The 230,686-nt window shown below is 41.6% G+C and carries 188 protein-coding genes, 1 tRNA gene, 2 pseudogenes and 1 riboswitch (2 of these 192 cut by a window edge); of the genes and pseudogenes, 77 read left to right on the forward strand and 114 right to left on the reverse strand.

All coding sequences use genetic code 11. The annotated features are described in order from the left end of the window. The 3 genes from R8P61_11165 to R8P61_11175 all read right to left on the reverse strand — a co-directional run. Positions 1-688: the 5' portion of a sialate O-acetylesterase gene (locus R8P61_11165; GenBank protein ID MDW3647617.1), read on the reverse strand. 2,612 nt of this gene lie to the left of the window's left edge; only the first 688 of its 3,300 coding nucleotides appear in the window; it begins with the start codon at positions 686-688; its stop codon lies beyond the left edge, outside the window. Positions 689-795: 107 nt separating this feature from the next. Continuing rightward, positions 796-1,080: a hypothetical protein gene (locus tag R8P61_11170; protein MDW3647618.1), complete on the reverse strand. Its 285-nt coding sequence runs from the start codon at positions 1,078-1,080 to the stop codon at positions 796-798. 92 nt (positions 1,081-1,172) lie between these two features. Then, positions 1,173-2,744, reverse strand: coding sequence for a hypothetical protein (locus tag R8P61_11175; protein MDW3647619.1), 1,572 nt, complete (start codon positions 2,742-2,744; stop codon positions 1,173-1,175). A gap of 225 nt (positions 2,745-2,969) precedes the next feature. Between R8P61_11175 and R8P61_11180 the strand changes: the two genes are divergently transcribed. Further along, entirely contained in the window at positions 2,970-3,932 is a 963-nt protein-coding gene (locus tag R8P61_11180; GenBank protein ID MDW3647620.1) for a sugar phosphate isomerase/epimerase family protein, read from the forward strand. Between the two features lie 295 nt (positions 3,933-4,227). Here the strand turns inward: R8P61_11180 and R8P61_11185 are convergent, their stop codons facing one another. The 10 genes from R8P61_11185 to R8P61_11230 all read right to left on the reverse strand — a co-directional run bounded on the left by R8P61_11185 (position 4,228) and on the right by R8P61_11230 (position 13,704). Next, positions 4,228-4,935, reverse strand: coding sequence for a LytTR family DNA-binding domain-containing protein (locus R8P61_11185; protein ID MDW3647621.1), 708 nt, complete (start codon positions 4,933-4,935; stop codon positions 4,228-4,230). Further along, positions 4,932-6,047 (reverse strand): histidine kinase, encoded by a 1,116-nt coding sequence (locus tag R8P61_11190; GenBank protein MDW3647622.1) that lies wholly within the window; start codon positions 6,045-6,047, stop codon positions 4,932-4,934. The genes R8P61_11185 and R8P61_11190 overlap by 4 nt, the downstream gene beginning before the upstream one ends. A 3-nt stretch (positions 6,048-6,050) precedes the next feature. After that, positions 6,051-6,749, reverse strand: a complete 699-nt coding sequence (locus tag R8P61_11195) for a DUF2807 domain-containing protein (protein ID MDW3647623.1) — start codon at positions 6,747-6,749, stop codon at positions 6,051-6,053. Then, positions 6,746-7,504 carry a hypothetical protein gene (locus R8P61_11200; protein ID MDW3647624.1) on the reverse strand — a complete coding sequence of 253 codons (759 nt, stop codon included), beginning with the start codon at positions 7,502-7,504 and terminating at the stop codon, positions 6,746-6,748. Before R8P61_11200 ends, R8P61_11195 begins: the two co-directional genes overlap by 4 nt. Beyond that, positions 7,501-8,340 carry an ABC transporter ATP-binding protein gene (locus tag R8P61_11205; protein ID MDW3647625.1) on the reverse strand — a complete coding sequence of 280 codons (840 nt, stop codon included), beginning with the start codon at positions 8,338-8,340 and terminating at the stop codon, positions 7,501-7,503. The genes R8P61_11200 and R8P61_11205 overlap by 4 nt, the downstream gene beginning before the upstream one ends. Positions 8,341-8,506: 166 nt before the next feature. Then, complete coding sequence (locus tag R8P61_11210; GenBank protein MDW3647626.1) at positions 8,507-9,682, reverse strand: serine hydrolase domain-containing protein; 1,176 nt, start codon at positions 9,680-9,682, stop codon at positions 8,507-8,509. Positions 9,683-9,788: 106 nt separating this feature from the next. Further along, positions 9,789-10,547 (reverse strand): AraC family transcriptional regulator, encoded by a 759-nt coding sequence (locus R8P61_11215; protein ID MDW3647627.1) that lies wholly within the window; start codon positions 10,545-10,547, stop codon positions 9,789-9,791. Positions 10,548-11,088: 541 nt separating this feature from the next. Beyond that, the gene (locus R8P61_11220) at positions 11,089-12,147 is read right to left on the reverse strand and encodes a hypothetical protein (protein MDW3647628.1); all 1,059 of its coding nucleotides are present in this window, start codon (positions 12,145-12,147) and stop codon (positions 11,089-11,091) included. A 609-nt stretch (positions 12,148-12,756) separates the two neighbouring features. Further along, on the reverse strand, positions 12,757-13,215 hold the full coding sequence (locus R8P61_11225; protein ID MDW3647629.1) for a hypothetical protein: 459 nt from the start codon (positions 13,213-13,215) through the stop codon (positions 12,757-12,759). Between the two features lie 93 nt (positions 13,216-13,308). After that, positions 13,309-13,704: a hypothetical protein gene (locus tag R8P61_11230; protein ID MDW3647630.1), complete on the reverse strand. Its 396-nt coding sequence runs from the start codon at positions 13,702-13,704 to the stop codon at positions 13,309-13,311. A gap of 349 nt (positions 13,705-14,053) precedes the next feature. Here R8P61_11230 and R8P61_11235 point away from each other — a divergent pair, with 349 nt between their 5' ends. Further along, positions 14,054-15,064 (forward strand): hypothetical protein, encoded by a 1,011-nt coding sequence (locus R8P61_11235; GenBank protein MDW3647631.1) that lies wholly within the window; start codon positions 14,054-14,056, stop codon positions 15,062-15,064. Between the two features lie 67 nt (positions 15,065-15,131). Here the strand turns inward: R8P61_11235 and R8P61_11240 are convergent, their stop codons facing one another. From R8P61_11240 to R8P61_11285, 10 genes are all read right to left on the reverse strand, one after another. Continuing rightward, positions 15,132-16,991: a hypothetical protein gene (locus tag R8P61_11240; protein ID MDW3647632.1), complete on the reverse strand. Its 1,860-nt coding sequence runs from the start codon at positions 16,989-16,991 to the stop codon at positions 15,132-15,134. Between the two features lie 162 nt (positions 16,992-17,153). Beyond that, the gene (locus R8P61_11245) at positions 17,154-17,873 is read right to left on the reverse strand and encodes an AraC family transcriptional regulator (GenBank protein MDW3647633.1); all 720 of its coding nucleotides are present in this window, start codon (positions 17,871-17,873) and stop codon (positions 17,154-17,156) included. Positions 17,874-17,990: 117 nt separating this feature from the next. Next, positions 17,991-18,347 carry a hypothetical protein gene (locus R8P61_11250; protein ID MDW3647634.1) on the reverse strand — a complete coding sequence of 119 codons (357 nt, stop codon included), beginning with the start codon at positions 18,345-18,347 and terminating at the stop codon, positions 17,991-17,993. A gap of 211 nt (positions 18,348-18,558) precedes the next feature. Continuing rightward, positions 18,559-19,785, reverse strand: coding sequence for a glycosyl hydrolase family 18 protein (locus tag R8P61_11255; GenBank protein MDW3647635.1), 1,227 nt, complete (start codon positions 19,783-19,785; stop codon positions 18,559-18,561). 22 nt (positions 19,786-19,807) lie between these two features. Beyond that, on the reverse strand, positions 19,808-21,220 hold the full coding sequence (locus R8P61_11260) for an amidohydrolase family protein (protein ID MDW3647636.1): 1,413 nt from the start codon (positions 21,218-21,220) through the stop codon (positions 19,808-19,810). A gap of 46 nt (positions 21,221-21,266) precedes the next feature. Beyond that, a complete protein-coding gene (locus R8P61_11265) occupies positions 21,267-21,779 on the reverse strand; it encodes a hypothetical protein (GenBank protein ID MDW3647637.1) in 513 nt (170 codons plus the stop codon). 96 nt (positions 21,780-21,875) lie between these two features. Beyond that, positions 21,876-24,035: a prolyl oligopeptidase family serine peptidase gene (locus tag R8P61_11270; protein MDW3647638.1), complete on the reverse strand. Its 2,160-nt coding sequence runs from the start codon at positions 24,033-24,035 to the stop codon at positions 21,876-21,878. A gap of 114 nt (positions 24,036-24,149) precedes the next feature. Further along, positions 24,150-26,147 carry a serine hydrolase gene (locus R8P61_11275; GenBank protein MDW3647639.1) on the reverse strand — a complete coding sequence of 666 codons (1,998 nt, stop codon included), beginning with the start codon at positions 26,145-26,147 and terminating at the stop codon, positions 24,150-24,152. A 26-nt stretch (positions 26,148-26,173) separates the two neighbouring features. Then, positions 26,174-27,055, reverse strand: a complete 882-nt coding sequence (locus R8P61_11280; protein ID MDW3647640.1) for a hypothetical protein — start codon at positions 27,053-27,055, stop codon at positions 26,174-26,176. Positions 27,056-27,121: 66 nt separating this feature from the next. Continuing rightward, positions 27,122-28,351: a serine hydrolase gene (locus R8P61_11285; GenBank protein MDW3647641.1), complete on the reverse strand. Its 1,230-nt coding sequence runs from the start codon at positions 28,349-28,351 to the stop codon at positions 27,122-27,124. A gap of 569 nt (positions 28,352-28,920) precedes the next feature. Between R8P61_11285 and R8P61_11290 the strand changes: the two genes are divergently transcribed. Further along, a complete protein-coding gene (locus tag R8P61_11290) occupies positions 28,921-29,595 on the forward strand; it encodes a histidine kinase (protein MDW3647642.1) in 675 nt (224 codons plus the stop codon). Next, a complete protein-coding gene (locus tag R8P61_11295) occupies positions 29,588-30,292 on the forward strand; it encodes a LytTR family DNA-binding domain-containing protein (protein ID MDW3647643.1) in 705 nt (234 codons plus the stop codon). The genes R8P61_11290 and R8P61_11295 overlap by 8 nt, the downstream gene beginning before the upstream one ends. A 243-nt stretch (positions 30,293-30,535) precedes the next feature. Here R8P61_11295 and R8P61_11300 read toward each other — a convergent pair whose 3' ends face one another. From R8P61_11300 to R8P61_11310, 3 genes are all read right to left on the reverse strand, one after another. After that, positions 30,536-32,629 carry an alpha/beta hydrolase domain-containing protein gene (locus R8P61_11300; protein ID MDW3647644.1) on the reverse strand — a complete coding sequence of 698 codons (2,094 nt, stop codon included), beginning with the start codon at positions 32,627-32,629 and terminating at the stop codon, positions 30,536-30,538. Between the two features lie 93 nt (positions 32,630-32,722). Next, positions 32,723-33,223 carry a hypothetical protein gene (locus R8P61_11305; GenBank protein MDW3647645.1) on the reverse strand — a complete coding sequence of 167 codons (501 nt, stop codon included), beginning with the start codon at positions 33,221-33,223 and terminating at the stop codon, positions 32,723-32,725. Positions 33,224-33,287: 64 nt separating this feature from the next. Then, on the reverse strand, positions 33,288-33,713 hold the full coding sequence (locus R8P61_11310; protein ID MDW3647646.1) for a helix-turn-helix domain-containing protein: 426 nt from the start codon (positions 33,711-33,713) through the stop codon (positions 33,288-33,290). A 107-nt stretch (positions 33,714-33,820) separates the two neighbouring features. On the opposite strand from R8P61_11310, the gene R8P61_11315 reads away from it, so the two are divergent. After that, positions 33,821-34,186, forward strand: a complete 366-nt coding sequence (locus R8P61_11315; protein ID MDW3647647.1) for a DoxX family protein — start codon at positions 33,821-33,823, stop codon at positions 34,184-34,186. A 1-nt stretch (position 34,187) separates the two neighbouring features. Further along, positions 34,188-34,820, forward strand: coding sequence for an NAD(P)-binding oxidoreductase (locus R8P61_11320; protein MDW3647648.1), 633 nt, complete (start codon positions 34,188-34,190; stop codon positions 34,818-34,820). Between the two features lie 122 nt (positions 34,821-34,942). Here R8P61_11320 and R8P61_11325 read toward each other — a convergent pair whose 3' ends face one another. The 7 genes from R8P61_11325 to ychF form a co-directional block, all read right to left on the reverse strand. After that, on the reverse strand, positions 34,943-35,386 hold the full coding sequence (locus tag R8P61_11325) for an SMI1/KNR4 family protein (GenBank protein MDW3647649.1): 444 nt from the start codon (positions 35,384-35,386) through the stop codon (positions 34,943-34,945). Between the two features lie 105 nt (positions 35,387-35,491). Continuing rightward, on the reverse strand, positions 35,492-36,292 hold the full coding sequence (locus R8P61_11330) for a hypothetical protein (protein ID MDW3647650.1): 801 nt from the start codon (positions 36,290-36,292) through the stop codon (positions 35,492-35,494). 168 nt (positions 36,293-36,460) lie between these two features. Continuing rightward, positions 36,461-37,579, reverse strand: coding sequence for a site-specific integrase (locus R8P61_11335; GenBank protein MDW3647651.1), 1,119 nt, complete (start codon positions 37,577-37,579; stop codon positions 36,461-36,463). A gap of 98 nt (positions 37,580-37,677) precedes the next feature. Continuing rightward, positions 37,678-38,685, reverse strand: coding sequence for a YihY/virulence factor BrkB family protein (locus tag R8P61_11340; GenBank protein MDW3647652.1), 1,008 nt, complete (start codon positions 38,683-38,685; stop codon positions 37,678-37,680). A gap of 8 nt (positions 38,686-38,693) precedes the next feature. Further along, positions 38,694-39,104, reverse strand: coding sequence for a thioesterase family protein (locus tag R8P61_11345; GenBank protein ID MDW3647653.1), 411 nt, complete (start codon positions 39,102-39,104; stop codon positions 38,694-38,696). Next, the gene (locus R8P61_11350; GenBank protein MDW3647654.1) at positions 39,104-39,424 is read right to left on the reverse strand and encodes a rhodanese-like domain-containing protein; all 321 of its coding nucleotides are present in this window, start codon (positions 39,422-39,424) and stop codon (positions 39,104-39,106) included. The genes R8P61_11345 and R8P61_11350 overlap by 1 nt, the downstream gene beginning before the upstream one ends. A 14-nt stretch (positions 39,425-39,438) precedes the next feature. Beyond that, a complete protein-coding gene (gene ychF / locus R8P61_11355; GenBank protein MDW3647655.1) occupies positions 39,439-40,536 on the reverse strand; it encodes a redox-regulated ATPase YchF in 1,098 nt (365 codons plus the stop codon). A gap of 288 nt (positions 40,537-40,824) precedes the next feature. Between ychF and R8P61_11360 the strand changes: the two genes are divergently transcribed. The 9 genes from R8P61_11360 (at position 40,825) to R8P61_11400 (ending at position 55,170) form a co-directional block, all read left to right on the forward strand. Further along, positions 40,825-42,591: a M48 family metalloprotease gene (locus tag R8P61_11360; GenBank protein MDW3647656.1), complete on the forward strand. Its 1,767-nt coding sequence runs from the start codon at positions 40,825-40,827 to the stop codon at positions 42,589-42,591. Between the two features lie 160 nt (positions 42,592-42,751). Next, the gene (locus tag R8P61_11365) at positions 42,752-43,345 is read left to right on the forward strand and encodes a TetR/AcrR family transcriptional regulator (GenBank protein MDW3647657.1); all 594 of its coding nucleotides are present in this window, start codon (positions 42,752-42,754) and stop codon (positions 43,343-43,345) included. 268 nt (positions 43,346-43,613) lie between these two features. Continuing rightward, positions 43,614-44,273 (forward strand): TetR/AcrR family transcriptional regulator, encoded by a 660-nt coding sequence (locus R8P61_11370; GenBank protein MDW3647658.1) that lies wholly within the window; start codon positions 43,614-43,616, stop codon positions 44,271-44,273. A gap of 27 nt (positions 44,274-44,300) precedes the next feature. Continuing rightward, a complete protein-coding gene (locus tag R8P61_11375; GenBank protein ID MDW3647659.1) occupies positions 44,301-45,728 on the forward strand; it encodes a TolC family protein in 1,428 nt (475 codons plus the stop codon). A gap of 27 nt (positions 45,729-45,755) precedes the next feature. Continuing rightward, on the forward strand, positions 45,756-46,928 hold the full coding sequence (locus R8P61_11380) for an efflux RND transporter periplasmic adaptor subunit (GenBank protein MDW3647660.1): 1,173 nt from the start codon (positions 45,756-45,758) through the stop codon (positions 46,926-46,928). A gap of 13 nt (positions 46,929-46,941) precedes the next feature. Beyond that, on the forward strand, positions 46,942-50,454 hold the full coding sequence (locus R8P61_11385; GenBank protein MDW3647661.1) for an efflux RND transporter permease subunit: 3,513 nt from the start codon (positions 46,942-46,944) through the stop codon (positions 50,452-50,454). 175 nt (positions 50,455-50,629) lie between these two features. Then, positions 50,630-51,169, forward strand: a complete 540-nt coding sequence (locus tag R8P61_11390) for a hypothetical protein (GenBank protein MDW3647662.1) — start codon at positions 50,630-50,632, stop codon at positions 51,167-51,169. Between the two features lie 62 nt (positions 51,170-51,231). Beyond that, on the forward strand, positions 51,232-51,969 hold the full coding sequence (locus R8P61_11395; protein ID MDW3647663.1) for an outer membrane lipoprotein-sorting protein: 738 nt from the start codon (positions 51,232-51,234) through the stop codon (positions 51,967-51,969). 93 nt (positions 51,970-52,062) lie between these two features. Further along, a complete protein-coding gene (locus tag R8P61_11400) occupies positions 52,063-55,170 on the forward strand; it encodes a glycosyl hydrolase (GenBank protein ID MDW3647664.1) in 3,108 nt (1,035 codons plus the stop codon). Between the two features lie 201 nt (positions 55,171-55,371). On the opposite strand, the gene R8P61_11405 is transcribed toward R8P61_11400, so the two are convergent. Further along, a complete protein-coding gene (locus R8P61_11405; GenBank protein MDW3647665.1) occupies positions 55,372-56,121 on the reverse strand; it encodes an NRDE family protein in 750 nt (249 codons plus the stop codon). A gap of 581 nt (positions 56,122-56,702) precedes the next feature. Next, positions 56,703-59,153, reverse strand: coding sequence for a penicillin-binding protein 1C (gene pbpC / locus R8P61_11410; protein ID MDW3647666.1), 2,451 nt, complete (start codon positions 59,151-59,153; stop codon positions 56,703-56,705). Positions 59,154-59,314: 161 nt separating this feature from the next. On the opposite strand from pbpC, the gene R8P61_11415 reads away from it, so the two are divergent. Further along, a complete protein-coding gene (locus tag R8P61_11415) occupies positions 59,315-59,506 on the forward strand; it encodes a hypothetical protein (protein ID MDW3647667.1) in 192 nt (63 codons plus the stop codon). 130 nt (positions 59,507-59,636) lie between these two features. After that, positions 59,637-60,092 (forward strand): hypothetical protein, encoded by a 456-nt coding sequence (locus tag R8P61_11420; protein MDW3647668.1) that lies wholly within the window; start codon positions 59,637-59,639, stop codon positions 60,090-60,092. Between the two features lie 7 nt (positions 60,093-60,099). Here the strand turns inward: R8P61_11420 and R8P61_11425 are convergent, their stop codons facing one another. Together R8P61_11425 and R8P61_11430 are read right to left on the reverse strand one after the other, a co-directional pair. Beyond that, complete coding sequence (locus R8P61_11425) at positions 60,100-61,500, reverse strand: sugar transferase (GenBank protein ID MDW3647669.1); 1,401 nt, start codon at positions 61,498-61,500, stop codon at positions 60,100-60,102. A 149-nt stretch (positions 61,501-61,649) separates the two neighbouring features. Next, complete coding sequence (locus R8P61_11430) at positions 61,650-62,318, reverse strand: hypothetical protein (protein ID MDW3647670.1); 669 nt, start codon at positions 62,316-62,318, stop codon at positions 61,650-61,652. 168 nt (positions 62,319-62,486) lie between these two features. Between R8P61_11430 and tilS the strand changes: the two genes are divergently transcribed. After that, positions 62,487-63,848 carry a tRNA lysidine(34) synthetase TilS gene (gene tilS, locus R8P61_11435; protein MDW3647671.1) on the forward strand — a complete coding sequence of 454 codons (1,362 nt, stop codon included), beginning with the start codon at positions 62,487-62,489 and terminating at the stop codon, positions 63,846-63,848. Between the two features lie 11 nt (positions 63,849-63,859). Continuing rightward, positions 63,860-64,981, forward strand: a complete 1,122-nt coding sequence (locus R8P61_11440) for a hypothetical protein (protein MDW3647672.1) — start codon at positions 63,860-63,862, stop codon at positions 64,979-64,981. Here R8P61_11440 and leuB read toward each other — a convergent pair. The 11 genes from leuB to R8P61_11495 form a co-directional block, all read right to left on the reverse strand. Further along, complete coding sequence (gene leuB / locus R8P61_11445) at positions 64,978-66,057, reverse strand: 3-isopropylmalate dehydrogenase (protein ID MDW3647673.1); 1,080 nt, start codon at positions 66,055-66,057, stop codon at positions 64,978-64,980. The two genes, R8P61_11440 and leuB, sit on opposite strands and share 4 nt — an antisense overlap. Before the next feature lie 19 nt (positions 66,058-66,076). After that, complete coding sequence (gene leuD / locus R8P61_11450; protein ID MDW3647674.1) at positions 66,077-66,673, reverse strand: 3-isopropylmalate dehydratase small subunit; 597 nt, start codon at positions 66,671-66,673, stop codon at positions 66,077-66,079. A 7-nt stretch (positions 66,674-66,680) separates the two neighbouring features. After that, complete coding sequence (leuC, locus tag R8P61_11455; GenBank protein MDW3647675.1) at positions 66,681-68,087, reverse strand: 3-isopropylmalate dehydratase large subunit; 1,407 nt, start codon at positions 68,085-68,087, stop codon at positions 66,681-66,683. A 38-nt stretch (positions 68,088-68,125) separates the two neighbouring features. Beyond that, the gene (locus R8P61_11460; protein ID MDW3647676.1) at positions 68,126-69,616 is read right to left on the reverse strand and encodes a 2-isopropylmalate synthase; all 1,491 of its coding nucleotides are present in this window, start codon (positions 69,614-69,616) and stop codon (positions 68,126-68,128) included. Between the two features lie 274 nt (positions 69,617-69,890). Then, positions 69,891-70,310 carry a hypothetical protein gene (locus R8P61_11465; protein MDW3647677.1) on the reverse strand — a complete coding sequence of 140 codons (420 nt, stop codon included), beginning with the start codon at positions 70,308-70,310 and terminating at the stop codon, positions 69,891-69,893. 79 nt (positions 70,311-70,389) lie between these two features. Beyond that, positions 70,390-72,717 (reverse strand): T9SS type A sorting domain-containing protein, encoded by a 2,328-nt coding sequence (locus R8P61_11470; protein MDW3647678.1) that lies wholly within the window; start codon positions 72,715-72,717, stop codon positions 70,390-70,392. A 336-nt stretch (positions 72,718-73,053) separates the two neighbouring features. Next, entirely contained in the window at positions 73,054-75,843 is a 2,790-nt protein-coding gene (locus tag R8P61_11475; protein MDW3647679.1) for a T9SS type A sorting domain-containing protein, read from the reverse strand. 871 nt (positions 75,844-76,714) lie between these two features. Continuing rightward, the gene (locus R8P61_11480; GenBank protein MDW3647680.1) at positions 76,715-78,319 is read right to left on the reverse strand and encodes a family 10 glycosylhydrolase; all 1,605 of its coding nucleotides are present in this window, start codon (positions 78,317-78,319) and stop codon (positions 76,715-76,717) included. Positions 78,320-78,363: 44 nt separating this feature from the next. Then, the gene (gene murQ, locus R8P61_11485; GenBank protein MDW3647681.1) at positions 78,364-79,173 is read right to left on the reverse strand and encodes an N-acetylmuramic acid 6-phosphate etherase; all 810 of its coding nucleotides are present in this window, start codon (positions 79,171-79,173) and stop codon (positions 78,364-78,366) included. 13 nt (positions 79,174-79,186) lie between these two features. Next, on the reverse strand, positions 79,187-81,103 hold the full coding sequence (nagB, locus tag R8P61_11490) for a glucosamine-6-phosphate deaminase (protein MDW3647682.1): 1,917 nt from the start codon (positions 81,101-81,103) through the stop codon (positions 79,187-79,189). A 24-nt stretch (positions 81,104-81,127) separates the two neighbouring features. Continuing rightward, complete coding sequence (locus R8P61_11495) at positions 81,128-81,925, reverse strand: DeoR/GlpR family DNA-binding transcription regulator (protein MDW3647683.1); 798 nt, start codon at positions 81,923-81,925, stop codon at positions 81,128-81,130. A 145-nt stretch (positions 81,926-82,070) separates the two neighbouring features. Here R8P61_11495 and R8P61_11500 point away from each other — a divergent pair, with 145 nt between their 5' ends. The 7 genes from R8P61_11500 (at position 82,071) to R8P61_11530 (ending at position 88,958) form a co-directional block, all read left to right on the forward strand. Continuing rightward, positions 82,071-83,939 (forward strand): serine hydrolase, encoded by a 1,869-nt coding sequence (locus tag R8P61_11500; GenBank protein ID MDW3647684.1) that lies wholly within the window; start codon positions 82,071-82,073, stop codon positions 83,937-83,939. A gap of 119 nt (positions 83,940-84,058) precedes the next feature. Then, complete coding sequence (locus R8P61_11505; protein MDW3647685.1) at positions 84,059-85,534, forward strand: oligosaccharide flippase family protein; 1,476 nt, start codon at positions 84,059-84,061, stop codon at positions 85,532-85,534. A gap of 151 nt (positions 85,535-85,685) precedes the next feature. After that, positions 85,686-86,336: a carotenoid biosynthesis protein gene (locus R8P61_11510; GenBank protein MDW3647686.1), complete on the forward strand. Its 651-nt coding sequence runs from the start codon at positions 85,686-85,688 to the stop codon at positions 86,334-86,336. Between the two features lie 54 nt (positions 86,337-86,390). Beyond that, positions 86,391-87,005 (forward strand): porin family protein, encoded by a 615-nt coding sequence (locus R8P61_11515; protein ID MDW3647687.1) that lies wholly within the window; start codon positions 86,391-86,393, stop codon positions 87,003-87,005. 71 nt (positions 87,006-87,076) lie between these two features. After that, positions 87,077-87,568: an asparaginase domain-containing protein gene (locus tag R8P61_11520; protein MDW3647688.1), complete on the forward strand. Its 492-nt coding sequence runs from the start codon at positions 87,077-87,079 to the stop codon at positions 87,566-87,568. Between the two features lie 198 nt (positions 87,569-87,766). Then, positions 87,767-88,336 (forward strand): hypothetical protein, encoded by a 570-nt coding sequence (locus tag R8P61_11525; protein ID MDW3647689.1) that lies wholly within the window; start codon positions 87,767-87,769, stop codon positions 88,334-88,336. Further along, positions 88,293-88,958, forward strand: coding sequence for a hypothetical protein (locus R8P61_11530; GenBank protein MDW3647690.1), 666 nt, complete (start codon positions 88,293-88,295; stop codon positions 88,956-88,958). The genes R8P61_11525 and R8P61_11530 overlap by 44 nt, the downstream gene beginning before the upstream one ends. 94 nt (positions 88,959-89,052) lie before the next feature. Here R8P61_11530 and R8P61_11535 read toward each other — a convergent pair whose 3' ends face one another. The 5 genes from R8P61_11535 to R8P61_11555 all read right to left on the reverse strand — a co-directional run bounded on the left by R8P61_11535 (position 89,053) and on the right by R8P61_11555 (position 92,356). Next, positions 89,053-89,754, reverse strand: a complete 702-nt coding sequence (locus R8P61_11535) for a 2-C-methyl-D-erythritol 4-phosphate cytidylyltransferase (GenBank protein ID MDW3647691.1) — start codon at positions 89,752-89,754, stop codon at positions 89,053-89,055. A 6-nt stretch (positions 89,755-89,760) separates the two neighbouring features. After that, positions 89,761-90,807, reverse strand: a complete 1,047-nt coding sequence (gene queA / locus R8P61_11540; protein MDW3647692.1) for a tRNA preQ1(34) S-adenosylmethionine ribosyltransferase-isomerase QueA — start codon at positions 90,805-90,807, stop codon at positions 89,761-89,763. A gap of 105 nt (positions 90,808-90,912) precedes the next feature. Then, positions 90,913-91,404: a DUF4112 domain-containing protein gene (locus R8P61_11545; GenBank protein MDW3647693.1), complete on the reverse strand. Its 492-nt coding sequence runs from the start codon at positions 91,402-91,404 to the stop codon at positions 90,913-90,915. A gap of 15 nt (positions 91,405-91,419) precedes the next feature. After that, positions 91,420-91,902, reverse strand: coding sequence for a DinB family protein (locus R8P61_11550; protein ID MDW3647694.1), 483 nt, complete (start codon positions 91,900-91,902; stop codon positions 91,420-91,422). A 16-nt stretch (positions 91,903-91,918) separates the two neighbouring features. Beyond that, the gene (locus R8P61_11555; GenBank protein MDW3647695.1) at positions 91,919-92,356 is read right to left on the reverse strand and encodes a thioesterase family protein; all 438 of its coding nucleotides are present in this window, start codon (positions 92,354-92,356) and stop codon (positions 91,919-91,921) included. Positions 92,357-92,459: 103 nt separating this feature from the next. Here R8P61_11555 and R8P61_11560 point away from each other — a divergent pair, with 103 nt between their 5' ends. Beyond that, positions 92,460-93,506 carry a serine hydrolase domain-containing protein gene (locus R8P61_11560; protein ID MDW3647696.1) on the forward strand — a complete coding sequence of 349 codons (1,047 nt, stop codon included), beginning with the start codon at positions 92,460-92,462 and terminating at the stop codon, positions 93,504-93,506. Here R8P61_11560 and R8P61_11565 read toward each other — a convergent pair. Beyond that, positions 93,496-93,942: a GNAT family N-acetyltransferase gene (locus R8P61_11565; GenBank protein MDW3647697.1), complete on the reverse strand. Its 447-nt coding sequence runs from the start codon at positions 93,940-93,942 to the stop codon at positions 93,496-93,498. The genes R8P61_11560 and R8P61_11565 overlap by 11 nt on opposite strands. A 90-nt stretch (positions 93,943-94,032) precedes the next feature. Between R8P61_11565 and R8P61_11570 the strand changes: the two genes are divergently transcribed. Continuing rightward, positions 94,033-95,886 carry a YgiQ family radical SAM protein gene (locus tag R8P61_11570; protein MDW3647698.1) on the forward strand — a complete coding sequence of 618 codons (1,854 nt, stop codon included), beginning with the start codon at positions 94,033-94,035 and terminating at the stop codon, positions 95,884-95,886. Here R8P61_11570 and R8P61_11575 read toward each other — a convergent pair. The 4 genes and pseudogenes from R8P61_11575 to ggt form a co-directional block, all read right to left on the reverse strand. Next, positions 95,883-97,457: a D-aminoacylase gene (locus tag R8P61_11575; GenBank protein ID MDW3647699.1), complete on the reverse strand. Its 1,575-nt coding sequence runs from the start codon at positions 97,455-97,457 to the stop codon at positions 95,883-95,885. The two genes, R8P61_11570 and R8P61_11575, sit on opposite strands and share 4 nt — an antisense overlap. Before the next feature lie 4 nt (positions 97,458-97,461). After that, positions 97,462-98,400: a serine hydrolase gene (locus R8P61_11580; protein MDW3647700.1), complete on the reverse strand. Its 939-nt coding sequence runs from the start codon at positions 98,398-98,400 to the stop codon at positions 97,462-97,464. Between the two features lie 69 nt (positions 98,401-98,469). Next, positions 98,470-99,243: pseudogene (locus tag R8P61_11585) on the reverse strand (DUF1080 domain-containing protein). A gap of 27 nt (positions 99,244-99,270) precedes the next feature. Next, a complete protein-coding gene (ggt, locus tag R8P61_11590; GenBank protein MDW3647701.1) occupies positions 99,271-100,956 on the reverse strand; it encodes a gamma-glutamyltransferase in 1,686 nt (561 codons plus the stop codon). A gap of 184 nt (positions 100,957-101,140) precedes the next feature. On the opposite strand from ggt, the gene R8P61_11595 reads away from it, so the two are divergent. The 4 genes from R8P61_11595 to R8P61_11610 are packed head-to-tail and all read left to right on the forward strand — an operon-like array spanning position 101,141 to position 105,504. Then, positions 101,141-101,623, forward strand: coding sequence for an FKBP-type peptidyl-prolyl cis-trans isomerase (locus tag R8P61_11595; protein MDW3647702.1), 483 nt, complete (start codon positions 101,141-101,143; stop codon positions 101,621-101,623). Beyond that, positions 101,624-102,130 (forward strand): FKBP-type peptidyl-prolyl cis-trans isomerase, encoded by a 507-nt coding sequence (locus tag R8P61_11600; protein MDW3647703.1) that lies wholly within the window; start codon positions 101,624-101,626, stop codon positions 102,128-102,130. Positions 102,131-102,135: 5 nt separating this feature from the next. Then, complete coding sequence (locus R8P61_11605) at positions 102,136-103,173, forward strand: hypothetical protein (protein MDW3647704.1); 1,038 nt, start codon at positions 102,136-102,138, stop codon at positions 103,171-103,173. 39 nt (positions 103,174-103,212) lie between these two features. After that, positions 103,213-105,504 (forward strand): MMPL family transporter, encoded by a 2,292-nt coding sequence (locus tag R8P61_11610; protein ID MDW3647705.1) that lies wholly within the window; start codon positions 103,213-103,215, stop codon positions 105,502-105,504. 207 nt (positions 105,505-105,711) lie between these two features. Here R8P61_11610 and R8P61_11615 read toward each other — a convergent pair whose 3' ends face one another. The 4 genes from R8P61_11615 to R8P61_11630 form a co-directional block, all read right to left on the reverse strand. Further along, positions 105,712-108,114, reverse strand: coding sequence for a TonB-dependent receptor (locus tag R8P61_11615; protein ID MDW3647706.1), 2,403 nt, complete (start codon positions 108,112-108,114; stop codon positions 105,712-105,714). A 62-nt stretch (positions 108,115-108,176) separates the two neighbouring features. Continuing rightward, positions 108,177-108,275, reverse strand: a riboswitch (TPP riboswitch). A 23-nt stretch (positions 108,276-108,298) separates the two neighbouring features. Beyond that, on the reverse strand, positions 108,299-108,820 hold the full coding sequence (locus R8P61_11620) for an ATP-binding protein (GenBank protein MDW3647707.1): 522 nt from the start codon (positions 108,818-108,820) through the stop codon (positions 108,299-108,301). Beyond that, on the reverse strand, positions 108,817-109,455 hold the full coding sequence (pnuC, locus tag R8P61_11625) for a nicotinamide riboside transporter PnuC (GenBank protein MDW3647708.1): 639 nt from the start codon (positions 109,453-109,455) through the stop codon (positions 108,817-108,819). The genes R8P61_11620 and pnuC overlap by 4 nt, the downstream gene beginning before the upstream one ends. After that, positions 109,448-109,825, reverse strand: a complete 378-nt coding sequence (locus R8P61_11630) for a DUF423 domain-containing protein (GenBank protein MDW3647709.1) — start codon at positions 109,823-109,825, stop codon at positions 109,448-109,450. Before R8P61_11630 ends, pnuC begins: the two co-directional genes overlap by 8 nt. Positions 109,826-109,961: 136 nt before the next feature. Between R8P61_11630 and R8P61_11635 the strand changes: the two genes are divergently transcribed. From R8P61_11635 to R8P61_11655, 5 genes are all read left to right on the forward strand, one after another. Next, positions 109,962-110,543, forward strand: coding sequence for a rhomboid family intramembrane serine protease (locus R8P61_11635; protein ID MDW3647710.1), 582 nt, complete (start codon positions 109,962-109,964; stop codon positions 110,541-110,543). Positions 110,544-110,632: 89 nt separating this feature from the next. Further along, positions 110,633-111,763 carry a tRNA guanosine(34) transglycosylase Tgt gene (tgt, locus tag R8P61_11640; GenBank protein ID MDW3647711.1) on the forward strand — a complete coding sequence of 377 codons (1,131 nt, stop codon included), beginning with the start codon at positions 110,633-110,635 and terminating at the stop codon, positions 111,761-111,763. A 6-nt stretch (positions 111,764-111,769) separates the two neighbouring features. Next, positions 111,770-112,324, forward strand: a complete 555-nt coding sequence (locus R8P61_11645) for a thioredoxin family protein (GenBank protein MDW3647712.1) — start codon at positions 111,770-111,772, stop codon at positions 112,322-112,324. 18 nt (positions 112,325-112,342) lie between these two features. Then, a complete protein-coding gene (locus R8P61_11650) occupies positions 112,343-112,951 on the forward strand; it encodes a hypothetical protein (protein MDW3647713.1) in 609 nt (202 codons plus the stop codon). 21 nt (positions 112,952-112,972) lie between these two features. Beyond that, entirely contained in the window at positions 112,973-113,614 is a 642-nt protein-coding gene (locus R8P61_11655; protein ID MDW3647714.1) for a hypothetical protein, read from the forward strand. Between the two features lie 3 nt (positions 113,615-113,617). On the opposite strand, the gene R8P61_11660 is transcribed toward R8P61_11655, so the two are convergent. The 6 genes from R8P61_11660 to sdaAA all read right to left on the reverse strand — a co-directional run bounded on the left by R8P61_11660 (position 113,618) and on the right by sdaAA (position 122,880). Beyond that, entirely contained in the window at positions 113,618-114,745 is a 1,128-nt protein-coding gene (locus tag R8P61_11660) for an MBL fold metallo-hydrolase (GenBank protein ID MDW3647715.1), read from the reverse strand. A 71-nt stretch (positions 114,746-114,816) separates the two neighbouring features. Continuing rightward, entirely contained in the window at positions 114,817-117,234 is a 2,418-nt protein-coding gene (locus R8P61_11665) for a thiamine pyrophosphate-dependent enzyme (protein MDW3647716.1), read from the reverse strand. A gap of 286 nt (positions 117,235-117,520) precedes the next feature. Continuing rightward, positions 117,521-119,443, reverse strand: a complete 1,923-nt coding sequence (locus R8P61_11670) for a glycosyltransferase family 39 protein (GenBank protein MDW3647717.1) — start codon at positions 119,441-119,443, stop codon at positions 117,521-117,523. A gap of 8 nt (positions 119,444-119,451) precedes the next feature. After that, positions 119,452-120,981, reverse strand: a complete 1,530-nt coding sequence (locus tag R8P61_11675; GenBank protein ID MDW3647718.1) for a choice-of-anchor Q domain-containing protein — start codon at positions 120,979-120,981, stop codon at positions 119,452-119,454. 52 nt (positions 120,982-121,033) lie between these two features. Beyond that, positions 121,034-121,861, reverse strand: coding sequence for a hypothetical protein (locus tag R8P61_11680; GenBank protein MDW3647719.1), 828 nt, complete (start codon positions 121,859-121,861; stop codon positions 121,034-121,036). Positions 121,862-121,974: 113 nt separating this feature from the next. Further along, positions 121,975-122,880 carry an L-serine ammonia-lyase, iron-sulfur-dependent, subunit alpha gene (gene sdaAA, locus R8P61_11685; protein ID MDW3647720.1) on the reverse strand — a complete coding sequence of 302 codons (906 nt, stop codon included), beginning with the start codon at positions 122,878-122,880 and terminating at the stop codon, positions 121,975-121,977. A gap of 152 nt (positions 122,881-123,032) precedes the next feature. Here sdaAA and R8P61_11690 point away from each other — a divergent pair, with 152 nt between their 5' ends. The 4 genes from R8P61_11690 to R8P61_11705 all read left to right on the forward strand — a co-directional run bounded on the left by R8P61_11690 (position 123,033) and on the right by R8P61_11705 (position 130,245). Then, positions 123,033-124,730 carry an amidohydrolase gene (locus tag R8P61_11690; GenBank protein ID MDW3647721.1) on the forward strand — a complete coding sequence of 566 codons (1,698 nt, stop codon included), beginning with the start codon at positions 123,033-123,035 and terminating at the stop codon, positions 124,728-124,730. Positions 124,731-124,803: 73 nt separating this feature from the next. Continuing rightward, positions 124,804-125,505 carry a hypothetical protein gene (locus R8P61_11695; GenBank protein MDW3647722.1) on the forward strand — a complete coding sequence of 234 codons (702 nt, stop codon included), beginning with the start codon at positions 124,804-124,806 and terminating at the stop codon, positions 125,503-125,505. Positions 125,506-125,871: 366 nt separating this feature from the next. Further along, positions 125,872-127,605 (forward strand): M43 family zinc metalloprotease, encoded by a 1,734-nt coding sequence (locus tag R8P61_11700; GenBank protein MDW3647723.1) that lies wholly within the window; start codon positions 125,872-125,874, stop codon positions 127,603-127,605. Between the two features lie 66 nt (positions 127,606-127,671). Then, the gene (locus R8P61_11705; protein MDW3647724.1) at positions 127,672-130,245 is read left to right on the forward strand and encodes a T9SS type A sorting domain-containing protein; all 2,574 of its coding nucleotides are present in this window, start codon (positions 127,672-127,674) and stop codon (positions 130,243-130,245) included. A 1-nt stretch (position 130,246) separates the two neighbouring features. On the opposite strand, the gene R8P61_11710 is transcribed toward R8P61_11705, so the two are convergent. From R8P61_11710 to R8P61_11730, 5 genes are all read right to left on the reverse strand, one after another. Then, positions 130,247-131,017, reverse strand: coding sequence for a DUF3667 domain-containing protein (locus R8P61_11710; GenBank protein MDW3647725.1), 771 nt, complete (start codon positions 131,015-131,017; stop codon positions 130,247-130,249). Positions 131,018-131,053: 36 nt separating this feature from the next. After that, complete coding sequence (locus R8P61_11715; GenBank protein MDW3647726.1) at positions 131,054-132,265, reverse strand: alpha/beta fold hydrolase; 1,212 nt, start codon at positions 132,263-132,265, stop codon at positions 131,054-131,056. Between the two features lie 85 nt (positions 132,266-132,350). Continuing rightward, positions 132,351-133,397 (reverse strand): alpha/beta hydrolase, encoded by a 1,047-nt coding sequence (locus R8P61_11720; protein ID MDW3647727.1) that lies wholly within the window; start codon positions 133,395-133,397, stop codon positions 132,351-132,353. Positions 133,398-133,409: 12 nt separating this feature from the next. After that, positions 133,410-133,982, reverse strand: coding sequence for a hypothetical protein (locus R8P61_11725; protein ID MDW3647728.1), 573 nt, complete (start codon positions 133,980-133,982; stop codon positions 133,410-133,412). A 175-nt stretch (positions 133,983-134,157) separates the two neighbouring features. Further along, a complete protein-coding gene (locus tag R8P61_11730; GenBank protein ID MDW3647729.1) occupies positions 134,158-134,580 on the reverse strand; it encodes a hypothetical protein in 423 nt (140 codons plus the stop codon). 197 nt (positions 134,581-134,777) lie between these two features. Between R8P61_11730 and queG the strand changes: the two genes are divergently transcribed. Continuing rightward, complete coding sequence (queG, locus tag R8P61_11735; GenBank protein MDW3647730.1) at positions 134,778-135,713, forward strand: tRNA epoxyqueuosine(34) reductase QueG; 936 nt, start codon at positions 134,778-134,780, stop codon at positions 135,711-135,713. On the opposite strand, the gene R8P61_11740 is transcribed toward queG, so the two are convergent. Next, positions 135,710-137,944 (reverse strand): HDIG domain-containing protein, encoded by a 2,235-nt coding sequence (locus R8P61_11740; protein ID MDW3647731.1) that lies wholly within the window; start codon positions 137,942-137,944, stop codon positions 135,710-135,712. The two genes, queG and R8P61_11740, sit on opposite strands and share 4 nt — an antisense overlap. A gap of 84 nt (positions 137,945-138,028) precedes the next feature. Here R8P61_11740 and R8P61_11745 point away from each other — a divergent pair, with 84 nt between their 5' ends. Further along, entirely contained in the window at positions 138,029-139,234 is a 1,206-nt protein-coding gene (locus R8P61_11745) for an acyl-CoA dehydrogenase family protein (protein ID MDW3647732.1), read from the forward strand. Positions 139,235-139,307: 73 nt separating this feature from the next. On the opposite strand, the pseudogene R8P61_11750 reads toward R8P61_11745, so the two are convergent. From R8P61_11750 to R8P61_11770, 5 genes and pseudogenes are all read right to left on the reverse strand, one after another. After that, positions 139,308-139,538, reverse strand: a pseudogene (locus tag R8P61_11750) (tail fiber protein). Positions 139,539-140,161: 623 nt separating this feature from the next. Beyond that, entirely contained in the window at positions 140,162-140,638 is a 477-nt protein-coding gene (locus tag R8P61_11755) for a T9SS type A sorting domain-containing protein (protein ID MDW3647733.1), read from the reverse strand. A gap of 144 nt (positions 140,639-140,782) precedes the next feature. After that, a complete protein-coding gene (locus tag R8P61_11760; protein ID MDW3647734.1) occupies positions 140,783-141,976 on the reverse strand; it encodes an acyl-CoA dehydrogenase family protein in 1,194 nt (397 codons plus the stop codon). A gap of 163 nt (positions 141,977-142,139) precedes the next feature. Then, positions 142,140-143,939, reverse strand: coding sequence for an ABC transporter transmembrane domain-containing protein (locus tag R8P61_11765; protein ID MDW3647735.1), 1,800 nt, complete (start codon positions 143,937-143,939; stop codon positions 142,140-142,142). A gap of 72 nt (positions 143,940-144,011) precedes the next feature. Then, complete coding sequence (locus R8P61_11770; GenBank protein MDW3647736.1) at positions 144,012-145,841, reverse strand: carboxyl transferase domain-containing protein; 1,830 nt, start codon at positions 145,839-145,841, stop codon at positions 144,012-144,014. 95 nt (positions 145,842-145,936) lie between these two features. Here R8P61_11770 and R8P61_11775 point away from each other — a divergent pair, with 95 nt between their 5' ends. Continuing rightward, positions 145,937-147,460, forward strand: a complete 1,524-nt coding sequence (locus R8P61_11775) for a sulfatase (GenBank protein ID MDW3647737.1) — start codon at positions 145,937-145,939, stop codon at positions 147,458-147,460. 58 nt (positions 147,461-147,518) lie between these two features. Here R8P61_11775 and R8P61_11780 read toward each other — a convergent pair whose 3' ends face one another. Both R8P61_11780 and R8P61_11785 read right to left on the reverse strand, forming a co-directional pair. Continuing rightward, positions 147,519-148,961, reverse strand: a complete 1,443-nt coding sequence (locus R8P61_11780; GenBank protein MDW3647738.1) for a DUF1501 domain-containing protein — start codon at positions 148,959-148,961, stop codon at positions 147,519-147,521. Positions 148,962-149,048: 87 nt separating this feature from the next. Beyond that, entirely contained in the window at positions 149,049-152,312 is a 3,264-nt protein-coding gene (locus tag R8P61_11785) for a DUF1553 domain-containing protein (GenBank protein MDW3647739.1), read from the reverse strand. Positions 152,313-152,475: 163 nt separating this feature from the next. On the opposite strand from R8P61_11785, the gene R8P61_11790 reads away from it, so the two are divergent. The 5 genes from R8P61_11790 (at position 152,476) to R8P61_11810 (ending at position 159,387) form a co-directional block, all read left to right on the forward strand. Beyond that, positions 152,476-152,928, forward strand: a complete 453-nt coding sequence (locus R8P61_11790) for a hypothetical protein (GenBank protein MDW3647740.1) — start codon at positions 152,476-152,478, stop codon at positions 152,926-152,928. 159 nt (positions 152,929-153,087) lie between these two features. Next, the gene (locus R8P61_11795; GenBank protein MDW3647741.1) at positions 153,088-153,591 is read left to right on the forward strand and encodes a MarR family transcriptional regulator; all 504 of its coding nucleotides are present in this window, start codon (positions 153,088-153,090) and stop codon (positions 153,589-153,591) included. Between the two features lie 24 nt (positions 153,592-153,615). Next, the gene (locus tag R8P61_11800; protein ID MDW3647742.1) at positions 153,616-154,728 is read left to right on the forward strand and encodes an efflux RND transporter periplasmic adaptor subunit; all 1,113 of its coding nucleotides are present in this window, start codon (positions 153,616-153,618) and stop codon (positions 154,726-154,728) included. Between the two features lie 36 nt (positions 154,729-154,764). Continuing rightward, positions 154,765-158,064, forward strand: a complete 3,300-nt coding sequence (locus tag R8P61_11805) for an efflux RND transporter permease subunit (protein ID MDW3647743.1) — start codon at positions 154,765-154,767, stop codon at positions 158,062-158,064. Positions 158,065-158,076: 12 nt separating this feature from the next. Then, positions 158,077-159,387, forward strand: a complete 1,311-nt coding sequence (locus R8P61_11810) for a TolC family protein (GenBank protein ID MDW3647744.1) — start codon at positions 158,077-158,079, stop codon at positions 159,385-159,387. A 45-nt stretch (positions 159,388-159,432) separates the two neighbouring features. Here R8P61_11810 and R8P61_11815 read toward each other — a convergent pair whose 3' ends face one another. Beyond that, entirely contained in the window at positions 159,433-160,296 is an 864-nt protein-coding gene (locus tag R8P61_11815; protein MDW3647745.1) for a sulfite exporter TauE/SafE family protein, read from the reverse strand. A gap of 83 nt (positions 160,297-160,379) precedes the next feature. Between R8P61_11815 and R8P61_11820 the strand changes: the two genes are divergently transcribed. The 9 genes from R8P61_11820 to R8P61_11860 all read left to right on the forward strand — a co-directional run bounded on the left by R8P61_11820 (position 160,380) and on the right by R8P61_11860 (position 167,787). After that, positions 160,380-161,402 (forward strand): zinc-binding alcohol dehydrogenase family protein, encoded by a 1,023-nt coding sequence (locus R8P61_11820; protein ID MDW3647746.1) that lies wholly within the window; start codon positions 160,380-160,382, stop codon positions 161,400-161,402. Between the two features lie 116 nt (positions 161,403-161,518). Further along, positions 161,519-162,136 carry a YeeE/YedE thiosulfate transporter family protein gene (locus tag R8P61_11825; GenBank protein ID MDW3647747.1) on the forward strand — a complete coding sequence of 206 codons (618 nt, stop codon included), beginning with the start codon at positions 161,519-161,521 and terminating at the stop codon, positions 162,134-162,136. 18 nt (positions 162,137-162,154) lie between these two features. After that, positions 162,155-162,568 (forward strand): YeeE/YedE thiosulfate transporter family protein, encoded by a 414-nt coding sequence (locus R8P61_11830; protein ID MDW3647748.1) that lies wholly within the window; start codon positions 162,155-162,157, stop codon positions 162,566-162,568. A 2-nt stretch (positions 162,569-162,570) separates the two neighbouring features. After that, positions 162,571-162,822 (forward strand): peptide methionine sulfoxide reductase, encoded by a 252-nt coding sequence (locus R8P61_11835; protein MDW3647749.1) that lies wholly within the window; start codon positions 162,571-162,573, stop codon positions 162,820-162,822. A gap of 82 nt (positions 162,823-162,904) precedes the next feature. Beyond that, complete coding sequence (locus R8P61_11840) at positions 162,905-163,675, forward strand: aldolase/citrate lyase family protein (protein MDW3647750.1); 771 nt, start codon at positions 162,905-162,907, stop codon at positions 163,673-163,675. Between the two features lie 21 nt (positions 163,676-163,696). Further along, a complete protein-coding gene (locus tag R8P61_11845; GenBank protein ID MDW3647751.1) occupies positions 163,697-165,154 on the forward strand; it encodes an NAD(P)/FAD-dependent oxidoreductase in 1,458 nt (485 codons plus the stop codon). Further along, positions 165,133-166,221 carry a CaiB/BaiF CoA-transferase family protein gene (locus R8P61_11850; GenBank protein MDW3647752.1) on the forward strand — a complete coding sequence of 363 codons (1,089 nt, stop codon included), beginning with the start codon at positions 165,133-165,135 and terminating at the stop codon, positions 166,219-166,221. Before R8P61_11845 ends, R8P61_11850 begins: the two co-directional genes overlap by 22 nt. Positions 166,222-166,382: 161 nt before the next feature. Continuing rightward, positions 166,383-166,661: a YiaA/YiaB family inner membrane protein gene (locus tag R8P61_11855; GenBank protein MDW3647753.1), complete on the forward strand. Its 279-nt coding sequence runs from the start codon at positions 166,383-166,385 to the stop codon at positions 166,659-166,661. Between the two features lie 124 nt (positions 166,662-166,785). Then, complete coding sequence (locus R8P61_11860) at positions 166,786-167,787, forward strand: TRAP transporter substrate-binding protein (GenBank protein ID MDW3647754.1); 1,002 nt, start codon at positions 166,786-166,788, stop codon at positions 167,785-167,787. Between the two features lie 75 nt (positions 167,788-167,862). Here the strand turns inward: R8P61_11860 and R8P61_11865 are convergent, their stop codons facing one another. The 5 genes from R8P61_11865 to R8P61_11885 form a co-directional block, all read right to left on the reverse strand. Further along, positions 167,863-169,974: a CHAT domain-containing protein gene (locus tag R8P61_11865; protein ID MDW3647755.1), complete on the reverse strand. Its 2,112-nt coding sequence runs from the start codon at positions 169,972-169,974 to the stop codon at positions 167,863-167,865. Positions 169,975-170,437: 463 nt separating this feature from the next. Then, entirely contained in the window at positions 170,438-175,255 is a 4,818-nt protein-coding gene (locus R8P61_11870) for a CHAT domain-containing protein (protein ID MDW3647756.1), read from the reverse strand. A gap of 119 nt (positions 175,256-175,374) precedes the next feature. Beyond that, positions 175,375-175,448 (reverse strand) — tRNA-Ile (locus R8P61_11875). A 492-nt stretch (positions 175,449-175,940) separates the two neighbouring features. Beyond that, positions 175,941-176,321 (reverse strand): LysM peptidoglycan-binding domain-containing protein, encoded by a 381-nt coding sequence (locus R8P61_11880; GenBank protein MDW3647757.1) that lies wholly within the window; start codon positions 176,319-176,321, stop codon positions 175,941-175,943. 124 nt (positions 176,322-176,445) lie between these two features. Beyond that, positions 176,446-177,678, reverse strand: coding sequence for a peptidoglycan DD-metalloendopeptidase family protein (locus tag R8P61_11885; protein MDW3647758.1), 1,233 nt, complete (start codon positions 177,676-177,678; stop codon positions 176,446-176,448). Between the two features lie 162 nt (positions 177,679-177,840). Between R8P61_11885 and R8P61_11890 the strand changes: the two genes are divergently transcribed. Beyond that, positions 177,841-178,854, forward strand: a complete 1,014-nt coding sequence (locus R8P61_11890; GenBank protein ID MDW3647759.1) for a rhodanese-related sulfurtransferase — start codon at positions 177,841-177,843, stop codon at positions 178,852-178,854. 1 nt (position 178,855) lies between these two features. Here R8P61_11890 and R8P61_11895 read toward each other — a convergent pair whose 3' ends face one another. Further along, a complete protein-coding gene (locus R8P61_11895) occupies positions 178,856-181,411 on the reverse strand; it encodes a C25 family cysteine peptidase (protein ID MDW3647760.1) in 2,556 nt (851 codons plus the stop codon). A gap of 234 nt (positions 181,412-181,645) precedes the next feature. Between R8P61_11895 and R8P61_11900 the strand changes: the two genes are divergently transcribed. The 5 genes from R8P61_11900 (at position 181,646) to R8P61_11920 (ending at position 186,123) form a co-directional block, all read left to right on the forward strand. Beyond that, entirely contained in the window at positions 181,646-182,869 is a 1,224-nt protein-coding gene (locus R8P61_11900; protein ID MDW3647761.1) for a hypothetical protein, read from the forward strand. A gap of 90 nt (positions 182,870-182,959) precedes the next feature. Then, positions 182,960-183,403 (forward strand): DUF3276 family protein, encoded by a 444-nt coding sequence (locus tag R8P61_11905; GenBank protein ID MDW3647762.1) that lies wholly within the window; start codon positions 182,960-182,962, stop codon positions 183,401-183,403. A 138-nt stretch (positions 183,404-183,541) separates the two neighbouring features. After that, on the forward strand, positions 183,542-184,498 hold the full coding sequence (locus tag R8P61_11910; GenBank protein MDW3647763.1) for a T9SS type A sorting domain-containing protein: 957 nt from the start codon (positions 183,542-183,544) through the stop codon (positions 184,496-184,498). Positions 184,499-184,559: 61 nt separating this feature from the next. Then, positions 184,560-185,252 (forward strand): HAD family hydrolase, encoded by a 693-nt coding sequence (locus R8P61_11915; protein ID MDW3647764.1) that lies wholly within the window; start codon positions 184,560-184,562, stop codon positions 185,250-185,252. A gap of 55 nt (positions 185,253-185,307) precedes the next feature. Continuing rightward, positions 185,308-186,123, forward strand: a complete 816-nt coding sequence (locus R8P61_11920; protein ID MDW3647765.1) for a DNA/RNA non-specific endonuclease — start codon at positions 185,308-185,310, stop codon at positions 186,121-186,123. A 182-nt stretch (positions 186,124-186,305) separates the two neighbouring features. On the opposite strand, the gene R8P61_11925 is transcribed toward R8P61_11920, so the two are convergent. The 4 genes from R8P61_11925 to azu form a co-directional block, all read right to left on the reverse strand. After that, positions 186,306-187,895 carry an amidase gene (locus tag R8P61_11925; protein MDW3647766.1) on the reverse strand — a complete coding sequence of 530 codons (1,590 nt, stop codon included), beginning with the start codon at positions 187,893-187,895 and terminating at the stop codon, positions 186,306-186,308. A gap of 18 nt (positions 187,896-187,913) precedes the next feature. Next, the gene (locus tag R8P61_11930; GenBank protein MDW3647767.1) at positions 187,914-188,918 is read right to left on the reverse strand and encodes an NAD(P)-dependent alcohol dehydrogenase; all 1,005 of its coding nucleotides are present in this window, start codon (positions 188,916-188,918) and stop codon (positions 187,914-187,916) included. Between the two features lie 80 nt (positions 188,919-188,998). Beyond that, positions 188,999-189,907 carry a cation diffusion facilitator family transporter gene (locus R8P61_11935; protein ID MDW3647768.1) on the reverse strand — a complete coding sequence of 303 codons (909 nt, stop codon included), beginning with the start codon at positions 189,905-189,907 and terminating at the stop codon, positions 188,999-189,001. A 98-nt stretch (positions 189,908-190,005) separates the two neighbouring features. Then, positions 190,006-190,539, reverse strand: coding sequence for an azurin (gene azu, locus R8P61_11940; protein ID MDW3647769.1), 534 nt, complete (start codon positions 190,537-190,539; stop codon positions 190,006-190,008). A gap of 198 nt (positions 190,540-190,737) precedes the next feature. Between azu and R8P61_11945 the strand changes: the two genes are divergently transcribed. Next, positions 190,738-191,919 carry a CaiB/BaiF CoA-transferase family protein gene (locus R8P61_11945; GenBank protein MDW3647770.1) on the forward strand — a complete coding sequence of 394 codons (1,182 nt, stop codon included), beginning with the start codon at positions 190,738-190,740 and terminating at the stop codon, positions 191,917-191,919. Here R8P61_11945 and R8P61_11950 read toward each other — a convergent pair. Continuing rightward, the gene (locus R8P61_11950) at positions 191,908-192,264 is read right to left on the reverse strand and encodes a hypothetical protein (protein MDW3647771.1); all 357 of its coding nucleotides are present in this window, start codon (positions 192,262-192,264) and stop codon (positions 191,908-191,910) included. The genes R8P61_11945 and R8P61_11950 overlap by 12 nt on opposite strands. 828 nt (positions 192,265-193,092) lie before the next feature. On the opposite strand from R8P61_11950, the gene rbsK reads away from it, so the two are divergent. Continuing rightward, positions 193,093-194,013 (forward strand): ribokinase, encoded by a 921-nt coding sequence (gene rbsK / locus R8P61_11955; protein ID MDW3647772.1) that lies wholly within the window; start codon positions 193,093-193,095, stop codon positions 194,011-194,013. Here the strand turns inward: rbsK and R8P61_11960 are convergent. Genes R8P61_11960 through R8P61_11975 form a run of 4 tightly spaced genes read right to left on the reverse strand, consistent with a single transcriptional unit; the run spans position 194,006 to position 197,420 of the window. Beyond that, positions 194,006-195,145 carry an amidohydrolase family protein gene (locus R8P61_11960; protein MDW3647773.1) on the reverse strand — a complete coding sequence of 380 codons (1,140 nt, stop codon included), beginning with the start codon at positions 195,143-195,145 and terminating at the stop codon, positions 194,006-194,008. The two genes, rbsK and R8P61_11960, sit on opposite strands and share 8 nt — an antisense overlap. A gap of 15 nt (positions 195,146-195,160) precedes the next feature. Then, positions 195,161-195,874 carry a hypothetical protein gene (locus R8P61_11965; GenBank protein ID MDW3647774.1) on the reverse strand — a complete coding sequence of 238 codons (714 nt, stop codon included), beginning with the start codon at positions 195,872-195,874 and terminating at the stop codon, positions 195,161-195,163. Beyond that, positions 195,871-196,572, reverse strand: a complete 702-nt coding sequence (locus R8P61_11970) for a hypothetical protein (GenBank protein ID MDW3647775.1) — start codon at positions 196,570-196,572, stop codon at positions 195,871-195,873. Before R8P61_11970 ends, R8P61_11965 begins: the two co-directional genes overlap by 4 nt. Next, on the reverse strand, positions 196,569-197,420 hold the full coding sequence (locus R8P61_11975; protein MDW3647776.1) for an ABC transporter ATP-binding protein: 852 nt from the start codon (positions 197,418-197,420) through the stop codon (positions 196,569-196,571). The genes R8P61_11970 and R8P61_11975 overlap by 4 nt, the downstream gene beginning before the upstream one ends. A 112-nt stretch (positions 197,421-197,532) precedes the next feature. Between R8P61_11975 and R8P61_11980 the strand changes: the two genes are divergently transcribed. Beyond that, positions 197,533-200,001 (forward strand): PEP/pyruvate-binding domain-containing protein, encoded by a 2,469-nt coding sequence (locus R8P61_11980; GenBank protein MDW3647777.1) that lies wholly within the window; start codon positions 197,533-197,535, stop codon positions 199,999-200,001. Between the two features lie 35 nt (positions 200,002-200,036). Continuing rightward, complete coding sequence (locus R8P61_11985) at positions 200,037-201,260, forward strand: zinc-dependent metalloprotease (GenBank protein MDW3647778.1); 1,224 nt, start codon at positions 200,037-200,039, stop codon at positions 201,258-201,260. A gap of 1 nt (position 201,261) precedes the next feature. Here the strand turns inward: R8P61_11985 and R8P61_11990 are convergent, their stop codons facing one another. The 3 genes from R8P61_11990 to R8P61_12000 all read right to left on the reverse strand — a co-directional run bounded on the left by R8P61_11990 (position 201,262) and on the right by R8P61_12000 (position 204,604). Beyond that, positions 201,262-201,579 carry a hypothetical protein gene (locus R8P61_11990; GenBank protein MDW3647779.1) on the reverse strand — a complete coding sequence of 106 codons (318 nt, stop codon included), beginning with the start codon at positions 201,577-201,579 and terminating at the stop codon, positions 201,262-201,264. Positions 201,580-201,643: 64 nt separating this feature from the next. Continuing rightward, complete coding sequence (locus R8P61_11995) at positions 201,644-202,375, reverse strand: YiiX/YebB-like N1pC/P60 family cysteine hydrolase (protein ID MDW3647780.1); 732 nt, start codon at positions 202,373-202,375, stop codon at positions 201,644-201,646. A 201-nt stretch (positions 202,376-202,576) separates the two neighbouring features. Continuing rightward, positions 202,577-204,604 (reverse strand): S9 family peptidase, encoded by a 2,028-nt coding sequence (locus R8P61_12000; GenBank protein MDW3647781.1) that lies wholly within the window; start codon positions 204,602-204,604, stop codon positions 202,577-202,579. A 148-nt stretch (positions 204,605-204,752) separates the two neighbouring features. Between R8P61_12000 and R8P61_12005 the strand changes: the two genes are divergently transcribed. The 5 genes from R8P61_12005 (at position 204,753) to R8P61_12025 (ending at position 209,659) form a co-directional block, all read left to right on the forward strand. Continuing rightward, complete coding sequence (locus R8P61_12005) at positions 204,753-206,210, forward strand: hypothetical protein (protein ID MDW3647782.1); 1,458 nt, start codon at positions 204,753-204,755, stop codon at positions 206,208-206,210. 158 nt (positions 206,211-206,368) lie between these two features. Next, on the forward strand, positions 206,369-207,382 hold the full coding sequence (locus R8P61_12010; protein MDW3647783.1) for a histidine kinase: 1,014 nt from the start codon (positions 206,369-206,371) through the stop codon (positions 207,380-207,382). After that, positions 207,379-208,449 carry a histidine kinase gene (locus tag R8P61_12015; GenBank protein ID MDW3647784.1) on the forward strand — a complete coding sequence of 357 codons (1,071 nt, stop codon included), beginning with the start codon at positions 207,379-207,381 and terminating at the stop codon, positions 208,447-208,449. Before R8P61_12010 ends, R8P61_12015 begins: the two co-directional genes overlap by 4 nt. After that, on the forward strand, positions 208,446-209,204 hold the full coding sequence (locus tag R8P61_12020) for a LytTR family DNA-binding domain-containing protein (GenBank protein ID MDW3647785.1): 759 nt from the start codon (positions 208,446-208,448) through the stop codon (positions 209,202-209,204). The genes R8P61_12015 and R8P61_12020 overlap by 4 nt, the downstream gene beginning before the upstream one ends. A gap of 260 nt (positions 209,205-209,464) precedes the next feature. After that, positions 209,465-209,659 carry a cold shock domain-containing protein gene (locus R8P61_12025; protein ID MDW3647786.1) on the forward strand — a complete coding sequence of 65 codons (195 nt, stop codon included), beginning with the start codon at positions 209,465-209,467 and terminating at the stop codon, positions 209,657-209,659. Between the two features lie 57 nt (positions 209,660-209,716). Here the strand turns inward: R8P61_12025 and R8P61_12030 are convergent, their stop codons facing one another. Together R8P61_12030 and R8P61_12035 are read right to left on the reverse strand one after the other, a co-directional pair. After that, positions 209,717-209,914: a hypothetical protein gene (locus R8P61_12030; protein ID MDW3647787.1), complete on the reverse strand. Its 198-nt coding sequence runs from the start codon at positions 209,912-209,914 to the stop codon at positions 209,717-209,719. A gap of 66 nt (positions 209,915-209,980) precedes the next feature. Beyond that, entirely contained in the window at positions 209,981-210,391 is a 411-nt protein-coding gene (locus R8P61_12035; protein ID MDW3647788.1) for a hypothetical protein, read from the reverse strand. A gap of 339 nt (positions 210,392-210,730) precedes the next feature. Here R8P61_12035 and R8P61_12040 point away from each other — a divergent pair, with 339 nt between their 5' ends. Next, positions 210,731-211,546 carry a hypothetical protein gene (locus R8P61_12040; GenBank protein MDW3647789.1) on the forward strand — a complete coding sequence of 272 codons (816 nt, stop codon included), beginning with the start codon at positions 210,731-210,733 and terminating at the stop codon, positions 211,544-211,546. 152 nt (positions 211,547-211,698) lie between these two features. Here the strand turns inward: R8P61_12040 and R8P61_12045 are convergent, their stop codons facing one another. Together R8P61_12045 and R8P61_12050 are read right to left on the reverse strand one after the other, a co-directional pair. Continuing rightward, positions 211,699-212,136, reverse strand: a complete 438-nt coding sequence (locus R8P61_12045) for a cupin domain-containing protein (GenBank protein MDW3647790.1) — start codon at positions 212,134-212,136, stop codon at positions 211,699-211,701. Positions 212,137-212,144: 8 nt separating this feature from the next. Further along, positions 212,145-213,218: a CNNM domain-containing protein gene (locus R8P61_12050; GenBank protein ID MDW3647791.1), complete on the reverse strand. Its 1,074-nt coding sequence runs from the start codon at positions 213,216-213,218 to the stop codon at positions 212,145-212,147. 180 nt (positions 213,219-213,398) lie between these two features. Between R8P61_12050 and R8P61_12055 the strand changes: the two genes are divergently transcribed. Together R8P61_12055 and R8P61_12060 are read left to right on the forward strand one after the other, a co-directional pair. Beyond that, positions 213,399-215,810, forward strand: a complete 2,412-nt coding sequence (locus tag R8P61_12055; protein MDW3647792.1) for a TonB-dependent receptor — start codon at positions 213,399-213,401, stop codon at positions 215,808-215,810. A 14-nt stretch (positions 215,811-215,824) separates the two neighbouring features. Next, on the forward strand, positions 215,825-216,880 hold the full coding sequence (locus R8P61_12060; GenBank protein ID MDW3647793.1) for a DUF4249 family protein: 1,056 nt from the start codon (positions 215,825-215,827) through the stop codon (positions 216,878-216,880). 141 nt (positions 216,881-217,021) lie between these two features. Here the strand turns inward: R8P61_12060 and R8P61_12065 are convergent, their stop codons facing one another. The 10 genes from R8P61_12065 to R8P61_12110 form a co-directional block, all read right to left on the reverse strand. After that, positions 217,022-218,530, reverse strand: a complete 1,509-nt coding sequence (locus R8P61_12065) for a hypothetical protein (GenBank protein MDW3647794.1) — start codon at positions 218,528-218,530, stop codon at positions 217,022-217,024. Positions 218,531-218,612: 82 nt separating this feature from the next. Beyond that, on the reverse strand, positions 218,613-220,259 hold the full coding sequence (locus tag R8P61_12070) for a sulfatase (protein ID MDW3647795.1): 1,647 nt from the start codon (positions 220,257-220,259) through the stop codon (positions 218,613-218,615). Between the two features lie 52 nt (positions 220,260-220,311). Then, entirely contained in the window at positions 220,312-221,421 is a 1,110-nt protein-coding gene (locus tag R8P61_12075) for a T9SS type A sorting domain-containing protein (GenBank protein ID MDW3647796.1), read from the reverse strand. 64 nt (positions 221,422-221,485) lie between these two features. Further along, entirely contained in the window at positions 221,486-222,106 is a 621-nt protein-coding gene (locus tag R8P61_12080) for a hypothetical protein (protein ID MDW3647797.1), read from the reverse strand. A 5-nt stretch (positions 222,107-222,111) separates the two neighbouring features. After that, a complete protein-coding gene (locus R8P61_12085) occupies positions 222,112-222,624 on the reverse strand; it encodes a sigma-70 family RNA polymerase sigma factor (protein ID MDW3647798.1) in 513 nt (170 codons plus the stop codon). A 70-nt stretch (positions 222,625-222,694) separates the two neighbouring features. Then, positions 222,695-224,404, reverse strand: coding sequence for a M28 family peptidase (locus tag R8P61_12090; GenBank protein ID MDW3647799.1), 1,710 nt, complete (start codon positions 224,402-224,404; stop codon positions 222,695-222,697). A gap of 69 nt (positions 224,405-224,473) precedes the next feature. Beyond that, a complete protein-coding gene (locus tag R8P61_12095) occupies positions 224,474-225,640 on the reverse strand; it encodes a hypothetical protein (protein ID MDW3647800.1) in 1,167 nt (388 codons plus the stop codon). Beyond that, positions 225,624-226,724, reverse strand: a complete 1,101-nt coding sequence (locus R8P61_12100; GenBank protein ID MDW3647801.1) for an ATP-grasp domain-containing protein — start codon at positions 226,722-226,724, stop codon at positions 225,624-225,626. The genes R8P61_12095 and R8P61_12100 overlap by 17 nt, the downstream gene beginning before the upstream one ends. Positions 226,725-226,759: 35 nt before the next feature. Further along, on the reverse strand, positions 226,760-228,547 hold the full coding sequence (locus tag R8P61_12105) for a glycoside hydrolase family 15 protein (GenBank protein MDW3647802.1): 1,788 nt from the start codon (positions 228,545-228,547) through the stop codon (positions 226,760-226,762). Positions 228,548-228,618: 71 nt separating this feature from the next. Next, positions 228,619-229,776 carry a 1-deoxy-D-xylulose-5-phosphate reductoisomerase gene (locus tag R8P61_12110; protein MDW3647803.1) on the reverse strand — a complete coding sequence of 386 codons (1,158 nt, stop codon included), beginning with the start codon at positions 229,774-229,776 and terminating at the stop codon, positions 228,619-228,621. A 172-nt stretch (positions 229,777-229,948) separates the two neighbouring features. Here R8P61_12110 and R8P61_12115 point away from each other — a divergent pair, with 172 nt between their 5' ends. Next, positions 229,949-230,686 carry the start of a c-type cytochrome gene (locus tag R8P61_12115; GenBank protein ID MDW3647804.1) on the forward strand. It continues 2,322 nt past the right edge of the window, so 738 of the gene's 3,060 nt are visible here — the first part of the coding sequence; it begins with the start codon at positions 229,949-229,951; the stop codon falls past the right edge of the window.

A 230,686-nucleotide genomic window follows, 5' to 3' on the forward strand; every position in this document is an offset into this window, starting at 1 on the left:
GTTCTGTCCAAAAAGTGGGCAGAAAAAAGGTTGCAGGTCCTTTGAAGTTGGTTGTATTTAAAAATAAGGTCCAACATTGATTTCCTGTCTCTACATTCACACCACTAGTCTGTTGCATGGGTTCGGTCAAGGGCAAAGGTAAGTAGCCATAGCCCAACATTTCTCCATTTAAGCTTTGAGCCATGTTTAATCCATCTGGTGCCCACAATAATCTATTGGACAATTGTGCAACCCCGTATTTTCCTCCTGGAGTACTCCAATCTCTTTGTCCATTGCCCAGCATATTACTACGGCCGGCACCCGGTCCGTTTGCCCAGGCATAAAAATTATAAGAAACGCCTCCCATGATAAACTTAGGGATTTTAGTGCCGAATCGGGTATCATGCCACCATCCAAGGCCGCCTTCTATGGTCGTATAAAACTGTGAGGGCTCGCTACCTGTTCTTTGGGTCGAAAGCCAACTCCCTGCCAGGCCCATTTGGAACCTGGGAGCCCCGGGATATTGTTTAAATATTGGCCATGCGGCACTATATAGAGTATATCCAGATCCGTAATTCTGGTCGCTTACGTCTTCCTTTGTGATCCAGGTAAAACCTGACCTGCTTGCATCCTGTACCTGGGCAACAAGATGGTTGGATAAGGATAGAAAAATAATAAATGAGAGGCTTGTAGTTAGTAAATATTTCATGTTCTCAGTTAAGAAATTTAAGCTTTCAGGAATAAATCCCTCAGCTTAGACATTGCATTATGCTTGAGCTCCGAGTTGTTTACAATTCGTAGCCTACTTCTATAAGGTTATAAGGGAGTGTAAATGCGGATGTAGTGTAGATAGATTCTTAAAAGATTCCTGAATGTATCGCAGGAATTGTCGGGTAAACTCAATTTTTTTATTGGAAATTGCAAGCGTTTTTCTAAAGCAAGACCTACATTTTGATAATTTTCCTGCTCGGTATGGCTGACTTCATCTGCATCGCCATACTTAAAGGCTTCAAAACCCAGGGACTTAAATCCAACTGTTGCTACAAATGCATTGACATTGAAATAATCTCCTTGTTTATCTGTCTGAATGTAGGCTTTCATCAAATATGTGCTGCGCAACAGCTATGCCTATTTCCAGGCTTAGCAGAGAATTTGATATCATCCCATTTCGGTCCCTAGGTTTAGAAGCTGATTTACTCTTTCAGGAATTCTTTTACCTCAGCATCAGCTTGAGCATAAATAGATGTGAGTTCCGCTTGAATATGGGCAACTTCCTTTATTTGATCAAGTGCTTTGAGTGCTGTGAGTTTACCTTTGAGAGATTTAGCTCTTTTTGGCATGCGGGCCAAAGCTTTATCAAATTGCTGAATGGCTTCTTCGTAGCGAGCATTAGCTAATAACCACTCCCCATATTGTTCGAAAGAAGGTTTGGTAATTCTAGGAGGTCCTGTCGGAAAATCGGTAAGATCTTCTAATTCAGTGGCTTCTTTCATTTTAGCTTCGAAGGATTTCTCGTCTCCTTCCAGGAGAGCTTTCATTCCCTCCATTTGAATTTTGGTAACCTGAGCAATTTTTACAGAATTCTCTGTAGGTGCATATCTGCTATTACCTGCTGCACACATGGCATCACCAGAAGTATTCATATTGAGTGAAGCCACATAGGTTTCTTTGGAGAGCCATTCAATCTCATCATTGATGGTGCTGATCTCTTTATTCTGAAAAGCGACTTGAGCCCGGAGAAAGCTGCGGACAGATTTTGGCAGGATGCCGATGTCCTCGACATTAACATCCAGGTCAAGCTGAGTTTTCTCATTTACTTCTCCACTCTCCACCAATTGCCTACTTTCCATACCCAGTAAATATCCTCTCGCTCCTTTTGTAGGGTCTTTGGGGACATAGTTCAGCATATCGTTCAGGATGTTTTCAGCCATATCATACTTACCCTGCTGTAAAAGTCCATAATGCAACCAGGCCAAAGAGTGATAACCTCTGGCACCATCTGACAATTCCTTTTTGATCATTCGCTTCACACTGGCATCATAGGATCTTTGGTTAGAACTCACTACGGCATCCCATTCTCCCAGCGCCAGGTAGATATGCGAGGGCATATGCAAGGCATGTGCTGCATCAGGAGCTACTTGAGCATAAGCATCGGCAGCATCTCGTGCATCTTTGGCAGAGACTGGGCCATCCAGGGCATGTATCTTATAGTGCAAGGCACCGGGATGAAGCGGATTTACTTTGATGATTTCATCAGCAACGGATGCTGCTAACCTTAGGTCATAGCTACCGTCTCCATATTCTTCCGTTGCCCAAACGAGAGATAAAGCATAAAAAGCCGCTATTTCTTGATTTTTAGGATATTTCTCATGCAGCGTGCCTAAATGATCTTTTATCCTGTTGTTCCTTTCTTCAAACTCCCCTTCCCCATACATGATTTCGACCACTTCCCACATTTCCTTTTCCAATTCGGACTCGATGGAGGCTAAACGCTCTTTTTTGCTACTTCCCAAATGAGCTACAATTGCTTTTCCATTATCTGTGTTCTGTAATTTCCACAAGGCCTTGTAATGACACATGGCCTCTCCCCAATGCGTTAATATTTCCGTGCTATCCAAAGCCGTAGCTTCCTCAAAGGCTGTCAAAGCGTCCTCATATTCAAAGCTGTGCAAAAGCAACAAGCCCTCATCAAATTTCTCCTGAACGCCAGGCTTAAGGGTGAAACTGTGTCCTAATTTTCCCAGAACGACATCTGAAGATTCCATAGAATCTTTTGATCCTTTCTGAGGGGAACAACTCATGAAAATAAGAGCTGATATGAGGGATAGACAAGCTGTTGACTTCATCGATTTTGTATTAGTGAAGTTTCAGATAGAGGTACTTTTTCAATATAGATAAAATTATGCTGGGCATTGATTTCTGAGCAGTTTTCAGCAAATATATCAAAAGGAGTTAATTGCTATATTTAATAAAACCTAGATCCTTGCAATATGAAAGACCGTCGAAAATTTCTCCAAAACGCCTCAGCCTTAGGCATGGCAAGTTTGCTTTCTTCCTGTACATCTTCTGAAACTAAAGAAGAATCAAAAGTCGAAAAACCAGCTAACATTCGAAGGAACCCCATTGGTGTTTCCACCTATTCTTTCTGGCAGTTCAACGGCCCTAAAGAAGATTCTCCGATTGAAATGTGCATCGATAAGGCAGCAGCGATGGGCTTTGATGGAATCGAACTCCTCTTGGTGCAAATGACATCAGAAGAAAATAGCTATTTACAAAAGCTGAAGAAACAGGCTTTCCATGCGGGATTGGATCTTATGGGTTTCAGTACTCACCAGGGATATGTGTATCCTGAAAAGGAAAAGCGGGACGAAAATATTGCAAAAACAATCAGGCAGATAGAATTGGCCTACGCCCTGGGTATACCCACTATGCGCCTGAATACTGGTCGCTGGGGAACCTCCAGGAATTTCGACGATCTCATGGCCCATAAAGGTATAGAACCGACCCTGGAAGGCTATACAGATGAAGATGGTTTCAAATGGGTGATTGATTCCATTGAAGCTTGCATTCCAACTGCAGAAAAGTGTGGAGTGGTCCTGGGCCTGGAAAATCATTGGGGGCTGGGTCGAACTGCTGAAGGCGTAAAACGGATTGTGGATGCGATTGATAGTCCCTGGTTACAAATGACCATGGATACAGGCAACTTCCTGGAGAATCGCGAGGAACAGCTCAAACTAATGGCTCCCCAGACCTTTCTCATTCAAGCCAAAACCTATTATGGCGGAGGTAAATGGTACTCCCTGGACATAGATTATCCTGCCATTGGTCAGATGATGCGTGATGTGGGCTACAAAGGATGGATTTCCCTTGAGTTTGAAGGCAAGGAATCACCGGATACAGCTATACCCAAAAGTCTGGGAGTATTGAGAGATGCCTTCTATTATGAGGTCTAGCTTCTATGAAGATTTTCGATATAGGCGATTTGCCTCAAACTCAGCAAAAGGTTTCCCTGAAAACTTCCTTTCTACTCCACTAGCTTTATGAATTTATCCTTTGTTAGCGGACTTATTCAAATAATGCTTGGGAAAGTTTGTAAAAATAGTCCTAAATATTTCTGAATGACCAAAGGGGCAAAAGGGAGAGCTCGCAAGCTCCTAGCAGGAACATGATTTTACCGATCCTTATGCTAATTCCTTTGAGCCAATTCGAGCTACTATTTTATTACAGCTGGGAGCCTTTCCCCTTTTATCAGATCTGAAGCTTTTGAAGGAGTTCTTCTTTGTAGGTATTGCCAATGGGTAGCTCTGTTCCATCTTTCAGTTGGATTTGGTTTCCTGAAATGGAGGATATTTTATGGTGAGACAGGATATAGGAGCGATGTATTCGGCTAAATTCCTGATCGGGCAATTCTCTTAACAATAATTTCAGATGCTTACTAGCCAGGACTTTTGCATCTTCCAATACAATCAAGCTGTATTCTTGCTCTGCCTTCACGTAAATAATGTCCTCAAAGTTGATCTTTATGAGTTTGCCCGCATGTTTTACAAATATAAAAGGAGGTGAAGGAATATCGGATTTCTTCTCATTGTTTAAGACTTCCAGCATCAAGTTTGCCTTTTCAATGCTTTGAAAAAAACGATTGAAAGCAATGGGTTTTAATAAATAGTCAACAACATTAAGCTCATAGCCTTTTAAGGCATATTCACTATATGCAGTAGTGAATATGACTAAGGGAGGATTTTTTAAAGATTGCAGAAATTCAACTCCTGAGATTTCTGGCATTTCAATGTCAAGGAAAATAACATCAATGTCTTCCTTTAAAAGCACCTCATAAGCTTCCTCTGCATTCATGCATGCGTGTTTTACATGCCAGTTGGGCACTTTATCCAGATGCGAAATCAGAATTTCTCTCGCGATGGGCTCATCGTCTACGAGTAAGCAGCTTACGGTTTTCATAACAACTTAATTGTTAGTTCTGCATGGAACACAGAGTCGTTTTTTGAGGTTTCCAGGGAGTATTTACCCGGATAATATATGTCCAGTCGCTTTTTTAGGTTTGTTAATCCAAAGCCCCCCCTTTCCTTAAGGCTTCTATCAGCATGGTAATTGTTTTGAATGGAAAAACTTAGCCGCTGATCCTGCTCGTGCATGCGTATAACAATCTTGGAGCCGGTTTTGTCAGTTGAGTATTTGAAGGCGTTTTCCAACAGGGGAATAAATAAAAGAGGAGGAATCTCGTAGGTTCCATCTTGCACTTCATATACAAAGGAAACCTCAACATGGTTCATTCTTATTTTTTCAAGTTCAAGGTAGTTATTGATTAATTCAATTTCTTCCTGTAAAGCAATGGTCGTACGATCTACATTTTGCAAGGAATACCTCATAAAATCTGAAAGCCGTGTTACAATTTCCGCGGACTGATCGTTCCGCTTCTTAATGATGGCTCCATATAAATTGTTCAAGGTATTAAACAGGAAATGTGGATTTACTTGGGCTTTGAGGAAGTTTAACTCCAGCTGAACTTTATCCTTCGAAAACTGAAGATTTTGTGCATAAGCTCTGTAGTAACCCAAACTGTTTTTTATAGCAAAGGGAAGAAGAACGCCCGAAAACAGGTTGAGAAATAGTCCAATTTGAGAGCCTTTGAAAAGGATATTATCGATCAAGCCTTTTTGGATTACAGAAAGGTAATCGGGATTGATTTGTTCCGCCTGGGCTACACATTCATCGCAATACTCGAATACCACTTTTTCTCCTATGGCTTCGAATAGAACATAGATGAGGATGAGTAGGGAAAGGTAGATAAAAAACCTAAACCAGTTTTTATCCTTTAAAAGTTGCGGAATCAAGCGATACATCAAGGGATAATAAAACAAGGCAATGCCCAGGGTATATCGCAAAGGAGAAAGAAAACTCAGGGCTGTATCTCTGTAGGGATCAAAAGATGACTTAATGAGGTAAAATGAACTTCCAAATACCACTAACCAAAAGAGGAGATGCGATACGATTCGACCTGATTTGGAGGAATTCCTTTTCTCGAAAATATGTTCCAGGGATAGAGTTTTCACATTCTAATTACTTGCAGGCTTATTCAAAAATGCACTAAAAACATGATTAGATAGTACTATGGCGATACTATCCCCCAAGTCTTGTTGTATATGATGCAAATTAACATTCTTCAAGAAAGCGACGGAGGTATTTGCCATGTTAAGCTGCAAGGAATCAATACTATTTTGATGGAAGAATTCCAGATGTCCTTGCTGAGATATACCCACTTCCATGCGATTAAAGTGGCAATCCTTTATTTCGGCAAGCGCATTCCCTTCTATACTTAACTTCATTTCTTCCGACTTGAAATCTGATATTTTACAATGAATATCTGTCGCTATGATTTCCGGCAACCTACTTTTTTGAATAATAATAGCAGCTGGAGAAGTCGAATTCATGCTTTGTTGTTTAGAGATCCTGGCTCCCGTAAACTCTATAAACAAAGTGTCTGCATGTATGCGATACGTTAGATGTTCAGTCCGAGAACGTAAGAGCTTGAGCTCATTTTCATCTGCTTGCCTCACTTCAATCGGATAGCCGTTACTGCCTGTTAATTTCAATACGGTATAGGGCTCAGTGTCCTGGGAAATATAGTTCTTGAAGGGATCTGATAAATCGATCTTTTTGTATTCCTGGACCAAATTGAAATTGGTAAAAAACATCATTAAAAAAATGAGTAATCCGAGTGTTGCCAGGAATTCATTGCTTTTCTTCATTTTCATACTTCCTTTTCTTTAAGTTTCAACCATACTGCAATCCAAAGCGAAAAAGGCAAAATAAGTCGCACAAATAAGGAGGATAGTAAATCGACTGGGCCCAACATGGCTACTTTGATATTTTCCCCTTGATGTGAGAACAAAAAGCTATCGAACAATATGCTGGACAGAACAGGAACTTCAGGGATTAAGATGTCCAATAGTGTGTTATTCAAAAAATTGAGGCAGGCATAAAGAATGACGCACAGCAGGATTGTTTTTATCAGGCTGTATGCATTGAAGATGACTCCACCTAAGAGAATAAGCCCATTGAATATTAAGTATTGGAAGAAGACATGATAGAAATTATTTCTTGTTATATCCAGCATTGCAGGACTAGCATTTTCTACTATCACATACAGGTAAATGAGGTCTGCCAGGTAAAAGATCAAGAGGTAGACAAGTATAAAAAACGGAACCGAAAGTAAAACGCTGAGAAATACTTTTTCAACATCTTTAGCAGGCATGCTTAGAAACCAAATAGCACTTTGCTTGCTCGACAATTCTCTAAACATGGTACTGCTAAAAACTCCTCCTGAAACAAATAACCCAATAATGAAAACCCCATTTTGTACGGCTCCGGAAAAGCTGTCTTGCCATTGGTGAATGACTAAAAACATAAAAATGAGTAAGGCAAATAGGACGAAAGCGCCTATGCCATAGATTCTTTTATGTTCTATGAATTGTCGTTGGATAAGTATAGAAATGCTTGTAATACTCATACTTGGCAGCTTAATTCTGTAAGATGTAATTGCTTAGCTAGAACAGCATTGAATAATAGCTCAATATCCACATAGCCTGCTTCTTCACTTTTATTTTCTGAAATGGAAGCATAGCCATTGCTTACCTTCTCTTCATATATCGCGTCTGAGTTCTGGAGTGGAACAGGCGACAGATCGAATTGCCATTTTCGGGCGATATCAAGCTTATTCTCATTAAATAAAATCTTCCCATTATCCATGATTAAAATGGTATCGATGAGCTCATCTAAATCACGAACCTGATGAGAGGTAATGATGACAATTCGATCTTCTCGGAAAGCTTCTTTTATCATGTTCCTAAAAATGATTTTAGACGGAATATCCAGGCCATTGGTAGGTTCATCCATAATTAGTACATGGGTGTTTGTTGAAAGGGCGAAGCCAATCATCACCTTCTTTTTTTGCCCCAGGGAAAGCTGACTGGTCTTCTTTGACAAAGGTATACCGAAAGTATCGAGGTATCCGGTAAATTGATCTGTGTTGAAATGTGGATAGAATTTCGGATAAACTTTTAACAGATGGTGAATGGAAACATTGGGGAGGTAGTACTCTTCGGGAACAAAAAACAAGTCTTTTAAAAAGGCAACTTCTCGATTCCCAGGGATAAATCCGTTGACCCTGCAAAAGCCTTCGCTTGGAAAAAGCATCCCTGTCATGTTCTTAATAAGGGTTGATTTTCCCGCACCATTCTTCCCCAATAAACCGTAGATCTTTCCGGCTGAGAATTCGATAGAAATTTCTTCTAAAATGGGTTCTTTTTTAGCGTATTGATATCCCAATCGGTCTACTTGTATCATTATGATTCCGAATTGATTTAATTCTGATTTAGCCAAAGTAAGTCAAGACAGGCTAATCAAAAATTAAAATCAAGCAATAGCGAATATTTCATAATGAAGGGCTACTTTTTGCCAATAAAAAATTTGGATAGAGAGGATAAACAAGCACTTATTGGTCCTTTTATGCTCAATCCTGAAGTTCATTATAGATTTTATAGGTTAAGTCATGGAGTTTTTGATTGATCCTTACGGAAGATTGATTGGTGAAAATTGAAATCCCTATTTTCTTTTCTGGAAAAATTGCGAGTACGCTCTTTGCTCTGGAAATCCCACCATCGTGCCTAAAATGCAAATCATGATTCTGATTACTAATTATCCACCAATAATATCCGATCCAGTAATCGGTATCAATTTCGAATATCTTTTTATGAGACTCCCTGACAATCTCGCTGTTTTTGAGCTGGTAGCTAATATATTTCAACATATCTGCAGTTGTAGATTTTAATGCGCCTTCTGCCCCCCATAGGGTCTTAGCCAGATTAGATTCAGGCATGGGCTTATTCAGTAAGTAGCCATTTGCGAGTCTATGTTGTTTGTCTTTCGGTAAATGAAAATGGGTATCCTGCATCTTTGCCTTTGAAATGATTTCATCCATGATTAAGTCTTGAAAAGGCTTTTCATATACCCGCTCCAAAATGTATCCCATCAAATTTGTCCCTGAGTTTGAGTAAGTAAATGTTTGCCCCGGCTTTTCAGTGATTGTTACTTTTGATAATTGATCAAGGAATTTAGCCTTCGTTTGTTTGTCTTCAAGCGTGATATATGCTTCATTAAATTCAAGTTCATTCAGCGCTGTACGATTTTCATCCATGCCCCAAATTTCACTAGCGATTCCACTGGTGTGGGTTAATAGATGTTTTATTTTTATGGGCTTTCCCTCAAACGCTAAATTCGGATAGGGTCCAGCTAGATATTTTCGTATATCATCTTCCAGGCTCAGTTTCCCTTCCAAAACAGCTTTTGCAGCCAGGCTTCCTGTAAATGTTTTGCTTATCGAAGCGATCTCATAAATAGTATTATGCGAGGGGATATCTCCTATTCCTTTGGTTAATTCACCATAATTAAAATTGAAAGATACCTTATCCAGGTAAAGTCCAATGGACAAAGCATGTATTAATGAATCTTCTAAAACTTCTTTAGCATGTTTGTCTATGATTTGCTTTATCTCCTTGCCAATAGCATCACTATAAATTTCGACTGATTTCTTACCCTTAGTTGCTACTTTATTTTCTTGCCTGTTTTGAGACCTGCAACTTGAATAGATAAAAAATAGAAGGATGGGTACTAAAAGTATATTTTTCATATTGTTATGTTTTTAAATTCGATAGCAAATGAAAATAAATAGGCATTAAAAAAGGTTCGACTATCTAAAGTCGAACCCTTTTTATGTCAAAAAATAACTCGTTCAGCTAGTCAGCTTTCTTTTTGTATTCTGAAGGGGTCATGCCTGTTTTCTTTTTAAAAGCCGTATAGAAAGAAGATTTAGAATTGAAGCCTACATCATACATAATTTGTTGAACCGTTAATTTTTCTTCTGTTGAATTGAGTAGCATGTTCTCTGCCTTATTTATTCGGTATTGATTCACAAAATCAAAAAAATGCTGTTTCAGCTTAAGGTTAATGAGTATTGAGAGTTCACGACTTGGCATGTCTAATTCTTTAGCGAGTTTGTGTAGAGTTAAAGAAGCATCCAGATAAGGTTCTTCTTCTTCCATATATGCCAACAATTTTTCAATCTCTTCTCCAGCAGGTTTCTCTGGCTGTTTTTGATTGCCAGTATCCTTGAGAATATTCTTTGTTAGTAAGTAAGTTGAATTAATATTTCGGAATAGATGTGGATAATACATGCTCTTTAAAACTATCCAGCTTAAAAAGCCAACTAAAAGCAGGCTAAGAAGCAATCTTGAATAATTTAAAATTTCAACATCCGTACCGAATAGTTTATAAATCTGTTTGAAAAATGAAAAACAGAAGATTATACAGAGCAGGATAAATAATTGATAAAGCCATTTATAGTTAAAAGTAGATTGGTTTGAATGGTTTTCTAACAATAATTGTTTGTATTTCCTCAATTCTAAAAACACCAGTACCAGATAGAAAAGAGAGATACACAGACCGTAAACTATAGATAACTTGCCTTCCAGGCTATTATTCAGATTTTCGAACAAGAAGTTTCTCGTACTTGCATTTGCAAAATAAAATCTCGGGGAAAAGATGATTATCTGAATTACAAATGGAAGTATATGTAATAGATGTTTCGGCTTTAATTTGAAATCTGAATATATAGAAGATACCACATACAAGAATAATAAGGGGCTTGTGAAAAAAGCGATGTGGTCTCGAAGTGTTTCTAACAGGGGGGGTAAGCTAATAAAGCTGGAATAAAAGAAAACACTGATGTGAATGGCAAAAATCAAAAAATAAGCCCCCAAATAAGTGTTCGCTTTTTTATTGGAAGTTTTGACCGTGAAAAGGAATAATGCCAACAGAAGGGAAAAGAATAGGATAAATATGCTTGTTACAGCTAATATTGAGAAATCCATCGGAAGTTAACTTAACAAATATAGATTCATAGAATTTAGCTGAGGTCGGTACGACTATAAGAAGGAGGTTTATGCATGTTCGTGCCTATTAGACTTTATACGGCTTACTGAGCTTGCCTGGCGAATATAATGCTAAAGAAATTCGGAATTACAGATTTGTATCTATTTACCTGTTTTCATTTATGCCAATCTCAGGCTGGTTAAACACTGGATATTTTTTAACAACCTCTATGGCATCATCAAAAGAACGCCATCCTTTTTCGCCCCCTTCATAAAAATAATTCCAGAACAAATACTGGACGTGCATTTCATCTCTTGCATAGAGAAAAATGTCTTCCATAGTTAAATATCCCTCTTCATGAAGAGGTAATTTTTCTGAATATCGAATATCATTTTTATGGTGGTGATATGAGTCATCCTGGGCCGAACAGAATAAGCTGATTTCGTCTTTATAATCTCCATAGATTTTATAGGTGTATCGGAGCCATTTTCTATAAGGCAGGACATCTGGTCCACCCATGATTATATTTTCTCTATGTGATATAGAATCAGCAATCTCCCGGATTAGTGTATTGGTCCCTCCTATTCCATTCTGATACCAAAAGATATTACTTCCGGAGAAAGAGGTGCTAAACTCAGTTAAGATTGTGCTAAGCGCATCGCGATATTTTGTTGGAGTGTAGTTATAGCTTATCAAAACATCTTCTGGCATCCCCAGAGATGTCTCTTGCAGTGCTATCCCTTCAAAATTTGGGTGAGCATTAAATCGCTCTGAAATTGCATTGCCAAGTGCGATGAATCGCTTTAGATACTCAGTATCCCAACGGATGGGGATAAAGCCTCCCCCCTCCTCTTTCCATTCAAGTTCTTTGAGGTAATGGGGCATAGCACCTTTAATCCAAAAAGCCCTATCACAAAGAAATACGATAAGCTGTTTATTGTGCCTGGAACAGTAGGCTAAATCCTTTTCAATAAAGGAAAAATCGTAAGCATCTTTTTCAGGTTCCAGTGTTCGCCAGAAGTACCGTTTGTTTATTCCTTTTAAGCCACTCTCATCCAAATGCTTTATTTCTGAAAGTTCAAAAAATGGACTTACCGCTACATAATGACCGGGATTAAACTTATGCTCAGTTATAGCGGCCTCTTCCTTATCCTGGCAAGAGGAGCAAAAGACTCCTACTAACATGAGTGCTAAAAATCTTAATGTTTGATTGCGTATGCTCATAAAGTAGAGGTTTCCTATTTAGCGGTCTATTGTTATTCTATTGGGTGTAGCCATACAAAGAATGGGGGGAATATTGATCCGGATTGCTTAGTTGGCGGAAGGCTGTTTTAGCTACGGTTAGGCCTTCTAGCTCTTGTTAGTTTTCAGATGGCATATATCGCACCATTGTTCTATATCCATAGATACGAGCAGGTACCTGGATTTTGTTTTTCTGAGGATCGATCCTAAAACTCCTGAAGATCTTCCTCTTTTTACAATCAAGGTCCATGATTCTTTGATCAGATTTTAATAGCAAAAGGCCCTTCCGATTTTCTTTCCAATTTCCTAGATCATCTAAATGCAGACCGCAACAACAATCGCTACTATGTTGAAATTCATAGGTCATATTTGAATAGATTGTGATTTTAGCACTTTCATAGCCTCCCCCTCCTACTCCATGATAGATATACAATATTTCGGGCTGCTGAGGAATTGGATTTATTGTAAATACCGAAAGAAATAAACCGATGGATATGACCCAATGCATATTACGTACTTAGTGGTTAACTATCCGACAAGGATAAAGCATTAGCGAGTCAGTGAGGATAGTTTGTGTTATTTCCTTTTTGCTTATCCAAGCTTCACTTTTGCAATAAATTCAGTAATTATTGTCTTTAGCTTATTACGTAATTCTTCAGATAATCCTTCAGTAATTTTTATAAAATTTTCCAAATCCTTCTGATATTTCACATTCCCAAATGTATAAACAAGGGTTTCCTTTATAAATTCATCATCATTTACAAAATCCTTGAGAATTGACTCAAGAATCAGACGTTTTGGACCCATCTTTCTTGAGGCTAAGTATTTTCGATACAATTCCCACAAGTTGTTTTTTTCATTATACTCAAGTTGAGTATATAGTTGTTTGCAAACTTTTAATGGTTCTGTTTTATGATCAAGTTCGAATAGTTGAATGCATAATTCCAGCTTTTCCTCATTGCTTATCTCATTATCAGAAAGAATAAATTTTGCAATATCCTCGTATCCTGCGTCATCGATTTTTTGTATATAATAATCTTCAATTCTCATTCTTCTTTACTGCTTTATTATTTTCCTTTTTTCGCGTTATTTTTTGAACCAGCTGCTCGGGAGCTGCATGGATAGACAGAGACTTCCAGTCTCCTACTTGAAAGTTTGGGTCTTGGTGAGCTCGCCTGCATCATTATAGACCTTCCAATTACCTTTCTTCTTGCCGTGTTCGAAACGACCTTCGTCCCAGAGTTGCCCATTTGCATGGTATCGCTTCCATTCACCATGCTTCTGCCCTTCATCGTCGAAGCCGCCCGTTCCCCGCAATTCGCCGGTCTTGAAGAACCATTTCCACTCCCCAACGATCTTTCCATCCTTGAAGCTACCGGAGGATTGCATCTGGCCATTGTTGAGAAAGTACTTCCACTTTCCTGATTTCTTGCCGTTGTCAAACTCACCTTCGCAAGAGACAAGGCCATTCTTGAAGAACAGCTTAAAAGGTCCATTTTTAGGATTACCGTTTTCATCGATTCCTGGGATGTCTTTCATAGGGATTCTTATTTATTGTAAACAAGGATTAGTATATAAAGCACAGCATGCCGAAGGCTGATATGATTTTATATACAAAGTTATGCTTTCATTCATTTTTTCAATATCCTCCGTATTAGCTCCTAACTCTCCAGCAATAAAAATAATTAATTCTTTCCCCCCTTATACTTCTCAGCTGTTTTATTCAACGAAATGATCAATATATAAGCATGATAAAGCAGATTATCAAGACAAAAATAGTCCCTGCTGCTCCCCTCAGGTATTAAAGGATTTCAGGTTTATGATTTCAACCTATGATGACATTCTTTACCCCCATTCGATATTAGGGTATACGTTAAAATCATAAGCAATGAAAATCATCCATTTTATCCTCCTCAGCCTTCTCATTCCCGTGATCTCATGTGGACAATCTCAAGAAACGGATTCTCCTTCAAAAATGCGAAGTAAAACATTGGTTATGACTCCCATGACAAATCCTCAAAGCGGAGAATTGATGGGACATATACCTTTGCCTAAAGAATGGAAAATAGCGGGGAATTCGATAGTTGGGCCAAATGGCATAAAAACGACTGATTTCCCATACAAACATTACGCTTTTCAGCAAAGAAGGGCCATTTCTCTTGAAGAAGTTGTGCGACAAGATCTGGCTCCAGGGATAAAGCAAGCCGGGGGAAAAATCCTGGGAACCTTTGTCATTCCTGAAATTGAAAACTATGATCGTGCTTATACCGACTTATTATGGAAATTTGGTACACCCCAGAATGAATTTCATGCTTTAGGGGTAGATTGTGTAACACCTGATGGGAACAGATCTCTCCTGGTTTTACGCCAGACCATAAGTAGAAGTCAATTTGGCAACTTTTGGGGATATTATATTAATGCCATAGATGCTCAGACATCTGTTTACGAGGAGGCAAAAAATGATTTCATCTTTGCTATCTGCCATGTTCATCCTAATATGGACCAAATTCAGCGCTATAATCAAAATGAAATTGCGAAGAGTAACGCAAGTTGGGCAGCTCACAGGTCCAGAATGGCTGCTAATCAAGCTGCTTTTAATGCGAGAAATCAAGCCTGGATGGAAAGTTCGAATGCTATAAGTGATATGAGTATGCAAGGATGGAGATCAAGAAATGCAATGAATGATAGAGGCCATGCTGCCACTATAAATGGGATTCTGGAAGAAGAAACAATAACAGACTCCTACACTGGGCAAAGCATGCAAGTTGAAGCGGGTTCAAAACGCTACTTTACCAATGGAAATAATGAATACATCCGCAGCGATGATTATTTCTACGACCCCAATGCGGACAATCAGGTCAATCATTACGAATGGAAGGAGTGGAAAGAGAATTATTAGCGTTCTTCGGAAGCGATGCTTTATAGCAAAAATGAGATCAGGAAAAATGTTTTCCCGGATCTCATTTTTATTTATTTAAAGGGTCTGCCTGCCTAAAACATTCTTTTATTTGATCATTTCTTAAGAGATAAATCTGGGCAAAGGCGGACTTATCATCAGAATATCCTTCAATCTGTTCTTTATTCTCTTCAATCCATTCAACTGCCACGTCCATCACTCTTTTATTTGCTTTGATATGTCCGCTAGTACCCGTAGTGCTAGTTAGCATTCCCGGTAATTCTAATCTAGGTTCGGGGGCAAAGATAATTTGTGAAAGTTTGCCTCGAAATTCTCGTATTTCACTGCTCCAATCTTCAAACTCTTCGGGCATATATTTTTGGTCAATGCTATGCCTGCCTTCATGTGCAAGCATAGAAGCTTCCGTTCTATATTGTTTATACTTCGACAAGAATGCCAATTTTAAGTCTTTTCCTCTTAATCCATTTGAGGCAAGTTCCTTATATAAATCATTAATGGCATCGAGCCTTAATTTTGCGGCTAAACCTTTTGCTATTTCTGCCTGATTTTCCGTCGATTTACTCAGGAATTCATTGATAATTTTCTCTGTCTTGGCGCGTTCAAGAGAATCAGTAGCCATTTTCCAGGCATTGATAGGCCCACTCAGATATACCTCCCTGACCCGTATTATTTCATTATCCGTAGCCCATCCGCCTATGGCCTTATATTCCCAAAACCAACTGGAAAACCCATTTGAAGCCATCATATCAATTTGCGTGTAGGTAAACTCGGGTTTGTACCCATATTGCTCCACTTTTGCCTTTTCCTGATTTACGATGTGTCCAAGCGCTAACACAAAGCCGCTATAATTTCCCGTTCCGCCGGCAAACCCTCTTGCACCGAAATGCTCCTCCATTTCCTTTAAAAATTCATCATCACTGTACGCACGCTCTGCGGTAAATGAAAGCTTGTTCCAGAGTTCTTTTCTTTTCTTGCTTAACCAGGCTATATAGCTTCTTTCATTTTCCTGTTCAATGGCAATTAAACGATAGTACTCATTGGTCTCTTTTTTAATTTCACCCAGAAATTCTGCATAGGTAATGGCATCTTTTGTTTGGGTCGTGTAGGCATTTTCATTCTTATATTTTGCGACAAATGCCGGTATGAATTCGTAAAAGCGCGAAGAGGAAAGCGCATCAATTAAGACTTCCTGATTTGAAACAGATAGATCATTTCCCTTCCAGTTTTTACACACTTGGTCCAGCTTTTCAGCCGAAAGACGTAAATAAGGATTGACTTGCTGAATGTTCTGAATTTGAAAGTAAGACTGCCAGGCCTGGATTACCTTATCACCCTCATTATTTAATAAGGCTAAAGCCAGTAAGAGTTTAGATGGTTCAGGCAAACCTGCATCCGTTTCTAAAACCTGAGAAAGGAGTTTAGTAGTTTTCTGTACTAAGTCTCTGTCAATCCCCTCCCCCATTTTTAGCCGGTCAACAGAAGAAGCGAACACCGCATGTGCATATTTAGTATTAGCCTTATTTACTTCATTTTCTGATTGGGCAAATTCTCTCGCTTTTATTGCTGCATGTAGGGCTTCCTGCGCATGTTGAGATTCCCTTTCAATTCTGCTGATGAGCATCCATGTTTCGTATTTTTCATAGCCCACAGAATCAGCTTTCAGCAATCTTTCTTTTGCCAAATCATAATCCTGGTAATATTTCCAGTCCTGATGGGCAAGCTTTCTTAAGGCTTTACACTTTTGTTCAGGCTGAATCGAATCAATCGTCAGGATAGATGTTAATATCGTATGGGACTCTTTTAGCTTGAAATGGTCATAGGCTACGTTAGAAGATTCTATGGTATTCCCTTGCCCCTGAGCGAGCGTAGAGGTTAGCCATAAAATCATCCCAAAAATCAATCTACTCATCTTGGTTTTTTTAAGATTTGAACATAAATGGATAAATAGTAGTCCAAACTAAAACCGCTTGCTAAGCTAAAATTGTATCAGCCTAACTATTTTAAGAGCATCCTGAATTGATGGGGACTGATCTTATGATAAGCTTTGAATGTTTTTATAAAATGGGATTCGTCAAAAAAAGCCAGAGTTTAAGGCGATTTGGGCAATGGAGTTCCTTTCAGTAAATAGTTTTTTTGTCGCACCTTTAATTTTTTGATCCATTTGGTATTGCCCTATGGTAAGGCCAAAATGCTCCTTGAATACTCGGGACATATAGTTGGGATGGACACAGACTCGTTCAGACAAGCTTGTTAAAGAATGGTGTTGCTCAATTTCATTGTCCAAAATCCGAACTAATTTCCCCAACCAGGGCATTCTTAAAGGGCTAGCTAACTTCTCTTTAGAGCTTATCAATTGCAGCAGAAGCTCTTCGAAAAATTCCATTTCCCTGTGTTGGAGAAAGTCTATCAGTAGATGTAAAATGAAGGGGAAATTTTGAATCTCCTTAAGCTGGTGCTTTATCTTTTTTTCGTTTACCCCATGCTTTTCAAACCATGCTGGACTAAACTCGATATTAAAACATTTGGTCTGGTCAGCGATGAACTGATTTTTATGTTTGTAGTGTGCCGGCCTATACAAAATCTTGCAGGGGGAAATGATTCTTTGCGAGTCTGAGGTTACTTCAGAATAGAGGCCGCTGAGTAGAATGCTTAAATAGGAATTGCTATGGGCGTGAAATTTGGATTCGGATCTTTCATGTAGGGTACTCTTAACTGAAATCAAATCCGTTTTGTAGGATTTGATCGTTTGTCCTAAGTATTGCCCTTCATATAGTAAGAGATATTTGTCCATTCCGATATGTACTGCCTGCTATTTTCTTGATTTAAATTAGCAGTAGAGGAAATATAAAATTCTATTTATAAGTAGTGGAGTTCAAGCAAATATGCATAGCCCTTGCCAGGCTAGGTTTTATTCGCTTAACTTTTCATAATCTACTCTGGCTTTTGCTATTCCCTGTGGATTTGGATCCAGGTATAGTTCATAGGTCTTCAAAAGCTTTACTTTTTTTAATTCACCTTTTAGGATCGGTATTTCCTGGATAATCTTTCCACCCTCCTGGACCCTAATTGAAAACTGTCGGCTGCCGATATTTTCAACTATAGCAAAACAATCTTCTCCAAAATATGGATTAAGGGTTGCGTCCTGCCCAATCCCCTTTCCCGTCATGATCATACTCTGGGAAGGTTCGATTAAGAATTCTGTTTGAGCCTTTGCTTCAAGATATGTCAGGAAAATTAAAGGAAGTATTAATAGTAAAATTCTCATTGCATTGATATTTGTAGCTAAGCGTTTTGCTAAACGATATGTAAAAGCAAGCTATGTCTGTGACGGCTGCTTTTTCTTATGTATATACGAACTCGGGCTTTGAAAAAGATTCATTTCCGAAACTTTCGCATTACATAGGCTTTGCATCTTCAGATTCTAATTCTATCAAGGGTAAAATAACTGCTAAGCTCCAACTAAATGTGTAGGAAGCTCAATTGCTGGAACCCCTGAATGGGCTTGTTGAATTCTCATCCCTTGAATCATAAATAGCATCCAGTAGACCATGCTTGAAACTATCCCCATTCAGTTTCCAGAACATGATTCCTCTCAATTTATTTGTAAGGGCGTATTCCGTCTTTAAAGCAACTGATTTTCGGTCATCAAATGTTATGAACAGCCTGCTGCTAGGATTGAAAAGATAGGGCGCCTGGGAGGTGGAGTCCCAATGATAATCATAGTCGCTGTTGTTTAACATACGATTAGAAATCTGTTGATAGTCGAAATATGATTTGAATTTCGCCTTTCTCCCAAGTCCCTGATTAATTGTATCAAGGGTTTCATACATTTCCCCATAAAAAGCAGCACCTAATACCAGTTTCTGCCGAGGAATTCCCAAGCTATCAAGCCTTTGAATGGCCAAGTCAGCGCTTTCCATTTGAGCGGGTGATGAATATAAAGCCGTGTGATGTCCTGTCCGATCAGGCTCATTTCCGGGTAAAGTATAGCTCATCAGATTGACGTAATCCACATACTGCATAACACTTTCCCATTCCACGGATTCTTCTACATATCTTTTGAAAGTGTTCGCATCAAAACTTAGTTCCATTTCCGATGGAATCGCATGTCTTAATTTCTTGAGGAGATCGGTGAAATTAGCCTTGTCATCTATAGAGGCCGAGTGATTGGGTGGACCTCCAATTACTGGGCTTTCCCAATCCAGGTCAAATCCATCTGCACCGTATTCGATTAGCAGATCTTTGACCGATTCGGCAAAGCGTTCTCGATAAACTTCCCGAGCGAAAACATTGGAACAACTATAACAACCACCCCATCCTCCAAAAGAAACCAGCACTTTGAGATGGGGATACTCCTGCTTTAATGCAATTAGTTTCTCTAGTTTTGTCTTATCCTGCTCTGTTTTGAAGCCTATTTTATGGCCTTTTAAGGTGGTAAAGCAAAATACGATATGGCTTAGCTTCCCAATTTCATACTTTCCCATATCTGCTCCATCCCCATGATAAAAGCCGATAATTCGGAGAGGGCTAAGTTCTTTATCGGCCTGAAGAGAATCCTTCGTGATCGTCTGAAAATCATCGGCAGAATTTTCTGATTGGGGATCAGAGGTACAACTCGCTAAAAGGAATAGTGCAAAAAGAAGATTTACTGAAAGTAAGAGCTTCCGCATTTTCCCTTCAATCAACTGAGATCGCATATTCATGTTAGGGCTTGTTGTGCTAAGTTTACCTTATTCCTACTAATCCCTCGGCAGCTTTAAAAAGCTTTTCTGAGTTATAGCCTATACCATTTTTGAATACGATTTTCTCGGACCGTATTGCGCTGACATTTTGGGTAATGTCTTCACTCATAATTATCAAGTCCGCAATTTTCCCTGCCTCTAGGGTTCCTATTGCCTCTTCCAGCTCAAGGTATGTTGCTCCATTAAGCGTACATATCTTAACTGCTTCTGCGGTAGTAAAGCCCATTTCAACCAAAATTTCCAGCAAGCGCATGTTTGCATAGCCTGGTACAATTCGTCCATCATAGGTAGGATCGGTTCCAGCTACCAATAGTCCCCCGGCATCGTGAAATTTTTTATCCAATATTTTGAGTTTGTTAAAAACCAAATAATCGAGTGAGTCATTTCCTTGTTTACTGATCCATCTCTGATAGACGTTTTCTTTTGCCAGGGGAGCCAGTGCTTTAAGCCCTCCCCCAGGCACAACTTCTCTACCTGTGTAAGGGTCCCAGACATTGATGGTTGTAGTTAGCGCTACCTTTTTCTTGACCAGGTGATTTATGAGGTCTTGCACTTGCTCAGATTCGGGATCCGTCGCCAGCAATGCGCTTGTCATAAAGGGATTGCATTGATCAGGAGTTTTATCTGGTAAAAAATCGGGGCAAGACCCAAACCCATGTTCGATATTATCAATGCCAATATCTGCAGCTTCTCGATAGGTAATAGAACACAAATGCCCGGTCACCTTCATGTTTCTCGCATGGGCTGCATCAACTATGGCTTTTAAATCATCTCGATTGATGAAATTGTAAACCTTAATAGAAGTAATACCCAGATTAGCATAAAAGTCTACCTGATTTTTTGCCTCTATTGTATCGTCAAAGGTAAAGAACTCAACAATGGGTAAGCCCTCCCGATCCATATGGGGACTGGTTACGTCCATTTTTGGTCCGGGGATTTTACCTTCATTGATCCATTTTTTGATGTTTACGTCAGCCTGAGGCATGATGCTTCCAGCCGTACGCATCATGGTTACTCCACCCGCAAGGTAGAGAAGCGGAAAGGAATAGCTCATTTGATCTAATCCATAGGCTTGATCAGGCGTGGATTTGGGATAGAACATATGTTCGTGCAACATGACAAAACCCGGGATAACTGACTTCCCAGACAAGTCGAGTACTCTTGCACCTGGAGGGATCGCCAAATCTTTCCCAATCTCTTTAATAATCTCTCCTTCGATCCAAATATCCATATCTTCCTGAACACTATTGCCCCTCCCATCCAGGATGTTAAGGTTTTGTAGTAGGTAATTTCCGCGTGGGTATTCAACATATTTACCTACTTCTTCCGATAGGTTTTCTTGTGCATGAATTCCAAAGCTGGAGATAAGTAAAATAAGCAGTAGGATTTGTTTCATTAGATTAGAGTTGGGGGTTATTGCCATGCTATTTTATAAAGGTATCCTATTTTTGATTTTCTTTTGAATATTGCCAAAGCCCTTTATCAATCGTTCTGAGATCAAGGTTTAATTCCTTTGAAAGGAACCTGCAATAGGTTGTATATTCCTTCCAAAAGTTGTATTTGTATTGATTGGGAATTGAGTCTAATCCCAATGAATATAAGGCTCTAAAATCTAGTATGGGGAATTCTTCTCTATGACAAAAATGCAAGATTGTTGATGCCGTTGGCCAGCCAACACCATTTAATAAAGTCAGAATTTCTATTCTTAATTGATCTGATTTAGTAGTAAATGAAATATTCGTTATTTCCTTTACATATGCTTCATCATTGCTCTCAACTTTGGGCTTTGACCTTGGTGTTTTCCATGCACAAATAGAAATAAAGTCTTCATAAGATAGAAATTTATTCCTCTTTGCAGATTCACCGATCAAGAACATATCCTGATCACTTTGATACTCGAATCTCTCTGCGAATTTCAGAAGATCCTTCTTATCAAATCTTAATTCAAATTTCATTATTCTTTTTTTTCCTTAGCAAAGAACGGCCAGCAAAGTGGTCGGCCGTATCTATAACGTAGGCTGAACATATCGCAACAAGACAGCTGCAAACATCTATTCAGACGGCACAGCCAGGTGTCGATCAAAGTATTCGATTATCTTACCAAACAGGTAGCGACTATAATATCGTTCACGGCTCCATCCATGCGTCGCACCCGGTGCAAACGCAAAGTCAAAGTCCTTGCCCAGTTTAATCAGTTCCTCAGCTAAGACAGCTGTCGTCTTGAAAGGTACCACATGGTCCTGGATGCCATGGATGAACAGGAGTTTATCCTCCAGATTCGCTGCGTACTTGATCGCTTTTCTTTCGAAGATCTCTGGATGTGTCTGTGGGCGACGAACAATCGCGACGTCGTCCGTGCCAAAGAATTCCGGATCAACAGCCGCCGCTGCAGCAACCCCCACCTGAAATAAGCCCGGCTTCATCAAGAGCGAATAAACGGAGAGTGTGCCACCGTAACTGCTGCCCCAGATGCCGATGCGATCGGGATCGACAAATTCCAGTGACTCCATGTAGGCAACGGCACTCGCATAATCCTCAATGTCCTGGTCAGCAAAGCCCAGCAGGAACTCTTCACGGAATGCCCGGCCATAACCGTTGCTACCACGTGAATCCACCTGCACGATAATGTATCCCTTTTTGACCAACAATTGCTGTACGAGGCTGTAGTTACCGGCCCAGCGATTCCTCGTTGTATTCGAATACACGGGCCCAAACAGCACGGGATACTTCTTGCCGGGCTGCATGTTTGAAGGTTTCAGAATCCGGGCATGCAGGGTGTAGTCATCTATAAGACTAGGGAAACTAACATATTCCGCAGCTGCCCAGCTTCGCTCCGTGAAGGCGGGCAAGGGTGAGTGGGTTATTCGTCTAGCCTCACCCCCCTCACTGCTGAGCACGTAAAGCTCAGGCGGTGATGTGTCGTTGCTGTGCATGAACACCAGGTGCTGGCCATCTGGTGAGGGGTAGCCATTGTTCCGGCCCGAAAGATGTGTCAGCTGCTCGGGGTCGCCACCGGATATATTCAGTCGATATACGTGTTGCTCGTAGGGATTAACGCCATTGCCCGCATAAAACAGCGCATTACCCGCAATCCTTGGGGCGGACAGTACATCATAAGACGGATCTGTCAGGAGCTTCGGACGATCCCTTGACGGTGTGGCATCGATTGTATAAAGGCCGTAGCGATCACCCATATCGCTTAAGAAAACGACCTTCTTTCCATCCGGATGCCAGCTAGATCCAAAAGATGTGTACATGCGGCTCTCTCGAATACCTTGCCAAATCTCGCGCAGTTTGCTTTCGCCAGGTGCAAGGACAAACAACTTACGCTCAACTGCCGTGTCGGATGCGGTATCAATCAGTAGAGTACCGTCTGCTGACCAGTTGAAGTCGATGACCTGATTAGCGTGCGGGTCTGGCAAATCGAGGTAGGTAATGGTACCGCTTTCTACATCGAGCAGGCCTAGCCTGCGAATCTCGTTTGGATCGCCAGGGTAGCCTCGGCGTACCTCGTTGGGGTTGGTTTCGACAGCGAGGTAATCCGGGAAGGGCACCTTTCGCATCTCGCGTCGGTCAACGAGGTGAAATGCGATTGTCTTGCCATCCGGGGACCACTTGTATGTGGGGCCGCTCCAGATGCCTGGACCGATTTCCCGTTCCGGTCGGCTGTAGCGCCCCTTCCCTAAACTCGAGAGACTGGCGATGCCGATATTGGTGAGCTGGCGATTCTGTATGGAAGCGAAATCAGCCAACCAGAGGTCCCCCTTCTTTATATAGGCCGCTTGCTTGCCACCTGGCGATACCGACAGATTATGGGCACCTGCCTCGACAGGCATAAACTCGAGGTCGTCTCCCTGGCTCAGCGATGTCTGCCATAGGTGATTGCCTCGCAGGCTGATGATTGTGTTCGCGTCGATCCAGACAATATCGCGCACTGAGGCGGATGCCGTATTGGAACTGAGGCGTACTTCCTTCCCATCGCTTGTGGATACCCAGAGGCCACGCACAGGATTACCTGCTTCACTCCAGGAAAAGGCGAAGTGCTCACTGTTCGGTGCCCAGGCAGGCCGGGACGGGGTGGTTCCCGTCAGTTTTGGCGCTGCGAACAGCTCATCAAGCGTGAGCTCAGCTTCCTGTGCTGTGACGGTTACAGGTATCGCCATCAGTAAGCCTGCCGCTACCCATATTTGCCAAAAAGAGATCTGTTTCATGTATTTGATTTAGTAAAGTCTGGCATAATAATCAAATACTGCTCAAATAGGGCTCGCGCCATGGGAGCCTGCCCTTTCTGAAGTGCTTCTTTCAAATCTATTCAATAATAGAAATCATTTTACAAAAGCAGGTAAGATCCTTTCTGCGATGATTTGCAGGGTGCTATTTTCGATATCATGAGCGGTAACTACAAGCATCAAATCAAGCTCTTCGATCAGAATAATATATTGACCGCCACCACCCTGGGCAGATGCGCAGAAATAGCTTTTATTGTCGTAATGTAAATCTGCTGACCACCAGAAATACCCATAGCCTTGATTAGAAACATCTTTGCCGCCACCAAACACATCCTCATCGTCGACCTTGATGATCCTGCTTGTAGCAGTTGCGATATAGGCTTCGGGAATCAGCTGCTCTCCCTTCCATTTGCCTTTGTTGGAGACCAAAGTTCCCCACTTCAGCATAGCGCGCGATGTCATACTTGAGTGAGAACCCGACCGAGGAAGGCCGCTGAGATCAGTCTCCCAGTTATAAGTCTTTATACCCATTTTGTCGAGGAGTTCATTTTTTATAAAGTCTTTCGCAGAACCCGGGACGACGGCTTCCAGGACTTGCATCACTAAATCCGGATCGTATTGGTACAAAAAAGTCTGAGATGCTGCAGTAATGGGCGCACTTTGCTCAAGATAGGTCTGAACTTGCCCCTGCCCTTTTAACTGTTCTGGATCTTTCTCAAATTCCTCTCTCTGTTCTTCACTGATGCGGATACCAGAACGCATAGTCATCGCATGCTTCAGGCTGATTTTCTCTGCCCCCTCCGTAAATTTTGTTGGATCCAGCTCCTTGAGGAAGCTAATCAGTGGCTTGTCTAGATCAGCCATGGACAGGTAGCCCATCTGGATAGCGCGGCCGAGGGCCAAAGCAGTGTAGACTTTCGTCGTTGAGGCTTGGAAGTGCGGGAGGTTGATGCGACCCCGTGCATAATAAGACTCTAAGAGCAGTTTGCCTTTATGGGAAATAAGAAAGCTGTCGAAGCGACCGTGCTTACCTTCAGCGATCTCTTGTGCCAACTTGAGTACCATCTCTTTATTTCCCCCATCTACCCCTAGTTCTCCCACTATGATTTCGTCTTCTCTATCCTCGGGTTTTGGGTTAATAAATGCCTTATTGAGTTGTGGGACATCAAAAAATGAAAGCTCAGTCTTACTACTCGAAACATTATCTATCAGAGTTGATAACCAGGCTACGCTGCGAACGGCAGTCAGAGGGAAGGCAGTTTGATGATTCCCTTCAATTACCTCCGTTTGCAAGGATAAGCCATTATCTCTTCTAGCCTTCAGTAAGCTGATAAATTCCTCAATAGACTCAGCGGCCTCTTTTTCCAGGCTTCCATATGATATGAAAACATTGGCATTGAGGCTCTTGCTTTTATTTGTCTCGAAAGATCCAAATTTAGCATTGAGTTCAGCTAAATAAGGGACTTCCCTTTTGATCGATGGGCTACCAATAATGTAGTTGTCAAAAGTTTCTGGTTGAGTCAGCAATATATAAGCCCCAAATTCACCGCCCAGAGAATAACCGAAATAGGTACGGCTGTCTGCATCTGTTCGATAATTGGTATCCAGATACTTGATGACATCATTGCGAATAAAATCCAGGTGTTTATTGGCTTGCCCTAATTGATACTTGGCCTGAATTTCGGTATTGTTCGATTCTCTGATACTGTAATCTCTGAATCGACTAACATGTGCTCCCCTTTCTTTTTTCAGATCTTCATTGATGTCTTTTTGCCAGGAAATTCCTACCAGAATAACGTCTTCCAGCATGTATTCTGTAGAGGCAGATAGTATTTCGACATGCCAGAATGCATCTGTATAATAAATCACAGGGTATTTGGTGTCCTTATTTTCTGAGTAACTCTCTGGCAACTTTATGTAAAGATCATAGTTTCTTCCCGTTTGCGAATCTTGTATAGGGATTAGCTGTATTTGTGGTAATTCTAAAGAAGATTTCCCCTCATTTGATGCAGATTCTTCTGCACCATTTTCTTGTGCAAAAACCGGATTGAGGGCCATAATACTTGCCAGGAGGAGTATTGCTAAAGCTTTCATGTATTCTTTCTTTTTTAAATGTGTTCTTATTGAGGCTTGAGTGTTTCAATAATTTTTGCGTCCACCCAGTAGATATCCACGTTCATCGTATCGCTATTTATAGCTCTATTGAAGGTGATGTACTTGCCGTCTGGGGTGACGCTCGCAAAGGCTTCCCATTTGTCGGTATTGACCGAATCACCCATATTGATGGCAGGCCCCCATGAGCCATCCTTTTGTCGGAAACTGATATACAGATCAGAATCCCCATAGCCCCCTTCCCTTTCGCTATCCCAAATCAGGTAACTTTCATCTGGGGCTATAAAAGGATGCGCTGTCCATTCGCCTGTGTTAACGATTGGTCCCATCTTTTTAGGGGCCTCTCTTTTGCCATCCTTAAGGATAGACATGCGTATTACATCGCCGCTTTTGTAATCATCAAACACATAGGTGCCTTTCGATGAGGCTGTCAGACGCATAATGCCCCAATCTTCCCTGTCAAACTGTGGGCCGAGGCTTTTGCGTTCAGACCAGCCATCACCTATGCGGTCTTTATAGCCTTTGGCCATGTACATGCGAGAACCATCAGGTGAAAAGGATATTTCTCCTGTACGCTTGAATTCAATATATTTCTTCCAAACATCAGCTTGCTGCCGGAAGCCAATTACGGTAATAGGGGTGCCTTCTCCGCTCCGTGTAGTAAAGTAAAACTCTTTCATCCCAGGGGCGAAAACAGCCTCAATCTCCCAACCTTCTGTAGAAATAATTCCCTGAGCAAAAGGTTCTGCCACCATACCTGGAGGCTTTTGCCCCATGTAAGGTCCTGTTAAGTCCGGGAAGTTGAAATCACTCTCTTTGTTTTCCTGGGCAAAGGCCAAATTTGTTAGGATAAATAGGAGTAAAAGTATGGGTCCTGTTTTGCTTATCATTGATGTTAGGATTAAAATATGTTTGCTGATGTATGGGTATTTCATGCACCTCCTTTGCAGCTCATTTCACTGAATATCAAACAATCCAGATTTGGCAAGCTGTCGAGCAATGACATGGAGTTGATTGCTTTCAAAATCAGTATTAGCGGTTCCGAAAAAAGCAATAACCAAATCCCTGGAAGGAGATATATAAAGACCTTGTCCCCCATGAGCGCCTTTATATAAATCACCATCTTCGTAGACTGCGCGCCATTGGTAACTGCTGTATGTTATCTCTTCTGTATGCCGGGACTTCTTTTGGAGGTTTTTATTTACATCGCGAATGTTGAATAAGTGCGCATCAGAAATTATGGGATTGGCGCTCTTTCTACCGCTTGGGGTAAAAGCAAGACCAAATCGAGCCAAATCTCGAAGGCTGGTTGACATGCCACTAGCATAGGAAATGGACGTGCCATTGGTATTGCTTCCTATAAGGGCACTATATTCAGCCCCTATCTTTCTCCATATTTCATGCTCTACAAAATCGCGAAAGCTAAGGCCACTAATTTTTTCTACCAGTAGCGTTAATACCATAGCATCAGCATTCGAAAATTGATGCTCTGTTCCTGAGGGCTTGACGGATTTCGCAGTAGCTAAATCTTTAATGGGGTCAAAACTTGCCTCATAGGTCTCTAAGGGTACGCGGGCAATTCCAGAACTCATGGAAAGAATATCAATTAGGGGAACTCCCTCCCATCCAGATCCTTTCAGCGCATCAAAGTAGTAATCAATAGGTTTGCTCGTATCGACTAATCCCCTATCTTCTAAAATAGCTATTGACGTGCTTACAAAGACCTGGGTTATAACAAGATTAACGTGCAAATCGTCCGGGAACATTCTCGGATAACCTTCGAAGACGATTTTGCCTTTGTGAATGATAATTAGCCCATTAACTTCTACTTGCTGTACATAGTCATTCAATGATAATCCAGCTCCTTTTTTTAAATCTGCTGAGGTAATAAAGTTTTTCACATCTTCTCGAGGTGATTCTTCCAGAATTTTTGGCGTATCAGACCTCCGTATGCGCGCGTGTTCTTTTATTTGGGAGAAGTTCAGGTAAAAGTAGCGTTCCAAATCGCCGTATTCGGTCCAGCTTCCTCCTTCAAAAATGCGTTTATGGAATCCATATACTTCTTCTTTTGTAAATCCGGAATAGTTATAGGTTTCATATTTGGGTGCAGTCGTATCTACTCTTGGTTCTGTGGTACATGATTGAAAAAGGATTAGGATAAAGAGGACCGAGATAAATTTTTTCATTTCTTTTCAATTTTCTCCCTGGACGATAGCTCATGAATAGCGAAAGGCTATCCGTTCCATTCAATGTTGGATAAACTTATAGAATCATCCAGCTTTAACCCCTTAAATGGGATATACACAAGAATTAAATGACAAAGTCATTTCGTCATTGATGTAAAGCTCTCGTAAAGAAATTATGGTAACTCCTATGAATAGAATTACCTTTATGTCCTTTTTAGGAGGGATCGTTTATGCTAAAGAAGTCCTTGAAACATACAATACTCATTAACTCAGGAGCCTTTTTGTTGGTAGGCATACTTGAAATATTGGGTTTATGGTTATTCAAGGATAACTTTGAAACTAGCTATTCTTTTTACCTACACAACTTTACTTATACAACAAGTATTATGGTTGTCATTTGGGTCAACCATTATATGTTAATTCCTTTTTTCCTGGATAAGAGGAACTTTATTTTATATGGAATCCTGCTTATTGGGAGCATATTTCTTGCTTCTTTTTTAAAGGCATACCCTAACTGGATTGGAGTTTATAAAATGTTCTTCTTTTTAATTTATACGACGGGAACGGGTATGGCTGCTTTTTTCCTAAGAAGAAATATGCTCATCCAAAAGGATCAGGATGAAAAAGAAAAATTGCAAAAGGAGATGGAGCTGAACTATTTAAAAGCCCAGGTGAATCCTCACTTTTTGTTTAATTCTTTGAACAGTATTTATTCCCTTTCCAGGCAGCAATCACCAGAAACTCCCGATCTTGTTATGCAGCTCTCAGAATTGATGAGGTATCAATTAGAGAGTTCTCAAAAGGACAGTGTTTTATTAAAGGAAGAACTTGAGTTTATAGAAAATTATTTATTGCTCGAAGAAAAACGCTTGAGCAAGCGATGTAACATTGAATTGTTAATTGAAGGAGATGTGGCGGATTTAAAGATCTCTCCGATGTTACTCATACCCTTTGTTGAAAATGCCGTTAAACATGGTGCCCATAGTACCAATGAAACGAGTAGCATTGATATTTCGGTTACGGTAGAAAATACACGACTTCATGTTTCCATAGAAAATTCAATGCCTCCTATGCTTTCTTCCTCAAAAAGAAAAGGACTAGGTCTTGAAAATGTGGAAAGGCGCCTAAAGCTATTATATCCGCAGGCTCACGAATTGGTGATTCATGATAGTGGAGAATTTTTTCGTGTAAATTTATCTATTGATTTAGGAGTTTCCGTATTAAAAAACCTAGCTAATGATTAAAGTTGGCATCGTAGATGATGAAATATTGGCCCGTAAAGTATTAGAAGATTATTGTTCTAAGATTGACAACTTTGAAATAGTAATAAGTACAGGAAATCCGCTTGAGTTTTTCAACTTTTCCCAGGAACATAAAGTAGATCTCATTTTTCTGGATATAGAAATGCCAGAACTCAATGGCATGGAAATATTGCGCGCTATGATCCATCCTCCTAAGGTTATCTTAACCACGGCTTATTCCGAGTATGCGCTAGAGAGCTATAATTATGGGGTGGTAGATTATTTATTAAAACCGGTAAAAATTGAACGCTTTTTGAAGGCCATAAACAAAGTTTCCGCTTCAAAAATAAGCCCGCATGAAAAAAATAAGGGAAGTGAAGAACTTCGAATAAGGCATGATGGAATGCCCGTAAATATTCCGTTTAACTCAATTCTGTTCATTCAGAGTTTTGGGAATTATTTGAAAATCTATACGGATTCACGAATGTACCTGATCTCCGAAACACTTATCAATATCACTACCTTATTATCTGAAAATTTCCAACGGACCCATAAATCCTACATTGCCAATTTGGATAAGGTTACTAAAGCAAGCAGAACACATTTGTTAATTGAAAGTAATCAGGTACCTATGAGTGCTACGTATAAGATAAGTGTACTTAAAAAATTAGAGCTGTTATCGAAAAAGAAATCGGGTTGATTCTGGCTAAAAACTTAAAGCGTAGGGAACTTGCTAGCCAAATTATGAGTCCTCTGCTTGAGTAAGCTAGGCCAGGATATGGATGCATAAGCTTAGTTTTTTCCCTGAGGGAAATTTTCCATTTTTTATTTTCTGCTAACGGCTCGTATAAACGGCGTGCCTGGCTTGCGTTTGGTCTAGTGGGAGAGGGGCTTGCTAGGCATGACCGTTTTATACATTGTTATGTGGTGTAATTTATATCTATTAATAGCTTGGCTTCCAATAAGGCCGCGTATTTAATTTCATGGGTGGCCAACTTAGTGATTTAGCAGCATTAATTATTTTTTTTGCATCTTCTTCAATTAAAAATCGCTCTTTAAGCAATTTATTTGTTTCTGATATCACCATTGTGACGTATGTTTCTTTGCTTCCATACCGCTCCTCAATACTGAGGCGTGGATCACCATTCTTTATCCGTTCATTTTTTGTGAGAGCAAATGGCCAAAAAGAGCCAACGGATGGTAACATATAGTTAGGTGAGTTCGCTTCTTTTTTTCTTGTATTAAATCCTTGATAAGTTCCAAGCGGAACTACTAGTTCTGGTAATCGAACCCCTCCAAGTCCATTCCCATCTATATCAACCGAAGGGACAAATGTAGGATAATGTCCGAGTATTGTTGGTGGTATCTGAGTCATAATACCATCTGTCCAAAAGTCTGAACCATAGTCGCATATTGGTGATTGCAGGTTTCTTCCTGGGTGATGCATCCCTGGAATTACAGGCATCTTTTCTTTGTGTTCTCTTGCGGTAATTAACGTATTGCTTTCGAATTTTGGATATTTACTTTCAGGTGGCAATATTCCATTTGATACCCAATCGTCTAAGAGTACTAATGTAGATCTTAAGAAAGGATGAATATCCATAACGTTTATTGAATGTTTAGCTATTGGATTACTTCTACTCCATGGTGTGTAATGAGCTGCTCCATTCAAGGCATAGATTCGTACATTTTCGTTGACACTTGCATCTTTCTTTCCATCAATTGTGGTATGAATTAAAGATGCAGAACGTGTCCAATATTCATGGGCATGATTGGTAATAATTATTTTGGGGATTTTATTCATTTTCTTAGCAAGTGCCAAGACATCATTATCGCCACCCGATTCAGCATCATCTGAAGCTAGGAAATTGAATGGGGGATAATCCGCAGGCATATAATTCCCTTCTAAGTCCCATGGGTGATGCGAAGTTTGAGCGAAACGATAATTAAAACCGCCTTTTCCGGCACCTGCTACCTCGATACGGGCTCCATCAAACACCATTCTATCTTCTTCGTCAATATGAAAACCTTGATAAATCATTTGTGTTATAAAACGACCTGATTGCGATATTCCATCTACATAACTATAATTTATCGCTAATTTCTTCGTTCCATTATCATCAACAAACAAAGGGTTGGGATTGCCAGATAAATCTTGATATTCGAACTTGAAAAATGAAAGTGCGTCTCTCATAGCCGCAAACCCTAAACCAACAATTTTTGGAGATTCAACTTCGTAAATTAATTCATATATTTTCCCTGGTTCAAAACCGTTATCCATATATAAACTTACCGAGTCAGCTACTACTTCATCATTCTCATAAGAGGCGTAACGCCACTTCTCATTAGGAATTACTGTTTTTTCTCCCATAGGGCTATCTCGAACCGTTAATATATCGTTTGAATTATCAGGATAATTAGCCGACGGATAACCACGACTATTTGATGGCGAAAGACTTTTCCATTTTTCTGGTTCTAGACTCTTATTGTTTACCATTTCGGCTATGGATTTTTGACGGAACGTATTTCCATTATCATCAGCTACCGGTATATCAAATTGCATTCTGTCCGAACCTTCAACAACATCCCAGTTCCACCCACTCCAAAGCACAGAATAACCTTCACGCATTAAAAATCCATTTCCAAAATGTTCATCTTTTTGAGGATTATTATTATTGGTGCCATTGTTAAGATCTCGAAGTATAAATAATCGTCCTCTATTATTTACACCATAAATCAATTTGCCATTTGATTTAGACATATCGACAGGTTTTAACAGTATAAAATCTCCAAAAAACTCAATCATTCCACGGTCGTTTCTTTTTGCAAATTGCAAATCAATTATTTTTGCATTTGCCATGTTTGAGGGATCAATCTCATAAAAAATAGTCCCCCTAATTTTTTCATACTGACCGACCACCCCAAAGCTTTTTCCATCGGCGACAATAACACGTTCTTTTATAATTATTTTGCTAACTTCTGCATTAATAATTATTGTTTGAGATATGAAAAGTAATGTTAAGATAATTGTTCTCATTTTGTTTTTTTTATGCAACATAACGATCAACTAAACTTCCGTACGTAGCGGTAGCGAAGTATGGAGTTTAGGTTTTGTTGTAGAATGTTTAGTTCACTCTAATGAAATTCTGATTTCCATATTTTCCCTTTCTGCAAATTCCAAAAAAAGCATAAGATCTCTAATACAGTTATAATTTGTTACCTCGCTTTCTAATTCTTTTGAATACCCTTCTTTTTCATTATGCATAATAGATAATTCATTGAGAAGCCATGTGATTTCCGCAGGTGGTATTAACTCTGGCATCAAACTACCCCAACACCATCCTATTGCCTGGTTCCAATCCTTTAGGAATTTTGGTGCTTTAAAATAAACAGAGGTCCTATAAGCCCTCTCACGAAGTGCATGTGCTATTCTATGAAAGTAACCATCCCATAATGAAAAAAAATAAATCCCATATTCTCCTTGTCCAATTTGCCTATGATTATACCCTCCCAATCCATTTTGTTGCCTATCTAAATGAAAATCGACGCCTTTAGGTTTTATATAAAATCGAATTTCAGGCTCTCCTTCATATCCAGAATAATAATCGACCTTCAATCCTTTTATTTTCATATCAATAATTTTCTACAACGGTCTGGCTAAACGCAGTAGCGACCGTATGGGAGCTATTGCCGTTTTAGCCTTTGTTGTGCTCTCGTCTTTTTTCTTTCATTAAATATTCTCGATGTTGCTTTCCCCAATTTGTCAATTCTATTATTAAAGGTACGAGTGTATATCCATAATCCGTAAGTTTATAAGTTACTTTTACTGGAATGGTATCGTACACTTTTCTTTTTACCAATTCATTTATCTCTAAATCTTTCAATTCTTTTGATAACATTCTTGGAGTAATTTTCGGTATCCCTTTCTCCAATTCAGAATATCTAAACTCTCCATTACAGAGTAATGCAATTATCGGCATTTTCCACCTTCCTTGCACAATCTCCATTGTATCTTGAATAGCTTGTAATTCCTTTCGATAATGTTCGATTATTTCTAAAGGAGGTTTGTCTATTCTGTAACTCTTAAACTCTTCAATTTTATCTTTTAATGCCTTATCCATTGCTATCCGTTTTTGCAAAGATACACTATACTTTGGTATAGTGCTATATAATGTATAGTAAATGTTCCATAGTTTTGCGTCATCGTTAATTTTCAAAAAGCAAAAAAATGAAAATATTATTTTGGATTGTAAGTCTTGGATTAGTTGCCTTTGAAATGGCAGCGGGAATTGGAAAACAATTGGGTGGTAAAATGGCTATGGATTGGATGAATAAATTGGAAATTTCCAAACCATTAATGAGCGCATTCGGAGGATTAGAAGTGGGAGCGGCTGGTGTTATTCTATTCAGTCTTTTTAGCAAAGGTGGTTTCAATGACAAACTTGTTCCTTGGGCTTGTTTGGTTCTTGTTGTTCTGAAAGTAGTTGAATTAATTCTGCAATATAAAGCAAGTGAACCTTTTGCTGCAATGGTCGGACCTATTGTTGTTCTTGTACTTGTTGCTACATTCTATTTCATAAGACAAAGTATTTAAAATGAGTAACATAGTTTTAGTTTTTGGTGCAAATGGCAATTTAGGCAGTCATTTTGTCAATCAAGCTTTGGATGCTGGGTATAAAATCAGAGCCTTTGTAAGAACCCCTGAAAAATATAGTCTTTCAGATAATGCCAATGTTGAAGTATTTAAAGGAGATGCAACAAATTATGATGATGTAGAAAAGGCTGTGTCAGGAGTTGATATTGTTGTTAGTTGTTTAGGCAATCCACCAAAAAAGAAAATCTTCATAATGGAAGAAGCCTATGACAATATTATGTTGGCTGCATCCGACCAACCTAATCCTCCACGTTGTTTAATGATTTCAAGTATTGGTGTCGGTGGTTCGTCTTGGTTTGTTAAATTTTTACTTCAACGCATAGGTGGAAAAGAAGGATTTAACGATTTTGAGAAAGCTGAAAAGAGAGTACTTGAAGAAAAAGGTGTTCCGTTTATTGCTATCAGACCTGCTGGACTTACTGATAAAATGGGGAAAGGAAAATATCAAATTATTGATAAACCGACTATTTTCTTTCCAAAATTCATTTCTCGTTCTGACGTTGCTAAGTTTTTTGTGGATTGTCTAACCAATACTTCTTTTGACGGTAAAGCCATTATGATTGAGGGAGCTTAATCTCTTTACGATTTTTTGTTTTTTTCTTGATGGAGCACAACGACTAGCTAAACTCACGTACGCAGCGTCAGCGGAGTATGGAGTTTAGGTTTTGTTCTCAGCATTTTTTCCTTATTCCCAGCTTATTGAAATTTCAATAGCTCTTCAAAAGAATTACTCACTCTCTTTACGTCTCCTCCTTCATGATAATAAATCCAGATTGAATAACCATCCTCTGAGTCTAAATATAAATAATCACCATTTTCTTCTGCAAACACGAAGCTATTTTCTATTCTCGATTTTGGTATATCTCCTACATTTGATTCTATGAACTCTGAATACGAAAATTCCATGAATACCTTAATGTACAATTTCAAGCATTCATAATTTTTCGCTTTCCCTACATCAGTCATTTCCATGACTTCAAGAAGTTCTTTTTGAGGTTTGCATACCCAATAACGATTTTCATATTTATCATTATAGGCATGTTCATCTACTATTACTTCCAAAACCTCGCTTGAGCGCAAATAATCTAAATAGCTTTGGGGTAAATCCTTTCCATATTCTTTTTCAAGGATGTGTTCCATATTTTGAGGCTAGTTGTGTTTTTTATTTTTTTAATTGCTGAGAATGATGAGCTATGCCTCGGACGGCTGCTTTAGCTGCTGGCTGGGGTCTAGCTTTTGTTATAGTCATTGGATTTTTTTTACCCTTATTACTTTGATTCTAACAGGAATCCATTCCTTTCTCTGGAAATCAGGTATAGAAATTTGGCGATACAATTTTTCACTCGATTGGACATCGAATTCAAATTCATTAAACTCCTTTCCAGAATGATAATTAGCAGAGTAAGTTATTTTAAAACTATCTCTACTTGCAATTTTTTGGATTTCAGATGAAATATAGTCTGCAATGACCTTAGGTTCTGGGAATTTAGAATTTTTAGCTATTACTAACTTGAATTGGCCTCCAAATGGGTTATGTCTCTCTTTATCAAAAGGGTTAAATGTGAATTGAAATTTATTTCGATCAATTGTAGTAATATATTTTTTATAGGATTTTAGTGATGAAAAACTCAATTCCTGATATTCATAAAAAAAGGGATTTTTTGAGGCGATTAGCTTAAGTTGACCAAAATCGAAGGCATAGTGTTTAAATCCAATTATAACTGATCCTAAATTTGGTTGTAATATCCATTCTATCAATACCTCTCCTTGAGAAATTAATTTCAGGTAATATGGTTTGGCTTGATAAATGGGTTGAACGCTTTCACCATACTCCAATGAAGTAAGCAATTTTTGGATCGAATCAACCCCCATTAAATGAAAACTACTATTCTGGTCGGAATTATTGTCTGTGTATCTATCTGGTTCAAACATTCCAATTAGTGCCATTGAATCGTTTAAAGGAATTTTATTTGTATCCAATAGATTTTGTGAATTCAAAAAACAGGTGCTTACAAGGCAACAAATTAGTAATCCGTTTTTTTTCATTTTATTTGACTATAACATTAGTATATACGAAGTTATTTCGTTTAGCTCTTATTATGCTGTGATCCCAGGCTCTCAGAGCCGATTTATTCTGCTAACCCGAAACTCAAGCAGGTGCCGTTTACACAAATGTTATTGGAATTATATACGGTAAGCATTGCGTTTTAGGTCTTACTCAATATCTAAAAAATCCAAAGGACTACAAAGCTTTTCTCTGGCCTTTTGAGTAATGTGTGTATAGATTTCAGTAGTCTCTGGACTATTGTGGCCCAGGAGCATCTGAATATATCTCAGGTCTGTTCCTCTTTCCAATAAATGAGTTGCAAATGAATGTCTCAAAGTATGAACCGTAGAATAGGGATTTACCTTGGCTTCTTTAACAGCTTTCCTGAAAATCTTTTGAATCGAACGAGCGCTATATTGCCCTCCATTCTGTCCTTCAAACAACCAATAATCCGGCTGATAAAATTCCAGGTATTTCTTCAGAAGTTCAATTACCTTACTCGATAATACAGAGTATCGATCTTTCTTTCCTTTGCCAGCTATTACAAAAACTGATTTTCGCTCAAAGTTTATATCCGCCTTCCTCAGTTTCACGCACTCCCCTATCCGGAGTCCAGCACTATAAATGATCATAAGTATACTCTTATGCTTTATATTTTCGACAACTGAAAATATCCTTACAATTTCCTCTTCGCTAAATATTCCTGGCAATTTTGTTCCCCTTCGAGGCCGGAGTTCATAAAAACTCCTCTCCTGCCCTAATATTTTCTCGTAGTAAAACTTGATCGCATTGACTGCCTGATTTTGGGTAGACTCTGACCAATTCCTCTTTTTCATCCCCTGAAGTAAAAATTCCATAATGTCTTCTTTCTCAAGTTCTTCAAGTTTATCAGTTCTTGTAAAAAGCAAAAACTGGATAAAAAAGCTTTTGTAGGTTTTGATTGTGCTTCTGCTATATCTCCTTAAGGTAAGCTGTTTTTCTATCTCATTCAGTACCTTTAGCTGTTTTTCACTTAATGAGTTTTGCCTTTCTGTAGGCACTACATTCTTTGTGTTTTCATTAAAATTCAGATCTACCTTTTCCTCGATAGAAACTCCCTTAAAAACTAATTGAAAGGCATTATAATGCTTTTTCTCATATGGAAAGTGCCAACATTTTTCAAGGGGTGTCCATCTACTTCCCGGAACTTGTTTCATAAGTTTGGGGAAATTCTTGTGAAAACTCAGGTTTTTCACCCCAAGTCTTTTATGGCCTTCAAATGTAAGAGGGAAAACAACGAGATTCATAGGGTCTAATTTGGTGTGAATAGGCTGTCAAATATTTTGACACCAAAAAATGACCGTATGTCAACATCTAATGAAATTGTATTTCTTGAGTCTCAGGCCTACGGATTCAACACCTCACTCGCATTTGCCTTCAACTGGTCCTGTTCGTCTACCATGACGAGACGATGAGAAGCTATGTCGATAGCGGCATTCAACTCAAAGCCAATTAGCAATACAATGGCAATGTAGTAGAACCAAACCAGGATGACGATGATGGCAGCCAAACTGCCGTAGAGTTTGTCGTAATTGGCGAAGTTGATGAAGAAGTATTTCAGCCCCTGAATCGCGGCCAGGGTAAGCACACTGGCGGTAATGGATCCGGGTGTAAAAAAGTTCCAACGCTGTTGGGTAGCGGGTGCCAGAAAATAGAGGGAACTGATGACAAAGAATAAGGTAACGATCGTTACCAGGGTATTGATGGAATTGCTGAGGAAGCTGTAGAAGGATTCACTGATCATGCCCGGGCTATCGGCCATCATACCGAGCAGGTATCCCAGAGAAATGCGAATGCTAACACCTGCAACCACTATGGCTCCCACACTCACCATGATGAGGAAGGCCATGCTGTATAATTCCCACCATTTTCGGGTTTTGAAAACCGAATCGAAAAGGGATTCCTGTTTACTAAAGGCTTTCATTAAGCCTATCACTCCTCTCATTGATCCCCAGAGAGCCAGCAAAACAGAAATGATTACCAGCCAGATATTAGGAGCATTATTGAAATAATTCTCCATGATGGCATTTGCCATGTTTTCTATGGTGCTTTGATCGAGTCCGCCCTCCGGAAAAAACTGAAGAATGAATTGGATTACTCCATCCTTGAGAGGTTCAAAGGGTAATTGGCTCAGGATAATTAAAGCCAGGAGTAAGGTCGGTAAAAGCGAAAAGAAAAAATGATAGGCCATGGCAGATGCCATGAGGGTAAATTTGGGAGTTGAGAGTGCCCGGATAAAGAAATACAGGACATCATACAAACCTACCCCCTGAAATCCGGGCAAACGTATCCTGCGCAGAACAATAAAGAATCTGAGCAGTAAGCGTCGGAGCCGGAATTTTAGTGCCTTCATAAAACCAATCAAGAGGTCCAGTGAGCTTCAACCGCATCCAGGACAAATTTAGGTGCCCTGACTGGACGCAAGCGTTCCTTATCAAAAAACGCAAGCTTTACTTTCCCGGTTACAACTAATTTCCCTTCTTCATTGAATATCTCATATTCTGTAAGAAAGGATGCGCGAGGTTTTTCAGGAATTGTTGTTTTGATTTTCAACAATTCATCATAGCGAGCGGGAAATTTATAGTGAACTTCCAGATCAGCTACCGGCATCAAAATGCCCTTCTCCTCTATTTCTTTATAGGTGATTCCAATACTACGGATCAGCTCTACCCTACCCACTTCAAAATACTCTGCGTACTTTCCGTAGTAAACATAGGCCATCTGATCCGTTTCCCCATACCTGACCCTTACAAAGGTTTCATGACTGATCATTACTGAACGTCAAAAGAAGGGTCGATATGTTCTTTCCAGGCCAGCATACCGCCTGTCAGGTTGCGAACATTTTGAAAACCTTGCTGTGCAAGAAAAGCCGTAGCTCTACCACTTCTTCCTCCGCTTCTGCAAATCATCACCACTTCTTTGTCTTTCCAGGCTTCCATATCTGCCAATTTTGCAGGCAAAGTACCCAAAGAGATTTTCTCAACGCCATTCACATGATCCTGTTCCCACTCATGGGATTCCCTTACGTCGATCATAACAGGAGCCGTGCCTGCGTCGATTCTTTCTTTTAATTCCTGAACACTGATATCCATGATGCTATTTTTTATTAAACGTTAAATCTAAAGTGCATAATGTCTCCATCTTCCACAACATATTCCTTCCCTTCTACTGCCAGTTTTCCGGCTTCCTTTACCGCTGCTTCTGATTTAAAAGACATAAGGTCATTGTATTTCATCACCTCCGCACGGATAAATCCTTTCTCGAAATCTGTATGAATTACGCCAGCGGCTTGTGGTGCTTTCGCTCCAGCCTTGATGGTCCAGGCGCGCACTTCTTTTTCCCCTGCGGTAAAATAGGTCTGCAATCCCAGCAATTCGTAAGCGGTACGGATCAATACATTCAAACCCGGTTCTTCCAGCCCAACGGTTTCCAAAAACTCTTTTACTTCCTCCGCATCTTCAAAATCCATCAATTGTTCTTCGAAGGCTGCTGAGATGACCATTATCTTACAGTTTTCATCTTTGGTAGCCTCTTTGACCTGCTCCACATAGGCATTGCCATCTGGCAAACTTCCCTCATCCACATTACAAGCGTACAATACTTTCTTATCTGTCAATAAACCCAGTTCCTGCATCAACTCTTTCATCTCCTCCGTTGCATCCATTTCGCGAACATTCTTGCCCTGAGAAACATGGTCGATGTATTGCTGAACGATTTCCACCTGCTTCATGGCTTCTTTGTTCCCTCCTTTGGTCATCTTTTTCGTCCGCTCTAATTTTCGCTCGAGCAATTCGAGATCCTTGAGCTGCAATTCTGTATCGATGATCTCCTTATCACGCACCGGATCTACTCCCTCTTCAACATGTACAATATTGTCATCATCAAAACAGCGGAGCACATGAATGATCGCTTCACATTCCCGAATGTTTCCGAGAAATTTATTCCCTAGCCCCTCCCCTTTGCTGGCTCCTTTTACCAGGCCAGCGATGTCCATAATCTGAACAACTGCCGGAATGGTCTGCTTAGGGTTCACCAGATCGGTGATTTTATCCAAACGAGGATCGGGAACAGGTATCATCCCGACATTAGGTTCTATTGTACAGAAGGGATAATTAGCTGCCTCAGCTTTCGCGCTGGAAAGCGAATTGAAGAGGGTTGATTTCCCTACATTGGGCAAGCCTACAATTCCACATTTAAATCCCATGTATATCTTCTTTTATTTTAGCTTAAATTTTGGAGCTGCAAAAATAGAACAATCTCCTGAGAAGTGAAACCCTCCTACCCGATCGAATGCATGGTCCCTTAGATGTATTCATTGAAATGATTAAAAAATCACCCATAACAGTGTTAGATTTATGAACACGTAAACACAAATAGCATATAAAACATAAATCGTATATTCGGATTTACTGTTACTTTCGTAGCAAAAAGGCGTCCCAAGGGGACAAAGCAAGCAAAAACTGTTTGCAGCTAACCACATCTAGCTTAGATCATGAGAAAATTCACCTATTATGCCTTCTTTTTGATCCTTGCTGTTTTCCTTAGCTCATGTGCCAGGAATCCGGTTACAGGTAAAAAAGAAATTTCCTTTATGTCTCCAGCTCAAGAGCTGGCTTTAGGCAAACAATCCGACCCACAGATCGTAGCAAGTTTTGGTCTCTATGAAAATGACCAATTACAGGCTTTCATAAATGAAAAGGGCCAGCAAATGGCCAGGGTTTCGCATATGCCAGAACTTGAATTCAATTTCAAAATTCTGGATTCACCCGTTGTAAATGCGTTTGCCGTTCCAGGGGGCTATGTTTACTTCACCCGTGGAATTATGGCTCACTTCAACAATGAAGCCGAATTTGCGGGCGTATTGGGACATGAAATAGGGCACGTTACGGCCCGGCATTCCGCTAAACAATACACCAAGCAAACCCTGGGATCCATAGGACTTATCGCAGGCCTGGTATTGGTTCCTGAACTAGGACAATATGCCAACCAGGCCATGCAGGGAATGCAATTACTCTTTCTCAAGTTTGGAAGAGATCATGAAAGTCAATCGGACCAGTTAGGAGTAGAATACAGTACAAAAATTGGTTACGATTCCCAGCATATGTCCAACTTTTTTGGAACACTTCATCGGCTTACCGAAAATGCAGGTGGACAACGTTTGCCGGAATTTATGTCAACCCATCCCGATCCTCTGAATCGCTACGAAAAAGTGGGAGAACTCACCAAAGAATGGCAAGCCAAAGATTCCAGCAGAACTAGCTATAGAGAAGGAAGAAATGAGTATTTAAAAATGTTGGACGGTCTGGTGTATGGAGAAGATCCTCGCCAGGGATATGTAGAAAACTTTGTTTTCTACCATCCGGAACTCAAATTCCAATATCCGGTTCCTCGCAACTGGAAAACAGTTAACTCTCCTCAGCAGGTCCAAATGGCTCCAGAAGATGGAAAGGCCCTGATGCTTTTACAAGTAGCTCAGGAAAAAACAGCCCAGGAAGCTGCGCAGAAGTTCGTAACGAATAATAAACTCCGCCTGGTAGATACTCGCAACCTGAACCTAAACGGGATGAAGGTAGTTGCGGTAATTTCTGATCAGGTAGATGAACAACAGACCTCTGCTGCAAGTCAACAAGCAGCTCGTCCTCAGCAAAGCATGAGTTCGAATACCAAAGGAAGTACCGGGAGCAAAACTCCTTCCAGCACTTCAACGACTACAACATCTTCTAAAACTCCTTCCAGTAAAAGCCCTAGCGGAACCCTTTCTGAAGGCCAAAAAGCGCCTAAAGGAAGTACAGGTAGCGGAGGAAGTAGCACACCAAGTAGTAATACAGGAAGTAGCAAACCCACACCTAGCACAGGTAATACAGGGGGAAGCACAAATACCAGACCCAGCGGCGGATCCAGCTATAATCCTACGCCACAAGGCTATGTAGCTAAGCTTAGGGTATCTACTTATGCCATTGAATATAATGGCCTGGTATACTTACTGCATGGATTGAGTGCATATAATGATTATGCCCGTTACATGAACCTTTTCAAAACCACTCAGGAGAATTTCAAAGTGCTCACAGATCAATCCAAGATCAATGTGACACCTGAAAAGATCTTTGTAAAACCTGTCGCTAGCAACGGAAGCTTGCAGTCAGCCCTCTCCTACTATAAAATTCCCTCTACAAAAATGAAGGAATTGGCCATTCTAAATGGAATGGAATTAAATAGCCCGGTGAAAAAAGGTGACCTGATCAAAATCATTGGTAAATAAATGCTAGACATTTAGTAATCAGAAATTACCCTTCTTCTTAAGAAGAAAAACATATAAATAAAGGAGGCCGGCCCATTTGGGTTGGCCTTTTCTCTTAGGCAAATTTTGAATTCTAAAAATAAATCATGATTTTAGCATAACACCGTTAGAAATTTTATAAATGGAAAAAATTAAACCCCATAAAGAACGTAGATTAAAAGAGATCGAAGTATTGAAAGCAGCTATTCTCAAAGCTGCCCGTGATCTCGCTATAGAAGATGGATGGCCAAAAGTTTCTATTAGAAAAATTGCGGCTATCATTGCCTACACCCCACCGGTGATATATGAGCATTTCAAAAACAAGGAAGCTATTCTCATTGAATTGGAATCACAAGGCTTCCGCCAACTAAAATACGCCCTGGAAGAAGCCCGGGAGTCTCAGTCTGATCCCGTCGAACAATTATTAGCTATCTCCTCCACCTTTTGGGATTGGGCCTTTAAGAATGCCGAGTATTATCAAGTGATGTTCAATCTGGATGGCATCCGCTCTACCCCACCCTCCACCGAAGCCTTAAAGGATACGGGAAAATCCATTGCCGAAGTTTTGAAGCAAATCCACCTATTCTCTGCCGATACTGATGAACTCTTTTTCAATTGGTGGGCCATGATGCATGGACATGTGAGTCTGGTGATGTCTGGACAATTAAGAGGCATGGATAATCAGGTAAAAAGACATATGCTTGGTGGTATGAAGCGTTTTGCCAAAGCCCTTTAAATCATTTTTTCTCCCCTACTCTATTTAGATTTACAAACCATTTAATCTATGAACAAGAGCCTTTTGAACTCATTGGCTCTTAGTCATTTAGGCGAAATACAATAACAGTGTTATAATTTAATTCAATTATATATAATTCTGATCTTTTTCCTCAGCTTATATTTTTTTAAAAAAATCCCAACTTTTCAGCGGCTGATCCGTTTAATTTGCAGACATGGAAACTTTGGAAATGTTCAGAGTTTCCGAAGTATAAAAGATCAATTACCCTATGAGCGCGAAAGAGCGCATTTTGCAACACGCTAGAGACCTATTTCTGAAATACGGAGTAAAAAGCATTACCCTGGATGAAATAGCCAAAGATCTTGGGATCTCCAAGAAAACCATTTACCAGTATTTTGACAATAAGGCTTCCATTGTTTATGAAGTAACCCAAGCCTATTTCGAGGCCGAACGAGCGGAGATTGAACACATTGAAGGGATAGCCGAGAATGCGATAGATGAACTGGTAAAGATCTGCATATGGACAGCCAAAACTTTGGAAAATATGTCTCCTCGCCTCATGTATGAGGTGAATAAGTATTATCCCAAATCTTTCGAAATACATGAAGCTTATATCGGGGATTTTGTCCTACAGAAATTGAATGACAACCTGAGCCGTGGAATTGCAGAAGGTCTGTATAGAGAAAATATCGATCCCGATCTCGTTGCGAGAATTCGGGTATCACAGTTTATGGCCACCCTGCAGGAAAAACTCTTTCCTCCCAATGTTTTCGACATCTGGGAAGTTCAGATCGAGTTGTTCTTTCTCTTTATGTATGGAATCGTCACTGACAGAGGCCGTGAGCTCCTGGAAACCTTCCTTCCCCTTATTCCCAGGAAGAAGATTCGCCATAGCAAACCTATTTCTTCTCGCACACAAAATGACTAAACGAATTTTTAACACCACTATATAGTAATGAGAGTTAATCTTATATATCCCTTTGTTATTCTCCTACTGGCTATTCTCCCTCCAGAGGCTTTGCGTGCACAAAGCTATAGCCTGGAAGAAAGTATTCAGTATGCATTAGACAACAACAAGAACATTCAAAATGCACGTTTTGAAGAATACATCGCCAAAGCCAAGGTAAAGGAATACCTTTCCTTAGGTTTGCCCCAGGTCAATGCAAGTCTTGATTTGCAGTATTTTGCAGAGCTTCCTACTCAAATCCTTCCCGGTTTATTCAATCCTACTGTAGACATCGTTACGATAGACGGGCAGCCTTATCCGCTGACTCGTCTGGATCCTGAAACCTTCCAACCCATTCCCGGAGAGGAAGTTGAAGTTGCCTTTGGTTTTCCCTGGCAGTCAACAGCTGGTTTTAATTTAAATCAGTTGATTTTCGATGGGACTTATTTTACCGGAATAAAGGCAGCCAAGGCTTTGCAGGAAGTAAGTCGCAAAGACCTCCACAGAAGTCAGGAAGAAACTGCAGTTGCAGTGAGCAAGGCTTATTATCAGGCCATGATTGCAGAGGAAAATCTCAACCTGATCAATGCGAATCTGGAAAGGCTGAAGAAGTTGTTTGATGAAACCAAAGCCTTGAACACTGAAGGATTCGTGGAAAAAATTGATGTGGACAGATTGCAGATTAGCTACAACAATTTGATGCTTGAAAAAACAAATCTGGAAAGACTGGTAGCCCTGAGTAAGGATATGCTAAAATTCCAGATGGGAATGCCAGTAGATGAAAGTATTGAGCTTACGGAGAAAATGAGTGAGGCACTTGAATCTCCAGCCCTTGCAGATTTAGGAGCAGGTTTCGACCCTCAACTCAGAATTGAATACGACATCCTTCAATCCCAGATTGAACTTCAGCAACTCAATCTTCAGCGATACAGAAATGGCTACCTTCCAAGTTTGAATGGATTTGCCTCCTATCAGTGGAATGCTCAAAGAAGTGAGTTCAACTTTTTTGATGGATCCGCTCCCTGGTTCCCGATTTCTGTGATCGGAGTGAGCTTGAATGTTCCCATTTTTGATGGATTCAGAAAGAAGAGTCAAATCTCTCAAACCAGATATCAGATCAAGCAGATGGAAAATTACAGCGACATCATGCGCAACTCCATCAAGCTGGAAATCAAGAATGCCCAGGCACAGGAGCTAAACTCATTTAACAAACTCGAGAATCTGGAACGTACGCGAAATCTGGCAAAAAGAGTATTCGATGTAAGCCAAATCAAATACAAAGAAGGAGTAGGTTCCAGCCTTGAATTGAATGATGCGGAAACTCAATTGAAACAAGCCGAGTCAAATTACCTTAGCGGTGTATTTGAATACCTCATGGCCAAAATAGAATTGCAAAGAAGTACCGGAGAGTTTGCCCGATACAGAACTGCTGAATAATTAAGAACATCATACATCCAACATAAAATGCAAAAGACAAAGTTTATACATTCCCTATTGTTACTCCCCTTCCTCGCGATGGTCGCTATTTCCTGCTCAAGCGGAGAGCCCCAGACATTGGAAGGCAAGAAGGCCGTTCTCGAAGCGAAGAAAAAAGAACTCATCGCTTTGAACAAAGAGATCGATCAGCTTCAATCAGAGATTGCAAGCCTTGATCCCGAAATGGCCAATCAGGTTCGTCGTATTCCTGTGAATACCCTGGATCTCGCTCATTCCAAATTCCAGCACTTTGTAAAAGTGCAGGGACAGGTAGAAGCTAATAAGAACATCATGGTTAGCGCCATGCAGCCAGGGAGAATCACGGCTATTTATGTTCGAGAAGGACAGTCTGTAGGAAAAGGAGCTCTGCTGGCTCAATTGGACGATGCCGTTATGCAAAGTTCTATAGATGAACTGAAGTCTTCTCTGGAATTGGCCGAAATCATGTTCAACAAACAATCAAAGCTTTGGGAACAGGAAATCGGAACTGAAGTTCAATACTTGACTGCCAAGAATCAGAAAGAATCTTTGGAGCGCCGTTTGGCAACCTTGAAGGAGCAATTGAAACTGAGTAAAATCTATGCTCCTATCTCAGGAGTAGTTGATGAGATTATGCCGAAAGTGGGCGAGATGCTCAGTCCTGGCTATCCGGCTTTCCGTATCGTGAATGCCAGCGACCTCAGTTTAAAAGCCAACCTCTCAGAAGTTCATTTGCCCTACATCAAAAGAGGAGATAAAGTGAAAGTAAGTTTCCCCACCATCAATATGGAAACGGAAGCAAAAGTAACCGCTGTAGGTCAATCCATCGATCCAAATAACAGAACCTTCAAAGTAGAAGTCAAGCTTCCCAACAATCGCCTATTCAAAGCGAATATGTTCGGAGAGATATCAGTTAATGATCAAACGGTAGATGAAGCCATAGTAATTCCCCTTGAACTTATCCAGCAAACGGATGTAGGGCAGTTCGTCTATATCGTGGAAAAGAATGAAGAAGGAAACTGGTTGAGCAAAAGGAAGAATGTCCAGTTAGGCCTGAGTGCTGAGGGAGAGGTTTTGGTGAAAGAAGGATTGGCCGTAGGCGACAAACTGGTTACCATAGGCTACAAAGACCTCAGCGATGGTCAGGAAGTAGTATTCGAAGAAAGTTTAGCTAACAACTAAGGAAACTTGGATCATGAATAAAAAATTTAAAGAATTTCCCATTTCCAGTTGGGCTATTGATAACCGGGTGACCATATTCCTCCTGGCAATAGTGATAACGGTGGCGGGTCTGGTTTCCTTCAACCTTCTTCCCAAGGAGAACTATCCGGAGGTTAGCTGGCCAGTGATTTACGTCTCTACTCCTTACCCTGGTACTTCTGCCGAGGATATTGAGACAGTCGTAACACGTAAGTTGGAGAAAGAAATCAAAGGCATTAAAGGAGTGAAAGAGATCAACTCTACTTCCTTCCAGGATTTCTCTTCTGTCTTCGTCGAATTTGAAACCGATGTAGAAATCCCTAAAGCCAAGGCCGATGTACAGGAAGCCGTAGATCGTGCGAAAGCAGAACTACCCAGCGACTTACCCAATGAGCCCCAGGTATTAGATATCAATTTCTCTGAGGTTCCCATTATGTTCCTCAATGTATCAGGCCCTTACGACAATGTAACCCTGAAGAAATATGCAGAGGAATTACAGGACGAAATTGAGTCTTTGACAGAGATTTTGCGTGTGGATATAGTTGGAGCTCCTACCCGTGAGATTCAGATTGATGTGGACCTCTACAAAATGGAGGCAGTGGGAGTTACCATGGGCAATATCGAGCAAACCATTGCCGGAGAGAATGTGATTATCTCAGGGGGTGAGTTGGATATCGATAATCAGAAAATGGCAGTCAGGTTAAATGGAGAGTTTACAGCAGTTGAACAAATCCAGAACCTGGTTATACGTTCAGATAAAGGAAACACCACCTATCTCAAAAATATCGCTGAGGTAAAAGACGGCTTTAAGGAAAGAGAAAGTTATGCGAGTTTGGACGGAGAGCCTGTAATTACCCTCAACGTAATTAAGAAGGCTGGTGAAAACCTCGTTTCTGCGGCCGATCAGATCAAAGATAAGATTGACTACCTGGAGGAAAACAGATTCCCGGATAATGCGAAAGTTACCATCTCGGTAGACCTTTCCATGATGACGAGAAATCTCCTCTCAGAGCTGACCAATACCATCATCATTGGATTCATTCTTGTAACCATCGTATTGATGTTCTTTATGGGGGTAAGAGATTCCTTGTTTGTAGGTTTGGCTGTTCCTTTGTCCTCTTTTATAGCCTTTACCACCTTACCGGCTTTGGGCTATACCCTGAACATGATCGTTTTATTCTCATTTATTCTGGCACTGGGAATTGTGGTGGACAATGCCATCGTGGTAATTGAGAATACCTATCGAATATTAAATGAAGAGAAACTACCGATCAAACTAGCAGCCAAGAAAGCAGCAGGTGAGGTAATCGGACCGGTATTCGCGGGGACTTTAACTACGGTTTGTCCTTTCCTTCCTCTACTCTTCTGGCCGGGAGCTGTCGGTGAATTCATGGGCTTCTTACCCGTAGTAATGATCATTACCCTCTTTGCCTCTCTCTTTGTGGCTTATGTCATCAACCCGGTTTTCGCGGTTACTTTCATGCGCCCCAATGAAGGCAATAAAGGGACGAGCAATAAGCGCATCTTTACCTACACAGGAGTAGCAGTAGTATTAGGTATTCTCTTTCACCTGGGCTCAGCAATCAGTATGGGCAACTTTATGTTCTTCATGGCAGGATTTATCCTCCTGAATCATTTTGTCTTGAGACATGCGATCAGGGCTTTCCAGGAGAATTTGATACCTCGGATCAAAAATGCCTATCGAAAACTCCTGGGCTTTACAATCGCCAAGCCAGGAATGATTGTAGCAGGAACCCTCTTTTTCGTTATCGGTACGATCGTTTATGTAGGGGGAGCAGGAATCAAATTCATCCAGTTCCCCAAAACTGAACCTAACGTCATTTACGTTTTCAATGAGCTTCCCAACGGAACCAATATTGAACTGACGCATGATATTACTAGAGAATTGGAGAAGCGGGTCTATGAGGTAATTGGAAAAGACAATCCTATTGTCAAGTCCGTCATTACCAATGTGGCAATTGGTGCGGGTGATCCCAATTCTTTCGACCAAAACACCTCTCGTCCTCACAAGGGAAAAATCACCGTAGAGTTCGTCAACATTAAAGAAAGAGGAGATGCATCTACCCGCGATATTCTTCAGGAGATCCGTGAAAAAACCAAGGGCATTGCTGGTGCGAAAATCACCGTTGCCCAGGATTCTAATGAACCTCCGGGAGCAGCTCCAGTAGAAGTAAAAATTACTTCTGAGGATTTTGAAGATATGACGGCTGTCAGTACCGACCTTTTCAACTACCTGGACTCTATTAATGTCCCCGGAGTTGAAAAACTCAAATGGGATGCAGATGGTAATCGGACAGAGCTTTTAGTAGATATAGATCGACAAAAGGCCAGTGAATTGGGCATCAGAAGTGGGCAAGTCGGTATGGCTCTGCGTACAGCTCTCTTCGGTAAAGAAGTTTCCAAATTCAGGGACCAGGAAGATGATTACCCTATCATGCTCCGCTTGGACAAGAAATACAGAAACAGCCTGGATGCCCTCATGAATATGAATATCCGCTACATGGATATGGCGGATGGACAGCACAAAGCAGTACCGATCTCTGCGATTGCCGAGGTGGGCTATTCCTCCAGTTATGGGGGGATCAACCGTTCTGATCTGGAAAAAGCTGTAACCATCTCCTCTAATGTTCTAACAGAATATAATGCAGCTGAGGTTACGGCCGAAGTAGAATACTGGGTTAGTGCTTTTGAAAAAGCCAATAGAGGACAAAAAGGTGTCAATATTGAAGTGGGAGGTACAACCAAGGACATGGAAGAAGATGGAGCTTTTCTGGGAGGTGCATTTCTAGTCGCTATCATATTGATCTTCATGATCCTTGTTACCCAGTTCAACTCCTTTGGAAATGTACTTATCATCCTCAGCCAGGTAATCCTGAGTTGTGTGGGAGTTTTACTCGGACATGCATTATTAGGAATGGAGTTCTCGGTAACACTATCCGGTATGGGTATGGTGGTATTGGCAGGTATCGTGGTTAACAATGGTATCATCCTCCTCGACTTTATCCAGATATTGAGAAAACGAGGCATGCCCTTGAAAGAAGCGGTAATTGAAGGAGGAACGACTCGTTTTACTCCGGTACTCCTGACTGCTTCCTCCACCATATTGGGATTGGTTCCATTAGCTATTTCATTCAACATGAACTTTGGCACTCTATTCTCCAGCTTAGATCCACAGATTTTCTTTGGAGGAGATAGTTCTGCCTTCTGGGAGCCTTTCTCCTACTCTATCATATTTGGTTTATCCTTCGCTACATTTATCACCCTGATCTACGTTCCGGTTGCTTACTACCTCGTTCAGAAATTGAACATTTGGTTGGCAGAAAAGTTAAACCTGAACATTGATGAAGATGAAGCTACTGAAGAAGTAGTAGCCGAGATTGAAGAGATGGATTACCCACAAAATGGGAATGGACATGAAAATGGAAACGGATATGGACAACCATATGATGAAGACAGTCAGGAGGAAGACTCCGCTGCACTCGTATAAACATTTCGTCTAATAATATCAGGCAGGAATAGAGCTTAATCTATTCCTGCTTTTTTATGCTTGCAGTCATTTTTTTTCATTTTCAGGCAAAAAAAGACTTCTTTGTTTAAACCTATACTGAGACATTAGGCTCTTTAGGTTGTCATAAAGAAAAAAGAAACCCCAATAAGCTCTTATGAAACTCGACAGAATCTTTCTATTTATAGCAGCACTGGCAGGTCTGGGTTCCCTTTTCCTCCCATTTTTCAACAATGATTATCTCCTGGACTCCCAGATGCAGGTAAGTGCTTATAACTATGGTCAGGTAGCTGCAAATGCGACCGGGACCTATGAATATGCAGAGAGTAATGGATTTTGGAATGCGACCTGGAATTTGACTAAGAGCATAAATCAACCCCAGGATTATGCTACGGTAGCCGGTGCGTTTTTCACCCTTGCACTTCCGGCCATTTTCCTCTTATTCTTTCTCGGATACATGCTCAAAGCTTTAAGAGGAAAGCAATATAGCAATGGCATATTTTTAACCCTGCTATCTCTCGGGATTGCCTGGGCATCCTTTTATTTTATGTCTGCTGAATCCGCGCAGGCCTTATTTGGTCCCGATGTCGAAACACCCCTGAATTTCTTTGGAATGGCAGGGATTGGATTCTGGGCAGCATTTGGGAGTATGCTTGCAGCTGCATTCTCCTTATTTTTCGCAAAAAATCTTGAATAAATCGTAATAATCTGACGTTCATATAGACTAATAGCTATAGAACATATTCTTAAATCAACAACATGAATAGATTAACTTCAATTATCGCCGGTTTACTGGCAACTATCATTGTAGGAATTACTCCTTCCCTGAATGCACAAGATCTGGAAGAAATCCTCGAAGGCCATTTTGAAGCAATGGCAATAAATGACGTAATGAAGATCAAATCTGTAAAATCTTCAGGTAAAATGATCATGATGGGTGGCCAAATGGAAATGGCCTATGACATGGTACAGCTTCGCCCTAACAAAAGTCGCACAGAGATGGATTTTCAAGGAAATGCATTTGTGCAGGTATTTGATGGCGAAAGTGGATGGATGATCAATCCTATGGCTGGACCAGATCCTCAGCCAATTCCAGAGGAACAGATCGAGCAAATGAAGCAGCAGTCTTATATCGAGGGTATCCTTTACAACCACAAAGAAAAAGGATATGGAGTTGAACTGGTTGGAGAAGACGAAGTTGAAGGTTCTCCAACTTATAAACTGAAAATTATTCCTCAGGAAGGCACAGGAGACTCTTTCTTCATGCACCTTGACCAGGATAGCTACATCATCATCAAGATGGATGTTATCCAAAACATGCAAGGACAGGAAGTTGAAGCAGAGATCTTCCTAAGCAACTACAAAGAAGTAAACGGAATTCCTTTCCCACACTCTATGGAAGTTCGTGCAAACGGGCAGGCCATGATGGAAATGATTTTCGAAGATATCAAGCTGGACGAAGAAGTAGACGAAAGCCTCTTTGAATCCAACAATTAATCTTTCTTAAGATATCATTAGGCTGTCTACAAGGAAATTCCTTTGGACAGCCTGATTTTTTATCCCTTTCTTCTAACGCTTACACACGCAAAAATGAAAAGATTTGGCCTTTCCCTGGGGCTATGGGTATTTCTGATTTTTCTATCTACAGAATCCCTTTACGCCCAAAAACCCGTTCGACTAAGTAAAAACACCTTTGGAGCTATAGAAGCTCGTCATATAGGACCGGCCAAAATGAGTGGCCGTATCACCACTATAGATGCCCTCCACGCGGATAGAAGAGTCGTATGGGTGGGTGCTGCAGGCGGAGGAGTATGGAAAAGTGAAAATGCAGGAACGACTTTCGAATCAGTCTTCGACAAACATATCCAGGCAATTGGAAATATTTGCATTGATCAGAATCATCCGGATACTGTTTGGGTAGGTACAGGAGAGCCCTGGACACGTAATAGCACCTCTGTTGGAGATGGTGTATATAAAACCACCAATGGGGGCGAGAAATGGAAGCACATGGGGCTCAAAGAAACTGAGCGCATCGCAAAAATTATCATTCACCCTGAAGACCCCAATACCGTTTATGTAGCAGCCCTGGGTAATCTCTGGAATGCCAGCGAAGAAAGAGGGGTATACCGTACCAAAGATGGCGGCAAGACCTGGGAAAAAGTCTTGTATGTAGATAACAATACAGGAGCAGCCAGCATGGCCATCGACCCCAAAGACCCCAATCATATCTATGCCACTATGTGGGATTTCCGTAGAAGAGCTTATGATTTTCGCTCCGGAGGTCCAGGCAGTGGCTTATTTCATACCAAAGATGGTGGAGATAGCTGGTCTAAAATTGAATCCGATTCCTTCCCGGATGGAACGATTGGAAGAATTGCTATTGCCGTTTCTCCGGTTGAGCCTCATTATACCTACGCAGCCATTGAAGCTGAAAAGTCGGGCTTATGGGTTTCAGAAGATGATGGAGAAAGTTGGAGCATGATTTCAGACAATCCAGCTATGAGCAATCGCCCCTTCTACTTCTCTCTCCTTATCCCGGATACTCAAGACAGTGCTCGTTTATACAAACCCGGTACAAGTTTATCAGTGAGTGATAATAAAGGAGAAAGTTGGGCGGCACCTGGCCTTACCATCGCCAGTGTACATAGCGATCATCATGCCATCTGGATAGACCCAAATGATAATGAGTTTTTATATCTGGGTACGGATGGAGGCGTCTATAGAAGTGTGGATAAAGCCAAAACCTGGAGCATCGTCCGCAATCTTCCGGTATCTCAATTTTACAAAGTAAGTTATGACCTCGCCTTTCCCTACAATGTTTATGGAGGATTGCAGGACAATGGTTCCTGGGCTGGTCCTTCCAGAACCAGCGGAAATGGATTTGGCGGAGGAGGAATCATGAATGCCGATTGGAAAGGAGTAGGTTTCGGAGATGGATTCAATGTATTGGTCGATCCCCTGAATCAGGACAATATTTTCTGGGAATCTCAAGGAGGAAATCTCAATAGAAGATCAGCAAAAACTGGAGAATCTAAATCCATCAAGCCCTTTTCTGCAGATAGTAAAGTCCCCTTAAGGTTCAATTGGAATACGCCCTTTGTATTTGGGCAGGCAAATCAGGGCAACTTTTATCTGGGAGCCCAGTACCTCTATCGCTCCAAAGATCGAGGAGACAGTTGGGAACGCATTTCCCCTGATCTCACCACCAATGATCCCGAGAAACAAAAGCAGGAAGAATCCGGAGGTCTGACGATAGATAATTCGACTGCCGAAAACCATTGTAGTATTTTCGCTATTGCTGAATCTCCTCTCGATGAGAATATCATATGGGTAGGTACGGATGACGGCAATTTACAATTGACTACTGATGGTGGGAAAAGCTGGAACAACCTTATATCCAATATAGAAGGCCCTGGACCTAATACCTGGGTTTCATCTGTTGAACCCGGGCATTACGATAAGAATGTGTGCTACGTAACCCTGGACGGACATAGAAATGGAGACAAAACTCCTTATGTATATGTAAGCAGGGATATGGGTAAAAGCTGGACTTCATTGGTCGATAAAAATATCAAAGGACATGCCCACGTAATCAAAGAAGATCCTGTTTCTAAAAATCTGATTTTCCTCGGTACAGAGCAGGGCTTGTTTGTGAGTATTGATGAAGGTAAAGTATGGACACCCTTTGGAGGTTCTATTCCTCCGGTATCAATCAGAGACATGGCCATACATCCGCGTGAGCACGACCTGATTTTGGGCACACATGGTAGAGGCATTATGATCATCGACGACCTTACATCTTTAAGAGCCTTAAATGAAGAGATCATTCAGCAAGACATGGCCTTTCTGCCTTCCAAACCTTATGTAATTGGACCTAGAATCATGGGCCAAAGTTTCCCGGGTGATGATGAGTTTACGGGACAAAATCCCAGCAATAATGCAGTTGTTACCTATTACTTGAAAAAGAGGCACATCTTCGGAGATCTTTTTATAGAAGTATTTGACCAGGAAGGGAATTTGGTAAAGAAAGTTCCTTCGGGAAAAAGAAAGGGAATCAACCGGGTGTATTGGAATACGCGCAGGAAAGCCCCCAAAATTCCGAAAGGAGAAGGCCTGAGTATCGGAGCCGCATTTGGTCCTTCCTTAGCCCCAGGCACCTATACCATCAAATTGACCAAAGGAGAAGAAAGCTTTACAACAGAAGCGGAGCTGATTTTTGATCCACGCTCTCCACATAAAGCTGAGGACCTTCAGGCCAATTACGATGCGGTCCTTCGTTCGTATGAATTGCTGGGAAGCCTAGCAGATGCTGTTGAGCATATTCAGGCTTTGGAGATACAGGCAGGGGAAAGATTGGAGAAACTGAAAAAAGGAAAGTTCAAGGAAAGCCTAAAGAGCTTTCAGACGGATTTGAATAGCCTCAGGAAAACCCTGGTCGCAACCAAAAGCGGAGGTATTACGGGAGAGGTACGCTTGAGAGAAAAGCTATCTACTGTATACGGTGGGATTAGTGGTTATACAGGTAGACCTACGGCTTCTCAGATTCAGGCTTTAGAGGATATTTCGGTTGAAATTGAAGCTGCGATTAAAAGCTTTGATGAAATTCGGGCTGAGAGCCTCAGTAAGATCAATAAGGGCCTTAAGCGCCAGAAGCTTGAACCACTGAAGTTTGTTCCGAAAGAAGATAAAGAAGAATAAGTTGCGGGGCTGGTCGAAAGATCAGCCCTTTTCTTTAGGGAGTTAGTTCACTCAAAACCCCATTGTTATCACAATCCTGCCGAGTGGTCTGAGATACGTGCCCAGACAGCATGCATCATTAAATAAATAAAGATAAGGTCCCTCCACGATGGTCGGGATGGCAGCTTTGTTTAAGGTTAGAAATAAATCATCTTCTCTAGATCAGCTTTCAATCTCAAAAGAGATCGAATCTCCCTCTGGCTTATAGGACCTTTCCTCTACATACATCCTCCCCTTCCTGTCCATCAATAAAATCGTCGAAACTCGCGTCCCATAATTAGGACTTTCGATAAACATAGCCGAAAGCATTTTTTCCCATTCATAAGGAATACCTGTATCGGGCAGAATTTCATCCGCCGCCAAATTTTTATCTATCAATAAATGAAAGAGGGCTTCTTTATCCAGTTCTTTTTTCTGGATGACTTCTTCCAAAGCTGCTTTCCCTTTATCAACCTTAGGCCAGGAAGTATTGAGTAAATGATTGCTAAGGCCATAAATTCCTGGCTTTAGCTGTTGAGCTTGATCTGATCGGTTGGATTGGTAATAAATTTCCTCTTTGTAACCCAGGAGGAGATTATAGCCATTATATAAATTGGCCCTTTCCTGAACTTTACGCGCGTATAAGTCAGGAGTTTGCTCATTGAGCAAATAATCAACGACCAGTGCACCTCTAGAGGGTGCCTGTTTTTTTTCTTGTAAACCTTCTCGATAGTTGGTGAGTGCTGCCCATTTGGAGGAGCTCGAAACCCCCATCCAAGTCCCTCCTGCCTTTAAGTCTTTCCCTGCATGGATGGGAGCCTGATTCCACCTGTGAATGCGTGCTGTAGGGCGATCTAAAAACTCATCTCTGTTAGAAGCCAGGATGAGTGGATATGCTGGATGTTGGTGGTAGGCGAAGAGAATTAAACACATGAGCAATAATACAAAACCTTCGCCTTAGCTACCACAATTCTTTTCCTACCGTTTTTTCCCCAGACCCAATCTGCAATGTTCCCCAGATTGGTGTATTATGTAAAGATCTGAACACGGGTGTAATTAATATTTCTTACGCAGCTAAATTAGGAAATATTGAGGCAATTTACCTTGTACGAAATAATTTCAATTCAGACTACTTTTCTTACATTCTAACATTGAGTGAAAAAGACGGATCAATCCGAAGTATTATTACATATGAATATTTTGGTATTTTTTGAATACTTATTTCATTTTTCGCAATATCTAAAAAGAAGTAAATTCAGCACTTCCATAAGAGCGAAAAACAATTTCCTATAAGCCAATGGTTTACAATCAATTAACCCATCTTCGCAAATAGTTAATAAAATTACTATTTCCTGAAATAAATCAACACAAGTTGCCAACAAGAAGTTAGGCCTGTTTATTTTCCTTTGATTTCTCCAATTTCCTTACGAGAGAAATGTTCGGATTTTTTGAATAATTACTCAGTATATAAATCGGCCAAAAATTTAAAGAAATAAGAAAACCTTACATACTTTTCAGCTTTCTTCTTCAATGATTTCGAAGCTTCTACTCAAAGTAAAGCCCTTATCATCAACCAAAGTAAGCCTGTGTTTGCCCGGGACAGGCCTTAAGGAGAGTTCATGATTTTCTACGGATTTCCCCATATACTTATCATCCAGGTGCCAATAAACAATCGCTTTTGGATCGGAGTGCACGGCTTCAAAAACAGTACTACTCAATTTCCCATCTAAATCAACGGGGATGAGTAAACTTGCTCTACGAGAAGGATAAATAATTTGCATGGGATTGGAGGAGGTGTTTTCTGCAATAGAGGCCTCACAATCACTTCTATACGCAGGAAGCACCTCATAGGAAGGATCGTTTCTCCTGTAATACCTTTCCTGAACGGGTGGCAGCACAAAGTAGGACTTCTGTACCATATTCAAGGGCTTTTCACAGGCGCTTAGCACCCGATAATTTCCCGTAGGATCCAGGTTTACCATCTGATGATAAGCACAAGCATCTGAGGACAGACCTGCAGACGTAATCCAAGTACTATCTGCATCGGTGCAATAGAGCCCCAGACGCTGGCCGCTCTGCTTACATAGGGGAACATAAGACATCTCCTGATAGGGAGGCTCAAACCAGGGTTCTGAGGCAGGCAGGGCATCAAAGATATCCAGCATGATAGGTGCTGCTGAGACGGCTCCTACTATACCTTGTTTTCCTTCTCCATCTGCATTCCCCACCCATACTGCTACAACATATTCAGGCCTTACTCCAATTGCCCATGCATCTCGAAATCCATAACTGGTTCCTGTTTTCCAGGCAATTTTTTGAGAAGAGGAAAACTGCTGCCAGAAATTGTCAACATTAGGTCTACTAACTTCAATCAAGGCTTCAAAGGTCTGGTAGATTGAAGAAGCAGTCAGCAAAGAGCCTTCCTCCAACTGATCAAAATCTTCCTGCGCCAATCTTGTTCGGGTATTTTCAAGCAGGAAATTGGGAGGATGAAAATCAGAGGGATTATACTTCCCACCATAATAGGTATGGGTTTTTAAGCTGCGGGCCATGGAGGCATAGATACCTGCCAAATCCCAGAGGTTTGCTTCTGCACCTCCAAGAACAAGGGTCAAGCCATAGTCGTCAGCAGGTCGATGAAGGGTTCTCATGCCCATGCTTTTCAATTCGGATTGAAAACGATCTACCCCATGTTCTTTAAGCATGTGGACGATCGGAACATTGAGCGAACGGGCAAGGGCTTTTTTAGCGGGAATGGCTCCCTCATAACTTCGGTTGAAATTGTTGGGGGTAAATCCTCCAAAGAATGAAGGGACATCCGGAACCAGGGTACCAGGCAGCAGCTCTCCTTCATCCAGCATCTCTGCATAGAGAAAGGGTTTGAGAATACTACCCGTTGAGCGAGCGGAAGAAACGATATCAACTGCACAGCCATTTCGATCATTCTTACAAGGCGCATTTCCGATATACGATAGAATATCTCCACTTTCCACCTCCAATACCAGGACAGCCAGATTGTGTATCCCGGATTGACTTAAATGATTGTGATGTCGGCGAACAATTTCATTTGTCCTCAATTGAATCTGTCGATCAATGGTCGTCTTTTTAATGGAATGAATTTCCTCAGTTCTCAATCGATCCTGATGGATTCTCTCCAGTAAATGCGGACTATATCTGGGCAAAGGCAAGGGCTTTTCCGGCAATTCTTCCAAAAGTGCCAGTTCCCAGTCCAGGCTATCAATCAAGCCATCCTCCAGCAATTGTCCCAACAGGAAATTGCGTTTCTTCAGGAGATTATCTCGATTTCTTCCCGGATGTATCAGACCGGGAGCATTGGGGAGAACCGCCAGGGTACAGGTTTCTGACCAGGAGAGATCCTCTGCCTTTCGTCCATAATATTTCCAGGCTGCTGTTTCCAGGCCTACCACATTGCCTCCAAATGGAGCATAGGTAGCGTACATATTCAAAATCTCCTCTTTCGAATGCCTCAATTCCAGCCTGGTAGCCAGAATAATCTCTTTTAACTTTTCCCAAAGCGTTCTCCTTTTTCCTTTTCTGGACAATCTTATCACCTGCATACTGAGGGTCGAACCTCCACTTTTGATTTCACCACTACTTAGGTTCAACCAAATCGCCCGAAAGATCGCCATAGGATCCACGCCCGGATGGTAATCGAATCTTTTATCTTCGAAGGTGCAAATCGCAGATTTGAATTTATTCGGCACACTATCCATAGGAGGAAATCGCCATTGACCATCCTTGGCGATCCGTGCACCCAGGAGTTTCCCTTCTCGATCCAGAATGACAGTGGATGTAGGGTCTTTGAATAAAGGTTTGGGAAGGGAGAGGAGATAGGCGACAAAAATAAGCCCCAGCATTGTATGCCAGACGCGTATAGGGCTCCTTCCCCATTTCTTCTTCAGGAATCTTCCTGTCTTTTTCTTTATTGTGCCTATTTTTTTCATTTGCTATCCCAATATAGGACTTAGTTTTATAGCATTTTCTATCATCTTTTATTTGAAAAGATTTATACAAAATCCGCCTATAAAGACTGAGAAATCGTTAAAGTAGAGAAACCGTATGCCTTTAATTGCGTAGATAATAGAAATCCCTTAATACGAAAACTATGAAGCGCTATTTAAGAGGGTGGATTTACAGCAAAATTCTCGATGGGAGAAAACTCATGATGCTGGCGTCCTTTTTAATATTTTATCTGGGCCTAAGTTTGAGTCCCCTCGACAATCCTACAGAGCCCGACACCATCCAACAGAAGCCTTGCAATCAGGAAGTTGCAGAGCACCAAACCTGGCTTGACTAAAAAGTCGAGACCGGGATTTCATTATTCCAAACTATTTAATTAGAGAGTCTTACCATTCACGAAAGCTTATTTGTGAAGCAGGCACGGGAATTGTACTTTGTGGCTGACACGATCTGCATTACACAGGATCATGAAGTATTTTCTTTATCTCTCTTTCTGCTTGCTTTACTTTCCTGTCTTTGCACAGCAAGACTCCAATGCGGTTGAGCAAAACAAGCGCCTTAAAGAAAGGTCAGCTCAGCCTATGAGCTTTGAGGAAAAGTTTGCAAAAACTGAAGCCGAACTGAATGTAGCGATCAAACTCTTTGGCGAAACAGAAGAAAAGGATCGAAAACTCATAGAAGCACAATGCAAAAGCTACCTTTTTCAATTATTCGATCTGAACATTGAAAAAAGAGAAAATCAAATCATTCAACTGGAAGAGGAGCTCGAAAAAATCAGTAAAAGAGATCAAAACATCGACAAATTCAACGATCTGATAGAAATTAAAGAAGAGATTGATTTGGTGCAGAATGAGATATACAGACGAAAAAAGAATCGGGATATGATCGTTGAGAATCGCTTGAAAGAAATTTTATATCCCTGATTTCCTCTTACTTCCCCCTCCCCTCTATCATTACAATTACTGTAAACAATAGTATTTTAAAGTCCAGAGCTATGGACATGTTTTCGAGATAAAGTATGTCGAAGGTTAGTCTTTGCACCATTTCCTCCACATTCGAAGCATATCCATACTTTACCTGCCCCCAGGAAGTAATACCAGGTCTCACCTTATGTAAATGAATATAATGGGGAGCAAGTTGTACAATTTGATCTATATAGAATTGTCTTTCCGGACGTGGCCCTACTATACTCATTTCTCCCTTTAATACATTCCAGAACTGAGGCAATTCGTCCAGGCGGGTTTTCCGCAGAAATTTTCCCATGCGCGTAATCCGGGGGTCATCATCACTGGATAAAGCGGGCCCCATTTTCTCAGCATTCTCATGCATGCTTCGAAATTTGTAAATGAAGAAGGGTTTACCCGATTTTCCTATGCGCTCCTGCTTAAAAAATATAGGTCCTCTGGAGTCCGTTTTTATCAAAAAGGCGATCAGCATATACACAGGACTCAGGATTAGCAGGGCAAAAAAGGAGGCAAAGACATCAAAGATTCTCTTGGCTACCTGCTCCCAGGTCTTCATCATTTGAGGGTACACCTCTATCAGAGGAGCTCCTAAAATATGAGAGACTTTTACACTCCCCATGATATAGTCATAGGTACCGGGAACCACTTTGATATAGACTCCGCTGCTCTCGCAAATGGGAATAATTTCCTTCGCCCTTTTTAATTCCGATTCATCAAGGGCAATGATTACTTCTTCAATTTTTCTATTTCTTATTACATCCCCTAGCCTATCCAGTTTCCCAAAATGCTTCAATTTCCCTGCTAAATCGCTTTCATCTCCATTGATAGAAATATATCCCTTGAAATCATAGCCAAGGCCTCTGCGCATGCCTTGTAGCTCGTCAAAAATCTTATTCGCTTCTTTCCCACTCCCAATCAAAAGGGTTGGGAAACCAAGTATACGACGGCGGATCTGGATACTGGTAATGGTGGTTATGATGAATCTCAGACCCGCAACTGCTCCAAATTGAAAACCCATATAAGTCATCAGGAGAATTCTTTGCAAAGAGGGGTTTTCGGGCGGGATTGGATCATCCAGAAAGAAAGCAAAGAAGAGGCCCAGCACACCAATAAGGGTGTATTTAAATACCTGGATCAATTCTGCCATGCGCGACTTCCGCAAAGGTTTGTGATACAGGCCAGCAAAAGCGTACAGAAATAGCCAGCCTGTGCTGATCACTGCTGCATTGATATATTGTTGAAATTCAAGGAAACTATATCCCTCCAGAGTTTCTCGACGCAATAGGACAAAAAAGAGCCACACTCCATAAGTGGAGAGGAAGTCTGAAAGCAGATAAATCAGGCCCTGTATATAACGTCGACTCATGTGAGTTTATAGAATAATAGCATCTATTGATTAGCTGATTGCATCCTTAAATGCTACTGCGCCCAAACCAACATCCATTTCTGGAAAATTTCAAGTAAAAAAATAGCCCATCCTTAAGGACGGGCTACAAATTAACATTTATATCTTGCTTACTTTAATTCCACATTTTGATTGATGGCCTCACCATTCTTGATGATGATCTTCTTTTCGCTGGGGAAAGGAAGGATTCTGGTTACTCCTCTTGCCTTCACGACCATCCAATACGTACCATCCGGAAGACCTTCAAAGCTAAATTCTTTGTTTCTTCCCAAAGGCTTACGCATGATCAGTTTATTTCCATTATCCGGTCCGTATAGCAGAATTTGAAAAATACTGGCTGTGCTCTTGGCAGGTCCAAGAATTTCGCCATAAATACTGCCTACACTTTTTTCTCTTTCAAATGGTTCTTTCTTGTAGAAAAGGTATTCGCTCTCTCTGAGGCCATCCTTGATGGTTACCCTCATGTCGTCCCCTTCAGGGATGAGCCGAATGTTCAAGGCTCCATTGGAAAAACGATAGGTGGCCGTAAGCATCTCCTGAACTCTGGAGACAGAACGTACAAGTTCTGCATTCACTGTTCCAAGGGAGCGTAGTCTACCTTCATTATTTTCCCAGGCTGATACGAGGATGTTGTTTCTTTCTAGCGTGATTCTTAGTTGAGGAATTACTGATTTCTGATTAATCCAGGTCCCCTCAAATCCAAAACTTGTGCTGACTGAACCCACCCACAATACCAAAATTAGCGCAAATTTACTGAGTTTGTTTTTTATTATTTCCATGCTTCATCGTTTCATGTTGTTTGCTATCACATCAACCCGATGCATAAAAAGACAATTTCTGTTCCAAAAGGTATATTTCGGTCATATATGTATGATTAATAGCGAAAATGTCCTCACAATTGGTATTTTTATATCTATAAAATTCTATACAATCCGTAAATTAAGCCGGTGTCAAAGTATTCTTCCGTTCTGAAAAAGCACCATACATCGATCCTGACCTGCCTGGAAAAACACCACCCCATTCCCAAAAATGGTCAAATACTCATCGGTATTAGCGGTGGGCCAGATTCCGTTTATTTAGCTTTTCTCCTTTATACGATGGGTTACAGAATTAGTTTAGCTCATGTAAATTATGGACTTCGGAATTTGGATTCCATAAAGGAAGAAGAGTTGGTCAATGCCTATGCGAAAGACTGGAATGTTCCGATTTATATTAAAAGAGAAAATCCCAAAGATCGAATGTTAGATTCGGGCGATTCTTTGCAACAAATCGCCCGTGAAATCAGATATGAGTTCTTCGAAGAGCTTATGCAGTGCCATGACATCTCCCATTGTGCCATCGCTCATCATGCAGATGACCAGGTAGAATCTATACTCATGAGTCTCTTTAAGGGCAATGCAGATCGGGTATTGCATGCAATCCCAATTAGTCGGGAAAAGTATGTGAGGCCTTTGATCTACCTATCCCGAACCGAGATTCTGGAGGGCCTGAGGGAGGCTCAGTTATCCTATAGTCTTGACATCAGCAATGACAGTAATGACTATCTGAGAAACCAAATTCGGAATCAGGTTTTACCTCTATTGGAAGAAATAAACCCTTCAATTCGGGGACAATTATTGAGGAAGGAAAGCTTGTATCAGGATCAGAAAAAAAGTCTGGATCAATATGCAGCCCATTATCTATCGAAGGGCCTGAAATCGCCTCATCATTTTAATTGGGAAGAAATAGAAGAGGAATTAAGTTCGGAACAATTAACCCATGTTCTGATTCTGCTGCTTAAACACTGGGGATTGCATGGAAATGATCTTTGGAACAGCCTTGCACTTAAGGACAGTCTTTCGGGCAAGATGATTCTTACAGCTAAGGGCAAAATCATCAAAGATCGGAAAGCTTTTATTTTGCAGAAAGGAGAGAAAAGTGATGCAGGAGAAAAACATTATCGGATTGAAAGTTGGCAAGGGAAAGAAAGCTTCCAGCTTGAAAACTGGGAAATCGTACTGGAAGAAGTTAAAGAGGCTGATTTTAGTAAAAAAGGAAGCTATTATTTCAGCCTGGATGAACTTAACTTCCCTGTAAACTTCCGCAAAGTATCCCGAGGAGATAAAATGAAACCGCTTGGGATGAAGCAGCATAAGAAACTCAGCGATATTATGATCGATTCCAAATGGTCACAACCTAAGAAAGAACAGGCCATTCTAATGGAAGATCAGGAAAAAATATGCCTCTTGATCGATTTTAGAATCTCAGAAGAAATAAAACTATCAAAAACTAAAGAACGCATACTGGAATTGCGTTTTCGCTCGATTTAGCTTTATCACCTATGAAAAGCAGTACTTACTACTACCTATTTGCTCTAATATTCCTATTGTCTTGCTCAGGCCCAAAAAAGGAATCCCCTCTAATTTCAAGCAAAAATGATAGCCTGCTAAGTTCCACAGTTACGGAAACAATTGAAACAGAATTCCCGGAAGAAATTGAGGAAAGCTTAGCTGAAGGGGCAAAAGTTTACATCGGGAGTTTGAATCATCGCTACCCCATTACCCTTTACCTTGTGGAAGAAAACGGGCAGCTCAGTGGGAAATATTATTATGACAAATTCAAACAGAACATACGCCTGGAAGGCAAATTGGATGGAGAGAAGATTCTTATGAAAGAATATGATGCCTCTGACAAGCAGACAGGAAGCTGGTCTTTGAATAGCAAAGTTCTGGAAGATTTTATGTATGGGGAATGGAAGGACAGTCGAAATAAGAACCAATTCTCGGTAGACCTAAGCCAAATTGATGTGCGTGCCTGGAAAAACAAGGTCCAGAGTCCCTGGGCAGGTAGCTGGACAGATGGAATCGGAATCTTGAAGATTCGCATGCTGGATGAAAACCTTTTCCACTTTAGTCATTTCTCTACTAATGGACGGAATATAGGGGATTTGGCAGGTACTATTGAAATAGAAGGCAATATAGCTACCCTCAAAGAGTCCTTCTATGATGATCCAAAGGAGGCAGATGATTACTGCCATATTGTATATAGTCTTCAGGGAGATACCCTTTCTTCACGGCAGCTGAGTAGAAATGATTGTGGAGCAGGAAATGGAGTTTATTTTGAAGGTAAATATGTAAAAGAGGATCAGTATAAAAGCCATTTCGCCAATCTTCCCTTATCAGAAAAGATTGGCGAAGATCGCTTATGGGTCCATTTTGGAGATAATCTCCAGATCTTCCTTCAGTTAGGCTCTAATGGAGAATTTAGTTGGAGCCTGGAAGAATCAGATCATACAAGCGAATATAAGGGGCACTGGGAAAGCCAGGCGAAAGACAAACTTCTCTTGAAATTTGGTTCTGAAGCAACTGAAAAAAGCTATCAGGTATCAGAGCTCTCCACTTTCGGTATGCGCCTCACCTATCAGGATGAGACCCTGGATTTCGAAATGAGGGGTTATTATTAAACCGCCTCCAGGCTTCCACTTTTGATTCGCATAGCTATGAAGTCTCCCACTTCTGTTGTGCTTTGTTTACCATTGGCCAAATCAGAAGTCGTATAGTTTTGCTCTATTGAATACTCTACAGCTTCTCTAATCGCCTTACCTTCTTCTTCCATGTCAAACTCATATTCCAGCATCATGGCAGCGGATAGGATGGTAGCAATAGGATTGGCTATATTTTTTCCAGCAGCTTGAGGATAAGAACCATGGATAGGTTCGTAAACAGAGGTCTTCTCCCCAATTGAAGCGGATGGTAGCGTACCCAAAGAACCGGTAATTACGGAAGCTTCATCACTTAGGATGTCCCCAAACATATTTCCGGTAAGCACTACATCAAAATACTTGGGATCGCGGATCAATTGCATTGCTGCATTATCCACAAACATGGTATCAAACTCAATCTCAGGATGCTCTTTTGCATAGGCCGTAACATACTCCCTCCACAAACGGGAAGTAGCCAGCACATTAGCCTTGTCTACCAGCGTAAGTTTCTTTCTACGCTTATAGGCATACTCAAAAGCTTTCTCTGTAATCCTTTTGATTCCCTCCACATCATAGACCATGGTATCAAAAGCTTTATCTCCCTGCTCATTTCTTCCTCTGGGTTCACCAAAATAAATCCCACCGATCAATTCCCGCATAATCACAAAGTCTACTCCTCTGATAATCTCCGGTTTGAGTGGAGAAGCCTCTTCGAGGATTTCATAGGCTTTTACCGGTCTGATATTGGCATATAAACCCAAAGCCTTTCTCATCCTTAATAATCCCTGCTCCGGCCTTACTTTGGCGGAAGGATCATTATCGTATTTGGGATCTCCAATGGCACCAAAAAGGACTGCATCCGCATTCAGGCAAACTTCCAGGGTTTCTTGTGGAAAAGGATCTCCGCATTCATCGATCGCAGCTGCTCCAACATATGCTGAAGAAAAACTAAAGCTGTGTCCAAAACGCTGACCGACAGCTTCCAGGCATTTGATCGCTTCTTTGATAATTTCGGGTCCGATTCCATCCCCAGCAAGTACGGCAATAGACTTATTCATGTGAGTGATTCTTTTTAACTTAAGTAAAAGCTATTTGATTATGTTCAAAGGATTTGATTTGATCTTTCAGACTGATCAGGTAATCTATATCATCCAGGCCTTCCATCAGGCATTTTTTCTTATAGGCACTGATCTCAAAACTCTCCTCTTCCCCACTCTCTTGCAATCGAATGCTTTGAGATTCAAGATTTACATGCACTTGGGTATTGGGGTCCTTTTCTATAGCTGCGAATATTTTCCCCAGAAAACCCTCGGACACCTGAATAGGAAGAAGTCCGTTGTTGAGGGCATTGGCTTTGAAAATATCTGCGAAGAAGCTGCTGACCACAACCCTAAAGCCATAGTCTACCAGAGACCAGGCAGCATGTTCGCGGCTGGAACCGCAACCGAAATTTTTCCCTGCTACCAGGATATCTCCTTTATAGGTAGCGTCATTAAGGACAAATCCTTCTTTGGGCGTATTGTCCGGATGATACCGCCAATCTCTGAATAGATTTTCGCCAAAACCTTCTCGGGTTGTGGCTTTCAGAAATCGAGCCGGGATAATTTGATCTGTATCTACATCCTCCACCTGCATAGGCACGCAAGAGGAATCCAAGGTTTGAAATTTTTTCATGATTCGATTAGCTAAGGCTTAAGTCTCTGGGATCAGTAATACGTCCGGTAAGTGCAGTTGCTGCTGCAGTTAGCGGACTTGCCAGGAAGGTTCTGGCTCCGGGTCCCTGTCTTCCTTCAAAATTTCGATTGGAAGTAGAAACGCAGTATTTGCCCTTGGGTACTTTGTCTTCATTCATTCCCAGGCAGGCGCTACAACCTGGCTCTCTTAGTACAAAACCTGCAGAGGCAAGAATTTGGTCTAAACCTTCTTCCTTGGCCTGCATTCTTACTTGTTGAGAACCGGGTACAACCATAACCTGTACATTAGGAGCTTTCTTTTTTCCTTTGACAAAGTCCGCGACCATGCGAAGGTCCTCGATCCTTGAGTTTGTACAACTTCCAATAAAGACATAATCAATGGCTCTGCCCTTCATGGGAGTTCCCTGATCCAAATCCATATAATTCAGAGATTTTTGCAGGCTGTCCTTTTCACTCTGACTATCCATATCAGCCAGGGCAGGGATATTTTGACTAAGCTTTATTCCCATACCCGGATTTGTGCCGTAGGTAATCATGGGTTCTATATCTTCCGCACGGAAGGTATATTCCATATCAAACTCAGCTCCATCTTCTGTTGGCAATGTTCTCCAATATTCTACGGCCTTATCAAAGGCCTCGCCTTGTGGTGCAAACTCTTTGCCTTTTACATAGGCGAAAGTGGTCTCATCCGGAGCGATCATTCCTCCCCTTGCTCCCATTTCAATGCTCATATTGCAAATGGTCATTCGGGCTTCCATACTCAGTTTTCTGATGGCAGAGCCAGCATATTCCACGAAATAGCCAGTCCCTCCAGAAGTACTGATTTGAGAAATGATGTACAGAATGATGTCTTTTGAAGAAACTCCTTCACCCAATTCCCCCTCCACATTAATACGCATGCTTTTGGGTTTTGCCTTAAGCACACATTGAGTTGCAAGCACTTGCTCAACTTCAGAGGTTCCTATTCCAAATGCTATTGCACCGAAAGCACCATGTGTCGAAGTATGACTGTCTCCACAGACGATAGTCATGCCCGGTTGGGTAATTCCCAACTCTGGCCCGATGACATGTACAATCCCCTGATAAGGATGTCCCAGTCCGTATAGTTCCAGGCCAAATTCTTCACAGTTTTTCACCAAAGTCTCTACCTGCATACGCGATAGAGGTTCTTTGATAGGCAAATGCTGATCTATGGTAGGAACATTATGATCTGCGGTAGCAATGGTTTGCTTTGGTCGAGCTACAGGTATACCTCTTCTTCTGAGGCCAGCAAAAGCCTGAGGGCTTGTTACTTCATGAATGAAATGACGATCTATGTAGAGTGCATCTGGTCCTCCTTCTTCTCTGGTCACCACATGCTGCTCCCAAATCTTGTCGAAAAGTGTCTTTGCCATGTAATATCTGGACGCTAGTCCCTTATTGAAAACCCTAATTAAACTTTCTTAATTGCATCCAAATATGCAGCAGCAGTCGCATAGACCGTATCGGTATCTGCCCCAAATCCATGATGAAGCCTTCCTTCTGAAGAAATTTGGATGTGTACTTTCGCGACATCATTACTCCCTCCGGTTATAGCTTGTACCAAATACTCTTCCAATTTCACCGGTATATCCATAATGGCGTCAATTGCTTTGATACAGGCATCTACAGGTCCATTTCCTTCGGCCTCATTGTATAGCATTTTCCCATTTCTGTTGATCTCCACATTCGCCACTGCTTTTTCTCCACTTCCACAGCTTACTTCCAGTGAATTTATCTTCAGGATTCTCTTGCTACCTTCTATACCCATCAATTCCATCAAATCCTGGTCATTTACTTCTTTTCTTTCATCAGCCATCACCAAAAAGCGCTCATAAGTCTGAACCAATTCGTCTCTACTGAGATTTACCCCTATCCTATCCAGTCTATGGTTCAAAGCGGCTTTTCCGCTTCTAGCAGTCAAAATGATAGAAGATTCTGGAATCCCTACATCCTGCGGATTGATGATCTCATAATTTTCTCTGCTTTTCAAGACTCCGTCCTGGTGTATACCGGAAGAGTGGGCAAAAGCATTTCTTCCGACGATGGCTTTATTGGGCTGTACCGGCATCCGCATGTATTTGGATACCATGCGACTCATCGGATAGATGCGACTGATATCTATATTGGTTTTGAGGCCCAGGCTTTCTTCATGGCTTCTCAATACCATAGTGGTTTCTTCCAAAGAAGTATTCCCCGCTCTTTCTCCAATACCGTTTAGGGTTACTTCCATCTGACGAGCTCCATTTGCCAATCCGGCAATGGTATTAGCAGTTGCCATGCCCAAATCATTGTGACAGTGGACAGAAATACGGGCCTTATGTACATTGGGCACATTCTCCATGATGTACTTGATTTTGGCACCATATTGTGAGGGGAGGCAATAACCTGTAGTGTCGGGAACGTTCACGGTAGTTGCTCCCGCATTGATGACTGCCTCTACCATTCTGGCAAGGTATTCGAGATTAGCTCGACCTGCATCTTCACAGTAGAATTCCACATCCTCCACAAACTGCTTGGCATATTTGGTTGCGGCCACAGCCCTTTCCAGAATCTTTTCCGGAGTAGAATTCAATTTATTATAAATATGAAGGTCGGATGCACCGATACCTGTATGTATTCTTCCTCTTTTTGCAAATTTAAGGGCTTCTCCTGCGACTTTAATATCATTTTCTACTGCACGTGAAAGGGCACATACAACAGGTTCTTTTACTGCTTTAGAAACCGCTACAACAGACTTAAAATCACCAGGACTGGAAACGGGAAAACCTGCTTCAATAATATCTACCCCTAGTAGTTCTAGTTCACGAGCAATTTCAATTTTTTCATGAGTGTCCAATTGACAGCCCGGCACCTGTTCGCCGTCTCTCAAGGTAGTGTCAAAAACATAAACTCGATTGTCCATGATCTAGAAAGATTATTAGTGAAATGATAAAACGAGCTGCTGCATATTATATAATAATTGGCTTATTAGCAGCAGGCCTTTTTTCCTTTTTTTACAAAAAACCTGCCTAAACAGGCAGGAAAAGCAATCTTAGGCACAAAGGCCTAGCTAACATACGACCTTTTTTTTTATTCTCCACACATCCTTCCAAAAATTTTTATCTAAAAATGTAAAATCGCCTATATGCAGGCGATTTTACTGTAAATATTTCATTTTTATTGAGCTCCCATTAGGACTAATGCAAATCCTCCCATCTGTCTCTGCTTTGTTTCAATTTTTCTTTGCGTTCGATGGAATATATGTGTGCTTGTTCTTTTTCCAGATACTCCAGTAAATGAATGGATTTAGCCAGGACATCAGTTCCTTCATCCAGCTTCCCCATCTTTATCCAAACCTCTGCCTCATTTCGCAAGAGTTCAGCTACAATTTCCATTTGCTCCGCTTCCATATTCTCTTTGCTTTTGAGAATATCCAGGAGTTCTTCTTTGGGAGTAAACCGCAGGAGTTTTCCTTCAAACTTGAAGAAGGAGTCATAGGTTTTATCCAGAAGTTTTATCGCTTCCTGCAATTTATCTTCTGTCATTAAACCAAAAAGCCTGGCAACAACAGTGGCTAATTCTTCAATTAGCCGCATCATATAATCTTTTTGAATCATGTCCTCAAATTACACAGCATTACAAGAAAGAAAAAGGCCGCCCCATAAGGACGGCCCCGATTCAAATTGAAGTTTATAATTATTTTGTGATAAGGATTTTCCTAACAAAAACTTCTCCAGCATCTGTGCTGAATTTCACCAGATACAATCCTGCTGCCAACTCTTCAGTAGGCAATTTCAATTCCTGCAATCCTTCTATCAGCTTCATATCTGATTTGGCGACTACAGAACCTCTTTGATCAAACAGATCACAGCTGATCCTTTGTGCCAGCTCAGAACTGATCAGAATATTAGTTTGACCATCTGTGGGATTTGGGTAAACCTGTCCAATATTTACACTTAATCCTGCATATATCATAGCCTGAATCGTTTCCGAATAGGCCTTGACACCATCTGGTCTTACTTCTTTTATTCTATAGGTATAGACAGAACTAGGATCAAGTTTACGGTCTATGAATCTCAGGACTCCTGTATAAGCTTGTCTTTCTTCCATCTCTACTTTTCCGACTACAGTGTATGGACCAGAGAAAGTTCTTCTTTCAATGAGGAAGTAGGTTTCCATTTCCATACTGGAAGAAGTCCAGGATATTTCAACTGAATTTGATTGAATAGCAGCAGCCTCATTACTTATTCCAGCATTTACGCCTGATAAATTAGAGGTATTGCAAACACCAGAGGAATCCGGATTATAAGTAAGGGAATCCAGCCAAATAAAACACAGGCCTTGATCAAATGCCAAATCTTCTACGATTATGCTAGCATAACTTCCATTAGGATATTCTCCGTATGCCACTGTATCAGCAAAAACATTGAATAAAGAATCAGGGAAAATTACCGAGCCTGGCAGATCAAAGATCAGGAATCCATCCTGACTGGCAGGATTTCCACTAATGATCATAACAACCTCATAAGTAGAATCTGTTTTACATTGGGTGTATGCACTATCTACTGACAGTTCACATTGTGGATCACAGTTAGCCAGGATAGGTCCCTGAGTATCATTACAATCCACAAAATTAGAATCAATAACCGTTACAAATACCTGACTGGAATCATAGAAAGGTCCCAATTCATACCATCCTGGACTCACGCCGGCAAAAGTTGTAACTCCATAATTATCATAGACACTAAAATTGTTTCCAATTCCACTGAAGTTTACAAATACATTGAAAGAATCATTAGAAGTACAAACTGCATAAACAGAATCTATTCCCACTGCGCATGTATCCTGCAGACAATCCGCGCTTATACTTTCGAAGACATTACAACTCGGCTCATCCGTATTGAAAATCTCGAAAGTTACTTCCGTACCATTAGCATAGTTTCCAAATATCTGATAAAATTCAGGCGTATTTCCCTGGTAAACTCCTCCCATATTGCTGTTAATCCCTTCTGCTATTCCTTCATCCAGAACTGCAACAATCACCTGGAAGGAATCATCACTTACACAAATTGGAATCAACTGAACGCTATCGATTTCTCCAACGAGCGTACAGAGATTAGGCGGTGAGCAGTTTGCTGTCAGGCTTGAAGTTTCATCACCACAGCTTTGATCAAGTGTATCTATAACCACAAAAGATAGCTGCATTGAGTCAGGATAGGGTCCGAAAGTATAGGTCCCTGCAGCCCCAACTTGAAAATCAATGAAGTCAACATCAGCTACTACATAGCCCCCACTACCCGAAACCTGAAGTTCAACGGTAAAGGATGCAGAAGAAGAATCACAAATAACAATTGCTGTATCAATGCTCACATCACATTCAGGCCCGGGATCATCATCACAGTCAAAACTGGCATTCAGATCCCCTATTCCTGAATAAGAGCCCATATAAAAGAACCAACCAGAAATACCGAAATCCCCATTTTTCGCATTTGCTCCCTCTCCTGCCTGAAAACCAAATTCAATATTCGAAGGGCGGTGAAATAAATTGAGGGTATCTCCTGCATAAAAAGTTCCGGGTACGCCTGTCAGGCTACTTCTGGTATCATCCAGTTCAAAAAAGACCCAATCCGTAACATTGGCATTTACAACGGAATCAGGAGCCAATTCAATTTTAAAGCCTCTTCCCATGGCAGTCCAATCCGCATATTCGGTGATATTTTTCAGCCAGATATTTACTTGCCATTGTTTGTTGGGATCAGCTTCATGTCGAACTATACCTGTTACTTGCAGGGTAGAATCAGTATAGAAATAAGCCGGGGCTCCTAAAGAGTCATAAATAAATCTTGGTGAAGTCGTTCCGGGAAGATTATCCAGGTAAATAGCATGCCCACCAATTGGCTGATAATTTATCAGCGTACAGGAATCTTCTATCTGGGCTTGCGAAAAGCCCCAAATCGGATAACACAGTAAGCCCCAAATCAATAGACTTTTACAAATTTGAGAGAATGGGTAAAGTTTTAACATGTCATGTTTATAATAGTGTGTGGCCCTGCGTAGATCCTACACAGGAAAAAATAAAGAATCCCCCTTCTTCTCCTGGAAGAAAGGATGTGAGCTTATTGTTGGGTTTAGGAGGGATAAAAAATTGGACTTAACTCCTGAGGATGAAAGGGATTAGGAGTAGATTTATTTATCCTGATTATAAAAGAGCATTATCTATTTTCTGAATATACGTATACTTGAAATAATAAAAAAGTTTGGGGAAAGGAAATTTATAGCTGGCTCAAATGTCAAACTTCCAAAAACAAAAAGACCACCCCTTAGGGTGGCCTCCTGATAATTCAGTTACTTATTCTAGTATTATTCTGTAATTATTAACTTCCTGACGAAGACCTTGTTATTTTCAAGGGTTAATCTCACCAGGTACATACCTGGTCGTAGTTTGTTTGAAGGAATCACTAATTCCTGAGATCCTACGACCGTATTTATCACTGAGTCGGATACAAGCGCGCCTTTGGCATCAAGGAGTTCACATGATACTCTATGAGGACTTCCGGCATTCATCTTGATCCTTGTAATTCCATTTGAAGGATTCGGGTAAACTTCTCCAATCAAGAGTTCATTCTGATCCAGTCTGATTGTTTTGATCAGAGCTGAGTAAGAGATCTCTCCGTCTGGCTTGACTTGTTTGATTCGATAGCTAAAGTATTTATTAGCCTCAATCGCATAGTCCGTGAAGTAATATTTATTTTCAAAGAGGTCCATTTCACTCAACATTCTCATGCCGATTGTTGTGAATTCACCTGCACCATCTTCTCTTTCTATTTCATAATACGTTCCATTATCCAATAGCTTTGATTCCCAACTCAGGTCAACATTTTTGCCAGAGATACTGGATACAAAATTGGTGATGCCTGTAAATAAACCTGTTCCAGTGGTGTCGCAGGTATTTGTTAGAGGCGGAGTTGTTTCGAAACAGTTGAAGATTGCAAAATCCAGTACTGTTACCTGAACCTGGCTTCCGTTTGGATAAACACCGAATCTATAGGTTCCTGCAGCTAAATTTGTAACACCCGGTGAACCAAGATTATCGAAGATCTGGAAGAGACTACCAGTTCCCTGGAAAGTAACTACCACCTCAAAGGTTGAATCATTGATACACTCTGTATAGGCAGTGTCTATAGAAACATCACATACAGGAACCGGTGTACAGTCTGCCGTAACAGGTCCGAGTGTTGAAGTACATCCTGCAAAACTTGAATCTGATACTGTGATGAATACATCGGTACTGTTGAAGTAATCACCGAACATATAGGTCCCCGGTCCTAATCCTGTCATGGGGGTTGATCCAAGATTGTCGGAGATACTGAAATTGTTGCCGATTCCGGTAAAGGTTACCATTACTGCAAAAGAAGTATCTGAGGCACACTCTGCTACCAGATCGGTAATAGTTACCGCACATGTATCTGGCGCACAATCCGCAGTGATAGGTCCAATGCTAGCCTGACAAGTACTATCAGAATCATCAGTAGCTGTGAATGAAACAGATACATTATTTAAGTAAGGTCCAAAGGTATAGGATCCAGCAGCTCCATTTTGGCTCATGCCCTGATTATCAGAAACAGTATAGTTGCCAGTTCCGCCCAGTATAAAGGACACTTCGAAAGTAGAGTCTGTCAAGCAATTGCTGTCAAGGCTATCAAGTGCAACATCACATACCGGAGGTGGTGGTGAACAATCCAGAGCTGGAGCTATTAAACTCTCCTGACAATTTGCTATGTCCGGATTTAAAACCACAATCAGGATATTCGAAAGATTATTTCTGTAAGGTCCGAAGGTGTAGGTTCCTGCAGGTCCAGTTTGAACTGGAAAGCCTTGATTATCCCGTACGGTCAATGTTCCTGCTCCAGAAACTATTACAGATACCTCGAAAGTAGAATCAGTAATACAGACAGAATAAATACTGTCTATGGCCACATCACATACTGGAGGAGGAGGCGCACAATCATTGCTGATCGGTCCTGCATTATCAGAACAGTTAGCAATAGACGCATCATTTGCAGTAAATGAAACGGGAGTATTGTTGGCATAAGGCCCGAAAACGAATACCCCTCCTACTCCATTTTGAGTTGCAGATCCCTGGTCATCACTTATTGTATAGTTCCCGGTCCCGGATACATATACACTTACTTCGAAAGTGGTATCGTTAAGACAAGTGCTTGAGAGGCTATCAATAGCCACATCACACACAGGAGCCGGAGTACAATCATTGCTAACTACATCAGCAGTGTCAGCACATGCTGCAATACTCATATCGCTGACGATGATTTCGACATTCGTATTATTGCTGTAGGAGCTAAACATATAAGTACCAGCGCTTAATCCACTTAAAGGAGATCTTCCCTGGTTATCAGAAATTTCGAATTGATTGCCAGTTCCGGTGAAGCTTACGCTTACATTAAAAGTAGAATCATTGATGCAGGTAGTAGTTACATCTGTGATTTCCACATCGCAGGTAGGCGCGCTACAGTCGCGATTAACGTTTACATCTCCGATACCTGTATAGGCCCCAGAATAAAAGAACCAACCGGAAAGACCGTCCATTGCATTTTTAGCATTGGCACCGATTCCCATTTGGAAACCATAGTCAAAGTTGGATGGTCTGTGGCTAAGATCAAGGGTATCCCCATCATAGAAGGTACCACCCACACCAATTAGCGTACTTCTGGTATCATCTAATTCGTAAAACAACCAGTCTTGCTGGTTTGCGGTAACTACAGATTGGGGAGCAAGTTCAACTTTCACTCCTCTACCTAAAGCGGTCCAGGTAGCGAAGTCCCTTTCATTGACCAACCAGATGTTTACATCCCATTGAAGATTGGGTTGAGATTCATGTTGAACTCTACCAGTTAGATTTGCTGTGCCGTCATTGAAGATTGTCAGGTTACCTCCCTGAGAATCAAACACAAAGCGCGGAGATGATGCTCCGGGTAGATTGTCTAAATAGATCGAATGGCCGTTAGATGCCTGGAAATTATCTAAGCTGCAAAGTTGACTTACCTGGGATTGGGCAAGGCTTGACACAGTGCCTAGCCAAAAGACCAGTATAAGGCTAATGAGAAATTGGGTAAAGCGGTATAATTGTACCATATCGTCAGTGTAACAGAGAACTTTACTGTCGCTAATAACAGAATAAAACCATAACTGAACTAACCAGCACAGAGTGCGGATCAGTATAAAATTTGGTGCTTGGTGGGTTTGACTGGATAAAAAGAAGGGACTAAAAAAGACTCCTGATGGGGTCAGGCATACTTATTTTTATCCGGATTTATAAAGAGCAGAATTTGAAACGAAATTACGCATACTATGGGAAATAAAAAAGTTTAGTATTAGATAATTTTTGACCCTATGCGTAAGTCGACTTTCCTATAATCTTTTACAGTTCACTATATATCAAAAAAAGGGCCAAAAAACTGTACAATTGGATCGAAAGACAGATTTTTATGTGCACCGCTTTTTATTCTTTTTATTGAATAATTGGTTAATCATTGATAATGAGGGAGAAAGCGCAAAATATGGACGTATTTATCGAAAAAAAATACAGCAAATTTTTCAAAAAAATAATTTCTCAATTTGTTAATTCGACTTTTTGAAAAGAAAAATCGCAAAAATTGTAGGAAATATTACCCAGAAAGCTCAAAGTGGAAATTCTCTGGATACTTAGTTGACAGCACAAAGGCTTCATGTAGAATAATTCAGGGAATTTGTACCAAAATCATCATTCATATTAGGAAAATGAGCCTGAATGAGGGCTTTTCATGTTGTCCCACTATTTCTTTTCGGGGTAAATTATTCTGAGAAAAATAAATGCGAACACATGAAACATTTACTCGGAGAAGGGATTCAAGCCTTGCTTTTAGTCAAATAGTTTTCTATCTTTAATTACCATGAAGGAAAAAACTAAACTACAAACTACTATTATTTAACTCCTGTCTTCTTTGTAATTAAAAACTAGGCGACCTTATCTCCCTCCCAAGGTCGCCTTTTCTTTTTTAGGCTTTTTAGGTGTCCTGCTCCACCTCCTCTGCGAGCGAAAATCACTAATCTCACTTTCATTTCCCAACCAGTCCACAGCAGTTATCGCATAGGTGTATTTTTTCAACCAACGAGTTTCCTCATCCAGATAATAGAGATCATTGGATCTCACGATGGTCTGTTGATATTCGGGCAAAGGCAAGGGGATTTTTCTCCCTTTATTTCGATAAACTACATAATACTTGATCTCTTTACTGGAAGCTTCAGAAGACCAGATCATGGCTACGCCTTTTGGATCTGAGTCTGTCTCCAGTCCATATGGAGCAAGTGGCGCTTCTGGCTCAAAACGCTTGGCATATGGAGTTAAGGAAGGATAGAAATAATGATTTTGCGAAAGGGAATCCATAATTCCCAATGGATTTGTTTTTAGCCACTTTGCACTAAAAAAAATGCTCCCGGATACTGTACGGAGATTCCGGATTTGCCGGATTTGCTCAGGAATTTCCTCTGGCTTACTCCAATTGATGTCCGAATTATTATCAATCTTATATAATGCCTGCCCTATGTATAATTTGGTCCTCTGTTTATTTCGCTCCCACCAATCCAACAATACCTCAAAATCGGCCGGGGCAAATCCCCTACTCCAGTATATTTGTGGAGCGACATAATCGATCCAGCCATTTTCCATCCACTTCAGGATATCCGCATATAAATCATCATAACTACTTTGCCCGCTGCGGGTATTTGATCCTTTCGAATCCTGAGAAACATTTCGCCAAACCCCAAAAGGACTAATCCCAAGCTCGACAAAAGGCTTAATGGCATATATACTATCGCTTACATCCCTGATAAAAGAGTTTATATTATCTCTCCGCCAGTCATCCAGCTCAAGATTGTCAGGATTAAATTGCTCAAAACTCAGGCTGTCATTGAGGATTTCTCCTTGAATTTTATAAGGATAGAAGTAATCATCGAAATGAATGGCATCTATGTCATATCGCCTGACAACATCACTGACAATTTCCATAATATACCTTCGGGCATAAGGATTTCCCGGATTGACATAGAGATTTTTTCCATAGGAAAAGGTCCAGTCAGGAAAGCGACTCCCAATATGCCCTTTAGGCAACTCTTTTCCTTCAAACCAGTCCAGATTCAGTCGGAAAGGATTGATCCACGCATGTAGTTCCAATCCCCGCTCATGGCAGGCATCAATAATAAAGGTCAAAGGATCATAGTAAGGAGCGGGTGCTTTCCCCAATTCCCCATTTAAATAGGAAGACCAGGGCTCAAATCGACTTTCATAGAATACTTCTCCTGCAGGTCTGATTTGAAAAATAACCGCATTCAGGCCCGCTTCTTTGCATCGGTCCAGCATTTCGAGAAGTTCTGCCTGCTGTTTTTCTGTGGAAAGTCCTGCTCGGGAAGGCCAGTCTATATTTTTGACACTTGCCATCCATATGCCCCTGAATTCTCTTTTGGGAGGATGGATTTGAGCTTTGAGAGATGGAATAAGGAGCGCAAAGCAGCAGAAAAAGAAAAACCCTTTTTGTAGAAAAGGGAAAGAAAAAAATCTGTAGACTAAAGACATATTACCCGTTTAGATTGCAATATAACCAATAGCCTACAGAAGCTTCAATTACCACCCGCATAGGCAGTTAATGCCTCCCGTACACTTCCATATCTTAACAATAGTTCTTTTGCAGAATCATAGTCCAGGCTGGTCTTTTCCATAATCATCCGACTTCCCCGATCTACAAGCTTCTTATTTGAAAGCTGCATATCCACCATCTTATTTCCAATTACATGTCCTAATTTGATCATCAGGGAGGTTGAAATCATATTGAGTACCAGTTTTTGTGCCGTCCCGGCTTTCATCCGGGTACTTCCTGTCACAAATTCGGGTCCCACAACCACCTCTACAGGAAACTCAACTTTAGCAGCCAGGGGAGTATCATAATTACAGGTAATACAAGCTGTTTTGATACCTCTTGATCTGGCTTCATCCATGGCCCCGAGGACATAGGGAGTTGTACCGCTGGCAGCAATCCCTATCACAAAATCCTTTTCATCAATCCCAATTTCCTCCAGATCTAACCATCCTTGCTCGAAACTATCCTCAGCATATTCCACAGCCTTATAAACAGCTTCCTTGCCTCCTGCGATCAAGCCCACTACCCTTCCCGGGTCTACTCCAAAAGTAGGTGGGCATTCTGAAGCATCTACAATCCCCAATCTACCACTGGTTCCACTGCCCATATAGATCAGCCTGCCTCCCATTTTCATGCAGACAAAAGCGGCCTCTATAAGAAGTTCAATAGGCCCCAGAAGTTTTGAGATAACTTCCGGGACCTTCTTGTCTTCCTGATTGATTGAGGACAACAAATCTGCTGTGCTCATTTTATCCAGTCCTTCATAATTTGAGGACTGTTCAGTTGATTTCATCTATTTGATCTATTCAAAAATGATAGCGAACAAAAGCTTCAATCGCTTCATACTCTGGCAAACCTAATGCATCATAGATCTGCGCAGTATTTTGATTTCTATCTTCTGCTCTTTGCCAGAATTCACGTGGATCATTGCCAGGAAAGAGAGCACTGTCTTTTTGAGATTGGTGCTTAAAAATCGCCTCTCTCTTTCTTCTCAATTCCTCAGGACTAATCGGAATAGCCATTTCAATTTCACTCACTGGCCATTCCTGCCATGCACCTCTGTATAACCATACCCAGCATTCTTTCAACCATTCCTCTCCTTTCAATCTATCCAGTGCTTTAAATATAGCATCTAAACAAACACGGTGGGTTCCATGAGGATCAGAGAGGTCTCCCGCTGCAAAGATTTGCTGAGGCTTTACCTTCTGCAACAGGTCTACGATCACCTGAACATCTTCTTCTCCTATAGGCTTCTTCTTAACTCGCCCCGTTTCATAGAAAGGCATATCCAGGAAGTGAACATGCTCATCTTTCACCTTGCAATAGCGACATGCTGATTTTGCTTCTCCTCTTCTAATGAGTCCTTTGATTTGTTGCAATTCTCTCGAATCAGGTTGCCCCGGCACTTTACTATTGAGGAAATCGCGACTATCCGTATAGAGTTTCTCTGCTTCTTTGGAGTTTTGCCCAAAGGATTTACTGAAATCCAGTGCAAAGTCGATAAAACGCATAGCAGCATCATCAAATACAGCTATGTTTCCAGAAGTCTGATAGGCTACATGTACTTCATGTCCCTGATCAACCAGTCTCAACAAAGTTCCTCCCATAGAGATCACATCATCATCCGGATGGGGACTAAAAATCAAACTTCTTTTTGGGAATGGATCTTTTCTTTCTGGTCTATGTGTATCATCGGCATTGGGTTTCCCTCCAGGCCAACCCGTGATCGTTCTCTGCATTTCATTGAATACGCGGATATTAATTCCATAGGCAGCTCCATGCTCAGCAATCAGATCTCCCATCCCATGCTCATTGTAGTCCTCATCTGTAAGTTTCAGGATAGGCTTTCCTAATTCCTGGCAAAGCCATACTACCCCGAGTCGGATCATTTTATCATCCCATACACAAGGTCCTACCAGCCAGGGAGCTTTACTCCTTGTCAATTCAGCTGATGCAGCTTCATCAAGCAGGATCTCTGCGTTTTCATGTTTTTGGAGAAAAGTAGCAGGAATCAATTCTGTAATTTCTCCCTCTACAGTCTCTTTTATAATAGGTGCTTTTCCCTCACCCCATGCAAGGAGAAGTACTGCTTTGGCTCTCATGATCGTTCCCACGCCCATCGTAACGGCTCTACGAGGCACATTTTCCTCTGCAAAGAAATCACTGGCTGCATCCCGAATGGTAATACGGTCCAGGGCAATCATACGGGTACGAGAGCTAATGGAAGAGCCCGGTTCATTAAATCCAATGTGGCCGGTACGACCAATCCCCAGCAACTGTATATCAAGGCCTCCGACTTCTTCGATCTTCTTTTCATACTCCAGGCAAAACTTATCGATTTCTTCCAGGGGCAAAGTACCATCAGGGATATTCACATTTTCTCTTTTGATGTCTACCCTGTCAAAAAGGTATTCATTCATAAAGCGGTGATAACTCTGAAGAGCATCTGGCTCCATGGGGAAATACTCATCCAGGTTAAAGCTGATAACATTCTGGAAGCTCAGGCCTTCTTCTTCATGCATACGCACGAGTTCATTATACACCCCTGTAGGAGTCGAACCCGTAGCGAGTCCCAGAACCGCCATTTCTCCTTTTTGGGCTTTATGGCGAATGAGGCTGGCAATTCTACCTGCAACTTCTTTAGAAGCGATGGAAGAATTTTCATAAATCCTCGTTGGGATTTTTTCAAATTGATAGGTAGTAGATGGATGAACTGCTAACATGTTCAAATTAATTTTTGAGAGTAATTATACGGTTTGAATGCCTATACCTTCATAAGGATCTAATCTTTGATCCCCATCAGGCAGACAACTAATGATCTTATGTAATTTTTGAGTCTCCCCTATTTTATAGGGATTGACAGTTTCAATTTTTTCGGGTATTAATAAACTCAGCACCTCAGCAGCGGCATTGATCATGGCCCGCTTCACCTGGGTTTCTTCCCAGTCTATTTCTGTGATGCCGATTTGATGATGAATACTCCTTATTCCCAGGAAGCACTGATCTGCATGCAAGCCGCTAAAAGTCTTTATGGCTTCCTCTCCAACGGTAACCTGAGCCTGTTTCAACACTCTCCCGCCAGCAAAGATTACCTCAATTCGGGGATGATCGGCTAGTTCACTGGCAATCGGGATACTATTGGTGAAGACAGTAGCTGATAAACTTTTAGGTAAAGCTTTTACCAGTTCCAGATTGGTAGTTCCGCCATCGATGATGACTACCGAATTATCTTTTACAAATTCAGCTGCCTTACTGGCAAGTTGTCTCTTTTGATCGAGAGCATATACTTCCCGGTCTTTATAGTCAAAAGGATTTAAACTGAGAGAAATTGCTCCTCCATGCACTTTTTTCAATTGCCCCTTATCAGACAACTCTTTCAAATCCCTTCGGATGGTATCCTCCGAAACAGCAAGAACCTCACTTAATTCAAGGGTGAGAACTTTTTGATTCTTTTGAATGGATTCCAGGATGTAAGTATGTCTTTCTTCTTTTAGCATAAGAGAATTCACTTTCAATTCATGCAAACTCCTGCAAGTATACTGCATTTTTCTGAGCTTTTATGCATTTTTTTGCAAATTTTATCAGAATTTAATCTTTTCTTAACCTAAATCGCTGCTTTTTTCTCCCCGATTCCTGCAAAAACATGCAAAAGCCTTCCAATTAAGGCAGGCATTTAGTTATTTAGGATTCATGAAGGTTCCTACTCATTCTTTGATCCTTTACCTGCTCCTGTTCCCATCCCTTATCTTTTCCCAGGAAATCCTAAACACTTCCCTGAGCCTAAATGAGCTAGAGAAGAAAAAGTCAGAGGTCGTCCTATTGAAAAATCAGGGGGAACTTCTGCCAATTTCAAATTTGCAGGAAAAGCGCATCCTGCACATTTCTTTTGATACAAAGGGCAAGGATTTTTTTCAAAATAGCCTGGCTTTATATGCCCCGGTCTTGAATATCCGCATGCGTCTGGCCGATCTGCCCAAGAGGATGGACCGAATCAGTGAATTGGCCAGTGCTTCCAATTTGATCATTCTTAGCCTACATAATAGTGTCTCCTATAGCGGCTTGACAACAACAGAACGCCTGGCTATTCGGGATTTTTGGGAAAAGTTGTATAAACGCCCGCATACGATTACCACATTTTTTGGATCAGAAGAAGAGCTTCAAAAACTGGACGTACTTAGTCAGTCTCCGGTACTCCTTTTCTCTCCTTCAGAACATCCCATCAATCAGGAATTTTGTGCCCAGATCATTTACGGGGCAATTTCTTCCCAGGGAAGACTGCGAAAAGACGTGGGCCGGGTATTCCATAAAGGCAATGGACTCAGAACTACCGGAGATATTCGTCTCAGCTATAATAAGGCAGAAGCCGTTTCCTGGGATTCGGAGAGACTTAAAAGAAGAATTGATTCCTTGATAGAAATGGCCATGGATTCTATGGCCTTTCCGGGTTGTCAGGTAGTAGTTGCCAAAAACAATCAGGTGATTTTCAATCAGAATTATGGGCACCATAATTACGAAAAGACACGACCAGTTAAAAGCTTTGATGTCTATGATCTTGCCTCTGTTACCAAAATCTCAGCGGCTCTTCCAGCCATCATGTTTCTCAAGGATGAGGAAAAACTAAGAATAGATGACCCTTTGTCAAATTACTGGACAGACTTTATAAAATCTAATAAACGGGACCTTCAAATTCGTCCCATCCTGGCTCATCAGGCCGGATTGATTCCTTATATAGTTTTTTGGGCAAAGACTCAGAAGAAAAATGGGAAATTCAAAGGAGGAACCTTCAAACGAGACTCCAGTGATACCTATAATATAAAGGTGTATAAAGACCTTTATATGAATCAGAAGTATCGAAAGAAAATGTACAAGGCAGTGAGAAAGTCTGATGTTGACTCCAAACAGGGCTATGTGTATTCAGGATTGAGTTTTCTGTTGTATCCCCAAATTGTAAAGAATCTCAGCGGCATGGATTTCGATCAATTACTGAATGAGCGATTTTATGATCAACTAGGAGCTGGAAGATTGGATTTCAATCCCTGGAAAAAAATCCCGATCAATGAGATCATTCCGACCGAATATGATAGCTTGTTTAGAAAAGAAATGGTTCATGGCTATGTCCATGATGAAGCAGCAGCTATGATGGGAGGAGTTTCCGGGAATGCAGGTCTTTTTTCCAATGCAAATGATCTGGCCAAGCTTATGCAGATGTACCTCAACATGGGAGAATATGGAGGGGAGAGATATATCAGCCGGGAGACAATGAAAGAGTTTAGCAGCTATGCCTATAAAAAGGATGACAATCGGAGAGGATTGGGATTTGACAAACCCCCATTGGATGGAAAGAGCAGCTATATCTCCAAAGACGCATCTTCCCTTAGTTTTGGCCACTCTGGATTTACGGGAACATTTACCTGGGTTGATCCTAAACACAAACTGGTTTTGGTCTTTCTTTCCAATAGGGTTCATCCGACAAGAAATAACCGAAAGCTTTACAGTTTAAAAATCCGAGAAAAACTACATCAAATTCTCTACGATGAGATAAACTGGGTAAATAAGTAAAGCATATACTCGAACTTCATGTACGGAAAAATGATAAGGTCCTGCAAATCCTCAAAATGCCTCCTGACTTAGGAAAACTTTTATCAACTTAGCAGAAATTTAGTGTAAAACGATCACCAATGGGGGTTCTAAAGAAATTAGCTGGACATACCTTTATCTATGGAAGTAGTACGATTCTCAGTCGTCTACTCAATGTCCTGTTTCTCCCCATTCTTACCAATCGTTTCAGCACAGGCATTTATGGAATCTATGCGAACCTTTATGCCTGGATTACTGTCTTCAATGTCTTCCTGACTTTTGGCATGGAAACCACCATGTTTCGCTTTATTCAAGACCAAAGTGATCCCAAAAAGGTATACAGCCAGGCTTTCTTTTTCGTATTGGGTTTACTTCTTGTGTTTATGGGGATCGCTATTCCCCTTCATACCCATATCGCAAGCTGGATGAACTATGAAGGCAAAGAGCATTATCTCCTGCTTTTGTTTGCGATCATTTCTCTGGATGTCCTGGCTGCAATCCCTAAAGCTATGCTAAGGCATAAGGAGCGAGCTGCCTGGTTTGGGATCATCATGCTGGTAAATGTGATTATCAACCTCAGCGCCCTCCTCATTTTTATTGTTTGGCTGGATCTGGGAATCGAATATGTCTTCGTAGCAAATATAATAGCTGCCTCTCTTGTGCTGGCATTATCCCTTTGGAAAAACCTACCGGCTTTGCCTAGCTGGGACTTCAAGCTCTTGCGAGAAATGCTGGACTATGCTTTTTTCATTATGATAGCTGGACTCGCAGGCATTATGAATGAAACCCTGGACAGAATCATGATTCCCCTTAGGTGGCCAGAAGGCGGAGTCTTTGAGGGATTAGTTCAAACAGGCGAAGATTTAAATGGGATTTATGCCGCGAATTATAAAGTTGCTATGTTCATTGCACTTGCAACTACAGCTTTCAGGTATGCAGCGGAACCCTTCTTTTTTAAAGAAGCCGGAGAAAAAGATTCTCCCAAAACCTTCGCAAGGGTCTTTCATTACTTTATGATGGCCAGTCTTGCGGGTTTCCTCCTGATTAGTTCTTTCGCTCCAGAAATCATGTCTTTCAATTTATTTGGGTTGCTAAACCGGACCTTTGTACCGGAAACCTATTGGTCTGGCCAGAAAGTGATTCCCATTTTGCTGCTCGCTTATGTGTTTAGCGCAGCCTATATAAATATTTCCATTTGGTTTAAAATTACCAAGCAGACTCGTTTCGCTATTTTGTTTACAGGAAGTGGTGCATTGGTAACCGTATCCGTCCTCTTCTTTGGAATTCCTACTTATGGATATATGGCAGGAGCCTGGGCTACCCTGCTTTGTTATCTCTTGATGAGCAGCATGGTTTATTTTGTCGGTCAAAAATATTATCCCATTCCCTACAAAATAAAGCGACTTTGTATATATGGTGTTATTGTACTAGGGGCTTTCTTCCTCAACCACAACATTGGCGCTACTGATGGCTTTTTTCTGGCAGGACTTAGTAAGTTCCTCATCTGCGCTGCAGCTTTTGGATTGATCTTTTTTGTAGAGAAAAAGTACCCGCCCATATGGAAAGGCAAGTCATAGAAAGGTATTTCACAAATAGACCCAATAATTTCTTTTCTTCTTTAAGCTTCTAAGACTATATTTGTGAGGCAATTAAATAAATGGATGGCTCAGGCGTTTTGTATTCAAGCTACATGAAAAACGCCTTTCTCTTTTTCAAATAAGGAGACGGATGGAAGAACACGGAAAATCTGGTGTAACCTTTGCGATTATTGTACTTGTTGTCCTTCATTATGTAGGTGTAATTGGATTTCACCTGGAGGATTACCGTGAGCTATTCGAGAGTTTAACTCCCATAAATTTGCTCATCTCTGTAGGCGTGCTCGCCTACTTCCATAAAATCTGGAACCTCAACTTCGGTTTTTGGGTATTCGGCGTATTCTGGGGTGGATATCTCCTGGAGTTCGTAGGGGTACATACAGGCCTTATTTTTGGGGATTACAGTTACGGCTCCACCCTGGGTCCTAAAGTAGCTGCAGTTCCTCCTATGATGGGGCTCCTGTGGGTAATGACTGCCTACATGGCCGGTATCCTGGCACAAAACATGACGACCAACCTTTGGTTGCGAGTTGTGATGGGCGCTTTACTCATGGTTATTCTCGACTTTCTGATTGAACCCGTTGCCATGGAATATGACTATTGGTATTGGGATGCCCATAGAGTTCCCATTTCCAATTACTTTACCTGGTTTATTGTAGGGGCCATCATGCAATACGTTTTCCATCAAATCCATCAGGAAAAAAGCAATCCCGTTGCTTATCCTCTCTACCTGATACAATTCGGATTTTTTGCTACCTTCCTGATCGTTGACCTGGCCGGATAAAAAGGCAAGGTTTTTTACCTATTTATTACGTCCAATTATTTCAATTTTTCATTCATGGAAAAGAAACTACTATTCACGACTATTATTCTATGCTTTTTCAGCTTACAATCTTTTAGCCAGGGTTTTGGTGGAGGCCTGCATGTTGGATTAAATGCCAGTCAGGTTGACGGAGATGCTGTACAAGGTTTTAATAAAGCAGGTCTTAGCCTGGGAGCTTTTGTCAATTATGAAATTGGCGATAACATTTTCATACAACCGGAATTGTTATTCGAGCAATTGGGAAGTGCATTTCAGGGCATCACCTTCGTCCAAACTTCACATATAACGCTTCCTGTGGTATTTAAAATCAATATTCCCGTCCAAATGGGTAATAGTACACAGGCTATTCAGCTACATGCGGGTCCTGCAGTTGGATTATTGATAGGAGCTAAAAATGATGTCGGCAATGACCTGAGTAATTTGCTGAAGAATTTTGATACACGCATTGTAGGCGGATTGAGCTATAGACTGGCTCCCGGCTTTAGTTTCATGCTGAGGTATGGATATTCTTTGGGTTCATTTATCGAAACCACAGCCCCTACTGCAGCCAACCTTCTCGCCCCTGGAAAAACGGGTCTGGCTCATAATTATGTAAATATTGGACTGCGTGTTCATTTTACCGCCAATTAAATTTTCCAAATTCATAATGCTTTTGCGATATTCGTCCAAAATTTGAATACGTACTACAAAGCATTTTGGACATGACCATTAGGGTATTTGCGACCGGAGGGACCTTCGACAAGAATTATGATTATATAAATGGGCGTCTGTTTTTTGAAGACACCCAGCTTCCTGAGATGTTTCGTCTCGGTAGAAACACCATTGACATCAACCTCAGGACGCTCATGATGATTGATAGCCTGGAAATGACTGAAGAGGATAGATCGGTGATTGCACACAATTGCAAGACTTGCGAAGAAAAGCATATTATCATCACTCATGGAACAGATACCATGGTCGAAACAGCAAAAGTTGTAGCTCAATTGGGGTTGGAGAAAACCGTCGTTTTGACTGGAGCTATGGTACCTTACCGATTTGGTAGTTCTGATGGATTTTTCAATCTGGGTAGCGCACTGGCTTTTGCTCAAACCTTGGCTTCGGGCGTTTATGTCGTTATGAATGGACGCCACTTCAGCTGGGACAATGTTCGAAAAAATCGCCAGACCGGCTTTTTTGAAGAATTGAAAGCCTAGGGAACTTTTTAACCTCCATTGAACCTTTTTTACAGCAAGCCCCATTTCCCTTAATGCTCAGATTAATGAAAATGCGCTGCAAACTAAAGAAAAGGAAGATTGTGGGTTGCTTGCTTCCATTTTTTACTTTGCCATGCGACATGTTGTTGTGTTTTAGGAATAGGGCAGAAGTTGTATCTTTTCTCAAACCCTTGACTCATGGCAAAAAAAATCCCCTATAAGGTACGAGAAGGTATTATCTCAGATCGCTCATCTGGCATGAGCTATGATGCAATAGCTTCTAAATATGGATACTCTGTAAGTGGAGTAAAAAAGATCTACTACCGTTATAAGCGACGAGGCAAAGCAGGCCTCTCAGATAACTATCATCTTTGTGGGAGCAAACATGCCTATACTAAAGATATGCGGGCTTTAATCACATCCAGTCGTAAAGGAAAAGAAGGGGCACTCTTCATTCGCAGTGTTTTGCAAGAGAAATTCCCTGCTGAGCGAATTCCTCATGAACGCACGATTCAGCGTTGGTGGAAGTCATTGGGTCTAAATCAGCCTAAAGGTAGGCCCAAGAAAGGGAAGGCAAGTTGGACAACTGAGGCTCATGATACCTGGCAAATAGATGGTAAAGAGCGGATTGAGATGGGCAATGGAGAGCAGGTTAGTTGGATCAATACGGTAGATGAAGCAAGTATCTCTCAATTGGACACTAAGCTTTTTCCCCCGAAAAACGATGAGGCAGATTGCTCCCAAAGTAGCGATAGGACAAATGAATAAGAATTTTGAGAGATGGGGAATGCCAAGGAAGATCAAAATAGATAATGGGCGTCCCTTTATAAATATGCGGCACAGAGATACGCCCACGCTTGCAATATTATGGTGGATAGGGCTTGGGATAGAAGTAATACAAAATAATCCCGCAAGCCCGCAAGAGAATGGAGCAGTTGAAAATTTACAGGCTACCTTGGCTCGATGGTCTCATCCCAAAACTCATACACGAATAGAGGATTTTCAAAAAGCGCTTGATGAAGCGGGAAGAATACAAAGAGAGGTATATATGGTATCAGCTAGGGGATATAAATCCAGAATATCATTGTTCCCGGAATTGAAAACTAACACTCGAGTGTTTAGCTATGAATGTTTCGATTTTCAAAGGGTAGAGCAATATCTTTCAGAGCGGGTATGGAGGCGAAAAATAAGACATAATGGGAGAATCAGATTTATGAGCAAGGAATTCCATATGGGAAGACCCTACGCAGGGAAAGAAGTATCTATCTCTTTTGATCCTATTGAAAAACTTTGGCTCATACATGATGCGGATGGAACACTCCTGAATCAAAGTAAAAGAGAGATCGTGTCACAAAGGGAAATCCTTGATTTTGCAAGATTGGACCAGTAACAAAAAAGGGCACAACTTACGCCTTATTGATAAGACCTGACTCAATGTCGCATGGCATACTTAAAAAGGGGAACGGAATTCGCAGAGAAGGGTTTTACTCGCCCCTTTTGAGGATACTCTCCCCCAAAGCAATATCTTCAGGAGTCGTAATCTTTATATTGTCATAACTTCCCTCACAAATGGCTACACTCCCTCCAAAGTCATCATATAGGCTAGCATCATCTGTAAAGTTATTGTGAGGTCTTTGGACAAATGCCTGCAGGATTGCTGTCAATGAGAAGGTCTGCGGAGTCTGCACATGATAAAAACGAGATCTGTCAACTGCCCGGCTTTTTCCTGCTTCATGAATCTCACGCATAGAGGATTTCACAGGAACACATACCAAAGAAGCTCCCTTTTCTTTCGCAAGCTCAAAAGCATGTTTAATTACCTCATCTTTCACAAAAGGCCTTACCCCATCATGAATCGCCACCCATACCTCTTCCAAGGAATCAAAATGTCTCTCCAATCTCAAAAGTCCCTGATGCACAGATTCGGTCCTGCTGGCTCCCCCTTCACCTACGATAATGCGAGCGATCTGATCAAAGGACAGGTATTTAACTGAAAATTCTTCCCAAACCGCTAACTGATCCTTAGGCAATACCAAACTCAGGATCAATTCCGGATCATGCGCTAAAAATCGTAGAAGAGTATGTATCAATATAGGCTTGTCCCCCAATAGCAGGAACTGCTTGGGTATCTCTGATCCCATCCGTTTGCCGGAACCACCAGCAACGATGACCGCAGATTTTCGCATGAAGTTTTAGATAAGGAGCATAGCATCTCCAAAGCCATAGAAGCGATACTTCTCTTTCACCGCTTGCTCATAACACTCCATCATAAACTCATACCCTCCAAAAGCAGCACTCATCATCATGGGTGTTGATTTAGGCTTATGGAAGTTTGTCAGGAATGCATTAGCAATATTGAACTCGAAAGGAGGATAAATAAATTTATCTGTCCATCCTTCGGCAGTGTTAAGCATCCTGCTAGCTGAAACGGAAGACTCCAGGGCACGCATCACAGAAGTACCTACCGCCAATACCCTTTGCTTTGTATTCTTGGCATTGTTGACCAAATCACGGGCATACTCAGGAATCACAAAATATTCAGAATCCATTCTATGCTTGGAAAGGTCTTCTACCTCAACGGGATTGAAAGCACCGATACCAACATGCAAGGTAAGTCTTGCTTCATCGATCCCTTTGAGTTCGAAACGCTTCAGGAGTTCACGGGTGAAATGAAGTCCTGCAGTTGGGGCTGCGACTGCTCCTACATTGGTAGCAAAAACCGTTTGATAGGCTTCGCGATCAGAATCCTCCACATCACGATCTATATAGGGAGGGATAGGAGTCTTACCCAATTTATCAATGAGTTGGTGCAACTCTTCATTTTCCCCATCAAAGAGGAAACGGATGGTTCTTCCTCTTGAGGTAGTATTGTCAACTACTTCAGCAACGAGGTCGTTTTCTCCAAAGAAAAGTTTATTACCTACCCGTATCTTTCTGGCAGGTTCAACCAATACATCCCAGAGTTTTTGTTTGGGATTCAATTCGCGAAGAAGAAAAACCTCAATCTTAGCACCGGTTTTTTCTTTTTTGCCAAATAGTCTTGCAGGAAAAACTTTGGTATCATTGAATACTGCTACATCTCCCTCGTCAAAATATTCGAGAATATCTTTGAAGACTTTGTGCTCGATTTTACCAGTATCTTTATGAGCGACCAGCAGGCGGCTTTCATCTCTGGGTTCATGAGGATATTGTGCTGTGAGTTCTTCAGGAATCTCAAAGTTGAAAGCGGAAAGTTTCATTGCCATAAACGCCGAAATTTGGTGGGTTTGCGAATTAGTGGGCAAAAATAGGTTGTCAATCCCTGATTGTCAAGGGATAAGTAAGAGGAAATCAGATTTTGATGCCTATAATGTGCCTAAATACTCAAAGAATAAATCGAATAGCTTGTAGACGCCATAAATCAGGCCAAAAATAACGCCCATCGTAATAAAAAAAAGTCCCAACAGCATGCCTTTTCCGCTGCCAGTATGTTCGCCTTCCTCATAATGTTCAATCAAAAGTTGAACATTTCTGTTGTTTGCCTTGTATCCGATATCGAAAATGGTTCCTAAAATGGGGATAAAACTGATGACAACATCCAGCAGAATATTGCCGACCATTTTCAGATAAACTTTTCCACTGGCTCCATTTCTTTGCATTTGCCAAACCAGAAAAGCAGAAACCAGGTAGGTTCCAATATTGCCAACTCCCGGAATAAGACTCAGGATTGGGTCTAGTCCAAATCGAATACTTGTAAAGGGTATCTTAAAATTTGCATCCATGAACCAGGCAAGTCGCTTGATCCACAAAACTTTGGGATTGTCTATCTTTTCTAATCCCGGAAATGCTTCATCCATATACGGAAAGGTTAATTAGCCAGCTACGTTTTCCCATACCCTCATTTTTACCATACGGAAAATAGAGTATATGTGGTGGCTTTCGTGCAAAGTAAAAAATTCAAACCAGGCAATCACATCCATACTTCCCAAGCGAGGGTGATTTCCCTTTCTACCCAATTCGCTCTCAGACAATTCTTTGAGATGCTTTTTGATCCGGATTCTAATCGTATTCATTTTGTCCCAAATTTCAGGCACACTCATAGGCTTCCATTCCGAAAATCCGGCATCCCATTCTGATTTATATCGCTCAAACATCGGGATTTCATCTTCCATGATTTGCCGGAGTCGTAAAAGAAATACTTCATGATACCTGCCAAGATGGGCCAAATGTAAACGTATAGACCACTTGCCTGATAGAGGATTGTAGTTTAGTTGATCTGCATTCAGGTCCTGAATGAGAATTTTCATCTCTTCTTCCTGAAGATCAAGCTTATCGAGTAATTGGGAGAGATTCATAGGCGAGGGAATTACCTTATGCTAATTCTGACTTTGCAGCTTCGTATTTTTCCATAAGTCCTGTTGGCATCGGTACAGGTCTTTTTCGGGTTAAATCAACGACATATCCCATTTGCTTTCCCCTGCAAAACACACGACTCTCAGAAGCGATTTCAAAACACATGATCCATTTTGCCCGACTGAAAGATTCTACCCAAAGCTTCCCGACTATCTTCTCCCCAATTTTCAGGGGATATTTATAATCCGCCTCTGTTCGTGCAAGCACTGGAGACATATTATCCTCCAGCATTTGCTCATAAGGCCAGTATTGGGCCAGAAACTCAGTCCTAAGGTCTTCAAACCAGCGAATATAAACCTGATTGCTCACGATCCCCATGACGTCTATATCATAACCATAGATCCTGATGGGCATTTCTACCAACATCAGTCTTGGACTTTCTTGCACTTTTGCCATAATTCAATCTTACGAAACAATTAGGAAAAATCGATAGCTTAATTGTAATTTTCATACTAAAGCTCGGCTTTCATCACACTCCCTTCATAATAATCCCTGACTCATGACTAAACTCAATCTCTTTTTAAGCATTTTTCTTGTCGCTCTTCTTTCCTGTAAACAGGAAAATGAGAAGAGGGCATTAAGCAAGAAATCGCAGCTTCTGGAATTATTTCAGGAAGAAGGCTTCAATGGAAATTTTCTGTTTGCCGAAAAAGGAGAGAAGAAAATCGAAATAAGTTTGGGATATCGGGATTTTGAAAGTCAAGACAGCTTGATTCAAAAGCATCAATTTTATCTGGCCTCGGTTTCCAAGCAGTTCACAGGCATGGCTTGTCTCTTACTCGTACATGAAGGCAAACTAGATCTTGATGACAAACTTTCCTCTTTTTATCCCCAACTCTCCTATGCGGATTCAGTAAGCATACGTCAGATGCTACATCATAGCTCAGGGATACCTGATTATTATGGACTGGGAGTGTATAAGCCTGGTATGACAAATGAAGATGTCCTCAATGCCCTATTGAATGATACACATTTGGATTTTGTGCCGGGAACGGAATTCAGGTATAGCAATTCGGCTTATGTCCTGCTCTCTTTGCTAGCCGAAAAAGCAAGTGGTACAACTTTCTCTGATTTGCTGGAAGAAAAGGTATTTAATCCATTAGGCATGAATAGCACCCTGGTTTATGACCGGGAAAAGGAGATGCCCGCTCGAGCGATTGGATATAGTGAAGAAGGGGATAAAAAGGATTATCATGCCTTTACTACTGGCGGTGGAGGTTTATTCTCAAATATCCCGGATCTCTATACCTGGGAAAGAGCCCTTTATACGGATAAATTGATTCCTCAAGACTTAATGAAGGAAGCCTATATCCCGGGCAAATTAGCGGAGCCCGAAATGACTAAATACGGTTTCGGTTGGTTTATAGATAAGGACAATCCACACAGGGTATGGCATTCTGGATCTTTAGAAGGATTCCGTAACCTGATGAAAAGGGATATGAAGGATGAAATTCTCCTCCTTTACCTGACCAATAATAGTTTTGGGAAATTGGCGGAACTGAGCGAAAAGGTAGAAGCGATTCTTTTTGAGGAAGTTAAACCTTAAGGTTATAGACGAAATAATCCTCTTCTTTTTTGTAACCCAGTTTTTCATACAAAGCCTGTGCATCGTAGTTCTCTTTACCGGTTTCCAACATCAGACCTTTTGAACGGGTATCTTCTGCTAATTCACGAGCCGTATTCATAAGAGAGGTGGCCACTCCTTTTTTTCTGTGTTTTGGATCAACAAAAAGATCATTGAGCACCCATAGTCTTTGCATAGATACAGAAGAAAAGGAAGGATATAGCTGTGTAAATCCCATTGCTTCCCGCTGCCCTTCACTAAGGGCTAGAAATATGACGGATTCTTCTCTTTGGATGCGTGTGTGTAAAAAAGCTTTAACTTTTTCAGGATCAGCTTCCTGTTCATAAAATCGTCTGTATGCATCAAAAAGAGGCACAATAAGGTCCAGATCGGCTATTCCCGCTTTAATTATATTCATGAATCATTTGTCTTGCGTGAACTAATTTACAAAAAAACGGGTTTAGCTATGAGAAGATTGTATCACATAATTAATTTGTAAATTTGCGGCATGGTAGCGCAAAGGCCCCTGACAGATTGGCTCCCCATTACGGCCAAAGAAGTACAGATGAGAGGATGGGAAGAATTGGATGTAGTCCTGATATCCGGGGATGCCTATGTGGATCATCCCGCATTTGGTCCAGCCGTGATTGGAAGAATCATTGAACATGCAGGCTACCGGGTAGCCATTGTTCCTCAACCCAATTGGCAGGATGATCTGAGAGATTTCAAAAAGTTTGGGAAACCTCGACTCTTTTTTGGGGTTACTTCCGGTTGCATGGATACCATGGTCAACCATTACACAGCAGGAAAAAGAAGACGATCAACTGATGCCTATACGCCAGATGGCCAGGCAGGCTTTCGTCCAGATTATGCCCTGACCGTTTATACCCAAATTCTCAAAGATTTATATCCCGATGTACCGGTTTTGATAGGGGGCATAGAAGCATCTTTGCGAAGGGTTACTCATTATGATTATTGGGCAGACAAGCTTTTCCCAAGTATTCTTGAAGATACCGGAGCCGATATGCTGGTTTATGGTATGGGAGAACAGGCTTTGCGGGAGATTCTCAAATTGCTGGACAAAGGCGTACCTTTTCATTCGCTCAAAACCATTCCCCAAACCGGTTTCCTACTGAATGAAGAAGAAAAACTTCCCAAGAACAAGAATTGGGAGGATGTGGAAATTGCCTCACATAACACCTGTCTGGAAGATAAAATAAAGTTCGCGGCTAACTTTAAGATCATTGAGCAAGAATCCAATAAAGTAAAGGCACGGCGAATTCTACAAGGAATAGATGCTAAAACTCTTGTGATCAATCCTCCATATCCTCCTATGGAAGAAGCTGAAATTGATCAGAGCTTTGATCTGGCCTACACCCGACTCCCCCACCCTAAATACAAGAAACGGGGGACGATTCCGGCATATGAAATGATCAAGTTTTCGATCAATATGCACAGAGGCTGTTTTGGCGGATGTAGTTTCTGTACCATTTCAGCACACCAGGGGAAATTCATCGCTTCTCGCAGCAAGGAATCGATCATGAAAGAAGTCGATGCAGTGACTCAAATGCCGGACTTCAAAGGCTATATCAGCGATCTTGGAGGGCCTTCTGCCAATATGTATAAAATGAAAGGCAAGGTTCAGGAAATTTGCGATAAATGTACAGCACCTTCCTGCATCCACCCGGTCATATGCCATAATCTGGATACCAATCATAAACCACTTACTGAGATTTATAAAGAAGCCACTAAACATGAGAAGGTAAAAAAGGCTTTTGTCAGCAGTGGAATCAGATACGACCTCCTGGTCGATAGTTATAATAAAAAAGCCGATAGCAAAGATCTGGAAGACTACATGGACAATCTGGTTCAAAACCACGTAGCAGGCAGACTAAAAGTGGCTCCTGAGCATACTTCAGATGATACTTTGAGGGTAATGCGCAAACCTTCTTTCAAACATTTTCATGAGTTTAAAAAGAGGTTTGACCGCCTAAATAAAAAGCACAAAAAAGAACAACCTCTGATTCCCTACTTTATTTCGAGTCATCCGGGCAGTGAAGTGGAAGACATGGCAAATCTGGCTTGTGAGACCAAGGACATGGGTTTCAAATTGGAACAAGTCCAGGATTTCACCCCAACTCCTATGACGGTAGCAACCATCATTTATTATACAGGGGTTCATCCGTATACCTTAAAACCGGTTTATACGGCCAAAACGCGGGATGAGAAAAAAAATCAACACCTCTTTTTCTTTTGGTATAAATCAGAGAATCGATTGAAGATCCGGGAGAAATTACGGAAAGTAGGGCGCTTTGATATGATTGAAAAGCTTTTAGGAGGCAAACCAAAGAAGAAAAACTAAGGTTTTTTAGCTGGCCCATACAAAACTTGTCCGGCCTTTATTCCCATAAACTTTTCATTATCCACTGCGACTTCTCCATTAATTATCACCCAGGGAATTCCACTGGAGTATTGATGTGGTTCAGAGAAAGTTGCCATTTCCTTGACCTTGGCCGGATCAAAAATGCTTATATCTGCCTTGTAGCCTTTTTTGAGTAAACCTCTATCCGACAGTCCCATTCTAAAAGCGGGAAGGCTGGTCATTTTACGGATCGCCTCTTCCAAACTCAGCACTTTGTCTTCTCTAACATATTTATCCAGGATGCGGCTAAAGGTGCCATAGGCTCTGGGATGAGGATGTCCCCTACCCGGTTCAGAAAGTCGACCATCAGAAGCGACCATTGTATAGGGATACTGCATGATTCGTACGACATCGGCTTCATCCATCGCATGATATATGGTACCGGTCCCCCCATTTAATTGAGCTTTGATCACCATGTCTGCTCCATTTTCCAGGCTGGGCTCTATACCTTCCATTATGCACCAGTCATACATGGTTTTGCCCTCTAATTCAGGTTTCCAGCTCACCCGGGAGAATTGAATTCTTTTCAAATCTGCTCCTCCCCGATCATTAATGATATTAAAAAGGATTTGTTTTTTTATGCTATCCCTCAGCACAGGACTTTCTATACGCTTTGCAAATTCCTTGCGTCCTCCTGCCTGCGCCCAATTAGGGATAAGGATACTGATCCCGGTATGACTGGCTGTATAGGGATATTGGTCTATCATAATATCCAATCCGACTTTACGAGCGGAATCTACGAGAAAGAGGGTCTGCTCGCTAGAGCCCCACATGGGCTTACCTACAACTTTGTGATGCGTAAGTACTACAGGGATTTCTGCTTGCTCACTGATGACTATGGCCTCTTGAACACCCTCTAATAATCCTAGACCTTCTTCTCTTAAGTGAGAGGTATAAAAGCCGCCTTTTTCGGCTGCAACCCTCGAAAGCGCTATAACTTCTTCTACCTTGGAAAAGGTTCCGGGCAGGTATTTTAAACCTGTTGAAATACCAAAGGCCCCTTCTTCCATTGCTACTTCAACTTGCCTTTTCATTTCTTCCAATTCCTCATTAGTCGGATCCCTGTTTTCCAGTTGCATGACATTTTTTCGCAGCTGATTGTGGCCGGTGAGGTAGCCCACATTGAGGCCGATTCCTATTTCCTTCAGCGTATCCAGATAAGCACCAAATGGCCAGGGACTTCTTCCATCTGGTCCACCGAGGGCCGTAGTCACTCCCTGTCGGATATGGCTTTCGCATTCCGATAGTTCCAAAATAGGATCCAAATGGGCGTGGAGGTCTATAAAACCTGGGGAGACAACCATCCCATTCGCATCTATGATCTTTTTTGACCTGGCTGATTTCAAATCTCCCAGTTCAATGATTTCATCTCCAACAATTCCGATATCTGTAATACTCCCCTTTTCCCCATCTCCCACATAAACCATCCCATTTAGAATTACGATATCATACTCCTGCTGAGATTGGCAGGAAAAAAGGGAACCTATAAGTACTAATAGTAAATACCTCATAATCCTATTGTCTGGCGCTTAAAATGAGATTGAATAATTTTCCAGCTTCCTCACCGCTGACGCGATTTCCAGCTTCATCCGTATTTACCCGATGTACAATGACCAGATCATAAGCAGGAATAATCATTACATAGTGTCCACCTGCTCCTCGCGCGGAATAGCTACCTTCAGGAATATCAACATAGGGCAAATGCGGATACTTATTATGATCACGAGCTACCCACCACATATATCCGTAGCCGTCGCTTCCATATAGGGCAGCATCTGAATGATAAGCCGTACTTTCTCTCACCCAATCCGCTGGTATGATTTGTTTACCCTTCCAATTGCCTTCATTGAGCATCAGCCAGCCGAAGCGAGCCAGATCATGGGCGGAGATGCGGAAAGGATAAGCGGGGTGAATAGATTCTTCGCCCTCTACATACCAGCCATCCTTGGCTTCAAAATCTTCCATGCCTATAGGCTTGGCTATTTCAGCTTCTATAGATTCGAATATTTTTTTTCCAGTAAGCTTTTCGAATAGGGTTCCTGAGGCATTGAAATCCCAATTATTGTAGTACCAGTGGGTGCCTGCTTTCACAGTATGCCTTTCAGGTTTTAACGCTTTCATCCCCGCTGATTCATATAAGGCAGGGTGGTAAATTCCGCTTCTCGCTTTCAGACAATCTCTTAGCGTTGCTTTCAGTTCTTCTTCTGAAAGTGGAGGCTCATCATTGATGCCCAGCTCTTCCATACTTTGGTCCAGGTCAATGACTCCCTTTTTAACATAATTTCCATAAAGGGCACTTAAAACACTTTTCCGGATAGAATGGGTCATAAATTTCTTTTTCACTTCTCCCCATTCATGAACGATCATTCCATCTTTGATTATCGTAACAGCAGCTGTATTGATGCTTTTGCTATAGTCCTCAGCTGCTTTCAGGCCTTCCTTCGAAAAACCCAATTGCTCAGGATTTTCTACTTTCTCCCAGTTTTTTCCAGGGAAATGGACCTCTCCTTCTTCCAGTAACTCAAAGTCTGTCTCCGAACCCTCCAGATTTAATTCTTCTATCCAAATATTTCTGTACAGAACATTATGGCCTTCTGCCTGCAATTTCAATCCGCCGGGCGTATTCGTTATGCCTTTCCCCTTATCATTTCCCCCATCCAATCCAGAATTGGGTCCTCCCCATACCTGATTGATGTCCTGATTTCTATGGACTTTAATCCCATTGAAAAAAGTAGTTAGCTGAGCTTTAGCTACTCTTTTTCCATCCTCAAAGCGTGCAGCTTTAAAAGTTATGTCATAGGAATTCCACTTCCCCAATCCATTATAGGCATAATAGGGCGATTCTGTTTCATTGATGACAGCTGCCAGTCCATGCTTGGTAGAATCGCCATCCAGCACCTGGATTTCATAGCGATTTTGAAGATAAACTCCGGAATTCCCTCCAGGATTAGCAATCAGAAATTCGACATGCAGGCGAAAATCTGTGTATTTCTTTTTGGTAACTAAATCAGCAGCTCCATAGAGCCCTCCTTTGGCAGCCGGGTCATTGCTGTTCATGACAGTACCGGCATCGACAGGATCATCTACAATTTCCCATTTGACAGGGAGTTTTGCTTTCAATCGAGGCCCCTCCCAATAGGTCCAGTTTTTATGAAGGAGTTCCTGACTCCCATCAAATAGAATTTCAGCACCTGAAGGAGCTTTCATGCCCAGGGTTCTCTGCCCAAAAAGTTGAACAGATATAAAGAGGCAAAATGCCAGACAAATGGATGTGTAGTAGTAAGTAGTTTTCATCATGTATTCTTTTAAAAACGCAAGCAGAATCTAGTATCCTGCTGCATGACCATCTTTTCTGAATTCAGAGGCACCATAATACACCCCTTCTTTGGGGTCGTACATGATCGCCTGATAGCCTCCATAGGCTCCTCCAAGCGTCACCTCATGCCCTATAAAGACCAGTTTTTTGATTTCGATCATATCAAAGCCACTTTCAAAATGGATTTTCCCTCCATTCATCATCTTGCGAGGACCGGCTGGATCGGTAGAACCTTCATGCCGAATCCTGGGAGCGTCTCCTGCTTCTTGCAGATTCATCCCAAAATCGATCATATTAACCAATACCTGCACATGCCCTTGAGGTTGCATGGAACCACCCATGACTCCAAAGCTCATAAAAGGTTTTCCATCCTTTGTTACAAAGGCAGGGATAATTGTATGAAAAGGTCTTTTGCCCGGCTCATATACATTGTAGTGCCCTTCCTCCAAGCTGAACAATGCTCCTCTATCTTGTAGCATAAATCCCAATTCTCCCGGAATGACACCTGAGCCCATTCCTTTATAATTACTTTGAATAAGAGAAACCATATTTCCCTCCTTATCAGCTACTGTGAGATAGATGGTATCTCCATCCTTTAGTATACCTGCAGGATAACTTCTTGCTGCCCTCTTCCCCATCAACTTTCTGCGCTCATCAGCATAGGATTTAGAAATCAATTTATCTACAGGGATTTCATTAAAGGCTGGATCTGCATAAAATTTTGCACGATCTTCAAAAGCCAGCTTTTTAGCCTCCACCAGCGTATGGATATATTCGGCAGAGCCAAAGCCCATAGAAGCAATGTCAAACTTTTCCAAAATATTGAGCATCTGCAAAGCGGCTATCCCCTGACCATTGGGAGGTAATTCCCAGACATCATAGCCCCGGTAGTTGGTAGAAACAGGATCCACCCATTCTGATTCATGATTTTTGAAATCTTCTAAACTCAGGAAGCCACCGGCTTCCTGCATATGGGCCACAATCTTTTTCGCTATCTCTCCTTTATAAAAAGCCTTTCTTCCTTTATCAGCAATCAGTTCAAGGGTGTTTGCTAAACGAGGATTTTTGAAAAGCTCTCCTTTTTTGGGAGTATGCCCTCGTGGCATATAGGTACTGGCAAAATGAGGTTCTCTCGCAAAACGGGCGGATGCCATTTCCATATATAGAGAAATCAATTCTGATACCGGAAATCCTTCTCTGGCATAATTGATAGCTGGAGCTAATAAAACCTCCATAGGAAGCTTTCCAAACTTTCCATGCAACTCAAACCAACCATCTACTGCTCCCGGCACAGAAACACTCAAAGGACCATAAAAAGGAATTTGTTCCATCCCTTTTTCCTTGAAATAACTCAGGCTAAGAGATTCTGGAGATCGACCGCTGGCATTTAAGCCATACAATTGTTCGCTTTTTGCATCCCAAACAATAGCAAAAAGATCTCCTCCTATGCCACAGCCTGTAGGTTCCATCAAGCCCAAAGTTGCATTGGCTGCTATAGCTGCATCGACCGCCGTACCTCCTTGTTTCAGAATATCCAAAGCCACCTGTGTAGCCAAGGGTTGAGAAGTAGCAGCCATCCCATTAGGTGCAATTACCTCAGAGCGGGAAGCGAAATTAAAACTGCTAATGCGATCCTGAGAAAAAAGGGATGAACATATAAAAAATGAAAGGAAAATCAGGCTATAGCTTCTCATCTGTTTAATTTTATTCTAATCTAAGCAGGGGAAATTGAGTTAGCAAGAAGCGTTATGGGGATTATTTACGTTCTAAGGAGAAATGAAGCAAAAGTGGACAGGATTTCCCCTTGCCTTGCTCCTCTCTTTCGCCTAATTTTGATGTATATTTGTGGGACTATGTCTCCTAACCAAAAACACCTTTATGCTAGCATTAAAAAAAGTATTCTTTTTCCCCCTCATAATTATCGGATTGTTTTTTGCCTCCTGTGACGATAGAGTAACCTTTGAACAGCAGCAGAAAATCGACAAAGACATTATCGATGAATATGTGGCCGACAATAATCTCGATGGATTTTATACCGAAAACAATATTTTCATCGCATTTGAAAAAGAAGGTACAGGCACGGAAACTCCTACTGCTTTGTCTACCATTGAGATCATCTATACTGGCTACCTATTAGACGGTACCGAATTTGATTCTTCTGCAGGTTTCCCCAGAGAATTTCAGGTATGGAGACTGATTCAGGGATGGCAGGAAGGCATGCAGGAATTCAAGACGGGTGCTAAAGGAACCATGATTATTCCTTCTCGTTTTGCTTACAGAACCGCGGGAACTCCTGATGGTAGTGTTCCTCCCGATGCGGTAATTGCTTTTGACATTGAACTCCTAAGTTTCAGAGATTAATTGAAATTAAGAATCACATATTATATCATAGGCTGCCTTCTTGGCGGCCTGTTTTTTCCTTCCTGTGGCCAGATTGAAGTTCCCAGTGACTTTGAATTGATCGAAGCAGACCGCCCCCTAATCCTGGCCTATGCAGAGGCCAATAATTTAGATGGTCTTTTCAATTTCCAGGGAGTATATGTGGTAACCGAAACTGAAGGCGATACTGCCACTTCCTTTCCTTCCAGCAGTTCCCGAGTCGATCTTTTGTATCAGGGGAGTCTTCTGACAGGTGAAGTTTTCAATTCTACCGCTTCAGACAGCCTCAGAACCCCTGCTGGTGAATGGCCTCGGCTGAGTGAATTGATTTCCGGCCTGGAAAGTGGAGTAAAATTATTTCGCAAAGGAGGAAGGGGAACCCTGATTATCCCTTCTGCCCTTGCCTATGAAGAGCATGGAAGCACAGATGGCAAAGTCCCACCCAATGCCATTCTGAGGTTTGATTTTGAATTGGTGGATTTTGAGTAGTTTTTATGGAGAAAGGCAAGAGAAAGAAAATCCTCTATTATATCTATCTCCTACTCATTTTTGCTCCCTGCCTGGAAATTGCCCTGAGGGTACTTCAATATGAGCCCTATCGGCAAGAGGAATTCCACATCAATTCCTCTCCTTCTCAATGCCTGATTCCACACCCTTACCTGGGTTTTGCCCTGAATCCGGGAAGCTTTGAAGTACAAATCAATCAGGCAAGACCTTATAAAGTAACGCATGGTTCAGATTCTCTCCGAATCAGCCATCCTGCCATTCTTCCAGATTCTTTGGAGAAAATATTTCTACTGGGCTGCAGCTATACCTATGGAATGGGGGTCGATGATGAGGATAGCTTTGCGTATTTACTTCAAACAGCCTTTCCAACCTATCACATCAAAAACTTCGGAGTGCCGGGATTTGGCAACGTCCAAAGCTATCTGCAATTGGAAGCAGAAATAAAAAAGGGAAATGTGCCAAAAATTGTGATCTTGAATCTGGTAGATTTCCATCTCGATCGCAATGTCCTGACTCCTGATTACAGAAAGAACCTTCAATTGGGATTTGCCCGATCCAGCGAAGAAATCAAAAATCAGATGAAACCGGGAAGAATTCCATTTATCTTATCTAACAAAGGAGAATTGATCTTTAAGTGGGAAAGTTGGGATAGTGTGTACCAAAACTGGAGAGGAAGGGAAGATTGGGCTAGTGTAAATCTCTTCCAGAGCCTTGCGGATAAATGGGAAAGAGATAATATGCAGCCGATAGATCAAAGCCTCCAATTGTATAAAGCTTTTCAGGATTTATGCGAAAAAAATGGAATACATTTCTGTATTAGCAATCTGAGAGCAAACAAAAAGAGCGAAGAACTGTTGGAAGCCATATCAGGCATTGGGATTGATACCCTCGAAATGGGATTAGACCTCTTAAGCACAGACTTTTCTTCATTACCTGAGGATTCACATCCAAATTCGTCTGCTCATAGACATTATTTTCAGAAGATAAGTAGCTATTTGAGAAAAATTTCACCCACAAGAGAATAAAAGGTTTCTCCGGAACAGCTGAAAAGGCAGATCTTATTTATGCATATACCCGAGAAATATCGTCCAGGGGTTTTCATTTTCATTGGGATTTTCACCCTCATAAATATCGTGGGCCTGTTCTCTTTGAGATTTGATTTTGAGATAGAACAGCTATTTCCAAAAAATGATCCTGATCTTCAATTTTACCAGGAAAAAATTCTTGCCTATCAGCCGGACAAAAGCTACCTCCTGATTGCAGTTGAAAGTCAGGATGGTGTATTCAATCCTGACTTCCTAAGGGAAATTGAATATCTGAGGACTGAGTTAGATAGCATTTTTTTTGTAAAGTCAGCCTCGGCCCTTACAAATTTGAATTACTTCAAATTAGGGCCTTTCTTAAATCCCATTCATGCTAAATTTTTCGATTTAGAACCGGATCGGTCTCTGGGGAAGGACTCTGCTTTTTTTCGCGCTTATACAGATGCATGGGAAAAATTCATGTCAGTAGATGGAAAAGCAAGCGCTTTGTATCTCGAACTTGATCCTATCAGAAAGCAGGAGGAAGCTTCTTTTCAGTTAAAAAAGATCAAGTCTACCCTCGCCTCTTATGCTTTTAAAGATTATCACCTTTCAGGAAGCATCGATGCCAAAGATGGAGTTATTAGTCAACTAAAAAAGGAACTGGCCTTACTTTTTAGCCTATCCTTTTTATTTATAGTCGCTGTTCTCTTTTACACCTTTCGTTCCAAAGGAGGGATTTTCATTCCTTTGCTTGTAATCATGCTCTCTGTAGTATGGACGCTCGGAAGTATGGCATTAGCAGGAGTAGCTATCAATACCATGACGGTATTGGTGCCCACTATCGTCTTGATTGTTGCCCTCAGTGATGTGATACATATCATGTCGCGCTTTAAAGAAGAAATTCATGCTTCGATAAGTGCGAGGGAAGCCATGAAGATGGCCATGAAAGATATAGGGAGAGCCATCCTACTAACCTCTATAACTACAGCCATAGGGTTTCTCAGCCTGGCCTATGCCAATATCCAACCCTTTGTGGAATTTGGGATTTTCACAGCTTTGGGAGTTTTGTATGCCTATTTGCTGGCTCTGTTTTTATTGCCCCAACTCATTATCCTCAGCCCTAATTTTCATGTGAGAAGCAGCGGACGATATAAAAAATGGGCACATAAACTATATCAAGCCAGTATTCATCGTCCAGGCCTGGTATTGAGTCTGGCAGCCGGCATGATTTTGACTTCTATTGCAGGGATTTCTCAGTTGAAAGTAGACTCTCAAATGTATGAGGAAATTTCCTCAGCAGATGATTATAGCATGAGTCTCCACTTCCTCGACAATAATTTCAGAGGGATCAGACCGGTGGAAATCTATATTTCCGCTCGGGATACCAGCAGGAATATGCTGGCCCTGGAAGAAATGCAAAAGCTGGATCAATTGGGACAATACCTGGAAGGGCCTTATATGGCAAATTCTGTTTACTCTGTAGTAGTCCAGGCGAAAAGACTCAATCGCGTTTATCGACAAGGAAATCCGGAAGCCTTTGAGTTGCCGGCAGATACAAATATCCATAAATTGATTTACCAGGTACTGGATAGCAATTATTGGGATATGGAGCTCAATAATATCCTTTCAGATGACTATCGATCTACCCTGGTTCAGGCAAAAATCGAAGACATCGGCAGCCATGCAATTGCCAAAAAGAATGAAGCCTTACTCGCCTTTGGGCAAGAACTCTTTCCACCGGAAGAATATCAATTCAAAATTACCGGCAAGGCACAAATCCTTGATAAAAGCAATGAGCTCATTACCCAGAATTTAGGAATTGGATTGATGGTAGCTCTATTGATTGTTGCCTTAATCATGGGGCTTTTATTCAAATCGGCAGGAATAGTTGCCTTAGCTTTTATCCCAAATATTCTTCCCCTCCTGCTGATTGCAGGATTGATGGGTTTACTAGGTATCGGTTTAAAAATGTCAACTGCCATCATCTATAGCATTGCATTCGGTATTGCCGTTGATGATACCATCCATTTCCTGAGCAGATTGAAATTTGAATGGAAAGAAGGCGTAAGCATCGAACAAGCCCTGGAGAAAACCTATCTATCAACCGGAAAGGCAATCATCATTACTTCTATGATCCTGATCATGGGATTTGGCATCCTCCTTTTCTCCGGTTTTCAGGCAACCTTCATCAGTGGCCTTTTTATAAGTCTTGCCTTACTTTTTGCAGTATTTGCTGACCTCATCTTGCTTCCGGTATTATTACTCAAAGCCTATAAGAAAAAGGAAGTAAAAAAAAGAGGGGAAGCCAAAGCTCCCCCTGCCTATAATTAAGTCGTAGATGAATCTTAAAGTGTTTGTGTGTTAAGGTATTAGGGAGAGTATTAGGGTATTAGGGTATTAGGGTATTAGGGTATTAGGGTATTAGGGTATTAGGGTATTAGGGTTACGAATCATTATTTTCTCAAAAACACTAACACACTAACACACTAACATACTAACACACTAACATACTAACACCCATTTATCCCAACACTCGCCCTAAAACCTCAAGGCCACATTAAACAAGGCATTTGTTCCCGCCTGTGGATAGTAGTAGTTGAAAGTATTCAACTCCTGTCCCAGGAAGAAGCTAAACGTATAACCATTGGGTTCATACTGAACATCAAAGAGGTTATTTACCAATAAGCCTAATCGAACCTCTTTCGCCCATTTGGTTTTAAAGCTATAATTGATCCGAAGGTCATTGATAAAAAAGGCATCTATCGCCCTATTCTCATTGGAAGTATTATCCAAAAATTGCTGCCCGACATATTTACTGATCAGGTTGATCTCCATATTCTTTACGGGCATATAAGTCAAAGTAGCTCCTCCGATCACATTGGGGGAAAAGGAGATATCGGTGTTTTCAAAATCATTCACAATTACTTCAAAGGGATCATAGTTGTAGAGTACTTCTGCAAAGTTCTTGATCTTGTTTTGACTCAAAGCCAAATTCGCTGATACTCTGAAAGTTGGAGCTAGTAACACAGATCCCACCAACTCTAATCCTGCACGATAACTATCTTTTACATTCTGTCGGATATTAGAACCCACATCATTAAGTTCTCCCGTCAGGACCAGTTGATTATCATAATCCATATAGTATCCTACTGCTTCGAAGCTGGCTTTCTTTCCCCCAAACCTATAGCCCAATTCCAGATCATAGAGGGTTTCAGCTTCCGGGATCGTTCCTTCCGGCGCATCGATGAAGTCATTCCTCACAGGTTCTCGATTGGCCACACTATAAGAGATATAGACATTGCTTTTCTCGCTTAGTTGGTAGGTTAAACCGGCTTTAGGGTTAAAGAAAGTGAAGTTCTGATCTCCTTGAATTTCTCTTAAGTCAGAATCTATTCCAGGCCTTTCTAAGCTTTCATCTCCCCAGACATAATCGATATTCCTGATTTGCAGGTCAACATATGCGCTCAATTTTGGATTGAGTTGCAAAATTGCTTTCGCATAAGTGTTGAAATCTCTTTTGCGCGCATCATTGTCATAATAGCGTCCTCTAATCTCTGAATCTCCGGAAAATCGGGCCCAGATCACCTCACCAAAATGGGCTCCATCGTATTGATTGGCCGCTCCTCCTATGCTCAATTGAAAATTGCTTTGGGGGCTATAGTTCAATGAATAAATCATCCCGAAAAGATCATTGTCCAACCACCTTCTTCTGATCAAATCAGTTGTGCTTAGCGTATCTCCATTAAAAACCGCCTGGCTAAATCCAATATTTGGATAATCAGCAAAATCATCTTCTTCTCGAAATTGCTCAAAATATCCCTGGCCTTTGGTATAATGAAGAGAAGCATTGAAGTTCAATTCGGGATTGATCTCCTGACCGAAATGTAATTGATAATGGGTTTGGCGATAATTGTCCACCTCATTTTCGTAGGTATAAAAATTGGAGTTCCGAGTCTCGGGATCGTCCAATAAGGATTCTTCAGTTCCCCACCAGGATTGATAGGTGATTTCTCGTCCTGAAAAGATGTTAAATTTTAGAAAATTCTTTTTCCCATAAATCCCTCCGGAAACAAAAAAGGATTTCAAATCAGAAGAAGCTCTGTCAACCCAGCCATCTGAAGTGATATTGGACAGGCGCAGGTCTAAGGCAAATTTATCATTGATCAATCCAGTGCCCGCCTCCACCGTATTTTTCCAACTATTGAAAGAACCATAGCTATTTGACAGCTCAGCATAAGGCTCATAGTTCAGGGTATTGGTTTGAATATTGATACTTGCGCCAAAGGCTCCCGCTCCATTTGTTGATGTACCGACTCCTCTTTGGACCTGGATGTTGTTGATGGAGGAGGAAAGGTCAGGCGTATTTACCCAAAAAACCCCATGGCTCTCAGGATCATTGAGGGGCACGCCATTAATGGTAACATTGGTACGGCTTGCATCACTCCCTCTGATCCGGATTCCCGTATATCCTATTCCCGCTCCAGCATCTGAATTAACAACTGTACCAGGCACCTGATCCAAAAGAAAAGGAATATCCTGTCCAAAGTTTTCCTTACGGATTTCATCCTTGGAAATATCCGTATAGGTGGTAGCCGTCTTTTCAGAAGCTCTCAGGGAAGTAATGATTACCTCTTCGGTTATCGTTTTTGTAGCGATGAGTTCAAAATCCAGCCTACTGTCTTCAACGAGATTTAGGCTCTGCTCAATGCTTTGAAAATTGTCCTTGCGGACTTGAATGGTATAATTGCCAGAAGGCAAATCAGAAAAATAATAGGAACCATCTTCACGAGTGATGGCTAGTTTTTCCAGTTGAAGGATTCTTACCTCCACTGCAGAAAGACTTTCGGCTGAATAATCAGCTTTTACGGTACCAGTCAGAGTAAATTGCGCCATAAGACTAAACGGCAGCAATAAGCTCCACAATACTAAAATAGACTTCATGTAAATTGGTAGAAATTTATGGTTACACATATGGGAGCAGGGGATAGCTCCCGAATCATGTAATGACCATACCTAGAACTCCCTTCGCCCGCATAATCGGGATCAGGTTCTAAGGGTATAATCTCAGCCTGTCCTCAAGACAGGCACCCCTGTTTAGTCGGCACAAAGGTATAGAGAAGCTTTTTTACTTTGCAAGTATTCTTTGATTTATTTCAGAAACTGCAAACTTCAAGCGTTCTTCTTTTGTACCTCGGATGATACTAAATGAAAGTCCTAATTGCCTGAGGGAGTGGTGATAAATGTTGAAAAGCTCTACTCTTTGTTCGGGATGTTCTCGCAAAGGATCAAAGCTCCAGGCTATGTCGGTATCGCAAAGAAAATAGTGTCTGTATTCTTCGAAATTATATAATTCTTCCAGGGCGGGATCCGCATTCCCGTATTTAAATTCAGACCAGATCTTTATGACAAGGAGGTTAGTATCGCAAATCAAGAAAGATGGATTATTAGCCAATAGTTTTTCCTCTAGTTGGAGTTGCCCCAAAGCGATTTCGATCAAATCGCTCTGTCCATATGGCCTGGCTAAATTTTCCAGATATTTCCGGGCATATTCTTCTACCCAGGGAAGATCGTAATGAGCAGCCAGATCCTTTGCCAAACTACTTTTTCCGGTAGATTCAGGACCAACTATGGCAATTTTCGGAATCATACAGCCAACGCTTTTTCAGCTTCCTCTTCCTTATATTTTTTCTTCCATTCCATATACCCCATAATAGCAAGCGCAGTAAACACCAGGAATTGGATACTCGTCAAGGTCAATCCTTTGTAAATGTATAAAGGCACAGAAACCAAATCGCCAATGATCCAATAAACCCAGTTTTCTACTTTCTTCCGAGCCATTTCCCACATACCTACAAAGAAAATAGAGGTGGTAAAAGCATCTATATATGGGACTGTAGAAGGAGTGAAATTCACCAAGACAAAAGCTAAAGTCAGGTAGAAGAGAACAAAAAGCGAAATACTCAGGATGCGTTCTTGTCTAGTATGCATACTGATGGGCAAAACTGCTTTTTCTTCAGCAGGGCGGGTCCACATATACCAACCAAAAATGCTCATGGCAAAGTAATAGGCATTGATCCCCATGTCTCCAAACAGACCTGCTGTATAGCATACATAGACATAAATCCCCGTAGAAATCAATCCTGTAGGGTACACCAGAATATTCTCCCGCATTGCAAAGTAAACACTCAAAAGGCCAAAAATTACCCCAATTACTTCCAGCCATATATCCAACTGGCTGTATTCAGCATAAGGAGCAAACAAGAACTCCACTATCTCAGTCATTTCTTTTCAACTTTATGGCCCAAAATAAAATGAGGCCCCAACCCACAATCAGGATACTTCCACCGATAGGCGTAACTATACCCAGCTTAATGGGCGTTAGGACTAGCAGGTAAATGGACCCGGAAAATAATAGCGTCCCCAGGATGCTCGCATAGGTCGCGTATTTGAGTTGGGCACTTTCATATTTCTCCATCACAATTCCCAATAGGAACAAAAGGAGCGCATGGTACATTTGAAAGCGAACAGCTGTTTCAAAAGAATCCAGCAAATCAGCACTCAGGCTTTTTTCCAGGGCATGGGCTGCCATTGCTCCCAAAATCACAGCCGTCAAGCCATATATTGCGGCAATTATATAAGCTAATTTTGACATCTTTTTTAGTAAGGCAAGAATGTTAATTTTCTCCTAAGATCTTTCGGCAAGTAAACACATTCCTATCAAAAACCGTATCATTTCTTGAAGAAAGCTTTGTAATCCCTATCTTGTAGATAATTCACAAGCCTCATAAATGAAACTAGAATATAATTCCCCTGTTATTCTGACCTATGCATTGATTTGCACAGCGGTACTTGGGATTCAACTGTATACTCCTGTGGAGATCATGGGTTATTTCACCATTTTCCCGGAGTTTGACCTTGCCAATCCTTTTTGGTACCTGCGTTTGTTCACCCATGTGATCGGACATGGAGATTGGGCGCATTTGGTTGGTAACTTTACCCTGATTCTACTAATCGGGCCTATATTGGAAGAAAAATACGGTTCCTATGACCTATTGTTCATGATCCTGGTTACGGCCTTTGTTACAGGTCTCCTGCAAATCGCTTTTTTCGATGAAGCCTTGTTGGGTGCCAGCGGGGTTGCCTTTATGTTGATCTTATTGAGTTCTTATACCAATTCACGTTCCGGTGGAATTCCCTTGACTTTTATTCTGGTCATAGTGCTTTTCCTGGGGAAAGAAGTGATCAGTTCACTGGATGCAGATAATGTTTCTCAATTTGCCCACATCATTGGAGGTATTTTGGGAGGAGTTTTTGGATTCTTCCTACAGCGATCCCAACAGAAACGAATGAAAAATCCTGTCAGTTCCTAAAACGGGAGATATGAAATAGAATCGGGCATGCATTGCATGCCCTTTTTTTGTCCCTATTTATAAGAAATTGCGTAGTTTCGCTGCCTGATATGAAATTTACCCTCAAACATACCGATCCCGAATCACAAGCCAGAGCTGGACTCATAGAAACAGATCATGGCAAGATAGAAACACCGATTTTTATGCCGGTAGGGACAGTAGGTAGTGTAAAGTCTGTACCCCAGGAAGCGCTCAAAAATGATATCAAGGCACATATCATTTTGGGAAATACTTATCATCTCTTTCTTAGACCAGGGACAGATGTACTGGAAAAAGCAGGGGGACTGCATAAGTTTATGAATTGGGACAAACCCATTCTAACCGATAGTGGTGGCTACCAGGTTTACAGCCTCGCTCACAAAAGAAGGCTGACAGAAGAAGGGGTAACTTTCAGCAATCATATTGACGGACGCAAACATTTATTTACTCCAGAGCGGGTTGTGGATATTCAACATTCCATTGGATCTGATATCATGATGGTTCTGGACGAATGTCCCCCCTACCCTTGTGATCGTCGCTATGCAGAGGAATCCATGCAATTGACGCATCGTTGGGCTGAAAGATGTAAAATTCATCACCAGGGCAAAGAAGGGAAATATGGCTATACCCAGAACCTTTTCCCCATTGTACAGGGCGGAACCTATAAAGATTTGCGTACAGCCTCCACGGAGTTCGTAGCGGGTCTTGACCTGCCAGGCAATGCTATAGGTGGTCTTTCTGTTGGAGAGCCCCACGACATCATGTACGAGCTTACAGAGCTTTCCTGCGGAATCCTACCTAAAGACAAGCCACGATACCTTATGGGGGTAGGTACTCCGATGAATTTACTAGAGTGTATCTCTCTGGGAGTAGATATGTTTGACTGTGTACTCCCGACCCGGAATGCACGCCATGGTCTCTTGTATACCTGGAAAGGTATTCGAAATATGAAAAACAAGAAATACGAAGATGATTTCACGCCCCTTGATCCGGATAGTGATTGCTTCGTAGATCAAAATTATAGCAAGGCTTATGTACGTCATTTGTTTAAAGCCCAGGAATTACTGGCTGCCTACATCATGAGCATACATAACCTACATTTCTTTTTATCTTTGGTACAAGAAGCCCGAGCACAAATCCTCGCTGGCACATTCAGAAGCTGGAAGGATGAAATGATGAAGACTTTGGGCACCAGACTTTAAACAAATATGGCAAGAACTCCTTCAAATATGTTGGCATTGGGTACACAGGCACCAGCCTTCTCTTTGCCAGATACCCGTAGTGGAAAAACCCTCAGCCTGGACAGCCTGGCTTCAGAAAAGGCCAGTCTGGTCATGTTCATCTGCAATCATTGTCCTTTTGTGATTCATGTACTACCCGAATTGAAAAGACTTGCAGCAGATTATCAATCCAAGGGGGTGAGCATCATTGCTATCAGTTCAAATGATGTTGAAAATTACCCACAGGATGGACCGGACAAGATGAAAAGCCTGGCTGAAGATCAAGGCTGGACTTTCCCCTATTTGTATGATGAAAGCCAGGAAGTAGCCAAAGCTTATGAAGCAGCCTGTACGCCTGACTTTTATCTATTTGATAAAGACCTTAGCCTGGTATACAGAGGACAATTGGATGGATCAAGGCCGGGAAACCAGGTAGAACTTAATGGGTCCGATCTACGTGCTGCATTGGATGCTGTTTTGAGCGGTGAATCTGTAAATGAGCATCAAATGCCCAGCCTGGGTTGCAATATCAAATGGAAATAATTTTAAACTGAAATAACTATGAGAAGCACAGCAACTATCTTATTCAGTATCCTGTTCATCTTTTCAGGATTTCTGCAAGCGCAACCGGAAGCTACAGAAGAAAACCTGAGTGCTACCCTTACAGAATATATTTCTCTGGTTGAAAATATGGATTTGGGTGGGACAGTAGAATATCTGCATCCCAAACTCTTTGAGATGGCTCCCAAAGAAATGCTCAAACAAGCCATGGAGCAAGCCTTTGCGGATAGCAGCATTAGTTTTCGGATGTATGATGGAGAGATTAGTAAAATTCATGATATCCTGACAGTCGAAGAAGGTAGCTATGCCCTGGTTGATTATAAATTCACCATGGATATGCAGTTTAAACTAGATGAGAGTAATCCGGACTCTGTCGATAGCGATCTTGAATCCATAGAGATGACCGGTTCAATTCTGGCAATGCAACATGGAGAAGAAAATGTAAGCCTGGATAAAGAAAGTCGAACCCTTACCATTACGGCCAACAATACCATGTATGCCATTTTGGAAGATGGATTTGATAGCTGGAAATTTCTTGAGAAAAAACCCAATATGATGGGTCTTTTAGATCAGATCATCCCTGAATCTGTAAAAGAAAAACTGGAGTGAAGAGCAGCTGGAGAAAGCCCCATGCTGAAAAAACGCTTTACCGAACTCTTGCTCGAAATAGGAGCAAGCATTGAACAGGCAGACACTGCCTGGGAAGAACTTTCAACCTTATATCAGGAAAAAGGGAGGGCTTATCATAGTCTTTCTCACATCTCTCATATGCTCGCCTTGATGGATGAGCATATTTCAGAAAAATCCAGAAGTATTGAGCTGGAATTGGCCATTTGGTATCACGATGTGATTTATGATCCGCTTAGCAAGGAAAATGAGGTTCGAAGTGCTGATTTGGCGAAAAGGAGACTATCTAGTTACAGCATTCTTTCAGATGAAAGCCTGGATAATATTTATCTTTTAATCCTTTCAACCCAGGGCCATATAGCAAGGATCGATGGAGAAGGAAGCTTGCAAAATGAATGGATGCTTGACCTTGACCTGAGTATTTTGGGCGCGGAAAAAGAAGGATATAAACTTTACACTCAACAGATCAGGCAGGAGTATCATATGTATTCTCCCGAAGATTATAAAACAGGAAGAAGTCTGGTACTCAAATCTTTCCTCCAAAGAAAAGAGATATACTTTAGCGACCTATTTAAGCAGCTTTTTGAAGAAAAGGCACGAGAAAATCTGAGGAATGAAATAGAAGACTTAAGTACAGATCCCTAGGTCTTATTCTATCGTGGACCACCAGTCCTTTGACTGCATTGAATCACTCACAGCAAATCTTTCACCCACGATGGGCGTAAACATTTGTGCGCCCAGTTCTCTTGCCTTCTTTCCCGCACGCTCTATGGGGTCTTTCCAGCTATGAGGAGCCAGATTGAAAGCGCCCCAATGTATAGGCATCATCACCTTGCCTTTGAGGTCTAGATGTGCCTGAACACTTTCTTCAGGCATCATATGGATTTGAGCCCACTGCGTATTGTACTGACCACATTCTATCATGGTGAAATCAAAGGGGCCATATCTATCCCCAATTTCTTTAAAGCCTTTGAAATAGCCTCCATCTCCACTAAAAAATAGTTTTTGCCATTTACCCAAAATCACCCAGGAAGCCCAGAAGGTTTTATCCCGATTTGAGACTCCCCTACCCGAAAAATGACGAGCAGGTGTAGCAACAAATGTTAGGGGTCCTGCTTCTGCACTTTCCCACCAATCTAATTCCGTAATTCTCTCTGGCTCAATCCCCCAACTTTCAAAATGAGCACCCATACCCAGAGGCATGTAGAAATGTGCTACCTTATCTTTGATTCTTTCGACAGTAGGATAGTCAAGGTGGTCATAATGATCATGGGAATAGATCACCGCATCTATACGATCGGGAATAAGGGAAAAATCTATGTTTTTCTTAAAAGGAAACCTTTCGCCAAAAAATGAAACGGGAGCTGCATATTCGCCCAACATAGGATCAATCAGAATATTGAATCCATCGATTTCAAGCAAGAAAGCAGAATGCCCAAACCAGCTTAGGTAGGCTAAAGAATCTATCCTTTCATCTTCCCCTTCTCCATATTTTGTAGGCAGAGCTTCTTCGGGTATGGTATGCTCAGCGGTAAAGAAATCACTAAGAATCTTTCCAAGATCTCCATCTTCTCCTGCTTTCGTAGGCACCTCATTTTCAAACTTCCCTTCTTTAAAATGAGTGGAGGCAGAAATGCGGTCCAATCTTTCCCCTTCAGGATCTGCACCAAATTGAGGAGAGGTATTGATAAAGATGGCACTTCCAATAAATACCAGCAGCACCAAAGTCAGCAATCCCAACATGAAATAGAGAAAAGCTTTAAAGACCTTTTTCATAAATAGCATTGTATGAATTGGAATGAATCCCTGGGATTCAAACACTTCTTCAGGACAAAGGTTTTGCTACACTAGGTAAAAAGCGGATAAGAAGCAGGATCAGCTTCATGCATGATCTCGTATGCAGCCTGACAAATATGCTCAAGCTGAGGCTTGGACCAATAATCACCATCATCGCCATAAGCAGGTCTGTGTGCCTGGCTACTCAGGGTCTTAGGCTCTGAATCCAGGTATTGGAAGGCCGCTTGCTTTTCGACAACTTCCTGCATCATATAGGCTGTGGCTCCCCCCGGGACATCCTCATCTAAAAACAACACTCGATTCGTTTTTTTGATGGATTCCAGGATTTGATGTTCGCGGTCGAAGGGAAGTAGGCATTGAACATCTATGATTTCAACATCTATATCCATTTCTTCCAGCAGTTCGGCAGCTTCCATAGCCAATTTGCAACAGGCTCCATAGGTAACCAGGGTAATATCACTTCCTTCCCGGATTACTTCGGGAATCCCTGGCCTAATGGTAATCTCACCCAAATTCTCCGGCAAGGCCTCTTTAAGCCTATATCCATTTAAAACCTCAACAATTATCGCAGGATCATCTCCCTTCAGGAAGGTATTATAAAAAGCTGCAGCCTTGGTCATATTTCTCGGCACAGCAATATGAATTCCTCTTAAGGTAGACAACATCATGGCCATGGGTGAACCACTATGCCAGATTCCTTCTAACCTATGCCCACGCGTACGAATAATTGCCGGAGCCTTTTGTCCTCCAGCCGTTCGGTAATGCAGGGTAGCCAGATCATCCGTCAAAGGTTGTAAACCATATATGAGGTAATCGAGGTACTGAATTTCAGCTATCGGCCTGAATCCTCTGACGGATAAACCGATGGCCTGTCCCATGATGCTAAGTTCACGGATACCGGTATCCATGATACGTTCAGTTCCATGTTTGGCTTGCAAATCCGCAAAACCCTGATTTACATCTCCCAGATGTCCAACATCTTCCCCAAAGGCAAGTGCCTGTTTATTTCTTTCAAAAATGAGGTCGAAATTCCGATTGATGATCTCAAAGCCATTCAACATTTCGGGATCCTCGCTATACTGCGGCTTTACTTCTTCTAATAGTAAAGGAGAATGGGCAGACTGGCTGTATTGATGACTGCTATATAATTGGTTCCCTTTCTCAGAGAGTTCTCTTCGCCATTTTTTCAATGCCGAAATAGCTGGGTGATCAAGGCCCTGGCTAAGCATAAGCGCCCGGTAACTGACTTGCATAAAGTCTCTCCGACTCAAGGTCTGGATTTTTCTAACTTCATCTATCAATTGCTTGAGCTTTGCTTTTTCGGGGAGCACAGCTCCAAGATTTTCCATCAGAGCCAAAAATTCTCTTCGCTCTTCTTTTAAGGGATTCTGGAATGAACTCCAGGCTTCCTGTTTTACCTTCCTTACCAATTTCAGGTCCTCTGCCTCCCAGGCCTGAATTTCTTCTTCAGTAGCGAATTTTTTATCCAGTAAATAAGAGCGGAGTTTACTCAGACAATCATAATCTTTTTCCCAGTTCAGGCGTTCTTCACTCTTATAGCGTTCATGGCTGCCTGAGGTTGAATGTCCTTGGGGCTGTGTTAACTCCTGTACATGTATAATAGAAGGAATATGTTCATCTCTGGCTAATTTGACAGCATAGGAATAGGTTTTAATCAAGCTCTCATAATCCCAACCATTAACAGATAATACTTCAAAGCCCTTCTCCGTAGTTGTGCGCTGAAAGCCCTGCAACATTTCTGAAAGGCTGCTTTTCATGAACTGAAAATCATTGGGGACAGAAATTCCGTATCCATCATCCCAGATAGACATCACCAAAGGTCCCTGTATTACCCCTACTGCATTTAGGGTTTCCCAAAAATGTCCTTCTGCACAACTGGCATTTCCAATAGTCCCAAAAACAACTTCATTTCCATTATTTGAGAAGTCCTTCAAATGAGCCAATCGCGGATTGTTCCTATAGAGTTTGGATGCCTGAACTAGACCTGCAATCCGCGGCATTTGAGAAGCGGTACAGGACATATCCGAATGAGTGACTTTTTTATCTGTCATGCTTAACCACTCTCCTTTTTCATCCAAAAAACGAGTGGCGAAGTGTGTATTCATTTGTCTTCCACCAGAAAAAGGCTCTGCTTCTAAATCTGCATGTGCATACAGTTGAGCAAAAAATTGCTGATAAGTCGAGATACCTAATTCAAATGCCAGGGTCTGATCCCGATAATAGCCGGATCGAATATCCCCATTTCTAAAATAGCGGGCCATTACAATTTGAGGCAACTCCTTCCCATCTCCAAAAATGCCAAATTTGGCCTTTCCCGTCAATACTTCTCGCCTACCCAAATAACTGATCTGGCGGCTTCTATAACAAGCCCTGTAATCCTGTATGGCCTCTTTTTTACTTACTAATTCTATATTAAGGTCAAGGAGATCTTGAGAATCTAAGCTCATAAGCATACAAATATTTCCCGATTTAATCGGGAGGGTTCCTTTATTTAAGATTACCAAAAATGTCCCCAAATAGCTGGCTTCAACCTATCTTAGGTAGAACAAGGGAAAAGATAAAAATTGTTAGAAATAGCTGTCCGAAAGCTCTTAGTCTGGCGGTTAGGTAGTAGTCCTCGATGTTAATTTGGGCCAGCATGACGGGGTAATCTTAAACATAGGCCATTAGGCCTAAAGTCAAAGTTAGCAATTATTATCTAATTCCAAAATTGAACAAATATTAAAAATATTCCTAAGGCAGCTTCTCAACCAGTCCATACAGCCAGGGATTTCCCTCTTCGACACGGACGCTATACCTTTTAATAGAGTAGCTTTCTAGGCCAGGATTCCAAATATAGATTTTGAGTTTTCCTTTGCTTTCTTTGATCCCCAGATGCTGAAGTCTTCTATAAAAATGAATCCTGTTCCAGCCTAAAGGATCACTTATGTATTGGGTCGCCGGACTTGCAAACCATTGACGCTTCGCTGAAGGAGGAAGGTATTCTACGACCACTTTGATTTCGGTCTGATTCTCCTCTGTTTTTAGTTCAAAATCTGCCCAAAGTTCATCAGTGGCCATTAGCTTTTGTTCTTCAAGAGAGAGTTCCAGGTAAGGGCCGAATTCCTGAGTTGTCCTCCAACTTGATTGCTCAGCGTGTTTCCCTGATTTATTTTCCTCTATCCTTAATTCAGAAACTAGATTTCCCTCATCCTTTTCTTCAATGAATTTGATTTTTTGTTCTTTTAGGGAATCTTTGGAGAATAGCCAGGATTCAGAAATAAAGAAATTTTCTCTTTGCTCTATTCCTGGATAAAACTCCCGCAAAACGGGAATAAAGTAATCCGGCAAGGCTTTACTCAGCCAAGCCAAACTAATCATATCAGCCTCCGAATTCTTCAAATATGTTCGCAGCCCTTTCACTCCTCCCAATTCTTCAAGATTATAGCTTTTTATCGAAGGTCTGGCGGTGGATTTATCAAAATAATAATCTGCATAATAAGGACTATGAAGTTGAAGGAAGTGCTCGATTTTTCTCTCTTTAAATCTTTCTTCGCTTTCCTTTATCTTTTCTGTCAAAGCTTCTGCCGAACGATTATAGAAAAGTTTATAGTGCTGTCGGTCATCTATCAAGGTCCATACACTGAGCAATAACAGACAGCCTGTAAACAAAGCTTTCTGGAAGTCATTCAGGTTTGGGACAAAAGAGAAAATGAATAAGAGGAAGAAAGGAAAACTGGCAAGCAGGCCATTGGAGTGAAGAACCGGAGCTCGCCATACTGAATAAAGGTAGCCCAATCCCAGGGGTAGCAGGAAAAGAGCAGCAGAAATAATCCGGAACTTATTCCATTCCTTTTTTGCTCCTCTTCCTTTCCATAGGTATAGTCCAAGAACTGAGAGCAGAATAAAGGATACTAGTAGAAAAGAAAAATGGAAGGCATAAGAGAAATAATTCGCCAAAAAGCTTGCATCCGGTTTTCCGATCCATTCACTTCCTCCTTTTTCAAGATGATGAATAAAAATGCCAAGATGTGGAAGATAAAGGATGGGAATCAGTATCAGACTAAGAAAGAGCTTTTTCTTCTTTTTGCCCGAAACAAAAAGCAGGCCCATAAGTGCTGAGCTACCAACCAAGAGGAAACTAAAATAGTGGAAATACAAGCAGAGAACTGAAAAGCATGCATAAGCAATGTATACCCAATTGGCAGTTTCTGACTCCTTGATGATGCGGGTCAGAAAATAGATCATGGCCATACTAAAGCACAACACTATCGCATAGGGTCGCGCATATACGCCCAGGGTGATGAAATATTGGAGACTGGCCATGCATGCGGCTGTCAGCAGTCCACTTTCTTCCGAAAACCAGCTGGCTCCTAATTTAAAGGCAAGAAAAATGCTTAAAAGCCCAGCCAGGAGAAAAGGAAAACGCAAGGCAAGGGGAGAATCCCCAAAAATCCCGCTCCAGTAATACGCCAGAACTTGTATCCCGGCAGGATGTACATCAGCTTTTACCCCTTCCAGGATCAGCTCAGAAAATGAATCGTACTGGATTCTTGCAAGCACGCTGAGTTCATCATTCCCCAGAGATAATTCAGAGAAATTGAATAACCGTAAGCTCAGTCCCAATAATAGGATTAGCAGTAGTAGTATCGTGGTAAATGAGAAGGTTTTTCTCATGCAAAGGATCAGGGAATAAACTCATAGGCGCCTATATCAAAGCTGCCTGTACGCAAGCTATCCATTTTACCTCGAAAATCATCATCATAGCCTGTTGATCCAATGGGGAAATTAATTCCTGCATCTATGGCAGGACTTCCTTCCTGAAGTCGGTAATTTCGAGTGAAGAAGTCTGCAAATAAAGGATCGAGGTTTAAGCTATTTGTTAGGTGGGGATCCATAAAAGGTTGAAACTCTTCTCCTACCCGAACAATGCTATGATCAAAATTGAGCAGATCATAGGGTGCGCCTTGCAAGGTATCAAGCACCACTTCATCCTCCTCACTTCCCCATACGATACAATTGGTAAACTGAGTAAAGCTTTCAATTTGGACAGCACTCACGCCATCAAAGCTAAACCAATTGCTGATTCGGACTTGGGGAGTTCTTCGGGAGAAACGCCGAATGGAATAATTGGCAAAAGTTGAATTATAGAAATTGTACTTGCCTCCGCCCAGGATATAGACTGTATGTAATTTGCAGGAACTCACAATGGAATTTTCCATGAGGATGGACGGAGGTCCATTGGCTATCGCTCCATTGGGGGCAACCCCCACTCCTACTACTCCATGCACCCCCATATTCCGGATATGGGTATTCTGAATAGTAACCTTAGGGAAAAGATTGAGGGAGATAGAATCTACCTCCACGCCTATTAAGGCATTTTTTATTCGTGTATGTCTAAGCAGATTATCGGTACTACTAGGCAGAAAGCGAATTCCTCTCCATTGTGCTGGGTTTTCTTTAAAAAGGGTATCCTGTAGTCGGCTGCTGGTGAAAGTAATCGGCTGTTCTGCGGTGCCATCGGCGATCAGTGTTCCTCCGACAATAAGCCAGGAATAGAAGCCAAAAGTTGGCAGTCCATTGCTATCCTTTACTCCAAAACGATAGGGAGTATAAAATATCTCCGTTCCAGGTTCTACACGAACCGTAACCCCTTCCGGAATGAAGATAGGCCCATCCATAATGATGGGTTTATCGGGAGTCAGAATGGTATCTTGTCTGAAAAAGAAACTGCCCGGATCAAGGTTGAGAAAATCATCTTCCTGTTGCAATCGGGCGGTTAGAAAATAGGCATCTACTATCCATGCCTGCACCAGAACTCTCTGTATATCGTCTCCTACCTGAAAGTTGATATATTCCTCCGCATACCCATCTCTTTCTTTGGATTTCAGGTTGACAAATATATGCATACTGTCATCCTGAGCAATCGCCAGGTCTGAAACATCATTGGCCTGAATCCCATCAACAATCATCATGAATTCCGATTCATCTCCATTTTCCAACCAGACCCTGTCCACAGCTATATCATTGTCTTCGCGATTGCTGACAATCAGGCGCTCACTGGGAGTGAGCAGGGTTGTAAAAATGGAATCGAACTTAACAGTATCCTGATCAAAAGTCAGCACACCTTCCGGTATCGGATTGATTGCTTGTTCACAACTTGCCCATACTAAAAGAGAAATTGTGGCAAAGAATAAGGTCAACTTGAGCTTCATTGCGCAAACCTACGCAGGCTCCCGCAATAAAACCAGTGCAAAATACAGTAGCTTAAAACCTGTTCATCAGGCGCCAGTATTTGCTTTCGTCTATCCCGATTGCCAGGATGCTTACCTTATCTTTATTGTGCATATGGGAACGCCAGGGAAGATATACCCCGCTTCGGATCTCAAGTCTTTTTGCCAGACTTTCTTCACAACTGACAATATATCGGACTTTTAATTTCCCATCTATGATTTGATGGTAGTATTCCTGTACATGAAAATCTCGGCTTCTCCCCAGATTAAAGACCCGTTTTCCAACGGCAGCTTTCAAGGAATCCAAATTTGTGTTCCAGGACATATCCCCGATGGTCAGCATGAAAGATCCGGAAAATTTATATTGCTCAACATCTTCGTACCAGTATACCCCATCTGTATCATTGAGCATATCAATGGCTTTCTTCATCAAAGCAACATCTGAAAAACTGATTCTTGACCAGGGTATTTTGGAGGAACCGGTTTTTAATCGTTCAAACTCTTTGGGATTGAAGTCATAGGAAAGGCCATCATAGGTAGCATATCCACAATAGAGATTGAGAGTAATGGTTCTAACCAATTCTCTTCCCTTATAAAATTTCAATGCATAGTGATAGTCGCACTTATCATCGAAAGTCATTTCCAGGTCCCAACCTTGTTGGATTTCCTGCATAAGTGAAATATCCTTACTGATAAAAGTACTAAGTTCTTCCTGGATAGGAAGCTTCTTATAGTTGTGGAGGGGAACCCCGACCATAGCCCAATCGCCTTTGGTAAAATCTAAATCTCCAATGATTTTTTCAGCATGGAGAAAAGTAGAGCTTAGCAAAATGAGAACTAACAAACTGCTAATACGTTTCATGAATGCGGTTTTTTTCTAGTGAATGTTAAGGAACGGTAAATGAGCCCCAATCATCAGGTTCCAAAGCAAAAGTACAAAGCTTATACCAAGATTTGTAAATTTCGGGCACGAGATTATAAATCTTCCTCCTGTTCGGTCTCTTCTGCCTCCTGAATCAGAACCCGTGCTTCTATTTCTCGCGCAGTTGGTGTGTCAGCAATGCCTCCCAGAGCTGTTTCTTTGTACTTTTCTTCCATAGAAGCTCCTACTTCTCCCATTGCGTCAATGACCTCATCCACGGGTATAACCGCAGAATCACCGGCTAGTGCCATTTGCGCAGAAGCAAAAGCAATCACACTGGCAGATCCATTTCTTTTGACACAGGGTATCTCAACCAGGCCCGCTACGGGATCGCAAATCAGACCCAACATATTCATAATTGTGATTGCCACAGATTCAAAGACCTGATTAATATCACCTCCCAGACAATAGACTATGGCCCCAGCTCCCATAGCTGCAGCTGTACCCGTTTCCGCCTGACAGCCCCCAACCGCACCTGCAATGGATGCTCTTTGCTCAATAATCAAAGCAATACCTGCAGAGACCAACATGCTTTCCAATAATCTCCGCTTGGGAATATCGTGCAGCTCCTCTACCATGGTCAATACTCCCGGCATAATCCCACTTGCTCCAGCTGTAGGAGCAGCTACGATCCGGCCCATACAGGAATTGACTTCTTTAGCAGCCATAGTATATGAAAGCAATTGTTTAAATTCTTTCCCCAAGACCTCTATTTCACAATCTCTCACTTTTTTTGCTCCATTATTGATCATGCCGCTTATTGAGCGCATATCCTCAGAAAGTCCTGTCTGTACAGCATCTTTCATTACTGCATAAGCCTGGGCTAGTTTTTCCCAGATTTCTTCCTCTGATTTTCCTCTTTGCTCCACTTCATATTCCATCACAGGTCTCCAAATAGCAGTGTCATGCAATTGGGCATAAGATTTCCACTCTGAAAAATTGTCAAACAAAATTCCCATAAACAGAAGTATTAATTGAGATCAGGCTAAAATTAGCTTAGCAATTTCGGTGATTTTTCTCACATTTCAGGACATTGAATGATAAAAAAGTATCTTGCTAAGTAATTTAAAAGGAGTGAATGGCTCCAAAGATAAACACACTAATTAATGCTATGAAACTAAGACTACTATCCCTAAGTATAGGTCTCTTATTTGTCATTTCCTGTGAGGGTCCCCAAAAGGATACCCAAATGGCTGATATGATCATTTATAATGGGCCTATTTATACCATGGATGAAAATCAACCCACAGCCGAAGCTGTAGCTAGTCGGGATGGAGAAATCATTTATGTAGGAGATATGAAGGGAGCTGAAGAATTAAAAGCTCCTTCTACTGAAATGATGGATTTGGATGGAAACACCATGCTTCCCGGCTTGATTGAAAGCCACGCCCACATGATGGGAATTGGTTATGGTAAGCTAAGCCTTGATTTGACTCAGGTAGCTAATTATGATGAATTGGTTGCTAAAGTAGCTGAAGCTGTAAAAAACACCCCAAAAGGAGAATGGATACTAGGAAGAGGTTGGCACCAAAGCAAATGGACCCCAGCACCTGCGACTATGGTAAAGGGTTACCAAAGCCATGAGGCACTAAGTGCTGTCTCTCCGGATCATCCTGTATTTCTTACCCACGCCAGTGGACATGCTTCATTTGCTAATGCAAAGGCTATGGAAATTGCCGGGATAAAAAATGCTCAGAAATACGATGGAGAAGATGGAGAAATCATCCTTCATCCAGACGGCAAACCTACGGGTGTTTTCAGTGAAAGAGCTGGAGGTCTGATTCAGAAACATATTCCCGAAACAACTCCTGAAAGAGCTCGCCAGGCATTGGAGCTTGCTATAGAAGAATGTTTGGCAAATGGAATCACCAGTTTTCATGACGCAGGTGCCGGGCAGGCGACTATTGATTTATACAATTCCTTTAAAGAAGAAGGTAAAATGGATGTAAGAATTTGGGTCATGCTGAGTGGTGGCAATGCAGATCTTCTGGAAGACTGGTATAAAAAAGGGCCAGTAAAAGATGATTATGTAAGTGTTGGGGGAATTAAACTCTATTCTGATGGAGCCCTGGGATCCAGAGGCGCCTGGTTATTGGAAGAGTACTCTGATAGAAAAGGTCATGTTGGTAATCCTATCATGCCTTTGGAACAAATGCATGGAATTGCAGTGAAAGGACTGGAACATGATTTCCAGGTTTGTGTTCACGCAATCGGAGATAAAGCCAATCAGGAGGTGCTCAATCAATTTGAAAAAGCGATCAAAGCACATAGTGATCCGAATAAAGAGCACCGCTTCCGAATTGAGCATGCCCAACATTTGGATTTGGAAGATATACCTCGTTTCGCAGAACTAGGCGTAATAGCTTCTATGCAGGGAATTCATATGTCTTCAGACAGGCCCTGGGCGATAGATAGACTTGGTGAGAAACGCATTATAGATGGAGCTTATGTTTGGCAAAAGCTGCTACAATCCGGTGCAGTTGTGATCAATGGTACGGATTCACCAGTTGAACCTGTGAGCCCTATCGCCAGTTTCTATGCATCCGTTACCCGGAGAACTCTGGCAGGAACTCCTGAAGAAGGATATGAAGCCAATCAAAAAATGAGCCGTGAGCAAGCTCTAAGGAGTTATACCCTCGATGCAGCTTATGGAGCTTTTCAGGAAAATCAAAAAGGATCAATAGAAAAAGGAAAGTTTGCAGACTTCACAATTTTGTCCCAGGATTTGATGAAAGTAGCCGATGATAAAATTCTGGAAACTAAGATTATGGGCACTATTGTTGGGGGTAAATTAAAATACAAACCCTAATTTGTTTTGGCATAGGGGATTGTCTATCCTTGTACACTTATAATTAGCAATTCATTAAAACATTGAACCACAAATGAAACGAATTTTTATCTACCTCTTGTCCACATGCTTATTGAGCATGATGAGTTGCCTGGACATAGAAGAGGAAATCACCATCAATACGGATGGCTCTGGTATGTATGAAGTAAGAATGGACATGACAGAGGCAGTGAAAATGATCATGGCTATGGCTCCCGATTCTGTAAAAGAAGAAGGGATGACTGAAGACGATATTTTGCAGGCGATGGCTGATTCGCAAGGAGCCACTGATGAAATGCAGGCGGCTATCGATGCTCTCAATGAAAAAGACGGAATCAGCAATGCTTCTCAAAGTCTCGAAGGGGGAGTATTTACCATGAGTTATAATTTCAGGGATTTTACTACCCTTAGTTCTGCATTAAAAGATAATGGAGAAGGAGGCGGAATCGATAATCCATTTGGAATGACTCAGCCTGAATTCAGTGGAAAAAAAGGCCTCTTTTCCAGAAGCCAAAGTTCTGAAGAAGCCGCTGAACAAGATGAAGAAATGGCTCAAGCCATGGAGATGATGGAAATGATGATGGGAGATGCAACTTATACTACCATCTATAACTTCCCTGGAAAAATCAAGAAATCAACGAATAAAGAAGCATCCTACTCTAATGGTAACAAAACCATCACGGTTAAAGCTAAGTTCTTGGACCTCTTGGATGATCCTTCTATTTTAGACAATACGATCAAGTATAAGAAGAAATAAAAAACTCATGCAGAATCTTCTTTTTCGGAAATGGTAAAGGAAGATTCTGCAACTCTTTACTAAAAATGTCGTCCTTAGAAACAAAGTGTTTCTAAGATTTACAAACCTTAAAAATCCCGGCCTATAGATTTATATATACCCTGAATTTTTGCATACATAAAACAAGCATTGCCTTAATGTATGCGAGCCGTTTGTTTAGTCTTTGGAATCATCGCTACATAAACCTTTGCCATGATACTTTACCATTGTTCCAAGCACCGAGGGTCCGGGATCTGCAGTTTCTTGCTGCTTTTAGCTATTAGTATATTTTCATTTTCTCCTGTGCAGGCTCAACGAACCTGTGGCACCAGTGAGTATATGGACAACATGATGAAGTCCAATCCTAACCTCAGGTACAGGCTTCGGGCAGTTGAAGATCAAACCAAGGAAAATGTAAAATCCAGCATCGCAAGGGTTCAGGGTGAAATCGTAATTCCTGTTGTTGTTCATGTAGTGTATTTAAACCAGGAACAAAACATCAGCGATGCACAAATCAAATCTCAGTTAAAAGTCCTAAATGACGACTTTCAAAGACGGAACACGGATAGAGATCAGACCCCTGCCATTTTCCGTTCGGTAGCTGCCAGTACCGGCATCCGCTTTCAGCTCGCAGATAGAGATCCTCAAGGAAATCCAACTTCGGGCATCACCCGAAAGAAAACCTATAAAGCTTCCTTTTATACCAATGATAATGACGTAAAGTATGAGGCCATGGGCGGCGTTGATCCCTGGCCCACTGACCAATATCTCAACATCTGGGTTTGTAACCTGGGATTGGGTATCCTTGGATATAGTCAATTTCCCGGAGGCCCTTCAGAAACAGATGGAGTAGTTATTGGATATAAGTTTTTTGGTACTATAGGAAACTTAAAGGCTCCTTTCAACCTCGGCAGAACTACCACACATGAAGTAGGACACTGGTTAAACCTCAGACACATCTGGGGCGACGGTCCTTGTGGAGTGGATGATCATGTTTCAGATACGCCAGCAGCAGATGCCCCGAATCAAGGTTGCTCCTTCGGACATTCTTCTTGTGGATCGGTAAACATGACCCAAAACTTCATGGATTATACCGATGATGTCTGTATGAATCTTTTTACCAAAGGCCAGGCAGACAGAATGCGTGCACTCTTTGCCCTTGGAGGTCAGAGACATTCACTCATGAACTCAAAGGCAATAGACAAGCAGCCAGAAGTTCTGCCTGAAGCTCCAGTCGTAAGCCTGGATTTCCCGGATGAATTGAATGTAGCAGATGTCAGCAAAAGTTCCGCTTTTCTGAGCTGGACAGAAGTTGATCTTGCCGATGAATATCTGGCAAGGATGCGAAGAAAGGGAAACAGCAAATGGACCCCAAGAAAGTTTGAAAAAACCTACGTAAATGCGACAGGTCTAAGATCCTGTACCGAATATGAGTTCCAATTGGCCAGTGTAATGGGAAGTAAAAAGAGTAGCTTCTCCCCTTCTTATATTTTCAAAACAGAAGGTTGCGACATTGGCACTCCTACAGCATCCAAAGCTCCTAAAGGACTGGGAAGTCAACAAATAGGAAATAGTCAGGTAAAAATTAGCTGGGCTCCCGTAAATGGAGCTGTCAGTTATAAAGTACAATACAAAATAGCGGGCCGAAAGGGTATCCGCTCTCAATTGGTTAGCAGTACCCAAATCCAAATCCCAAATGTCCGCCCGGGCCTGAGATATATCTATAGAGTTAAAGCTCATTTCAATAGCTCTACAGGTCCCTGGTCTTCCATCGGTAATTTTAAACTTCGATCTGCAGCTGTCGCCCGTTTAGCTAACAGTCCGGATGTCCCGTTCATGAGAATTAAAAACTCTTCTGTTAGCGATCGACTTCACATACTCCTGGATATAGATAAAACTCAGAGAGTAAGAGTAGCCATCAGGGATGAGGCAGGAGATGCGGTAAAAACTTATGGCTTCATGGAGCTTGAAGCCGGTAGAGGCATACAGTTAAACATTAGCAGCCTGGAAAGTGGTAACTATCAAGCCATCATCACGGATGAGGATGCCTTTGAATACAAAGCAGATTTCGTAAAAAGATAGCGCAATGATAGGATGATTAGGTTCTTACTACACCTATAGGTGTACTTCTAACCTAACAAAACGATCATGTCCAAAGCACTATCTCTGCTTGCGCTTGTCGCTGGATTCGCGCTATGCATCTATTTAGCTTACCCAGAGCAACAATTCCCCAATGAAAAAGTAGACAAAAAGGTATCAGGAGCCTATCAGGCACTTGATTTCTTTGGAATGTCCAGAACCTATCCGGATACGCGTTTACCGGCAAAGGCCCACTTTGATGCCTGGGCTCGCTTACAAAAAGACCCTTCCAATCGGACCAAGAATTTTGACGTAGCTCCCTGGGAGGCTTTAGGTCCGCTAAATATTTCAGGAAGGACGCTCAAAATGGTATTCAATCCTCAAAACCCCAACACCCTTTTTGCAGGTTCAGCCAGTGGAGGTTTATGGAAAAGCACTACCGGAGGAGTGGGAGAAGCTGCATGGGAATATGTCCCCACTGGTTTTCCAGTCCTGGGGGTTTCCGCTATTACCTTCAATCCCGAAGACTCCATGACCCTATACATTGGCACAGGAGAAGTCTATAACTATGAGGCAGCAGGTACCGGGGCAGCTTATAGATCTACTCGAGGAAGTTATGGCATGGGCATACTAAAATCCACAGATGGTGGGAATAGCTGGAGTATGAGCCTTGATTGGAGCTACCAACAGAATGAAGGAATTTGGGACATCAAGATTTCTCAGCAAAATCCTAATATCGTTTATGCAGCCACAACAAAAGGGGTATACAAAAGTACCGATGCAGGTCAAAACTGGAGTCAGGTTCTCAATGTGTTAATGGCTAATTCTTTAATCATTCATCCAGATAATGATGAACTTGTCCTGGCCGGCTGTGGGAATTTTCAATCTCCCGGCTTTGGTATTTATAAGAGTATCAATGGCGGAAACAATTGGGTACAGCTGACTAGTGGTTTACCGCCTAATTTTTCAGGCAAAATTCAACTGGAATATGCCCCTTCAAATCCTGAGACAGTATATGCCAGTATTGGAAATGGTTTTGGCTTTAGTGATGGAGCTTCCTGGATTTGCAAATCCACTGACTTTGGAAATCAATGGAACATTACCGGAACCAAAGATTATTCTCTTTGGCAGGGATGGTTTGCCCATGATTTGGCGGTCAATCCATTAGATGAGAATAAACTGGCGATTGTTGGAATCACTGTTTGGAAATCCAATAATTCTGGTGCCTTTTTAGATTCACTTACCCGAGGGGGAGTTGGCTTTTCAAATCCTCCAATTGGAGGCCCGGATGCTCCCGGAGACCAGGTTCACTCAGATGCCCATGACGTCATCTACCATCCTGTAGATACCAATGTTTGGTATGTAGCTAATGATGGAGGTATTCATAGAACGACAAATGGAGGACAGAGCTTTCAATCCATAAATGGGGGTTACCAAACGGTACAGTTTTACAATGGTTTCTCCAATTCCTGGCAGGATTCTGTTTATAGTTTAGGAGGTCTTCAGGATAATGGAACTATTCAATGGACGGGAACTCCTCGTTGGCGAAGGGTATTTGGAGGAGATGGTTCCTGGACTGCAATCAACCAAAGTAATGACCAGATCAACTACATATCTTACCAGAACCTCAATATGTTCCGTTCGCCAGACCGTTCTGACAATTTTGATTATGTTGCACCTCCCGTCGACAATGAAAATACTTCCTTTATCGCCCCTTTTGTTATTGCTCCCAGCAATCCCAATGTTGTATATGCAGGAAGAGGAAGAGTTTATAGAAGTGAAAATGGAGGAGTAAATTGGTCGGCAACTTCGACATCGAATTTCCCTCAAGTTGTAAATCCCATTCTGAGCCTGGATGTATCTACCCAAAGTAGCAGTGTTGTTTATGCTGCATCTGCCCCTACCAGCCTCTTTGGTGGAAGTCGAGGAAATGTCTATGTAACTCAAAATGATGGAGCAAGCTGGACGGATGTTACAGCAAATCTGCCAGATAGATTTCCTATGGATATACGGGTAGATCCCACCGATGATGCCACCGCCTATATCGCCTTTTCGGGCTTTGGTACAGGGCATGTTTTCAAAACGACTGATTATGGACAAAACTGGAATGACATCAGCGGAAACTTGCCTGACGTACCTGCAAATGCCATTGAAGTTGATCCCCTTTTCCCAGCCCATATCTATGTGGGAAATGATTTGGGGGTATTCGTATCAACTAATGCTGGCAATAGCTGGGAGCCTTATATGGAGGGATTGTTTGATGCGACCATGATATTTGATTTAAAAATCTCGCCCAGCAATCGAAAATTAAGGGCGGCCACTCATGGAAATGGTGCCTTTCAAAGAAGTCTAATTGAGACCTTTGTCAATGTGGATGACCTGGAAGCCTTTTCCCTTCAAGTATATCCCAATCCTGTAAGCAATCTATTGAATCTAAATTTCGAACTGGATAGCAGTGAAAATATTCAAGGCGAGATATTCGATATACAGGGAAAACTGGTCGAAAGGCTTTTTAGTGGACAAAGAGTCCCGGGCATCCATAGACTCATTTTCAACCTGAGACATCTTTCGCCTGGGGTTTATAATCTCAGACTTAGCAATGGAGAAATAGCCAATAACCAGAAATTGGTCATTCAGCACTAAGCTAGGCTTTTAGGGTAAAGAATAAGGCAAGAAAAGAGAATATCACCACCAGCGCCAGGAAAACCAGGATTCCGATGATCCCTTGTACCAATGCTTTGGCATACGTCTTTAGCTTTCCCTCTCCAAAAGTCTGAGAAAATACGTAGCCATTGTATACAAAACCCAGGATAAAGTTTGTCGGAAGAAAAGCGAGAAAAAGTACAGGAAAGACATAAGCAATCACCATAAAAATTGAACTGAGGAATGCCTGCTGTCCCATACAGTAGGCATTCACTATAAGGTGCTCTCCGTAGTTTTTTCCGGCCTTTCCAAATAGCCATCGACTACTAAGTGCATTGACAGGCAATAATAGGAGTACCAGGACATTAAGCCAGCTATCAAATTTCATATCGGCCTCACTCACATTGCTACTCCCCATTTGCGCTTCCAGTTCCTCGGGCTGGAAAGTTGCTTGCATCAGGTCATCGATCCCAATAAGAAAGCCCACAAGCAGGTTGAATCCCAGGAGGATAATTAGAAATCGAAATGGATTGTAATAGATTTTGGTCCGGCCTCTCCAATAATCATTGATAAGCTCTCCGGGCTTGCCTAGAAGGCTTTGAAGGGTATAAATGAATCCTGATTCTATATTGGTCAGCTGGCTAAAAAATTGCTCTACCAATAAAGAAAGGGTCCATCTGCTACGAATATGTTTTTGTCCGCAATTATGACATACAGGACCATTCAAATGGGTACTACAATTGGCACATGCAGTCTTGCTAGTAGTTTCCATAAAGGAAATCTAACAAAATCTCAGAAAAGTAACAGACTAACCTGCCAAAGTTGTATTGACTTTGATTTCAGAATGAAGTGTTCGATGAACCGGACAACGATCTGCAATTTCAACTAAACGAGCCCTTTGCTTTTCATCCAAATCTCCTTCCAGTTCCAGGACTCTTTCAATCGTATCGATCTTACTTTTGGGATTTTCTGAATCCCCACAATCCTGGCAATGCTCCTTGCTATGTTGCAGGTGAACACGTACCTCTTGCAAATCCCAGCCCTTGCGATCTGCATACATTCGCAATGTCATACTTGTACAGGTCCCTAAGGCAGCTACTAAGAGATCATAGGGAGAAGGCCCAAGGTCAGCTCCTCCTACACTTGCTGGCTCATCCGCTATAAAACTATGTTTCCCGGTTCGAACTTCCGTAGTATAGCCTATCGGCCCTGTTCTGACAGCTGCTTGCTTATTAGTTAATAAGGGTTCTTTCTCCTCCAGATCAATATATCTGGCAGCCCATGCAGCAATGGTTTTCCCTGTATAAAGGGAATCTTCCTTTTTCAACAACAAATGATCTGCGCCATCTAAAGAAACAAAGCTTTTGGGATGCCAGGCCTGCGAATAAATCTTCTGCGCATTTTCGATCCCTACTACTGTATCCTGAGGTGAATGCATGACCAGTAGAGGCTTTCTCAAACTTTTGATCACGCTTCCCAAATCCGTTTGCTGGATATCTTCGAGGAAATGTCTTTGAATTAAGAAGGGTCTGCCCCCAATATGGACTTGTGCTTCTCCCTCCTGGCTAATTCTATCTTCAATGGCTTGAAAAAGATGAGCCACATGGGCAGGTTCAGCAGGCGCTCCTACCGTTGCAACAGCTTTTACAAAATCCAATCTACTGGCAGCCATTAAAGAAGCTGCTCCTCCCAAAGAATGTCCAATGATCAGTTGAGGGGCTTCATAATTTTTCGCCAGAAAGCTTGCCGCATCTTCCAGGTCTTTAACATTACTGGAAAAATTGGTTTTATAAAACTCTCCTTCACTTTGCCCCAAACCGGTAAAATCAAAACGAAAAACAGCAAAGCCCTCCTGAGTTAATGCCAGGCTTATATTTCTTTCTCCTCTCAGGTTTTTGCCACAAGTAAAACAATGAGCAAATACTGCATAGGCTTTAGGTTTTTCGCCTAAGGGAAGGTCAAGGCTGGCTGAAAGCTGCAGACCATTTCTATTTTCAAAGCTCAGTTTCAGAGATTTCATAAAATGCGTGTGAATATTTTGGGTCAAAGCTAAGCCATGATACATCCCTTACTTGCTATTCACAAGACATTTCCCCGAAAAAGATCTACTTATACTTTTCTATGAATGAGGAAACAAGCTGCACAAAAGCAATCGCTTCCGTATCCATAGGACTATGACCCGAATTATTGAGAATATGAATCTCCTTTTCCGTAGTACCTACTCTTTCAAAAGCGGATTGTGCCAAACGTGGAGGCACCACAAAGTCATATTTACCAGAGAGGAAAAGGGAAGGAATTTGAATTTTCCCCAATTCTGAAGTTAAGCTTGCCGCTTCAGTTTCTGCCTGAATTCCCCCAGCGGTAATATTTCCACTCAACATAGCTGCCGGAGCAATAGGTGAACTCAAAAAGGCCCATTTTCTGGGATTTTCTGTTGCCCCGGAATCTGATCCTTGTACTAAATATGATTCGGCATCAAAGCCAAAGGAATTGATCTGGCCTCCATCTTCCATACTCACATTCAGGCTATCTATTCCTTCTACAAAGTCCAGAATTTCCTGCCATTCCGACACAAAATTTCCCTTTTCAATTTCTTCTTTGGCGTATTTATGAAACATGCTAATGGCATAGCGATTTAGCAAAGGAATATCATGCGCACCATCCCATTCCATCCATCCTTTCAAATTTGCCTGTACATCGGTATTGACTAAAGCATGGCTTCCCGTCAAACCACCCCAACTATGTCCTGCCAGAAACAAACTGATATTCTCTCCATATTTTTTCTTCAACATCTGAGCAACGGCTGCTATATCATCCGAAAAAAGTTGCAGGCTCAACTCCCCACTATCATAAGATCCCTGGGATGCCCCCTGCCCTCTTTGATCTAAATACACCATGGCATATTTCTCTTCCAAAAGCTCTGAATAAATTCCAGTATTGTATTCGTGCCCACTCCCTCCCGGACCTCCATGCAAGAGTAGAACAAATACATCACTCGAAATATTCCCATCTACCTGGATAGCCAGATCAGCTCCTTTATGGCGAAAGAAAAAACGTTCGTCTGTATCCGGTTCAATCACTTCATTGCAAGCAAAAAAACTAAGGCTAACAAGTAGGAATATGACTCCTTTATATATTCGATTTACGTTCATGATTTTCTCGATTTATTTGTTGAAATAGAAGCCCAATTCAAGCATAGGGTGCAGCAAAAAACTGTCATTATAGGGCATTTGTACCTGGGTGCGGAATGTTGCATAGGGAATCAGCCGCTTTTCTCTATTGACCGGAGAAGGACCACCGATTCCTAAGCCAAAGCCAGGCAGTGCTGACCAATTCCCAGCTCCTCTAACTGTATTCAGATTGCCACTTTCATCCAATTGGTAGGTACTGATCAGGTGTTGGGTGCGCATAAGCCCCATACTGGCAAAAAGGCTAATAGATTTTCCCTTTTTTCCGCTTCTTCGCAATCCAGCCGAAAAGCTGGTATTCAGGTAGAGGTTGTTTTGGAAATGAGCATAAGTCCCCAGTTCCAGGGAAAGGAAGGGATGAATTTTCTTTGATTTCTTGCCGTAATTGACTCCTGTGCTTCTAAAATAGCTTCTTTCAGCCTTTATGATTAAACCCGGCTGATAGCCGTAGGCCGAATAATAACCCAATGCAAATGAATTTGCCGGGCCTTTTTGTGCATGTATCTGTAAACTAAAGCTTAGGGATACAAGGAATAATAGGTATCTCATATCTCGATTTTGAGATAAAGACAGAGGGATGGAGGATATCCCCTATGGAGGTTGGGGAAAAATGTGTTTTAGTGTTGTAGTGTTGTAGTGTTGAAGTGTTGTGGTTATTACTGTGGTTCATATCCGAAATCAACTCCCCAATCAAAACACCAGAACACAAGAACACTTTCCTCCCCTAATGCAGTATCACTACCCAGGGTCGGTGTATAATGCACCATTTATTATTTACATAAACCAGCACATCATAGGCGCTGCCCAATTTCCTTCCAGGCTGGATGAATTTGAATCTGTAAAATTCAAAATTGGGATTCATATAGTCGGCCAGTTCCCGATAACCACCGGGAAAGTTGCGGGCATCTGAACTGGTGTAGTTTGAAATTGCTTCCTGATTTGCGCCCCAGAAAACATATTCGGTCTGATCTTTTAATAGGGGGCGAATGACCAGGTTTACTTCGCGTTTCAATCTTCTTTGGTATTTATATACCCGACTTGCGATTCGTTCATCAAAGACAGCTTCACAGTCTGTTAGATCGGGGCGCAACCAGGCAGAGAGGGCTTTCCTTTCCTTATTTGATGCTGTCAAGATAAATTGAAGCATTTCTTCCACGCCTTTTTTTCCAGGGGGAAAATCAAATTCTTTTTCTTGCCCAAATAATGGATGTGAGAGGAAGCAAGCGAGAAGGAGCAGTAAGAAAAACCTTTTACCCTTTAACATACCCTGTTTTCATTGATTTGATGCCCTAAAGTATATATTTGTAGATTGAATTCCAGTACCGCCTACGCAATTTTTATTACATGGATAGAAAAAAACTCAGTTTTCAAATTAAAAAGTTCGGTGAAGAACTGGGTTTTGATATGCTGGGAATCTCCAAAGCTGAATTTCTGGAAGAAGAAGCCTCTGATCTCGAAAAATGGTTGAAGGGCAATCTGAATGGAAAAATGCAGTATATGGAGAACTATTTCGATAAAAGACTGGATCCCAGATTATTGGTACCCGGCGCAAAATCTGTAATTAGCGTCATCCACAACTATTATCCCAAAGCACCAAATTTTCAAAAAGGTGTTCCCAAGATCTCCCGTTATGCCTGGGGAGAAGATTATCATAAAGTACTGAAAAGGAAACTTTATGAACTTTTCAAACAAATTCATAATTGGATGGATGCTGAAATTCCCGGACGGGTTTTTGTTGATTCTGCTCCCGTACTGGATAAAGCCTGGGCAAAACGTTCCGGTCTGGGTTGGATTGGCAAGCACACCAATTTGATCAGTCCGCAGAAAGGCTCCTGGTTTTTTATAGGAGAAATCATTTTGGATTTGGAACTGGAATATGATGGACCGATAAAAGACTATTGTGGAACCTGCACGCGCTGTATAGATGCTTGTCCTACAGAAGCTCTGAGTCCTTATCAAATCGACGCCAATAAATGCATCTCATATCTGACCATAGAGTTGAGAGAAGAAACTGATAGCGAATACCAGGACAAAATGGAAGGCTGGATGTATGGTTGTGATATCTGTCAGGAAGTCTGTCCCTGGAATAGATTTTCAAAAGTGCATGAAGGCGAAGAATTTAGCCCCAAAGGTTATCAGACCTGGACGGCGGAAGATTGGGAAGAAATAGACGAAAGAGCTTTTAAAAAGCTGACAAAAAAGACGGCCATGAATCGCATCTCCTGGGAGAAAATGAAAAGTAATCTCAGGATATGGAAAGAAAATATTCAATCACCTTAATACGGCTGTTGCTCAGGATATTTGATCCGGGCATGGTAAATACTCAACAACTGTCTCAAACAAACTTCTCTGATAATCTTCAAATCCTTGAAGGTCAGGTTTGAATTATCCAACTGATTGAATTTGATCTTATAGTCGATGATGGTATTGACCAACTGCTCTAGTTTTTCAGGAGTAGGGTCCGGAATCGATCGGGAAGCAGCTTCTATAGAATCGGCAATCATAAGAACAGCCATCTCTTTACTGGTTGGTAAAGGGCCGGGATAGCGGAACATTTCTTCTCCTTCAGGTTCCTTGCATCTTTCTTCTTCCAGAAACTGTCGATAGAAAAACTCTACCCGGGTTGTGCCATGATGCGATTCTATAAATTGGATGATTTCTTTTGGCAGGTGGTTTTCCTTTGCGATCCGTATGCCTTCGGTAACATGCCCAATAATGATACGTGCGCTTTCTTTACAATTGATCTTGTCATGAGGATTGGCTCTCTTTTCTTCCTCGGACATATTCTCAATGAAGTATTTGTGATTGGTGAGCTTACCGATATCATGGTATAAAGCGGCAACATGAATGAGGAGCGCATTCCCCCCAATCTCATTTATAGTAGCCTCCGCAATAGAAGCTACCTGAAGGCTATGCTGAAAGGTTCCCGGTACTTTTCGGGAAAGTTCTTTCAATAAAGGATGATTGGTATCCAGTAATTCCAGGAAGGTGATATCCGAAGTTTGCTTGAATAACTGCTCGAATATATAAATGAGGTTATAGGCAATCACCGTAAAAACCACATTGATCAGGAAAAGCAAAATGGTTTGAGGAGAGGTACCTGCCCAGCTTCCTTTGCTAAAGAGGTTGAAAGCGAAATAGGAAAGTGTATAGGCGATCAGAATATATCCCAGGGTAAAGAAAAACTCTTCCCTTTCTCTCAAATTTCGTAAGCTATAGACCGCCACAGTACCCGCTATGATCTGAACAAAAACAAATTCAAGGCTTTGCTGTATAAGAACTCCGCCATAAAGAGCAACCAGAATATTGCTGACATAAGCAGTTCGGGTACCAAAGAAATTGAGCATAAATATAGCAACCGCACAGGCTGGAGCCATATAGATATAGGTCAGATTTAGATTGGGTCCCAATAAATCCGTCAACTGATCCGTGATCACATTTAATTTACTACTCACCACCATAGTCAGCACCACAATGAAAAGAGTCGTAAGTACCAGTCCCAGTTTAGACAAATCAAAATAGATTCTTGGGCGATTGATCTGAAGGAAAGCAAGTAATATGGAGGTGATCATGACCACAACCATAAACTGTCCAAAGATCAGCCAGCCCCGACTTTTGCTACCAAAGCGGGTTTCTTCTTCCCGGATAAGTGAACTTATTTTTTCGGCAATATCATTATCAACAAGCTCTCCTTTTTTGACAATGAGGTCTCCTTTACTTACAATTCCTTTGGTAGGCGAAACCAGCTTACTTCTGGCCTCTTTAGCGATACGGGTGAGGTCAGCATCGAAATAGAAATTGGGGTTCAGGTAAAGGGAAAAAGCAGAAGCCAGCAATCGATCCTGTCCCTTACTCAAGTCCAGACCCTGAGCTTGTACTTTGGCAAGAAGTTCTGTTTCTGATTTCAGCACTCGATTTACTGAAATTTGGTCTTCTCTTGCTGCCGCTGTTCGCAAAGAAATTATAGTGCCTGCAGTATCCAGGCGAGTGTCCCGGATATATACTTCATTATAAAGCTTTTTAGACAGCTCACTTGCTCGGTTCCAGAATACCGCCCGCTTGGCAGTATCTGTTATGATTGGATTTAGGTCAGCAAGCTTCTGATCCGGAAATAAGGTATTTAATTCATCCAGAATTCGTTGAGGATTGCCAGAGTTTTTATTGGTGTTTTGATAAATTTCTGCCTTTTCAAAAAAGGCATTGAGATTCTCAAAAACCCTTTGCTCCTGCAGTTCCCGACTTTCTTTTACATAAATATCCGGAACCTCAGCAGCGATAATCTGCCTTTCGAACTCCAGGCTATCCGGATCTTTAAAAATAGAATAGTCATAAGCCGCCTGCAGATCTTCTTCCACCCAACTTTTGCCAACCTGATACTGGTACTGTAATCTGAAATTACGCGGCATGATCAGGCTCAGGAGCGCAACATACAGCAACACCAGACCTGTTCTTTTTAGATAGCGGACACTTTTTAGCTTCCGGAGGAAATGAATCTTTCTCGCTCTACTCATAAATCTTTTCTCCTTACACCAGTCTTGGGAATCAACGCCAAAAGTGCGAACTTTGAGGTTCCCGAGAAACAAAGATACGTGAATATGATCGCCAAAGAAAAAAATAGTAGTAAGACCGCTCATCCCTTCGAAGCTCCAGATTATTATATGCTCGACGACTTGCTCTCAGAAGAGTATATTTTGATCCGGAACAGCACCCGCGATTGGATGAACACTCACATATCTCCCTTTATCAATGACTGGGCACAGAATAACGAATGTCCGACTCATTTGGTACAGGAAATGGGTGCACAAGGCTTTTTTGGTCCTTCATTGCCAGAATCTTATGGATGTCCTGGGCTGGATGAAATTTCTTATGGTCTCATCATGCAGGAGATTGAAAGAGTGGATTCAGGCATCAGATCTATGGCTTCTGTACAAGGTTCCCTTGTTATGTATCCGATTTACAAATACGGATCAGAGGAGCAAAAACAAAAGTACCTTCCCAAGCTCGCCAGTGGTGAACTTATGGGATGTTTTGGATTGACAGAGCCGGATCATGGTTCAAATCCCGGAGGAATGCTCAGCAATTTCCGAGATATGGGAGATCATTACCTCCTGAATGGTTCCAAAACCTGGATTTCCAATTCCCCATTTGCAGATATCGCTGTGGTATGGGCAAAAAATGAAAACGGAAGAGTTCAAGGGTTGATTTTGGAAAGAGGAATGGAAGGCCTTTCCACGCCAAAAATTGATAACAAATGGTCCTTGAGAGCTTCACATACCGGTGAGTTGGTCTTTGATAATGTAAAAGTTCCCAAAGAGAATCTTCTGCCTAATGTAATTGGATTGAAAGGTCCTTTAGGTTGCCTGGATAAAGCTCGATACGGCATCAGTTGGGGAGCCATTGGAGCTGCTATGGATTGTTATTATACCGCTTTGAGGTATGCGAAAGAAAGAATCCAGTTTGATAAGCCGATTGCGGGCTATCAATTGCAGCAAAAGAAGCTTGCCGAAATGGTAACTGAGATCACCAAAATGCAATTGCTTGCCTATCGTTTGGGACAACTGATGAATGAAGGGAAAGCAACTACGCAGCAGATTTCTATGGCCAAGCGGAACAATGTTGCCGGAGCTTTGGAAATCGCCAGAGAATCCCGTCAGATTTTAGGAGGCATGGGCATTACGGGAGATTATTCTATGATGCGCCATATGATGAATCTTGAATCTGTGATTACCTATGAAGGAACCCACGATATTCACCTGCTCATTACAGGTATGGATATTACCGGGATTTCTGCTTTTAGGTAGTAAAAATTACAATCAAAAAGGGCGTCATATTTCTATGACGCCCTTTTTGCATTTTTTCCTAATGGTCAATTTGCCCCCCTATTTGCCCTACGCTTGTACTGGGTAATCCAGGTCCTGAGCCTGGACCAACTATTACTCTCCCTCTCAAATCCGGCAGTCCGAAAGTTGTACGACCGTCTCCTCCATAAATCGTTCCCAATAGAGAAAATAAAGCCTGATTTGAATTGATGGGCAATAGCTGACCTTCGCAAAAGGCCCAACCTCCCGGTGCAAAATTTCCACCAAATAATTTTATTTCCCCCAAAAGTGTTGTCCCTGGATCATTGCCCGTCCTACTTGGAAAAGTTCCCTGCAACGCAATAATATAATGTACAGCCAAATAAGGCTGATAATTGGTCTTATTTACCGTAAGGGCTACATCTGCCTGGCCGGCGGTAGTTGCACGATTGGCTAGGGTCGCGATATCTGAGCTGGCAGCTTTGTTTGCATAAAGAGCATAAGGCGTACTGATCATCTGACTAGATCCGTTGATTGTATAATTAGTACCTCCAGCCGGATCGGATTCCGTTTGTAGAAAAAATGGCCCATTTCCCCAATCAATTGTATTGAAATCCCCACTTATCAATGTTCCCGCTCCGATTTCAATACTTAACAATCCATTTATATTGGTCGTAGGCAAATGGCTTTCTTCGTAAACGGCTGTACCTGTAGTACTTCCTTGAAGGATACTCACTTTCATTCCAATTGCCTGTGAGCCCAATAAGTTTCCCGCATTATCTCGCATAACGGCTTGATAACTCATTTTATTAGGGGCCTGAGCAAATATCCCCAGGCAAATAAAAGTCAATGATATAGAGAGAAGTATTTTTTTCATTAGTGTGTTGTTATGTGTGAAAAGCTGGGTCTATAGAAAAATTAGATATAGGCTTATTCAATGATAATTTGATGTGCATGCAAGACTTTATCCTTGCTTTGAATGAGTAGAAAATAAAGACCGGGACTTAGATCTTTAATATCAATCAGGTTTTCCGACTCTTTAATTATTGTAGTTCTGAGTTTTTCGCCTTTCATAGAAAACAGACTAATTTTTCGCTCCTGATCCAGATCGGGATAAATTAGCTTGATATAATTTCGGGCGGGATTAGGGTAAATTTCAATTCCTTCTTCTTCAAACCAGACAGATACAAGGACTGAAATTTCTTTAGGTTGCTGTAGGCCTTCTATGATACTGAAATCGCCGGCTGACAAACTATTATACCCTAGCTGGCCTAATGAGAAGCTTTGGCTACCTCCAGGACCTGTGATATCTCCTCCGGAACTTAGGATTTGGTTTTGAGAAAATGTGCAAAGTGAGAACCCTGTTAATAGGCAGAGAGAAAACAGAGAATGAAGTAGTAGTTTCATGGGTATAGTTTTTCCAGAATCCTTAATAGCTATCCTAAGGATCTTGTTATTCTAATTTAGAGGGATTAAGCAGGAAAACAAATTGGGGATGAAAAGTAATTCAATACTTTTCATCCCCAATATTTATCTTTTATTGTCTACTAACTAGCTCATAGGCTCCATTTTCTTTGGAATAGGCGCATTATACTCTTTGCCATCAATCACCATTTTGGCAATGATCTCACAAAGAATCTCAGAAGTACCTCCACCTATGGGTCCCAGACGACTATCTCTGAACAAGCGGGCCATCGGATATTCTTCCATGTAACCATAGCCGCCCAGCATTTGCAGGCATTTATATATGACTTCATCCGCCATTTTGGTGCTATTGAGTTTGGCCATGGTAGCTTCTTTCACCACATATTCTCCCTCATTCAATCGCTCAGTAACATGGTAGTTGAATTGCTTATGCATTTCAATCTGGCTAGCCATTTCAGCTACCCTGTGTCGCAGAACCTGGAACTGATTGATGCTTTTCCCAAAGGCTTTTCTTTCTTCCATATATCCCAGGGCATACTCCAGGGCAAACTCCGATCTTGCAGAGGCGTTAATGGCCATGATGAGGCGTTCTAAGGCTAGATGTTGCATGAGGTAAAGAAAGCCTTTGTTTTCCTCTCCCATGAGGTTCTCTACCGGGATGCGGACGTCAGAGAAAGAAATCTCTCCTGTATCAGAAGCTCTCCATCCCAGTTTTTCCAGTTTGGTGGCAGATACACCCGGAGTATCTCTGTCGATCAGGAACATACTGATGCCTTTGCCGCCCAGCTCAGGATTAGTTTTCGCAGAAACAACGAGATAATCGCTATATACCCCGTTTGTGATAAAGGTTTTTGAACCATTGATCACATATTCATCTCCTTCCTTCACCGCAGTTGTTCTCATGCCGCCTACGTCTGATCCAGCGAAAGGCTCTGTAATACAGAGACAACCAATTTTCTTTCCTTCTATGCTGGGAGTCAGATATTCTCTTTTAATTCTTTCATCCCCTTCCGCATTGAGGTGTTGCATAGCGAGGTAGGCATGGGCCCACATAGCAGCTGCAAAGCCTCCACTATTGATGCGTTGTAATTCTTCGAGGAAAATAACCGTGTAGAAAAGGTCCAATCCCAATCCGCCATAGGCTTCAGGATAAGCGATACCGAAGTATCCCATTTCCCCAAACTTTTCCCATATAAAACGATCTATAGTCCCTGTCTTTTCCCATTCCTCTATATAAGGCACCACTTCTCTCTTCAGAAACTCACGAAAACCTTCTCTGAACATTTGGTGCTCTTCTGTAAAATATCTGGAGTATGTCATATAGCTAATTGCTGGCTGTTTGTTTTTATTTATACTAACGTGTTTTTTGAGCGAATAGTTAAATTTATTGGCTACTTTCTCAATTAATACGCAAATAACATAAAGCTAGGGACAATCACCATGAAAATCCCGTCAATTTTTGACCTTATCTAGCTTGCTAATCCTAGTTCAATCCTGCGAGATGTGCCTGTTTTGAATAGGCACCATCCTGGAGATTCAGGAGCTCCTCATGCCGACCTTTTTCAACAATCTTACCTTCATCCAAAACAAAAATACAGTCTACATCCTTGATGGTACTGAGTCTGTGAGCTATGATGATAGAGGTTCTGCCTTCCATGAGTTTTTCCAGGGCATCCTGCACGATTTTTTCAGATTCTGCATCCAGGGCGCTGGTAGCCTCATCTAACAATAAGATTGCCGGATCTTTCAGAATCGCACGTGCAATGGCTATACGTTGCCTTTGCCCGCCGGAGAGTTTGACTCCCCTTTCGCCAACCAAGGTATCCAGTCCTTCCGGAAAGTTTTCAATAAACTCCCAGCTATTGGATTTTTTGGCTGCTTCTATCACTTCTTCTTCTGTAGCTTCTTCCCTTCCATACAGAATATTTTCTTTGATCGTTCCCCCAAACAGGATCACATCCTGGGGCACCAAAGCCATTTTATTTCTCAACTCACGAAGATCGTAATCGTAAATGCTTTTACCATCCACTTTTATATCTCCTTGCTGAATGGGATAAAACTGAAGTAAAAGTTGGATAATGGTGGATTTCCCTACACCACTGGGACCTACCAGGGCTACTTTCTGTCCACTTTGAATATCTAAATCGACTCCCTGCAGAACCGGAATATCCGTCCGGGTCGGGTAGCGGAATTGTACATGTTCAAAGCTGATTTTTCCTTTTATGGAAATGGGATTGATCGGAATATCTTCTCCCAGTTCAACTTCATTATCTGTGTTAAGTATTTCCCGTACTCGCTCTGTAGCTCCTACCGCGCCAAAAAGTTCTGTGGTAAAATTTCCTAAACTGGCGATTGAGCCTCCAATGATAAAGGTATAGGTAACGAAAGAGATCAATTGACCTGAGGTAATGGTTCCGTCCTGAACCATAATTGCTCCTTGCCAGATGATGAAGAATATTGCGCCGAAAAATATGCTGATGATAAAGACTGCAAAAAGGGCTCTGGCATTGGCATACTTTAATCCGATCCCAACAACTTCCCAAATAGACTTGTAATAGCGACGGATTTCGAACCACTCATTTGCATAAGCTTTAACGATACTGATAGATTGCACCGTTTCAGAAAGCATGGAGTTTGAATCCGCCAATTTTTCCTGGCGGGATTTAGAATACTTCCGAATATATCGCCCAAAAAAGAATCCACTCACGACCACAACCGGTATGGTAAGGATCATGATTAAGGATAATTTGGGGGTGGTAATAGCGAGGAATAAAATTCCGACGATCAGGGTCAGAATCTGGCGAAGAAATTCGGCCAGGGTAACTGAAAATATACCAAAAAGCTTGGAGATATCTGCGGTGATTCGGCTAATCAAATCCCCCGTTTTATTTTCTTCAAAAAAGGTAATTGGCAAAGAGATTAACTTCTTATACATCGACTTGCGCATATCCGCAATCGCTTTCTCACTCACAATGGCAAACAGAATAACGCGAAAATAGGAGATCAAGCCCTGGATTGGTAAAGCAATCAATAAAAACCATCCTATTTCACTTAAGCTCAGTCCCAACATCCCTCTTCCTTCAGCTGTATCAACCAGATCACCCATCAGGAAAGGGAAGATCATAAAGAGATTGCTTGAGATGAATAACATGATCAATCCCCCAATGAAGTACCATTTATAGGGTTTGATAAATTCAAATGCTTTCAAGCCCTCCTTGAAACTTGCCCAGCTCATTTTGGGCCTTTCTTTCTTCTCCGAATTATCTCTTTTTCTTCCAAACATATCTCAGTGAAAATTCCGCTGCGAAGCTACGGGTATTTGAGGGATTCTCCGCTATTGGGGGGAAAAAATTCCCTACCAGGTATCAACAAATCCTCGACCTTCAGGCTTTTGTTTCTTCCTGTTGGATGCCAGGCCTTTGACTATCCACTTCCTGGATTCAGCGGGATCGATGACTTCATCAATTTCTAAATAGGCAGCTGTATTAATCGCTCTCCCATGTCGATAAGCCTTTGCCACCATTTTTTCATACATCGCCTGCCTTTTGATTGGATCCTCAATGGCTTCAAGTTCCTTCCTATATCCCAGTCTGACTGCTCCTTCCAGTCCCATGCCTCCAAATTCACCTGTTGGCCATGAGAGACAAAAGAAAGGCGCATGCATACTGCCTCCTGCCATTGCCATCGAGCCCAAACCATAGGCCTTCCTCAGCACAATGGTAAAAATCGGAACCTCCAATTTAGCTCCAATGGTAAACATACGGCTGGCATGGCGAACGGTTCCTCCTTTCTCTGCATCCGGACCTACCATAAATCCCGGTGTATCACAAAGGGAGAGGATGGGAATGCCGAATACATTGCACAACTGCATAAAGCGACTGGCTTTATCAGCAGTCAATGAATCAATAGCTCCACCCAAATGTTTAGGATTATTAGCGATTAGCCCCAGAGGTTTGCCTTCGATACGGATAAATGCCGTAATCATGCCTGGAGCAAAGTTGGGTCTGAGCTCCAATACAGAATCCTTATCTGCAAGTGTATGAATGAGGGCATGAATATCGTATATCCGTTTTCTATTTTCCGGTATTGCCTCTCTCAACTTCTCCTGTTCCTCTGCTTCCCAGTCTTTAATTTCTCCCTGAAAATAAGAGAGGTATTTCTTCGCAGCAGCTACTGCTTCTATTTCATCTTTCACCAGCACATCAATCACTCCATTTTTATCCTGTATTTCCGAAGGACCAACTTCTTTAGGATGAAAAACGCCCAAGCCACCTCCTTCTATCATGGCAGGACCTCCCATTCCGAGCGAACTGTTCTCCGTAGCTATAATCACATCCGCACAACCCGCTAAAGCGGCATTTCCTGCAAAGCAATAGCCCGCCACGATTGTGACCCTTGGCACTACCCCATTTAATCCGGCAAATAGAGCGAAAGTCATCACATCCAATCCGCCCACTCCCTGAAAATCAGTATCTCCAGGTCTTCCCCCACCACCTTCTGCAAAGAGTATCACCGGGATTTCTGACTCTTTAGCTACATGCAGAACTCGATCTGTCTTTTTATGGCCAAACATCCCCTGCGTTCCTGCCAAAACTGTGTAGTCATAGGCCAGAATCATACACTGGCTTTCTTCTTCTCCAAACAAATGGGTGTTTACCCCACCCACACCAGTAATAATTCCATCAGCAGGGGTATTGGCAATCAGTTCCTCTTCTTTTCTCCTCCTTCTCTGAGCTGCAATAATCAGAGAACCATATTCCCTGAAATCAGCTCCCTCACAAAGGTCCGCTATATTTTCTCTTGCAGTTCGAAATCCTTTTGATTTCCGCTTTGCAATAGCTGTAGGACGAGCTTCATCCTGGGTGAAATATTTCCGTTCTTTTAACTCAGTCAGGTCTTTTCTTTCAGCTTTTTGTTTGCCTGTTTCCCCATGTTCCTCCTGCTCTTCTCCCTCATCTGACATTTTCAAGCGAAGCAACACTTGTTTATCCTCAACTACCTCTCCCTGATTCACATGGATCGCATCTACGATACCTGCCTGATCTGCTACGATCACAGACTCCATCTTCATAACTTCGATGGCTAGAAGAGCATCTCCCTTCTTTATCCGATCTCCAACTTGAACAAGAATACTGGCAATGATCCCGGGCATCGGGGCTTTAAAGGAGGTGAAATTTGCAGACATGAGTGAATATTTATCAGCAAGTTAAAAGGGAAAAGGGAATTTTGGGAGGAAACTGCCTGTATTTGTATATTCCTTAAACTACTATTATAAACGTCATGTTCAAGCCTTACTTTCCTTATGTCCTGATCCCTATATTTTTTTTCCTTTCATGTAGCGAAAATCTAAAAGAAAAGGAAACAAATAAGCAGCAACCCAATATTCTTTTTCTTATTGCTGATGACTGGTCCTATCCACATGCAGGTATACTAGGTGATCCTCAGGTCAAAACCCCAACTTTTGATCATTTAGCAAAAGAAGGAGCCCTCTTTCATCATGCCTATACTGCCAGTCCCTCTTGCTCCCCTTCACGGGCCTCTATTTTGACAGGAAGGTATCCCCATCAAAATGAAGGAGGGGGAAATCTATGGTCCGTTTTTCCAGGAAAATTCCCAACCTGGGTAAATGGTCTGGAAGATGCGGGTTATTTCTGTGGAAAGACCAGAAAAGGCTGGGCACCCGGCAATTTTAAGAAAAGTGGATACAAGCATAATCCGGCAGGGCAAGATTTCGATAGCTTTGAAGAATTCTATGCCCAAAAGGAAGAAGGCAGTCCATTTTCTTTTTGGTTTGGGAGCTCAGATCCGCATAGGCGCTACGAACCCAATACGGGAGTTAAAACAGGTATGCGAGCCGACTTGGTTGAGGTTCCGGGATTTATGCCTGCTTTGGCTTGCGTCCAAAACGATATCCTGGATTATTATTTTGAGGTTGAGCGTTTTGACAGGGAATGTGGACAGATCATCCGATTTCTTGAAGAGAAGGGCGAATTAGAAAACACCCTCATTATCATGACCAGCGACAATGGAATGCCATTCCCTCGAGCAAAAGCAAATTTATATGATTATGGAACTCGCATGCCACTGGCGATTTACTGGGACGGGGAAATTAAGGCAGGTACAGTAGCACATGATTTTGTAAACTTTGTGGATTTTGCTCCTACAATATTATCTGCAGCTGGAGTGGATATTCCTGAGTCTTTTTCAGGAAAAAATCTAATTCAGCCAGATGGAAGCATCATGGGAAAAGATCGGGTCATATTGGAAAGAGAACGACATGCCAATGTTCGAAAAGGCGACCTAAGCTATCCGATGCGTGGCCTTAGAAATCATGAGTATTTATACATTCGAAACTTTATGCCTGACCGTTGGCCGGCAGGTGATCCCACAGTTCATCGATCCGTGGGGCAATTTGGAGATGTGGACAATTCCATTTCTAAATTCCTGGTTATGAATCTTGAGGGGAAAGAAGGGAAAATTGACTATTTCAATCTGACTTTCGCCAAGCGTCCGATAGAAGAATTATATAGAGTTGAGGATGATCCTTTCCAATTGAACAATCTTGCTGCTGATCCGGCTTTTGCAAAAATCAAACAGGAACTCTCCGAAGAACTCCTGAATTGGATGAAAGAGCAAGGAGACATACGAGCATCAGAGCCTCAAAGCATTTACTATGATACCGTAGAGTACACCATCGAGTATCAGTTTGAAAATTATGATTTGGCTGAAAAGATCGATGCGTATAGCATGTTGAAAATGGATGCCAGAATGAGGTTTGTGGAAGTGGAGTGTTTGGAAGAATAACAAGCGTGTTCTGGTGTTCGCAGAAAAACAGCAATAGAGCACCAGAACACATCTTGCCCTAACTCAATATCTCCTTGACCACATTTCCATGCACATCAGTCAAGCGATAACGCCTTCCCTGATGTTTAAAAGTCAGGCGTTCATGGTCCATCCCCATAAGGTGGAGCAAGGTAGCCTGAAAGTCATGTACGTGAACAGGATCCTGTATGATGTTATAGCCAAAGTCATCAGTCATGCCATAGCTAAAGCCTTTTTTCACTCCGGCTCCTGCCATAAAGAGCGTATAGCATTTGGGATGATGGTCGCGACCGTAATTGGTTTTGGTGAGTTTACCTTGGGAGTAGGCAGTTCGCCCGAATTCTCCGCCCCATATGACAAGGGTATCGTCTAAAAGGCCTCTTTGCTTAAGGTCTCTAATCAAAGCAGCGCTGGCCTGGTCGGTTTCTTTCGCTTGATTCTTAATTGCACTGGGGAGATTTCCATGTTGGTCCCATCCCTGGTGGTAAAGCTGTATGAATTTCACTCCGCGTTCTGCCAATCTTCTTGCCAATAGACAGTTAGCGGCAAATGTACCCGGCTGGCGACTATCTTCCCCATACATATCATAGATATAATCCGGCTCTTCATTTGTATCCATGATCTCAGGGACGGAAGTTTGCATACGAAAGGCCATTTCATATTGAGCCATTCTTGCCAGAATTTCCGGATCTCCTAATTCCTCATGATTGAGTTCTTCGAGCTGTTTCAGGTATTGCAATTGCTCCTGACGACTTTCTTCACTCACCCCTGGAGGATTACTTAAGTACAAAACCGGATTTTTACCAGCCCTGAACTGAACTCCCTGGTGTTGAGAAGGCAGAAAGCCATTGCCCCAAAGCCTTGAGTATAAGGGTTGTCCGAACTTATTTTTGGTAACCAGAACTACAAATGAGGGAAGATTCTCATTATCAGACCCCAATCCATAACTCAACCAGGAACCTATGGAAGGTCTGCCTGGAAATTGTGAACCGGTTTGAATAAAGGTAGCCGCCGGGTCGTGGTTGATTGCCTCGGTATGCATACTTTTGATGAAGCAAAGCTCATCCACTATTTTGGCCGTATGGGGCATCAATTCACTTACCCAGGCTCCACTTTTCCCATGTCGCTTAAAATCAAAAACTGAACCAGCAAGCGGAAATCGGGTTTGTCCTGCCGACATACCCGTAAGCCTTTGGCCCTTGCGAATACTTTCCGGAAGATCATCCCCGTTCATTTTTTGTAGCAGGGGTTTATGATCAAAGAGATCATGCTGTGAAGGCCCACCACTCTGAAAGAGATAGATCACTCTTTTTACTTTAGGAGAAAAATGGGGCCCGATCGGATCGGCAGCCGTCATAGGATTCGCTCCCATCAAAGACTGGGGGTTCATTAAACCCGCTAGTGAAATCGCTCCCAGTCCCAGAGAAGTTTTCGTTAGAAAATCCCTTCTTGAATAGTTCTTTTTTTCGTTTCCGCAGTTCATAGGGAAAAGTTTTGTAGTGTTGTAGTTCTGCAGTTTTGTGGTTTCATTTTACTCCCAACTTCCAAACTACAACACTAAAACACATAATTATCTTTTCATATAAGCCTCATCATGATTGAGGATGGTACTTGACACTACTGCTAATGCAGCAGTCTTCGGTATTTCCAGCTTTGTATTGCCGGCATATTCACCATAAGCAAGCAATTCTTTTGCTTTGGAGGGATCGTTTTGGAAGCGATCCAATTGTTTCTCATACAACTCTTTGAGCAATTTGATTTCTTCAGGCTTTGCTTTGCGGCCTGTGCTCAGTCTAAAAGCATATAAAATCTGTTCCTCCAGATCGCCTTCTTTTTCCAGTTGAATTCGCTCGGCGAGCACGCGAGCAGCTTCAACAAATTGGGGGTCATTAAGTAACACCAATGCCTGCAAGGGTGTATTGGTATTTTCTCTCTTGACTACACAAATATCTCTGTTAGGAGCATCGAAAGCTGTCATGGATGGATGTGGAGAGGTACGCTTGACAAAGGTGTATAAACTCCGTCGATACAGACTATCTCCCCTGGTAACTTTGTATCGAAGCAGGCGATAAGAGAAATTGCCTTTTTCTATCCAAAGGCCTTCCGGTTGGTAAGGCTTTACACTTTCGCCCCCAACTTTCTGCACCAAAAGACCGCTGGCTGCCAATGCATTATCTCTAATCATCTCCGCCGGCAATCGGTAGCTGGAACCCCGAGCCAACCATATATTCGATGGATCAATTTCTTTTGCCTTTTCTCTAATTTCGGATGATTGCTGATAGGTATGAGACATGTATATTTTCTTCAATAAAGCCTTCAGATCCCATCCGTTTTCCATAAAATCTACCGCCAACCAATCCAAAAGTTCCGGATGTGTGGGTAAAGCTCCCTGTACCCCAAAATCCTGGGGTGTATTAACCAGGCCCTGCCCAAAAATCATTTGCCAGTATCGATTAACGGTAACCCGGGCCGTTAGCGGGTTATCATTTGTAAATATCCACTTTGCCAGCCCCAATCTGTTTTGTAATTCCTCGGTTGAAAAGGCAGGTAGTACTTCGGGAGTACCCATTCCAACTTCATACATAGGATCATCATATTCTCCCCGGTTATAGGCGAAGGTAGTCCGAGCTTCGGGCATTTCCTCCATTACCATCACTTCCGGAATTTCATTGCTCAATTCCAGCCATTCATCTCTCAGGGCTTTCAACTTCTTTTTTTGAGCCACTACTTCCCTTTCTTTCCCAAGCCAATACACAGCTAAAAGATCTTTAGGTTCATCTGCACTTTCAATTCCGGCTATTTTTGATACTTCTATTTCTGCCAACTCTCTTCCATAAATTACCAATTCATCCATCAGGCCTTTGTAGGCTCCAATTTCCCCGGTAAAAGCTCTTCCGCTCAAGCCCACCCGTACACTCCTGATCTGGACAACATGTGAACCACCCGCTACGCTTTTTGCGGATTTATACAATTGATCAAAGACCACTTCGCCCTTCATTTTTTTCCCATCTTTGAACAAACTAAAGCCCTTTGCTTTGCCCGATCCATTATAGCTAAAAGCCAAATGCTTCCAGCTATTGATTTTTATGGAATCCTGGCTGCGAAAATGAAGGTAGTTGTGTGGGGGTGAATGAATGATTCGAGCATTCAGTCTATTTAAGGTATCCAGGTAAAAATCCCATCCCCGCCAATAGCTATTTTTCTCACTACTGGTTCCCATCAGGGTCTGGGTTTCCCCTTTCTTTCTTTTAGAAGTATTCGCCCATAATCCCGCAGAAAAAGCATCCGTCCATTCAAAATTGGGGATGTTTTGCAGGTAAATCTCATCATAGTTTCCGCTCAGCTCCAATGCATTTCCATTTTTTCCTTTTACTACTGAGGCTTTTCCATTGGAGACACTGACCGTCGAATTGTCAATCACATATTTAGCATTGCCATCTGTGATTCCATTTGAAAACTTTCTTTTCCCATCAGATTTTTTTCGCTCCCGAATGGAATTGAACGGATAATAGCCTACACGAGCTTCTTTGGCATGAGACTTTGGCAATTTTTTGAGGTATTCTTTGGTCGAAAGAAGCTTTGATTCTAAAGCCTTCAAAACTGCCTCTTCTTTCTCTATCTCAATTTTTAGTTGAGTCCTCTTTGTTTCTGTTTCATCATCTGCCACAGAAAGCATAGGCCCATAGTTCCCATCATCTCCCGTCATCCCCAATTCTTTTACATTATTGAAGAAAGCGGTGAGTTGATAGTATTCTTTTTGAGAAATCGGATCAAATTTGTGATCATGACAGCGCGCACAGCCTACGGTCAATCCCAAAAAAGCAGTTGATACTGTTTCCGTTCTATCAAATACGTAGCCCAGGCGAAATTCTTCATCTATCACTCCGCCTTCTGCTGTCATGGGGTGATTTCGATTGAAAGCGGTGGCCAGTTTTTGATCACGACTTGCATTCGGCATGAGGTCTCCCGCCAATTGCCAGGTGGCAAATTGATCATAGGGCATATTTTCCTGAAAAGCCTTAATCACCCAATCTCTCCAGGGCCACATCATCCGCCAACCATCTGCATGCATCCCATGTGAATCCGCATAACGTGAAATATCCATCCACTCCATTGCCATCCTTTCGGCATAAGCATCCGAATTTAAAAACTCATCTACCCTTTTCTCATAGGCTTGTGGATCCTCATCCTTCAGGAAATTTTCCATTTCCTCAACACTAGGAGGCAAACCCCTTACATCCATGCTCAATCTTCTGAGGAGTCGTTCCTTATCCGCTTTCTCTGCAGGCTCAAGACCTACTTGAGGCAAAGCATGCTGCACAAAGACATCAATCTCATTTTCGACTAAAGCTGCGTTTTTTTCATGAGCAGGAAGCGCAGATTTTTCAGGTGGAATAAAAGCCCAATGCTCTTTCCATTCAGCTCCTTCTTCTATCCATTTAAATAAAATGGCTTTTTCTCTTTCACTCAGAACCAAATTTGAGGTCGGAGGAGGCATTTGAAATTCAGGGTCATCACTAAGTATGCGTTCGATACTTTGGCTTTTCCCAGCCTTTCCAGCTACAAAAGCATAGCCATTACCTGAGGAAAGGGCCTTGAAAGCTTCATCTTCCAGGTCCAGCCTTAGGCCTGCTTCACGCGTATTTTCATCCGGACCATGGCAAGAATAGCATCTATCAGATAAGATAGGCCGCACATGGAAATTAAAATCAATTTTCTCCGGAAGCTCTGAATATGCCTCTTCCAGCTTTGCAGGAACCTTATCTCCACAAGCAGTGAAAAAGAAGAAAAATATGAAGGAAAGAAATGGTAGTAGTTTATAGCAAGTACGCATATTCTGAAATTAAAAAAGACTGCCCTTAGTTCCAATTGTGGTCGGAATGAACAGAAGTATATTTTTCAATTTTACGGTTTATAGATGCAACCCAAACCCTTGTTTAAACATCTGCCCCAGTATAGTTCATCAAATTTTGTCATTCTAATACACGTCTAAACACATGAAAAAATCTCGTTTTATTCTAGCTGCCCTTCTTTCGATATGCCTGTTTATTCCACAATTGAGTCAGGCCACAAATCCAGAATCAGAAGAAGTAGTTCAAAAATCGCTGGAAACCAAACAGCTTGAAAAGATTCTGGAGACAGATGAAAGTGGAAAATTTTTGCCCATCCAATTGGTGAGTAATGGTCTGGTAGACAAAGGAGCAGAATTCCGGAGAGATGGTAGCAAGATTTATGTTTTTGATAGTTCTGATGCCCAGGGCTTGAATCAAGACCAGAAGTATCTGGAGTTAAAAAGCATGAAGATCAAAAAGAAAAAATCGATCCTGAAATATGAGTATGCAGGAAAGAAGGTAAGAATCGCATTAAAGAAATTGGAAGGAGACTGGAATTATCGATCTATCTACATCAAAAAAGGTAAAGGGAGTTATTACCTGGATGTTACTACCTAACTAAGCATTTAATCCGTCATATTTATACAATCGTGTCCGGATGGTTCCCAGCCATTCGGGCATTTTTTTAATGAAGAAAAAATGAATTAGAAATAAATTTGATTTTTCCCGAACAATTATCATACCTTCGCGTTTAGTTACAAGTGTAACCAATTTTCTATGCAAGAAAATCCAAAAATATTTCAGAGTCTGGGTGCTTATCTGGGGAAAGCAGGTAAAGTTATGGGGAAGAGATTGAGCGAAAATTTTGCAGCTGCCGGATACGACATCAATTTGGAACACTGGATCATTCTTGTTCACCTCTGGGCACAGGATGGTTTGAATCAAAAATCCCTGTGTGATTTCGCCGGACAGCATAAAACAGCCATTACCCGAGCGATCAATAGTCTTGAAAAACTGGGCTTTGTAGTTAGGATTCCTGATAAATTGGATAAAAGGAACAAATTGATATACCTCACCCATCAAGGGAAAGAGGTTCGGGAAGGACTGGTTGAGCAAATGCAAAAAACCATAGGCGAAGCAACCAAAGGTATAGCAGCAGAGGATATCGAAACTTGCAAACAGGTATTGGGCAAAGTTTTCCTAAACCTGGCTGACGAAGAACATATACAATTTTCATCATATAATAGTTACAATCGTAACGAAACTAATAGTAACTCCTAACAATTTCACGCAAACACTAGCGAGATGAGTAGAAATATCACAGTTGCACTGGCCGTTGGATTCCTGATCCTTTCTGGGGTAGGATTTTCGGTAATCAGCGGTATGAAAAAACCGGCTGAACTAAAAGAAGTCAGTAAAGTAATCAAACAGGTAAAAGGCCTGGAAGTCAAAAATACCAGCCTAAATACCCAATTAGAAATAACCGGCCGCTTACAAGCTGCCAAGAAAATCGAGGTATTTACAGAAGTCGGAGGAACCCTGCTTCCAAATGGCAATCGTTTTAGGGAAGGAAATTTCTTTAAAAAAGGTTCTGTTCTCGTAAGGGTAGACAATAGCGAACAATTGTTGGGTCTGCTGGCTCAAAAGAGTTCGCTGATGAATCAAATTACCCTCATGCTCCCCGACCTCAAATCAGATTATCCGCAAAGTTTCCCCAATTGGCAGAAATACCTGGATCAAATGGATGTAAATAAAGCGCTGGAACCCCTTCCAGAAGCTGTTTCAGATCAGGAAAAGTATTTTGTTTCTGCCAGAAACCTTTACAATCTCTTTTACAATATTCAGAGCCAGGAGAAAAGAATGAGCAAGTTCACTGTTCATGCCCCCTTTAATGGAGCCTTATCTCAGGCGATGATTACAGAGGGAACCCTGGTACGAGCCGGTCAAAAACTCGGAGAGTTTATGAACACCTATACTTTCGAACTTGAAGCTTCAATAAACGAAGGAGATATCAATCTACTCAGAAGGGGAAATAAGGTAGAACTTTTCTCTGATGACAAAAGCAAAAGCTGGAAAGGTACCGTATTGCGCATCAGCAACACCATCGATCCGGCAACTCAAACCGTCAAAGTTTTCATTAGTGTTTCAGGAGAAGGCCTTAGAGAAGGTATGTATTTGAGCGGAACAGCAAATGGACGGAAACTGGATAATGTCTTTGAAATCTCAAGGAACCTCCTGATTGATCAGGATAAAGTATATGTCATAGAAGATTCCGCTCTGAAGATAGTCCAAATAAATCCCCTCTATCTAACCTCCCAAAATGCCATTGTTTCCGGTTTGCCAGAAAATAGCATCATGATGAACGAAGCCTTGATTGGTGCCTATGAAGGTCTGAAGGTTAACACCTATTTCGAATAATCAATCCCTAAATCACCTAAAGGAACAAAAGGAATTATGAAAAATATCATTTCCTATTTTATCAGACATGCGATATCTGCGGATGTGCTTGTCATCTTGATTCTCCTCTTTGGGGTTCTGGGATTGTCGAGTATGCGAAGTACCTTCTTCCCCGAAACGGATACGAAACTGATTAGCATAAACATCCCTTTTCCTGGAGCTTCACCAGAAGAAATGGAAGAAGGCGTAATCCTGAAAATTGAAGATAACCTCAGTGGAATTTCAGGAATTGAAACCATCACTTCTCTATCTCAGGAAAACTCAGGAAGCGTAAGGGTACAGATCAAAGATGGTTATGACATAGATGAAGTACTTACAGATGTAAAGAATGCTGTTGACAGAATCAACTCATTTCCTGCGGGAATGGAACCCGCTGTTATTTCAAAATCCGAAGTTTTAACGCTGGCAATTACCTTTGCGATTAGCGGAGATATTGATCTGCGAACCTTGAAACAGTTTGCGGATGAAGTGGAAGATGACTTGCTGGCGAGTTCTAATATTTCCAAGGTATCTGTGGCAGGATTTCCGGCAGAAGAAGTTCTTATTAGTGTAAGGGAAAATGATCTGCGGAAATTTAACCTCACTTTTGATCAGGTTTCAAATGCCGTTCGAGCTGCTAACATCGAAATCTCCGGTGGAACGATCAAAGGTAGCACAGAAGATCTCCTCATCAGATCCAAGAATAAAAGATATTATGCGAAGGATTTTGAGGACTTTGTAGTTGCTACCAATCCTGATGGCAGGCAGGTAAAATTGTATGAAGTCGCAGATGTCAAAGATGCCTGGGCCGAAGCAACGAATCGAGTATATGTAAATAGAAAACCAGCGGCATACATCAATGTAAACAATACTTCTGATGAAAACCTGCTTACGATTTCAGAAGAGGTTGGAGAATATATCGCCAGCTTTAATGAGAAAAACTCCGTCGTACAAGCAGAGATTATCAATGATGGTGCGGTAGAATTGAGGGAAAGGGTAAACCTGCTTTCCGAAAATGGAATTGTCGGTTTTACACTGGTTGTAATAATTCTGGCAATGTTCCTCCAAATCCGATTGGCTTTCTGGGTAGCCCTGGCCATTCCGGTTTCCTTTATGGGAATGTTTATTCTGGCTCCGCTCTTTGGGGTTAGTATCAATATGCTTTCTCTATTCGGTATGATCCTGGTAATCGGGATTCTGGTGGATGATGGAATTGTGATCAGTGAGAATATCTATCGGCATTTTGAGATGGGGAAAAGCAGACATCAGGCAGCTTTAGATGGGACCATGGAAGTGCTTCCCGCTGTTACAGGAGCCATCCTTACAACCATAGTCGCATTTGCTGTATTCTTTTTCATTGATGGAACAGTTGGGGATTTCTTCTCAGAAATCAGTGTTGTCGTAATTCTGACCCTGGCCTTCTCCTTATTGGAAGGAGCCTTTGTCTTACCTGCTCACGTTTCTCATTCCAAAGCCTTAACTCCTCCGGAAGAAAAAGTTGAAGAAAAAACACTAATCGGAAAATGGTTTCAGAAATTGCAGCAAAGCTTATGGGATGCAATGGAATGGATGAAAACCAGATTTTATGAACCCATTCTTCTTTTCTTCTTAAGAAATACCGTCCTGGGAATAGCCATTCCTATTGGCCTATTGGTATTAAGCGTCAGCTTGTTTTTCGGTGGATTTGTGGAAGGAACTTTTTTCCCAAATATAGAATCCAATTTTGTTACAGTAAGCCTGAAAATGCCTGCGGGTACACCAGAATCAGTAACACAAAAAGGATTAGATCAAATTGAAACCGCCGTTTGGAAGGTAAATCAGAATTACAAAGAAGAGCGGGCAGACAAAAAGGATGTCGTGCTTATTCTTTCCAAAAACCTGGGTGCTTCCAGCGGAGCAGGGGTAGCAGCTCCACAGGATGGTGCAATAGCAGCAACAGGAGGTGCCAATTCAGGTAGTGTCCTTGTCAACCTCATGAAGGGCGAAGACAGAAATCTCAAAGCTATTGAGCTTGTAGATGCCTTCAGAAAAGAAACGGGAACTATATTCGGAGCTGAACAGCTTTCATTTTCGACTGCTACTCCTTTCGGTGATCCGGTTTCTATTTCCGTAAGAGGACAGGATCTGGAGGAGCTTACTTCGGCAGTAAATGAAATCAAAGGCGAAATGGCAAAAATGCCGGACCTGGTTGATGTGAGGGATAACAATCAGGTAGGCCTGAAAGAGATCAACATAAAGCTAAAGGACAAAGGCTACCTACTGGGATTAACTCCCCAGTTTGTAATAGCTCAAATCCGACAGGGATTCTTTGGTGCAGAAGTTCAACGATTGCAAAGAGGGAAAGATGAAGTAAAAGTATGGGTACGATATTCCAAAGCTGATCGGTCATCAATCGGAAAATTGGAGAATATGCGAATCCGGACGGCAAACGGTCAGGCCTATCCTCTGAAAGAATTGGTGGACCTGGATTTTAGTCGGGGAATCATAGCCATCAATCACCTGGATGGAGATCGGGAAATTAGAATTATTTCTGATTTAGTCTCAGATGATGTTCAGTCTTCCGTTGCCAATGCTACGATAGAATCTCAAATCATTCCGGCTGTATTGTCAAAATATCCCAGTGTCCGATATTCTATGGAAGGACAGGTAAAAGAGTCTGCGAAAACTGCGTCTTCAGCAGGTAGAATCATGCCCTTTGCCTTTATCCTGATTATGACCATCATTATCGTAACCTTCAGATCATGGTCTCAGACGATAGCAGTAGGCTTGACATTGCCCTTTGGTTTCATCGGAGTAATAGTGGGTCATGCAATCATGGGTAAGCCTATCAGTATGCTATCCATGATGGGAGTATTTGCACTGGTTGGAGTGATGGTAAATGATGCCCTGGTATTGGTCAATGCATTTAATCAATTAATAAAAGAAGGCAAGCCATTCAAAGAAGCCTTGCATGAAGCAGCCCTCTCACGTTTCCGACCTATTTTCCTTACCTCATTGACTACCATAGCAGGTCTTACGCCTTTGCTGTTTGAAACCAGTTTCCAGGCACAGTTCCTGATTCCGGTTGCGATTTCTATCGCATTTGGCTTAGCAGTAGCCACTTTCATTATCCTGGTTACCCTTCCGGTTATCATGGTGATGTTTAATCAATACAAAAGCTTTGTCATCTGGCTATGGAAAGGAGAATGGTGGGACCCAACCGTCATCGAACCAGCATATGAAGGGCGTAAGAACCAATTTGGACTTTGGCTCTCAACTTCTTTAGCCTTTGTGTCTTTATTATTCCTCTTGTCAAAAATACCGGCATTGTTTAGCTAGAAAATCAGACCAATGAAAAAAATATTCATATACATACTGGGAATCTTTGTAGCTGGTATTCAGCTACAAGCCCAGGATACCTTAAACCTGGATGAAGCCATTCAGATTGCTTTGGAAAATAATTACGGCATCCTGATCGCCAAGAATGATGCTCAGGTAAGCAAGAACAATGCTCACCAGGGTGCAGCAGGTCTCTTGCCTGTAATCAGCCTGAGTGGAAGTGGAACCTATCAGAATAGTGCCACAAAACTTGAATTTGCCAGTCCTGAGATTCCGAATATTGATGCAAGTGGAGCTCAAAGCACCACATATCAAGCCGGGATAAATGCGAATTACACCCTTTATAGCGGAGGACGTAATAAGAATAATTTTCAGGTTCTGAAAACCAGTGCTTTGCTAAGCGAAACCCAAAGTAAAGCGACCATAGAAGCTACGATTACCCAGGTAGCCAATGCATATTATACCATCGCTCGTTTGGCCTTGAGCTATAAGACGCTGCAGGAGAACCTCGATATTTCTCAGAAACGCTTGAGTCGTGCCCAAAATCAGCAGGAATTTGGGAGTGCAAATAAGCTGATTGTGCTGAATGCTGAGGTAGATATCAATACCGATAGCACCAATCTTCTCAGCAGTTTTTACAATTTAGAGAATGCAAAAAGGAGTTTCAATCGTCTAATTGGCAGACCTATAGATACTCCATTTAGCCTGGACATCTTTTTGGGATTTGAAGAAATGATTTCTCTGGAAGCTTTGATGGATAATGCATTGGCGAATAATGTTCAAATGAGGCTAGCCGAATACAATCAGCAGATTTCAGAGTTAAACCTGAATATTGCGAAAGGAGCTTATAAGCCAAGTCTATCTTTGAATGCAGGCTATAATTACTCCTTGACGGAAAATGATGCAAGCTTTATCATTAGCCAAAGAGCCCTCGGTTTAACAGCCGGAGCCAGTCTGAATTTTGATATTTTTGCGGGTAATACGAGAAAAGTTAATGAGCAAAACGCCAAGATCAATCTTGAAAATAGTCGCTATCAAATGGAGGATACACGGCTAAATCTGGAGCGGGATCTCAGCAATGCCTTCTATACCTACCAAAACAACCTCAGTCAATTAAGATTGGAAGAGAAAAGTCTGAATGCTGCAGAAGAGAATTTCCGCAGAACAGAAGAAGCTCTAAAACTCGGGCAATCCAATTCGCTCCAGTTTAGAGAAGCCCAATTGAATCTTCAGAGAGCTAAAGATCGATTGGATGATTTAAAATATACTGCGAAGCTTAGCGAAATTGAAGTCCTCAGATTGAGTGGCAAATTGGTCGACTAAGACTCGCATACTTCTAAAAAAGCGGAGCCTCTGGTTCCGCTTTTTTTATGACTCATAATTAAAGAAAACACTCACAAGCATGGCAATGCCAATCAAGAGGAATACCAGGCTGATCCCTTGCTCCATTTTTTGTTGATTGAATTTCCCCTGCAAGGCCGGTCCTATTTGTCCTCCTATGATAACTCCGGGCACAGTATATACTACTAAATGCCAGGGTACAGAGAGCATGCCACCCTCATTGACCATCAATAAAACATGGGCGATTGCAGCGCTCATAACCGTACAAATTACAATCAAAACTGAGGTAGCTGCTGCTACTTGAAAAGGGATATTGCCCCTTTTCAATAATTGGGGCATCACCATTTCACCTATCCCCACAGAAACCAAACCTGTGAGGAAAGCGCCCATGGATGTCATGCCTGCATGAGCCATATAAAAGGGATAGGAATAAGTATTTCCCGCTTTATCTGTTAAGCTTCTTCCCTTTTCTTTACTCACCTTCTTTTCTGACTTCATCCACTTTTCTTCAAACAAAATAAATGCTGATATCATCAACATCAGCAAGCCATAAAATAGAATTACCATTTCGCCCGAAAAAAGCCTGACTGCAAATACTCCCAGAAGCGCAAAAGGGAGTGCCAGTCTGAGAAAAGAGATACTAAGAGAATAATCAATTAAGCCTTTGCGATAGTAGCCCACAAAACCCGATGCAAAACCAAAGGAGGTCGTAAGTAAGGCTGCTGTAATAGCTGTCAGAGGATCTTCCAGTAAATACTCATCTCCCAAAAGCGGAAAAAGCAACAAAAAAACCGGCGTAAAAATCGCAGCTCCCCCAATACCACACAGCATGGCTATACATGCTATCAGGATTGCTATGGGAAACATAAACCAATAAAGGCTAAAATCCATCAAAGAAAATTCTCTATTTTGATGCAGTTTAGGTCTGCATCATTCGCGAAAAGGCCAAGAAGACGACAATTTCAATAATTTTTATGAAAGCTATACGGCTAGACAAACCCTTCGACTTCCATTTGATAGAAACAGCAGAACCTAAAGGCCCGATGCCAGATGAGATCATTGCCAAAGTTCATCGAATTGGAATCTGTGGAACAGATTTGCATGCATTTACCGGAAATCAACCTTTCTTTTCCTATCCGAGAATATTGGGTCATGAATTGGGAGTGGAGATTTTGGAAAAGGGTAGCGAAGTAAATCATCTGCAAATTGGAGATAAATGCACGCTCGAACCTTATCGAAATTTGACAAATGATCAGGCAGTTCGAAATGGAAAGCCCAATTGTGGAGAGCAGATTCGAGTATTTGGAGTGCATGAAGACGGAGGCATGCAGGAATACATCAAGTACAAAGCCAGTAATTTGCATCCTTCCCCCCTACTCGACTATGATCAATTAGCTCTGGTAGAACCTCTAGGAATAGGATTTCACGCTGTAAACAGAGCACAATTGCATGCAGATGATTTGGTGCTTGTTATAGGAGCCGGTCCCATTGGATTAGGGACTATGGAAGCGGTAAAACTGAAGGGCTGCAAATTTATCGCTATGGATATAAATCATGAGCGCCTGGAAGTATGTCAAAAACATTTGTCTCCTACGGCCTGTGTTCTTGCCAATCAGGATCAAACAGAAGAAGCAATCAGAGAAGCTTTTGAGGGAGATCTCCCAACAGTCATTTTTGATGCGACGGGAAATAAGTCATCTATGGAAAACTCCCTGAAATATGCAGCCCATGGAGGGAAGATCGTTTTCATTGGTTTGTTTCAAGGAGAATTCAGTTTTCATGATCCCTATTTCCATAAAAAAGAATTGAGCTTGCTCGCCAGCCGGAATGCTTTGGCCAGCGATTTCAAGGAAATAATTCAGCATATGGAATCCGGCAAACTGGATGTGTCTTATTGGATCAGCCAAGTCGTTGATTTTGAACAAATGCCCCAACTTTTTCCTCAATGGACCCAATCCCCAAAGGGAATCATCAAAAGTGTACTAAAATTTTCATAAGGGAAGCAGAGCAAGACTTCATATATTTCTTCCAAAATGTAAGCTTCATTACAATTTTATTATTTTTAGGCTAGAATTTTTGCAATTCAATTAATGCATTACAATCTTCTTGTTCTATGCTACCTAAGAATATTTTGCTCCTCAATGTCCAGGATGTAGGACTTTGGGAGTTGTTTACCGGGCCCTGGCACTGGGCTTTCTCTGGATTTATGATTACCCTGGTCCTTTTCCTCCTTGTCTGGATGGGTAAAAGTTTTGGGGTCTCCTCTTCTTTCAAAGATCTTTGTAATCTGGCGGGAGCAGGAAAAAAAGTTCCCTATTTCGACTTCAATATCAAGGAAGAATACTGGCGCCTGAGCTTTGTCGCAGGGGGCCTTATAGGGGGTTTTATTGCCTTCCAATTTATGCAAAGTCCGAATCCGGTTGACATATCCGTTGACACCCGAAATTTCCTGGCAACATTGGGAATGGGCTATCCGGAATCTGACTTGAGCGGACAGGGCTTTGTGCCAACGGAAATCTTCAATTTCTCAAGCTGGAAGGGCATCCTTCTCGCCTTAATTGGAGGAGTCTTGGTAGGGTTTGGAACTCGATATGGTAAAGGTTGTACCTCTGGCCATGCAATCACAGGATTGGCCCATTTACAACTACCTTCCCTTATCACTGTTATCGGATTTTTTATCGGAGGCTTGATAATGACCCATTTAATCCTTCCTTATCTCATTGTTCTATAATATTTGCCCTCAATCATTATGAAAAATATAGCCTACGCATTGGTCGGAATCGTTTTTGGGATTACCATGACCAAATCAGAAGCAATCTCCTGGTACAGAATCATAGAAATGTTTCGCTTTGAAAGCTTTCATATGTATGGAATTATTGGAGTCGCCGTCGGATTGAGTGCTTTACTTCTATTCATCCTGAAACGAAATAAATTCACTACCCTGGAAGGAGGACTTATTGAGCATGAAAGCATGCAACTCAGGCCGAAACGACATCTTCTGGCCGGTTCTATTTTTGGATTAGGATGGGCCCTCCTGGGCGCTTGTCCGGGCCCTATTTATGTCCTCATAGGTAATGGATTTCTCATAATGGGAGTGGTTCTGATCGGAGCAGTATTGGGGACCTATTTATATGGGATTTGGATGGATAAATTGCCTCATTAAATTTGGACTTACTCCCGTATATACAAAGGATTCCTGCTGGTTATTCAGAAGCATTTTATAAAGGGAAAAAATATGGATTGAGTAAAGAAATATTCAACCAGGGCAAATCTTTTAAAATTTTTGCAGAAGAATTAGGAGGCAATGATTTCATCAGCTTCAACTATTACCTGAGCAGCAAAAAGGAATACTTAAAACCCTGTGAAATGCCTGCAGAGAAGGTTATAGCCTTCCTAAAAGAAGCAAAAGTTAAGTAAACGCACTTACATTCAACATAAAAATTTCATTCCATTAAATCCCCTTTTATATTGTAGCCTAAGCCCTTAATTAACTGCTACAATGGAACTCCCCAGGAACAGACTCAAAGAAAAATTACAATCCGGATATGTCAGTTATGGCATATGGCATGGAATGGTAGATACCTATGCTGCTGAAATATGTGCTGGCGCAGGTTTCGACTGGGTGATGATAGATGGGGAACATACTCCCTTTGATTTCAGGTCCATGTTGATTCATGCCCAGGTAATGGCAGCCCACGAAAGTGCAGTTTTTGTTCGGCCCCCTATAGGTGATCCCGTAATGCTTAAGCAATTATTGGATGCAGGCATTCAGAACTTCCTGATCCCCATGGTCGAAAGTGCAGAACAGGCAAAAGAATTAGTTGCTGCCATTCATTATCCTCCCAAAGGGAAAAGAGGAGTTGGAGCAGCCCTGGGTAGAGCTTCCCAATGGGCAAGAATTCCAGACTATATAAAAACAGCCGCAAAAGAGCTATGCCTGATTCTTCAAGTGGAATCCGTAAAAGGCATGAAGGAGCTGGAAAACATTTGCCAACTGGATGGAGTTGATGGGGTATTCATTGGGCCCGCAGATTTGGCAGCTTCTATGGGGTATCCGGGGGAACAAGTACGAGATGAAGTGAGAGAAGAAGTCAAAAGAGGGCTGCATATCATCAAATCGCATAATAAAATCACCGGAGTCCTTGCTTTCTCAGAACCCTATATTCAGGAATATACAGAAGCTGGCGCCAATTATATTGCCATTTGTTCTGATTCCTTGATGCTAGCGGAAAGTAGTTCAAATATGGCCCGGAAATATGTAAAGGAATAAGTCTTAGCTGGGATTAACTCCATGGAGAAATACGATGCAGTAGTCATAGGATCAGGACCCAACGGATTGGCAGCAGCCATAGAAATGGCTCGTCATCAATTGAAAGTCCTGGTACTTGAGATGTCGGAGGAAATTGGGGGAGGAACCCGAACGGCAGAACTGACTCTGCCCGGTTTCAAACATGACTTCTGTTCCGCTGTACACCCCACAGGCATTCTTTCTCCTTATCTAAAAGAATTACCCCTCGAAAAACATGGCTTGAAATGGCTTTTTCCCGAGCTATCTGTCGCTCATCCCCTGGATGATGAAGCTGCTGTTCTTTTATCTAAAGATCTGGATGCAACTGCTGCCGGATTGGGAAAGGATGCCAAATACTGGAAAAGACTGTTCGGCTATCTGAGTAAAAATGGAGAAGAAATACTAAAAGACAGCTTCAAAGCTTTAGGGGTGCCAAAGAATCCTGTTTCATTGGCAAGATTTGGACTCAATGCTTTTCTCCCCGCAAATGCCTATGCAAAATTCGTCCTGAAAGAAAAGAGAAGCAGGGCTCTTTTTGCAGGTTGCGCCGCCCATAGTTTATTGCCTTTTGATTTTCTATTTAGCTCCGCACTTGGGATCATGTTTGCCATGAGTGCTCATATGGTAGACTGGCCGGTCGCAGAAGGAGGATCGCATAGCATCACGAAAGCAATGGCTGCCTACCTCAAAGAATTGGGAGGCGAGATTCAGACCGGTATAAAAGTCGAGCATTGGAAACAATTGCCCGAAGCCAAAGCATATTTGTTCAATACCGATCCCTATCAATTGGCCCATATTGCAGAGGAGAAATTACCGAAGAGCTATACCAAAAGACTCAGAAAATACAATTTTGGAATGGGCTCCTTTAAACTGGATTGGGCATTGGATGGACCGATTCCCTGGAAGGATCCCAATTGCCTGAAAGCTTCGACTGTTCACATCGGGGGAACGATAGAAGAAATTGCATACGGAGAAAAAATGGCCTGGCAAGGCAAATATGTAGATCAACCCTATGTCCTCCTTTGCCAACAAAGTCAAATAGATCCCAGCAGAGCCCCGGAAGGCAAACATACCGGCTATGCCTATATCCATGTTCCCCAAGGATCGGATAAAGACTGCACAGAAATCATTGAAAATCAAGTTGAACGATTTGCACCCGGATTTAAAGATATTATCCTTGCCCGGCACAAGACCTTCCCCTCCGATTTTCACCAATACAATCCCAATTATTTCGGAGGAGCAATTGCCGGAGGGGCTGCCGATATCAGTCAATTATTCAGCCGTCCCATAGCCAGACTCAATCCGTATACGACTCCCAATCCCAGTATTTATATTTGCAGTGCTTCTACCCCACCCGGAGGCGGAGTTCATGGCATGTGCGGATACTGGGCAGCAAGAGCAGCTTTACAAAAACAATTTAATATCAAGACCAAACACATATGGGACCACTCGCAGGAATAAAGATCATTGAAATAGCCGGTTTAGGGCCAGGCCCCTTTGCAGGCATGATGCTGGCCGATATGGGAGCTGATGTGATATTGGTTGAAAGAAGGCTGGATACGAGTAAGACTCGGATTCCAGATTGCAACCGACGAGGGAAAAAATCTATTGCCATCAATCTCAAAGATCCTGAAGGAGTGGAAACCCTATTGAAGTTGGTGGAAAAAGCAGATGCTCTGCTGGAAGGATTTCGTCCGGGAGTAATGGAAAGGCTGGGCATAGGGCCAGATGTCTGTATGCAAAGAAATCCCAAATTAGTGTATGGCAGGATGACAGGTTGGGGTCAATATGGGCCCTTGTCGCATGCTGCAGGACATGACATCAACTACATTTCCCTAACGGGTGCACTTGGAGCCATTGGAAATGCAGGAAGCAAACCAGTCCCTCCCCTGAATTTGGTGGGCGATTATGGAGGGGGAGCTATGTTTTTGGTTTGTGGAATGCTCGCGGCCCTCTTAGAGTCCCAAAAATCTGGAAAAGGCCAGGTAATCGATGTAGCCATGACAGATGGATCAGCTGTATTGATGTCCATTTTCAATTCCCTCCATAAAATGGGCCTTTGGAAAGCTGAAAGAGGCATCAATATGTTGGATTCAGGCGCTCATTATTATGATACCTATGAATGCAAAGACGGAAAGTTTGTTTCCATCGGTTCTATAGAACCGCAGTTCTATGCCTTACTTATGCAAAAGGCAGAACTTTCGCCCGAAGACTTCAAATCCCAAAATAACTCCTCGAAATGGCCGGAACAGAAAGAAAAATTGGTTGCGATATTTAAAGCAAAGACCCAGGCAGAATGGTGTGAGATCATGGAAGGGAGTGATGTATGCTTCGCGCCAGTGTTGGATTTTATTGAGGCACAAAGTCATCCGCATAATGTAGCCCGCGAAACCTATATCGAAGTAGATGGCTTCATGCAACCCGCGCCTGCTCCCAGATTTAGTAGAACTCCCTCTGAGGTAAAGCATGGTTCCAGGGCATCTGGAGAAGACACAGAAGAAGTCCTTAGTTCCTGGGGAATCAGTTAATGCGTACTCTTTTACCGTCCTTTTAGCAAACCATTAACTATTCAGCATCAATCCTTTAGCCCTCATGATCAAGGAATTCCAAAAGTCCTTTTCTCTGCCAAGACATTCAAACTCTCAGTCAAATCCTTCGTTTCTTAGGGTGAATCAAAAATGAAAACCCTATGAGTTCGAATGTAAAAAATCAACACACAGCAGCCTGGAGATTTCAAGTCTGGGCCTCCTTTCTAATTTCAGGAGGACTTACCCTCGGAGGTATTTTCTATTTGCCGGTAGACTTTTGGATTAAAGGTTATCTCGCTATGGGAATTCTCTTTCTGATCGGTTCCTGTTTTTCTCTTGCGAAAACATTGCGAGATGATCATGAAGCCACAGACTTTGTCAATCGGGTTCAGAAAGCAAAGACGGAAAAGATATTGAGTGAGTTTGAGCCGGGAGGATAAAAGATTGAAGTATTTAGCTGAATGGATGAGGCTTTCATGATAAAAATGAAAGCCTTTTTCCTTTGTCCAGTTTTTGTTGACTTTAAAAAGCCTGGTTTTTTTGAGGAATTTTTAAATTGGGTATATGCGAAAGCCCATCTCTACAATATCAAGCTGGATATTCCTTTTTCTGCTATTTTCCCTCCATATCCAATGCACGGAAAGAGCCGAGCCGGAGTATCTTTTTCGCGTCAGCCTCTGGGCGAATGAGCAGCATACCTGGGCAAAGGCTTTTCATCATTTTGCAGAAACCGTCCAGCAGGCTTCGGATGGTAGAATGAAAATAGAGATTTATTTATCCGAACAGCTAGCCAAAGAAAATGAATCCATTCGCCTCATACAGGCAGACATCATTGATATGACCGTCACGGGTTCTGTCCTTAGCAATTGGATTGAAATTGCCACCTTTTGTGAATTGCCCTTTCTCCTAAAGGATTCCACCGAGATGAAAGAGCTGATTGAAGGCCCTATCGGAAAGCGCATTGAACAAGAAATTCTGGAGAAAACCGGCCTCAGGCCCTTGACCTATTTTTCAAGAGGTCCCAGGCATTTGACCTCCAATCGTCCTATCAAACATCCGGATGACCTAAACGGTCTGATTCTTCGAGTTCCCAGTGTTCCTTCTTTTGTTACCGCCTGGAATGCGATCGGAGCGAAAGTCACTCCTATGGCTTTTTCGGAAGTCTTTACAGCCCTTCAACAAGGAACCATAGAAGCTCAGGAAAATCCCTTTGACCTCATTCAGAATGGGAGCCTATATGAAGTTCAAAAGTATATCAATTTGACGGGACATGTGATTAGCTGGAGCTATCCGGTAGTGGGCGAAAAGCAGTTCCAAAGACTACCGCCAGATTTGCAGCAAATCTTCCTGGAAGCTGCTCAGGAAATGCATGATTACGAACATGCCCTATTCCTCGAAAATGAGAAAACGATTCAGGACAAACTCAAGGAAAGAGGCATGGAATTTATTGAAGTTGACAAAGCAGCTTTTCAGGCAAAATGTGAGAAGGTGATTTATGAAAGCCTTTCGGATGAGATGAAAGAAGTGTATCAGAGCTTGTTGGATGGAAGGGAGAAAGCTAAATGATTGGCTTTGCTTGACACAAAAAGCCCGGATAATTGCTGGGATATATTCAAAATCCAATATTATAGAAACACTTACTTATAAATCCCTAATATATTGTTCTCCTTCTGAATCTGTGATTATTGCAAGAGCTGCTTTAGCTCTCGAAACACCAACATACAAATTTTCCTTTAGGTTGGCATGGCTGCCTTGATGAATCAATATTACCCCATCAGCCTCTAAACCTTTATACTGTGACACATCATAAACCCTATATGTCTTGGAATTATTGGTAATTGGCGTATTGAAATTGATTACAGTTTCCGTATATAGTCCTTCTGCCCAATTTTCATCCTGAAAAAACAAAACAATTTCAGAGCCCCACAAACCTAAATCCCGTCTCCGATATAACATTTTCATTTTCCCATTCATATTTTTCCAATAAATTCTATTGGCTCTTTCAGTAAATGAAATGGGAGCAGAATGATTATTTATATCTAAACCAATTGAATTCGCCAGTTCAATAACTGATTCAATGTCTTTATTTGATGGCAATTCATCAGAACTCAAACCTAAGTTTTCAAATTTATGCTTTATCCAATCGCTGTTATAGCCTTTCTTGATTAGTTTTCCATTATTTACAGCCTCAAGCAATCGAAGGTATAATTCATCTTTCCAACCGCTTCCCTTAGGCTTTCTAATAAGAATTTGATTCAAGTCCCAGTCTTTTACCCTTAATGAACCCGAAAGGAGAATTGCTATTTCATTTAGGCCTTCAAATTTTTCAATCCAGCGAACGGCATTTGGTAAAAGCTCGTTAAATACCCTTTCAATTTCTTTATAGGAATATAGTTTCACTTCCCCTAATCCTACAAGATCTTCAGAAGCCAGTGGTGCATTGAAGTGGAAGTTTTTCCTCATGAAATTAAAAATCTCGCCTCCATTTCTACAATTTCTTGACAAATCAATGACAGGTGATTCAATGGGATATTTACCTCTAAATGGCAAAAGTGCCTGGTTATCATCATGAAAAATGTAAAAGAAGCTGTTAGTAGAATTTTCTAATAACAATTCCAGAATCGTCCACCATTTTTCTCTAAAATCCTGTCCCTCATCGACAATTATTGCCCCATAAGTTTTCTGTCCATGATCAATTTTTTCAAATGCACTTTCTAATTCTGAATCAGTCGGTTCATATATATTGGTCCATTCCTTACCATAATCAATGGGCGGTTTCCCATTTAGCGAATTAATCCAATTCCCAAAAGAAAATACTTCCACACCAGAACCGGCAACTAGTCTCTCTAACTTATCAGCCAAATACGGATTATGGCAAAGGAGTAAAGTATCAATGCCTACATTTGATAATCGAATAGCTTTTTCGGCTGCTACAAGGGTTTTACCAGATCCAGCACAACCACTTATACGAACCCTTTTATTCACCCTTATCATCCTTAGCGTACGATATTGATCGTCAGTAAGGTTTTTAACCTTTTGCCGTAATAAGGCCATGGTCGAGCTGATAGATTCTGTGAAATTGTTAGTCTTAATTGAATACCCATCCCTAAGTTTCCAGGAAAGCATAGAATCGTCTGCTACGTAGAGACCCCATTCCAATTCATCTTCCAGCTTTTCTTCTTCCTCTCCAAAATACAAACTTCTAAATACTCGTTGATTTTCTGCTCCCGGTTCAATTACCGCTTTCGCTTTATTAAAGGCTTCTTCCAGTGTATCTCCGGCAACGAAGGAGCCATAAAAACTCTTAGAAAATTCAGCTGCTTTGTAATCATTTACTTCATGGCTAGTAGCTATGATAGCAGGAATGCCAGAATAAAGAAGAGATTCAACATGATCAAGGGTTTTACATGCATTTAAGAAAACCAATTGCAAATTTGGAGCGGCCTGCAAGAAGTCTTTTAAGGAGGTAGTATTGAATGCTATGTTTTTATTTTCTGCCGTCTGAAAATTGAGTTTATTACCATCATTGTGCCCTGAAAAATGAAAAACCAGTAACTGAGTCTTAAATTCATTCAAGTCTCGTAAAAGTTTATCGGGTTCAGTAGTTGCCGATGAATAAAAACTCCCCCATCCTTTCTTTTGATATCTTATCAAAATTGACTGAATGGCATCCTTTTCGGGAATTAGGGCATTGAGGAATACGCCTTCCTCATCATTAGCAAAAGTTAGAAATATTAAGGGTGCGTCTTTCAATTGGCAAGGGGGTTACAACAAATTGCTTAACCAGGAATTATTCGCAAACCTAAAGTATAAAACTTTCTGAAAGTTTCCTCTTTAAGCAAAAAGCATAGTTGCCTTTCATATCAGTATTTTAAAGTAAAAGTATGCTGGATAGAGTATACACATCCAGAGAAACTATATTCTGGAGAACAATAATTTTCTGGAAAACCAGAGAAAATAAAAGAGTATTTATTGTTTTTGGCACAAAAAAAAACGCGACTTGCAAATAGTCGCGTTGTAATTTGATTTTCAGTGTGGGCCCACCCGAAATAGAACACTTTTTATAAGCTTTTGAAATACAGATACTTACAAGTGAATAATATCATTTCGTGTTGCAGGCGTGCCTGCAAAGCAAAGAACGATCATGCATGTGTTATGCAGAGATTGATGATTCCAAATATTTAATAGTGCAAATAAATGCATCCAGGTTTCCTTTTTAGTAGCCTTTTCGATAGGCTTTAGGAATGCCATATTCCTCTTTTTCCTGATCCGAAAGAGGAGCTATGGGTACAGTTCTGAGGTACTTAAATAATGCTTCAGGTGTCAGCCAAATTCTAATCTTCCCATCCTCTGACCAGCTGAGGATCTTATCTTCCCCCTGGCTAAAGACAGCGCCGTAGATATAACTCTCATGCTCCATAGTGGCCAGCTCTTTGCCCGAGACATCCCAGAGCTTGACAGAGCCATTTTCTGACCAGCTGAGGATCTTATCTTCCCCCTGGCTAAAGACAGCCTCCCCTAGGACACTCCTCTCATGCTCCATAGTGGCCAGCTCTTTGCCCGAGACATCCCAGAGCTTGACAGAGCCATCCTCTGACCAGCTGAGGATCTTATCTTCCCCCTGGTTAAAGATAGCCCCTAGGACAATGCTCTCATGCTCCATAGCAGCCAGCTCTTTGCCCAAGACATCCCAGAGCTTAACAGAGCCATCAAATGACCAGCTGAGGATCTTATCTTCCCCCTGGCTAAAGACAGCGCCATCGACATAACTCTCATGCTCCATAGCAGCCAATTCTTTGCCCAAGACATCCCAGAGCTTAACAGAGCCATCCTCTGACCAGCTGAGGATCTTATCTTCCCCCTGGCTAAAGACCGCCCCTCGGACACTCCTCTCATGCTCCATAGCAGCCAGCTCTTTGCCCGAGACATCCCAGAGTTTGACTGAGCCATCAGAAGACCAGCTGAGGATCTTATCTTCCCCTTGGCTAAAGACCGCCCTAAGGACAAGTCTCTCATGCTCCATTGCAGCCAGCTCTTTGCCCGAGACATCCCAGAGCTTGACAGAGCCATTTTCTGACCAGCTGAGGATCTTATCTTCCCCCTGGCTAAAGACAGCCCCTAGGACACTCCTCTCATGCTCCATAGCAGCCAGCTCTTTGCCCAAGACATCCCAGAGCTTGACAGAGCCATCAGATGACCAGCTGAGGATCTTATCTTCCCCCTGGCTAAAGACAGCCCCTTGGACACTGTTCTCATGCTCCATAGCAGCCAATTCTTTGCCCGAGACATCCCAGAGCTTGACAGAGCCATCAAATGACCAGCTGAGGATCTTATCTTCCCCCTGGCTAAAGACAGCCCCTAGGACATCACTCTCATGCTCCATAGCAGCCAGCTCTTTGCCCGAGACATCCCAGAGCTTGACAGAGCCCTTGCTTCCAAACCCCTTCCCAGACCAACTGAGGATCTTATCTTCCCCCTGGTTAAAGACAGCCCCTTGGACAATGTTCTCATGCTCCATAGTAGCCAGTTCTTTGCCCGAGACATCCCAGAGCTTGACAGAGCCATCAGATGACCAGCTGAGGATCTTATCTTCCCCCTGGCTAAAGACAGCGCCATCGACATAACTCTCATGCTCCATAGCAGCCAGCTCTTTGCCCAAGACATCCCAGAGCTTAACAGAGCCATCAATTGACCAGCTGAGGATCTTATCTTCCCCCTGGCTAAAGACAGCCCCTAGGACACTCCTCTCATGCTCCATAGCAGCCAGCTCTTTGCCCGAGACATCCCAGAGCTTGACAGAGCCATCAGATGACCAGCTGAGGATCTTATCTTCCCCCTGGCTGAAGACCGCCCCTTGGACAATGCTCTCATGCTCCATAGCGGCCAATTCTTTGCCCAAGACATCCCAGAGCTTGACAGAGCCATCATATGACCAGCTGAGGATCTTATCTTCCCCCTGGCTAAAGACAGCCCCTAGGACACTCCTCTCATGCTCCATAGCAGCCAGCTCTTTGCCCGAGACATCCCAGAGCTTGACAGAGCCATCATATGACCAGCTGAGGATCTTATCTTCCCCCTGGCTAAAGACAGCCCCTAGGACACTGTTCTCATGCTCCATAGCAGCCAGCTCTTTGCCCAAGACATCCCAGAGCTTGACAGAGCCATCATCTGACCAGCTGAGGATCTTATCTTCTCCCTGGCTAAAGACAGCCCCTTGGACATCACTCTCATGCTCCATAGCAGCCAGCTCTTTGCCCGATACACCCCAGAGCTTGACAGTGCCATCATCTGACCAGCTGAGGATCTTATCTTCCCCCTGGCTAAATACAGCCCCTTGGACATCACTCTCATGCTCCATAGCAGCCAGCTCTTTGCCCGAGACATCCCAGAGCTTGACAGTGCCATCATCTGACCAGCTGAGGATCTTATCTTCCCCCTGGCTAAAGACAGCCCCTTGGACATAACTCTCATGCTCCATAGTAGCCAGCTCTTTGCCCGAGACATCCCAGAGCTTGATAGAGCCCTTCTTACCTTCAAAACGATCCCTGGACCAGCTGAGGATCTTATCTTCCCCCTGGCTAAAGACCGCCCCTTGGACTCTACTCTCATGCTCCGTAGCAGCCAGCTCTTTGCCCGAGACATCCCAGAGCTTGACAGAGCCATCATATGACCAGCTCAGTACCTTATCTTCCCCCTGGCTGAAGACCGCCCCTTGGACAGGCTCCGCATGAATAAAGTTTACCTCTGCAAACTTTTTCTTGTGCAAGAGCGGTTGATAATAGGCTGAAAACAGGTTTGTCACCACTTTAGGATCAGGACTCAGACTATCAGCGGCGTAGGCCGCCTCAGCCAATCTTAAAGATCTGGTAGAGTTGATAGATCTCTGATCTTTTGAATTTGCCGCTAGAAGTGCCGAGGCTCCATCCTTCCCTCTCTCTATCCCATCTACTCCTAGAAAAGCGGCTACTCCTGAAATGGATAAAATGACAATAATAGCAGCAATGCCTAAACCCAGAATGATTCGATTTCGTTTTTTTCTTTTTTCTCGGGCTGTTTGGCTATCTGTAATTAAGCGCTCTTCCTCCTTCATCCATGCCCTCATGCCTGTTTTGCCTGCTTCTACGGTAGACAAATCTTCCTCATCCAGGATACCTGTTTCCTCAGTGGAATTGAGCATTTTACTTTCCAAAATCCTGTAGGCTCTTTGACCGGGTTTATCCGAATCTTTATGTTCTTTTTGGATGATGGGTGCAAGAGTGTCATGACTCAAGCTTCTACGGGACTTTACTTTATCGGTCAATAAGTAGAGGTTTTCCAATTCTTTCAGCAAAGCATCCATTTTATTTCCCAGATGAGGGTATGTCTCTTTGAGCTTATGGTCTTCATGGCTAGTCGCTGTTCCGAGTTTAGTTGTATAGGCATAGAGCACATCCAGAGCAAGGCCCGATTGTACAGCTTCTGGATTTTTGGTCTCGAGGGTTTCCATCTGTTGATGGAAGAAATCTTGCAGGAGATAGCCTTCTTTTTTTAAATCCTGGTATAAGGCGATTGAGAATTCTGCATTTTTTGCTTCCTTCCACATACGACTGAGCAATATCTGGAGGGCAGGAGCCAGCGCACTTTCTGCATCTTCCAGGAGATCATCTGCTATAATTCCGCCTAAGTCTCCCTCAGCAGTATCCAGAATTTGTAAGCCGTACTTTTCCTGAGTAAAGCTATTTTCCGTGATGCCTTCTATGGCCTCTACGATACCTGCCCGGGAAAGTCTTTTCAAGAATAGCTCGGTAAAAGTCAGATTGAACTCATAGGCCAATTCCTCTATCTCGGGATGATATTCTTTTCTATAGGAAAGAATGATTTTCCCCTTAGGTTTTTCAGTCTCTCCATCGAAGCATTCAGCAAGGATTCTGAAGAGTTCATTGAGTTCGGCCTGAGCTTTCGGAAGATTCTTTTTGGTAAAGGTCTCTTCCAATTGATCTAAAATTATGATCAAGGCTTTGCCCTGATCTTTTTCATGCTTGATCCAGGCATCATAAATTCCCTCTGCAGTTTCGAGTTTAAAAATAGCTTGTAAGGATTCTATAGCTCCCTCTTCAGCTCTTCTAACATACTGGAGTTGGTATTCTTCCTCCAGTCTGGGTAAAAGGCCTGCTTCCAGAAGCGAAGATTTTCCTACGCCCGTCTGTCCGTGAAAAAGAATGATGGGATGTTCACCTTCGATCTTTTGGTATAGCTCTGCGATTTCCTGCCCTCGGCCAAAGAAGATCCCTGCATGTTCTTTTTTAAAATGCCTGAGGTTGATGAAGGGTTCTTTGGGAAGTTTGAGATAATACTTTTGGGGAACATCTGGCAAATCGGCCAAAGGATCCTTACCCATAATTTTCCACCTCAAGACCTTTTCGTCTTGTATGTGTAAGCCCCAGGGAATCCCTTCCTTTTTTTTCCCTTTCTTAAGATAAGCCAGATCAATCTTCCTAAATACCTGGGATTTTGTATCCTTAGTAGAAATGACCGTCTTTGCCTGGTTGAAGGCCGTCTCCAGGGTATTGCCTGAAGCCAGGGAGCGATACAGCGCTATGGAAAACTGTTTAGCTTGTCTATCAGGAATAGCTTCATCCGTTAGGATAACTGCAGGAACTTTGATTGCTTTCAGTGCTTCCAAGATTCCATCGGAATTGCAAGCGTTCAGAAAGACCAATTTTAGTTTAGGTGCTGACTGGACTTCTTCTTTCAGAATCGAAATCAAATCATTCCCTTGTAACATCTCCTTATCACTGCCTTCTAATTGAAGGCTTTCTCCGTCTGAATGGCCCGAAAAATGGAAAATGGAGATTTGTCCTTTAAATGCATTGAGTCCTTCCATGATCTCATCGATGCCTGATCCGGCATTGTGGACGATACCTCCTTCTTTTTGAAAGCTGGCTAGTTTGGAATTGATGCCGTTTTGTTCGGGTTTGAGGGCTTCGAGGAAGGCTCCTTTGGAGTCATTGGCAAATGTGAGAAAAACAACTGGACTAGGCGTATTCTTAGGCATGGGCTTCTGTTATTTCATACTAAATAACAGAATAGCGAAATATTTTGATATACGGAAAACCGTAGGTGGGGAAAAGAAAAATCGGTTTATGCATAGTGCATAAACCGATTTGTAGAAGGTGGGCCCACCCGGACTCGAACCAGGGACCACCTGATTATGAGTCAGGTGCTCTAACCAACTGAGCTATAGGCCCGATTAGGATGCAAATATAGATATTTTCTACGATTGCAAAACAGCTTTGTTATATTTTTTGAAGGTTTTTGTTTTCGATTCGGTTATTTCTCCTTTTATCTGTTTTGAATTCTGGTTAATTGCTTGTCTTTCCTACTTTTTGACAGCAAAAAGTAGGCAAAAACTGGCAAGATTTTAAAGCAGCCCCGCAATCCGCCCCGACCACCAAATCTTGCGGTCCAGCATAGGAAGAGGTGTTAGCGTGTTAGTATGTTAGCGTATAGGTGTAAGGAATACCTTTATCATCCTGCACCTTCCCTTCCATACCCATTACCTAAGCGGGTTGGCCCTGCAGAGCCCATCGGGAGAAGGGGCGGCATTGCGGCTGGCTTTGGGCTCTGCGATTTTTTGCCAAACTTTTTTCTAAAAAAAGTTTGAATCCCCACAAAAGAAAACACAAAAAGAGAAAGCCCGAATCAAAATTGATCCGGGCTTTCTCTAATCATTTATTTCCTTAAGGATTCGGAATAATCAATTCCTGTCCTGGATGAATCAAGTTAGGATCTTTCAGGATATGCGTATTCGCCTGGAAGATGTCATTGTATTTCATCGGATCACCGTAGATGGCTTTGGCAATTTTGCTCAAAGAATCACCACCTTTAACGGTATACTTTCCGTAGATCTCTGTGTTTTCTACTGCGATGTCAGCTTCAAGATCAGCAGGAGCGTCTCCTCCGATTTTCTTGATCTTATCCCAAAGCGCATCCTTATCCATTTGTGTAGCAGCTGTACCTTTGATCTTCAGTTTTCCATCAACCTCTTGTACATCACCGTCTTTAACACCAAGCTCTTCGCCTAGTTTGAGTACATCATTGTATTTAGCCTGTAAGCTCATAATTCTTTCTAAAATTTGTGTGTTAAACAATATCGTCTTCGGCTCAAGATATAATTAAAGTGCCAAAAATCACAATTATGATGGACAAGAAGCCCCAAGGTCACAGGGAAATGAAAATTCCTTGCTATTCCGTCCCTAAAGGCGCTTCTGCAGATGTCTTATCTACCAACAATTTCAAGCCTGCATCCTCCTGAATTGCATCCAGCCTGGCCAGCATTTTATCTCTATATGCCATAAAAGCCGTGCAGTATTCATCTTTGACCGGATTGGAGGAAGGAGGATCTACTTTGAGCGGGTCAACCGGAACGCCATTCTTGTAAAAACGAAAATCCAGGTGAGGCCCTGTTGAAAGACCCGTACTTCCTACATAGCCAATGATTTGTCCCTGCTCTACTTTAGTTCCAGCGCGTATATCTTTTCCGTAGCGGTACAAATGTAAATATGCAGTTGTGTAATTGCTGTTGTGGCGGATCTTAACCATTTTTCCAGCACCTCCACTATACGCGGCTTTTAATACCACTCCACTTCCCACTGCCAGGACAGGTGTTCCTCTGGGTGCCGCATAATCTACCCCATGATGAGGGCGGCGAATTTTCAATACAGGATGCAGCCTGCTATGTGAAAAACGGGAGCTAATTCGGGAAAACTGTAAAGGAGCCTTCAAGAAGGTCTTTCTCAAGCTATTTCCGTACAAATCAAAATATTCTCTGCCATCCCCCTGATTATAGGCGAAAGCATGTCGGTTTTTTCCTAAATGATAAAAAGAAGCCGCTTTGATCTCACCAAATCCTGCCTGCTGGCCATCTACTTCATAGGTAGTATATAATACCTTAAAGCAATCTCCGGCCTGTAAACCAAAGAAGTCAATCTCCCAGGCATATACATCAGCCAGTTTACTTACCAAAGCAGGAGTTCCTCCAGCTTCTAAAATCGCATTATACAGAGAACTACTGATCGTCCCACTCAGGCTCCTCTCCAGGGTATCCACAGGCCTTTGCCCATGTGAAATAGAAAGGGAATCAGAGAATTCCAATACCGTATAATCTATGGCATTGGGTTCATACACAAAACAGAGGGGAGTTTTGCTGGTATCCTTAGGTCTGATGACTGTATAAGGCTTATTGGCTTGCAGCCGCCTCACATCAAAATCCTCTCGGGGAACCTGGCCAATGGCGGCTATATAAGAATGAGGAACATTAAAACGGTTAAGCACTTCTCCCAAACTTTCATTCTTGACAAATTTTGCCCGAATGACCTCCATGGAATCAATTGTATATCCAAAGAGTGTTTTTGAAGAATGATTTGTAATTTTGTCCTCGGTTAAAGTAGAAGATGCAGCATGTTGGGGGGAATCCATCTTGCATGAATAAATCAGCAAGCATGCTAATAGCAAGACGGAAGAACGAAAGAGCAGAAGGCGGTGTCGCATTACTTTAGATAACTATGTTCAGATATTATGAACGTAGCGCGAAGATAGTAATTTCATTTTTCGAAAAAAACAGATTTACAGAAAGCAGGAATGGCACTATATAATAAAAGGAACGGAGAGGAATTGAAAGCAGAAATGCTCAATAGTACCGAAGAAAGGACAACCTTATCCTTTTATAGATACCGCAAGATTGAAGATCCTCATAAATTTAGAGATGATCTGTTTAAGGTATGGGATGAATTAGGAGTTAAAGGCCGTGTTTATGTAGCCTATGAAGGAATCAATGCTCAGATTAGCTTGCCTTCTGAAAATTTCGAAGCTTTCAAGACACATTTATACGGGATACAGGGTTTTGAAGGCTTAAGACTAAATATTGCGGTTGAGGACGATGGCAAATCTTTCTTTAAGCTAAAGATCAAAGTACGACCCAAAATCGTAGCGGATGGCCTGGATGACAGTAGTTTCGATGCAGGCAATGGAGGGAAACACCTCAATGCAGAAGAATTCAATCAGCTGACCAGCCAGGATGATACGGTGATTGTAGATATGAGAAATCACTATGAATCGGAGGTTGGGCATTTTAAAGGAGCCATTTTGCCGGATGTAGATACTTTCAGAGATTCTTTACCCATCGTAGAGGATATCCTGGATGAGCATAGAGAAAAGCATATCGTCATGTATTGCACAGGCGGGATACGATGCGAGAAAGCCAGTGCGTATTTTAAGCATAAAGGCTTCGAAAAAGTTTACCAACTGGACGGAGGCATTATCAAATATGCCCATGATGTAAAGGAGAAAGGCCTGGAAAATAAATTCCGCGGAAAGAATTTCGTATTTGATGAGCGTTTGGGCGAAAGAATCTCCGATGAGGTCATTGCCAGTTGTCATCAATGCGGCAAACCTTGTGACAGCCATGTCAATTGCAAGAACGTGACTTGCAACTTACTCTTTATCCAATGCGAGGAATGCGCCAGGGAAAATGAAGGCTGCTGTTCAGATGAATGCCAGGAGTTCATCCACCTTCCGGCAGAAGAGCAGATTCAAGCCCGAAAAGGTAAGGATTCGGGAATCCGAATTTTCTCTAAAGGAAGAATGAAGTCCTGATTTAGTTTCTAATCATCAGCTTTTGGCTTAGGCTTTTTCCCTCAATTTGAAACTGAATAAAGTAGATCCCCTCTACAAGCTTTTTATCCCGCAGATCAAAAGTAATAGTATGTGGTCCGGGAGCATTTTTTCCTTGAGAAAGGAATAAAGCTCTGCCCTGCATATCCAGCAATCGAATCTGTACATCTGCATATTCTTCCAACTCATAATTAAGGCTAAGTTGATCCTTTGCCGGATTTGGAAAAAGCTTGAGTCCAAGTGCTGCCAATTCCTCATCTACTGAAGTATTGTTTCCTGAAGCCGGAATCCAAAGCAAACTGGGGTCTCCCTGAAGATTGAACTGCAGGGCATGATTGACATATTGAATTCCACGGAGAGAATCCATGGAAGTTTTGATCGCTGTATTGATAGCCGTTCCCAATCTTGTATGATTGGCAGCATAAAGCTCCCGATACAAAAACTTGCCTAAATCTCTTAAAGGATTCAGATAAGCACTGGCTGAGGTACCTAAATAAGCAATTGCCCCTCGATTGGGTTCAACCATCCACCTTTCTCCAAAACTCCAGTCTCTGCTAAAATCGGCGCCATTACATCCCATCGCTATCATAACAGGATATCGACCATAGTTTTGATAGTCTGTTGCTTCGCCGATTTCAATGTCCTGGATATTAGCCGTTGAATGTCCGAAGAAATGAATCAGGCCCACGCCATTATCGATTTCATCATAACAAAGTTGATTGGGATCTGCACTGCTATCAATCAGGCAGAAATTATTGCTGCGCAAAGCATTTCCGCTGTCAAAGATATTTCTGAAATTTTCTAAAGAAGCACGAATAGCTGATTGTTCTCCCGCACTTGCTCCTCCTCCCAGAAAAACTGCCTTATGAATCCATGAACTATCAGCCGCCTGCTCGTATTCAATTACCTTATTCAGGTAGTTCATCCCGTCCTGATTGTTACGAATATTGACCCTGCCGATAGGAATTTGAGGAATGACAGAATCCCTGTCCGGAGCCTCCAGTTTACTCACAAAAATGTAATCACTGACCGGATTCCCATAAGAAGGAAGTAAATTTTCTGCCTGGTCTCTAATCTCATTTTTAGCATTTCCCCACAGCAATATATACTCAGGAGCCAATTGCCAATTATCTAAGGCATAATTGCAAAACCTCTGAATTGCCAGAGGACTTGGAGTACCATACCCAAACTCATCATAAATATTATCTACATAAACAATTTGAGTGGACAAGGAATTGATCGGATTGTTTTCCCGATAACTTTGATAGGATTCGGCTGATTGCTGGAGATCTCTATGAGTAATGATGACTAATTCTTCTCCCTGGGAGACATCGGATAGATTCTGAAATTGAGCTACAGAAATTGTAGCTGTATTGATTGATCTATCACTCGCTATATATAAATCTCTTTTCTCCGGAAAGCCTTTAACAATCACCTGCCCGGTATCCTGAGAAATAAGGCCTACATTCCGAATACCAGTTGACAGATCATATACAAATACGGTATCCCTGCCATCCAAGTCTTCGAATTGAAAATAGGCATCTGCATTCTTTTCCCAGGCAGAAATCTTCATATGAGACGCTCCCGCAAGATTCGGCAATCTGTTATAAGTCAAAGATGCTCTTGACAAATGATTTAGGTCTCCCGAAAAAAGCAGTGCTCTTAATTCCAGCTTCGTTTGAGGACCTATGAGTGTAGAAGCTGAGAGTTTTCGACTATATGATTTTTGATAAATGGAGGAAATATTGATCGTTGTATCCAAAAAGGGATTAGCAGTATCTCCGTTTATAGCAGCATTTACATGGTGCCGGGTTCGGGATCCCCCAAAAATCCGAAAATCAACTGCTACTGCAGGCGTATCGCTTCGGGCAGAAGGTGTATCGAAATTTAGAGATAATGGAGTCCCGGTTCCATATGCGGGTCCTAGATATCCTTCCCCTATCCCATATAAAGGGTTCAAGGTATAAAATGGCTCATAGGGCCCTCCTCCTCCTAATACTAAGCTCGTTTCAGATTTAGCAGGATCGAAAAGAATGAGCGACTCATACCTGAAATGTGGTTCTGCAATAAAGGCGCCATAGGCATCATTGAAATAGGTCTGATATCTAGAAGAGGAAGCTTGCTGATCCCAAGTCAGATAAAATACGGAGCTATCTGAAAAGAGGCTGAATTCCGGATGCGGCTGAAGGCCAGGATCTTTCCTTCCCTGCGAAGCATCCCGGTATAAACCTGCATCATCTTTTCCATCGAGGCGATCTGCAAAAAATTCTACTCCTTGTACTTCTCCATTGCTATTTTGATAAAGGAATATTTTCTGTTCCTCTCCTCTGAAATATAAATGGAAATTATCTGCGGGAATACTGCTTATATCAATACCGACAGCTTGAAACTCCTCCATATCTATGCGATAAATCCCTCTTTCTGCAGTTTCAATTTTGATATAGGTTTGATTCGGATTGATCCAGTCGTTGCCGTAATTCTGGGAAATTAGATTGTAAGAATACAGACAAAAAATGAGGGATAGGATCGTGTATTTCATAGTTCGAGGCTTTTATTGTGTGTTTGGGGAATGGAACTTTAATATAATTATTTGCTCAGTAGCGACAAAGTATTTGCATAAATAGGAGACTTAGCCAAGGATTCCCCGTTTTTGTTATCATCTTACTCAAAAACTTAAGGGTATTTTTTAGCTGTGTTGTAAAATAGGTGTAGCTTAATTCCGTTTAAAGAGTAGATGTGTAAATTTGCACTTGTATACCCAAGAACCAATTGTATGAAATTTTTTCAGTTAATTATTTGTTTAGGATTATGCTTCGGCATCCTGAATCCCACGTTTGCTGAACAGTCCCTGGAAGACATAGAAACAGAACTCGCCACCCTGGCAGAAGATATCCTTTTACACGATTCCCTTTCCTATAAAATCAAGCAGAATAAGAAATTTGCTACCCTTTTAAGGAAAACACTTCAAAGATCGGATAGCTACAATTACGAATTCAAAAAGTTAAAAACCATATCCATCCTGAAATCAGAAGATGATGCTTTCCGCATATTCACCTGGTTTATCGTGGACAAAAATTACCGTGAATATTATGGTGAACAGTTCCACTACTTCTTTGGCTTTGTTCAGCGCAAATACCAGGAAGCAGGAAATACAGAATATGTAGTTATTCCTTTACTGGAAATGAATCGAATACCTCAAGGAGTAGAAAATATGGTTCTGGACAATGGAAATTGGCTGGGAGCTCTTTACTACAAGCCTCAAAATGGAGATAAAATTCCTAATCTGAAGTTGAAATATTACGACAGACAATTGAGCAAAGGAGGTAAGCAAAAGAAGGTTAAAAAAGACTTCTATGTTTTGCTAGGCTGGAATGGAAATGACAACCGCAGCAATTATAAAATGGTTGAAGTCATGTCCTTTGATCCGGAAGATAAAAACCGGGTAATATTCGGGGCAGATGTTTTTTACTTCAGTGCCATTCCCAAATTCCGGGCGATTTTCAATTATTCTGAATATTCTCCTTTTAGCCTCAATTATAATTGGGTGAAAGTAGGTCCGGTTAAAAAAGCCAATATGATCGTCTATGATCACCTGGGAACTCCAAAAGGAAAGAAAGCAGAAATGAAGGAGGTATGGGAACTGGGTTCTGATGGTTCTCTGGATGGCCTTTATTTCTATAAACGAAAAGGCATCTTTGAATGGCATAGGGATGTTCGCTTAGCAGAGAAATATATCAGTAAGCAACATAGAAAAGCCATTGCAGAGGTAAGGGATAACAGAGATAGAATACAGTCAGACCGCAATGATGCGATTGACAGTTATACAGTGGATGGGAAAAAATTTGTGAGATCTGGAGAAAATGGAGAGAAAGTTGACCGATTGAGCAAAAAAGCCCACAAAGAATTCTTAAAGAAACAACGAGAACTCAAAAAGGCCGAAGAAGCGAAGCTCAAAGAGGCCGGAATCAAGCCAAAAAAGATAGAAAACAATAATTAGGCCTCCTATCCGAAAAAGTTTTTTGGGAGGTTCTACATAAATTCATATTTTTGGCTAGAAACATAAAAAACTAGGATAATAAAAGAAGCTATGCAAGGGAGAGATGAAGTGTACTCGGAAAAGATAAGGGCAGGAAAGAGAACCTATTTTTTCGATGTAAGATCGACGCGCTCCAATGATTATTACATCACGATCACAGAAAGCAAGCGTCGTTTTAATGGAAGAGGGTATGACAAGCACAAAATTTTCCTTTATAAGGAAGATTTTAACAAATTCCTCGCTTCCTTAAACAAAACCGTAGATCACGTAAAGACGGAATTACTTCCTGATTACGACTACGATGAGTTCGACCGCAAAAGAGAATGGGATTCTGAAATGGGAGAAGGCGAAAGCGGCTCCTCTGATTCAGAAACAGTAACACCCGTAGAAGAAGAAGTTGCAGCAGCTGCTGCAGAAGTTGAGGAGGAGGCAGCCACAGAAGAGGTTGAAGCCGATGATACTGAAACAAGCCTTTCCACCAGTTGGGAAGATTAAATACAAAAGCATACAATGCACGAAAGCTCTACCAATCGGTAGAGCTTTTTTTTATGCCCGGGAATAAACAAAGTACAAAGCTTGTCAAATGGGCAAATGACTCGCGAGGCCATTTCAACAACAAATACTTATTAAACAATGAAAGTAAATATTCTAAATAGCCTCATCATTCTGAGCCTGCTGCTCCTCACCGGAAACCTCAGTGCTCAACACAAAAAAGAAATGAATCCTGAGCAAAAAGCAGAAATGCAAACGCTCAAAAAGGAATTGAAATCCTATTCAGACAATAACATCAAGCCGGTAATTACCGCCCAAAGAAATAAATTGGATAGCTACCTAAGCAATTCTGAACAGAAGGAAATCGCTAGTTTGAGAGAAAAAACAAAAGCTCAGAAAATAGCTTCCAGGAAATTCAGAATGGAGTTGAGAGAATCCGGAGCAGGCAGAGGCGAGATGAGCGAAGAGCAGATGGCAACTTCCAGAGAACTTCGAAAGCAACAAAGACATTTGCATACAGAGGCATGGGCCATCGTTGATGCGCATGAAGATGAGATCAACAGCCTATTGGATGAACTCAAACCCAAGATAGAAGTGTGGAGGAAGGAAATGAGAGATATAAAGGCTAAGCATATGCCAGAAGGCAGAAGAGATAGAGGAGATTGGAATAAAATGGGCACAAGTCCGGGTAAAGAAAGAATGAAAAGAGGGGGACATTCTGGAAAAGGAAGAAGTGGATTCAGACCAGGACGTGGCGGAATGGGAAATATTTCTTCTCTTCGGAATCCAGTAGCCTTTCTCCTACATAGTCCTGAGGCCGATCTTCCTTTCGAAGAAGCAGCTTCCGAACTGAGTGTTTTCCCTAATCCTACTTCCGCTCCCAATAGTTTGAAGTTCGATTTGAAAGAAGCTGGCTCTGTCCAAATAAATCTGCTCGATAGCCAGGGAAATACGATAAAATCTCTGGTGAATGAAAAAATGGAAGCTGGAACCCACCTTAGGAAATTTGATTTAGGAGAACTGGAAGAAGGGGTGTACATCTATCAAATCAAAACAGCCACCGGAATAAGCACAAAAAAGCTAATAATTGAGAAGTAGATTATTAGGGTTTTATTGTAATCGTGATTAACATGGCAGAAGTTTTCTTCTGCCTTTTTTTATGCAAATATCTCAACTGGACATAGAGAAAGTACAAGCGATTTTATTCGATTTGGATGGAACTTTATATGATCTGAAAGCCATGCAGAAGATCATGAGAAAGAAGATTCTGTTCCATCTTCTCACAAAGCCCTGGAAGTGGAAGGAGATTCTGATTGTTTACTATTTCAGGAAGGATCGGAAGGATGCTGCAGGAGCTTATGTGCCGGATTTGAAAATTACGCAATACAGATGGCTGCAAAGGAGGTTTGACCTTTCCCTGAAAAACTTGGAGTCCATTATTGAAAAATGGATGTATGAGCTACCCGCCAAACAGCTCGCAGACTTAGCTTTTCCCAATTTGTATTCCTTCCTCGATGTCCTTAAAGCCAAAGCTATTCCTTTCGGCATTCACTCTGATTTGCAGATCGGGAAGAAACTCGAGTGCTTGAACATTCAACCCGACTGTCAATCCGATGCAACGGATGCAGACATAAATTCCTTAAAGCCACATCCGGGAGGAATTTTTGCTTTTGCAAAAAAGCTGGAAATCAAGGAGGAAAACATCTTGGTCCTGGGAGATAAAGAAAAATTGGATGGAAGAATGGCCCGAGAAGGGGGCTCCCTCTTCGTTCACATACAAAATCATAGAGCCAATCAACAGTATCAAATGCTTACAGATTTATTTGAGCAGAAAGTCGATCCTGAGAAATAATTATTTCAGCTTCTCCAAGCTTTCATCTTAATCGAATTTCCGTAAATTCGAGGCCATGAAGAACTTGCCAGAATTCCTCAATCTATATACAGTCGCTGCCTTCCTGTCCGGGATTTTTCTCCACTGGCTTTGGAGTACATACCTTTGGCCTTATCGACATAAAGTATATACCTGGATTTTTACCAAGCGAAATTATGATCGCCTGGGTGACATTACCAAAACTGATAAAGAACTCAATCGAAATGGGTATTCCCTGGGATATAGCTATCGATACAAAGCTCCCCTTTGGGTTTCTTATATCATCTCCAGGGCCTCAAAAAATATCGACTGGGAAAGAGATGGCGATTTTGAAGAAGATCAGGCTATCCCGGAAGAACATAGAGTAAAGCCCTCAGATTTTACGAATTCTGGCTATGACAAAGGCCACCTGGCCCCGAGTTCGGCCATCGACTTCAGCAAGAAAACCAATCGGGAAACTTTCCTGATGAGCAATATAGCCTTGCAGCATCCCCAACTCAATAGACAAGCCTGGCGTTCACTTGAGAATCAGGTACAGGATTGGGTGCAGGAAAGGGGAAGGATGTTCGTTGTAACAGGTCCACTATATGGAGATCGACTTTCAAGGATCAATGGGATTCCTATTCCCCGAACCTTTTACAAAGTCATTTACAGTCCCAAGCACATAAGAGGTATCGCCTTCCTTTTCCCAAACAAAGCTACCAAAGCCAGCCAACTCTGGAATCATGTCCTGGCCGTTTCCGAATTGGAGGAACTCTGCGGCTATAATTTCTTCCATAAATTCAGCAATAGAAAACAAAGACTGGCCAAAGAGCTTGATCTTGAATGGTGGCAGAATCCTTTTGAGGATTGAGTAGCTGAGGGGAAAAAATTTCACAAAGAAAAGCCTCAGAAGACTGTCATTGCGAACGTAGTGAAGTAATCCCCTTGTATCCAAATATTATTCATTTTCAAGGGGATTACTTCGCCGATGATAGCGGCTCGTAATGACAGCATTGCTGTATGTCAGTAAATAAAGTTCATCTCGATAGGGATCTATTGCTCCTTAAACTGAGGAACAATTCTTTTCTGAGTTCCCTGCTCAAAGGCATACGCAATCTCTATCAACAGAGGCTCTGTCCAGGCCTGCCCAAAGAAAGATAAGCCAACTGGCAAACCATCAATATCTCCCATAGGAACCGTAATATTGGGATAACCGGCTCGAGCTGCAGGCGTAGAACTTCCCAAACCAAAAGAATCTCCATTGATCCAATCGGTCTTCCAGGCTGGCCCACCTGTAGGAGCAATGATCGCATCTAGCTCATGCTCTTCCATTACCCGGTCTATCCCATTTTCCTGATAGGCCTTTTGCATGGAAGCTACAGCTTCTATGTAGGTTTCATCAGAAAGATCTCCCTTCTCAGCTGCCTTTATCACCAGGTCCTGATCGTAATACCTGAGTTCTATGGAATCCTTTTCATTGAACTCGATTAAATCATCAATGGTTTTGATGGGTGCATTTTCTCCCAATGAAGCAAAGTACTTATTCAGGCCATCTTTAAATTCATATAATAAGACATCAAAACTTTCTCTCCCCACATTGCTATTAGCGATTTGATCAATTTCAATGATTTCTACTCCCTGACTTTTGAGATACTCTATAGTTTCATCCATCAAGGCATCGACTTTAAAATTTCTCCCAAGAGGTCTTTTAAACAAGCCTATTCTTTTTCCCGTTAATCCATCTGCCTTAAGAAAAGTCGAATAGTCCGTATAGGATTTATTTTCACTTGCAGCCGTTTTACTGTCTGCTGGATCGATTCCCACCATGGTCCCAAGAGCGATAGCTGCATCTCTAACAGTCCTTGCCATAGGTCCGGGCGTATCCTGGGTAAATGAGATCGGAACGATTCCTGATCGACTAAGGAGGCCCACAGTAGGTTTGATCCCAACGATTCCATTGGAAGTACTGGGGCAAACAATAGAACCATTGGTTTCTGTCCCTATAGCAAACATGCATAGATTGGCGGATACAGAAGCACCTGAACCCGCACTTGAACCACAAGGGTTTCTATCCAGGAAATAAGGATTTTTTGTTTGTCCCCCTACTCCACTCCAACCGCTGGAAGACATATTGCCTCTGAAGTTTGCCCATTCGGAAAGATTGGCTTTCCCAAGAATAACTGCACCAGCTTCTCTGAGCTTAGCGGCTATGTAACTATCCTGCAAAGGCTTTGAGCCCATGAGCGCCCTCGATCCTGCAGTTGTACTCATTTTATCGTGGGTATCTATATTATCTTTAAGCAGAACAGGAATCCCATGTAAGGGGCCTCTTTTTTTGCCCTCCTTTAGTTCAGTATCCAATTCTTTGGCTATTGCTATCGCATCAGGATTGGTCTCAATCACTGAGTTTATCATCGGTCCATCCTTATCAATGGCTGCAATTCGATCCAGATAAGCCTGAACCAAATCCTGCACACTAAAGTCTCCTTTATCAAAGCCTTCCTGGACCTGATCAATGGTATATTCCTCAAAGGCAAAGCTTTGAGCTGCTTGACTTCCCCGGGAAGTTGATGCCGGGCCGGCACAAGCAAGAAGCAGAGATAGGCTTATTGCCAGCATTAAAAAATGGTGGTAGTTTTTCATAGCTAGTAGGGTTATGTTTTAGGCCTCAAGTACTATTCTAAATCGAGGTTTTCCGTTTCTCAAATGTTCCATTGCTTCATTTACATCTTTCATCTTAAACTTCTCTACCATGGGATGAATCTGATGACGAGCCGCGAAATCCAGCATGTTTCTGATAGAAGCAGGACTTCCTGTTGGAGATGCAGAAATGGATCTTTGTTTACCCATAAGAAGTCCAATACGAGCTGTAAGCTCAGGAGCTACCCCAACCATGTGAAATACTCCTTTCGGCCTGAGAGTTCCCAGATAGGAATTCCAATCCAGGGGTACATTGACCGTATTAAGGACCATATCCAGACTTCCTCTGATTTTCTTTAGGGCATCGGCATCATGGGTAGAAACAAAATTATGTGCTCCCAAAGTCCGGGCTTCTTCTTCCTTTTCAGGACTGGTAGAAAATGCAGTCACCTCGCAGCCCCAGGCTTTTAAGAAAGCTAGTGCCATATGTCCCAGGCCACCTATTCCAATCACTCCTACTCGATCAAGGGGACTGATATTATTTTGGAGAATGGGATTAAAAACGGTTATTCCCCCACAAAATAAGGGACCTACCATAGAAGCATCTAAATCTTCCGGAATGGGAAAGGCCCACATGCCCTGTACACGAACTTTATCCGCAAAACCTCCATGTCTCCCTGTTATTACTCCTAAAGAACTGGAACAAAGATTATGATCTCCTCCTACACATTGATCACAAGTCATACAGGTATTTGCAATCCAGCCTACTCCAACCCTTTGTCCAATCTCCAGATGTTTTACTTCCGGACCTTTAGCGATTACCTTACCCACAATTTCATGACCGGGCACCAGCGGGTATTGGGTAAATCTCCAATCATTGTTGAGCATACTCAAATCGCTGTGGCAAATTCCGCAGTATTCAACTTCTATATCAACATTATCTGAAGCTATTGGCCCCAGTTCATATTGAAATTCCTTTAACTCTTCTCCGGGACCGAAAGCAGCATAAGCATTAACCGTACTCATATAGGCTTGTATATTTTTAATAGGTGAATATTAAAACTAAGGCTGAGAAGTCAGAATCCCTAACATTTAGGCCGCTTAATTTATGAGCAATGGTTTTCTTTGCAGGCCTCAGATCTAAGTTCTAATTCAAGGGTTGCATGCTGTATTCCCATATGAAAAAGTTCATGTTTAATTTCTTCCTTAACGGAAGCCCATTTGCTGAGGTCTTTTTCCAGCAAGGCCACATGAGCGGTTAGTGCATTTTCGAGGCTACTGATGGCGCGAATGTGTAAGTGATGAATGCAAGCAATACCTTTCATTTGTTTCAACTTGCTTTTCACCTGCTGATAATCAATATGTCGGGGTACCCCATCAAGGAGCAAAACCCAACTTTCCTTGAGTAAGCTCCAACTGCTGAAAAGAATTACTCCAGCAATGAGTAAACTGATCAGAGGATCTATCCAAAGCCACTTAAAATAGTAGATCAAAAGGCCTGAAAGCACAACCCCAAATGAAACCAAAGCATCAGCAAGCAAATGTAAAAAGGCTCCTCGGATATTTACATCCTCACTGCCCAAACGAAAAAATAACCAGGCTGAAAAACTATTAATAATAATGCCGATTCCCGCTATCCAAACGCTACTCAATGCATCAATATTGAGAGGTGCTTGAAGGCGTTCAAAAACCTCATAGAGGATTCCGAATGCGATTGCGACCAATAAGAGTGAATTGAAAAACGAAGCCAGGAGAGAAGCTCTCTTATAGCCATAAGTCAGTAATTGAGTGGGAAGCTTCTTTGTAAGTTGATGAGCAGAAAAAGCAAGCAATAAACTTGCGACATCTCCCAGATTATGAGCAGCATCAGAAAAGAGCGCGAGGGAGTTGTATAGATAAGCGAATAAAAATTCGAGAAGGGTAAAGACCAGATTGAGTCCTATTCCTAAAGCAAAAGCCCAACTCAGTTCTGAAAACTGGGTCGGGCCGTGATGATGATCATGATGATGTCCCATAAATATCTTTCTAATTTTGGGACAAGATACATGCCTAAGGCTGCAAGTATGATGCAGGTACAACTTGCTTGCAGCTGCAATATCATTGCAGAAAGTCTTTATTCTACGATAAACTTCCCTTGCATTACCGCGAAGTGTCCTGGGAAGGTACAGAGGAAATCATAGGTTCCGGCTTCTGGAGTATCAAAGGTAATCGTTACTTCTTCACCTCCTCCGATCAATTTCGTGCTGGCGATAATTGCATCGCTATTTGCAGGAACATAATCTGTATCAATTGCACTCATAGCTTCTACGGCAAAAGCAGACAAATCCGTATCTGCTTTGAGCAGTACAAAGTTGTGTCCCATAACCTGCTTGGCCATAGAACCTGTATGCTTTAGGGTAAGGCTAACTGTACCACCTGCTTTTACTTTGATCTCAGATTGATCGTATTTCATTTGGTCATTAGAAGAAAGTACAACTACATTTCCGTCAGCAGAGGCGGGAGTTTCTTCCGCAGCAGGAGCTGCTCTCTCTTCTGAAGCCATTTCTTTCTTGGCCATTTCCTTAGCATCTTCTTTTGCCTCTTTAGCTCCACCTCCGCAGGCGGTCATGATGAAAGCCAATAAGGCGATGCTTGCAATCTTTTTCATTTTATTTAGTTTTCGATTTTTTAATAGGTTTCAAGTGCAAATTAAAACAAAGCCAAATTAGACACTACTTATTTGCAGAATTTTTCGGCCATTTCTTCCATTTTATCAAATTTTCAGTAGCTGCCTTAGCAATTCCGAAATCAAGCGCAAGGCAATGGATATTTTCATAGGTTTATAACTGATTAAAATACTAAAGAAATGGATCAATTGTTTTCTGGAATACGTGTGATAGAATTGGCAAATGTCTTAGCCGGCCCAAGTGTCGGCATGTTTTTCGCCGAACTGGGTGCTGAATTAATTAAGGTGGAAAATGTAAGGACCCATGGGGATGTAACTCGATCCTGGCGATTGCCTACAGAAACAAAAGAAGGAGATATCTCGGCCTATTTCACTTCGATCAATTGGGGGAAAAAGTCCATTGCCCTGGATCTAAAAAAAGAAGAAGGAAGAGAAATTGTATATAGGCTTGTGAAAAATGCCGATATGGTGATATCCAGTTATTTGCCAGGAAAGGATAAAAAGTTGGGCGTCGATCCTGAAAGCCTCCTTCAGGTCAAAAAGGATTTGATTGTAGGGGAAATTAGCGGCTATGGTCCGGAGATCCAAAAGGCAGCATTTGACGCAATTATACAAGCAGAAGCTGGTTTTATCTATATGAATGGAGAAAAGCAGCAAACCTACAAAATGCCTGTTGCATTGATGGATGTTATGGCCGGACATCAGTTAAAACAAGGCATGCTGCTAGCCTATATTCACAAACTTAAAACAGGAAAAGGAAGCATCGTCCATTCATCTCTGCTGAAGTCCGGCATTTCTGCTTTGGTAAATCAAGCGAGCAATTATCTCAATATCGGGCATATGCCAGAGCCCATAGGCTCAGAGCATCCCAATATTGTTCCATATGGGACGCAATATGCTTGTAATGACGGAAGCAAAATTATATTGGCTATTGGAAATGATGTGCAATTTAAACGCTTGTGCAATCACTGTCTGGGAGTAGCGGTTCCTGAATCCTTTCAAAGAAATGAGCAAAGGGTTGCGCAAAGAGCCGGCGTCCATAAATTCCTTTCCCATTTGATCAGTCAAAAATCACCCATAACACTGTTAGAAAAAATATCAGAACACAAAATACCTGCCTCTCGAGTTAGAAATATGAAAGAGGTTTTTGAAGATCAATTGACAGAGGATGTTTTGTTAAGGGGAGAACACTTCAAAGGAGTAAAAAGCATGATATCCGAAGGGAGCTTCCTCCCTTCGGATATCAATTTATCTGAACCTCCAAACTTATCAGAGCATGCCCAAGAGATCTTGAAAGACTTGAATTATTCTGATCAGAAGATTACAGAATTGGCAAATCAGCAAGTTATTCTATTGCCTTAAGCTTTTCTCTTCTTCCCCAAACTCTTTCAGGGAACTCAGGAGAATGCCTATGCCTCCAACGAAAAGGACCAGAATGATTATTAACTCCAGGGCTGTCATCCGTTCAAATCGAAAATGAGTATTACTTATGACTCCAAAGATCAGGCCCACCATAGAGCCTGCACTCAATAACCATCCGATGATGCTTTTTCCATCATAGAAGACCATCCCTATTCCTATCATGAATGGGATCATGATGATTCCTGAGCTAACGCCCATACCTCCAATATTGAATAAGGTATGTCCAAAGCCCCAACTACTGACCTGGATAGAGCTTAATAATAAGTAAGCTCCCCCAATTGTCATGATTATTCCGAGAAGAAATCTGGCTGAACCGCCTTTTGTACCACCTGCGCCCATATTATTTTTTGTGTTTTGTGTGTTGAATAAAAAATTTTATTGCTGGATTTGCAAATTATGATTGATAGTTGCGAAATTACAGCCAATTCATTCTAAAGACAGTTTGGGGTCGAATGAGTTGGAAAAATTTGTAGAAACAAAAAAAGAGCCCTTGCCTTCCACGGAACAAGAACTCTTGCCAAGCTTTACTATGTGTTTCTGTTTATATAGAGGGAGGAACTTTGTAATAGTTGGAAAATATCTTCGAAATTTTTCATTTTTTTCATTCTGGAGAGGTTTAAAATCTTTGTATGCTAAAAAATCCTAGACAAATGATATGGTTACTAACTTAAATATTCGTTATTTCATATCTGATTGAATGGTTATCCTAAAATAATTCTTATACGAAAAATATAAGGCATATGCCTTATCAACGATAAATAGATGTTAGATAGATCTTTGTTAGATCCCCGGGACGCTCGTCCTTGGGGGTCTTTTTTTGGGGGAGAAAATATTTAATAAGATTTAAGCCGTCGAAAGGATTATTTTTCATTCTACAAATCTGAATTTTATCCCTAAAAAACTACTATTTATCTATTCAGATAAACTTTTTTACCAAAATCCCTACATTCAAGGCCTACAAATCATATTTTCCATTCACAAAAACATTGTAATTTTACACATAAAGCATTGCATACCTATTGGTACTGTTTTAGATAAAAAACTAATTATCAGCTACTTAAAAAATTCAACCCTCTTTTCTTTTCATTCATTCAAACTCCTTACCTTTATGAAATGAGTTCTAAAGTTCTGGTAATTGGTAGTTCGAATGTAGATCTGATTATGCAGATAGACCGTCTTCCGCGCCCTGGTGAGACGATTACGGGTGGTGTATTCACCCAGGTAATGGGAGGCAAGGGAGCAAATCAAGCCGTTGCCGCGGTACGTGCAGGAGCTTCTACGGCTTTCATTTCCTGCCTGGGAAATGATGACTTCGGAAATAGCATGGAAGCAGCTTTCAAAAAAGATGGACTTGACATTAGTTGTATATCCAGAAGTAATTCTTCCTCTGGTACGGCCTTAATTAGCATAGACAAACAAGGGGAAAACTCAATCAGTGTTGCTCCGGGAGCAAATTTCGACCTAAGTCCTGATGACATAGATCGTGCAGAAGAACTTATCAATTCTGCGGAATTGGTTCTTTTTCAATGTGAGATCCATCCACGAAGCCTGGAATATGCCATTGATTTTTGCTATCAGCGCGGCAAAAAAATTTTACTAAATCTCGCTCCGGCCATTTCCCTGACAGAAGAAAGCCTGAAAAAGGTTGACATTTTGATTCTCAATGAAACTGAAGCAGAATTCCTCTCTGGCATGAAAGTTACTAAGCTTCAGGAGGCCCAGGAATCTGCACTTATCCTCAAAAAATACTCCGATACCATAATTATCACCCTGGGTACAAAGGGAGCTTATATTAACGGAGAAAGCTTTTCAGGGCATATTCCTGCCTTCAAGGTAACTGCAATCGATACAACCGCAGCAGGAGATGTTTTTTGTGGTGCATTTGCAGCAGCGCTCACTTCTGGTCTGAATCTGCAGGAATCCGTCCAATTTGCTGCAGCAGCCTCTGCCCTATCTGTTACCAAATTGGGTGCTCAACCCTCCATTCCCAAAAAATCAGAAATAGACACTTTTTTGTCAAATCAAACTATCTAATCTCAATTCCCTCACGGAAAATCTGTTTGGGCTGCTTTAGCTGCTCAAGATCTTCCAAAGGTTTGCCATCCACCAACATAAAGCTGGCCTGGGCACCTGCTTCAAGTTTTTGAAAGGAAGACAGATTAAAAGCTTTGTAAGCATTTAGGCTAGCAGCTTTTAAAGCATCTCCTTTGCTTAATCCAGATTTATGTAAAAGAATAATCTCATCAAATAAGGCTGTATCGTAATTCAAATTCAAATTGGGAGAATCAGTACCTGCTAATATGGGAATGCCTCTTCTATGTGCTTCTAGTACTTCTTCCATCATTTTTTCTATCCCCATATACTTATTCTCTATTCCTTGCTTCTCTCTTTGTTCGAATAAACTTTTATACACCAGCAAAGTAGGAACTATAAACAAATCCGCCTCTACCATAGTATCCCACTCTTCTTTTTCGGCCTTACGGTCAAGCCACATATGAACAAAACCTCCTATCCCTTGCTCGGCGAGGAGAGCGGCATCTCCTGCCTTTGAAACATGGGATACCGGCATCAAGCCTACTTCTCGGGCCGTTTTTATAATATCCGCGGTATGGGCTTCCGTTACAGTGGGTCTGCCAGGTTCTTTAAGGATTTTGATATAATCGGCTCCCTGAGCTGCGCGATCTCTTACAAACTGTTTTGCACTAAGTGTATCATTGATAGTAGGAACTGGAATTCCAAATTGGGTGCCATGTCCACCGGGCACAGTAGCTCCGGCATTAGATCCATAATAATGTGCATAATTCAGGGAATCATTAAAACGTCTCATGACATTGGCATAATAGTCGCTGCTATGCATATCCAGCAAAGCAAATACCCCTTCATTTAATGCTCCTTTTAAGTTCTGGGCAAACCACACATGAACATGCGCATTGACCAAAGGAGGAATTACCGTCTTTCCGGAACCTTTGATTAGACGATCCCCTACCCGCTCCGGTTTTCCTTTAGCAATTTTCAGGATCTTGCCCTTATGGAAAAGAACGTTCACGTTTTTATGAAGTTTCTCCCCGTCAAAGACATCTGTATTGACAATCATGGTTCTTTGTTCCTGGGCAAAAAGACTGGAAGAAATCAGGAAGAAGAAGAAGCAGTATACATATTTCATCATCACTTATTTACGGAATTATTGATAGTGTTTTTGAGTAAAGCGTTTAGTCAGAATAAGAATGATAGTCATACAAAATGCAAAGCCAAGAACTGCAGAGAATAAGACATCCAGATCCAGACTACTTTGATAAAGAAGCTGGAAGGGCCAAAAAGTTGGAAGGAATCCAAGAATGGCTTTGGTGCCGGGGAAGAAAAAGGCCAGCAAGGGAAGGTTGACAAAAAGGTTTATAATCTTGAACCAGGTAAGTCCCTGTATTTTATTTTTTGAAAGTATAGCCACCAGCAAACCAAGAATGGGAGCAATCAAAGCAGAGAGTATGCTCACCAGGATATTCTCAAATAAGCTTATCGAGATAAAAGACTGAAGACTCAACAAAAGGATATTAAACAGACTGGAATAAAGGACAGGAAAAGCAAGCCTTACCAACATAAAGGCAATCTTATTCAAGGGCAGTATGCCATAGACTTTGGCAACTCCTGTATCCTTTTCATCAATAAAAACCATGCAGTAAATAAATCCAAACATGGTTGAGCACTGCATCAAGGCCGCCATCAGAATGTAGACTGTATATTCGTCTACGATAGGGTATTTTTCTATTAAATAGGGAACCAATAAAAAGACAAGAAGCAATACGAGAATGGGAACTCCCAGAAATATCCGCAAAGCTGGATTTCTAAATATGAGTTTCACATCACTAAGGGAAGCCTGAAACAGTTTTTTAGTATTCATAATCCTCGTGCCCAGCGGCTTTTCATAAAACGATATAAAATCCCGTATGCCAATCCTAACCAAATCAGGCTGCGCAGGTATTCCCAAACAAACTGATTTGCCGTTGATTCTGTATCGTAAGAAGCTGTGATCAGCTTTAAGGGACCTTGTATAGGGAAGAATTCAAAAAGCTCACTATCAAAGAGTTGATAGTAGCCAATTAAAGGTAAACTCATAAGGATCAGCACGGGAATGGAACGAAGCAGAAACAAAAGGAATTCATTACTATAAACAGCTACTCCTATTCCCAGCATACAAAAAAGTCCGCTTGTGATAAATACTCCCAGAAAGAAATTGAGGATATTAAAATTCAGCCCCAAAACCGCAAAGGCCATCCCCAGCGCACAGAAACTACCAATCAGAGAAAGGGGAATAATACGGGCAAGCAAATAAATATGCAGACTCTGTGGACTTACTATCAATGCTCCTAAAATCAATTGCTTCCTTTCCATCAAAAAGCCCAATCCCATAAAGAACATACCGATGATGGCAGGGTCATTATAAATAAACAAAGTAAGCAAGCCATCCATATTGGGAAAGTCTTTCAATAGAAAGAAGATTCCGACATAGATCACAGTCACAGCTATACTAATCAAAATCAGATTATTTCTATGCAGGATTTTAAACTGCCATAAGATTTGTTGGAGTAGGATTTTCATGGGGTCAATGAAGTTCCGGTTACTTTGATAAATACTTCTTCCAAACTAGCTTCCTGACTTTGGATATAGGAAATTTCGCCTTGTTGAATAAAGGCCAGAAAGTCTGGATTTTGCCCCAGTCCTTTCATATTAAACTCGCCTTTTTCTCCACCGACCAGCCCTACTTTCACCATATTTTTTCCGTAGGCTTTTTTCAAATCAAAAGGTACATCTGTAATTCTTATCTTCCCCTCCACGATAAATGAAACCCTGTCACAAAGTTCATCAGCAGTCATCATATTGTGGGTAGTGATAAAAATTGTCTTGCCTCTGGACCTCAATTCTTTTATCAGGTCTTTGATCTTATGAGCATTTACCGGATCAAGGCCGGCAGTCGGTTCATCAAAAAAGAGTATTTCAGGATCATGCATTATAGCTCGCATAAAATTGAGCCGCATCTTCATCCCTTTCGAATAAGTCTCTACGCGATCATCCATACTTTCCCGCATGCCCATCAATTCAAACAATTCCTCTGCAGGGCGTAACTTTTCTTTGGGATAAAAAGAGCCAAATAATGCCAGGTTTTCCTTACCACTCAATTTTTGATAGTGATTGGGCAATTCAAATCCCACCCCTATTTTCTCAAAAAAGGTCTTGTCCCAGGCATTTATGTCTTTGCCTTCAATCTTTACATCTCCCCCAAAATCGCTTAGAATTCGATATAAAATTTTCTGAGTTGTACTTTTACCCGCTCCAGATGGTCCCAGAAAACCAAAAATTTCCCCTTTATCAATTTCAAAATCCAGGGCATGTAAAACCTCAGAAGATGAATTTGGGTACGTATATGAAAGTGATTTTGCCTGAATCATGAAATCTTTATTGATATTAAGTTAATAGTCTCAATTGGGAATTCAATATGAGGCTTCTATAGAATCGTGCAGCGATCAAAAGACTGATCTCGTTTTACAGATAATGAAAGCTTTGAAACTCGAACAAATACATATATACATTTTCCTCCTGGGCATTGCATTTTTGCTCAATTCCTCCACAGGCTTTTCACAATTGATTTATAGCGGTCATATCTCTGATGTGGCAACTACCAAAGATCTCCAGGAAGTAAGCATTACCAATCTCAATAGAGGCAATAGCGTTAGCTCTAATGCTTTTGGAAATTTCTTATTAAAAAACGGCGTTTACTATCCTGCCCCTCGCCCGGAGGACAGTTATTCATTTTTCCATAACTCCCTCATTTGGCCCTATGAACTCGATCTAGGAATCAGGATTTATACCCTGGATGGGAGAGAAATAGTAAAACAAGAACTCGATCCCTCTGCAGGTTCTTTTATTTTTCCCAGACTTGCCTATGGGATGTATGTCATTCAGGTCAGACAAGGCAAAGATTTTAACGCATATAAAGCATTCTCTAATTCCTCTCAAACCTTTATCGTAGATAAAAGGGCGGATCGAAGAGTGATAGATTCAAAAACGGGCAGGGATACCCTTTTGCTTGAAAAGGAAGGTTATTTCGACAGAAAGATTGTTATCCCACGGCAGGATACTATCATGGAATTGAAAATGATGAAGGGTTCCTATGAGAATCTGGATTATTTTACCGAGTTGATCGATCCTATAGCCTTTGAACTTATCCAAAGCAGTCCATCAAGAAGCAATGTCGGAGGTATTCAATCCGTGAAGTTTATCGATGATCGCAAAAGCGGGATTATGTATTATATGAATACAAAACTTCACAAACTCCACTTTAGCTTTGCTCAGGAATTTCTGAATTTCCGCCAGGGGAATGCCATATTTAACCAGACTCAATATCGGGAAGGACCAGAGCGGTATATGTATCCGGGCAGTATCAATTACTATGAAGAAATTGATAAATATGTTTTGCAGCTGGTTAGCTTGAATGAAATGAGCTGCGAGAACCTCAAGCTCATGTATGAGAATATTCTCAAAACTTCCTATTTCGGAGATAAGTTGGTTTTCTTTTCCAATAAAAGTGATTGGGATAATTGTGAGGGAATCCCCAAAATAAGTTTCGAAGAATTATATGCAGGCCAAAATTATCAGGCTCTGAATCTTGAAAAGAATTATGGATATCTGAATAAGCTTCGGCTGGCAGATTTAGAGGACACTTATCTGGGTAGACATGATATCGTTTTGCTGGATGGCATTCCCAATGATGTTTCTGTGGTCGCAGGGATTATCACTACCGAATTTCAAACGCCGCTTAGCCACATCAATGTACTAAGCAATAGCAGAGGAACTCCTAATATGGCCTTAAGAGATGGATGGGAAAATCCCAAGCTTGATAGCCTGATTGGGGAGCTGGTTTATCTAGAAGTACAGGCAGATTCTTTCATTATTCGAAAGGCAGATATAGAGGAAGCCATAAACTTTTGGAGTCAAACCGAGCCACAGGATACGGTTTATCTAGCCAAAAATACGACGACCAGCGGCCTGATTGAATTGAGAAATGCGGGATATGCAGATGTAGGTCTTATCGGAGGAAAGGCAGCCAACTTTGCAGAGTTGATGAAAATTCGAGTAGGAAGCAATCCTATTCCTTTGCCAGAAAATCCTTTTGCTATTCCTTTCTATTATTATCAACAGCATATCGAAGCAGCAGGATTGGATGTATTCATTCAGGATATGCTCAGAGATAATCGCTTTAATTCGGATCCGGCTTATAGAAAAGGACAATTGGAAATACTCAGAGACTCCATTCGCTCGGCCGCCCTCAATGCGACATTGCTTGAGCTTGTGAGAAATAAGATCCAGAATTTCGCTGAGTTTTCCTCTATCCGCTTCCGCTCCTCTACCAATGCAGAAGATCTGGAAGATTTTTCCGGAGCCGGTTTATATAGTTCTCATTCTGCAAAAAAGGATCATAACTCGAAAACCATAGAAAATGCCATAAGGAAAGTTTGGGCAAGCCTTTGGAACTGGAGAGCTTATGAGGAAAGGTCTTACTATAAGATCGACCACCTATCTTGTGCCATGGGAATTCTCGTACATCGATCTTTTCCCGATGAGGATGCCAATGGAGTTCTTATTACTCGCAACCTCTACAATTTCAATCATGGCTTTATCATCAATGTCCAATACAAAGAATATAGTATCGTAATCCCGGAGCCTGGCATACTCCACGATCAAATCATCCTCTTTGTCATGTCAAATGTTCCCATTCCAGGCGGAAGGTTCGCCATCGAATACCTCGGTTTTTCGAATGTGCCTGAATTGAATGGAGAAAGAGTTATGACAGATGCAGAATTGAATGAGTTGGGAGAATATGCTTTTGCCGTAAAAAGGCATTTCTATGACAATGTACCCAATAGCTGCAATTGCAATTTTGAGGACTTCGCCGTGGATATTGAGTTCAAAGTGGATTCAGAAATTAGTGCAAGGAAAGTTTATCTAAAACAGGCTCGCTTGTTTCGCTAAATGAAAATTCTTATCGATCTTTAGAAAAAGCCTCTATGCCTTACTTGCTCTTTATCATACTCACATCCTTTATTTCAATAAGCGCATTTGCCCAACTACCCAAAGATCAGATTCAATGTGGACTGGAGGTCGAACTCGCCAAGGGTTTTAAAACGGGCAGTGCTGAACTTTGGCCGAGTCAGATTATTCCCTACGATATTCTCTCTGATGCTGAACCGGCAAGAAATGCGATTCGGGCAGGAATTCTGGCTTTGAATGCTCGCACCAATGTCTGTCTGGTACCAAAAGGCCGTAGAGATGTAGGGGTTATCAAATTTATAGCCAGTAGTAATACGGTGAGCTCTTCCGGAATTGGGTACACGCCAAACGGAACAACCATCCGCATCAATATTCAGGGCGGGGGTTTCTCCGGAACTGTCATCCATGAGGTCATTCATTCTTTAGGATTCTGGCATGAACACCAAAGGCCCGATCGGGATGATTTCATAGATATCAATTTTGACAACATTCAAAATGATTTCAAGCATAACTTTACTGTCAGGGCGGGAGATTTAGTAACTCCTTATGATTTCACTTCCATCATGCACTATCCTCCCGGAGCGTTCAATATCAATAGCAATATTGCGGTCATAGAAGGAAAAAATGGAGAGCAAATAGGTTCACAGGGAGTACTTACTCAAATAGACATAGACGATATCAATTATTACTATCCTAAGAATCTTGATTGCGATTCCCTCTATGCTTTATTCCCTCCTATCCCTCGCTTCAATTTTGAGCATGAATATAGTGGATGGTGTAAGGGTTATAGGCTTAGTCTTAGCAATCAAACCACAAATCGAGAACTGTATGATTCATTTTGGGAGATAAAAAGCGGAGGAAGAGTTGTGGCAAGTGGAGAAGCTCAGGATACGACCTTTTTTCTAGCTGATGGAGAATATTCGATAGCTCTCATTATTTCGAACCAGAGCGGGAGTAATAGTAGCAATCGAGACATAAGCCTGGATTCTCAGGATTTGGGGATCCGCATTAGCCCGAATCCTGTTGGAGAAACTCTTCTATTTAGAATTGATGGAGATTTCTCTCGATTGGATTATAGCATTTGGAATCTGGATGGAAAAAAAATGCTGGAGAAAGAGTTGGTAAACTTCCGCTGTGAATCTCAGGAGGAAATTGACCTTCAAGGCATCGGATCGGGCATGTATTTCATAAAAGTACATGCAGGGGAAGAAGTACTGGTTAAATCTTTTCTCAAGCAATAAATTAGTCTTTGCCCAAATCTTCAATCTTATCTATTAGTCCATTTTGCTCCTGGATGCGATTTGCGTTGGCATGACTGTACAGAAGAAACAATCCCAGACTAAACAGGATCAGGAGCCCGGCAGATATAAAGGTATCATAAAGATGCAATCGGCTATTCCCTATCAGATTAGAATTCAATTGATCTTCATCTTCCAAAACCTGAGTCTCGGCAATCGAATTACATTGGGAAAGTCGATAATGATGGAATGCGGTACTTGCGGAGCTAATGAATATACCTGCCCAAAGACAGATCCGTAACCATTTAACACGTGTGTGCATATATTCAAGAAAGCTTAATCCTTTATATAAAGGATTAAGCTTTCTCTTAATTCCATAAAAAACATTATAATTTTTTATCTGCCCTGTTTTTGGCAATGATCTTATCCAGTTTTTCCTGCTTTACCGACTTGCTTTGAAAGGGAATGTCAAATTCTTCCGTAACAAAGTCATCTGGAATGATTGCATCTATTTTGGTAAAGAGGGCTTGTTTCTTTTTTAGGTAAACATTGTATTTACCGATATACTCCTCACAACAGTAAAAGACAAACTCCGTACAGGACATATTGTGATATTCGGAGAAATCAAATTTAAAGTCGTAGCCTTCTCCCAGACTTGCTAATGCCTTGGTAAAAATAGCGGGATTGTCTTTGGATAAATCGAGATCAGGTTCTGTTCTTTTATTTCGCCTGACAACAAGCAGGAAGTCACAGCGACAGAAATTGATAACATCCTCCATAAAGACTCCTTCTGCCATAGAATGTATGACCATCTGTTCCCCTTCACGGTAAAACTCTTTTCCTTTTTCCGTCAAATGAAGATTGATATCCTTTACTTCTCCCAGATACAAACCTGCATGAGAGAAATAACCGGGAATGAAATAGCCATCCAGATAATTTTTATAGCCACGGATCAGGATATCACCCGGCTCAAGCATACCAATCAATCTCCTGATATCATCTCCCTTTACCTGATAGGAACCGGGATCATAGAGAAGAAATAATGGATATGGAAAGACTTTGAGGTCTCCAAAGAATTTGAGAAATCCATTTCTAATACTTCCAAGAATGCTAGGCATAGTGTAGGGTGTTTCTGTTATGTTCTATTTTCAATATCCGAATAATTCAAATCTCAGCAAAACCTTTACCGCTCTTTCAATTTTATCCTTGAAATTTGAAAGAGGTGATTTCGGTTCTAATTCCGCTTTTTCAGGAAAAAGGGGAAAAAATTCTAGCCGAAACAAAAACCATCTCCTGTTAAGGCTTAAAGTCCATGTACCCTAATTTCGATACTTATCAAACCAGGCTACAATGTGATCAATTTTGGTAATTAATTGACTAGGTCGATTGGCAATGAAATGGAAAGCACCCGGAACTTCAACCAATGCTGTTTCGATTTTTCTAATCTTGAGGGCATGGTATAATTGCTTGGCCTCTGAGAGGGGCGTTCGCAAATCCGAAGTACCCACCATCACCATGGTTGGTGTTTCCACATTGCCGACCAAAGAAATCGGACTAAACTTCATATAGATCTCAGGATTTTCCCAGGGCTGACCGGGATAGCGACTATTGGCATATCCATAGTAATTATCCGCTGTCAGGGTTTTACTGATCCAGTTCATAACAGGCTTGATAACTGCCGAGGCTTTGAAGCGGTTGTTTTTACCTATGATCCAGGCTGTCATAATACCTCCTGCGCTACCTCCGGTAACAAAGAGATTGTCTTCATCTATATAGCCTGTTTTAACCATAGCATCTACCCCACTCATTACATCATCGTAATCATTGCCGGGATAGTTATGATAAAGCAGGTTTCCAAATTCTTCACCATAGCTGGTACTTCCTCGAGGATTGGGATAAAAAACCACATATCCGGCACTGGCATACAATTGCATTTCCGGCGAGAAGCGATCTCCATAGTTCGCTATTGGACCTCCATGATTTTCAACTATCAAAGGATATTTTTTATTAGGATCGAATTGAGGAGGTTTTACTATCCATCCCTGTACATCTCTTTCATCAAAAGAAGATTTCCACCAGATTTCCTCCACCTGTCCCAATTCTCTATAGGGCAAAATATCTGCATTCAAATCACTCAACATCTTGCCTTCCCCTTTTCCTCTTTCTGTCAGGGCCAATTCTGAGGGATGGTAAGGAGTAGTATGAGTAAAGGCAATTTCACCTTCTTTGGATACACTAAATGATCCTCCTCCATAAGGACGGGCAACACCAGTACCTCCTACATTGGAAGTAACGTCTTCTACTTTTCCGGATAAACTGGTGTAGGCGATTTTGGTATTCCCTTTATCATCGTACTGGAAATAGATCCCTTTTCCATCACTGGACCAGCTCGGATTTTGAATACTTCTGTCTAAGCCAGTCTTGACTTCCTTCTTTTTGGAGCCGTCTGTATTCATCACATATAGCCTGCTGATCTGATAAGTTTGAACTTTATCATCAAAGCCTGTATAGGCAATCATTTTTCCATTTGGGGAAACAGTGGGACTTCTATCCGGTCCTTTTCGATCTGTCAAGGCAACAGCGACTCCTGTATTCACATCCATTCTATATATCTCAGAATTTCTGAAGTCATAGGCCCAATCTTCGGCAAGGTTAGCCGCAAAGAACATAGATCTTCCATCAGCTGACCATTTAGGCGCTCCATAGTTCCTATTTCCCATACTGATTTGGCGGGCTGTTCCTCCTTCGGCTGAAACCACAAATATATGCCGATACCCAGGCTCCATAAATCCAGCACCATCTGCTTCATGCTTCAGGCGGGTAGTTACACGGGGCGGATTGGCCCATTTAGCTCCCTTGGGTTTCTTGGGAGGTCGTACCATGGTCGGATTGGCTTCTGGCACATGCATAAGGAAAGCCAGATGCTTCCCATCCGGCGACCAGCTCATAGAGCGAGGAGAACGATCCAGCTGAGTTAAGCGAGCAATCTTGGCTGTTTCCACCCAATAAATATAAATCTCACTTCCCTGGCCCGCCGAACTTACAAAAGCGATCCTGCTACCGTCCGGAGACCAGGAAGGGTTGGACTCACGTACATCCTGACTGCTCAATTTTACATGATTGCTTCCATCGCTATCCATCAGCCATAAACGACTGATGCGACGGTCTGTCATAATGTCCATGCTTCTTCTCTCATAGACGATTTTTGAACCATCAGGAGAAATTTTGGGTTGAGTTACCCATTCCAGTTCGAATACATCCATACGACTAAAGGCAGGCTTATTCTGGGCATATCCCAATTGAAGGAATAGGGTACTCAGTAATAGCAGAAGTAGGTTCTTTTTCATCTTATTCATTGAGTTAATTTGGGGATAGAAATACCTGAGAATGCTTTTATCTACAATTCACTACAGCTCTTCTACAATTCACTACATTCAATTTTTGAAGCAATCCCGACTGATTCATATTTGTATCAGAAAATCTAAAATAACTGTTATGAGTCTTTCACACAAAATGAAGCTATTCTTTTTCAGAACCGGAATTTTGCTCCTGTTTTTGTTCCCGTTCCTGACATACGCCCAAACTTCCATCAGAACCTCCAGTTGGGAGAAAAATGGAAAGAAGACAATCAAATTAAAAAATGGTACCACCGAATATGACATAGAGTATGAGGGGGATATCAGTGTAAATGATAGCGATACAGATATCACCGCTATTTCCAAAGGGGGATTTATCAAAATCAGCAAATCATCTTTTGGCAGTAAAAGAAGGGTAGAGATTTCTCCTGATGGAAATGGTCGCCTGGTGAAGAAATACTTTGTTGGAAGCTCAAAACAGGAATTTGAACCTGAAGGCAGAAAATGGCTGGCAGAGGTACTTCCTGATATTGTCCGTTCAACAACCATAGCTGCAAAGCAAAGAGTAGACAGGTTTTACAAAAAGGGGGGAACCTCAGGAGTCCTCACCGGAATAAAAGACCTAAATAGTGACTATGTAAAGGCAGCTTATTTCAGCTTGCTTATGGAGAAGAATCCCGCTTCTTCTGATATGCCACAAATCGCAAGAGTCGCCGGAGAAGAGATTGATTCAGATCACTACCTGGCACAGGTTTTAAGCAAAGGACAAGACGGATTTCTATCCAGCAGCCAGGGTACAGAAGCCTTCATATCAGCAAGTAATCAACTAGAGTCTGACCATTATCAGGCACAGGTCCTCATGAAGGTTGTGAAGAATGGAAAAGTAAACGATAGCCAATTGAGTAAGATGTTGACTGCTGCTAAAGGTCTCGATTCAGATCACTACATGGCTCAAGTTCTGGGTGGAATGATTTCCGAAAGAAATTTAGACAATAGCAATCTCTCCTCTTTAGTAAAACTTACTGAAAGCATTCAATCAGATCATTATCGCGCTCAGGTTTTGGGGATGGCAATGAATGAAGGAGATTTATCTGAAGAGGCATTAAACACAGTACTCAATAGTATAGCCGAAATGGGATCTGACCATTATATCGTTCAGGTTTTTATGAAAATGTCCGAAGCAGATTTGAAAGGGAAAGATATGGGCATGCTTACCAATATCATCACGGAGAAAATGGGATCAGACCATTACCGACTCCAAAGTTTAAACCGCCTGATTAAGGTAAGTGATTTAAATGCTTCAGATTACAACCATTTACTCAAGGCCGCTGCCAGCATGGGATCTGACCACTACCTGAAAGATTTCCTCATTCAGCTAAGTAATGTAAAAAGACCTTCTGAAAGTCAGTTAGTAAAGATATTGGAGTTGGCGGGCGAAAGAATAGGTTCAGATCATTACCTGACAGATATTTTGGTAAGGCTGGCTGGAAATGTAAACAGCTCTGGAAACAGTGCGAAAGAAGCTTATAAGGCAGCAGCCAAGAGCATCAGCTCAGAACACCATTACGGACGCGCCATGAAAGCACTCAAAGACTAAACAATGACGTACCTGGTTCAGGTCGAATTTTCGGAAGGCCTCATACAGACGCGATTGAGGTAACATGGAATTCGACCACCTTCTTTCCAGGCTTTATTTTCCCCTCAGGTCTTAAAATCGTACCTTAAGATCTGAGGGAAAAATTTCTTTTCACACCTATGCGAAAACAGCTCCTCCATATTCTGATTGGAATTTCTAGCGGACTTCTCACCTTCTTTTACTTAAACTTCGGGGGAGACTTTCTAAATGGAAGGCCAGAACTAAGAGATCTTTTATTTGTCTCACTATTAGGAGTCATTATTATGCAGACCATTTATGGAATCAGAAGCTTGCTGGATTCCTATATTTCCTGGCAGGAAAGACCGGGCTTGAGGTTACTATCCGGAATATTTCTCAATTTCATAAGTAGCATCTCCCTGATCAAAATTGGGATGGGCTTATATGCTAGCTTTCGCCCGGAATTACTTCCCTTTCAAGAGACCTCCCATCCCGTATTTATCAAACTCATTATCCTCTCTTTTAGCTGGGTCCTAATGGGTTCCATCCTCTATTTTGCCTTTCATTCCTATTATCTCTATTCACAAGGACAGCTAAATGAGGTGAAACGCTCCCGTAAACAGATTGATTTACAATTGCGTGCACTTAAGGATCAACTGAGTCCCCACTATCTTTTCAATAACCTCAACACCATTTCATCGCTCATATATAAGGACAAAAATCTGGCGGAAGCTTATATCCGAAAATTGGCAGGCTCTTATCAATATACCCTTGAAACTTATGACAAAACCCTGGTAAGTCTACAAGAGGAAATGAAATTTGTAAAGGCCTATGATTATATGTTAAAAACCCGATTTCAGGATCAGATAGAAATCGCATATTCAATCCCACAAGCACAAATGGAAAGCAAAGTCCCACCCCTTTCTATACAGATGCTTGTTGAAAATGCTGCCAAACATAATCAACTCAGCAAAGAGGCTCCTCTCAAGATCGAAATTGGAGCTGATAGCAAATACTTATGGGTAAAGAATAATAAAACCAAAAGTCCATCCGGAATTCAATCTTTCAAAATTGGGCTCAGCAATATTAATTCCCGTTTTAAACTACTCTCAGCAAAGGAAATCATTGTAGAAAACAAAGATGATTTCCTCGTAAAACTCCCAATAATTGCATGAAAAAGGTTTTCCTCCATAATGCCCTTTTCAGAATTCTGAGTCCCTGCTTTAGCGGAGCTATGGCCTATGTGCTCATCTTATTGTTCAACAACAATGTTGAGCAAATATTTGAACAGTTTTTGGGAATCGAATTGGTGTTATGCATTCTTCTTGCATATGGAGTACAGGAGATCAGCCGAGCTGTAATTTTGCTTTCAGATCGACTTACATTTTTCCGAAAAGAAAGATGGAGAGTTCTATTTCAGTTAGCCTTATCCAGCCTCTTTGTCCTATTGCTGGTAAGTAGTATCATTTATTACTTCTTTCTCAATTTCTCTGGCTACAGTCCTAATATGCGGGAACTCCTGATGTTTAACTCCATTTACCTCGTATTGGTCTTGATGTACCTTTCTTTATATACGAGCCATCATTTATTGTATAAAGAGAATAGTCGGAAACTGGAACAGGAAATTGGCTTAAAGGAAAACCTGGATTTGGATTTTCAAAAGTTCAGGCAAGAGATCAATCCTCAATTACTATTCGAGAGTTTTGAAGCTTTGATTGTATTGATGCACAAGGAAGAAGTTAAAGCGGAAGACTTCCTGGACTATCTGGCTTCTCTTTATCGTTATATTTTGGCTGCGGAAAAAAAGGAATTGGTTCCATTTCGGGAAGAAAGCCATGCATTGGAATCTTTCTTCAAACTCTTTGAGCATTTACCTCACAGAAAAATAAAGTTTATCCAAAAAACAGATATCCACTCTTTATTAATTCCCGGTACCTTGATCCACACCCTGGAAAAAATTATTCGTTCAAGTATCAGTTCAGATGATTTTCAATTAGAGATAGAATTGGCAGAAACCGAAGAAGGGGTTTGCCTGACTTATCAAAAAATGGAGAAACTCAATGAGACTCTGGAGGCCTCTGATCTTTTAGCAATAAATGAGTCCTATCAAATATATAGCGAATCAGGTATTCGCCTTACTGAAGAAGAAGGATACAAACGCATTTGCTTCCCCTTGCTTATTCCAGTAAATCCCAGCCAGGAAAGTTCCCCCCATGAATCCCTAATTTCCCCCGAATCATGAACATACTGATTATAGAAGACGAAACTCCTGCTGCTGAAAAACTGGAACGCTACCTCCTTAAGCACGATCCTAAAATAGAAATCAAAGCTTGTATCACTTCTATTAGTGAATCTGTAAACTACCTCCGGGAAAAGCAGGAAGAACTTGATCTTATTTTCATGGATATCCAACTATCAGATGGATTGAGTTTCGAGATTTTCTCTCAGCTTCAAATTAGAACTCCTGTGATATTTACCACTGCCTTTGATGAATATGCCATCGATGCATTCAAGGTGAATGGAGTTGACTATTTGCTCAAGCCTATCAGGTTTACAGATCTTTCAAATTCCTTAAAAAAGCTGGATTTATTGAGAGAGCAATTGATTGGCAACAGGGAGGTAAAGCAATTGAGTCAGGGCTTTAAAAAGAAATCCTACAAGGAACGATTCATGGTCAAGATTGGCGCTCATATCAATACCATAGCTGTACAAGATGTACTTTTCTTTCGGGCAGATGGACGAACCGCTTATCTCTACACCAAAGAAGGAAAACGCTATATCATAGACTACAAACTCGAAGATCTAATGGAGATCTTAAATCCTGGTAATTTTTATCGGGTAAATCGCAGTTTTATTATCCAAATACATGCGATTCAGGATGTTCTTGTCTACTCAAATTCTCGACTAAAAATCATCCCTCCTATCAAACTGGATAAAGAGATCATAGTGAGTAGAGAAAAAGTTACTGACTTCAAGACCTGGCTCAAAGGCAACTAATAAAATGACAGTTTCCCATTTTTTAGTTATTTTGTATAAACATTTAGTTTATTTTCTTCGGAGAAATATTTGCATTTTGCACAAAGATAATTTTTGGGGCTTTTTAGCTATCTATTTATATTTTTTATACAACCATTCAAGATAAAGCACTGATAATCAACACAAAAAATACTAAGATTATAGTACATTTTAGTTGGTAAATTGTTATAATTCGGAAAATTCTTATAGTATTTATATCCCAAATCAAATCAATTAGCATTATGCCATCCGGTACAGTTAAATTTTTTAACCGAAGAAAGGGTTTCGGGTTCATTATTCCTGATGATGGAAGTAGAGATGTATTTGTGCATTATTCTGCTTCAGAGGAACAGTTGAATGAGGGCGACAAAGTGAATTACGAGCTCGAAGAAACCGACAAAGGCCTGAACGCAATAAACGTAACTTTCCAGGAATAAGCATTCCATGGAACAACAGGGAAAACAGGTCCGGAATTTTATTCCGGACCCTTTTTTTTATCCTATCTTTTCTTCTTCCTGATCTTTTTCTTCTTCCTCTTTTTCGACCATTTCCACATGGTTTTCTTCTGGCAATTGTTGCCGATGTTGGCTTTGAAAGGGAGCGGCTCCTGTAAGTCCAATTCCCGTACAAGCCAGCATAATAAGCAGGACGTATGCAATGATCTTGAGAATCCTCTTTATTTTTTTAAACATATCAGTAATACCTTAAACTTCTGCCAAAGCAGAAATGAGAAATTAAGCCCACAGATGGGCGAAACTTTAGGAAATACTGATAAAGGGAATTTCCTCCGAGCTATAGAGGATAAGGGGAAAGTTTCCTGTCTTAAGTTTACAGGAATTGAGAAAGTCTGAGATATAATTCTGCCTTTCCAGCTCAATCAAAGCCAGGCTTTGCTGGATCATTAGAGATCGCAGAAAATCTGTCCTAAGTGTTGGCCATGCGGCTGAGGCTGGATGAATATTGGGAGAAGATTTATCAACTTTTGTTAACTGTTCTTCTTGCTCAGCTTCCTGAGCCTGGGCTACCCATTCTATATAGGCAATCTCAGCATGCGAAAGCGGAGCTTCTGCCAGGCTTCCATTAAGATTGAATGAAGCGAGAAACAGAAATACAAGCAATAGGTACTCCGGGAGCACCCTCAATCTGCCAATTTTTCTGAATTTCTTCATATAAATATATATACGCTTCCCTAGCTCCAGGGATTCAATAAATCTTAATCTCCCTAATCAATAAAAACTTTTATTCGCTCTCAGGCAACTGATTCGCCATAAAATCCATTATATAGTTGACACACTAATTCGCTAAAACCAAAAATACACGTCTCCCTAAAACAAATCTTTCTTAAACCTTATTGTTCTCAATCTCATTCCTGAATAATACTTCAGGGAATGCCAAGATTTTTTTTCAAGCCTATTCTTAAAGAAGAATCAAGGATGGGAAATCTATGCCCAAAAAGTACTGTCAATCACGATAAAATTAAATAAACCACCTTAATCTAATCTAACATTATGAAGTTTCACATCTATTCTATCCTCTGCCTACTCCTATTTTCAATTAGCTCGTGCGAAGAGGATGCTCTTCCTGTTTTACAATCAACAAATTTGGTATCCAGCATAAAAGTTATAGACTATAACAATGATGGGAATGCAGCTGATCTGATCCTCCTTTTTAGCGTTGATAATCCGACAGAAGCGGATCAGGTTCAAATATTTTTAAGTAAAAGTCCAGACCTTTCTACTATAGATAGAGCGTTTGTCGATAATATTCCTGCAACTAGTCTTATGAGTGTAGATTTATCTGGAACGGAGTATGATATTAGTCTTTCTGCAAATTTGACGGATATAGACGGAAATGCCATAGAAACCGATACAGAATACCTGCTGGGTTTCCTTGTTGTAGCAAATGGGGAAAAACTGCTTAATCAGGAATTTGCCCAGACAAGTTTAATCAACCAACATTTTCTAAATGGTGATTATCAGGGAACCTGGAGAGACCAACTCTATTCAGAATTTGTGGTAAGTGCAAAAATCCGTTTGAGCTTATCAGGCGGAAGAGCAGGAGGTGAATTTTTCTATCGAGCCAATTTTGAATCTTGCTGTGAAGGAACAAATGACGGAAGTATTTCTTTCACCTTAAAAGACGATGGCAGTCTGGAAAACTTCAGGTATTTACAGGAAGTTGTCAACTTCAATGGAGGCCCCTGCGATGGGACCTATACAGGAGAAGGCAGCATCAAAGATTATACTACCCTGGTTTTCGATTTCACAGGAGAAGACTGTGAAGGCCCTCATGGAGAAGGACAACTCATCCTAAAAAAGGAATAATTTCCGATTCGGTTTCTCCTGAATCAAAAGTCCTCTTACGGGAATTCAGGGGGAAGTGGATGTCAAAACAAACAGAGGCCGAGAAACAAGCTAAATATTCAAGCCTGGATCTCTGCCTCTGTTCTATATATTAAGCTTCAACAAGCTATTATTTAGTCTTCAGAATTTCTGTCATAGGGAATAATATTATCCCATTCATCTGCAGCCGAACGAGCCACAAATGCAACAACTTCTTCTGTATCGCTTAGATTGAAGACCTCATGAGGCACTCCGGGAGCTATGTAGATAAAATCTCCGGCTTCATTGTCAAGAATCTTTTTGAGCCCTTTCCCAAACTCATGCCGAACTTTTCCTTTCAGAATATAGAGGATAAGTTCAAATCCATCATGAATATGCGCCGCTGCAACTCCACCAGGAGGTATGGTCGCAATATTGGCAGATAACTTAGTGGTTCCTACATTTTTGGCCGACATCCCTTGCTTATAGTGGATGCCATTCCAATTTCTCCTATTCCCACCTCCGCGTATCGTAAGAATACCGCCATGATCCTCCACGGCACTGGAATCAACTTGATCTCGTGGGTCTTTCATCTTATTTCTTATTCAATGAGTCCTAGTTTTTTTGCTCTTTCTTCCCATTTTTTACGGGCAAAGGATTGAAGATCCGAAACGGAATCCGTTTCATCCATGATCTCTAGTCCAAATAAGGTTTCTATAACATCCTCCAAAGTCACAAGACCTGTAATAGCCCCATACTCATCAGCTACAACTGCCATATGGCCACGCTGATCATTCAGGACTTCAAATACCTGCCTAAGCGTCTGTTTTTTGGACAACACAGGAATTTCTCTTTTAATTGATGACAATTTTTCCTTCCCGCTTCCTTCCAGCATTCCCTCCAACATATCACTTTTAAGAATGAAACCCGTCACAACATCTTTGCTATCCTTATATAAAGGTATGCGAGAGAAAACCAGATTTTTCTGAGTTTTATAAAATTCTTCCAGACTCGTGTTTTCTTCAGCCATGATCATAACTGGACGAGGAGTCATGACATCTTCTGCAGTCAGGCGATCATACTCTAACACATTTCGAATCAACTCCACATCCCCTTCGGTGATTTCCCCGCTTTCATTTACCACCTCTGCCATAGCTGCGAAATCCTGCTTGCTAAATACACTTTTGGATTTGTCCTTCTTAAGCAGTTTGGTGATTTGGTTACTCAGCCATACAAAGGGCTTCAAAATGAGCAAAAGGAAATTTAAGCTTCTAGCGGTAAAAGGTGCCCATTCTTTCCATCTATTTGCCCCTAAAGTTTTAGGAATAATCTCAGACAAAAATAAGATAGCCAGCGTCATCACAGTTGCAATGATAGACTCCATCGGAATTTGGAATCCAAATATATCCAATCCGCCATCTCCAAAAACAGCTCCAGCCTGCGCTCCTACCCCAATTGCACCTACTGTATGAGCAATTGTATTTAGCGTTAAAATAGCTGAAAGAGGTTTGTCTATATCTTTCTTCAGATTTGCAATTAAATTTCCTACAGCAGGAGCTTCATTTTGCTTCCTTTTTATGTAAGATGGAGTAATTGATAAAAGAACCGCTTCCCAAACGGAACACAGAAAAGAGAATATAATTGAAAGGGCAAAAAAGCCCAAAAGTAAGCCCATGGTATTCTTATTTTATGATTGCTTGTGCTTCTATTTTCAACAAAGATGTAAAAAATATTCTAAACCCATTTTCCCCTCTGCAAACGAGATCGCTGAATCTATAAAAGGGAGGTATTTTAGTACTAATTCCTCAGAAAAATATATAGATCTTATTTAAGATTTTTTGATCTACATCTGCCTATGAAGTATGTGCGATGCTTACTTCTTCTAATATCTGTTTGTTGTAGCCTAAATCTGCAAGCACAAAAGAAGGAGGTAATCACTTTTGGGAAATTCTTCGCTAAGAAAGCCGGAGGAGCAGTCTTTTTAAAAGGGGTGGTAAAAGACCCTGAAAGTGGTAAGCCAATAGAAGGTGCCAGTGTCAGGATAGATAGCCTGAGTATGGGCACAAAAACAGATACAAAAGGTGCCTACGGTCTGATAATGCCCATAGGAGAATATACCGTAGAGGTCAGTCATCCGGAAATGAAAAGTATCCAACAGCGAATCATCATCTATGATGATGGGATTTTGGATTTCGGACTGGATTCACGGGCCTATAGTTTGCGTGAAGTAGTGATAGAATCCACCATAGACAATGAAAATGTCAGTGGGACAGCAGCAGGGGTTAATAGGTTACAGATCAAGGAAATCAAATCTTTGCCAGCCTTTCTGGGAGAAGTGGATGTGATTAAAAGTCTTTTACTCCTGCCGGGAGTAAGTACGGTAGGAGAAGGTTCCTCGGGTTTCAATGTAAGAGGAGGAAGAATTGATCAGAACCTGGTTCAATTTGAAGGAGCAACCTTATTCAATCCTTCTCATGCCTTGGGTTTCTTTTCGGCTTTCAATGCAGATGTTGTCGAAAACTTTACCCTCTATAAAGGAAGCGTTCCAGCACAATTTGGAGGAAGAGCTTCTTCCGTTCTTGATATCAAAGCTCGTCCAGGCAACTATGATAAATTTTCAGTAAAAGGAGGTATTGGCATTGTAAGTAGCAGATTGGTAGCTGAAGGCCCCATCAAAAAAGGGAAGACTTCATTTCTAGCAGGTTTTCGGGCATCTTATTCAGATTGGATGCTAAACCTTATCCAGCAACCGGAAATTCAAGCCAGTTCAGCTTCTTTCCATGATGTCAACCTTATCCTCAACCACAAAGTTAATCTGGATAATATCCTGACTCTCTCATATTATAGAAGCAATGATTTCTTCCGCTATTCAGAAGAATTTGGTTTCCAATACGGAACCAATGTCGGCAGTTTGAAATGGAACCACATTTTCTCCAACAGATTTTCAAGTACCAGTTTCATTGTTGCCGGTGATTATAAGAGTAATTCTTTTGTTCCCGATGGTCCCCTCGCTTTCAATCTGGATAATGGAATCCGATATTATCAGTTCAAACAAGACTTCTTCTATGTACCGAATAATCACGCAATACATGCCGGAATTGAGGGAAATTTTAATGACATGAAACCTGACATCCTGAGTAAACGTGGAGATGGGAGTGGCATAGTTCCAGAAGAGGTTCAGAAAGACAGGAGCAGGGAATTTGCCATTTACTTTAATGACGAATGGGAGTTCAGCAGCAGAATTAGTATGAATTTGGGCTTGCGCTATGCCTTTTATCAGCAAGTGGGCGAAGAACAATTTTACCAATATGCTGAAGGTAGCAGCAGGAGCGTTTTTGATATCATTGATACCGTGAATTACAGTAAGGGTCAGGTTGTCCAAAATTATCAGGGACTTGAACCCCGCTTTTCAATGAAATTGCAGGCAAGCGATCAGTCCTCTATCAAACTCAGCTACAATCGGCTCAGGCAATACATTCATTTGGTATCCAATAGTACGGCTCCTACACCGGTCGATATTTGGCAAGTTAGTACGCCTTATATTCCTCCTCAGACTGCCGACAACTTCTCCATAGGTTACTACCAGAATTTTTATCAAAACGTATTCGAAAGTTCGATTGAATTCTACTATAAAAATATCCAGAACCTGATCGACTTTAAAGACTTTCCCGATCTCCTACTAAACGATCATATAGAAACAGATTTAATCAGCGGAACGGGACGAGCATATGGAGGAGAATTTTACCTCAGGCGAAAAGCAGGAAGATGGACGGGATGGATTTCATATGCCTATACCCGTTCGGAAATTCAGATAGAAAATGATGATCCGGAATTGGAGATAAATGAAGGGGAATGGTATCCTACCAGCTATGACCAACCTCATAGTTTAAGCATAGTAGGTAAACGTCAATTGGAAAAGAAAAGCTATTTCTCTTTCAATTTCACCTATCGAACCGGCCGACCTATTACGGGTTTGATCTCTACCTATAATCAGAATAATAGCCCCATCCCTCATTTCTCCGAACGGAATCAATACCGGATACCAGATTACATCAGACTGGACCTTTCTCTGGTATTGGCCATTCCTCCCAAGGAGGGGAAAAATCTTGAAAGTAATGTGGCAATTTCTGTTTATAATCTTTTGGCGCGCCGAAATGCATATTCGGTCTTCTACCAAAGACCTAACCGCATAGTTATCCCCAAAGCATTTCAGCTTTCTGTTTTGGGCAGTGCTTTTCCCTCTGTTACCTACAATTTCAATTTCTAAACAGCCCTGTATCCATGAGATATATTTATTTAATATTTCTGTTTTTCATAGCCTCTTGTGTGGAGAGGATTGATTTTCCGGTCGAAAGGGAAGCAGGCATTATTGTCATTGATGGGACTTTATCAAATGAAGATGTATTGCAGCAAGTCAGGCTTGGAGCAACAGCAGCCAGCCCCAGGGTCCCCATCCCGATTTCTGATGCACAGGTCAGACTCTTTGACGGCCAGGGAAATTTCGAAAACTATGTACTTGATCCTATCAAAGAAGGAACCTATATCCTGATGGGTGAAAGATTGAAAGGCGAAATCGACAAGACTTATTATATAGAAGTCGAACTGGCAAATGGAGAAATTTACCGTTCTCGCCCGGAACGTATGCTGGAACAACAAGCAATTCTGGAAGATATTTATTATGATTTTAGCATCGAAAAAGAGAGCAATGGCCAGGGAATCGTTTTCGAAAATTTATATATCAATGCTTACATAGATGTAGATATGAGTCAGGCGGACAGCAGCTTCTTCCTTAAATGGGATGTAGAGGAAGTATTCTTGCTTACGCCAACGGACTTCCCTGACCCTTTCGGATATATCCCTCCTCCTTGTTTTGTTTATAAGTATCCCAGTGATATCGACCTCAACCTTTTTGATGGCTTTCAAAATGAAATCCCTCGCTTGCAGCGATTGAAAGTGGGACGTCAAAAAATAGACTGGACTTTTCGGGAAAAACATTATTTCACGGTTCGCCAAAGAAGTATGAATCGAGAAGCCTATGAATATTGGGAGAAGGCGGATAATCTTCTATCAGCTGTTGGAAATATTTTTGATATTCCTCCGGCTCCACTGCCCGGAAATTTATACAACATCAATGATCCGGAAGAAGAAGTTTTGGGTTATTTCGATGTCTCTTCTACAAGCTTAAAACGCTTCAGAACCTTTAGGGAAGATATACCCCTGGATCAAATTCTTGAGTGTCTATATTCGCCCAGCAAGCGATTCGATGCCTATCCGGATTATTGCCTGGATTGTCTTTCCGTCCGTAATAGCACCCATACTCGACCTGATTTTTTCTAAGCCCTCCACCCATAAAAGGAAAGCCCGAGAAGGAAAATCCCTCTCAGGCATATGAATGGTTGAATAAAGGCAAATTATATAGAGATCGTCCCCTCCTTTCACGCTTCCCTCTATGATGGATCAAAGTTCAATAATGTTGCTTCAATTTGCAGAATCATTTTTCATGGCTTGTGAACTATTGTTCGAAATTGATGGACTATTGTTCCATGCCTGAATCCGAGGTAAAAAAGAAGCTCTTGCTCCTTTGTGTCTACTCCCTAGAAAAGGAAACCTATTCATTTGTCTGGCGAATCCCTTTGCGACCACATTTAAAGCCGGCTTCCCTTCCAGGGTAAATCCATGGTTTTTTCCCTCACTTTTTCCCCGACTTTTCCATTCCCAGATATGAACCCCGGATAACCATTCTTCTTCCCAAATGGTGTTGAATAAGGCTTGATAACACAGGGCTTGAGTTTTGTGGGAGATTTTTTTATACAAAGAATTGCTCACGCTATTCCATTCCCAGGGTTTCTGTCCGGCATCAGCCGTACTTTTATATCCGATCTCTGTAAATAGTACCGGTCGATCAAATCGCTCAGACAGATCTTCCAGTTCCCCTAGATGCTTTTCCCAACCTGCTTCCAGCTCAGCCAAATTCGGGTTTATATTTTCTGCCAGGGGAAAATATGCCTGGATGCCAATATGATCTAATTCTTTCCAGAAAGGAATACTTCCCAAATCGTCCGACCAATTGGCTGCATAGGTCAATTGTCCCTTATAAATTTTTCGAATATCCCGAATCAGACTTAGCCATTGTTCTGGTTGATCCATCACGCTTTGATTGAGCTCTGTGCCGATACACAGGATTTCTACACCCATCTCCTGAGCCAATTCAGCATAAGGAATCATATAGCTTCGATATTCTTCAAACCAGATATCCCAGGATGCCTGGTTCACCATCTGAATATCCGATCTCCAACCATCTTTCACATCGGAGCTTAGCCAAATGTGAGGTTTGAGCATGAGGTAAAATCCGTGTTTCTGGGCAAGCGTAAAGTAACGCTTCAAGCGTTTCAATCGAGCAGTTCTGTTAGTCCTTCCTATGCGCGAACCCAGTTCAGGTTGATGTATGCTCTTCTGGTTAATAAAAGGAACAAAAGTGATCCATTCTACATTATTTCGCTTAAGGATTTCCAAATCCAGGGTATCATCATTCAGATCAAAAACATGGATCCCTCTTTGTTTTCCATCTACTTTGTATAAGTCTCGGATGTGCCCTTCTTCATTTAGCACCTGATCGTCCCAGCTGTAGTCAAACTCTTCACTTTCACGATAGATACTTAAAAGATTCAGGCCGATAAAAATGAGGAAAGCAGGTAAGGCGATTTTAAGAGAAATACCTTTTACCAACTTTGGCATACCTCCTTTTTGGAAATCGGTTTTTAAATTCTGAATCAATAAATATCCTAAAAAAGGAATGAGGGCCAATAAATAGGTCAAGAGACTGGAAAAAATGATCCGCAGAGACTCCAGGTATACAGGAAGGAGTTCTTTGCCAGGCACTCGTCCACTAAAAATTAGCACAAGGAATATCAGGAGAGCTATGCCTCCCAGGCTCAATGCGTAGATAGAGATAAATCTCTTAAGGACAGGACGGGCGCGATCTGACAAAACGATTCCTTGACTTTTCGCGAAAATTAAAGAAGTTTTTGATTTATATTTTTCATGGTGTCGAGAAAATCTACGGAATTGCCTATTTATTTTTCTTTATTTTTTTTGCTCTCTTTATTTTCTTTTTATACTTATCGATATACATCTGATCTAGCTCCGGAGAGTCCTTGTATTGTACCCTTAGATCAGCGAGCCTATTTTTCAAGTCAGCCACAATTTCTGCGTACTCCGGATTATCAAATTGATTTTTCATCTCCATGGGGTCCTTTTTCCGATCATAAAGTTCCCATTCATTCACATCATAATAGAAGTGGATCAATTTGTAGTCTTCCGTTACAATCCCATAATGTCTTTTTACCATATGGATAGACGGATACTCATAATAGTGGTAATAAACCGCATCTCTAAAGCCTTCTGTATTTCCTTCCCATAATGGTAGAAGGCTTACTCCTTGCATATCATTTGGGGCAGGAATATTAGCAGCAGAAAGGAAGGTCTGGGCAAAATCCAGATTCTGAACCATCTGTGTATTGACTGAACCCGGATCTATGACTTCGGGCCAGCGAACCATTAAGGGGGTTTTAAAGGACTCATCATAAATGAATCTTTTATCAAACCATCCATGTTCTCCCAGGTAAAATCCCTGATCAGAAGTATACACCACAATTGTATTTTCGGCTAATCCATTTTCATCCAAATACTTTAATACTTCCCCTACACCATCATCCACTGCAGCTATACTTCCGAGATAATCCTGCATATAGCGTTGGTACCTCCACTTCATTTTTTCCTCTTCTGTCATATTGGGATACTTCTGCTTAAAGTCCTCAATGATGGGACGATAGACTGCATCCCATTTGGCGCGCTGCTCCTCATTTTGTCGTCCTACTTCTCGGTTAAAAGCTCCCTTGTCCCAGCCTGCTGTTTCCGGTATCCCCAACTCATCCATTACTTCGGGATATACCTTGGAGTCCCCTGCCCAATTCATATGGGTAAGCAGATTCATTTCAGCTTCTTTAGCCGCGCTACCTCTTCCTTCATAATTATCAAAAAGATTGGCCGGTTCCGGAAAGGTCTTTTTGGTGAACTCTTTATAATGTCTCTCTGGTGGGAGCCATTCTCTATGTGGAGCTTTGTGTAGGTAGGCTAAGAAGAAAGGCTGAGTAGTATCTCTTTCATTATCCAGCCAATCCAGGGTCATATCCGTGATGATATCGGTCGTATAACCTGTTACATTGATACGACCTTCATGTTTGGTGATAAAGTCTGGATTGTAATAGGTTCCCTGGCCTGGCAATATCTTAAACTGATCAAATCCTTTGGGACTATTCCCAAAATGAAGTTTCCCAAACATGGCTGTTTGATAGCCGTTTTGGTGTAGGATCTGAGGAAAGGTCACATTATTGGTATCGAAAGGAAAATGATTATCTATCTTCCCATTTAGGTGGCTGTGTTTACCGGTAAGGATCACTGCCCTTGAAGGAGCACAAATAGAATTGGTAACACAGGCATTGGTGAATAGCATGCCTTCTTTGGCTATGCGGTCAATATTGGGTGTCTGGGTAAGTCGATTTGAATACGCACTGATCGCCTGATAGGCATGATCATCAGACATAATGAAGAGAATGTTCGGTTTGGCAGTTCTCTTCTTTTTTTGAGGCTCCTGAAAGGAATAAAAAATTCCAACAGATAAGATCAGGAACCCAAGCAAACTTTTGGGAAAATTCATTGTAGTAGTTTTAGAAAAGCTAAAATATCCTATTTCGAAGGGAAGTCAAAACTCATTCATAAAGGAGTACTTTACGGATATCTATTCGCTCAGATTTCGTCAATACTATCTTAAGCCAATAATAGCCTCTAGGCAGAGCCTGCAACTCAATATTGTTTTCCTTCCCCGCTAGCATCAACCGTCCTTGCAAATCATATAATTCATAATGGAAGGCTTCTCCTATTTCCAGCTGTATGCTATGCTTGCTTGGGTTTGGAAAAACTTTGAATTCTGCAGAGTTGTAGGTCAGAATTGATGAGGCCTTATCTATAAAAAAAGAATATAGAAAAGCAGGAATGGCTGCATTTCCCTCCGTGGCAAGATAAAGACGACCAGAATCTTCATGGCAGATACTTTCTACTTGAAAAACTCCTGTAAAAGGCAGATTTGTTTTATCGAACATAGACTGTGATACTGCAGGAAAGTTCGGGCTTTGGAGATCGATAAAAAATGCTTCGCTAAAGGTGTAGCCACAAAAACTTAAGCGATCGGCAACAGGATCATAATCGGCTCCCGTCAGCAAGCCTTGTACATCCAGACTATCTCGGATATCTAACTCATATTGCCCGGGCAATTTGGGCAGGCTATACACATAACTTCTTAGATTTCCCCAATTCTTGGAAAACACATACAAACTATCTCCGGCTGCGACCATAGCTTCAGCATCATAATTGGTCTGAAATCTCATGGAACTAAAATCCAGCTGCGCAGCATAGGAGATTAAGAGGGTATCTGCTAAAATCGTGTCTGAAGAGAAAAAATCCTGCTGACTTATTCGATAGATTTTTAAGTCCTGCCGATTCCCATTATTATTTCCAAAGTCCCCAATAAAGATATGTGTATCGTCTGCTGTTATATCTTCCCAGTCAATATTCGTAGCATTTGATATGACAATTTTGCGTTCTACGCTTCCATTGATGGGAGAGATTTCATAAAGGGCATTTTCTCCTCCGGAATCACTATGTCCAATCAATTTATCATGGATATATTCAAATCCTGAGATCTCTTGCAAAGCATTGTCCAGGCTTGTCAAAGAGTCAAGCAAAAGTACATTTTGCGCTGAAAGGAAATTTGAGAGTAGAATGAAAGCAAGTATGCAGCTATTTTTTAAGCAGGTTTTCATGAGCGGTTTATTGGGTCAGGAAAAAGAATCCGTTTAGGCATACGGATTCTCTTTCACCCATAAGTTATGCATTTTCCTCGGACTCATACTGACTGATTTCTTTCAAAAAGCCTAAAGCATCTTCCATTTTTTTATCCGGAAACAGACGGAGCATCAGCACGATAATTCCTGCCACAACTGTAGATCCGATCATATAATTTACGGTCCACTGTCCCATCAAAGGAAAGATATTAACGCCTGCAAAGATTTTAGGAATTAGAATAATAAAGGCCAGAGAAAATAAGGGAATCAAAACCAGTAATGAATTAATTTCCAATCGATTCAGCCATTTGAGTCTTTGGACAATTTTGAGATTATTAATCAGGGTATTTTTATAACTCAAACGGTCTGAGACAATCATTTTATAAATATTCCAGGACATATCAGCCAGAAAAAAGAGCATCAGGATCAAGGCTGGAATAAAAAATTGAAACTCTGCTGAATTTCTCAATATGAATTTAAAGAGATAGAAGGCAGCAAAACCATCAACAAATAATTCTATATAATTTTCCAGTCGAAATTCATATAAATAGCTTTGAACTTTCCGTACGCTGGCTTCTTTCAACAAATCCTTATTGATTTCCAAACGATCCTCGATCTTCTCATCGTAGGACTTCCATATATTTTGTAATTGATCAAGTTCCATAATTCTTAGTGTTTTTTTCTGGCAAAATATTTCTTCAATTTTTCTTTGATCCGATTGATCTTGGTTCCCACATTGCTTTTCGTAAGTCCCAGAATCTCTGAGATCTCTGCATGGCTCTTCCCTTCCAGATAGAGGATCATCAAGGCCTTATCCAGTTTTTTCAATCCGGCAATAAATCGGTTAAGTCGATTCAGGTTCTCATCTTTTTCCAATTGCTGCTCTGCTTCACGAGATGCCAGAATGGGATCAGGTGGATGAGGTTTCAGTTTCTTCCTTCGGTTCTCTTTCCGTCGGTAGGAAATGGAAACGTGTAAGGCGATTCGATAAATCCAGGTACTCAGGGCATATTGATCATCGTATTTGGGAAAAGCTTTCCATAATTGCAGAATGATCTCTTGCCTTAAATCCTGACGATCCTGGGGCTCCGTGCAGTATGCATTGGAAATCTTAAAGATCAGTTTTTTGTACTGATCAACAATCTTTAAAAATTCCTCTTGCTGTGTGTGTCTTGATTTCACGACTCATTCTTTACTACACTATTCGCAGCTACAGTAAATAAATCACAGTTGAGGAGAAAAAAAATGAAAATTATTCGAGATTGCTCATTTCAGCTATTACTGCATCTCCAATTTTTTTAATACTCTTCCTGATCTCGTTTTTTAAGCGGCCATTGGGTTTAGCACTCAAAACATCACTTACCGTTGGTAGCAATCTACTATACCAATAGCCCCATGCCCATAAAATTTCGCGCTCTTCATATACGGCAGAACCCCCGGCAACACTTTCGCGGGAAAGCTTCCCTTCGATTGCAATGCGTTTTAAAGCAGCCTTTTCGACAATTTGAAGAATTTCGAATGCTCTTGCTTCTTCTTCCTGACTTAAAAACAAAGCGCTGGCCAAAGCTGAGATTCCTACATTCTTGAGGGTCTTAGCAGAAACTTTATCAATCAGATCGCCATCGGTATGGTAATACACATCTGTAAAATGCCAGAGCAATAAGCCGGGAATCTTTGCATCCAGAAAAGGTTGGTGGTCGCTTCCCCCTTCGAAGGGATTTGTTTTTACAATCCAGCCATTTTTTTGTGCTCTTGCTCTGCATATGTGCTCGATGAGGTCATTGAAATAATGAGGATTAAATTGGCTCTCGTAGACTTCACTGGCTCCCCATTCGGTATGCTTGTCCTCTCCACGCGTCCAAATTGCAGAAGGATCAGGCATTTTTTCTATCAGAAAACTTCCTCCTGTTTTTTCGGTATCCTCTCCAACCATATCCAAACTGATTCCCCATTTGATATGCTGACTCCTTTCCATGTCCTGCTCAATGTATCTATTAGTCGAGCGAATTTCATCCCCCCATAGGAAGGTAATGCTTCGGTCAGGATCAACTTTACCAGCTTGAACAAGAGCAGCTGCAGTTCTGGCCATTTCGGCCTGAGCCCCTACTCCACTTGCATTATCATTGGCTCCCGGTTCCTGGACATGCGCGCTAAAGACAAATCTTTCTTCAGGATTTTTCTTCCCTTTGATTTCGGCAATCAAGGTCAATTCCGGAGCTTCTACAAAACGGGATTTTATAAAAACCTGTAATCGGGTTTTCCCATTTTTCAAACTCGACTCCAACCTTTTCTTTGCAGCCAAAGAAAGCTTGATTCCAAAAGATTTCTTTTCGGCATCATAAGGCATACCACCAAATGAAATGGAATTCGGATGACTTTCCGGACGGTTATAAAAAGGGATCCTATAGCTAACTACCCCTATCGCTTCTCTTTCTTGTACAGCAGCTCCAAATATTCTTCCCGTCCCACAAGTCGTAAAAACAATCTTTCCTTTCAGATCCAGAGAATCAAGGCTTTTAGCCGAGCAATTTTTCACATAGACTACTTCTGCACTAATCCCTGTCTCAGGAGTAGAGAAACTATTGATTGCCAACATATTTCGATTGGTCTTGAAGCTGAGCAAAGCCTTTTCTTCACCTTCTATAAAAACTGTGGCATCTATGGGCTCCCAAACCGGTCCTCTCAAAGGATATTTTTCTATCCGATAGCTCAAACGTGCATCGGGAGATTCTTTTTGATATCCAGCAGCTTGAAGAATTGACTCTACTCGATAAATGCTTGAGTCAAAGCCCGGGTTTCCTGCTAGCCGCCAAAATTGCGCAACATATTCAGTGGTGTGGAAGGCATTCTCGGCCTGGTATTCCTCATCCAGAATTTCCAACAATTCTTCCAAAGTTTGTGCATGACTTTGTTTAGGAATCCAAAAAAAGAAGAGTAAAATGATAAGGCTGGTTAAGCGCATGAGGAGCTTTTTTAGGTTTGTGATCCAAATCTAGGCATTTCTAGCAGCAATAAATAAGAATAACCGAGCCTATATATTCAATTTTTTCATGAGAGGAATGCTAATGTCATTTGCCAGAAATTTCAAGGCTTTCCAACTAATCCTTTCTTTCTTTTTGACTCCCGACCAGTCTATCAGATTATATTCCCAAAAAGCTGTAAGGCCTCTACTTGCTTTGAAAGCAGAAACTCCAGAACTGGCATGTATGACGGCTTTGTTTTCCTCCGCGAGTTCGACGATTTTAAGACTGATAAGTCGATACAAGCCTTTCCTTTTAGAAATAGTCCTATCATACCCAATCACGGATGCCGTTTGAACTCCGGCAAATAGGAAATAGCCCAGGACTGCAACTATATCCTCCCGCTCTTTCAGCACATAAAGGCTTAAAATGCCATTGCCTATCAAATGCCTGAAAAAATCAGCTGTGAAGTTAGGATTCAGCTGTGCATACTTTCCCAGATATAGTTCCTGATACAGTTCTCGAATCCGATTGATTTCTCCTTCTATAGGTTGTTTAATTTGGGTCCAGGTCAATTGATTTTTTTGCTTATTAAAGAGCCTGAGGTCATGCCCAAAGTTTCGTTTTTTCCGATACGCTCTTGGTGGCTCAGTTGAAGCCAGAAAAACCTTTCGACTAAATACTTCTTCAAATCCTAGCATCTGTAATTCCTCGATCAGGTTTTGATTCAAAAAGGGATTAAGGGACCTAAAACAAATGGCTTTATGAGGGAATTTATGCTTAAGAAATGCCTGAAGTAACTCAAGATGCCTGAAAGGGATTTGTTTAGGATAAAGATTAGTTGATAGCAACCAATTATTGACAAAGACTACTTCATCCAGATTCGAAAAGGAACACAAGTGGGCAATTGCGGACAGCAGAGCTTTCCCTAAAAATCTGAGGATTGGCTGCTTGAACTCCAATTCAATCTCCCGCTTTCCATAAGAGACATATTGACTATAGAGAGAAGCGACATAAGATCGATGGGCAATGGATTCCCTATTTCCCAGAACAATGGGATAAAGCCGATCCTCGATTGCCAGCATTCCAATATCATTCTTCACATTTGAGATGAAATGCAGACTTCCTTTTTCAATCAATAAGGCAAAGAGGTTCCGATAATAGGCTCCATCCTGGTATTGATCCCAATCCAGTTCGCCCAGATTGTGGCGATCAATATATTTAATCTCCAAGTCCATCAAAAGCTATATCGTAGGTCATGCTTTGGGTAAAACTTATGTTATACCTAAGGCTCCGGTACAGGAATTCCAGCAAGCCTAATATTTGAAAAAAAAAGGCTTTGGGATCTTCCAAAGAAAAAACGGCATCTTTGCTTCTTCTGACTTCTTTCCGGGTAAAATAAAATGGATTGGAAAACAAAATAGCTGTTTTTAAAGAGCGAGCCCTCTGCTGATCTGTTAGAATGTGTGGCTCTTCATCTATTATCGCAGCTGCAATCCCATCAGCCAACAAATGTAAACCGCTTGTAGCGCGAGGATTACACTCAATCACATAGATCTTCTCTTTTGTCTGTATCATGTCGAAAGAAAGCTGACCGCTGAAATTCAGACTTTCTCCAAAACTTCTCACGGCTTCATAAACTTTCTGCTTCCAAAGCGGCTGGAATAGTAAAGCTGCTCCTCCTTTATGTCTGCATGCCAATTTGTAGATGCTAAAAGCCAGAAGTTTTCCATTTTTCCAGAGAGAATAGACGCAAATTTCTTCTCCTTCAATTTTCTCCTGCACAATCCAGTCTTTGGCTTGCTTTAGCTTAGCTTTCACTTTCATTTCAGAGAGATTGATCAGGGTTTGCTCTCCAAAACGAGAATATTTAGGTTTAAACACATACTCTTTACTATTTTCCCAATTCTCAAAGTCTTTCATCAATAGGGTTTGGGGAAAACAAAAGGGGCTTTCCTTCCATTGGCTAAAAGTCCATTTATTGTGAAGGCGATCCATGAGGCTGATTTGATCAAGCCAAACAGAAAAAGGAAGTTCGGCTAAAGCTTTACTCAGATGGAAAACTTCTTCACAGGTAGGTAAACAGAAATCAATTGAATGCTCCTGATGTATTTTCCTCAGGGCATCAACATATTGTTTTGGGAAAGCATTGGGAGATGGAAGTTTAACATAAGCATGGGCATATTTACTCCATCTCCCCAAGGGGAATCGCATAGAATCAGCCATTATGACGATATGCCCTTTTTTCCCCAGACTTCGACATAATTCCAAAGCCACGGGCGCTCGGGCTCCCAAAATCAAAATGCTCTGTTTTCTCTGCATATTTCCCATTCTTCCTTTATAAGGAAGCTCGGAATTTACAGAAATATTTGAGTATCCAGTCTTTTTGAAATGGCGAAAGCTGCATTTACCAAACCTACATGAGAATATGCTTGAGGGAAATTGCCCCACTGACTGCCGGTTTTAGCATCCACATCCTCACTTAGAAGTCCTAAATGATTCCGATATGTCATCAAGCGTTCGAAGATCTCCTTGGCTTCTTCCACCCGACCGATGCATGCCAGGGTCTCAACATACCAGAATGCACAAATCAGAAAAGTAGTTTCCGGTTCCCCGAAATCATCTGCATGCTTATAGCGATAAAAAAGTCCTTCTTTGGTTTTCAGTTCCTCTTCCAGAATTTTGACATGCTGCTGAGCTTTTTCACTCGAAGGATCGAGATAATTCATGGTGATCAACTGCAGCAAACTGGCATCCAGGTTTTTGGTTTCTATGGCCTGTGTATAAACACCTCTCTCCTCGTCAAAGCATTTTTCCAATTGCTCTGTAGCTTCTTTGATCAGTTTCTCTGCCAGTTCTTTCATCTCGAAATCCCTGAACATCTCAGCGATCTTTAAAGCAGCATTGGCTCCTGCCCAGTGAAATAGGAAGGTATAGCTATGCTGCTGAGCTTTATTCCTGAACTCCCACAAACCGGCATCCGGTTCGTACATAGTCGCTTCAACCTGCTTGAGTATTCTCATCAACATAGGAAGCAAGTCCCTTCTGTTTTCCTCCACCAGGCGTATGTCTACAAAGAGTGGTAAAAGAGAAACCAATACCTGACCATAGACATCATTTTGAATGTGCTCATAGGCCTGATTACCAACCCGAACCGGCTTTTCTCCCAAATAGCCCTCCAGGTCCATGATTTTCTCCACCAGTTTGGATCCTCCTGTTATAGAATAAAGGGGTTGAAAACGTTCATCATCCGCCAGGTTGATCGCAATATTTTCTATATAGTGGGCATATTGTTGGAGTTCCGTAAAATGCCCCAGGCTATTCAATGCCTTAAGGGTATAATGGGTATCTCGTATCCAACAATATCTATAATCCCAGTTTCGGGTACTTCCCGGAGATTCGGGCAAAGAGGTAGTCGTTGCGGCAATGATGGCACCTGTATCCTGGTACTGATGCAGTTTGAGTACGAGCGCTGAACGGATTACTGCTTCCTGATGGAATTGCCCGGTACTGGTACGCATCACCCACTTTCTCCAGTATTTACGTGTTTTGGTATAGAAATTATCAAGGGTAGATTCGAGTTCTGCTTCCAAAGGAATTCCCCAGGTAAGTGCCAGGTGTTTAGGTTCATTTAAAATGAATACCTTTTCCTCTGCTACATAATTGAGCGCAATATTGGTAGTCAAACGAACCTGCCTTTCCAAGCCGATATATCGAATATGGCTACTCCCAAATAGGACTTCGGGCTTTTCTTCTCCATATTCTCCTACAGGTCTGCATACAACTTTCACTCTGGGAGTCCCTTCCAAAGGAACCACCCTTCTGCAAAGCAATAAAGGTTTGTAGTACCTCTCATACTGAAAAAAGCGAGGTGCAAAGTCTACAACTTTAAAGCTTCCATCCTCACAGGTAAATTCAGTCACCAAAATATTGGTGTTTTCCTGATAGTATTGAATACTGCTATAATTGTCTGTCGCAGGTCGGATAGAGAATTCTCCTCCTTTTTCCTTATCGAGCAAACCTCCAAACAAAAAGCTGGAGTCAAATTTGGGCCAGCAGAGCCAACCAATGTTCGCATTGGTATCAACCATTGCGATATAGGAACAATTTCCTATCAATCCGTAGTTATAGGTATGTTTTGCCATGGATAATTATTGAATGTACGGCTTCGCTCGGGGAGGGCGAATTTACGACCATGGCAGGGCATTGCCAAGTTTTATCTCAACTTCTCTCTTACCCATTCTCTGGAAATCCTATCTGTTTCGTATAGATCTTCCAAGGTGGGGCTTTCGACATAAGAAATTGCTTCCATTGCAGCCTCATTGATATCGCCTATTTCGAGAAAAGAAATCCGCTCATCCCGAAACGCTTTATTGGTAATTTCATTAGCAGCATTTAGAATACAAGGGATATTGCCTCCTTTCTCCATAGCTCTGTAGGCTAATGCCAGGTTTTTAAAAACTGTAGTATCCACCCTTTCAAAAGTCAAGGAAGGATAATCAAGGAAATCAAATCGCTTGAACTGGTTTTCTACTCTTCCCGGATAGGCGATGGCATATTGAATAGGCAGTTTCATATCAGGCAAGCCCATTTGAGCTTTCATACTTCCATCTTCAAACTGTACAATGGAATGAATGATGGATTGGGGATGAACGATCACGTCAATTTGATCATTTTCCAAATGAAAGAGCCATTTGGCCTCGATTACTTCCAGGCCTTTATTCATCATGCTGGCAGAATCAATGGTGATTTTCGCTCCCATTTCCCAATTGGGATGTTTCAGAGCCTGAGCTTTGGTCACTTTAGCCAATTGATCTTTACTAAATCCTCTAAAAGGTCCTCCGGAAGCTGTAAGGTATATTTTCTCTAAAGGATTTCCTTCTTCCCCTACCATGCATTGAAATAAGGCTGAATGCTCACTATCCACAGGGATCATCTTTACCTGATGCTTATCAATGAGGTCCGTTATCAAACTACCCGCCACAACAAGGGTTTCTTTATTTGCCAGGGCGATATCTTTTCCACATTCGATTGCTCGTACCGTAGGTCGCAAACCCGAAAATCCCACCACTGCCGTAAGAACCATATCCGTTTCGGCTAATTCCATTGCTTCAACCAAAGCACCTTCTCCTGCTGCAACCTTGATTTCGGTATCCTTCAGAGCTGCCTGCACTTTCTCATAATGCTCTTCATTTCCTATTACAACCAGCCGAGGATTGAACTTTTTGGCCTGACTGATGAGTAATTCAAATTGGTTATGTGCAGTAAGTACCGTCACAGCAAACCTATCGGGGAACTCTTCTATTACTTCGAGGGCCTGGGTTCCAATAGATCCAGTTGAACCCAAAATGGCAATCTTTCGCAGTGTGGACATGAAGGAGGTATTTGAATAAAAGCCTAAGCTAAGTCTATATATGTGATTCACAAAAATGAAATAACCTATATGAAGTCTCTTTGTTCAGAAGCGCCTAATAAGGTATGAAAGGCTCTATTCTTTTCATTCTTTTCGATATATTTAAAATCATTGCTACACAAAACGAATTCAAATGAAACTGCTACCCGCCTACTTTCTTTTTTTTTCTCTCCTTTTTCTAGCTCTCTCCTGTTCAGAAGGGGAAAAGAAAAATCTGAAAGCATATGAAAGTTTAAGTAAGGAAGAACAACGGCAATCAGATTATGCCGTCCAGGGGATCGATATAGCGGAAGGTCTTCAAGCCCATCTTTTCGCTGCTGAGCCCATGCTCATAAATCCAACAAATATTGATATAGATGCTAAAGGTAGGATTTGGGTGTGCGAAGCTTTTAACTATCGCAACCAATTAAATCCAAACAATCCCAAAAGGAAAGCTGGAGACAGGATTGTCATTTTGGAAGATAGCAATGGAGATGGGCAGGCAGATAAATCGAAGGTATTTTATCAAGGTCCGGAGATAAATTCAGCTTTAGGGATATGTGTATTGGAAGACCGGGTCATTGTATCAGTCAGTCCGCATGTGTATGTATTTAAAGATACGGATGGGGATGATGTAGCGGATTCTAAAGAAATAATGTTTCAGGGCATAGGAGGAGAGCAACATGACCATGGGGTTCACTCCTTTACCTTTGGTCCGGATGGGAAATTGTATTTCAATTTTGGCAATGAAGGGAAAAGATTGCTGGATAAAAACGGAAAGCAAGTTATAGATATCCATGGCTATCCCGTGATTGCCAATACAAAGCCCTTCAATCAGGGGATGATCTTTCGCTGTGATTTAGATGGGACTAATGTTGAAGTTCTTGCTTAT

It is taken from the genome of Bacteroidia bacterium, assembly GCA_033391075.1.
Lineage (GTDB): Bacteria > Bacteroidota > Bacteroidia > J057 > J057 > JAWPMV01.

Excerpts from the sequence above, each read along its gene's own strand:
- R8P61_11170 (MDW3647618.1), bottom strand. The coding sequence starts at position 1,080 with ATGAAAGCCTACATTCAGACAGATAAACAAGGAGATTATTTCAATGTC.
- R8P61_11175 (MDW3647619.1), bottom strand. The coding sequence starts at position 2,744 with ATGGAATCTTCAGATGTCGTTCTGGGAAAATTAGGACACAGTTTCACC.
- R8P61_11180 (MDW3647620.1), top strand. The coding sequence starts at position 2,970 with ATGAAAGACCGTCGAAAATTTCTCCAAAACGCCTCAGCCTTAGGCATG.
- R8P61_11185 (MDW3647621.1), bottom strand. The coding sequence starts at position 4,935 with ATGAAAACCGTAAGCTGCTTACTCGTAGACGATGAGCCCATCGCGAGA.
- R8P61_11195 (MDW3647623.1), bottom strand. The coding sequence starts at position 6,749 with ATGAAAATGAAGAAAAGCAATGAATTCCTGGCAACACTCGGATTACTC.
- R8P61_11200 (MDW3647624.1), bottom strand. The coding sequence starts at position 7,504 with ATGAGTATTACAAGCATTTCTATACTTATCCAACGACAATTCATAGAA.
- R8P61_11205 (MDW3647625.1), bottom strand. The coding sequence starts at position 8,340 with ATGATACAAGTAGACCGATTGGGATATCAATACGCTAAAAAAGAACCC.
- R8P61_11210 (MDW3647626.1), bottom strand. The coding sequence starts at position 9,682 with ATGAAAAATATACTTTTAGTACCCATCCTTCTATTTTTTATCTATTCA.
- R8P61_11220 (MDW3647628.1), bottom strand. The coding sequence starts at position 12,147 with ATGAGCATACGCAATCAAACATTAAGATTTTTAGCACTCATGTTAGTA.
- R8P61_11225 (MDW3647629.1), bottom strand. The coding sequence starts at position 13,215 with ATGAGAATTGAAGATTATTATATACAAAAAATCGATGACGCAGGATAC.
- R8P61_11230 (MDW3647630.1), bottom strand. The coding sequence starts at position 13,704 with ATGAAAGACATCCCAGGAATCGATGAAAACGGTAATCCTAAAAATGGA.
- R8P61_11235 (MDW3647631.1), top strand. The coding sequence starts at position 14,054 with ATGAAAATCATCCATTTTATCCTCCTCAGCCTTCTCATTCCCGTGATC.
- R8P61_11240 (MDW3647632.1), bottom strand. The coding sequence starts at position 16,991 with ATGAGTAGATTGATTTTTGGGATGATTTTATGGCTAACCTCTACGCTC.
- R8P61_11245 (MDW3647633.1), bottom strand. The coding sequence starts at position 17,873 with ATGGACAAATATCTCTTACTATATGAAGGGCAATACTTAGGACAAACG.
- R8P61_11250 (MDW3647634.1), bottom strand. The coding sequence starts at position 18,347 with ATGAGAATTTTACTATTAATACTTCCTTTAATTTTCCTGACATATCTT.
- R8P61_11255 (MDW3647635.1), bottom strand. The coding sequence starts at position 19,785 with ATGAATATGCGATCTCAGTTGATTGAAGGGAAAATGCGGAAGCTCTTA.
- R8P61_11260 (MDW3647636.1), bottom strand. The coding sequence starts at position 21,220 with ATGAAACAAATCCTACTGCTTATTTTACTTATCTCCAGCTTTGGAATT.
- R8P61_11265 (MDW3647637.1), bottom strand. The coding sequence starts at position 21,779 with ATGAAATTTGAATTAAGATTTGATAAGAAGGATCTTCTGAAATTCGCA.
- R8P61_11270 (MDW3647638.1), bottom strand. The coding sequence starts at position 24,035 with ATGAAACAGATCTCTTTTTGGCAAATATGGGTAGCGGCAGGCTTACTG.
- R8P61_11275 (MDW3647639.1), bottom strand. The coding sequence starts at position 26,147 with ATGAAAGCTTTAGCAATACTCCTCCTGGCAAGTATTATGGCCCTCAAT.
- R8P61_11280 (MDW3647640.1), bottom strand. The coding sequence starts at position 27,055 with ATGATAAGCAAAACAGGACCCATACTTTTACTCCTATTTATCCTAACA.
- R8P61_11285 (MDW3647641.1), bottom strand. The coding sequence starts at position 28,351 with ATGAAAAAATTTATCTCGGTCCTCTTTATCCTAATCCTTTTTCAATCA.
- R8P61_11290 (MDW3647642.1), top strand. The coding sequence starts at position 28,921 with ATGGCTGCTTTTTTCCTAAGAAGAAATATGCTCATCCAAAAGGATCAG.
- R8P61_11295 (MDW3647643.1), top strand. The coding sequence starts at position 29,588 with ATGATTAAAGTTGGCATCGTAGATGATGAAATATTGGCCCGTAAAGTA.
- R8P61_11300 (MDW3647644.1), bottom strand. The coding sequence starts at position 32,629 with ATGAGAACAATTATCTTAACATTACTTTTCATATCTCAAACAATAATT.
- R8P61_11305 (MDW3647645.1), bottom strand. The coding sequence starts at position 33,223 with ATGAAAATAAAAGGATTGAAGGTCGATTATTATTCTGGATATGAAGGA.
- R8P61_11310 (MDW3647646.1), bottom strand. The coding sequence starts at position 33,713 with ATGGATAAGGCATTAAAAGATAAAATTGAAGAGTTTAAGAGTTACAGA.
- R8P61_11315 (MDW3647647.1), top strand. The coding sequence starts at position 33,821 with ATGAAAATATTATTTTGGATTGTAAGTCTTGGATTAGTTGCCTTTGAA.
- R8P61_11320 (MDW3647648.1), top strand. The coding sequence starts at position 34,188 with ATGAGTAACATAGTTTTAGTTTTTGGTGCAAATGGCAATTTAGGCAGT.
- R8P61_11325 (MDW3647649.1), bottom strand. The coding sequence starts at position 35,386 with ATGGAACACATCCTTGAAAAAGAATATGGAAAGGATTTACCCCAAAGC.
- R8P61_11330 (MDW3647650.1), bottom strand. The coding sequence starts at position 36,292 with ATGAAAAAAAACGGATTACTAATTTGTTGCCTTGTAAGCACCTGTTTT.
- R8P61_11335 (MDW3647651.1), bottom strand. The coding sequence starts at position 37,579 with ATGAATCTCGTTGTTTTCCCTCTTACATTTGAAGGCCATAAAAGACTT.
- R8P61_11340 (MDW3647652.1), bottom strand. The coding sequence starts at position 38,685 with ATGAAGGCACTAAAATTCCGGCTCCGACGCTTACTGCTCAGATTCTTT.
- R8P61_11345 (MDW3647653.1), bottom strand. The coding sequence starts at position 39,104 with ATGATCAGTCATGAAACCTTTGTAAGGGTCAGGTATGGGGAAACGGAT.
- R8P61_11350 (MDW3647654.1), bottom strand. The coding sequence starts at position 39,424 with ATGGATATCAGTGTTCAGGAATTAAAAGAAAGAATCGACGCAGGCACG.
- ychF (MDW3647655.1), bottom strand. The coding sequence starts at position 40,536 with ATGGGATTTAAATGTGGAATTGTAGGCTTGCCCAATGTAGGGAAATCA.
- R8P61_11360 (MDW3647656.1), top strand. The coding sequence starts at position 40,825 with ATGAGAAAATTCACCTATTATGCCTTCTTTTTGATCCTTGCTGTTTTC.
- R8P61_11365 (MDW3647657.1), top strand. The coding sequence starts at position 42,752 with ATGGAAAAAATTAAACCCCATAAAGAACGTAGATTAAAAGAGATCGAA.
- R8P61_11370 (MDW3647658.1), top strand. The coding sequence starts at position 43,614 with ATGAGCGCGAAAGAGCGCATTTTGCAACACGCTAGAGACCTATTTCTG.
- R8P61_11375 (MDW3647659.1), top strand. The coding sequence starts at position 44,301 with ATGAGAGTTAATCTTATATATCCCTTTGTTATTCTCCTACTGGCTATT.
- R8P61_11380 (MDW3647660.1), top strand. The coding sequence starts at position 45,756 with ATGCAAAAGACAAAGTTTATACATTCCCTATTGTTACTCCCCTTCCTC.
- R8P61_11385 (MDW3647661.1), top strand. The coding sequence starts at position 46,942 with ATGAATAAAAAATTTAAAGAATTTCCCATTTCCAGTTGGGCTATTGAT.
- R8P61_11390 (MDW3647662.1), top strand. The coding sequence starts at position 50,630 with ATGAAACTCGACAGAATCTTTCTATTTATAGCAGCACTGGCAGGTCTG.
- R8P61_11395 (MDW3647663.1), top strand. The coding sequence starts at position 51,232 with ATGAATAGATTAACTTCAATTATCGCCGGTTTACTGGCAACTATCATT.
- R8P61_11400 (MDW3647664.1), top strand. The coding sequence starts at position 52,063 with ATGAAAAGATTTGGCCTTTCCCTGGGGCTATGGGTATTTCTGATTTTT.
- R8P61_11405 (MDW3647665.1), bottom strand. The coding sequence starts at position 56,121 with ATGTGTTTAATTCTCTTCGCCTACCACCAACATCCAGCATATCCACTC.
- pbpC (MDW3647666.1), bottom strand. The coding sequence starts at position 59,153 with ATGAAAAAAATAGGCACAATAAAGAAAAAGACAGGAAGATTCCTGAAG.
- R8P61_11415 (MDW3647667.1), top strand. The coding sequence starts at position 59,315 with ATGAAGCGCTATTTAAGAGGGTGGATTTACAGCAAAATTCTCGATGGG.
- R8P61_11420 (MDW3647668.1), top strand. The coding sequence starts at position 59,637 with ATGAAGTATTTTCTTTATCTCTCTTTCTGCTTGCTTTACTTTCCTGTC.
- R8P61_11425 (MDW3647669.1), bottom strand. The coding sequence starts at position 61,500 with ATGAGTCGACGTTATATACAGGGCCTGATTTATCTGCTTTCAGACTTC.
- R8P61_11430 (MDW3647670.1), bottom strand. The coding sequence starts at position 62,318 with ATGGAAATAATAAAAAACAAACTCAGTAAATTTGCGCTAATTTTGGTA.
- R8P61_11440 (MDW3647672.1), top strand. The coding sequence starts at position 63,860 with ATGAAAAGCAGTACTTACTACTACCTATTTGCTCTAATATTCCTATTG.
- leuB (MDW3647673.1), bottom strand. The coding sequence starts at position 66,057 with ATGAATAAGTCTATTGCCGTACTTGCTGGGGATGGAATCGGACCCGAA.
- leuD (MDW3647674.1), bottom strand. The coding sequence starts at position 66,673 with ATGAAAAAATTTCAAACCTTGGATTCCTCTTGCGTGCCTATGCAGGTG.
- leuC (MDW3647675.1), bottom strand. The coding sequence starts at position 68,087 with ATGGCAAAGACACTTTTCGACAAGATTTGGGAGCAGCATGTGGTGACC.
- R8P61_11460 (MDW3647676.1), bottom strand. The coding sequence starts at position 69,616 with ATGGACAATCGAGTTTATGTTTTTGACACTACCTTGAGAGACGGCGAA.
- R8P61_11465 (MDW3647677.1), bottom strand. The coding sequence starts at position 70,310 with ATGATTCAAAAAGATTATATGATGCGGCTAATTGAAGAATTAGCCACT.
- R8P61_11470 (MDW3647678.1), bottom strand. The coding sequence starts at position 72,717 with ATGTTAAAACTTTACCCATTCTCTCAAATTTGTAAAAGTCTATTGATT.
- R8P61_11475 (MDW3647679.1), bottom strand. The coding sequence starts at position 75,843 with ATGGTACAATTATACCGCTTTACCCAATTTCTCATTAGCCTTATACTG.
- R8P61_11480 (MDW3647680.1), bottom strand. The coding sequence starts at position 78,319 with ATGTCTTTAGTCTACAGATTTTTTTCTTTCCCTTTTCTACAAAAAGGG.
- murQ (MDW3647681.1), bottom strand. The coding sequence starts at position 79,173 with ATGAAATCAACTGAACAGTCCTCAAATTATGAAGGACTGGATAAAATG.
- nagB (MDW3647682.1), bottom strand. The coding sequence starts at position 81,103 with ATGTTAGCAGTTCATCCATCTACTACCTATCAATTTGAAAAAATCCCA.
- R8P61_11495 (MDW3647683.1), bottom strand. The coding sequence starts at position 81,925 with ATGCAGTATACTTGCAGGAGTTTGCATGAATTGAAAGTGAATTCTCTT.
- R8P61_11500 (MDW3647684.1), top strand. The coding sequence starts at position 82,071 with ATGAAGGTTCCTACTCATTCTTTGATCCTTTACCTGCTCCTGTTCCCA.
- R8P61_11505 (MDW3647685.1), top strand. The coding sequence starts at position 84,059 with ATGGGGGTTCTAAAGAAATTAGCTGGACATACCTTTATCTATGGAAGT.
- R8P61_11510 (MDW3647686.1), top strand. The coding sequence starts at position 85,686 with ATGGAAGAACACGGAAAATCTGGTGTAACCTTTGCGATTATTGTACTT.
- R8P61_11515 (MDW3647687.1), top strand. The coding sequence starts at position 86,391 with ATGGAAAAGAAACTACTATTCACGACTATTATTCTATGCTTTTTCAGC.
- R8P61_11520 (MDW3647688.1), top strand. The coding sequence starts at position 87,077 with ATGACCATTAGGGTATTTGCGACCGGAGGGACCTTCGACAAGAATTAT.
- R8P61_11525 (MDW3647689.1), top strand. The coding sequence starts at position 87,767 with ATGGCAAAAAAAATCCCCTATAAGGTACGAGAAGGTATTATCTCAGAT.
- R8P61_11530 (MDW3647690.1), top strand. The coding sequence starts at position 88,293 with ATGAGGCAGATTGCTCCCAAAGTAGCGATAGGACAAATGAATAAGAAT.
- R8P61_11535 (MDW3647691.1), bottom strand. The coding sequence starts at position 89,754 with ATGCGAAAATCTGCGGTCATCGTTGCTGGTGGTTCCGGCAAACGGATG.
- queA (MDW3647692.1), bottom strand. The coding sequence starts at position 90,807 with ATGAAACTTTCCGCTTTCAACTTTGAGATTCCTGAAGAACTCACAGCA.
- R8P61_11545 (MDW3647693.1), bottom strand. The coding sequence starts at position 91,404 with ATGGATGAAGCATTTCCGGGATTAGAAAAGATAGACAATCCCAAAGTT.
- R8P61_11550 (MDW3647694.1), bottom strand. The coding sequence starts at position 91,902 with ATGAATCTCTCCCAATTACTCGATAAGCTTGATCTTCAGGAAGAAGAG.
- R8P61_11555 (MDW3647695.1), bottom strand. The coding sequence starts at position 92,356 with ATGGCAAAAGTGCAAGAAAGTCCAAGACTGATGTTGGTAGAAATGCCC.
- R8P61_11560 (MDW3647696.1), top strand. The coding sequence starts at position 92,460 with ATGACTAAACTCAATCTCTTTTTAAGCATTTTTCTTGTCGCTCTTCTT.
- R8P61_11565 (MDW3647697.1), bottom strand. The coding sequence starts at position 93,942 with ATGAATATAATTAAAGCGGGAATAGCCGATCTGGACCTTATTGTGCCT.
- R8P61_11570 (MDW3647698.1), top strand. The coding sequence starts at position 94,033 with ATGGTAGCGCAAAGGCCCCTGACAGATTGGCTCCCCATTACGGCCAAA.
- R8P61_11575 (MDW3647699.1), bottom strand. The coding sequence starts at position 97,457 with ATGAGGTATTTACTATTAGTACTTATAGGTTCCCTTTTTTCCTGCCAA.
- ggt (MDW3647701.1), bottom strand. The coding sequence starts at position 100,956 with ATGAGAAGCTATAGCCTGATTTTCCTTTCATTTTTTATATGTTCATCC.
- R8P61_11595 (MDW3647702.1), top strand. The coding sequence starts at position 101,141 with ATGCTAGCATTAAAAAAAGTATTCTTTTTCCCCCTCATAATTATCGGA.
- R8P61_11605 (MDW3647704.1), top strand. The coding sequence starts at position 102,136 with ATGGAGAAAGGCAAGAGAAAGAAAATCCTCTATTATATCTATCTCCTA.
- R8P61_11610 (MDW3647705.1), top strand. The coding sequence starts at position 103,213 with ATGCATATACCCGAGAAATATCGTCCAGGGGTTTTCATTTTCATTGGG.
- R8P61_11615 (MDW3647706.1), bottom strand. The coding sequence starts at position 108,114 with ATGAAGTCTATTTTAGTATTGTGGAGCTTATTGCTGCCGTTTAGTCTT.
- R8P61_11620 (MDW3647707.1), bottom strand. The coding sequence starts at position 108,820 with ATGATTCCGAAAATTGCCATAGTTGGTCCTGAATCTACCGGAAAAAGT.
- pnuC (MDW3647708.1), bottom strand. The coding sequence starts at position 109,455 with ATGACTGAGATAGTGGAGTTCTTGTTTGCTCCTTATGCTGAATACAGC.
- R8P61_11630 (MDW3647709.1), bottom strand. The coding sequence starts at position 109,825 with ATGTCAAAATTAGCTTATATAATTGCCGCAATATATGGCTTGACGGCT.
- R8P61_11635 (MDW3647710.1), top strand. The coding sequence starts at position 109,962 with ATGAAACTAGAATATAATTCCCCTGTTATTCTGACCTATGCATTGATT.
- tgt (MDW3647711.1), top strand. The coding sequence starts at position 110,633 with ATGAAATTTACCCTCAAACATACCGATCCCGAATCACAAGCCAGAGCT.
- R8P61_11645 (MDW3647712.1), top strand. The coding sequence starts at position 111,770 with ATGGCAAGAACTCCTTCAAATATGTTGGCATTGGGTACACAGGCACCA.
- R8P61_11650 (MDW3647713.1), top strand. The coding sequence starts at position 112,343 with ATGAGAAGCACAGCAACTATCTTATTCAGTATCCTGTTCATCTTTTCA.
- R8P61_11655 (MDW3647714.1), top strand. The coding sequence starts at position 112,973 with ATGCTGAAAAAACGCTTTACCGAACTCTTGCTCGAAATAGGAGCAAGC.
- R8P61_11660 (MDW3647715.1), bottom strand. The coding sequence starts at position 114,745 with ATGAAAAAGGTCTTTAAAGCTTTTCTCTATTTCATGTTGGGATTGCTG.
- R8P61_11665 (MDW3647716.1), bottom strand. The coding sequence starts at position 117,234 with ATGAGCTTAGATTCTCAAGATCTCCTTGACCTTAATATAGAATTAGTA.
- R8P61_11670 (MDW3647717.1), bottom strand. The coding sequence starts at position 119,443 with ATGAGAAAAACCTTCTCATTTACCACGATACTACTACTGCTAATCCTA.
- R8P61_11675 (MDW3647718.1), bottom strand. The coding sequence starts at position 120,981 with ATGAAGCTCAAGTTGACCTTATTCTTTGCCACAATTTCTCTTTTAGTA.
- R8P61_11680 (MDW3647719.1), bottom strand. The coding sequence starts at position 121,861 with ATGAAACGTATTAGCAGTTTGTTAGTTCTCATTTTGCTAAGCTCTACT.
- sdaAA (MDW3647720.1), bottom strand. The coding sequence starts at position 122,880 with ATGGGAATTTTGTTTGACAATTTTTCAGAGTGGAAATCTTATGCCCAA.
- R8P61_11690 (MDW3647721.1), top strand. The coding sequence starts at position 123,033 with ATGAAACTAAGACTACTATCCCTAAGTATAGGTCTCTTATTTGTCATT.
- R8P61_11695 (MDW3647722.1), top strand. The coding sequence starts at position 124,804 with ATGAAACGAATTTTTATCTACCTCTTGTCCACATGCTTATTGAGCATG.
- R8P61_11700 (MDW3647723.1), top strand. The coding sequence starts at position 125,872 with ATGATGAAGTCCAATCCTAACCTCAGGTACAGGCTTCGGGCAGTTGAA.
- R8P61_11705 (MDW3647724.1), top strand. The coding sequence starts at position 127,672 with ATGTCCAAAGCACTATCTCTGCTTGCGCTTGTCGCTGGATTCGCGCTA.
- R8P61_11710 (MDW3647725.1), bottom strand. The coding sequence starts at position 131,017 with ATGGAAACTACTAGCAAGACTGCATGTGCCAATTGTAGTACCCATTTG.
- R8P61_11715 (MDW3647726.1), bottom strand. The coding sequence starts at position 132,265 with ATGAAATCTCTGAAACTGAGCTTTGAAAATAGAAATGGTCTGCAGCTT.
- R8P61_11720 (MDW3647727.1), bottom strand. The coding sequence starts at position 133,397 with ATGAACGTAAATCGAATATATAAAGGAGTCATATTCCTACTTGTTAGC.
- R8P61_11725 (MDW3647728.1), bottom strand. The coding sequence starts at position 133,982 with ATGAGATACCTATTATTCCTTGTATCCCTAAGCTTTAGTTTACAGATA.
- R8P61_11730 (MDW3647729.1), bottom strand. The coding sequence starts at position 134,580 with ATGCTTCAATTTATCTTGACAGCATCAAATAAGGAAAGGAAAGCCCTC.
- queG (MDW3647730.1), top strand. The coding sequence starts at position 134,778 with ATGGATAGAAAAAAACTCAGTTTTCAAATTAAAAAGTTCGGTGAAGAA.
- R8P61_11740 (MDW3647731.1), bottom strand. The coding sequence starts at position 137,944 with ATGAGTAGAGCGAGAAAGATTCATTTCCTCCGGAAGCTAAAAAGTGTC.
- R8P61_11745 (MDW3647732.1), top strand. The coding sequence starts at position 138,029 with ATGATCGCCAAAGAAAAAAATAGTAGTAAGACCGCTCATCCCTTCGAA.
- R8P61_11755 (MDW3647733.1), bottom strand. The coding sequence starts at position 140,638 with ATGAAACTACTACTTCATTCTCTGTTTTCTCTCTGCCTATTAACAGGG.
- R8P61_11760 (MDW3647734.1), bottom strand. The coding sequence starts at position 141,976 with ATGACATACTCCAGATATTTTACAGAAGAGCACCAAATGTTCAGAGAA.
- R8P61_11765 (MDW3647735.1), bottom strand. The coding sequence starts at position 143,939 with ATGTTTGGAAGAAAAAGAGATAATTCGGAGAAGAAAGAAAGGCCCAAA.
- R8P61_11770 (MDW3647736.1), bottom strand. The coding sequence starts at position 145,841 with ATGTCTGCAAATTTCACCTCCTTTAAAGCCCCGATGCCCGGGATCATT.
- R8P61_11775 (MDW3647737.1), top strand. The coding sequence starts at position 145,937 with ATGTTCAAGCCTTACTTTCCTTATGTCCTGATCCCTATATTTTTTTTC.
- R8P61_11780 (MDW3647738.1), bottom strand. The coding sequence starts at position 148,961 with ATGAACTGCGGAAACGAAAAAAAGAACTATTCAAGAAGGGATTTTCTA.
- R8P61_11785 (MDW3647739.1), bottom strand. The coding sequence starts at position 152,312 with ATGCGTACTTGCTATAAACTACTACCATTTCTTTCCTTCATATTTTTC.
- R8P61_11790 (MDW3647740.1), top strand. The coding sequence starts at position 152,476 with ATGAAAAAATCTCGTTTTATTCTAGCTGCCCTTCTTTCGATATGCCTG.
- R8P61_11795 (MDW3647741.1), top strand. The coding sequence starts at position 153,088 with ATGCAAGAAAATCCAAAAATATTTCAGAGTCTGGGTGCTTATCTGGGG.
- R8P61_11800 (MDW3647742.1), top strand. The coding sequence starts at position 153,616 with ATGAGTAGAAATATCACAGTTGCACTGGCCGTTGGATTCCTGATCCTT.
- R8P61_11805 (MDW3647743.1), top strand. The coding sequence starts at position 154,765 with ATGAAAAATATCATTTCCTATTTTATCAGACATGCGATATCTGCGGAT.
- R8P61_11810 (MDW3647744.1), top strand. The coding sequence starts at position 158,077 with ATGAAAAAAATATTCATATACATACTGGGAATCTTTGTAGCTGGTATT.
- R8P61_11815 (MDW3647745.1), bottom strand. The coding sequence starts at position 160,296 with ATGGATTTTAGCCTTTATTGGTTTATGTTTCCCATAGCAATCCTGATA.
- R8P61_11820 (MDW3647746.1), top strand. The coding sequence starts at position 160,380 with ATGAAAGCTATACGGCTAGACAAACCCTTCGACTTCCATTTGATAGAA.
- R8P61_11825 (MDW3647747.1), top strand. The coding sequence starts at position 161,519 with ATGCTACCTAAGAATATTTTGCTCCTCAATGTCCAGGATGTAGGACTT.
- R8P61_11830 (MDW3647748.1), top strand. The coding sequence starts at position 162,155 with ATGAAAAATATAGCCTACGCATTGGTCGGAATCGTTTTTGGGATTACC.
- R8P61_11840 (MDW3647750.1), top strand. The coding sequence starts at position 162,905 with ATGGAACTCCCCAGGAACAGACTCAAAGAAAAATTACAATCCGGATAT.
- R8P61_11845 (MDW3647751.1), top strand. The coding sequence starts at position 163,697 with ATGGAGAAATACGATGCAGTAGTCATAGGATCAGGACCCAACGGATTG.
- R8P61_11850 (MDW3647752.1), top strand. The coding sequence starts at position 165,133 with ATGGGACCACTCGCAGGAATAAAGATCATTGAAATAGCCGGTTTAGGG.
- R8P61_11855 (MDW3647753.1), top strand. The coding sequence starts at position 166,383 with ATGAGTTCGAATGTAAAAAATCAACACACAGCAGCCTGGAGATTTCAA.
- R8P61_11860 (MDW3647754.1), top strand. The coding sequence starts at position 166,786 with ATGCGAAAGCCCATCTCTACAATATCAAGCTGGATATTCCTTTTTCTG.
- R8P61_11870 (MDW3647756.1), bottom strand. The coding sequence starts at position 175,255 with ATGCCTAAGAATACGCCTAGTCCAGTTGTTTTTCTCACATTTGCCAAT.
- R8P61_11880 (MDW3647757.1), bottom strand. The coding sequence starts at position 176,321 with ATGAGCTTACAGGCTAAATACAATGATGTACTCAAACTAGGCGAAGAG.
- R8P61_11885 (MDW3647758.1), bottom strand. The coding sequence starts at position 177,678 with ATGGATTCCCCCCAACATGCTGCATCTTCTACTTTAACCGAGGACAAA.
- R8P61_11890 (MDW3647759.1), top strand. The coding sequence starts at position 177,841 with ATGGCACTATATAATAAAAGGAACGGAGAGGAATTGAAAGCAGAAATG.
- R8P61_11895 (MDW3647760.1), bottom strand. The coding sequence starts at position 181,411 with ATGAAATACACGATCCTATCCCTCATTTTTTGTCTGTATTCTTACAAT.
- R8P61_11900 (MDW3647761.1), top strand. The coding sequence starts at position 181,646 with ATGAAATTTTTTCAGTTAATTATTTGTTTAGGATTATGCTTCGGCATC.
- R8P61_11905 (MDW3647762.1), top strand. The coding sequence starts at position 182,960 with ATGCAAGGGAGAGATGAAGTGTACTCGGAAAAGATAAGGGCAGGAAAG.
- R8P61_11910 (MDW3647763.1), top strand. The coding sequence starts at position 183,542 with ATGAAAGTAAATATTCTAAATAGCCTCATCATTCTGAGCCTGCTGCTC.
- R8P61_11915 (MDW3647764.1), top strand. The coding sequence starts at position 184,560 with ATGCAAATATCTCAACTGGACATAGAGAAAGTACAAGCGATTTTATTC.
- R8P61_11920 (MDW3647765.1), top strand. The coding sequence starts at position 185,308 with ATGAAGAACTTGCCAGAATTCCTCAATCTATATACAGTCGCTGCCTTC.
- R8P61_11925 (MDW3647766.1), bottom strand. The coding sequence starts at position 187,895 with ATGAAAAACTACCACCATTTTTTAATGCTGGCAATAAGCCTATCTCTG.
- R8P61_11930 (MDW3647767.1), bottom strand. The coding sequence starts at position 188,918 with ATGAGTACGGTTAATGCTTATGCTGCTTTCGGTCCCGGAGAAGAGTTA.
- R8P61_11935 (MDW3647768.1), bottom strand. The coding sequence starts at position 189,907 with ATGGGACATCATCATGATCATCATCACGGCCCGACCCAGTTTTCAGAA.
- azu (MDW3647769.1), bottom strand. The coding sequence starts at position 190,539 with ATGAAAAAGATTGCAAGCATCGCCTTATTGGCTTTCATCATGACCGCC.
- R8P61_11945 (MDW3647770.1), top strand. The coding sequence starts at position 190,738 with ATGGATCAATTGTTTTCTGGAATACGTGTGATAGAATTGGCAAATGTC.
- R8P61_11950 (MDW3647771.1), bottom strand. The coding sequence starts at position 192,264 with ATGACAATTGGGGGAGCTTACTTATTATTAAGCTCTATCCAGGTCAGT.
- rbsK (MDW3647772.1), top strand. The coding sequence starts at position 193,093 with ATGAGTTCTAAAGTTCTGGTAATTGGTAGTTCGAATGTAGATCTGATT.
- R8P61_11960 (MDW3647773.1), bottom strand. The coding sequence starts at position 195,145 with ATGATGAAATATGTATACTGCTTCTTCTTCTTCCTGATTTCTTCCAGT.
- R8P61_11965 (MDW3647774.1), bottom strand. The coding sequence starts at position 195,874 with ATGAATACTAAAAAACTGTTTCAGGCTTCCCTTAGTGATGTGAAACTC.
- R8P61_11970 (MDW3647775.1), bottom strand. The coding sequence starts at position 196,572 with ATGAAAATCCTACTCCAACAAATCTTATGGCAGTTTAAAATCCTGCAT.
- R8P61_11975 (MDW3647776.1), bottom strand. The coding sequence starts at position 197,420 with ATGATTCAGGCAAAATCACTTTCATATACGTACCCAAATTCATCTTCT.
- R8P61_11985 (MDW3647778.1), top strand. The coding sequence starts at position 200,037 with ATGCCTTACTTGCTCTTTATCATACTCACATCCTTTATTTCAATAAGC.
- R8P61_11990 (MDW3647779.1), bottom strand. The coding sequence starts at position 201,579 with ATGCACACACGTGTTAAATGGTTACGGATCTGTCTTTGGGCAGGTATA.
- R8P61_11995 (MDW3647780.1), bottom strand. The coding sequence starts at position 202,375 with ATGCCTAGCATTCTTGGAAGTATTAGAAATGGATTTCTCAAATTCTTT.
- R8P61_12000 (MDW3647781.1), bottom strand. The coding sequence starts at position 204,604 with ATGAAAAAGAACCTACTTCTGCTATTACTGAGTACCCTATTCCTTCAA.
- R8P61_12005 (MDW3647782.1), top strand. The coding sequence starts at position 204,753 with ATGAGTCTTTCACACAAAATGAAGCTATTCTTTTTCAGAACCGGAATT.
- R8P61_12010 (MDW3647783.1), top strand. The coding sequence starts at position 206,369 with ATGCGAAAACAGCTCCTCCATATTCTGATTGGAATTTCTAGCGGACTT.
- R8P61_12015 (MDW3647784.1), top strand. The coding sequence starts at position 207,379 with ATGAAAAAGGTTTTCCTCCATAATGCCCTTTTCAGAATTCTGAGTCCC.
- R8P61_12020 (MDW3647785.1), top strand. The coding sequence starts at position 208,446 with ATGAACATACTGATTATAGAAGACGAAACTCCTGCTGCTGAAAAACTG.
- R8P61_12025 (MDW3647786.1), top strand. The coding sequence starts at position 209,465 with ATGCCATCCGGTACAGTTAAATTTTTTAACCGAAGAAAGGGTTTCGGG.
- R8P61_12030 (MDW3647787.1), bottom strand. The coding sequence starts at position 209,914 with ATGTTTAAAAAAATAAAGAGGATTCTCAAGATCATTGCATACGTCCTG.
- R8P61_12035 (MDW3647788.1), bottom strand. The coding sequence starts at position 210,391 with ATGAAGAAATTCAGAAAAATTGGCAGATTGAGGGTGCTCCCGGAGTAC.
- R8P61_12040 (MDW3647789.1), top strand. The coding sequence starts at position 210,731 with ATGAAGTTTCACATCTATTCTATCCTCTGCCTACTCCTATTTTCAATT.
- R8P61_12045 (MDW3647790.1), bottom strand. The coding sequence starts at position 212,136 with ATGAAAGACCCACGAGATCAAGTTGATTCCAGTGCCGTGGAGGATCAT.
- R8P61_12050 (MDW3647791.1), bottom strand. The coding sequence starts at position 213,218 with ATGGGCTTACTTTTGGGCTTTTTTGCCCTTTCAATTATATTCTCTTTT.
- R8P61_12055 (MDW3647792.1), top strand. The coding sequence starts at position 213,399 with ATGAAGTATGTGCGATGCTTACTTCTTCTAATATCTGTTTGTTGTAGC.
- R8P61_12060 (MDW3647793.1), top strand. The coding sequence starts at position 215,825 with ATGAGATATATTTATTTAATATTTCTGTTTTTCATAGCCTCTTGTGTG.
- R8P61_12070 (MDW3647795.1), bottom strand. The coding sequence starts at position 220,259 with ATGAATTTTCCCAAAAGTTTGCTTGGGTTCCTGATCTTATCTGTTGGA.
- R8P61_12075 (MDW3647796.1), bottom strand. The coding sequence starts at position 221,421 with ATGAAAACCTGCTTAAAAAATAGCTGCATACTTGCTTTCATTCTACTC.
- R8P61_12080 (MDW3647797.1), bottom strand. The coding sequence starts at position 222,106 with ATGGAACTTGATCAATTACAAAATATATGGAAGTCCTACGATGAGAAG.
- R8P61_12090 (MDW3647799.1), bottom strand. The coding sequence starts at position 224,404 with ATGCGCTTAACCAGCCTTATCATTTTACTCTTCTTTTTTTGGATTCCT.
- R8P61_12095 (MDW3647800.1), bottom strand. The coding sequence starts at position 225,640 with ATGGACTTGGAGATTAAATATATTGATCGCCACAATCTGGGCGAACTG.
- R8P61_12100 (MDW3647801.1), bottom strand. The coding sequence starts at position 226,724 with ATGCAGAGAAAACAGAGCATTTTGATTTTGGGAGCCCGAGCGCCCGTG.
- R8P61_12105 (MDW3647802.1), bottom strand. The coding sequence starts at position 228,547 with ATGGCAAAACATACCTATAACTACGGATTGATAGGAAATTGTTCCTAT.
- R8P61_12110 (MDW3647803.1), bottom strand. The coding sequence starts at position 229,776 with ATGTCCACACTGCGAAAGATTGCCATTTTGGGTTCAACTGGATCTATT.